Annotated in this window: 189 protein-coding genes, 6 tRNA genes and 13 pseudogenes (1 of these 208 cut by a window edge); 104 read left to right on the forward strand and 104 right to left on the reverse strand. The window is 59.0% G+C overall.

Annotated elements, in window-relative coordinates; translation table 11 throughout:
- Positions 1 to 188: hypothetical protein (locus NAV33_RS15575; RefSeq protein ID WP_255981664.1), on the forward strand; the 188-nt coding region annotated here is incomplete at its 5' end.
- A gap of 166 nt (positions 189 to 354) precedes the next feature.
- Here the strand turns inward: NAV33_RS15575 and NAV33_RS15580 are convergent.
- A complete protein-coding gene (locus NAV33_RS15580; protein ID WP_255981666.1) occupies positions 355 to 1,119 on the reverse strand; it encodes a 3-oxoacyl-ACP reductase family protein in 765 nt (254 codons plus the stop codon).
- 120 nt (positions 1,120 to 1,239) lie between these two features.
- Here NAV33_RS15580 and NAV33_RS15585 point away from each other — a divergent pair, with 120 nt between their 5' ends.
- Positions 1,240 to 2,160, forward strand: coding sequence for a LysR family transcriptional regulator (locus tag NAV33_RS15585; RefSeq protein ID WP_255981668.1), 921 nt, complete (start codon positions 1,240 to 1,242; stop codon positions 2,158 to 2,160).
- A 153-nt stretch (positions 2,161 to 2,313) separates the two neighbouring features.
- On the opposite strand, the gene NAV33_RS15590 is transcribed toward NAV33_RS15585, so the two are convergent.
- Positions 2,314 to 3,672 carry a DUF4041 domain-containing protein gene (locus NAV33_RS15590; RefSeq protein ID WP_255981670.1) on the reverse strand — a complete coding sequence of 453 codons (1,359 nt, stop codon included), beginning with the start codon at positions 3,670 to 3,672 and terminating at the stop codon, positions 2,314 to 2,316.
- Positions 3,673 to 3,952: 280 nt separating this feature from the next.
- Here NAV33_RS15590 and NAV33_RS15595 point away from each other — a divergent pair.
- Positions 3,953 to 4,515: pseudogene (locus NAV33_RS15595) on the forward strand (tyrosine-type recombinase/integrase).
- A 227-nt stretch (positions 4,516 to 4,742) separates the two neighbouring features.
- The gene (locus tag NAV33_RS15600) at positions 4,743 to 5,189 is read left to right on the forward strand and encodes a MerR family transcriptional regulator (protein ID WP_255981672.1); all 447 of its coding nucleotides are present in this window, start codon (positions 4,743 to 4,745) and stop codon (positions 5,187 to 5,189) included.
- Between the two features lie 96 nt (positions 5,190 to 5,285).
- On the opposite strand, the gene NAV33_RS15605 is transcribed toward NAV33_RS15600, so the two are convergent.
- Entirely contained in the window at positions 5,286 to 6,290 is a 1,005-nt protein-coding gene (locus NAV33_RS15605) for an acetoacetate decarboxylase (ADC) (protein WP_255981674.1), read from the reverse strand.
- Between the two features lie 312 nt (positions 6,291 to 6,602).
- On the opposite strand from NAV33_RS15605, the gene NAV33_RS15610 reads away from it, so the two are divergent.
- Positions 6,603 to 7,835, forward strand: coding sequence for an NADH:flavin oxidoreductase/NADH oxidase family protein (locus tag NAV33_RS15610; protein ID WP_255981675.1), 1,233 nt, complete (start codon positions 6,603 to 6,605; stop codon positions 7,833 to 7,835).
- A 23-nt stretch (positions 7,836 to 7,858) separates the two neighbouring features.
- Here the strand turns inward: NAV33_RS15610 and NAV33_RS15615 are convergent, their stop codons facing one another.
- The gene (locus tag NAV33_RS15615) at positions 7,859 to 9,175 is read right to left on the reverse strand and encodes a methyl-accepting chemotaxis protein (protein ID WP_255982133.1); all 1,317 of its coding nucleotides are present in this window, start codon (positions 9,173 to 9,175) and stop codon (positions 7,859 to 7,861) included.
- A gap of 287 nt (positions 9,176 to 9,462) precedes the next feature.
- On the opposite strand from NAV33_RS15615, the gene NAV33_RS15620 reads away from it, so the two are divergent.
- The 3 genes from NAV33_RS15620 (at position 9,463) to NAV33_RS15630 (ending at position 12,001) form a co-directional block, all read left to right on the forward strand.
- A complete protein-coding gene (locus NAV33_RS15620; RefSeq protein ID WP_255981677.1) occupies positions 9,463 to 9,894 on the forward strand; it encodes a DUF6152 family protein in 432 nt (143 codons plus the stop codon).
- A 10-nt stretch (positions 9,895 to 9,904) separates the two neighbouring features.
- Positions 9,905 to 10,375, forward strand: coding sequence for a DUF2214 domain-containing protein (locus tag NAV33_RS15625; protein WP_255981679.1), 471 nt, complete (start codon positions 9,905 to 9,907; stop codon positions 10,373 to 10,375).
- 360 nt (positions 10,376 to 10,735) lie between these two features.
- Entirely contained in the window at positions 10,736 to 12,001 is a 1,266-nt protein-coding gene (locus tag NAV33_RS15630; protein WP_255981681.1) for an MFS transporter, read from the forward strand.
- Between the two features lie 78 nt (positions 12,002 to 12,079).
- On the opposite strand, the gene NAV33_RS15635 is transcribed toward NAV33_RS15630, so the two are convergent.
- Together NAV33_RS15635 and NAV33_RS15640 are read right to left on the reverse strand one after the other, a co-directional pair.
- The gene (locus NAV33_RS15635; RefSeq protein ID WP_255982135.1) at positions 12,080 to 12,916 is read right to left on the reverse strand and encodes an isocitrate lyase/PEP mutase family protein; all 837 of its coding nucleotides are present in this window, start codon (positions 12,914 to 12,916) and stop codon (positions 12,080 to 12,082) included.
- A gap of 152 nt (positions 12,917 to 13,068) precedes the next feature.
- A complete protein-coding gene (locus NAV33_RS15640) occupies positions 13,069 to 13,278 on the reverse strand; it encodes a hypothetical protein (protein ID WP_255981683.1) in 210 nt (69 codons plus the stop codon).
- Between the two features lie 356 nt (positions 13,279 to 13,634).
- Here NAV33_RS15640 and NAV33_RS15645 point away from each other — a divergent pair, with 356 nt between their 5' ends.
- Entirely contained in the window at positions 13,635 to 15,272 is a 1,638-nt protein-coding gene (locus NAV33_RS15645; RefSeq protein WP_255981686.1) for an AMP-binding protein, read from the forward strand.
- Positions 15,273 to 15,558: 286 nt separating this feature from the next.
- Here NAV33_RS15645 and NAV33_RS15655 read toward each other — a convergent pair whose 3' ends face one another.
- Positions 15,559 to 16,320, reverse strand: coding sequence for a TerC family protein (locus NAV33_RS15655; protein ID WP_255981688.1), 762 nt, complete (start codon positions 16,318 to 16,320; stop codon positions 15,559 to 15,561).
- Between the two features lie 181 nt (positions 16,321 to 16,501).
- A complete protein-coding gene (locus NAV33_RS15660) occupies positions 16,502 to 16,813 on the reverse strand; it encodes a hypothetical protein (protein WP_255981690.1) in 312 nt (103 codons plus the stop codon).
- 230 nt (positions 16,814 to 17,043) lie between these two features.
- On the opposite strand from NAV33_RS15660, the pseudogene NAV33_RS15665 reads away from it, so the two are divergent.
- The 3 genes and pseudogenes from NAV33_RS15665 to NAV33_RS15675 all read left to right on the forward strand — a co-directional run bounded on the left by NAV33_RS15665 (position 17,044) and on the right by NAV33_RS15675 (position 19,235).
- Positions 17,044 to 17,304 (forward strand): annotated as a pseudogene (locus tag NAV33_RS15665) (metalloregulator ArsR/SmtB family transcription factor).
- 72 nt (positions 17,305 to 17,376) lie between these two features.
- Positions 17,377 to 17,790, forward strand: a complete 414-nt coding sequence (gene arsC / locus NAV33_RS15670) for an arsenate reductase (glutaredoxin) (RefSeq protein WP_255981692.1) — start codon at positions 17,377 to 17,379, stop codon at positions 17,788 to 17,790.
- Between the two features lie 131 nt (positions 17,791 to 17,921).
- A complete protein-coding gene (locus NAV33_RS15675; RefSeq protein WP_255982137.1) occupies positions 17,922 to 19,235 on the forward strand; it encodes an arsenic transporter in 1,314 nt (437 codons plus the stop codon).
- 40 nt (positions 19,236 to 19,275) lie between these two features.
- On the opposite strand, the gene NAV33_RS15680 is transcribed toward NAV33_RS15675, so the two are convergent.
- The gene (locus NAV33_RS15680; RefSeq protein WP_255981694.1) at positions 19,276 to 20,346 is read right to left on the reverse strand and encodes an acyltransferase family protein; all 1,071 of its coding nucleotides are present in this window, start codon (positions 20,344 to 20,346) and stop codon (positions 19,276 to 19,278) included.
- Positions 20,347 to 20,639: 293 nt separating this feature from the next.
- Entirely contained in the window at positions 20,640 to 21,719 is a 1,080-nt protein-coding gene (gene hppD, locus NAV33_RS15685; protein WP_255981696.1) for a 4-hydroxyphenylpyruvate dioxygenase, read from the reverse strand.
- Positions 21,720 to 22,283: 564 nt separating this feature from the next.
- Here hppD and NAV33_RS15690 point away from each other — a divergent pair.
- The 3 genes from NAV33_RS15690 to NAV33_RS15700 all read left to right on the forward strand — a co-directional run bounded on the left by NAV33_RS15690 (position 22,284) and on the right by NAV33_RS15700 (position 23,319).
- Entirely contained in the window at positions 22,284 to 22,418 is a 135-nt protein-coding gene (locus NAV33_RS15690) for a hypothetical protein (RefSeq protein ID WP_255981699.1), read from the forward strand.
- Positions 22,419 to 22,493: 75 nt separating this feature from the next.
- On the forward strand, positions 22,494 to 22,865 hold the full coding sequence (locus NAV33_RS15695) for a YgaP-like transmembrane domain (protein ID WP_255981702.1): 372 nt from the start codon (positions 22,494 to 22,496) through the stop codon (positions 22,863 to 22,865).
- Positions 22,866 to 23,121: 256 nt separating this feature from the next.
- A complete protein-coding gene (locus tag NAV33_RS15700; RefSeq protein ID WP_255981703.1) occupies positions 23,122 to 23,319 on the forward strand; it encodes a hypothetical protein in 198 nt (65 codons plus the stop codon).
- 259 nt (positions 23,320 to 23,578) lie between these two features.
- On the opposite strand, the gene NAV33_RS15705 is transcribed toward NAV33_RS15700, so the two are convergent.
- Together NAV33_RS15705 and rfbD are read right to left on the reverse strand one after the other, a co-directional pair.
- Positions 23,579 to 24,742 carry an SAF domain-containing protein gene (locus tag NAV33_RS15705; protein WP_255982139.1) on the reverse strand — a complete coding sequence of 388 codons (1,164 nt, stop codon included), beginning with the start codon at positions 24,740 to 24,742 and terminating at the stop codon, positions 23,579 to 23,581.
- 118 nt (positions 24,743 to 24,860) lie between these two features.
- The gene (gene rfbD, locus NAV33_RS21465; protein ID WP_336605400.1) at positions 24,861 to 26,942 is read right to left on the reverse strand and encodes a dTDP-4-dehydrorhamnose reductase; all 2,082 of its coding nucleotides are present in this window, start codon (positions 26,940 to 26,942) and stop codon (positions 24,861 to 24,863) included.
- 321 nt (positions 26,943 to 27,263) lie between these two features.
- Between rfbD and NAV33_RS15720 the strand changes: the two genes are divergently transcribed.
- The 3 genes from NAV33_RS15720 to NAV33_RS15730 all read left to right on the forward strand — a co-directional run bounded on the left by NAV33_RS15720 (position 27,264) and on the right by NAV33_RS15730 (position 29,224).
- On the forward strand, positions 27,264 to 27,626 hold the full coding sequence (locus tag NAV33_RS15720) for a hypothetical protein (RefSeq protein ID WP_255981705.1): 363 nt from the start codon (positions 27,264 to 27,266) through the stop codon (positions 27,624 to 27,626).
- 93 nt (positions 27,627 to 27,719) lie between these two features.
- Positions 27,720 to 28,040 carry a hypothetical protein gene (locus NAV33_RS15725; protein WP_255981707.1) on the forward strand — a complete coding sequence of 107 codons (321 nt, stop codon included), beginning with the start codon at positions 27,720 to 27,722 and terminating at the stop codon, positions 28,038 to 28,040.
- A gap of 149 nt (positions 28,041 to 28,189) precedes the next feature.
- Positions 28,190 to 29,224 carry an NADP-dependent oxidoreductase gene (locus tag NAV33_RS15730; RefSeq protein WP_255981709.1) on the forward strand — a complete coding sequence of 345 codons (1,035 nt, stop codon included), beginning with the start codon at positions 28,190 to 28,192 and terminating at the stop codon, positions 29,222 to 29,224.
- 210 nt (positions 29,225 to 29,434) lie between these two features.
- Here NAV33_RS15730 and NAV33_RS15735 read toward each other — a convergent pair whose 3' ends face one another.
- The 3 genes from NAV33_RS15735 to NAV33_RS15745 all read right to left on the reverse strand — a co-directional run bounded on the left by NAV33_RS15735 (position 29,435) and on the right by NAV33_RS15745 (position 32,820).
- A complete protein-coding gene (locus NAV33_RS15735; protein ID WP_255981711.1) occupies positions 29,435 to 30,781 on the reverse strand; it encodes an esterase-like activity of phytase family protein in 1,347 nt (448 codons plus the stop codon).
- 228 nt (positions 30,782 to 31,009) lie between these two features.
- Positions 31,010 to 31,615, reverse strand: coding sequence for a glutathione S-transferase family protein (locus NAV33_RS15740; RefSeq protein ID WP_255981713.1), 606 nt, complete (start codon positions 31,613 to 31,615; stop codon positions 31,010 to 31,012).
- 38 nt (positions 31,616 to 31,653) lie between these two features.
- A complete protein-coding gene (locus NAV33_RS15745) occupies positions 31,654 to 32,820 on the reverse strand; it encodes a PLP-dependent aminotransferase family protein (protein ID WP_255981717.1) in 1,167 nt (388 codons plus the stop codon).
- An 81-nt stretch (positions 32,821 to 32,901) separates the two neighbouring features.
- On the opposite strand from NAV33_RS15745, the gene NAV33_RS15750 reads away from it, so the two are divergent.
- On the forward strand, positions 32,902 to 33,345 hold the full coding sequence (locus tag NAV33_RS15750; protein WP_255981719.1) for a MarR family winged helix-turn-helix transcriptional regulator: 444 nt from the start codon (positions 32,902 to 32,904) through the stop codon (positions 33,343 to 33,345).
- 103 nt (positions 33,346 to 33,448) lie between these two features.
- On the opposite strand, the gene rpsA is transcribed toward NAV33_RS15750, so the two are convergent.
- The 10 genes and pseudogenes from rpsA to ccoN all read right to left on the reverse strand — a co-directional run bounded on the left by rpsA (position 33,449) and on the right by ccoN (position 48,560).
- Positions 33,449 to 35,134 (reverse strand): 30S ribosomal protein S1, encoded by a 1,686-nt coding sequence (gene rpsA / locus NAV33_RS15755; RefSeq protein ID WP_255981721.1) that lies wholly within the window; start codon positions 35,132 to 35,134, stop codon positions 33,449 to 33,451.
- 173 nt (positions 35,135 to 35,307) lie between these two features.
- Positions 35,308 to 35,994, reverse strand: coding sequence for a (d)CMP kinase (gene cmk / locus NAV33_RS15760; protein ID WP_255981723.1), 687 nt, complete (start codon positions 35,992 to 35,994; stop codon positions 35,308 to 35,310).
- Positions 35,991 to 38,237, reverse strand: coding sequence for a bifunctional prephenate dehydrogenase/3-phosphoshikimate 1-carboxyvinyltransferase (locus tag NAV33_RS15765; RefSeq protein WP_255981725.1), 2,247 nt, complete (start codon positions 38,235 to 38,237; stop codon positions 35,991 to 35,993). Before NAV33_RS15765 ends, cmk begins: the two co-directional genes overlap by 4 nt.
- Positions 38,234 to 39,343, reverse strand: a complete 1,110-nt coding sequence (gene hisC / locus NAV33_RS15770) for a histidinol-phosphate transaminase (RefSeq protein ID WP_255981728.1) — start codon at positions 39,341 to 39,343, stop codon at positions 38,234 to 38,236. Before hisC ends, NAV33_RS15765 begins: the two co-directional genes overlap by 4 nt.
- 110 nt (positions 39,344 to 39,453) lie before the next feature.
- The gene (pheA, locus tag NAV33_RS15775) at positions 39,454 to 40,551 is read right to left on the reverse strand and encodes a prephenate dehydratase (RefSeq protein WP_255981731.1); all 1,098 of its coding nucleotides are present in this window, start codon (positions 40,549 to 40,551) and stop codon (positions 39,454 to 39,456) included.
- Positions 40,551 to 41,636 (reverse strand): 3-phosphoserine/phosphohydroxythreonine transaminase, encoded by a 1,086-nt coding sequence (serC, locus tag NAV33_RS15780; protein ID WP_255981734.1) that lies wholly within the window; start codon positions 41,634 to 41,636, stop codon positions 40,551 to 40,553. The genes pheA and serC overlap by 1 nt, the downstream gene beginning before the upstream one ends.
- A gap of 144 nt (positions 41,637 to 41,780) precedes the next feature.
- Positions 41,781 to 44,585 carry a DNA gyrase subunit A gene (gene gyrA, locus NAV33_RS15785; protein WP_255981737.1) on the reverse strand — a complete coding sequence of 935 codons (2,805 nt, stop codon included), beginning with the start codon at positions 44,583 to 44,585 and terminating at the stop codon, positions 41,781 to 41,783.
- A 201-nt stretch (positions 44,586 to 44,786) separates the two neighbouring features.
- Positions 44,787 to 45,863: an S-methyl-5-thioribose-1-phosphate isomerase gene (gene mtnA, locus NAV33_RS15790; RefSeq protein WP_255981739.1), complete on the reverse strand. Its 1,077-nt coding sequence runs from the start codon at positions 45,861 to 45,863 to the stop codon at positions 44,787 to 44,789.
- A gap of 345 nt (positions 45,864 to 46,208) precedes the next feature.
- Positions 46,209 to 46,847 (reverse strand): peroxiredoxin, encoded by a 639-nt coding sequence (locus NAV33_RS15795; protein WP_255981742.1) that lies wholly within the window; start codon positions 46,845 to 46,847, stop codon positions 46,209 to 46,211.
- A 270-nt stretch (positions 46,848 to 47,117) separates the two neighbouring features.
- Positions 47,118 to 48,560, reverse strand: a pseudogene (gene ccoN, locus NAV33_RS15800) (cytochrome-c oxidase, cbb3-type subunit I).
- A gap of 431 nt (positions 48,561 to 48,991) precedes the next feature.
- On the opposite strand from ccoN, the gene imuA reads away from it, so the two are divergent.
- The 3 genes from imuA to NAV33_RS15815 are packed head-to-tail and all read left to right on the forward strand — an operon-like array spanning position 48,992 to position 54,109.
- On the forward strand, positions 48,992 to 49,609 hold the full coding sequence (gene imuA / locus NAV33_RS15805; protein WP_255981745.1) for a translesion DNA synthesis-associated protein ImuA: 618 nt from the start codon (positions 48,992 to 48,994) through the stop codon (positions 49,607 to 49,609).
- A gap of 7 nt (positions 49,610 to 49,616) precedes the next feature.
- Positions 49,617 to 51,029, forward strand: coding sequence for a Y-family DNA polymerase (locus NAV33_RS15810; protein ID WP_255981748.1), 1,413 nt, complete (start codon positions 49,617 to 49,619; stop codon positions 51,027 to 51,029).
- Positions 51,026 to 54,109, forward strand: coding sequence for an error-prone DNA polymerase (locus tag NAV33_RS15815; protein ID WP_255981751.1), 3,084 nt, complete (start codon positions 51,026 to 51,028; stop codon positions 54,107 to 54,109). Before NAV33_RS15810 ends, NAV33_RS15815 begins: the two co-directional genes overlap by 4 nt.
- A gap of 108 nt (positions 54,110 to 54,217) precedes the next feature.
- Here the strand turns inward: NAV33_RS15815 and NAV33_RS15820 are convergent.
- Both NAV33_RS15820 and NAV33_RS15825 read right to left on the reverse strand, forming a co-directional pair.
- Positions 54,218 to 54,616: pseudogene (locus tag NAV33_RS15820) on the reverse strand (ParB N-terminal domain-containing protein); the annotation flags it as partial.
- Positions 54,616 to 54,922: pseudogene (locus NAV33_RS15825) on the reverse strand (chromosome partitioning protein ParB); the annotation flags it as partial. The pseudogenes NAV33_RS15820 and NAV33_RS15825, both read right to left, overlap by 1 nt.
- On the opposite strand from NAV33_RS15825, the pseudogene NAV33_RS15830 reads away from it, so the two are divergent.
- Positions 54,921 to 55,079, forward strand: a pseudogene (locus NAV33_RS15830) (DUF2188 domain-containing protein); the annotation flags it as partial. The pseudogenes NAV33_RS15825 and NAV33_RS15830 overlap by 2 nt on opposite strands.
- A gap of 95 nt (positions 55,080 to 55,174) precedes the next feature.
- Here the strand turns inward: NAV33_RS15830 and NAV33_RS15835 are convergent.
- Positions 55,175 to 55,701, reverse strand: a pseudogene (locus NAV33_RS15835) (DUF4113 domain-containing protein); the annotation flags it as partial.
- Positions 55,702 to 55,786: 85 nt separating this feature from the next.
- Here NAV33_RS15835 and NAV33_RS15840 point away from each other — a divergent pair.
- A pseudogene (locus NAV33_RS15840) lies at positions 55,787 to 56,029 on the forward strand (DUF932 domain-containing protein); the annotation flags it as partial.
- Positions 56,030 to 56,106: 77 nt separating this feature from the next.
- Positions 56,107 to 56,709, forward strand: a pseudogene (locus NAV33_RS15845) (YqaJ viral recombinase family protein).
- 388 nt (positions 56,710 to 57,097) lie between these two features.
- Here NAV33_RS15845 and NAV33_RS15850 read toward each other — a convergent pair.
- From NAV33_RS15850 to NAV33_RS15920, 15 genes and pseudogenes are all read right to left on the reverse strand, one after another.
- A complete protein-coding gene (locus tag NAV33_RS15850) occupies positions 57,098 to 57,976 on the reverse strand; it encodes a hypothetical protein (protein ID WP_255981756.1) in 879 nt (292 codons plus the stop codon).
- A complete protein-coding gene (locus NAV33_RS15855) occupies positions 57,973 to 59,772 on the reverse strand; it encodes an AAA family ATPase (RefSeq protein WP_255981758.1) in 1,800 nt (599 codons plus the stop codon). The genes NAV33_RS15850 and NAV33_RS15855 overlap by 4 nt, the downstream gene beginning before the upstream one ends.
- Positions 59,765 to 61,678 carry a restriction endonuclease subunit S gene (locus NAV33_RS15860; protein ID WP_255981761.1) on the reverse strand — a complete coding sequence of 638 codons (1,914 nt, stop codon included), beginning with the start codon at positions 61,676 to 61,678 and terminating at the stop codon, positions 59,765 to 59,767. The genes NAV33_RS15855 and NAV33_RS15860 overlap by 8 nt, the downstream gene beginning before the upstream one ends.
- A gap of 73 nt (positions 61,679 to 61,751) precedes the next feature.
- A complete protein-coding gene (locus NAV33_RS15865) occupies positions 61,752 to 63,530 on the reverse strand; it encodes an N-6 DNA methylase (protein ID WP_255981763.1) in 1,779 nt (592 codons plus the stop codon).
- Positions 63,531 to 63,565: 35 nt separating this feature from the next.
- Positions 63,566 to 65,976, reverse strand: a pseudogene (gene hsdR / locus NAV33_RS15870) (EcoAI/FtnUII family type I restriction enzme subunit R).
- Positions 65,977 to 66,144: 168 nt separating this feature from the next.
- Positions 66,145 to 66,221: transfer RNA gene (locus NAV33_RS15875), tRNA-Pro, on the reverse strand.
- A gap of 81 nt (positions 66,222 to 66,302) precedes the next feature.
- Positions 66,303 to 66,659 carry a MerR family transcriptional regulator gene (locus NAV33_RS15880; protein WP_255981765.1) on the reverse strand — a complete coding sequence of 119 codons (357 nt, stop codon included), beginning with the start codon at positions 66,657 to 66,659 and terminating at the stop codon, positions 66,303 to 66,305.
- Complete coding sequence (ihfA, locus tag NAV33_RS15885) at positions 66,640 to 66,942, reverse strand: integration host factor subunit alpha (RefSeq protein ID WP_003282572.1); 303 nt, start codon at positions 66,940 to 66,942, stop codon at positions 66,640 to 66,642. The genes NAV33_RS15880 and ihfA overlap by 20 nt, the downstream gene beginning before the upstream one ends.
- A gap of 3 nt (positions 66,943 to 66,945) precedes the next feature.
- Entirely contained in the window at positions 66,946 to 69,324 is a 2,379-nt protein-coding gene (gene pheT / locus NAV33_RS15890) for a phenylalanine--tRNA ligase subunit beta (RefSeq protein ID WP_255981767.1), read from the reverse strand.
- 38 nt (positions 69,325 to 69,362) lie between these two features.
- A complete protein-coding gene (gene pheS, locus NAV33_RS15895) occupies positions 69,363 to 70,379 on the reverse strand; it encodes a phenylalanine--tRNA ligase subunit alpha (RefSeq protein WP_255981769.1) in 1,017 nt (338 codons plus the stop codon).
- Positions 70,380 to 70,548: 169 nt separating this feature from the next.
- Positions 70,549 to 70,905 (reverse strand): 50S ribosomal protein L20, encoded by a 357-nt coding sequence (gene rplT, locus NAV33_RS15900; protein ID WP_019339387.1) that lies wholly within the window; start codon positions 70,903 to 70,905, stop codon positions 70,549 to 70,551.
- Between the two features lie 27 nt (positions 70,906 to 70,932).
- A complete protein-coding gene (rpmI, locus tag NAV33_RS15905) occupies positions 70,933 to 71,127 on the reverse strand; it encodes a 50S ribosomal protein L35 (RefSeq protein ID WP_019339386.1) in 195 nt (64 codons plus the stop codon).
- A 62-nt stretch (positions 71,128 to 71,189) separates the two neighbouring features.
- A complete protein-coding gene (gene infC / locus NAV33_RS15910) occupies positions 71,190 to 71,741 on the reverse strand; it encodes a translation initiation factor IF-3 (protein WP_019339385.1) in 552 nt (183 codons plus the stop codon).
- Complete coding sequence (thrS, locus tag NAV33_RS15915; RefSeq protein WP_255981772.1) at positions 71,741 to 73,663, reverse strand: threonine--tRNA ligase; 1,923 nt, start codon at positions 73,661 to 73,663, stop codon at positions 71,741 to 71,743. The genes infC and thrS overlap by 1 nt, the downstream gene beginning before the upstream one ends.
- A 226-nt stretch (positions 73,664 to 73,889) precedes the next feature.
- Positions 73,890 to 73,966 (reverse strand) — tRNA-Val (locus NAV33_RS15920).
- Positions 73,967 to 74,137: 171 nt separating this feature from the next.
- On the opposite strand from NAV33_RS15920, the gene NAV33_RS15925 reads away from it, so the two are divergent.
- Positions 74,138 to 75,421 (forward strand): NAD(P)/FAD-dependent oxidoreductase, encoded by a 1,284-nt coding sequence (locus tag NAV33_RS15925; RefSeq protein WP_255981774.1) that lies wholly within the window; start codon positions 74,138 to 74,140, stop codon positions 75,419 to 75,421.
- A gap of 6 nt (positions 75,422 to 75,427) precedes the next feature.
- On the opposite strand, the gene NAV33_RS15930 is transcribed toward NAV33_RS15925, so the two are convergent.
- Together NAV33_RS15930 and NAV33_RS15935 are read right to left on the reverse strand one after the other, a co-directional pair.
- Positions 75,428 to 76,381: a PA2778 family cysteine peptidase gene (locus tag NAV33_RS15930; RefSeq protein ID WP_255981776.1), complete on the reverse strand. Its 954-nt coding sequence runs from the start codon at positions 76,379 to 76,381 to the stop codon at positions 75,428 to 75,430.
- Positions 76,378 to 76,779 (reverse strand): PA2779 family protein, encoded by a 402-nt coding sequence (locus NAV33_RS15935; RefSeq protein ID WP_255981778.1) that lies wholly within the window; start codon positions 76,777 to 76,779, stop codon positions 76,378 to 76,380. The genes NAV33_RS15930 and NAV33_RS15935 overlap by 4 nt, the downstream gene beginning before the upstream one ends.
- Before the next feature lie 184 nt (positions 76,780 to 76,963).
- Between NAV33_RS15935 and NAV33_RS15940 the strand changes: the two genes are divergently transcribed.
- Positions 76,964 to 77,269 carry an I78 family peptidase inhibitor gene (locus NAV33_RS15940; protein ID WP_255981780.1) on the forward strand — a complete coding sequence of 102 codons (306 nt, stop codon included), beginning with the start codon at positions 76,964 to 76,966 and terminating at the stop codon, positions 77,267 to 77,269.
- A 133-nt stretch (positions 77,270 to 77,402) separates the two neighbouring features.
- Here NAV33_RS15940 and NAV33_RS15945 read toward each other — a convergent pair whose 3' ends face one another.
- The 3 genes from NAV33_RS15945 to moaB all read right to left on the reverse strand — a co-directional run bounded on the left by NAV33_RS15945 (position 77,403) and on the right by moaB (position 80,391).
- Positions 77,403 to 78,434, reverse strand: a complete 1,032-nt coding sequence (locus tag NAV33_RS15945; RefSeq protein WP_255981782.1) for an acyltransferase family protein — start codon at positions 78,432 to 78,434, stop codon at positions 77,403 to 77,405.
- Between the two features lie 206 nt (positions 78,435 to 78,640).
- Positions 78,641 to 79,870 (reverse strand): gephyrin-like molybdotransferase Glp, encoded by a 1,230-nt coding sequence (gene glp / locus NAV33_RS15950; protein ID WP_423836670.1) that lies wholly within the window; start codon positions 79,868 to 79,870, stop codon positions 78,641 to 78,643.
- Positions 79,852 to 80,391, reverse strand: coding sequence for a molybdenum cofactor biosynthesis protein B (moaB, locus tag NAV33_RS15955; protein WP_255981784.1), 540 nt, complete (start codon positions 80,389 to 80,391; stop codon positions 79,852 to 79,854). The genes glp and moaB overlap by 19 nt, the downstream gene beginning before the upstream one ends.
- 64 nt (positions 80,392 to 80,455) lie before the next feature.
- On the opposite strand from moaB, the gene mobA reads away from it, so the two are divergent.
- From mobA to NAV33_RS15970, 3 genes are all read left to right on the forward strand, one after another.
- Positions 80,456 to 81,031 carry a molybdenum cofactor guanylyltransferase MobA gene (mobA, locus tag NAV33_RS15960; protein WP_255982143.1) on the forward strand — a complete coding sequence of 192 codons (576 nt, stop codon included), beginning with the start codon at positions 80,456 to 80,458 and terminating at the stop codon, positions 81,029 to 81,031.
- A 71-nt stretch (positions 81,032 to 81,102) separates the two neighbouring features.
- Positions 81,103 to 81,324, forward strand: coding sequence for a YgdI/YgdR family lipoprotein (locus NAV33_RS15965; RefSeq protein WP_255981786.1), 222 nt, complete (start codon positions 81,103 to 81,105; stop codon positions 81,322 to 81,324).
- A gap of 102 nt (positions 81,325 to 81,426) precedes the next feature.
- Positions 81,427 to 81,503, forward strand: a tRNA-Pro gene (locus tag NAV33_RS15970).
- Between the two features lie 194 nt (positions 81,504 to 81,697).
- Here NAV33_RS15970 and NAV33_RS15975 read toward each other — a convergent pair.
- Positions 81,698 to 81,934, reverse strand: a complete 237-nt coding sequence (locus NAV33_RS15975; RefSeq protein WP_255981788.1) for a glutaredoxin family protein — start codon at positions 81,932 to 81,934, stop codon at positions 81,698 to 81,700.
- 414 nt (positions 81,935 to 82,348) lie between these two features.
- Between NAV33_RS15975 and NAV33_RS15980 the strand changes: the two genes are divergently transcribed.
- The 6 genes from NAV33_RS15980 to NAV33_RS16005 all read left to right on the forward strand — a co-directional run bounded on the left by NAV33_RS15980 (position 82,349) and on the right by NAV33_RS16005 (position 87,577).
- Positions 82,349 to 83,614, forward strand: a complete 1,266-nt coding sequence (locus NAV33_RS15980) for an OprD family porin (protein ID WP_255981790.1) — start codon at positions 82,349 to 82,351, stop codon at positions 83,612 to 83,614.
- Positions 83,615 to 83,825: 211 nt separating this feature from the next.
- Positions 83,826 to 84,245 (forward strand): DUF883 family protein, encoded by a 420-nt coding sequence (locus NAV33_RS15985; RefSeq protein WP_255981792.1) that lies wholly within the window; start codon positions 83,826 to 83,828, stop codon positions 84,243 to 84,245.
- Positions 84,246 to 84,262: 17 nt separating this feature from the next.
- Positions 84,263 to 84,643 (forward strand): phage holin family protein, encoded by a 381-nt coding sequence (locus NAV33_RS15990; RefSeq protein WP_255981794.1) that lies wholly within the window; start codon positions 84,263 to 84,265, stop codon positions 84,641 to 84,643.
- A complete protein-coding gene (locus NAV33_RS15995) occupies positions 84,640 to 84,942 on the forward strand; it encodes a hypothetical protein (protein ID WP_255981796.1) in 303 nt (100 codons plus the stop codon). Before NAV33_RS15990 ends, NAV33_RS15995 begins: the two co-directional genes overlap by 4 nt.
- 203 nt (positions 84,943 to 85,145) lie before the next feature.
- Positions 85,146 to 86,477, forward strand: a complete 1,332-nt coding sequence (locus NAV33_RS16000) for a deoxyguanosinetriphosphate triphosphohydrolase (RefSeq protein WP_255981798.1) — start codon at positions 85,146 to 85,148, stop codon at positions 86,475 to 86,477.
- A gap of 5 nt (positions 86,478 to 86,482) precedes the next feature.
- Positions 86,483 to 87,577: an FUSC family protein gene (locus tag NAV33_RS16005; protein ID WP_255981800.1), complete on the forward strand. Its 1,095-nt coding sequence runs from the start codon at positions 86,483 to 86,485 to the stop codon at positions 87,575 to 87,577.
- Here the strand turns inward: NAV33_RS16005 and NAV33_RS16010 are convergent.
- Positions 87,567 to 87,911 carry a YggL family protein gene (locus NAV33_RS16010; protein WP_255981802.1) on the reverse strand — a complete coding sequence of 115 codons (345 nt, stop codon included), beginning with the start codon at positions 87,909 to 87,911 and terminating at the stop codon, positions 87,567 to 87,569. The genes NAV33_RS16005 and NAV33_RS16010 overlap by 11 nt on opposite strands.
- A 324-nt stretch (positions 87,912 to 88,235) precedes the next feature.
- Between NAV33_RS16010 and dacB the strand changes: the two genes are divergently transcribed.
- Positions 88,236 to 89,654 (forward strand): D-alanyl-D-alanine carboxypeptidase/D-alanyl-D-alanine endopeptidase, encoded by a 1,419-nt coding sequence (gene dacB, locus NAV33_RS16015; protein WP_255982145.1) that lies wholly within the window; start codon positions 88,236 to 88,238, stop codon positions 89,652 to 89,654.
- Between the two features lie 97 nt (positions 89,655 to 89,751).
- Here dacB and rlmKL read toward each other — a convergent pair whose 3' ends face one another.
- Positions 89,752 to 91,932: a bifunctional 23S rRNA (guanine(2069)-N(7))-methyltransferase RlmK/23S rRNA (guanine(2445)-N(2))-methyltransferase RlmL gene (gene rlmKL, locus NAV33_RS16020; RefSeq protein WP_255981804.1), complete on the reverse strand. Its 2,181-nt coding sequence runs from the start codon at positions 91,930 to 91,932 to the stop codon at positions 89,752 to 89,754.
- A gap of 361 nt (positions 91,933 to 92,293) precedes the next feature.
- Between rlmKL and rmf the strand changes: the two genes are divergently transcribed.
- Positions 92,294 to 92,509, forward strand: coding sequence for a ribosome modulation factor (gene rmf, locus NAV33_RS16025; protein ID WP_021207445.1), 216 nt, complete (start codon positions 92,294 to 92,296; stop codon positions 92,507 to 92,509).
- A gap of 92 nt (positions 92,510 to 92,601) precedes the next feature.
- On the opposite strand, the gene NAV33_RS16030 is transcribed toward rmf, so the two are convergent.
- Together NAV33_RS16030 and NAV33_RS16035 are read right to left on the reverse strand one after the other, a co-directional pair.
- Positions 92,602 to 93,642, reverse strand: coding sequence for a quinone-dependent dihydroorotate dehydrogenase (locus NAV33_RS16030; protein ID WP_255981806.1), 1,041 nt, complete (start codon positions 93,640 to 93,642; stop codon positions 92,602 to 92,604).
- A 111-nt stretch (positions 93,643 to 93,753) separates the two neighbouring features.
- The gene (locus tag NAV33_RS16035) at positions 93,754 to 93,975 is read right to left on the reverse strand and encodes a DUF2835 domain-containing protein (RefSeq protein ID WP_255981808.1); all 222 of its coding nucleotides are present in this window, start codon (positions 93,973 to 93,975) and stop codon (positions 93,754 to 93,756) included.
- 176 nt (positions 93,976 to 94,151) lie between these two features.
- Here NAV33_RS16035 and NAV33_RS16040 point away from each other — a divergent pair, with 176 nt between their 5' ends.
- Complete coding sequence (locus NAV33_RS16040) at positions 94,152 to 95,075, forward strand: DUF6685 family protein (protein ID WP_255981810.1); 924 nt, start codon at positions 94,152 to 94,154, stop codon at positions 95,073 to 95,075.
- Positions 95,076 to 95,245: 170 nt separating this feature from the next.
- Here the strand turns inward: NAV33_RS16040 and NAV33_RS16045 are convergent, their stop codons facing one another.
- The 5 genes from NAV33_RS16045 to NAV33_RS16065 all read right to left on the reverse strand — a co-directional run bounded on the left by NAV33_RS16045 (position 95,246) and on the right by NAV33_RS16065 (position 104,613).
- Positions 95,246 to 100,090 (reverse strand): NAD-glutamate dehydrogenase, encoded by a 4,845-nt coding sequence (locus tag NAV33_RS16045; protein ID WP_255981812.1) that lies wholly within the window; start codon positions 100,088 to 100,090, stop codon positions 95,246 to 95,248.
- A gap of 419 nt (positions 100,091 to 100,509) precedes the next feature.
- Entirely contained in the window at positions 100,510 to 101,814 is a 1,305-nt protein-coding gene (locus NAV33_RS16050) for a TRAP transporter large permease (RefSeq protein ID WP_255981814.1), read from the reverse strand.
- Between the two features lie 44 nt (positions 101,815 to 101,858).
- Complete coding sequence (locus NAV33_RS16055; protein WP_255981816.1) at positions 101,859 to 102,365, reverse strand: TRAP transporter small permease; 507 nt, start codon at positions 102,363 to 102,365, stop codon at positions 101,859 to 101,861.
- Between the two features lie 53 nt (positions 102,366 to 102,418).
- The gene (locus NAV33_RS16060) at positions 102,419 to 103,408 is read right to left on the reverse strand and encodes a TRAP transporter substrate-binding protein (RefSeq protein ID WP_255981819.1); all 990 of its coding nucleotides are present in this window, start codon (positions 103,406 to 103,408) and stop codon (positions 102,419 to 102,421) included.
- A gap of 251 nt (positions 103,409 to 103,659) precedes the next feature.
- A complete protein-coding gene (locus NAV33_RS16065; protein ID WP_255981821.1) occupies positions 103,660 to 104,613 on the reverse strand; it encodes a LysR family transcriptional regulator in 954 nt (317 codons plus the stop codon).
- 450 nt (positions 104,614 to 105,063) lie between these two features.
- Here NAV33_RS16065 and NAV33_RS16070 point away from each other — a divergent pair, with 450 nt between their 5' ends.
- From NAV33_RS16070 to NAV33_RS16140, 15 genes are all read left to right on the forward strand, one after another.
- Positions 105,064 to 105,816, forward strand: a complete 753-nt coding sequence (locus tag NAV33_RS16070; RefSeq protein ID WP_255981823.1) for a 5-oxoprolinase subunit PxpA — start codon at positions 105,064 to 105,066, stop codon at positions 105,814 to 105,816.
- Positions 105,813 to 106,529: a 5-oxoprolinase subunit PxpB gene (gene pxpB, locus NAV33_RS16075; RefSeq protein WP_255981825.1), complete on the forward strand. Its 717-nt coding sequence runs from the start codon at positions 105,813 to 105,815 to the stop codon at positions 106,527 to 106,529. Before NAV33_RS16070 ends, pxpB begins: the two co-directional genes overlap by 4 nt.
- Entirely contained in the window at positions 106,526 to 107,443 is a 918-nt protein-coding gene (locus NAV33_RS16080; RefSeq protein ID WP_255981827.1) for a biotin-dependent carboxyltransferase family protein, read from the forward strand. The genes pxpB and NAV33_RS16080 overlap by 4 nt, the downstream gene beginning before the upstream one ends.
- Positions 107,444 to 107,855: 412 nt before the next feature.
- On the forward strand, positions 107,856 to 108,815 hold the full coding sequence (locus NAV33_RS16085; protein ID WP_255981829.1) for an AAA family ATPase: 960 nt from the start codon (positions 107,856 to 107,858) through the stop codon (positions 108,813 to 108,815).
- The gene (locus NAV33_RS16090) at positions 108,815 to 109,786 is read left to right on the forward strand and encodes a DUF58 domain-containing protein (protein WP_255981831.1); all 972 of its coding nucleotides are present in this window, start codon (positions 108,815 to 108,817) and stop codon (positions 109,784 to 109,786) included. Before NAV33_RS16085 ends, NAV33_RS16090 begins: the two co-directional genes overlap by 1 nt.
- Complete coding sequence (locus NAV33_RS16095; protein WP_255981833.1) at positions 109,783 to 110,280, forward strand: DUF4381 domain-containing protein; 498 nt, start codon at positions 109,783 to 109,785, stop codon at positions 110,278 to 110,280. Before NAV33_RS16090 ends, NAV33_RS16095 begins: the two co-directional genes overlap by 4 nt.
- Positions 110,273 to 111,289, forward strand: coding sequence for a vWA domain-containing protein (locus NAV33_RS16100; RefSeq protein WP_255981835.1), 1,017 nt, complete (start codon positions 110,273 to 110,275; stop codon positions 111,287 to 111,289). Before NAV33_RS16095 ends, NAV33_RS16100 begins: the two co-directional genes overlap by 8 nt.
- A complete protein-coding gene (locus NAV33_RS16105) occupies positions 111,286 to 113,022 on the forward strand; it encodes a VWA domain-containing protein (RefSeq protein WP_255981837.1) in 1,737 nt (578 codons plus the stop codon). Before NAV33_RS16100 ends, NAV33_RS16105 begins: the two co-directional genes overlap by 4 nt.
- A complete protein-coding gene (locus NAV33_RS16110) occupies positions 113,019 to 114,641 on the forward strand; it encodes a BatD family protein (RefSeq protein ID WP_255981839.1) in 1,623 nt (540 codons plus the stop codon). Before NAV33_RS16105 ends, NAV33_RS16110 begins: the two co-directional genes overlap by 4 nt.
- Positions 114,642 to 114,946: 305 nt before the next feature.
- Positions 114,947 to 116,167: a CmpA/NrtA family ABC transporter substrate-binding protein gene (locus NAV33_RS16115; protein ID WP_255981841.1), complete on the forward strand. Its 1,221-nt coding sequence runs from the start codon at positions 114,947 to 114,949 to the stop codon at positions 116,165 to 116,167.
- Positions 116,168 to 116,180: 13 nt separating this feature from the next.
- Positions 116,181 to 116,765, forward strand: a complete 585-nt coding sequence (locus tag NAV33_RS16120; RefSeq protein ID WP_255981843.1) for an ANTAR domain-containing response regulator — start codon at positions 116,181 to 116,183, stop codon at positions 116,763 to 116,765.
- Positions 116,766 to 116,862: 97 nt separating this feature from the next.
- Complete coding sequence (locus NAV33_RS16125) at positions 116,863 to 117,033, forward strand: hypothetical protein (RefSeq protein ID WP_255981845.1); 171 nt, start codon at positions 116,863 to 116,865, stop codon at positions 117,031 to 117,033.
- 114 nt (positions 117,034 to 117,147) lie between these two features.
- Complete coding sequence (locus NAV33_RS16130; protein ID WP_255981847.1) at positions 117,148 to 117,591, forward strand: thioesterase family protein; 444 nt, start codon at positions 117,148 to 117,150, stop codon at positions 117,589 to 117,591.
- A gap of 374 nt (positions 117,592 to 117,965) precedes the next feature.
- On the forward strand, positions 117,966 to 119,177 hold the full coding sequence (locus NAV33_RS16135; RefSeq protein WP_255981849.1) for an MFS transporter: 1,212 nt from the start codon (positions 117,966 to 117,968) through the stop codon (positions 119,175 to 119,177).
- Positions 119,178 to 119,271: 94 nt separating this feature from the next.
- The gene (locus NAV33_RS16140; protein ID WP_255981851.1) at positions 119,272 to 120,945 is read left to right on the forward strand and encodes a bifunctional protein-serine/threonine kinase/phosphatase; all 1,674 of its coding nucleotides are present in this window, start codon (positions 119,272 to 119,274) and stop codon (positions 120,943 to 120,945) included.
- 60 nt (positions 120,946 to 121,005) lie between these two features.
- On the opposite strand, the gene NAV33_RS16145 is transcribed toward NAV33_RS16140, so the two are convergent.
- Positions 121,006 to 121,317, reverse strand: a complete 312-nt coding sequence (locus tag NAV33_RS16145; RefSeq protein ID WP_255981853.1) for a methionine biosynthesis protein MetW — start codon at positions 121,315 to 121,317, stop codon at positions 121,006 to 121,008.
- Positions 121,318 to 121,781: 464 nt separating this feature from the next.
- Here NAV33_RS16145 and NAV33_RS16150 point away from each other — a divergent pair.
- The 16 genes and pseudogenes from NAV33_RS16150 to nuoN form a co-directional block, all read left to right on the forward strand.
- A pseudogene (locus tag NAV33_RS16150) lies at positions 121,782 to 123,002 on the forward strand (NAD(P)/FAD-dependent oxidoreductase); the annotation flags it as partial.
- A 123-nt stretch (positions 123,003 to 123,125) separates the two neighbouring features.
- Positions 123,126 to 125,822, forward strand: coding sequence for a nitrate reductase (locus NAV33_RS16155; RefSeq protein WP_255981855.1), 2,697 nt, complete (start codon positions 123,126 to 123,128; stop codon positions 125,820 to 125,822).
- 72 nt (positions 125,823 to 125,894) lie between these two features.
- Positions 125,895 to 126,632 (forward strand): uroporphyrinogen-III C-methyltransferase, encoded by a 738-nt coding sequence (gene cobA / locus NAV33_RS16160; RefSeq protein ID WP_255981857.1) that lies wholly within the window; start codon positions 125,895 to 125,897, stop codon positions 126,630 to 126,632.
- A gap of 251 nt (positions 126,633 to 126,883) precedes the next feature.
- The gene (locus NAV33_RS16165) at positions 126,884 to 127,291 is read left to right on the forward strand and encodes an NADH-quinone oxidoreductase subunit A (RefSeq protein ID WP_255981859.1); all 408 of its coding nucleotides are present in this window, start codon (positions 126,884 to 126,886) and stop codon (positions 127,289 to 127,291) included.
- A 10-nt stretch (positions 127,292 to 127,301) separates the two neighbouring features.
- The gene (locus NAV33_RS16170) at positions 127,302 to 127,976 is read left to right on the forward strand and encodes a NuoB/complex I 20 kDa subunit family protein (protein ID WP_014852512.1); all 675 of its coding nucleotides are present in this window, start codon (positions 127,302 to 127,304) and stop codon (positions 127,974 to 127,976) included.
- 62 nt (positions 127,977 to 128,038) lie between these two features.
- Positions 128,039 to 129,820, forward strand: a complete 1,782-nt coding sequence (nuoC, locus tag NAV33_RS16175; RefSeq protein ID WP_255981862.1) for an NADH-quinone oxidoreductase subunit C/D — start codon at positions 128,039 to 128,041, stop codon at positions 129,818 to 129,820.
- A 1-nt stretch (position 129,821) separates the two neighbouring features.
- Complete coding sequence (nuoE, locus tag NAV33_RS16180) at positions 129,822 to 130,316, forward strand: NADH-quinone oxidoreductase subunit NuoE (RefSeq protein ID WP_255981864.1); 495 nt, start codon at positions 129,822 to 129,824, stop codon at positions 130,314 to 130,316.
- A 5-nt stretch (positions 130,317 to 130,321) separates the two neighbouring features.
- Positions 130,322 to 131,659 (forward strand): NADH-quinone oxidoreductase subunit NuoF, encoded by a 1,338-nt coding sequence (gene nuoF, locus NAV33_RS16185; protein WP_255982147.1) that lies wholly within the window; start codon positions 130,322 to 130,324, stop codon positions 131,657 to 131,659.
- A 131-nt stretch (positions 131,660 to 131,790) separates the two neighbouring features.
- On the forward strand, positions 131,791 to 134,496 hold the full coding sequence (nuoG, locus tag NAV33_RS16190; RefSeq protein ID WP_255981866.1) for an NADH-quinone oxidoreductase subunit NuoG: 2,706 nt from the start codon (positions 131,791 to 131,793) through the stop codon (positions 134,494 to 134,496).
- Complete coding sequence (gene nuoH, locus NAV33_RS16195; RefSeq protein ID WP_255981868.1) at positions 134,493 to 135,488, forward strand: NADH-quinone oxidoreductase subunit NuoH; 996 nt, start codon at positions 134,493 to 134,495, stop codon at positions 135,486 to 135,488. Before nuoG ends, nuoH begins: the two co-directional genes overlap by 4 nt.
- A gap of 12 nt (positions 135,489 to 135,500) precedes the next feature.
- Positions 135,501 to 136,049: an NADH-quinone oxidoreductase subunit NuoI gene (gene nuoI, locus NAV33_RS16200; protein WP_255981870.1), complete on the forward strand. Its 549-nt coding sequence runs from the start codon at positions 135,501 to 135,503 to the stop codon at positions 136,047 to 136,049.
- Positions 136,050 to 136,140: 91 nt separating this feature from the next.
- The gene (nuoJ, locus tag NAV33_RS16205) at positions 136,141 to 136,641 is read left to right on the forward strand and encodes an NADH-quinone oxidoreductase subunit J (protein WP_255981872.1); all 501 of its coding nucleotides are present in this window, start codon (positions 136,141 to 136,143) and stop codon (positions 136,639 to 136,641) included.
- 2 nt (positions 136,642 to 136,643) lie between these two features.
- Positions 136,644 to 136,952 (forward strand): NADH-quinone oxidoreductase subunit NuoK, encoded by a 309-nt coding sequence (nuoK, locus tag NAV33_RS16210; protein ID WP_255981874.1) that lies wholly within the window; start codon positions 136,644 to 136,646, stop codon positions 136,950 to 136,952.
- Positions 136,949 to 138,793, forward strand: coding sequence for an NADH-quinone oxidoreductase subunit L (gene nuoL, locus NAV33_RS16215; RefSeq protein WP_255981876.1), 1,845 nt, complete (start codon positions 136,949 to 136,951; stop codon positions 138,791 to 138,793). The genes nuoK and nuoL overlap by 4 nt, the downstream gene beginning before the upstream one ends.
- Before the next feature lie 22 nt (positions 138,794 to 138,815).
- On the forward strand, positions 138,816 to 140,345 hold the full coding sequence (gene nuoM, locus NAV33_RS16220) for an NADH-quinone oxidoreductase subunit M (protein ID WP_255981878.1): 1,530 nt from the start codon (positions 138,816 to 138,818) through the stop codon (positions 140,343 to 140,345).
- 7 nt (positions 140,346 to 140,352) lie between these two features.
- Positions 140,353 to 141,822, forward strand: a complete 1,470-nt coding sequence (gene nuoN / locus NAV33_RS16225) for an NADH-quinone oxidoreductase subunit NuoN (protein WP_255981880.1) — start codon at positions 140,353 to 140,355, stop codon at positions 141,820 to 141,822.
- A gap of 639 nt (positions 141,823 to 142,461) precedes the next feature.
- On the opposite strand, the gene NAV33_RS16230 is transcribed toward nuoN, so the two are convergent.
- The 8 genes from NAV33_RS16230 to NAV33_RS16265 form a co-directional block, all read right to left on the reverse strand.
- A complete protein-coding gene (locus NAV33_RS16230; RefSeq protein ID WP_255981882.1) occupies positions 142,462 to 144,840 on the reverse strand; it encodes an efflux RND transporter permease subunit in 2,379 nt (792 codons plus the stop codon).
- Between the two features lie 18 nt (positions 144,841 to 144,858).
- Complete coding sequence (locus NAV33_RS16235; RefSeq protein WP_255981884.1) at positions 144,859 to 145,944, reverse strand: WD40/YVTN/BNR-like repeat-containing protein; 1,086 nt, start codon at positions 145,942 to 145,944, stop codon at positions 144,859 to 144,861.
- A gap of 293 nt (positions 145,945 to 146,237) precedes the next feature.
- On the reverse strand, positions 146,238 to 148,895 hold the full coding sequence (pepN, locus tag NAV33_RS16240; protein WP_255981886.1) for an aminopeptidase N: 2,658 nt from the start codon (positions 148,893 to 148,895) through the stop codon (positions 146,238 to 146,240).
- A 236-nt stretch (positions 148,896 to 149,131) separates the two neighbouring features.
- Positions 149,132 to 149,965: a DUF2797 domain-containing protein gene (locus NAV33_RS16245; protein ID WP_255981888.1), complete on the reverse strand. Its 834-nt coding sequence runs from the start codon at positions 149,963 to 149,965 to the stop codon at positions 149,132 to 149,134.
- Complete coding sequence (locus NAV33_RS16250; RefSeq protein WP_255981890.1) at positions 149,965 to 150,240, reverse strand: YeaC family protein; 276 nt, start codon at positions 150,238 to 150,240, stop codon at positions 149,965 to 149,967. Before NAV33_RS16250 ends, NAV33_RS16245 begins: the two co-directional genes overlap by 1 nt.
- Positions 150,241 to 150,318: 78 nt before the next feature.
- Positions 150,319 to 151,185: a rhomboid family intramembrane serine protease gene (locus NAV33_RS16255; protein WP_255981892.1), complete on the reverse strand. Its 867-nt coding sequence runs from the start codon at positions 151,183 to 151,185 to the stop codon at positions 150,319 to 150,321.
- Positions 151,186 to 152,145: a metallophosphoesterase gene (locus tag NAV33_RS16260; protein WP_255981894.1), complete on the reverse strand. Its 960-nt coding sequence runs from the start codon at positions 152,143 to 152,145 to the stop codon at positions 151,186 to 151,188. It lies immediately after the preceding gene.
- Positions 152,145 to 153,032, reverse strand: coding sequence for an NAD(+) kinase (locus NAV33_RS16265; protein ID WP_255981896.1), 888 nt, complete (start codon positions 153,030 to 153,032; stop codon positions 152,145 to 152,147). The genes NAV33_RS16260 and NAV33_RS16265 overlap by 1 nt, the downstream gene beginning before the upstream one ends.
- A gap of 208 nt (positions 153,033 to 153,240) precedes the next feature.
- Between NAV33_RS16265 and NAV33_RS16270 the strand changes: the two genes are divergently transcribed.
- Complete coding sequence (locus NAV33_RS16270) at positions 153,241 to 154,173, forward strand: DUF1853 family protein (protein ID WP_255981898.1); 933 nt, start codon at positions 153,241 to 153,243, stop codon at positions 154,171 to 154,173.
- A 99-nt stretch (positions 154,174 to 154,272) separates the two neighbouring features.
- Positions 154,273 to 155,493: a chromate efflux transporter gene (gene chrA / locus NAV33_RS16275; protein WP_255981900.1), complete on the forward strand. Its 1,221-nt coding sequence runs from the start codon at positions 154,273 to 154,275 to the stop codon at positions 155,491 to 155,493.
- Positions 155,494 to 155,504: 11 nt separating this feature from the next.
- On the opposite strand, the gene NAV33_RS16280 is transcribed toward chrA, so the two are convergent.
- From NAV33_RS16280 to NAV33_RS16300, 5 genes are all read right to left on the reverse strand, one after another.
- Positions 155,505 to 156,611 (reverse strand): cyclic nucleotide-binding domain-containing protein, encoded by a 1,107-nt coding sequence (locus NAV33_RS16280; protein ID WP_255981902.1) that lies wholly within the window; start codon positions 156,609 to 156,611, stop codon positions 155,505 to 155,507.
- A gap of 24 nt (positions 156,612 to 156,635) precedes the next feature.
- Complete coding sequence (locus tag NAV33_RS16285; RefSeq protein WP_255981904.1) at positions 156,636 to 157,544, reverse strand: 1-aminocyclopropane-1-carboxylate deaminase/D-cysteine desulfhydrase; 909 nt, start codon at positions 157,542 to 157,544, stop codon at positions 156,636 to 156,638.
- Between the two features lie 50 nt (positions 157,545 to 157,594).
- Positions 157,595 to 158,956 carry a chromosome partitioning protein ParA gene (locus NAV33_RS16290; protein ID WP_255981906.1) on the reverse strand — a complete coding sequence of 454 codons (1,362 nt, stop codon included), beginning with the start codon at positions 158,954 to 158,956 and terminating at the stop codon, positions 157,595 to 157,597.
- Positions 158,957 to 159,145: 189 nt separating this feature from the next.
- Positions 159,146 to 159,586: a nuclear transport factor 2 family protein gene (locus NAV33_RS16295; RefSeq protein WP_255981908.1), complete on the reverse strand. Its 441-nt coding sequence runs from the start codon at positions 159,584 to 159,586 to the stop codon at positions 159,146 to 159,148.
- A 46-nt stretch (positions 159,587 to 159,632) separates the two neighbouring features.
- The gene (locus NAV33_RS16300; RefSeq protein ID WP_255981911.1) at positions 159,633 to 161,663 is read right to left on the reverse strand and encodes an NADPH-dependent 2,4-dienoyl-CoA reductase; all 2,031 of its coding nucleotides are present in this window, start codon (positions 161,661 to 161,663) and stop codon (positions 159,633 to 159,635) included.
- A gap of 217 nt (positions 161,664 to 161,880) precedes the next feature.
- Here NAV33_RS16300 and NAV33_RS16305 point away from each other — a divergent pair, with 217 nt between their 5' ends.
- Entirely contained in the window at positions 161,881 to 162,891 is a 1,011-nt protein-coding gene (locus NAV33_RS16305) for a carbon-nitrogen hydrolase (RefSeq protein ID WP_255981913.1), read from the forward strand.
- Positions 162,888 to 163,925 (forward strand): AraC family transcriptional regulator, encoded by a 1,038-nt coding sequence (locus NAV33_RS16310; protein WP_255981915.1) that lies wholly within the window; start codon positions 162,888 to 162,890, stop codon positions 163,923 to 163,925. The genes NAV33_RS16305 and NAV33_RS16310 overlap by 4 nt, the downstream gene beginning before the upstream one ends.
- A 216-nt stretch (positions 163,926 to 164,141) precedes the next feature.
- Here the strand turns inward: NAV33_RS16310 and NAV33_RS16315 are convergent, their stop codons facing one another.
- The 4 genes from NAV33_RS16315 to NAV33_RS16330 all read right to left on the reverse strand — a co-directional run bounded on the left by NAV33_RS16315 (position 164,142) and on the right by NAV33_RS16330 (position 167,162).
- Positions 164,142 to 164,300: a DUF2474 domain-containing protein gene (locus NAV33_RS16315; RefSeq protein WP_255981917.1), complete on the reverse strand. Its 159-nt coding sequence runs from the start codon at positions 164,298 to 164,300 to the stop codon at positions 164,142 to 164,144.
- Positions 164,301 to 164,324: 24 nt separating this feature from the next.
- Complete coding sequence (gene cydB / locus NAV33_RS16320; protein WP_255981919.1) at positions 164,325 to 165,332, reverse strand: cytochrome d ubiquinol oxidase subunit II; 1,008 nt, start codon at positions 165,330 to 165,332, stop codon at positions 164,325 to 164,327.
- A gap of 2 nt (positions 165,333 to 165,334) precedes the next feature.
- Positions 165,335 to 166,774, reverse strand: a complete 1,440-nt coding sequence (locus NAV33_RS16325; RefSeq protein ID WP_255981921.1) for a cytochrome ubiquinol oxidase subunit I — start codon at positions 166,772 to 166,774, stop codon at positions 165,335 to 165,337.
- Between the two features lie 311 nt (positions 166,775 to 167,085).
- Positions 167,086 to 167,162, reverse strand: a tRNA-Asp gene (locus NAV33_RS16330).
- 382 nt (positions 167,163 to 167,544) lie between these two features.
- Between NAV33_RS16330 and NAV33_RS16335 the strand changes: the two genes are divergently transcribed.
- Positions 167,545 to 168,135 carry a type II secretion system protein N gene (locus tag NAV33_RS16335; RefSeq protein WP_255981923.1) on the forward strand — a complete coding sequence of 197 codons (591 nt, stop codon included), beginning with the start codon at positions 167,545 to 167,547 and terminating at the stop codon, positions 168,133 to 168,135.
- Positions 168,135 to 170,405, forward strand: a complete 2,271-nt coding sequence (gspD, locus tag NAV33_RS16340; protein WP_255981925.1) for a type II secretion system secretin GspD — start codon at positions 168,135 to 168,137, stop codon at positions 170,403 to 170,405. Before NAV33_RS16335 ends, gspD begins: the two co-directional genes overlap by 1 nt.
- 37 nt (positions 170,406 to 170,442) lie before the next feature.
- On the opposite strand, the gene NAV33_RS16345 is transcribed toward gspD, so the two are convergent.
- The 14 genes and pseudogenes from NAV33_RS16345 to leuC all read right to left on the reverse strand — a co-directional run bounded on the left by NAV33_RS16345 (position 170,443) and on the right by leuC (position 186,353).
- On the reverse strand, positions 170,443 to 171,654 hold the full coding sequence (locus NAV33_RS16345; protein ID WP_255981927.1) for an O-succinylhomoserine sulfhydrylase: 1,212 nt from the start codon (positions 171,652 to 171,654) through the stop codon (positions 170,443 to 170,445).
- Between the two features lie 47 nt (positions 171,655 to 171,701).
- Positions 171,702 to 173,207, reverse strand: coding sequence for an amidophosphoribosyltransferase (purF, locus tag NAV33_RS16350; RefSeq protein WP_255981929.1), 1,506 nt, complete (start codon positions 173,205 to 173,207; stop codon positions 171,702 to 171,704).
- Between the two features lie 87 nt (positions 173,208 to 173,294).
- On the reverse strand, positions 173,295 to 173,807 hold the full coding sequence (locus NAV33_RS16355; protein WP_255981931.1) for a CvpA family protein: 513 nt from the start codon (positions 173,805 to 173,807) through the stop codon (positions 173,295 to 173,297).
- 153 nt (positions 173,808 to 173,960) lie between these two features.
- Entirely contained in the window at positions 173,961 to 174,599 is a 639-nt protein-coding gene (locus tag NAV33_RS16360; protein WP_255981934.1) for an SPOR domain-containing protein, read from the reverse strand.
- A complete protein-coding gene (folC, locus tag NAV33_RS16365; protein ID WP_255981936.1) occupies positions 174,574 to 175,878 on the reverse strand; it encodes a bifunctional tetrahydrofolate synthase/dihydrofolate synthase in 1,305 nt (434 codons plus the stop codon). Before folC ends, NAV33_RS16360 begins: the two co-directional genes overlap by 26 nt.
- Positions 175,875 to 176,768 carry an acetyl-CoA carboxylase, carboxyltransferase subunit beta gene (gene accD / locus NAV33_RS16370; RefSeq protein WP_255981938.1) on the reverse strand — a complete coding sequence of 298 codons (894 nt, stop codon included), beginning with the start codon at positions 176,766 to 176,768 and terminating at the stop codon, positions 175,875 to 175,877. Before accD ends, folC begins: the two co-directional genes overlap by 4 nt.
- A 218-nt stretch (positions 176,769 to 176,986) precedes the next feature.
- Positions 176,987 to 177,610 carry a phosphoribosylanthranilate isomerase gene (locus NAV33_RS16375; protein WP_255981940.1) on the reverse strand — a complete coding sequence of 208 codons (624 nt, stop codon included), beginning with the start codon at positions 177,608 to 177,610 and terminating at the stop codon, positions 176,987 to 176,989.
- Positions 177,611 to 177,723: 113 nt separating this feature from the next.
- The gene (gene truA / locus NAV33_RS16380; RefSeq protein ID WP_255981942.1) at positions 177,724 to 178,593 is read right to left on the reverse strand and encodes a tRNA pseudouridine(38-40) synthase TruA; all 870 of its coding nucleotides are present in this window, start codon (positions 178,591 to 178,593) and stop codon (positions 177,724 to 177,726) included.
- A 2-nt stretch (positions 178,594 to 178,595) separates the two neighbouring features.
- A complete protein-coding gene (locus tag NAV33_RS16385; protein ID WP_255981944.1) occupies positions 178,596 to 181,331 on the reverse strand; it encodes a FimV/HubP family polar landmark protein in 2,736 nt (911 codons plus the stop codon).
- Positions 181,332 to 181,481: 150 nt separating this feature from the next.
- Positions 181,482 to 181,571 (reverse strand): annotated as a pseudogene (locus NAV33_RS16390) (aspartate-semialdehyde dehydrogenase); the annotation flags it as partial.
- A 194-nt stretch (positions 181,572 to 181,765) separates the two neighbouring features.
- Positions 181,766 to 182,878: an aspartate-semialdehyde dehydrogenase gene (gene asd / locus NAV33_RS16395; RefSeq protein WP_255981946.1), complete on the reverse strand. Its 1,113-nt coding sequence runs from the start codon at positions 182,876 to 182,878 to the stop codon at positions 181,766 to 181,768.
- A 184-nt stretch (positions 182,879 to 183,062) separates the two neighbouring features.
- Complete coding sequence (gene leuB / locus NAV33_RS16400) at positions 183,063 to 184,145, reverse strand: 3-isopropylmalate dehydrogenase (protein WP_255981949.1); 1,083 nt, start codon at positions 184,143 to 184,145, stop codon at positions 183,063 to 183,065.
- A 122-nt stretch (positions 184,146 to 184,267) separates the two neighbouring features.
- Positions 184,268 to 184,915, reverse strand: a complete 648-nt coding sequence (gene leuD / locus NAV33_RS16405; RefSeq protein WP_255981951.1) for a 3-isopropylmalate dehydratase small subunit — start codon at positions 184,913 to 184,915, stop codon at positions 184,268 to 184,270.
- Between the two features lie 10 nt (positions 184,916 to 184,925).
- The gene (gene leuC, locus NAV33_RS16410; RefSeq protein ID WP_255981953.1) at positions 184,926 to 186,353 is read right to left on the reverse strand and encodes a 3-isopropylmalate dehydratase large subunit; all 1,428 of its coding nucleotides are present in this window, start codon (positions 186,351 to 186,353) and stop codon (positions 184,926 to 184,928) included.
- A gap of 180 nt (positions 186,354 to 186,533) precedes the next feature.
- Between leuC and NAV33_RS16415 the strand changes: the two genes are divergently transcribed.
- Together NAV33_RS16415 and NAV33_RS16420 are read left to right on the forward strand one after the other, a co-directional pair.
- Positions 186,534 to 187,400 carry a LysR family transcriptional regulator gene (locus NAV33_RS16415; RefSeq protein ID WP_255981955.1) on the forward strand — a complete coding sequence of 289 codons (867 nt, stop codon included), beginning with the start codon at positions 186,534 to 186,536 and terminating at the stop codon, positions 187,398 to 187,400.
- A 130-nt stretch (positions 187,401 to 187,530) separates the two neighbouring features.
- Positions 187,531 to 190,425 carry a sensor domain-containing protein gene (locus tag NAV33_RS16420; RefSeq protein ID WP_255981957.1) on the forward strand — a complete coding sequence of 965 codons (2,895 nt, stop codon included), beginning with the start codon at positions 187,531 to 187,533 and terminating at the stop codon, positions 190,423 to 190,425.
- A 275-nt stretch (positions 190,426 to 190,700) separates the two neighbouring features.
- Here NAV33_RS16420 and NAV33_RS16425 read toward each other — a convergent pair whose 3' ends face one another.
- Positions 190,701 to 191,147, reverse strand: a complete 447-nt coding sequence (locus NAV33_RS16425; RefSeq protein ID WP_255981959.1) for an Hsp20 family protein — start codon at positions 191,145 to 191,147, stop codon at positions 190,701 to 190,703.
- 115 nt (positions 191,148 to 191,262) lie between these two features.
- Between NAV33_RS16425 and NAV33_RS16430 the strand changes: the two genes are divergently transcribed.
- Entirely contained in the window at positions 191,263 to 192,009 is a 747-nt protein-coding gene (locus tag NAV33_RS16430) for an SDR family oxidoreductase (protein ID WP_255981961.1), read from the forward strand.
- Positions 192,010 to 192,030: 21 nt separating this feature from the next.
- Here NAV33_RS16430 and NAV33_RS16435 read toward each other — a convergent pair whose 3' ends face one another.
- Positions 192,031 to 193,005 (reverse strand): tRNA dihydrouridine synthase, encoded by a 975-nt coding sequence (locus tag NAV33_RS16435; protein ID WP_255981964.1) that lies wholly within the window; start codon positions 193,003 to 193,005, stop codon positions 192,031 to 192,033.
- Between the two features lie 80 nt (positions 193,006 to 193,085).
- Positions 193,086 to 193,412, reverse strand: a complete 327-nt coding sequence (locus tag NAV33_RS16440) for a hypothetical protein (RefSeq protein ID WP_255981966.1) — start codon at positions 193,410 to 193,412, stop codon at positions 193,086 to 193,088.
- A 160-nt stretch (positions 193,413 to 193,572) separates the two neighbouring features.
- On the opposite strand from NAV33_RS16440, the gene NAV33_RS16445 reads away from it, so the two are divergent.
- The 19 genes from NAV33_RS16445 to NAV33_RS16535 all read left to right on the forward strand — a co-directional run bounded on the left by NAV33_RS16445 (position 193,573) and on the right by NAV33_RS16535 (position 212,339).
- Complete coding sequence (locus tag NAV33_RS16445) at positions 193,573 to 193,752, forward strand: hypothetical protein (protein ID WP_255981969.1); 180 nt, start codon at positions 193,573 to 193,575, stop codon at positions 193,750 to 193,752.
- Between the two features lie 69 nt (positions 193,753 to 193,821).
- Positions 193,822 to 193,898 (forward strand) — tRNA-Met (locus NAV33_RS16450).
- Positions 193,899 to 194,073: 175 nt separating this feature from the next.
- Positions 194,074 to 194,150, forward strand: a tRNA-Met gene (locus NAV33_RS16455).
- Between the two features lie 783 nt (positions 194,151 to 194,933).
- Positions 194,934 to 195,707, forward strand: a complete 774-nt coding sequence (locus NAV33_RS16460) for a hypothetical protein (protein ID WP_255981971.1) — start codon at positions 194,934 to 194,936, stop codon at positions 195,705 to 195,707.
- 67 nt (positions 195,708 to 195,774) lie between these two features.
- Positions 195,775 to 196,959, forward strand: coding sequence for a DegT/DnrJ/EryC1/StrS family aminotransferase (locus NAV33_RS16465; protein ID WP_255982149.1), 1,185 nt, complete (start codon positions 195,775 to 195,777; stop codon positions 196,957 to 196,959).
- A 22-nt stretch (positions 196,960 to 196,981) separates the two neighbouring features.
- A complete protein-coding gene (locus NAV33_RS16470) occupies positions 196,982 to 198,511 on the forward strand; it encodes a polysaccharide biosynthesis protein (RefSeq protein ID WP_255981973.1) in 1,530 nt (509 codons plus the stop codon).
- Positions 198,511 to 199,440 (forward strand): glycosyltransferase family 2 protein, encoded by a 930-nt coding sequence (locus tag NAV33_RS16475; protein ID WP_255981975.1) that lies wholly within the window; start codon positions 198,511 to 198,513, stop codon positions 199,438 to 199,440. The genes NAV33_RS16470 and NAV33_RS16475 overlap by 1 nt, the downstream gene beginning before the upstream one ends.
- A 56-nt stretch (positions 199,441 to 199,496) precedes the next feature.
- On the forward strand, positions 199,497 to 201,707 hold the full coding sequence (locus NAV33_RS16480) for a polysaccharide biosynthesis tyrosine autokinase (RefSeq protein ID WP_255981978.1): 2,211 nt from the start codon (positions 199,497 to 199,499) through the stop codon (positions 201,705 to 201,707).
- 68 nt (positions 201,708 to 201,775) lie between these two features.
- On the forward strand, positions 201,776 to 202,519 hold the full coding sequence (locus NAV33_RS16485) for a WbqC family protein (RefSeq protein WP_255981981.1): 744 nt from the start codon (positions 201,776 to 201,778) through the stop codon (positions 202,517 to 202,519).
- A gap of 54 nt (positions 202,520 to 202,573) precedes the next feature.
- Entirely contained in the window at positions 202,574 to 203,113 is a 540-nt protein-coding gene (gene rfaH / locus NAV33_RS16490; protein ID WP_255981983.1) for a transcription/translation regulatory transformer protein RfaH, read from the forward strand.
- A 20-nt stretch (positions 203,114 to 203,133) separates the two neighbouring features.
- Entirely contained in the window at positions 203,134 to 204,393 is a 1,260-nt protein-coding gene (locus NAV33_RS16495) for a glycosyltransferase family 4 protein (RefSeq protein ID WP_255981986.1), read from the forward strand.
- Positions 204,338 to 205,654 carry a hypothetical protein gene (locus tag NAV33_RS16500; RefSeq protein ID WP_255982151.1) on the forward strand — a complete coding sequence of 439 codons (1,317 nt, stop codon included), beginning with the start codon at positions 204,338 to 204,340 and terminating at the stop codon, positions 205,652 to 205,654. The genes NAV33_RS16495 and NAV33_RS16500 overlap by 56 nt, the downstream gene beginning before the upstream one ends.
- Before the next feature lie 13 nt (positions 205,655 to 205,667).
- Positions 205,668 to 207,002: a hypothetical protein gene (locus NAV33_RS16505; protein ID WP_255981988.1), complete on the forward strand. Its 1,335-nt coding sequence runs from the start codon at positions 205,668 to 205,670 to the stop codon at positions 207,000 to 207,002.
- Between the two features lie 27 nt (positions 207,003 to 207,029).
- Positions 207,030 to 208,148: a glycosyltransferase family 4 protein gene (locus NAV33_RS16510; RefSeq protein ID WP_255981991.1), complete on the forward strand. Its 1,119-nt coding sequence runs from the start codon at positions 207,030 to 207,032 to the stop codon at positions 208,146 to 208,148.
- A 146-nt stretch (positions 208,149 to 208,294) separates the two neighbouring features.
- A complete protein-coding gene (locus NAV33_RS16515) occupies positions 208,295 to 209,512 on the forward strand; it encodes a glycosyltransferase family 4 protein (RefSeq protein WP_255981992.1) in 1,218 nt (405 codons plus the stop codon).
- A gap of 31 nt (positions 209,513 to 209,543) precedes the next feature.
- Positions 209,544 to 209,870: a hypothetical protein gene (locus NAV33_RS16520; RefSeq protein ID WP_255981994.1), complete on the forward strand. Its 327-nt coding sequence runs from the start codon at positions 209,544 to 209,546 to the stop codon at positions 209,868 to 209,870.
- 24 nt (positions 209,871 to 209,894) lie between these two features.
- A complete protein-coding gene (locus NAV33_RS16525; RefSeq protein ID WP_255981996.1) occupies positions 209,895 to 210,119 on the forward strand; it encodes a hypothetical protein in 225 nt (74 codons plus the stop codon).
- A gap of 120 nt (positions 210,120 to 210,239) precedes the next feature.
- Positions 210,240 to 211,238 carry a glycosyltransferase gene (locus tag NAV33_RS16530; protein ID WP_255981998.1) on the forward strand — a complete coding sequence of 333 codons (999 nt, stop codon included), beginning with the start codon at positions 210,240 to 210,242 and terminating at the stop codon, positions 211,236 to 211,238.
- Positions 211,239 to 211,268: 30 nt separating this feature from the next.
- Positions 211,269 to 212,339 (forward strand): acyltransferase family protein, encoded by a 1,071-nt coding sequence (locus NAV33_RS16535; protein ID WP_255982001.1) that lies wholly within the window; start codon positions 211,269 to 211,271, stop codon positions 212,337 to 212,339.
- A 33-nt stretch (positions 212,340 to 212,372) separates the two neighbouring features.
- On the opposite strand, the gene NAV33_RS16540 is transcribed toward NAV33_RS16535, so the two are convergent.
- Together NAV33_RS16540 and NAV33_RS21470 are read right to left on the reverse strand one after the other, a co-directional pair.
- Positions 212,373 to 212,747: a response regulator transcription factor gene (locus NAV33_RS16540; protein WP_255982004.1), complete on the reverse strand. Its 375-nt coding sequence runs from the start codon at positions 212,745 to 212,747 to the stop codon at positions 212,373 to 212,375.
- Between the two features lie 28 nt (positions 212,748 to 212,775).
- Entirely contained in the window at positions 212,776 to 214,254 is a 1,479-nt protein-coding gene (locus NAV33_RS21470) for an ATPase domain-containing protein (RefSeq protein WP_255982007.1), read from the reverse strand.
- Positions 214,255 to 214,541: 287 nt separating this feature from the next.
- On the opposite strand from NAV33_RS21470, the gene NAV33_RS16550 reads away from it, so the two are divergent.
- The gene (locus tag NAV33_RS16550) at positions 214,542 to 216,146 is read left to right on the forward strand and encodes a sensor domain-containing diguanylate cyclase (RefSeq protein WP_255982010.1); all 1,605 of its coding nucleotides are present in this window, start codon (positions 214,542 to 214,544) and stop codon (positions 216,144 to 216,146) included.
- A gap of 265 nt (positions 216,147 to 216,411) precedes the next feature.
- On the opposite strand, the gene NAV33_RS16555 is transcribed toward NAV33_RS16550, so the two are convergent.
- From NAV33_RS16555 to NAV33_RS16570, 4 genes and pseudogenes are all read right to left on the reverse strand, one after another.
- Positions 216,412 to 217,455 carry an MBL fold metallo-hydrolase gene (locus NAV33_RS16555; RefSeq protein WP_255982012.1) on the reverse strand — a complete coding sequence of 348 codons (1,044 nt, stop codon included), beginning with the start codon at positions 217,453 to 217,455 and terminating at the stop codon, positions 216,412 to 216,414.
- Positions 217,456 to 217,474: 19 nt separating this feature from the next.
- Positions 217,475 to 218,026, reverse strand: coding sequence for a hypothetical protein (locus NAV33_RS16560; RefSeq protein WP_255982014.1), 552 nt, complete (start codon positions 218,024 to 218,026; stop codon positions 217,475 to 217,477).
- On the reverse strand, positions 218,026 to 218,715 hold the full coding sequence (locus tag NAV33_RS16565; protein ID WP_255982017.1) for a hypothetical protein: 690 nt from the start codon (positions 218,713 to 218,715) through the stop codon (positions 218,026 to 218,028). Before NAV33_RS16565 ends, NAV33_RS16560 begins: the two co-directional genes overlap by 1 nt.
- A 194-nt stretch (positions 218,716 to 218,909) precedes the next feature.
- A pseudogene (locus NAV33_RS16570) lies at positions 218,910 to 219,008 on the reverse strand (DUF4113 domain-containing protein); the annotation flags it as partial.
- A 139-nt stretch (positions 219,009 to 219,147) separates the two neighbouring features.
- Here NAV33_RS16570 and rimO point away from each other — a divergent pair.
- The gene (gene rimO / locus NAV33_RS16575; protein ID WP_255982019.1) at positions 219,148 to 220,473 is read left to right on the forward strand and encodes a 30S ribosomal protein S12 methylthiotransferase RimO; all 1,326 of its coding nucleotides are present in this window, start codon (positions 219,148 to 219,150) and stop codon (positions 220,471 to 220,473) included.
- A gap of 462 nt (positions 220,474 to 220,935) precedes the next feature.
- A complete protein-coding gene (locus NAV33_RS16580) occupies positions 220,936 to 221,733 on the forward strand; it encodes an outer membrane protein OmpK (protein WP_255982021.1) in 798 nt (265 codons plus the stop codon).
- A 131-nt stretch (positions 221,734 to 221,864) separates the two neighbouring features.
- Here NAV33_RS16580 and NAV33_RS16585 read toward each other — a convergent pair whose 3' ends face one another.
- The 5 genes from NAV33_RS16585 to NAV33_RS16605 form a co-directional block, all read right to left on the reverse strand.
- Entirely contained in the window at positions 221,865 to 223,301 is a 1,437-nt protein-coding gene (locus NAV33_RS16585; protein WP_255982023.1) for an amidohydrolase family protein, read from the reverse strand.
- A gap of 134 nt (positions 223,302 to 223,435) precedes the next feature.
- Positions 223,436 to 224,164, reverse strand: coding sequence for an ABC transporter permease (locus NAV33_RS16590; RefSeq protein WP_336605402.1), 729 nt, complete (start codon positions 224,162 to 224,164; stop codon positions 223,436 to 223,438).
- 85 nt (positions 224,165 to 224,249) lie between these two features.
- Positions 224,250 to 225,089: an ABC transporter ATP-binding protein gene (locus NAV33_RS16595; protein WP_255982027.1), complete on the reverse strand. Its 840-nt coding sequence runs from the start codon at positions 225,087 to 225,089 to the stop codon at positions 224,250 to 224,252.
- A 136-nt stretch (positions 225,090 to 225,225) separates the two neighbouring features.
- Positions 225,226 to 226,251, reverse strand: coding sequence for an aromatic ring-hydroxylating oxygenase subunit alpha (locus tag NAV33_RS16600; RefSeq protein WP_255982030.1), 1,026 nt, complete (start codon positions 226,249 to 226,251; stop codon positions 225,226 to 225,228).
- Positions 226,252 to 226,320: 69 nt separating this feature from the next.
- Positions 226,321 to 227,343, reverse strand: coding sequence for an ABC transporter substrate-binding protein (locus NAV33_RS16605; RefSeq protein WP_255982033.1), 1,023 nt, complete (start codon positions 227,341 to 227,343; stop codon positions 226,321 to 226,323).
- A 724-nt stretch (positions 227,344 to 228,067) separates the two neighbouring features.
- Here NAV33_RS16605 and NAV33_RS16610 point away from each other — a divergent pair.
- From NAV33_RS16610 to NAV33_RS16620, 3 genes are all read left to right on the forward strand, one after another.
- Positions 228,068 to 229,447, forward strand: coding sequence for a uracil-xanthine permease family protein (locus NAV33_RS16610; RefSeq protein ID WP_255982035.1), 1,380 nt, complete (start codon positions 228,068 to 228,070; stop codon positions 229,445 to 229,447).
- A 28-nt stretch (positions 229,448 to 229,475) separates the two neighbouring features.
- Positions 229,476 to 230,141, forward strand: a complete 666-nt coding sequence (locus NAV33_RS16615; RefSeq protein WP_255982037.1) for a TetR/AcrR family transcriptional regulator — start codon at positions 229,476 to 229,478, stop codon at positions 230,139 to 230,141.
- A 61-nt stretch (positions 230,142 to 230,202) separates the two neighbouring features.
- Positions 230,203 to 230,686 carry the 5' portion of a LysR family transcriptional regulator gene (locus NAV33_RS16620; RefSeq protein WP_255982038.1) on the forward strand. It continues 455 nt past the right edge of the window, so the window shows 484 of its 939 coding nt (coding positions 1–484); its start codon is at positions 230,203 to 230,205; the stop codon falls past the right edge of the window.

The raw sequence follows: 230,686 nt of genomic DNA on the forward strand, positions 1-230,686 counted from the left end.
TAGAGCACTGGCTAGCAGCGTTTTTACACACTCTGGGCCGGAAGCGGTCACTCATAATCGGCAGAGTCCGGCCCACAGTTGAAGCCCGGCAGCATCAATATCGCGTCCCTCCATTGCGCAAGTATCTCAACCAGTCCGCTGCCGCCGCCGGCCTGATGGCCCAGCACATCCTCGTCAATCTGACCTGAAATACAAATGCACCGTGCCGCGCGGCCCCAGCCAGGCCAAGCGCCTGTATCAAAGCGCTTGTGAGCAGCGTTATCTGATCAATTGCGAGGCGTTGAGCAACCTGTCCTGACGCAGGCGCCTACCCACCTGCGGGTAAACTCTGCGGGGCTTTTTGATAGCGATGGCTTAAGCGGCGAAGCCACCGTCGATCGAGAGGCTGGCGCCGGTGACGTAACCCGCTTCGGGGCCGGCGAGATAGGCTACGAACGCGGCGATTTCTTCGGCGCGGCCGTAGCGTTCGATCGCCATCAGGCCCTTCATGGTTACCGCGAAGTCACCGTTCTCCGGGTTCATGTCGGTGTCCACCGGGCCCGGCTGCACATTGTTCACCGTGATGCCGCGCGAGCCTAGATCGCGCGCCATACCGCGGGTCAGTCCGACAATCGCCGATTTACTCATGGCATAAACACTGCCGCCGGCGAAGGGCATGCGGTCGGCATTGGTGCTCCCGATAGTAATGATGCGGCCACCTTCGTTCATGTGCCGCGCGGCTTCCTGACTGGCAATGAACACGCTGCGTACGTTGACGGCCAGGGTGCGGTCGAAATCTTCCAGGCTGAATTCTTCGATCGGTGCAATCGCCAGCACGCCGGCATTGTTCACCAAGATATCGATGCGCCCGAAGTGGCTCAACGTCTGGCTGACGGCGCCGCGTACGGCATCGGCGTCGGCGCTGTCGGCCTTAACGGCAAGGGCACGGCCGCCGGCCGCTTCGATGCCTCGTACCAGCTCGGCGGCTTTGTCCGCCGAGCTTACATAGGTAATGACCACAGCCGCACCTTCGTGGGCCAGGCGCTCGGCAATGGCAGCGCCGATGCCCCGCGAGCCGCCCTGAATCAGGGCAACTTTGCCAGTGAGGTTGTTACTGCTGAGAGTAGTGATGTTCGACATGCTCGTTGCTCCGATTGGACGGACGACTTGCCCGGATGAAACGAGTATCCACTGCCAATTGCATATCGATAAGCCATCAATCACTCTATTCACTCGATCCTTTTGGTTTACGGAGACGCTATGGAAACGCTAGCGGGTCTCGACTGTTTCGTGCGCAGCGCCGAAGCCGGCAGTTTTGCCGAGGCCGCACGCCGCCTGGGGATAACGCCCGCCGCAGTGGGCAAGAGCGTGGCCAAGCTGGAGGCTAGCCTCGGGGTGCGTCTGTTTCAGCGCAGCACCCGCAGCCTGACCCTGACCGAAGCCGGCGAACGCTTTTTACACGAAGTCCGTGCCAGTCTGGGCAGCATTCAGCGCGCAGTGGCCAATTTAGCCAGCGCCGCTGGGCAGCCCGCCGGAGTGCTCAAGGTCAGCATGGGCGTGACCTTTGGCCGCGATTACGTGGTGCCGATGCTGGGTGACTTTCTGCAGCGCTATCCTGCGATAACGCCCGATTGGCATTTCGATAACAGCCCGGTCGATCTGATCTCGCAAGGCTTCGATGCCGCCATCAGCGGCGCGATGGAGCTTTCGCCCGGTGTGGTGGCGCGCAAGTTGGCGCCGGCCCACCGGGTGCTGGTGGCCTCTGCCGGTTATCTGGATGCACATCCTCTTGCGCGTGTGCCGAGCGACCTGGCGCAACATGCCGGCATTCTGGTTCGCTCTCCACAGACGGGGCGGGTCCGCCGCTGGACGCTACGCAATCGCAGCAACGCAGAAGCAGCGATCGAACTGCCGGCACGCATGACCATGACCGATCCGGATGCCGCCTGCCGCGCGGCGGATATGGGGCTGGGCATCGCCTTAGTCAGCTTACCGCACGCTCTTCCCTATCTGGACCAGGGCAGCCTGTCACGGGTGCTGCCCGATTGGTATGTGGACGCGGGGCATATAGCGGTGTACTTCTCCGCCCATACGTTGCTGCCGGCGAAAACCCGCGCCTTTGTAGATTGCCTGGTCGAGCATTTCAAAGCACAGAATCTGGCTGAGCGGTTTTCCTGCTGAGCGTCTTTGGCACGACTCGGTCGTAGCCAACGATGAGGAACCGGGGAAGGGGAGCAGCCATTGCCGGTCCCAAACGACCGCTCCTGGCCGACTGTTGCCGGTACCACGGGCCGGAGTCGACCCGAAGCGGACCCCCTAACAAGGATTTCTGAGCTAGCTTTGTGTCGCAACTCGTTCTGTTTGCTGGATTGCGGCTTTGGGCAACTCCATTCGAAGGCTCTCGCGATACTGCTCGGCCGGCGCTTCATGGGTGACCTCGACGACGGCGTCATAGTTTTCTCGAATGACCGACTCGATCTCAGCAATGTCCGCACGGAAGAATTCCTTGCGGCCATTTACCTTGTTTAGACGTCCTGCGGCGAAGCGTTCGTGCAGCTTTGCCTCCAGCGCAGGGGCATTATCTGAAAAGACCATCGCATGCACGTCAAACCAGAACGGCACCGATGCGTCACCAAGCTCATCGACACGATCCAGCGGCTCTAGCCGGCGGGTCATACCGATCTTGTAAACTCCTTCGCCGAATGCCCCTAAGTTGGAAATCACGTACACATAGCCGGCTTTCGCATTTTGTTCGCGATAATCAATTAGCTTCTCTTCGCTCTCAAGCGCAGCTCGGCCCGCTTCAATCTCAGCCAGCTTCGCTAAAAGGGGCTCGCGCTCCTCTTCGGACTCTGTTTTGTCCAGGCGAGCCTGAAGGTCGCGCATAGCGGTAGCGAAGTGTTTGCGCTCCTTGGCAATCTTCTCCCGGGCTGCGCGAATCTCCTGCTCAAGCTTCTGCTGTTCGCGCAGTTCTTCGCGGACGCGCTTGGCCTCTTCCTTTTCCTCCTGTTTCTTGATTTGAAACTCGTGAGCAAGGTGCAGCTCATCAAGCTTAAGACTCAGATACTTACGCGATATTTCCACGTCCATAATCTTGCCTAGGCGGTTGCAGGCTTCGTACGACTTGAGAATTCGCTTCTCACCTAGCTCGACGTTGTCGAACTTTACATTGTCCACGCAATAATCCGCTTCGTTGTTGAACGACCGGATCACCAGCTTGATCATATCGTTCACAAGCTTGCGACCTTGCGGCTTGCTGCCGTTAACCGTCCAGTCCATATTTCCAGTGGCAGCTTTCCCGTTCTTGATCATCGCCTTCTGGAGTTCGCGGACACTGCCTAATCGGGACTTGTATTCATGACTCGCATTTAGTTTGAACTTGGGCTCATAGAGCGCGAAGCTTTCGAGGAGTATCGTTTCCTCCCATACAAGTATCTGCCTTTGTAAATCAGAGGAGCGTTGTGCAAATGCTACTACCTCCTGCTCGGCGCTCTGAATTTGCTGTCGAACAGCAGCAAGCTTTGCTTTCTCCTGCTCAGTCAGCCGCTGGACGTCCAGAACATCCATGGCCCCGATCTTTCTATTGAGCGCTTCTAGCTGTGCATGACGCGCCTGAAGCTTTGTGAGCTGGGCATCCAGATCATCCGCTCGCTGCCGGTTCGCTGGGCCATTCCAATAATCTCTAAAGAGCATAGGTTCCTTCCTCGTTGCTGACTCGAATGATTGTTCAGTTGTAACGTCGGTCTGAACGCCTTTATAGCGCAACCAAGCCGCAATGGCTGTCCCGCAATGGCCTATGGCGGCCACTGGGCGCCCGAGGCAAGACCAAACGAGGTCAACGAGGCAATAATCGCTTTTGCGCGGTTAGTGTGATGACGGCTGACGGTGCCGGTTGTGACTGGCAGCTTTGGGTCGGTTAGCGACCGTCACCATCGTGGCTCATCCTTGGCTTCCCTCACGATGAGGACAAGCCATGAAACCCATCACTACTCAATGCTACCAACCTTGGAATAAAGGAAAGCTAGTCGGGCAGAAAGCACCGCTTCGGCTCAGAGATATTTGGGCTATCCGAGTCAGACTCCAGATCGGGGAGAAACCCGGGATCTCGCCCTGGTTGACTTGCCTATCGATAGCAAGACGAAGCTTCGCGTACGCGACATAGCCCATGAGGTTCACGTGTCAGCACGAGCCATCGTAATGCAGCAGAAAACCCAGCGACCGGTACAGTTTGAGATCACCGAACAAACTCGGGCGGCACTTGAGGCTTGGATACATCAGGCACAGCTACGGGGTGAAGATCGGCTTTTCCCAAGCCGACTGCATTGCTCAGACCACCTCTCCACAAGGCAATACGCTCGCATCGTCAAAGCCTGGGTAACAGCCATCGGTCTCGATCCGGCCGTATACGGCACCCACACGATGCGCCGAACCAAGGCGTCGCTGATCTACCGTAGGACGAAGCTGGAAAGCACCGTCAGGTATCTTGGTATCGAGGTAGACGATGCTCTAGAGATGGCTGAACAGATCGAGGTATGACGACGTTTAGCGGTGGTCGAACTAGACCGTCGCTATCCGGCCAAGAGCGGACATTGGTCATGCTGTTGAACGCTGTCATCACTCCCTTAAACTACGGCCGATCTTCAAGCAGTCTTCTACCCCCGATTACCACTTCTGTATCCGCTCTACGGGCCACTTGCCTGGTCGCGCTTCGACTGTAGGGTTAAAGTAAACTTTAATGTCAACGCCTTTCGAGAGTGTGGGAAATGAAAATTGGTGAACTGGCGAAGCTCAGCGGTCTGGCGGCTTCACGTATCCGCTTCTATGAGTCGAGCGGCCTGATCAAGTCGGTGGAGCGCAAGGCAAACGGTTACCGTGATTACGGCCCCGAGGCGGTGTGGATTCTGGAGATCATCACCGGCGCCCAGAACGCCGGCTTCTCGCTGGAGGAGATTCGGACTTTGCTGCCAGTAAGCGCCGATGCCTGGCAGCATGACGAGCTTCTGGATAGCCTCAAACGCAAGGTGTCCGAAATCGAAGTCCTGCAAAAGCGTCTGGAGCAGAACAAGGCGCAACTGCTCGTCGTCATTGAGGGTATCGAAACCAAACCCGAAGGAATGCGCTGCACCGAGAATACGCAGCGGCTGCTGAACCGCTTTCGCGAAGACGGAAAAGAGGAAAAAGCGACGACAGCACGCTCGACCCAGGCCTGATTTGCATCTGCGATGCGCGATCAGCGCAGGTACGCATCCCAGGCCAAAAAAGCCAGGCCGTGACGGCCTGGCTTTGTTTCTGGAATCCGCATGGACTCAGTCGCGCTCCAGCATGGCCTTCAAGGGTTCGGGGGCATACAAGGCGCTCTGGAATTCGGGAACGTATTCATACTTCATCATTTTTCCCAGACCCAGCGATTCAATGTAGCCGGACAGGCTTCCACCGCTCAGCATGAGCTTTACCGAGTCTTCGCTTGAGCTGGACGCATGGCGTTGTTGGCGTGAAACCGCATAGCCATAGGCCAACTCCCCATCGTGACCGATATTGGTGAAGCTGTTGGTGACCATGTCGATCTCATCCGAGAGATCGCTGAGTTTCTCGCCTTCGAAGGTGACGTCGACTTTGCCTGTTTTCTGGTCGATGAGTTCAAAGACCACCGAGTTGTAGGTTTCCCTGAAATTGATGCCGGTCAGCCACTTGGGCAGGTTATAGCCCACCACGCCCCTGACTTCGGCCAGTTCCGTATTCACTGGGAGCTTGAGCACATAGCCCCAGAAGTCCTTGGATATGGACTGACCGATCAGCGTGACGGGTCCCAGGTTCGAGCGACCGGGCTTGTTGGTGACAATCGATAGCGCGATCTCGTTGTAGCTGTCGTTGTCGCAGTATTCGTAGGCATAGGCGGTGAATGCGACCAGTCCACGGCCGGGCCATACTTGAAGCGGCTGGACTTCTTTCAGAACCTCGGCGGGCATGAGCTCCCTCAGCCGGTCTATGTCTGCCGTGAAGACGGCCGTCACTCTACTGTTCTTGTAGTAGAAGTTGGGCGAATAGGACTCGAAGCCCATGTCGACCTTGGTTTTCTTCAGCTCTTTGAACCAGCTCAGGTCGATGCCCGGAGCCTCGGCGGCGATCACCGACAGCGGCGGGTTCGATTGATAGCGGTCATACAGCCCACCCGCCGCCACGCTCACTTCGCGACCGCCAAGGTTGGTCTTGCCGTCGCGTTGCGCGGCCTCGAGAGGCGCCTCCGCCCATGAGGGAGCTGTAGCAGCACTCAGGAGCACGCCTGTTATCACCACAATATTTCCGAGTTTCATTCTCTGTCTCCGCATGCGCTATGGCTGATATGCGAGCAGAAACCAAGTTATCTGCGTCGCACTGGCACATCTCTAGTGGCCAGCTGTGCGCACCCTAACGTTTAACTAAACTTTAAGGTCAAGCGGGTCGATAGGGACTCTCGGGAGCTTATTCGTTGCGATTCATGTCAGTCATGCAGCGCCGTTCATGGCGCTGGGCTGTCGGATGCACCGCATCGCCTTCGGCTCCTGCCCGGCAGCCGCAAAGAAGGCCTTGACATTAAAGTCAACTTTAATCTTAAGGTCGCTCCACATCACACGAGGTAGTTATTCATGAGCGTTTTCGACGGGTTGATCCTTCCCAACGGCTCCAGCATTGCGAACCGTATCGCCAAGGCCGCCATGGAAGAAAACATGGCCGACGACAACCAGGCGCCGTCCGAGAGGCTGATGCGCTTGTATCAGGCCTGGGCCGATGGCGGTGCCGGCCTGATCATCTCGGGCAACGTGATGGTCGATAGCCGCGCCATGACGGGCCCCGGCGGCGTGGTGCTGGAGGATGACAAGCAGTTGGATAAGTTCAAGCGTTGGGCCCGGATCGGCCGCTCCAAGGGCGCGCAGTTCTGGCTGCAAATCAATCATCCGGGCCGCCAGATGCGCGCCAATCTCGGGCAGAAGACTTGGGCGCCGTCGGCGGTACCGCTGGATCTGGGCAAGATGTCCAAACACTTCGACACGCCCAGCGAGATGACGCCGGAGGTCATCGAGCAGGTAGTCCGACGGTTCGCTCGCACCGCCCGGCTCGGCGAGCTGGCCGGCTTTACCGGTGTGGAAATCCACGCGGCCCATGGCTACCTGCTGAGCCAATTCCTGTCCCCCCTTACCAATCAACGAACGGATGAGTGGGGTGGTTCCCTCGAGAACCGAGCCCGCCTTCTGCTGGATATCCTCAGAGCCGTGCGGGCAGAGGTTTCACCGAGTTTCTCGGTTGCCGTGAAACTCAACTCCGCGGGTTTCCAGCGTGGTGGTTTCAGTGCCGAGGATGCCGAGCAGGTAGTGAGGCTGCTCAACAACCAGGATGTCGACTTGGTCGAGTTGTCAGGCGGAAGCTATGAAGTTCCTGCCATGCAGGGCGAAGCCCGCGACGGTCGCACATTGGCGAGAGAGGCCTACTTTCTGGAGTTCGCCCGTGATATCCGGAAGGTCGCGAAGATGCCCGTGATGGTCACGGGAGGCATCCGCCGTCGACCGGTGGCTGAGCAAGTGATCAATAGCGGTGTCGATATGGTCGGCATCGGCACGGCCCTGGCCATCGATCCGGCTCTGCCGCGCGATTGGCATCTCGGCAAGAACAGCGCCCCACAGCTGCCACCCATAACCTGGAAGAACAAGGCCCTGGCATCGCTGGCTAACATGGCGGTCGTCAAATTTCAGTTGAGCAAACACAGCCTGAACAAGAACCCCAACCCGAAGGTATCTCCATGGCGAGCACTGATCATGCAGCAGATGGCCAACGCCTCGCGTACTCGCCAGTACCGGCGCTGGATGGCGCAACGCGCGCATTGACTGCCGCTGAACCTGCCCCCATCTTAAGTCTTGAGCTGGCTTGCGAACTGGCCCACCGCGTTCACGACCCGCTTCGCGCCGTCCTGAATTTCGACGATGACTGCGCCCGCTTGGTTGGCAAGCTCCAGACCGTCTTCGGCCTGGTTGCGACTGGCCGACATGCTGTGTACGGCGGCTTGCGCCAGGTCCTGGTTCTTTCCCACAACGCCAACGATTTCACCGGCGGCTTTGCTGGTTCGCGCCGCAAGCTGCCTGACTTCGTCTGCCACTACCGCAAAACCTCGACCCTGGTCGCCGGCGCGTGCCGCTTCGATCGCCGCGTTGAGCGCCAGCAGGTTGGTCTGATCGGCAATGTCGCTGATGGTTTTCAGGATCGCACTGATCAGTTGCGATTGCTTGTCCAGCGCCTCTATACCATTGGATGCTTGTTGTATCTGCACTGCAATCTGGCGCATGACGTTTACGGTCTGCTGCACCACTGCCGCGCCTCGCTGGGCACTGAGGTCGGTCTGTTGTGAAGTGCCATAGGCGATGGTCGCGGCTTCGGCGACTGCCATTTCGCGGTTGACCTGATCGGTAATCACCGTGGCGAACTTGATGACCTTGTACAGCTTGCCGTATGCATCGAGCACCGGGTTATAAGACGCCTCGAGCCAGACAACACGACCATTGGCGTCGATGCGTTTGAAGCGTTCTGCGATATATTCACCGCGGTTTAGACGGACCCAGAATTCGCGATATGCCGCGGAGTCGCTTTCCTCGCGTTCGCAGAACATGCGGTGATGCTTACCTTTGATCTGCTCCAGTCGATAGCCCATGCCTTCGAGGAAGCGATCGTTCGCGTTCAGTACATGGCCGCTCAGGTCGAATTCGATTATTGCGGTCGAGCGCCTGAGCGCACTGATCACACTTTCATGCTCGCGAGACGCAGCGATCGTGCGGGTCAGATTACTGGCACAGAGGGCAAAATGCTGCAATGACCCATCCGAGCGCTTGATTGGCTGCCAGATCGAGCGAAGCCAGGCTTCCTCTCCGTTCGCCTTGAGTAGCCGGAACGCGCCATTTAAATGCTCGGCCCGTTGCATTGTCATCTTCAGGCTTGCGTAGTTGGGCTCCCTGCGAAATTCATCGGAAAAGAAGCTATCGATTGGACGACCAACGAGCTCATCGAGTTGATAGCCCATCTCACTGAGGAAGAGCGGATTGGCATGCTGAACCCGGCCCTGCGGGTCGATCTCCATGATCATCAACTCTCTGTACAGCGAATCCTTTATTTGCCGATTGGTCGCGACTTCCTCGCGCATTTCGGCCAAGTCTCGTTTTAGCTTTCTGTTGAACATGTCTGATACCGATGAAGGGAAAAGAGCAAAATGCTCTACAAGAGCATCAAATCGTACAGGTTTCCCTCCAATTAATTGTACAAATATTCTTGATATAGGCATCAGCAGCGTTCTGACCAGCGCCGACCAACCGCCGAAAAACAACAACCAACCCGCTCAGCACGAAGGTGCCGATGCAGCTCCACAGATTGTGCAGTTTGGAAACAAGCAGGTAGCCCAGCAGAAACCGGGAACTGGCTTCAACGTGCCGAACTCTCATTTATTTAGTCGCGCAAAGGAGCATGGTTATGTCGGTATCAAGCGAAAACCGAACCGCCACCCGATCAATCACGGCGCGCGATGCTGCGCAGCGTATGGTCTTAATGCTTGGCGTCACAGCGATGGTGCTGTTTACAACGCAGGCCTTCGCTCATCACGGTTGGGCCTGGGCGGAAGAAGAGCAGTCGGAATTGAAGGGCACGATTACCGAGATTTCGATGGCGCCACCTCATCCAGTCTTGCGCGTAAAGGCTCAAGACGGCCGTTTATGGCAAGTCGATCTGGGGAATCCGAACCAGACGCAACGTTCCGGCTTCACCGGCGATACCGCCAAGGAGGGAGATGACATCACCGTCCTCGGCAACCGCACCAAAGAGCCGAACGAAGCGCATATGAAAGCCGTGCGCATTACCGTTGGCGGCAAGCAATACGACATGTATCCGGAACGAATCAAGGAATGACGACACGGCGATGACTGTTTTTCTGCAGTCGATTGCTGGCTGGCCCGGTGCCGTCTTCCTGCAGGAGTACTGGATAGCCTATCTGGTCGTCAACGCAGCTCACATCCTTGGCATAGGGCTACTCCTAGGCGCGATCCTGCCGCTCGATTTGCTCATCTTGCGGTCAATGCACGGACGAGATCTGCCGGTCCTTGGCCCCTTTCTAGTACGCGTAGCGGCAACGGGCGCCACACTTGCGGTGATAACGGGGCTTTGGTTGTTCTCAGTGAGGCCAGCGGAGTACGTAGAGAACCCAGCCTTTCTCTGCAAGGCCGCGCTGCTATTGCTGGCGATCTGCAACATTGCACTCCAGCATCACGGCGAGCGCTTTGATGCCGCCCTGTGCGGCCAGCCAACTGTCCGAGTTCGCGCCCTGGCCGCCGCATCCGCCATTCTTTGGCTTTCGATCCTCATAGCTGGCCGCTGGATCGGCTTTGTCTGAGACGAGGATATCGCGAGCAGTTAGCGGCGCCACCAATTGCGACTCTGCCAGCGCTATCAATATTCCAGCAGAAGGTTTTTCATCTGGCCGTCCGTATGGGCTCTCGTAAGCAGCCGTTCGCTCGCTGTCACGCGGCTTATGTCTGTGCCTTTTGTTCTCGCAAGCCCTATGCTGTTGCGGACCTTATGGCCAATTGGTAGTCCCGCTGATCTTCCGCCGGCGCGGCCGCTCCTGCCGAATCAGCCTCATGGCGAATCTGAATGGTTTGAATATTTCTACGAAGAATACTTAAGGTCGGACGCAGGATTGTTTGCTAGCTTCGGCTCAGCAACTTAGGAATCCATTTCAGAGGTGCGATCTGTGTCTTCATCCCTTCGAAAAGGTAGCTGGTATCACGGCTGGAACATCGTCGCTGCTGCCACGGTCCTTACGCTGCTGACAGTTGGGATGCGCCTCGGGATCGGGCCATTTTTCCTGCCAATGGCGGAAGATCTGGGCTTTAGCCGTAGTCTTCTGGCCACTATCGTTGGGGTTGGCATGCTGTTCTATGGCCTAGCGATGCCTCTGGCGGGATACTTGGTGGGGGTCATTGGAACACGCTCCGTGCTGTTGCTTGGAACGGCCATAGTTGTTGCCTCAACGATATGGACGGTCGTTGCGCGTACGCCTTTCACCTTTTTACTGTCATTTGGTGTGCTGCTCTCGATTGGTCTTGCGTTCACCAGCCCAGTAGCGCTGACGCCGGTCATTAGCCGCTGGTTTACTCGGCAACGTGGTATGGCGTTGTTCTTCCTGTCCACTGGCTCAATGGCTGGTATGGCGGTACTGACGCCGCTGCTGACGCTGTCTATTACGTTATTTGACTGGCAAACCACCCTTGTTGGCTTCGCTATTACATTCGCTGTAGTAACCGTGCCAGCAGCCTTGTTCATCATGAAGGACGAGGTGCCGCAAAACTCAGATCTGCTTCCCGCAACACCTGGTTCTGCGCCCCCAGCTAACAATGCGGCGCCTGTGGAGCTCACGTTCGGTGCTGCTATGCGCACGTCGCCTTTCTGGAAAATCGTGCTCGGCCTGTTCGCATGCGGGTACAGCATGAATCTTCTTGGAACTCATGGTGTGCCTATGCTCATGGATCACGGATTCGATGCCATGACGAGTTCCTACGGCATCGGGCTTATCGGTCTCGTGGCCATTGCCGGAACACTGGTACTGGGTCGACTGTCCGACCGGCTCCCTCGACGGAACATCCTAGGGGCGATTTACTTCATCCGGGGCCTGGGATTCTTTGCGCTACTGCTGGTGGGGACCCATTGGGAGCTGTACATCGCGGCGGCCATTGGAGGAATGGTGTGGGCGGGCAGTATCGCAGCTTCGTCGGCCATACTCGCGGACGTCTATGGCGTGCGGCTGGTCGGTGTCATGTACGGAACGGCTTATTTAGGCCATCAGGTCGGCGCCATGATCAGCTCTTGGCTAGGCGGGTGGGGGTTCGAGCAGTTCGGTACCCATTGGCTCGCCTTTGGTAGTTCAGGCGTGCTGCTTTTGATTGCCGCAGTGGTTTCGCTAAAGCTGCCGTTGAAAGGATTCACTTTGCCGCAGCCGGTAACGGTTGCAAAAGCCTGAGTCGGCGCGTTTCAGAAGCGTAGTAACCTCCTATGGCGCGCCCACACTGAGCGGCGCGCCATATTGCCCAGTGCGACTTCAGCGAAGGGTTGTCGAACCAAACAGTTTGTTGAGCTCCGCACCCGAGGGCGTATCGATAGACCCATCGAATCGACCCTGTTCACTCATCGTCCGGGCCGCGGTGATAAAACCGCCCCAAGCTGCTCGGGCCAAGGCACCGCCTACGCTGATTCGCCTCACGCCAAGATCGGCCAGATCTTGTACCGATAAGTCACTGGCCCAACCGATGAGGACGTTCACGGGTTTTGGTGCTACTGCGCTGACAACCGCCTGGATTTCTTCCCGCGTCTTGAGGCCAGGCGCATACAAACAGTCTGCGCCGGCGTTCGAATAGGCGAGCAAGCGCTCGATGGTATCGTCCAGATCGGGGCGACCCACGAAGTAGTTTTCTGCACGCCCGACCAAGAGGGTGTCGCCGCCATTTGCATCGATAGCTGCACGGGCTGCCTGCAGGCGCTCGACGGCTTCCGATTTGTCTCTCAACGGCTGTTTTGGGTCGCCTGTCGAGTCTTCAATCGACAGGCCGGCCACACCGGTATCGACCGCCATGCTGACACTTTCGAATACCCCCTCGGCGGTGAATGCATAACCGCTTTCGAAGTCGGCATTGATAGGAAGCTCGCTGATGGCGGCCATGTAACGCATATGAGCCAGAGTATCGAAGCAGGATAACTGACCGTCAGCTTGTGCTTGCGACCACGCATAGCCAGAACTGGTAGTCGCTAGCGCTTTGTAGCCGAGTGTCTCCAGGATACGGGCACTCCCCGCGTCCCAGGGATTGGGTAGCAAAAAGCACCCTGCACGATGCATTTCAGTAAATACCGCTCGTTTTTCTGTAGCTGTGAGCCGAGCCATGGCGCCTCCAAGGGGACGGTATCTACCGGTATTCGCTGGGGCAGTAAGCCGAATCACATTATTACAGTAGTGCAGGATCTGTGGCTCATCGCGATAGGCCTGTCCGAACAAAAAGCCCAGCGCAAAGGCTGGGCTCGGTTTCTCTGAACAGATCAAGGAAGCGGATTGCCAAGACCCGGCTCGTTCGGGTCGGTGTCTGGCGATCTACTTGGCTGCTCTGAAGGTTTTGTGCCATTGCCGGAACCTGGCTGGACATCTGGATTATCGGTAATGAAGTCAGGTTCAGGGGAATGGCTGGGGTTCTGGCCCTGCCCCGGCACGGGCTGCTGGTTATGGGTTCTATCGAGCGGATCGATACTCATGGATCACCTCCGATTGAGCCGTGAATGGCTCAAAGATTCGAGGCCGTTCTGGTCGATTAGTGCTAGCCGCGTGTCACTTGGCGGTAAGCGCATCTCCTCCATGTAAACCAATCCAGACCGCCTGGAAGAAGGCGCCAAACCTGCAGGGCTGAGTCAACCACACCGAAAAGGGCTGGGTGGCAGCTCTAGCCAAACATGCTCGGCGACTGGCATACACCGCCCTGCCCCAATCACTCGCCAGACCCGCGGCATTTGTCCAAACCGCTCATCCAGATTGGTGGCTTTTGCCATTGTTGCGTGGGCCATGCAGCGCCAATATCCAGAGGAACCAAGAACAAGAAACCCAGGAGCCAGCCATGCGCGACCATGCAACTGCGGCCAGTGAGTTCGATTACGATCAGACAGTCTCATCCATCCTTGCCGGCGACCTGTCCGCTATGAATGCCTGCATTGAGTGCTGCGACCGCCATGCAGACTCAGACAAGGTCGCCCTCATCTGGGAAGGCCGCGATGGGCAGCGAGCCACCTGGACCTTCGCGCAACTCAAGGAAGCCGTGGCGCGCTTCGCCAATCTCCTAGACAGCTACGGCATAAAGCCCGGCGATACCGTCGCTGGTTTGCTGCCGCGTACGCCTGAATTGCTGATCACCATCCTCGGCACCTGGCGCGTAGGTGCCATCTATCAGCCGCTGTTCACTGCATTCGGCCCCAAAGCGGTCGAGCACCGAATCAAGGAATCCGGCGCAAAGATCGTCGTCACCGACGCTACAAACAGCGAGAAGCTGGACGCCATCGAAGCCGCGCCACGCCGCCTGGTCGTAGGTGACGGTGCTGATGATTTCTGGACCCAGGTCAATCGCCAGTCGGCCGAGTTCGAGCCGGTGCTGCTGGGCGGTGAAGCACCCTTTCTCGCGATGTTCACCTCGGGCACCACAGGGCCGGCGAAACAGCTGCATGTGCCGCTCAAGGCCATCGTCGCCTTCGTCACCTATATGCGGGATGCGGTGGACTTACGGCCCGATGACAACTTCTGGAACATCGCCGATCCGGGCTGGGCATATGGGCTGTACTACGCCGTCACCGGACCGCTCGCCATGGGCCATAGCACGCTGTTCTACGAAGGCGGCTTCACTGTCGACAGTACGTGCCGCGTCGTCAGCGAATACAACATCACCAACATGGCGGGCTCACCCACTGCATTCCGCCTGTTGCTGGCAACCCGCGACGAGGTGGAAGGCAAGATCAAGGGTCGCTTGCGCGCCGTGAGCAGCGCCGGCGAACCGCTCACGCCCGAGGTCATCCGCTGGTTCAAGAGCGGCCTTGGCTGCACCATCCATGATCATTACGGCCAGACCGAACTCGGCATGGTCCTGTGCAACCACCATGCGCTGAGTCATCCGATCTGCATCGGCACGGCGGGCTACGCCATGCCCGGGCACCGCGTCGTGGTGCTCGACGATCAGCAACGCGAACTGGAACCCGGCACGCCTGGCATGCTCGCGCTGGACCGCCAACGCTCGCCGCTGCTCTGGTTCGCGGGCTATGTGGGCACCAAGACCAAGGCCTTCGTTGGCAATTACTACCTGAGCGGCGACACGGTGGAACTGAATCCTGACGGAAGCATCGCCTTCGTGGGCCGCGCAGACGATGTGATCACCACGTCCGGTTACCGCGTCGGCCCCTTCGATGTGGAAAGCGCCCTGGTCGAACACCCGGCGGTGATCGAAGCGGCAGTAATCGGCAAGCCTGATCCAGAGCGCACCGAACTGGTGAAAGCCTTCGTTGTGCTGCATGCCAGCCAACAGGGCGACAAGGCGCTGGCCGAACAGCTGCAGCAACATGTGCGTCAACGCCTGTCCGCCCACGCTTATCCGCGCGAGATCGAGTTCGTTAGCGAACTTCCGAAAACCCCGAGCGGCAAGATCCAGCGATTCCTCCTGCGTGACCGGGAAAAGACTGCACAGCAGGCACCGGCGGCGGTGGCTAACTGCTGAAGCAGGCATCTCGACGCGGCAGCGTCCGGATATTGCTAATCTGCGGTATCGGACTGTGGCGTGACGGAGCTACGCGGCCCATAGGGGCCGCGTCTTTTTGTCGGAAGGGTTGTGTGAAACTGTGAAGCGACTTTCCCGAGCGCCTCGCGATGGCCACCGAACGAAGTCATTGCTTACGACCGCCTCGGCTTTGGTCGCTCCGCGCCGCACCCCGGCGGCTGGTCGAGTAGTTTCGGAAAAGCATGTGGCTAACGCTGGGCTCCCCGCTACGCCCAGCACGCGCATCTTAGATAGTTGAGTTTTGCTGCTTTCGTTTTGCGCGCCGGGACAACATGTTAAGCACCTCAATACCCGCTGAGAACGCCATGGCTGCATAGACGTAGCCCTTGGGAACATGGGCACCGAAGCCTTCGGCAATAAGGGTCATACCGATCATCAGCAAGAAACCCAGGGCAAGCATCACGACTGACGGGTTGTCGTTTATGAACTTAGCTAGCGGATTGGCGGCAACGAGCATAACGGTGACCGCAAATATTACGGCGATAACCATGATCGGGACGTGCTCAGTCATCCCTACAGCGGTGATGATACTGTCGATGGAGAACACTAGGTCGAGCACCAGAATTTGCGCAATTGCAGCACTGAAACCCATCGTCACCGCGTTCTCCAGCGGCTTGCCTTCGAACATGTCACCGCCAGGCGTGGGGTCCATACTGTGGTGAATTTCCTTGGTTGCTTTCCACAGCAGAAACAGACCGCCAGCAATCAAGATCATGTCTTTCCAGGAAAAGGCGTTGCCCATCAGCTCGAAAACAGGCTCGGTTAGCTGAACAATCCAGGCCACGGTTCCTAGCAGACCCAACCGCATCACCAGCGCCAGGCCAATACCGATGCGCCGTGCGCGCTCCCGCTGATCCTCGGGAAGCTTGTTGGTCAAGATCGAAATGAAGATGAGGTTGTCGATGCCGAGCACCACCTCCATGGCGATCAGCGTGGCCAGGGCCACCCAGGTGGTGGGCTCGGAAAATAGCAGTAGAAGCGATTCCATTGAGAAACTCGGGTTGTGGCTAGTTAGGGCCTGTGATGGCGCTTAATGGGCCTGCAAATCACATCCATATCAAACACTGCTAGGACGATGGTTGCGGGCTTGATCTGTTTTAACCTTTTCACATAACGACGCTACGCGGAGCAACCCTTTAATCAGGCGACTGGAAGGTAGCTTGGGAAATTCAGGTTTCGATGGCTGACTTGGGGCTGGCTATTATCGGCTGCTCTGAATCGACTTCGTCAGGTTGTACGTCCTCTTCAGGCTGCACCAATGGCTTGCCTAAAAACTCGTTGGTTGATTGCTGAAAATCATCCACTTGTTTATTGAGCTCATTGACTGTGCCGCTGATAGCTTCTCGCGCTACATCCTGAACAGCTTGTTCCGCTTTTTCAGCCAAACTTTGAGCAGTCTTTTCTGCTGCATCACAGCCTGTAAGGCTAATAAGCAAAGCGCTTGCTCCAAGTAGGTTGATGATTGTCGCTAGCGGTTGCATTCGGGTTCTCCGTAACGGGGTGGCCGTGGTCTACCTATTAAATCAGTATGTTGCGGCATGCACTTACGGGCAATCATCGCTGACATCCTAATGTTTGCGAAATGCGTCCGCCTGGGCATTCTGGCAACTACCGAGGCGCGCGAAACTGGCCACGTATATCCTAGCGGCGTTTAGGCGTGCCTGGTGTTGCGACACGCAGCGCGTCGGACCAGCGTAAACGCCGAGACGCAATGGCCAACCACCTCGCCCCTGCAACCGTATTCAAGTGCCTGGCTGACGAAATCCCCGTTCGGCTAATGTGATCATCACCCGCGAAGCCGAACTATGCGTGTGCGACTTTACCGGCGCATTGGTTGAAAGCCAGCCGAAGGTATCCAGGCATTCTTGCCCAACTGCGCAGCTGCGGCCTGCTGGAAAACCGCCGGCAGCGACTCGACGAGTTAGGCTCCCGCGCTGATCGGGTCGCTGCGTGTCTAGGAGACGCGCCTTGATCGTCATTGGCGCTGCTCGTACCCTTTTTTCACCTGTCCGCACTGAAGCCACATCATTGGAGCTTTGGAAGAATGATTTCACTGATCTACCACAACCCTGCCTGCGGCACTTCTCGCAATACCCTCGCGATGATGATTGCGTCAGGCGAAGCACCACAGGTGATCGAATATCTGAAGTGCCCGCCTACGCGTGAAAAACTGGGGGAACTGATCGCCGCCATGAACATCGCACCACGCGATCTGCTGCGCCGCGAGGGCACGCCCTTCGACGAGCTGGGCCTGGACGATCCGGCGCTGAGTGACGAACAGATCATCGACGCGATGATGGCCCACCCGATCCTAATCAATCGGCCCGTCGTCGTGACCGAACTGGGCACTCGCCTGTGCCGGCCATCAGAACAAGTGCTAACGCTACTGCCCAAACCGGTGCACGTCTTCACCAAGGAAGATGGCGAAGTGGTAAGGCTTGCCGACCAGGCGCGCTGATCCTGCTGGAGGCCGGTTCGAAACTCACATCGCCCGCCTCGACTTATTGTTCACCAACCTACCAAACTACCAATCCCGCAGCTGACCGGCACCCATGTCGACCGCGTGGACTGTATTCGTGAATGGATTATCTGATGCTCGCGTTCGTCATCTTTATCGCCACGCTGATTTTCGTGATCTGGCAACCCAGGGGCCTTGGCATCGGCTGGAGCGCGTTGGCCGGAGCCGTGGTGGCGCTGGCCACCGGCGTGGTCGGCTTGGCCGATGTTGCGGTCGTCTGGGACATTGTCTGGGACGCCACCTTTACCTTCGTCGCGCTGATCATCATCTCGTTGATCCTCGACGAAGCCGGCTTCTTCGCCTGGGCGGCGTTGCACATCGCCCGCTGGGGTGGTGGACGTGGGCGTTTGCTGTTTCCGCTGATCATCGTGTTGGGCGCGATGATCGCCGCGCTGTTCGCCAACGATGGGGCAGCGCTGTTGCTGACGCCAATCGTGTTGGCCATCCTGCTTCGGCTCGACTTCAGCCCCGCGGCGGCGCTGGCGTTCATCATCGCCACCGGCTTCGTCGCCGATACCACGAGTCTTCCGCTGGTGACCTCCAATCTGGTCAATATCGTGACCGCCAACTATTTCGGCATCTCGTTCTCGCGCTATGCGCTGGTGATGGTGCCGGTCAACCTCGTGTCGCTGCTGGCGACGCTGCTGGTCGTTGGGCTCTACTTTCGCCGGGAGATTCCGCGCAGCTATCCGGTCGACCGACTGGAAGATCCCGCCTCGGCCATTCGCGACCATCAGGTGTTTCGAGCCGCCTTTCCGTTGCTCGGCCTGTTGCTGGTGTCGTTGTTCGTGACGGCACGCTGGGGTATCCCCATTGCGTTCATCATGGGCACTGCTGCGCTGGTATTGATGGCCATCGCCGGGCGCTGGCTATCGTTCGGCAGGGGCCACGTCGTGTCCATGCGAGCCGTGCTGACCAACGCACCATGGCAGATCGTGCTCTTCTCGGTCGGGATGTATCTGGTTGTCTACGGGCTGGGCAACGCATGGCTGACGGACTGGTCCGCCGGCGTACTGGCCTGGTTGAGTCTGCAAGGCGATTTCATCGCAACCTTGGGTACCGGCTTCGCGGTCGCGATTCTGGCATCGATCATGAACAACCTGCCCGCCACACTGATCGGCGCGCTGGCTATCGATCAGGTTCAGGTGGCGCCGCTTACTCAAGAGCTGATGATCTACGCCAACGTCATCGGTAATGACCTGGGCCCGAAGTTCACACCCATTGGCAGCCTGGCTACCCTGCTCTGGTTGCATGTATTGGCAGGCAAAGGCCACCGCATCACCTGGGGCGAATACGTCAAGGTGGGCTTGATCATCACGCCACCGGTATTACTACTGACACTGATGGCGCTTGCGCTCTGGCTTCCGCTGGTTTCGGCCAACTGACTAGTCGCCAGGCGCCTGAGCCGCCTGGCGATGCACCAAGCTAGTCCCGCTTGATGGAAACGCCGGCGCCAATGCGCAGAGATTTAATGTTCGTGTAGCGCTTTAGGCGCAAGGCTGGCGCCTCAACCAGTCGCCACGACAAAACCGCAAAACACAGTGTGATTGCCATACTCGAAAGCGCGAGCACTGCCAGGTTTATATCGGCGCCAAACCAGTAAATGAGCAACTGCTGAACTGGGAAGCCGAAGATGTACATGCCGTAGGAGAAATCGCCGTGTTTGCCGAAACGCGCAACCTTTGGCAGCCGCGCATAGGCGATGTAAATCACCAGATACGGCAGCGTGAACATGTGGACGACGAACCAGGCGGAGCTACCCAATGCCAGCACAGACGCCGCCAGGAACAACAGTGCAATGCGGCCGTCCCAGCGAATCTGGTCCTGGTAGAGATACAGCGCAGCGCCGCCGTAGAAGAAAAGTCCCAGACGGAACAGCTTGAGGATGGTTACGCTTTCGACGCCTAGTACCGGCAGAACGAAGAAATGCCCGACCATCAACACGCCCAGCCCAAGCACGACCATATGCCGCTTGAGCAGCTTCAGCGCTCCCAGCAGCAGCACGCTGCAGTACATCATGCCTTCCAGGGGCAGCGTCCAGAACGATCCGTTGACCACTTCCGGGAATGGGTTGGTAGCAAATACCCCCGGCAATTCGTACCGGGTCATCAGAAATAGGTTAGTCAAAAAAGCCGCGGTCTTACCGTTGCTAAAGTATTCGCCTAGCGGTAGCGGCGTAGTCAGCGGACCGATCACCAGCAATGCGAATACCACCGCAAAGGCCAGGCCCGGAAAGATGCGTAGGGCTCGTTTGAGGATAAAGCTGACGTTGCTGCTGCCGTGCAAATAGGAAGCAGTGATCAAGAAGCCACTGATCACGAAAAAGACATCTACCGCCATGTCCGCCACATCGGTACCGCCAGTCAACGGACGAAACGGTTCTTCTGAAAGCCGCCCAGTCAGCCAGTAGCAGTGCCCCAACAGGACCATCGTTGCTGCGACGAAGCGTAAAAAATCGAAGTTATTGTCCCGAACGCCTAATGACAGTTTCTGCATTCCTCGCCCCATCGTGATTGTTATGTCTTCCCTGCCGATCCGTTTGATACTCATCGACCTTTTCTTTGGTACGTTTTTTCGAAAACAGCCGAAGAAATCAGTTCCAAAAAAATGTCCTTTGGCCATCACGCACGTTCTGCAGGGTTCACGATGGTGGTTTCGGCTGAGAGGCAGACGAAATCGATACAACTGAACCTAGGCACCGGCGCGCGAGGTCTCACGCGCCGGTGTAACCATATAAAGAGCTGGCTAGTCACCCATAACGGCAGCCGAAGCCAGCGGCAGTCAGTGGATCAGTCAGCGGTGCTGAGCACACCGCGCTGGATCTGGTCGCGCTCGATGGATTCGAATAGCGCCTTGAAGTTGCCTTCGCCGAAGCCGCTGTCGCCCTTGCGCTGAATGAACTCGAAGAACACCGGGCCCAATAGCGTGCCGGAGAAAATCTGCAGCAGCAGGCGCTGCTCACCGTTCTCCGAGGCGCCGTCGAGCAGGATGCCACGCGACTTCAGCTCATCGACTGGCTCACCGTGATTGGGCAATCGGCCTTCGAGCATTTCATAGTAGGTTTCCGGCGGTGCGGTCATGAACACCGTGCCGCTGGCCTTCAGTTTGTCCCAGGTCTGGATCAGGTCATCGGTGAGGAAGGCCACATGCTGGATGCCCTCGCCGTTGAACTGCATGAGGAACTCTTCGATCTGCCCCGCGCCCTTCGACGACTCCTCGTTTAACGGGATACGGATCATGCCGTCCGGCGCGGTCATGGCCTTGGAAGTCAGGCCGGTGTACTCGCCCTTGATGTCGAAGTAACGGATCTCGCGGAAGTTGAACAGCTTCTCGTAGAAGTCTGCCCAATAGGCCATGCGGCCGCGATATACGTTGTGGGTCAGGTGATCGATGATCTTCAGCCCGGCACCGACCGGATGACGATCGACGCCTTCGAGGAAGACGAAATCGATGTCGTAGATCGAGCTGCCTTCGCCGAAGCGGTCGATGAGGTACAGCGGCGCACCACCGATGCCCTTGATCGCCGGCAGGTGCAGCTCCATCGGCCCGGTGGGCAGTTCGATGGCCTGAGCACCTAGTTCCAGCGCGCGTGAATAGGCCTTTTGCGCATCCTTCACGCGGAACGCCATGCCACACACAGACGGGCCATGCTCGGCGGCGAAATAGGCGGCGACGCCTTTGGACTCACGGTTAACGATGGCGTTGATCTCGCCCTGACGATACAGCGCTACATCCTTCGAACGATGGTTGGCGACATGGGAGAAGCCCATGCTTTCCAGCACCGGCTCGATGACGTTTGGGGTGGGCGAGGCAAATTCGATGAACTCGAAGCCCATGAGGCCCATTGGGTTTTCAAACAGGTCGGCCATGGTTGGCTCCTTGACTAGCTGTGGATAGGGATGACGAGAGGAAACGTCAGCCCGGCGGCGCACAGGAAATCCCCCGAACGCTGCGACCAAGGTGATCGCCCAGGGTCAGTCGAAAGCCAAGAGTCTTCATGTCACTGATGTGTTCGGCTGAACATCAGGGTGCGCCTGCTGAAAGGCCGCAGACAGAGTTCGCCGCCATTACCAATGAGATTGGCCGGTACAGAACCAGACCATCCCCAGCCAAGCGTGGTGACATGCATCTGGCAGGACGAGGTGGAACGGTAATAGGTATGCAATCCATCTCGTGCCACGCTGCTTGCTAGGTCGCGCTTCGTTTTCGGAGCACGTCGTAATTATTTTGCGTAATCAGATTACGATTAGCGGAATTTGCGTTAGTGATGCCTTACTGTCAAGCCTCAATCCGATACAGCCCTGGCTCGGTAGACGACAACGGCGCGCATCTGTTCCTTCCATCAGCGCACGTTCCCTCGAGCCCATTCATCCGCCGTTCAGAACGAATCGCCGGGCACTGTTGCCAAATTTTTATAGACAGCGAGGTGAGCAATGAACGGTAGCGAACCGCACCCAAGCGAAGAACAGATGCCGCCCGAATACGACGAATACGGCGATGTGCCGGGCTCGGCAGATACATCCGATGTTGATGAACGCGAGGATCAGAACGAAAGCCCGTTGGGTTGAGGCGAAGACGGCGCGGTGTCCGATCGCGCCCTTCCAGCCGCCCCAAATATATCTGATGAAACTGAGGAAGCCAGAATGACTCGACTGTTCGACAAGACCGCACCACAGAACGTGCACGGCTGGGAACGCACCGCTTCGGTCGCCGGGGGCCTGATGCTGCTGGGCAAGGGGTTGCGCCGTGGCGGAGCGAGCGGGCTTTTGCAGCTGGCCATGGGCGGCATGGCATTGGCGCGCGGGATCAGTGGGCGTTGCGAAGCGAAACGCATGCTGACCGAGCAAGAGCACTTGCATCAGCGGAGGGACGTCACAGATAAGCAGCGTTATAGCCACATGCCCCTCGACTCGGAAGTTCACAGTCCCGATTTCGCCGAGCCCGAAGTAACGCTTCCCGATACCACGCCGATGGGCCACGAGACGCATCCGGGCGAACGTCGCAGTATCAGCTGAGCCTCAGGTACCGATGGGCATCCGGGCCGGTTGCTGATGACACCACAAATCGGAGTTTCATTACTCAGCCTGGATTCCCAATGCCCTCAGAGGACTGCTCCTATTAGGGCCTTATTTTTCGAAAACTAAGGAGATTCGGCCAATACCAGCCTCTTTTGAGCCTCCCGCCGAACGGTGATTGTCGATATTTTGACGAAGTGCTATTCATATGTCGTGATTTCGTCATATCTCGCAACATTTCCAAGGAAGATATCAAATGGATATTACAGGGCTCGATACCAGAGACGCTGGGCAATGGGGGGTCGTTTATTCGTACGGCAGCGTACTGGCGGTGTTTGAAAACGAGCAGGACGCTCAAGACGAAGCCACCAGTTTTGGTGGTGCGGTCGTTCGGATTGCCGGAGACGTCTGGACTGCGTTCTGTGAGGCAGGTACAGCGGTTGAACATTGCTGAAGCTCAAGTTCTATACGTCACCGCGGCCCGCAGGCTGTTCAGCCGGATCAAGTCGAAGCTAGAGCGGATCACGCCATAAGCGTAAACGTCTTCCCGTTATCTTCCGCCCCGCATTCCGTTGCTGGCATGGCAACCACAGCAGGCTGCGCCAAGCTTGGCGGCGCGGATTCGTAGTGATATGGCACGAGCCCTGTCCCGGTGTGCTGAAACTCGATGAAGCTATAACCATCAGCCCAGATTTCGGCCTCATTTCCGATCATTACCTGCGCACCCGCTGAGCGACTTCATTCACAGTGGGCGCTTCGGTCTTTCCCATCAACTTTTGGCGCTGCTGAAGGATGATGTCCAGCACCCGGCTGGGTTGAATCTCTATGTCGTCGAAGGTAATCAGCTGCCCTGGTTCGACGGGCCTTTTGAGCACCGTATTGCGAAGCAGGCCGATGGGCACGTAGTCGTGCTCATCAACAAGCCGCACCGCTTCGCCACGAACGTCGAATCCGCCGATACCGCGGCTGATCACCTCGCCCGCCTTTATCTCGCGCTTGGCTATCGCTGCAACACCCAGTGTCGGCTCGACAGAGTTATTCAATAGCACGCCGCCCCCCGCCAGAACTCGACGCACGGTCTTGCCAACTTCAAGCGAGCAGAGATGAAACGGACGCGTCAATACGTAATACGGACCGGGGCCCAGCTTGAAGTACTCGATCGCCGGCGCCTGATCTTCATCGTGGCGGCAGACTAGGAAAACCCCACCAGCGGAATATCCGCTCGGGATCACATAGTCGACGATAGGCTGACCAATGCCTTCAGCGATCAGACCGAGGATGTTACCGCTGCGGTTAAGGTCAGTGGACGCCAACCCTTCCAGCCCTCGCCGGGTGATGGTCGCACCAAAACCGTTACCCACCACCGCCTGTTCGATTTGCACCTTCGTGCCGTCAGTAAACGAGGTGGTCTGATCGATACTGATACCCTGACGTTTGGACCAGTACGTCATGTCTTCGTGGCTGGGGTTATGGTTCAGATAGCCTTTCATGTTGCCGTAAACGAGAGGCTTGAAACCCATTTGCAATGCATCTTCACGCAATGCCGCCAACGACCCTGGCTGGTCACCTTCGGCTTCAGTGAGCAGACCCTTGCCGGCTAGGTGGGAGCCGGTGGTGATTTGCAACTCGGCATTGATGGTGACGACAGGCAAGCCGGCTTCGAATGCCCGCTCGATCACTTCCGTCCCGAAGAACACATCACCGGTGCACTCGACGATGATGTCCGAGTGCGCGATGAGGTCGTCAATGGAGTTGGTCAACACATCCCGGAGCGGAAAATCGCCAAGCGTGTCAATGCTCCTGCGCGTAAGGACGCGGCTGATCTGCAGATCTTGGTAATGCTTCATGATCAGGCGAACGAAACAGTGCGAGATCATCCCTGTGCCTGAAACACCCACTCTTTTCACAGCTGTGTCGTTCATCACGAAAGTCCCTTTATTTTTTGGTGTGCAGTTCGGACCGTAACATCTGGAAAAAGTTTGCTTGGCGAAAGGGCTAATGCTGGCTTGCCGTTTGCGCTATTGGGAGACGCGCAGCGAATGGCTCGTCTCCCTCACTCTGTGGATAGGCCCTGAACGGCACCCGACTCGGTGCAGGCCCGAACGGTACAGCTGGCAGGTCACTCATCTGCCGTATCACATGGCGTAACTCTTCCCGCCATGGCTTGGGTCTGATGCCGAAAGTTGCCTCGATCCGGCTGCAATCGAGCGCTGACCAGGCCGGTCGGGCCGCCGCCCTTGGCAGGTTTGCGCTGAGTACCGGCAAGACTCGAGGTGCTTTGGCGATGAGCCCGGCGAGCTCGGCTTCACGGAAAATTTCCACCGCAAACTCTGCCCACGAGCAGGGCGACGAACCGCTGTAGTGGTAAAGCCCCCACTTGAGATCGCCATCACGGCAATAGCGCAGCGCAAGCTCTATCAGCACGCGAGCAACACTGCGGGCACGAGTTGGACAGCCAATCTGATCGCTGACTACCGAAATTTCATCGGTCTTGCTGCCTAGATTGAGCATGGTCTTGACGAAGTTATTGCCGCGTTCGCCGTAGATCCAACTGGTACGCAGAATCAGGTACCGATCCAGTGTTTCGCTGATGGCGACCTCCCCTGCCCGCCGGGTGGCGCCATAAACGCCGATCGGCACAGCCGGATCGGTTTCCCGATAAGGCTCGCAGCTGTCGCCGGAAAAAACGTATTCGCTAGACAGGTGAAATAACGGAATCCCGAAGTGCCTGGCTGCCTGGGCCAGATTTGCAGCACCGTCACGATTCACCGCTTCGGCCTGTGCGACCTCGGCCTCGGCGTGATCAAGATTGGTATAAGCCGCCGCATTGATAATCAGGGCCGGTCGATAACGCTCAATCGCCTCGCTGATCTGCGACGGGGATGTGATATCGAGCTCCTGATGCATCAGCCCGATTGCATCCAGACCAAAGCTCGCGGCCTGATTGACCAGACAGTGGCCCACCTGACCGCCAGCACCGCACACCAGGACACGCATGTTCGGCTTGAATGAGCGCGGCTGTGGTTGGCGGTCCCCTGCTGTTAGTAAGCCAGTTGGGTCTGCTGCAAGCGCTTGCGTGTCGACGGCGGGCGGTGAAATGTCATTCATCTGCGCACCGCTCAATGGCTTTGGGCTCAGTTTCCGCACAGTCACGCCGAGCGCCTCCACTGGCGCATCGGCCGCCTCGGGCTTGGGCGTAAAGCTGAAACTTTCGATCACACCGTTCAGCACTATCCGAGCCTTGGCGAACTCACCGCTTTTAAGCATGCGAGCCACCAAGACCAGGCGCGAAAAGAACACACCCAGCACGCGGCGCTTACGGAAATACCGGCGTGCGACGAATAATTCGTTGCGTATGAAGTGCCGATGCAACGCAACCCGCTTCGGGTCGGTCTCGCTCAAAATGTCGATGGCGCCGCTGACTCGCCGCATGTGTAGCACCTTGCTCGCCGCCACTAGATAGCCTGGAGCCTCCTGACTGATACGTAGGGTGAATTCGGTATCGTCGCCCCACATGAACATCGACGCGATCGGCAGGCCATAGCGCTGCAGCGAAGCGCGCGGTACCAGTATCGAAACGAATGTCGCCGGGCGCACCGGAACCACGCCTAGGTCGAGTAGTGCCGGCCAGTTTTCATAGGCAATGGCATTGGTGCGTTCGTCGATGCGCGGAACATTGGTCAGCAGGCCGTCTTCGGTGTAGGCCATCGACAACAGGAAAGAATGCGGCTTGTCCTGGGCACGAAGCTTCTCGTCGGCCTCGGTCAGCTTCTGCAAGGCGTCCGGCTCGGGAATGACGTCGTCATCCATCATCCAGACGAAATCGGCGCCAAGCTGGTAGGCAATACGGAACCCGGCACTAAATCCACCCGATGCGCCCGTGTTGTGCGACAGCACATAGACCTTGAGGTTTGGCAGCTGCAATTCGAGCAGCATTTCCTCGGTCCCGTCATTGCTGGCGTTGTCGACGACGATGATGCCGTCGCATGGCCGGCTTTGCGCGTTGATTCCATCGAGGCAGCGTTTGAGCAAATCCTTGCGTTTGTACGACAGTACGACTGCGTATATCTGATCCATTGGTCGTTCGGTCTCTGATCGAGAAGGCAGGTGGCATCCAAGCCCAGCAGTCGCCCAGCGATTGATCACATCATTGGGCGTCGGGGGCGTCGCTGCAGCACCGCCATGGTTTTATCCACAGCGCTCAGCTCCGACCCAGGAAGACGGACGGGGTTCAGTAATTTGCAACGAAATGTGGCGAAAACGAAGGCTACTTCATATCGGCTATCCCGGCCCCTCATCAGGCAAGGCGAGGAAACAGCGCTCAGTTGAAATGGGTGAAACCCGAACTCAGCCGGTCAGCTCTGTTCACATGCTTTGAGGCCACAACGGAGAATCAGAATGAAAACATCGTTATTGGCGCTGGTCAGTCTGGCGTTTGCGGTCCCGGCCTTTGGGCAGGATGTGCAGGTATCCACTCGACTAAATGGAATGGACATCGAAGTGGTGCCGCTCGGCGTGCCAGAGGCGTCGTCCAGCAAGGTCGACCTGGTCGGTGTGCCAGCCGTGAAAGTAACCAATCGCAGCAATGAGATCGCATCGTGCCAATTTCATGCGTTGCCCGAGGAAACAGCCATGACGGCTACCCCGGCGTTCTCGGTAGATCCCAACGAGCAGGTCGTCATGCGGGTGCCAGGAAAATACTCGGCCGGTGGGCCCATTGCGCTGCTGGTGTGCGAACCGGAAGGCGTCACGGGACGTTGACCGCGGACGTGGCGGACTGTCCTTTCTAAGGAGCCGGATACCAATACGCCGGCTGATCGGCGCATCGGCACGTCAAAAAAACAGGAGAACGTCATGAACAGATCGTTTCTATCGTTACTGGCGATGGCCACGCTGCTGGTTGCCGCCGCCCAACCTGCTTTGGCCCAATGGCCGGCAGGCACGCCACGGGAAGACACTGGCGCGCGCCCAAGCCCGATGGGCAACCCGACGCCACAAGAAAAGCTCGAAACCCACCGCAATGACCAAGGACAGATCGTGACCGAGGACGGTCGTGTGGTTAAAGGGATGCCCGAAAGCGACTCGGTACCTAACCGGAACATGCACCGCACCGAACAGGAAACAATAACCGACGACCCGCCACACAAATCCGCGACACCGGGAGAAATAGAGTAGCGATAGCGTCGGTACTGCTCGCGGATCTTATATGCCTATGGCCATGTTCTGAGCGGCTTGCCTATAAAGCGCGCGCCGATACTTATGGAACGCTAAGTACCCGGCACGCTTCCACTTTGATCTATCCGACTGACCCATGGGAGACCGTGATGACACAGCAGTCGCAACGAAACCGCAGCATTCGCCTCGCCTCACGCCCTCACGGCGCGCCTACGCAGGATAACTTCCGCCTGGAAACTGCCCCGGTGCCGACGCCCGAAGACAGCCAGTTGCTGCTGCGCACCGTCTACCTCTCGCTGGATCCCTACATGCGCGGTCGGATGAGCGCCGGGCCGTCCTACGCGCCGCCATTGGAGATCGACGATGTGATGGTCGGCGGCACGGTCTGTCGGGTCGTCAAGTCCCGCCATCCGGGCTATCAGGAAGGCGACTGGGTGCTCAGTGGCAATGGCTGGCAGGACTACGCCCTGTCAAATGGTGATGGTCTGCTCAAGCTCGGACGCGATATGAAGAATCCGTCTCACGCGCTGGGCGTGCTGGGCATGCCCGGATTCACGGCTTATATGGGCCTGCTGGATATCGGTCAGCCCAAAGCTGGGGAAACCCTGGTGGTTGCGGCGGCCACCGGGCCGGTGGGCGCCACAGTCGGACAGATCGGTAAGCTCAAAGGTTGTCGTGTAGTGGGCATCGCCGGTGGTCCCGACAAATGCCGGCATGCGGTCGAAACCCTCGGTTTCGATGCCTGTATCGATCACCGCGCGGACGATTTCCCTCAGCAATTGGCCGCTCAATGTCCGGATGGCATCGACGTGTATTTCGAGAACGTCGGCGGCAAGGTGTTCGATGCGGTGCTGCCGCTGCTCAATACCAGTGCGCGAGTGCCGGTCTGCGGGGTGGTTGCCCAGTACAACAGCACCGGTCTGCCGGATGGGCCGGATCGCCTGCCGCTGCTGCTCGACACGATTTTGAAGAAACGCATGCGCATGCAGGGCTTCATCATCTTCAATGATTACGGCCACCGCTACGACGAGTTCGCCCGCGATATGAGCGCCTGGTACGCCGATGGCAAGATCAAGTACCGCGAGCAGATCGTGCAGGGACTGGAAAATGCTCCCGAGGCATTCATCGGGCTGCTTGAAGGGAAGAACTTCGGCAAGCTGGTGGTGCAGGTGGGCGAGGCCTGATCAGAGGTTCGCTACCCGCGGCGCCTTCTTTGGTGGGCTGAAGCGGAACGCCGCCCGGCCCACCCTGCGGCACTCTACAGGTGCACCGATTACCACAGTTTTTTGTAGGAGCCAGCTTGCTGGCGAAGCTTCTGATGCTTCACTCGCGAGCAAGAACTAGGTGTCCCCCTCGCTCCTACATATAACGCTGCCCGGCGGTTCGGCCGGTGGTCAGCTTGGGTTCAGCGCCGTCGACACCTCGCAACGACGCGCGTCCCTCGCCTGCTGCAGGTGCGGCGGGCTAACGCCTGGGATGGGACTAGCCAGGCGGATTTTCAGAAATTCCGTGGCATCGGCAGCCGACTCGCGACCACCCCCGGCCGGGAAATTGTTGTCGTTGGCCACCAACAAAGTATGAGAATCCAGCAGCAATACGCTTTCGATGGTGACGTAGGGAAAGGTGAACAGGCGCTGGCCGTCGCCGTTGAGGTCATCCGGGTCAGCCAGTTGCATCAGGTCGACCAACTCAGTCTTGCTCACCGCCCCACCGCTGCCGACGTCACGCGTATCGATCAGGTAGATTTTCTTGAACGGCATACCTTGGGTAGCTGTTGCATCATTGCGTTCGATCACCAGAAAGCGGCTGTCATCAATGGCCGTCATGTCACCGATGGCGTGGTCAACAGCCTGCAAGGTGTAAAAAAAGACCTTGCCAGTGTAGCGCTCCCGGTCGACAGCGAATTCGCTAATGCGTAACGTGCCGGCCGGATCGCCGCTGACGGTTTTTTCCAGCAACGTATAGAGCCGATCACCCCGTGGATTAATCGCCATGCCTTCAAAACCACCTGACCCGGCGAGATTGACGGTTGCCCGCCCCGCCATTACATCGGCGTGCTGTGGCGCATAGACACCGGGCAGTGAAATTGCGCTGCGGGTGACCGTACCCGAGGTGTCGGTCTTGATCAGATAGGGGCCGAATTCATCGCCAAACCACATCGCACAATTCTTATCCCGGCGTACCGACTCGACATCCAGGTCGGCCCCTGTAAGCAATCGACCAAAGTCGATGGCGCTATCGACACGCGGTTTCGAGCCGTCGTCGTAATAGAAGCGAAAATCCGCCTGGATCGGCAGTTCAAGCTTCTGGTTGATGTCGTTGAGGGTGATCCGAGACGGATGGATGAAACGCGCCAACGGCGCCGCGCTCAGGAAATCGCTGGCGCTGACCTTACCGCTGCCGCCGCTGGCGGTGCGGAAATCGGGGCGCACGCTATAAAGCCGTAGCAGCGCATCAGCAGAGTTCTCCTGCGCACCGAAACCGTTATCGGTCATGACGATAAAGCTGTTCTCGTCGGCCCCCGGCAGCACGGCGGAAAATCCCTGAACCGGTTGCCGGCCTTCATAAGGTGGCCGATGCGCCCCGTAGGGATTCCCGTTGATCAGTTGACCCGAAGTCGGGCCGTCGGAGAAGGTGTCGGCGGGCATCATCGCCCAGCCCACTAAGATGTTGCTGGCGGCCATCGCAGGGGCGGAGATCGCAGCGGCAAGCGCCACGACCAGCGGCTTCGGGATTCGCATGAGGCAAAGTCTCCATCCGGTTAGCGCCGGCACCGCGCGATGCGCGCGATCTAAGGCGTTGGAGGATCACCTTAGGAATAGACTATGTCAGGAATATGGCTTGATCAGGCCAGCCGAGGTAACGCCGCCAGTGCCTTCATTCTTCCGCTGCACCAACTAACTGTTGCCGCTGGGTTCAGGCGACCGCAGACTCTCCGCCGCTAGCCCTCAGCCTTTTTTTGCGTTCCCCTAATCGAACATCCCAACGTACCGTGGGTGGTTAGCAATTCGCTGCAGCCACGCGCAGATCGCAGGGTATCCGGCTAGCCGAAAACCACCCTCTTCGGCCACGTGCGTATAGGCGTACAGTGCGACGTCGGCAATGGAGTACTGCTCGCCAACCAGATACGGGGTACGTAGCAACTGCTGTTCCATCACTTCCAAGGCGTGATAACCGTCTAACTGCTTGGCCGCATATTCTTCCAGGCGATCATCGGGCAAGCCTAGATAAACCTTGATGAATCGCGCCACCGCTATAAACGGCTCATGGCTGTACTGCTCGAAGAACTGCCATTGCAAAACCTGGGTACGTAGCCGCGCATCCGTGGGCAGGAACTCGGTTCCCTCTGCCAGGAAATTGAGTATCGCGTTCGATTCCCATAAACAGGTGCCGTCTTCCAGTTCAAGCACGGGTATTTTGCCGTTGGGATTTTTTTTCAAAAACGCCTCCTCACGACTTTCACCGCGAAGAATATCAACCGGCACCCAGTCGTAATCCCGACCAAGCAGATGCAGCATCAGCTTCACCTTGTAGCAATTGCCTGACCGATAATCGCCATAGATCTTGTACGCCATTTTGCTCCCTCCCAGGGCAACGCAAGCCGCTATATCGGTCAAGCCGCCTCGACTACTAGCGCTTCACGAATCACACAAGCCAAGCGGCGGACGCCTTCGGTGAGGCGCTCCGGCGCAACATGACTGAAATTGAGCCGCAAATATCCTGGATTTCGCTCAGGGTCAATGAAGAACGGCTCGCCAGGCATGAACACCACATCCTGCGCCAGGGCGGAATCGAGCAGCGTTCGGGTATCGAACGGTTGTTTCAATTGCAGCCAGAAGAACAACCCACCTTGCGGCACCTGCCAGTCGGCGAGGTCAGAGAAATGTTCCGCCAGCGCAACCTGCATGGCGTCGCGGCGTAGGCGATAGAAGCTACGTAGCTCACTCAGGTGCGAACGATACTGCTCGCTGCCGAGCCACTGCAGGGCCTGCCACTGGCCGATGCGATTAGTATGCAGGTCAGCTGACTGTTTCAGCCGTAGCAGATAAGGGAACAGGTCCGGGGTTGCGATCAGATAGCCAACACGCAGCCCAGGTAGCAGCGTCTTGGAAACCGTACCGGTGTATATCCAGCTCGCCTGAGACATGCGGCTGACGATGGGCTTGGCGCTGCCTTCGTCAAAAACCAGTTCACGGTAGGGTTCGTCTTCGATCAGAGTCACCTTGAACTCATCGAGCAGCGCCGCAACCGCGTCGCGCTTTTCTTCGCTGTAGCGCACCGCAGAAGGATTCTGAAAGGTTGGAATGAGGTAGGCAAAAGCCGGTTTGTGCTGTTCCAATCGCTGGCGTAGCGCGACCAGCGAAGGTCCATCCGCTTCCTGTGGTACAGCAAGGCACTTGGCACCAAACAACTGAAACGCCTGTAGCGCTGCCAGATAGGTCGGCGCTTCGAGTAGCACCTCGGTTCCACGATCGATGAACAGCTTGGATGCGAGATCGAGCGTCTGCTGCGAACCGCTAACGATTAACACCTGACTGGCCTCGCAGGGGACTCCGAGCAGACGTGCTTCAGCGGCAATCGCCTCGCGCAATGCCGGCTCCCCCTCGCTCATGCCGTACTGGCCAATATACGAAGGCATCTCAGCCCATTCGACCTTAGGCAGCATTGACTCTGCGGGCAATCCGCCGGCGAACGACATCACCTCTGGCCGCTGCGCAGCGGCCAGAATTTCACGAATAAGCGAGCTCTTGAGACGGTCGACGCGTTCGGAGAAAACCATGTGGGACACCAGATGCAAGGCCATACAAAATAAGTCAAACTACTTGACTGAAATTACGCGTTCATCCAGGAATACGTCAATATGCCTGACCTAAAAAAAAGCATTGTCCAGCGCCAGATGATGGAAAGCTTTTTTCTGGGCTATCAGGCGTTCACCGCCAAACCGGACGAGATGCTTGCCCGGCGCGGACTGTCCCGCGTACATCATCGAATCCTGTTCTTTATCGCAACCTACCCTGACCTGAGCGTAAAAGAATTGCTTGGCTACCTGGGCGTCACCAAACAGGCGCTGAATATTCCGCTGCGACAGCTGATTGAGATGCATCTGGTAGAAAGTCGAACCGCTGACGACGATAAGCGCAAACGTATGCTGCGTTTCACTGGCGACGGAGCGAAGCTGGAGCAAGCTCTACGCCGGGAACAGGTGCGCCTGCTCGAACGAGCGTTCAACGAGGCGGGAGAGGACGCGGTTTCCGGCTGGCTCTCAGTGAACCAGGCACTGGCTACCGGCACGAGTCACAGCTAGACGAGGCGTTCAGCAACTCATCGACTATGTGCCTGAAACAACTGCAAGAATACAGGTACAAAAAAGGGCGACCGAAGTCGCCCTTTTCAATGGATTGCAGAACTTAGTTCTGGTTTTCCATTTGAGCGCGGATCAGATCACCGATGGTGGTCGGACCGGCAGCCGGCTCTACGTCCTGCTTGGTACGCAGTTCCTTCATCGCGTCCTTCTCGTCCTCAACGTCTTTCGACTTGATGGACAAGCTGATAACGCGGCTCTTGCGGTCGATGCTGATGATCTTGGCTTCGACTTCCTCGCCTTCCTTCAGCACGTTGCGCGCGTCTTCTACGCGGTCACGGCTGATTTCGGAAGCTTTCAGGGTCGCTTCGATGTCGTTGCCCAGGTCGATGATGGCGCCTTTGGCGTCAACTTCTTTCACGGTGCCACGAACGATGCTGCCCTTGTCGTTGACGGCGGCGTAATTGGAGAACGGATCGTCTTCCAGCTGCTTGATGCCCAGGGAGATGCGCTCACGCTCCGGATCGACCGACAGGATAACGGTGTCCAGCTCGTCGCCCTTCTTGAAGCGACGCACGGCTTCTTCACCGACTTCGTTCCAGGAGATATCGGACAAGTGAACGAGACCATCGATGCCGCCATCCAGACCGATGAAGATACCGAAATCGGTGATCGACTTGATGGTGCCGGAGATGCGGTCGCCCTTGTTGAACTGACCAGAGAAGTCTTCCCATGGGTTCGACTTGCACTGCTTGATACCCAGGGAGATACGACGGCGCTCTTCGTCGATGTCCAGAACCATGACTTCCACTTCGTCGCCGACCTGTACGACCTTCGACGGGTGGATATTCTTGTTGGTCCAGTCCATTTCGGAAACGTGTACCAGGCCTTCCACGCCCTCTTCCAGCTCAGCGAAGCAGCCGTAATCGGTGAGGTTGGTGACCTTGGCCACCACACGGGTGTTTTCCGGGTAACGAGCCTTGATGGCAACCCATGGGTCTTCGCCCAGCTGCTTCAGACCCAGGGAGACACGGTTGCGCTCGCGGTCGAACTTCAGCACCTTGACGTCGATCTCGTCGCCAACATTGACGATTTCCGACGGATGTTTGATGCGCTTCCAGGCCATGTCGGTGATGTGCAGCAGGCCGTCGACGCCACCCAGATCCACGAACGCGCCGTAGTCGGTGAGGTTCTTGACGATACCCTTGACCTGCTGGCCTTCCTGCAGCGATTCCAGCAGAGCTTCACGCTCAGCGCTGTTCTCGGCTTCCAGGACGCTACGACGGGAAACGACAACGTTGTTGCGCTTCTGGTCCAGCTTGATGACCTTGAACTCGAGTTCTTTGCCTTCCAGGTGAGTGGTATCACGCACTGGACGGACATCAACCAGGGAACCTGGCAGGAACGCACGGATGCCGTTAACGTCGACAGTGAAGCCGCCCTTAACCTTACCGTTGATAACGCCCTTGACCACTTCCTCAGCTGCGAAAGCCGCTTCCAGAACAATCCAGCACTCGGCACGCTTGGCTTTTTCGCGGGACAGCTTGGTTTCACCGAAGCCATCTTCAACCGCGTCCAGCGCAACGTGAACTTCGTCACCCACGCTGATGGTCAGCTCGCCCTGCTCGTTGTAGAACTGCTCGACCGGGATGACGCCCTCGGACTTCAGACCGGCATGGACAGTGACCCAGTCACCATCGATGTCGACCACGATGCCGGTGATGATTGCACCCGGCTGCATGTCGAGGGTTTTTAGGCTTTCTTCAAAAAGTTCTGCAAAGCTTTCGCTCATGTTTATTCCTGCTGTTTTCGGGCGAGGATCCGCCCAATCTCCACATCCCAGATAGAAGTGGGTTCATTCATATAAAAAAAGGCCTGCGGGACTAGATCTGGTCTCCCACATGCCTCCTTGCTAACAGCCCTCGATATCGAGAGACCGTCGGGCCGCCTCTCGGCGGTCGTTCTTCAGGCGAAATCTCGCTTGGCGACTTCGCTCAGAATCTGTCCTAGCACCTGCTCGATAGAGAGATCCGTAGAATCCAGCTGTACCGCATCGTCTGCTGGCTTCAGCGGAGCCACTTCACGCCGGGTATCGCGCTCATCACGCGCCCGTATCTCATCGAGAAGACTCGCGAGATTAACATCATCACCTTTGGCCTTCAACTGCAGGAAGCGGCGGTGTGCCCTTTCCTCGGCACTGGCGGTGAGAAATATTTTTAACGATGCGTCGGGGAATACCACTGTTCCCATGTCCCGGCCATCGGCCACAAGGCCTGGCGGTTCACGAAACGCCTTCTGACGCTGCAGCAGCGCATCGCGCACAACCGACAACGCGGCAACTTGAGAGGCGCCGGCACCGACCTGCTCGTTACGAATGGCATTGGTGACCTCCTCTCCCTCAAGGATGATCTCCATGCCATGGCCGTCTTTGGCTGCACCGAATTGCACATCCAGATGAGCCGCCAGTAGTTGGAGCGCCTCCTCGTTGGTCAGGTCGACTCCATGGTTGCGCGCGGCGAAAGCAAGCAAGCGGTAAAGCGCACCGGAATCGAGAAAATTCCATCCCAGCTTAGCCGCCAACAGTGCCGCAACCGTGCCCTTGCCGGACCCGCTCGGGCCGTCGATGGTAATAACCGGGACCTGCCTGATCATGAACTACTCTCCACGCCTACCCGCATTCCGACCTTTTCGGCCAGCGAGAGGAAATTCGGAAACGAAGTGGCCACGTTGGCGCAATCGTGGATGCGTATCGGCGCACTGGATCGAAGCGCCGCAACGCTGAAGGACATCGCGATGCGGTGATCGCCGTGCGCCCAAACCTCGCCGCCGCCGATGGTGCCGCCACCCTCGATGATAATCCCATCCGGAGTCGGTGTAGCCTTCACACCCAGCGTTTGCAGACCATCGGCCATGACTTGGATACGGTCGGACTCCTTGACCCTTAATTCCTCCGCGCCACGCAAAGTGGTCCGACCTTCAGCGCAGGCCGCGGCAACGAATAGCACCGGGAACTCATCGATGGCCAGCGGGACGAGATCTTCCGGAATATCAACCCCCTTGAGCCGAGCGGCGCGCACTCGGATATCCGCAACCGGTTCGCCACCCACTTCCCGCTGATTGGTCAGCTCTATATTGGCTCCCATGAGCCTGAGGATATCGATAACGCCGGTACGCGTCGGGTTGACGCCAACGTGCTCAAGGGTGATATCTGATCCCGGCGCGATGCTCGCCGCGACCATAAAGAAAGCCGAGGAAGAAATATCCGCCGGCACTTCGATATGGGTAGCACGCAACGTATGGCCGGACTCGACGGCAGCCGTGCTGCCCTCGACCTGTACCGGATAGCCGAAGCCTTGCAGCATCCGCTCGGTGTGATCGCGCGTTGGCGCCGGCTCGGTAACGGAGGTCTTTTCCGCCGCGTAAAGGCCAGCCAAGAGCAGGCAAGACTTCACCTGTGCGCTGGCCATCGGCATTTCATAGTGCATACCTGAAAGTTTCTGGCCACCGCGAATGGTCAAGGGCGGACGACCTTCGTCCGCCGTCTCGATCACGGCCCCCATTTCGCGCAAAGGCTTGGCGACACGGTTCATCGGGCGCTTGGTCAAAGAGGCATCACCGGTCAGGGTGGAGTCGAACGGCTGCGCCGCCAGCAGGCCGGACAGCAGGCGCATCGAGGTACCAGAGTTGCCGAGATAGATCGGGCCTGGCGGCGGCTTCAGGCCATGCAGACCAACGCCATGAACGGTTACGCGGCCCTGGCTCGGACCTTCGATGACTACGCCCATGTCGCGGAATGCCTGGATGGTGGCGAGCGCGTCCTCGCCTTCGAGGAAGCCCTCCACCTCTGTCGTCCCCTCGGCCAGCGAGCCGAGCATGATGGAACGATGGGAAATGGACTTGTCGCCGGGCACACGAAGCTGGCCGTTCAGGCTGCCACCAGGATTGGCTAGGAAGATCAGATCATTGGAATGCATAACGTCCACATAGGCTCTGCGAGCCAGTATTTTGCTGAAATGTTCTCGGGCAGCCTTGGCGCGCGTGAACACGCCCAATAATGTATGCCCGCCTCCTTCCTCGACCGCGGCGCGCAGTGCGTCGAGGTCAGCACGGAAATCGTCCAAGGTATGCAGCACCGCCTCGCGATTGGCGAGAAATATGTCATGCCACATCACTGGATCACTACCCGCTATACGGGTGAAATCACGAAACCCACCTGCCGCATAACGGAATATTTCGAGATTCTCGTTCCGCTTGGCCAGCGAGTCCACCAAGCCGAACGCCAACAGGTGCGGTAGGTGACTGGTAGCCGCCAAGACTTCGTCATGATGCCGAACCTCCATGTGCTCGACATCAGCCTCCAGAGCGCGCCACAAGCTGTCGACAAGCGATAACGCAGCAGGATCGGTGTCTTGCAAGGGCGTCAGGATGACCTTGTGCCGTCGAAAAAGCGTGCTTTTGGCAGCAGTAACACCACTCTGTTCCGAGCCGGCTATCGGGTGGCCCGGCACGAAACGCTGTGGCATCCGACCGAACACTTCACCAGCACAGCGCACCACGTTGCCTTTAGCGCTGCCAACATCAGTAAGCACTGCATCGCCGAGATCGAGCATGGCGAGCTCCGCCAGCAACCGCTCCATCGCCAGGATCGGCACGGCCAGCTGAATGACATCCGCCCCCTCGCAGGCCTCCGCTAGATTATTCGCGCAGCGATCCACCACACCGAGCTCGACAGCAAGCTCACGGGAACGTGGATCAAGATCGAAACCGACCACTTCGCCACAGAGCCCGCGCTCACGCAGACCCTTGGCGAATGAGCCACCAATGAGTCCGAGGCCGACAACGACCAGACGGTGTACCAGCGGCACGCCGGAGCGCAGCTCAACGTCTCGACTCAACGTCCGAGCACCTTGCGAAGAACATCCAGAAAACGGGCATTTTCCGCTTCAGTGCCGATAGAAACTCTCAGAAACGTCGGCATTCCATAACCTGCGACCGGCCGCACGATAACCCCATCGCGCAGAAGTGCTTGATTTATTGGCGCCGCGTCACGACCAAAATCGACCGCAATGAAGTTGCCCTTCGAGGGAATCCAGTCCAGCCCCAGCTGCCTGAAACCCGCCTCGAGCTGGAGCATACCGGCGGTATTGCAAGCCCTGCTCTCAGTCAGATAGCAAGGATCATCGAGCGCTGCGCAAGCCGCTGCGAGCGCTAGGCTATTGACATTGAACGGTTGGCGCACCCGATTCAGCACATCGGCAATCCGCGCAGAACAGATCGCATAACCCACGCGCAGCGCAGCCAGCCCATAGGCTTTGGAGAAGGTTCGCGAAACCAGCAGATTGGAATGTGCGACCAGGAACGCCAGGCCATCCGGCAGCTCGCCGCCCTCGGCGTACTCGATATAAGCCTCGTCCAATACAATCAAGACATGTTCGGGCACGCTGGAAAGAAAACTGCCCAGCGCATCGGCGTCAAACCAGGTGCCGGTGGGATTGTTGGGATTGGCGATGAACACTACACGAGTGTTCTCATCGATAGCCGCAAGCATGGCATCAAGATCATGCCCCCACTGCCGGGCTGGAACAGCCTTCGCTTGCGCGCCCACAGCCTGAGTCGCGATAGGGTAAACCGCGAACGCATGCTCACTGAAAACCGCGTTGAGCCCTGGCGCGAGATAGGCGCGCGCGACAAGTTCGAGGATATCGTTGGAACCGTTGCCGAGCGTCACCTGCTCGATGCCGACGCCATATCGCTCGGCCAGTTTCTGCTTGAGCACGAAACCGTTGCCATCGGGATAGCGGGTCAACTCGTCGAGCTGCGCTTTGATCGCCTCGATGACCTTCGGACTAGGACCCAGCGGGTTTTCATTGCTGGCCAGTTTGACGATGGTGAGCGGATTCAGGTTCAGCTCGCGAGCCAACTCATCGACCGGCTTGCCTGGCACGTAAGGCGACAGTTTCTGCACGCCTGGCTGCGCCAGAGCGAGGAAATCACAACTCATATTCAGCTCCGCTGGAGCTGGAAGCTCGAAGCTTGAAACCCGAAACTCGAAGCAATCCAGCATTGCTCTCGGCTTCCAGCTTCCAGCTTCCGACTTCCAGCTGCTTTTTCTTAGAGTACCGCCTTCGGATAGGACCCCAGCACCTTCAACGCCACCGCTTCGCGGCCAATCTTCTCCAGTACGTCCTTGATCAGGGGATCCTGATGATGGCCAATGCAATCAATGAAGAATACATAGGTCCATTTGCCGCTGCGCGACGGCCGGGTCTCGATCCGCGTGAGATCAATGCCATTGGAATGGAACGGCATCAGCAACTCATGCAGCGCACCCGGTTTGTTGCGCATGGAAACAATGATCGAGGTCTTATCGTCACCGGTAGGCGGTACTTCCTGGCTACCGATGATGAGAAAGCGCGTGGAATTATCCGGACGATCTTCGATCTTCTCGGCAATCTTTGTCAGACCGTACAGCTGCGCCGCCATATCGCCAGCGATCGCAGCGGAATTCCATTCGCTCTTTACGCGCTTGGCGGCGTCGGCATTGCTGGAAACAGCGACACGTTCGACGTTCGGATAATGGGCATCCAACCACTTGCGACACTGCGCCAGCGATTGCGCATGAGAGTAAATTCGGGTGATGCGATCGGTCTTGGTCGTTTCACCAACCAACAAATGGTGATGAATCCGTAACTCGACTTCGCCGCAGATGACGATGTCATGCTCGAGAAAGCTGTCGAGGGTGTGATTGACGGCGCCTTCGGTAGAGTTTTCTACCGGCACCACGCCGAAATTGACCGCTCCGGCGACCACCTCACGGAATACTTCATCGATCGCCGCCATCGGCTTGCTGATCACCGCCTGACCAAAGTGCTTGAGCGCTGCAGCTTGGGAAAAGGTACCCTCAGGTCCCAAGTAAGCGACGCGTAGCGGCTGCTCCAGCGCCAGGCAGGAAGACATGATCTCGCGGAACAGGCGCGCCATTTCCTCGTTGCCCAGCGGCCCGTTGTTCAACTCCATGATGTGCTTGAGCACCCAGGCTTCACGTTCAGGGCGATAGAACACCGCCTCCTCGCCTTCTGCCAGCGATGCGGTTTTGACCCGAGCCACGTCTTGGGCACAACGGGCGCGCTCGCTGATCAGCTCGAGAATCTTCTCGTCGAGAGTGTCGATGCGTACACGCAGCGCCTTCAGCCGATCGCCATCGCTCATCAGCCGTGCTCCTTCTCGAATTCACGCATGTAGGCGACCAGCGCTTCGACTGCATCCAGACCTACTGCGTTATAGATAGAGGCACGCATGCCACCTACTGAACGGTGACCTTTGAGGTTGAGCAAGCCGCGCGCATCGGCACCGGCCAGAAACACCTTATCCAGCTGTTCATCAGCGAGCCTGAACGGTACGTTCATCCATGACCGGGCATTGCTCGCGATCGGATTGGAATAGAAATCGCTGGAATCAATTACGCTGTAGAGCAGGTCTTTCTTGACACGGTTGCGCTGCTCCATCGCCTCTACCCCGCCCTGCTCCTTCAGCCACTCGAATACCAGGCCAGAGAGATACCAGGAAAAAGTCGCTGGCGTGTTGTACATAGAGCCATTGTCGGCGGCGATTTTGTAGTTGAGCATGGTCGGGCAGTTGGAACGTGCGTGACCTAACAAGTCCTCGCGAACAATCACCACTACCAGACCCGATGGACCGATGTTCTTCTGCGCGCCGGCGTAGATCAGACCGAAGCGGGAAACGTCCAGCCGACGCGAGAGGATGTCGGACGACATATCGACTACGAGTGGCGTGTCGCCAAGCTCCGGCACCCAGTCGAATTGCAGCCCGCCAATGGTTTCGTTACTGGCGTAATGTAGGTAGGCCGCGTTGGCGCTGAGTGCCCATTCGTTCTGCCCAGGAATAGCGAAATAATCATAAGGTTTGGCACTGGCGGCCACGTTGATCTGACCAAAACGCTTGGCCTCTTCGATGCCCTTGCGCGACCAGATGCCAGTATCGATGTAATCGGCAACGCCATTTTCGGGCAGTAGATTCAGCGGAATTTCAGCAAACTGCTGGCTGGCGCCGCCCTGCAGAAACAGCACCTTGTAATTGGAGGGAATGTTCAGCAGATCGCGCAGATCCTGTTCGGCCTTTTCCGCAATGGCCGTGTATTCGTCGCTGCGATGGCTCATTTCCATGACGGACAGGCCACGACCTTGCCAGTCGAGGAGTTCGGCCTGGGCACGCTGCAGCACAGCCTCGGGAAGCGCGGCCGGGCCGGCACAGAAATTAAACGCGCGTTTGCTCATCTTCGTTCTCTCAAAAACGGTCGATACTATGCTCGCTCCGTACGCGGCCATGAAGCCGGGTCCAGCGCTCGCTATTCCTTCATCCGCAGCAGGGATCCACAGCAAAACGGCGGCGAAGCCCGTGAAGGCAGCGCCGCCGCTCGATCAATCGTCGTCGGTAGGCACTACGTCTGGCGGAACGTCTCCACCTCCCCCAAGCAACTCGTCTTCGCTGGGCTCGGTGCTGACAACGGGCATTTCCTTGTCCAATGCCTCCTCGTCGATAACCGCCTCGATATCTTCGAGAACATCCTCCTCGGAGGGCTCCTGAACCCGCTCGAGACCGACAAGGTGTTCGTTCTTGCCCAGTTTGATCAAGGTGACGCCCTGTGTATTACGGCCCAAAGACGACACTTCGTCGACGCGCGTACGCACCAACGTACCTTGATCGGAAATCAGCATGATTTCCTCGCCCGATTGCACCTGAACGGCTCCGACCAGTCGGCCGTTACGCTCGTTGCTCACCATCGCAATCACGCCCTGACCACCACGACCGCGGCGAGGGAACTCGCCGATCACCGTGCGCTTGCCGTAGCCATTGAGGCTCGCGGTGAGAATCTGGGCATCGGGCTCGGGAATCAGCATGGAAATCAAACGCTGACCTTCCGGCAGGCGCATGCCACGAACGCCACGAGCGGTACGGCCCATTGTGCGCACGTGCTTTTCTTTGAAGCGGATTACCTTTCCGCCGTCGGAGAACAGCATGACCTCACGCGCACCGTCGGTAACCGCAGCGGCGATCAGCGTATCGCCCTCTTCCAAGCCGAGCGCGATAAGTCCGACGCTACGTGGGCGGCTGAATTGCGAAAGCGGGGTCTTCTTCACGGTGCCCTTGGCGGTCGCCATGAAGATGTAGGTGCCGGTCGGCTCGTCTGCCGACTCATCGGAATCCTCGCCGTCGAGCAACTCTTCCGCTTCATCGGTTTCGCTGATGATCTCCGCATCTTCGACATCGTCATCGTCGTTCAGCTGCTGCTTACGCGCAGCCTCGATATCGACCTGCAGCATGGCAGTGATGTGCTCGCCTTCGGACAGCGGCAGCAGGTTGACCAGCGGACGGCCGCGCGAGGTACGCGAAGCTTCGGGAATCTCGTAGGTCTTGAGCCAGTACACCTTGCCCTTGCTGGAGAACAGCAAAAGCGTGGTATGGCTGTTGGCGACCAGCAGATGCTCGACGTAATCCTCTTCCTTCACCCCGGTGGCCGCCTTGCCACGTCCACCGCGACGCTGGGCCTGATAGGCCGCCAACGGCTGTGACTTGGCGTAGCCGCCGTGGGAAATGGTGACGACGCGCTCTTCTTCGGTGATCAGGTCGGCCAGGGTCAGGTCCAGGCGTGCATCGAGGATTTCGGTACGACGTGCATCACCGAACTCGGCCTTGACGCCCTCTAGCTCTTCACAGATGACTTCCATCAGGCGAACCGGGCTGGTCAGGATGCGAATCAACTCGCCGATCTGGTCGAGGATTTCCTTGTATTCGCTGAGCAGCTTTTCATGCTCGAGGCCGGTTAGGCGGTGTAGACGCAGATCGAGAATGGCCTGAGCCTGCTCCGGCGACAGGTAGTAACGTCCGTCACGCAGACCGTATTGCGGGTCGAGATCCTCCGGACGGCAGGCATCGGCTCCCGCGCGCTCGACCATGGCTTCCACCGCCGTGGATTCCCAGGCGGTCGCGATCAGGGCTTCCTTGGCTTCTGCCGGGGTCGGCGAAGCCTTGATCAGAGCGATGACCGGATCGATGTTGGAAAGTGCAACCGCCTGCCCTTCTAGGATGTGCCCGCGCTCACGCGCCTTGCGCAGCTCGAAGACCGTACGGCGGGTGACGACTTCACGGCGATGTCGAACGAAGGCTTCGAGCAGCTCCTTGAGGTTCATTGTGCGGGGCTGGCCATCGACCAGTGCCACCACGTTGATGCCGAACACGCTCTGCAGCTGGGTCTGGGCGTAGAGGTTGTTGAGAATGACCTCCGGCACCTCGCCGCGGCGCAGCTCGATTACCACGCGCATGCCGTCCTTGTCGGACTCGTCGCGCAGCTCGGTGATGCCTTCGAGCTTCTTCTCTTTTACCAGCTCGGCGATCTTTTCAATCAGACGTGCCTTGTTCAGCTGATAGGGCAGCTCGGTAATGACGATCTGCTGGCGGCCGCCGACCTTGTCGATGTCCTCGATGGTCGAGCGGGCACGCATGTAGATGCGCCCGCGACCGGTACGGTACGCCTCGACGATACCGGCACGGCCGTTGATGATGCCGGCGGTAGGAAAGTCGGGTCCCGGAATGAACTGCATCAGTTCGTCGATACTGATATTGGGATTGGCGATCAGCGCCAAGCAGCCATCGATAACTTCACCGAGGTTGTGCGGCGGGATGTTGGTCGCCATGCCCACGGCGATACCGCTGGAGCCGTTGACAAGCAGGTTCGGGATCTTGGTCGGCATGACCGCGGGGATCTGCTCGGTGCCGTCATAGTTGGGCACCCAGTCCACGGTTTCCTTGTGCAGGTCGGCCAGCAGTTCATGCGCCAGCTTGGACATACGCACTTCGGTGTAACGCATGGCGGCGGCGCTGTCACCATCGACGGAACCGAAGTTGCCCTGACCGTCGACCAGCAGGTAGCGCAGCGAGAATGGCTGCGCCATCCGCACAATGGTGTCATAGACCGCGGAATCACCGTGGGGATGGTATTTACCGATCACATCACCAACCACGCGGGCGGATTTCTTGTATGGCTTGTTCCAGTCGTTACCCAGCTCGCTCATGGCAAAAAGCACACGGCGATGCACGGGCTTCAATCCGTCGCGCGCATCCGGCAGCGCTCGTCCGACGATTACGCTCATGGCGTAGTCGAGGTAGGACTGCTTGAGTTCGTCTTCGATATTGACCGGGAGGATTTCTTTGGCCAGTTCGCCCATGGAAGCCTGGTTCCTTATAGTCAGCAGGGTCCTGCGATTAAGCGCGGAATGGTATCACAAGGCGGCATGCCGCTGGAGGCTGTAGGCGTAACGAAGAAAGCACTCGATCCGTGCCGCTCGTTCATTTACCGGAAGGACACAAGGCCTTAACGCTTCCGTCCAGTTTTCCAGCTTCCAGCCTCTTTACTCGTCCTTTCGCCTCTAATGCAGCCGCTTACGGCTCATCAGAGCAGCGAGCTTGGCGGCGTTCGGACGCTCCACGATGCCTTTCTCGGTCACGATGGCATCGATCAGATCGGCAGGTGTTACATCGAATACCGGGTTGAACGCATCGACATCCGCTACGAATCGCTGACCATTGACCTCCAGCAATTCGATGCCTGAGCGCTCCTCGATGGGTATGTCGTCTCCGGTTTCCAATTCCATGTCGATGGTCGAGCTGGGCGCCACAACCATGAACCGCACGCCATGGTGCATGGCAAGCACGGCGAGCTGGTAGGTCCCGATCTTGTTGGCGACATCGCCATTGGCGGTGATCCGGTCAGCACCCACAATCACCCAAGTAATGCCGCGCGTTTTCATCAGATGCGCCGCGGACGAATCGGCATTCAGCGTCACAGGCACACCTTCACCCGCCAGCTCCCATGCCGTCAGGCGGGAGCCCTGCAGCCAGGGGCGGGTTTCATCGGCGTAAACGCACTCGACAAGCCCTTCCAGATGCGCTGCACGGATCACGCCAAGCGCGGTTCCAAAGCCACCCGTAGCGAGTGCGCCAGTGTTGCAATGAGTGAGCAGGTTTTGCTGATTGCCTTGGTGCTTGCGGATCAGGTCGACGCCGAACTGCGCCATGGTGAGATTGGCTTCGCGATCGCTCGCGTGAATGGAAGCCGCCTGGGCCTCGGCAGCCATCAGTGGATCTTCGCCTGGTTTCAGCCGATCCAGCCGCTCACGCATCTGATTCAGCGCCCAGAACAGATTGACGGCGGTCGGACGCGAGTCGGCAAGCACTTTGAAGTCGTCTTCCAGCGCCGCACGCCAATCGCCGCCTTCGGCAAGCCGAGTCTTGAGCCCGAGAGCCAGCCCATACGCCGCGCTAATCCCGATCGCAGGAGCACCGCGTACGACCATGTCACGAATGGCCGTTGCAACAGCCGCAGCAGAATCGTAGGTGTGCCATAGCTCTTCTAGCGGCAGTTTGCGCTGGTCGAGCAAACGCAGCTGCCCGCCCTGCCACTCGATAGCCTTTACCTTTTCCGCGGCCAACAAGCGCTCACGCATGGCAATCCTCTCTTTAACTTGACTTGCATTCCAGAACCACAGGAACAGAACCGGCCCGCTCACCATCTTGAGAGCCGGGGACATGAAAAAGCCCGGCCGTTTCCGAGCCGGGCTTCAATATTCGATATGTCATGACGAAGTGATGCGAGCACTCGCGCCCCATACCCGGGCGCGAATCCTAATCGACTGATTTTCCTAGCACAAGCAAAGCCAGCCCGATGCAATCGACAGGTGCGAATACCGTGGTCACCGCCCCCTATTTGATCGAAACATTGACCGTCCCGGTATCCTGCCCTGCGCCTATATCGCGAATTCGGACATTCCTACTGGCTTGCCAGCGTTCGATCAACGGTTCGGCTGTGGCGTCATACGCAGATAAGGCTTCACCGCGCGGTAGCCCTTCGGGAAGCGCTGCTTGAGCTCTTCCTCATCCTTGAGCGAAGGCACGATCACTACTTCGTCGCCGTCCTGCCAGTTGGCGGGCGTGGCGACCTTATGGTTATCGGTCAGTTGCAGCGAATCGATCACACGCAGGATCTCGTGAAAATTGCGTCCAGTGCTCGCCGGATAGGTAATAGTCAGACGCACTTTTTTGTTCGGGTCGATAACGAACAGCGAACGCACGGTCAGGGTGTCGTTGGCGTTGGGGTGAATCAGGTCGTACAGCTCGGACACCTTGCGATCGGCGTCGGCCAGGATCGGAAAGTTGACCCGCGTATTCTGGGTCTCGTTGATGTCATCGATCCACTTGATATGCGAATCCACCGGGTCCACCGAGAGCGCGATGGCTTTGACGTTGCGCTTGGCGAACTCATCTTTCAGCTTGGCGGTGAAGCCAAGCTCAGTGGTGCACACCGGCGTGAAATCGGCCGGATGGGAAAACAGCACGCCCCAGCTATCGCCGAGCCATTCATGGAAATGGATGCGGCCTTCGTTGGAATCCTGTTCGAAGTCGGGTGCGATGTCGCCGAGACGAATGCTCATGTCTTTTCCTCTATGACAGTTGCGTTAAGCCGGCCGCACGGCAACCGGCGCGGATGAATCAATACCTGCGCTCAGGCCGTTTTACGGGCCTGTTGTGCAATACGGTTCTGCAAACCGGCATATCAGACAGCGGATCGATTCGCAGCCCATCGCAATGCCTTCAGAAAGTAATGGAGGCAGTCTAGACACAACCACGAATTGATAAAAAATAAGAAGCTATTTGCTTATTCCATGAATATTTTTTAAACGCCTCGGACAACGCAATCTTACTCAGGCTACCTGCCCCGCCGCACCGGCAATGCCTGGCTCTTCGTTCGCAGCCAAACGCACGGTCCGCCAAGTGTTATAGGCCATCAAAAGCATGCCGAGAAAGAATGTTCCACCGCCGATTAGACGCACGATATAGCCTGGATGGCTGGCTTCAGCGCTTCGACGAATGAATAGGTCAAGGTGCCGTCATCGTTGATCGCGCGCCACATCAGGCCCTGGGTAATACCGTTGACCCACATCGAGGCGATATACAACACGGTACCTATGGTCGCCAGCCAGAAATGCGCGTTGATCAGGCGCACGCTGTACATACGCTCGCGGTTCCACAGCGCCGGAACCATGTGATAGAGCGTTCCGATGGAAATCATGGCGACCCACCCCAAGGCACCGGCGTGTACATGGCCGATGGTCCAATCGGTGTAATGGGACTGGGCGTTGACGGTTTTGATCGCCATCATCGGGCCTTCGAAAGTGGACATGCCGTAGAAAGCCAGCGACACCACCAAAAAGCGCAGGATCGGATCGGTGCGCAATTTATGCCAGGCGCCCGACAGCGTCATCATGCCGTTGATCATCCCGCCCCAACTCGGTGCCAGCAGAATGATCGACATCACCATGCCCAGGTTCTGCGCCCATTCCGGCAGTGCGGTGTAATGCAGGTGGTGCGGGCCGGCCCAGATGTACAGGCTGATGATTGCCCAGAAATGCACAATCGATAACCGATAGGAGTACCCCGGGCGCTCGGCCTGCTTGGGCACGAAGTAATACATCATCCCGAGGAAACCTACGGAAAGAATGAAGCCCACCACGCTATGCCCATACCACCACTGGATCATCACGTCCGTTGCGCCGGAATAGAACGAATAGGACTTGAACAGACTCACCGGAATGGCGGCGTGATTGATTACGTGCACCATCGCCGTGACAACGATAAAAGCGCCATAAAACCAGTTAGCGACATAGATGTGCTGGGTCCGTCGCCGCGCGATCGTTCCGAAAAACAGATACATGTAGACCACCCAACCAGCGTGAACCATAACGCGATGGACCATTCCATCTCGGCGTATTCCTTGGATGAGGTGATGCCGAGGGGGTAACTGATCAGTATCGCCACGATCGCAACCTGCCAACCCCAGAAAACGAAGTTGGCCAGCCAATCCGAGATCAGCCGTACCCTGCAGGTGCGTTGCACGACGTAGAACGAGGTCGCGAACAGCGCACCTCCGCCAAACGCGAATATCACCAGATTGGTGTGAACCGGGCGGAGGCGTCCAAAGCTTGTCAGGGTAACCCGAGGTTGAGTTCCGGCCAGACCAGCTGGGCCGCGATAATGGTCCCCATCCCCATCCCAACGACACTCCAGAACAGCGTCATCAGGGTGAAACGACGGATAACTGCGTAGTTGTATGTCGGAGCGGTGTCATCTAAAGAAGCATCGGCCATAACGTTTCCAAAGCAAATTAAGTGGCAGCTCAACGCCGAGCCTCTATCCGACCCGACGGATCCGAAGCAAGAAAAGAGGATCGAGCGAAGTCACAGGAGTGTGCCCTGAAAATAGAATAAATATAACGAATACTAATGTACTTTAAATGTATAAATATTCGTTTAATACGGTGGCTAGCGGATGCCTGTTCGAAGAAGGAACAGCCGCAGCCACTCCGTGCGGCAGCATCAGTAGCAGATTTCCCTCAGAGCAACTGACGACCTCGCCAGGCCACAGCACTGAGTGGCAGTTGCAATCCAGCTTGCAGAGACCAGTCAGCAATACGCCGAAAAATCTTCATGCAAATACGCGTTTCATCGCGTCAGCTTGACCGTTCTTCGGGCAAGCCAAATACTGTATCCACATACAGTATTCGGACTACTCCATTGCCATGACATCCGCGGTCGCTCTCACCCATCTACTTGATGCACGTCGCCTGTGGCGTGGCCAGACCAGAGTCGTATCGCCCAACACTCAGCCAACCGGGCATGCCGCGTTGGACGCAGCGTTGCCCGGCGGCGGCTGGCCGGAATCGGCCCTAAGTGAAATTCTTTTCGCTACTACCGGTATCGGCGAGCTGCGCCTGCTCTGGCCGACTCTGGCACGGTTGACCATCGGCGGTGAGCGTGTGGTGCTGGTGGCTCCTCCTCATGTTCCCTACCCCCACGCCTGGCTGGCCGCCGGTGTGGACCTGCGTCAGTTGATAATCATCAAGGCGCAAGGACGTGACGCCTTGTGGGCTGCCGAGCAATGTCTGCGCTCGGGCAGTTGTGGCGCCGTGTTGTGCTGGCCGCAACAGGCCGATGATCGCGCCCTGCGCCGCCTACAGGTTGCTGCCGAGACAGGCCAGACCCTGGCCTTCGCCTACCGACCATTGCGCGAGGCGGTCAATCCCTCACCGGCGGCACTGCGCTTGGCTGTCGAGGTTCAGCCAGCGCAGCTGCGAGTACTCAAGTGTCGTGGCGGCCTGGCTCCCGCGCGACCGATCCCCGCCGCAGCGTGGCACTGAGATGGACATGCTTTGGGCCTGCATTCTGCTGCCGCAACTGGCCATGGATGGTGTGCTGCGCAGCCGCGCCGATGCCGAGGCGCCGCTAGCACTTTTGAGCGGCACGCCGCAGCGCCGCGTGCTGCAGGCGGTCAATCCAGCCGCGCGGGCTCTTGGTCTTAAGCCGGGGCAATCGCTAATCGCCGCCCAGGCGCTGACCCGCGACTTCGCTACTGCCGATTATGACCTCGCGGCAATCGAGCACTGGCAGAAATTTCTGGCCGCCTGGGGGTATGGCTTCAGTTCCCAAGTCAGCCTGCACTATCCGCGCTGCCTGCTGCTGGAAGTGCACTCCAGTCTCGGCCTATTCGGCCCTTGGCCTCGTTTGGAGGCACGTCTGCGCGAGGAGTTAGACGCGCTGGGCTTTCAACATCGTATTACCCTCGCGCCCAACCCAGCCGCCGCACGCGTCCTGGCCAACGTGCATGACGGCCTAGCCGTGATGGATACCGAGACGCTGCATCGCGTACTGAGCTCACTGCCGATAGAGCGTATCGGCCTGTCGCGTGAAGTGACGACCGCTTTTGTCCGCATGGGTCTTCGGACCTTAAAGCAGGTGCTCGCCCTGCCCCGCGATGGCCTGGCGCGGCGTTTTCCCGCAGAAGCGCTGAGGCATCTCGATACTCTGCTAGAACATCGTCCATTGGCGCTGGATTTCTACCGGCCACCAGACCGCTTCGATGCCCGAATCGAGCTGAACTTCGAGGTCGAGTCGCACCAGGCACTGCTGTTTCCGCTGCGCCGTCTGACCGCCGATTTCGCCGCCTACCTGGCCGGTCGCGACAGCGGTGTACAGCGTTTCACCTTGCATTTGGAGCACCGCAACCTGGCCGATAGCCAGGTGCCGGTCGGCCTGCTCAGCGCCGAGCGTGATCCAGCCATGCTGTTCGAACTGACTCGTGGCCGCCTGGAGCACTTGCAGCTGCCGGCGCCGGTACTGTCTGTGCGCCTGATTGCGCGCGAGCTGCCGACCTTCGTCCCACAGCACCGTGAGCTGTTCGACGAGCGTCCACAGCAGTCGCTGTCCTGGGAGCAGCTACGGGAGCGCCTGCGCGCCCGGCTGGGCGATGATGCCGTGCAGGGGCTCGGCGCCCGGGCCGATCATCGCCCCGAATGTGCGTGGCAGCCGCAGCATGCCTCTCAGAGCGAGCCTCCACCAACCACTGGCCTGCGCCCCGGCTGGTTGCTGGCAGAGTCGAAGCCGCTGCACGAAGCATCGCTGCGCATTCTGGCCGGCCCTGAGCGCATCGAATCTGGCTGGTGGGACGGCGGTGATGTTCGACGTGACTATTACCTGGTGGAAACTCGCGCAGGACAGCGTGGCTGGGCCTTCCGCCCCGTCACTGGAGGGCCGCTGCTGCTGCACGGCTGGTTCGCATGACAGCCGCCTATGTCGAACTGCATTGCCTGTCCAACTTCAGCTTCCAACGTGGCGCCTCCAGTGCCCGAGAATTATTCGAGCGCGCCGTCCGGCTTGGCTACCGAGCCCTTGCCATCACGGATGAATGCACCTTATCTGGCATCGTACGGGCGTGGCAGGCCTCGAAAGATGTTGGCCTGCCGTTGATTATCGGCAGCGAAATACAGATCGAAGGTGGACCAAAGCTGGTTCTGCTGGTGGAAGACCTGACCGGTTATGAGAACTTGTGCCGGCTGATCACCCGAGCCCGCCGCCGCGCCGAGAAAGGTCGTTATCAGCTTCTCTCTGAAGATTTGAGCGAACCGCTGGATGGACTACTGACTATCTGGATTGCCCGCCAGCCCGATGCTGACGACGAGGGTCGCTGGCTACACGAACGATTTCCAAAGCGCCTCTGGCTGGGTATCGAGCTGCATCGTGGGCCAGACGATGCGCTGCGCCTGCGTCAGTGGCAGGCACTGGCCGCGCGTCTGAACATACCCGCAGTGGCCTGCGGCGACGTGCATATGCACGCCCGCGGTCGCCGCGCGCTGCAGGACTGTATGACTGCGATTCGCCATCACCTGCCGGTGGCGGAGGCCGGACGTTATCTGTTTTCTAGCGGGGAACGTCATCTACGCCGACGCGAGGAACTGGCCGAACTGTATCCACAGGCCCTGCTCGACGAGACATTGCGCATCGCCGCGCGCTGTACCTTCAACCTCGGCCAGTTGCGCTATCAGTACCCCCATGAATTGGTGCCCGCCGGGCACGACGCCACTTCCTGGCTGCGCACGCTGGTCGAACAGGGCGCATGCTGGCGCTGGCCGAACGGCGTGCCGACCGAAGCTCAGAAGCGGATCGAGCACGAACTGAAATTGATCGTCGAGCTGGAATACGAGAGCTACTTCCTGACCGTCCACGACATCGTCCGCTGGGCCCGCGACGAGCACATTCTCTGCCAGGGACGCGGCTCGGCTGCCAATTCCACGGTGTGCTTCGCGCTAGGCATCACTGAACTCGACCCTATGCGCAAAGGAAGCCGGCTGCTGTTCGAACGCTTCCTCTCCCGCGAACGCAACGAGCCGCCGGACATCGATGTCGACTTCGAGCACGAGCGTCGCGAGGAGGTTATTCAGTACGTGTTTCGCCGCTATGGCCGTGATCGAGCCGCGCTGACTGCCGTGGCTAGTACTTATCACGCCACCGGTGCCTTACGTGACGTAGCCAAGGCGCTCAGCCTACCTCCGGACCAAGTCAATGCACTGGCCGATTGTTGTGGACGCTGGAGCGACAGGATTCCCGACGACGAGCGATTGCGCGAAGCCGGTTTCGATCCTGACAGTCCGGTGTTACGCCGGGTATTGGTGTTGACTGGCGAATTGATCGGCTTTCCCCGTCACCTGTCCCAGCATCCCGGCGGCTTCGTCATCTCCGAGCATTCGCTGGAAACCCTGGTGCCTGTGGAAAACGCCAGCATGGCCGAGCGCACCGTGATCCAGTGGGACAAGGACGATCTCGACGTTGTCGGTTTGCTCAAGGTCGATGTGCTCGCTCTCGGCATGCTCAGTGCGCTACGCCGCTGTTTCAACCTGATCGAACACTATCGCGGCACGCAATGGACCATCGCGACCCTGCCGCAGGATGACCGGCCCACCTATGAAATGATCAGCCGCGCCGACACTGTCGGCGTGTTCCAGATCGAATCGCGAGCACAGATGGCCATGTTGCCGCGCCTGCGCCCCAAGGAGTTCTACGATCTGGTGATCCAAGTTGCCATCGTGCGCCCGGGCCCGATCCAAGGCGACATGGTTCACCCCTATCTGCGCCGACGTAATCGTGAAGAGCCAGTCGACTATCCGTCAGATGAATTGATCCCCGTCTTCGAGCGCACTCTTGGTGTGCCGCTTTTTCAGGAACAGGTGATGGAGCTGGCGATCGTTGCCGCCGAGTACACGCCCGGCGAAGCCGACGAACTGCGTCGATCCATGGCCGCCTGGAAGCGTCATGGTGGCCTGGAACCCCACCGCCACCGACTTACCGAACGCATGCTCGCCAAGGGATACGAGGCGGACTTCATCGCACGCATCTTCGAGCAGATCAAAGGGTTCGGCAGCTACGGTTTTCCCGAATCCCATGCCGCCAGCTTCGCCCTGCTCACCTACGCCAGTTGCTGGCTGAAATGCCACGAGCCGGCCGCCTTTGCCTGCGCCCTGATCAACAGCTGGCCGATGGGCTTTTACAACCCCGATCAGATTCTTCAGGACGCCCGCCGCCACGGCTTGGAGATTCGTCCGGTGGATGTCCGCCACAGCGCTTGGGACTGCAGCCTGGAGCCAAACGGCAAGGAACAGCCGGCGATCCGCCTGGGTATGCGTATGGTGCGCGGCTTTCGCGAAGAGGATGCGCGACGCATCGAGACGGCTCGTCAGGTTTGCTCATTCACTGACGTCAGTGATCTATGCATGCGCGCTGGATTGGACGCTCGTGCTCGTGAACGACTGGCCGACGCCGGCGCCTTGCGCGGTCTTGCCGGTCACCGCCATCGAGCGCGCTGGGCGGTGGCTGGAATCGAACCACAAATGCCGCTATTCGTTGGCCAGTTCGAGCAACAGGAAGCACCTGTAGCTCTGCCATTCCCCACGGCCGGTGAAGATCTACTGACCGACTACGCCACACTCGGCACAACGCTGGGCCCGCACCCGCTGGCGCTGCTACGCGATCAGCTGAGAACACGGCGCTGTCGCAGCTCGCGTGAACTGGCCGGTGTCGAGCACGGCCGCCCGGTCAGCGTTGTCGGTTTGGTCATTGGCCGCCAACGCCCACAAACCGCCAGCGGAGTGATTTTCGTCACCCTCGAAGACGAATTCGGGATGATCAATGTGGTGGTCTGGCGCGACCTCGCCGAGCGTCAGCGACGGGTATTGATCCAGTCGCAGATGTTGCGAATCGATGGCCACCTGGAGTCAGCCAGCGGCGTACGCCACGTCCTCGCCGGTCGCCTGAGCGACCTCACGCCACTGCTAATAGGGCTGGATATACGCAGTCGAGATTTTCAGTGATACGGAGGTGTAAGGATACGCCGTATTAAACCTGTTCAAGTTGTGCGTCGGCGCGCCGAGCGTTGAAAGACACAATCGAAAAAATGGTTCAGTTGACGAAAACAAAACGAGCACACGTGCGACTAGTGCGGGATCGATCCCTTTCTTCAGAGCAGCAAGTATCATCTTGTGCTCTTGAATCGGGGTTAATCGATTGATCTGACGGTTGTAGGTAAAGCCTTCGTCATCGGTGGATATCAGGCACAGCGCTTCTACCCCGCCCAGCTCCTTTAGCGCCTCCAATCGAAGAAGCCCATCGAGCAATACGTAGGAAGCTACGCTGTGTTCGGCAACCGGCTGCGGGTGCACTGCCAACGGCTCGACGACACCAAGCTCGCGGATTGAGCTAAGAATGGACGCGTACTTCTTACTGCCATGGATACCCTTGTCTATTTGGCGTGTCGATAGGATGCGATCCAAAAGAATCGCAACAACCTGCTGTTCAAATGCTTGCTTTACCTGTCCCATCAAATTGCCTCGCCGTTGATACGGTCGGCTAGAGGCCGAGGCATATCCTGAATATCTTGGTTGCGTAGCAGCGCGGCGAAATAGTCATCGGCCAGAAGCTTTCTCACCGCCGTAACGATGATCAGCAAGCGCTGCTCGTTTATGTCAGCTTTTTTGATCATTACCTTTTGGCGTCGGACTTCTGCCTGATAAGTGTTGGAGCAATTTCTGGGGAGTGGTGGGTCGATCGGCATGAGCTCGTTGCCCGTACCGTTTGCCGAGTGCGTTGCGCCTGTCGATGAGCCGACGGACCTTGATCAGCTGCTCATCCAAGACAGCCAGCACGAAGGATGAGTTGCTCAAGATCACCGGTACCTTTATAGAGGGCAAAAAGGCATCGGTGAAAATCCACAAAAAGGACGGGGTCCTCCACGAAGAGCGGACCTATCCTCGTGCAGCGGACCCTCGCGAGACTAAAGGTTGAGCAAAAACGTTCCGCCAAAAGTATCCCGCACGGACGAAATCGAGCCACCCCAAGCACACCACCGCGCATGCTCAGTGAGCGCAGCACGAGCAAGCTTATTTACACTGCACTAGCCAGAGCCGATCGATCTGTGTCGTAAAGCTCTGGCTCATCATGTCCCGTCGCATGCTAAGTCTGGCGTTATGGGCACGCGGCCCGGCCTGAGGGTATTGCGTTCCCACTTTGCGTTGATTGCGTCCAGCACGCCCATGACCCAAAGCGGCGGGTTGAAAAGATCGTCGGTGTATTCGCCGCGCTGCCTGAGGTCCATCAGCAGCAACTCGGCCTTGCTGAACTAAAGCTCTCTCGATACACATGGTCCAGCCAGCAATGGCTGCACGGGTAATGTATCTGGTGTCGTCCGTTGGATAACGCAGTTCACAGACCACCCCCTTGGCAAACTTGGGCTTATTAAAGGATTGAACATGCCGGTGCGGATGCTCACACGCACGCGTTTGCACATGGATTGCTGCGCCCGTAGTTTCTCAGCAGCTCGGGCGGCATACGCTGCCACAGACTCCAATAACCTCCGCCTCGCTTGCGGTAACCGCTTCAACCTTCCCGTCTGATCCGGCTCCGCTAGTCCTATCTCAACCCAACTTTTCCGATCGGTGTGCTGCGCGTTGCGCAGCGCTTTATGCCGACTCGCACCCAAAGAAAACGCTCACATGGCACATCTCATCGAAACAATGGCCTACGCCGGCGCAGCACCTTGGCATGGCCTGGGTAATCGCTTATCTCAGAAACAACCCATCGAAGTCTGGCAGCGTGAAGCCGATATGGACTGGGACATCCAGGAAAGCCCGGTGCACTTTAAATCTGGTGCGGCTGGACATCTTGGCGCGATCCATTCATTCCCCCAACAAAAGGTGCTCTTCCGCTCCGATACTAAAGCGCCGCTTTCGGTAGTAAGGAATTACCCCGCGAACACTGGCTCCAAATCCGCAAGCAGGGCATCCGCAGTTCAGACGCCGCAGCCGCGGTAGGCCTGAATCCCTACAAATCACAGCTGGATCTGTGGATGGAAAAGACCGGAAGGAACTCCATGTTGCCGTAGGCCGATCCAGATGATGAAGAGTCGCCAATGTATTGGGGCAAAGTCCTGAAACCCATCGTGGCCTGGCATTACAGCAAGCGCACCAAGATAAGGTCCGTCGTATCAATGCCGTGCTGCAGCACCCCGATACTGATTGTCTTGGATGCTAGCCAATATAGATCGGGGGTAATCGGCGCTGAGGATGTGCAGATCCTCGAATGCAAAACAGCCGGCATAAACGGAGCACGCCTCTGGAACGAAGGCGTGCCTAAGTATGTGCAATTGCAGGTAATGCACCAGCTAGCAGTGACCGGAAGCAGACTGCGAATGTTGCAGTGGTGCTCCGGTGGTCAGCACCTGAAGATCCATCGCATCGAGCGTGACGAATGCATGATTGCACGCTTGATCGAGCTGGAGCGCAAGTTCTGGCAGCACGTCGAATCTGATACGCTGCCACCATCCGGCGGCACTGCATCTGCTGAAACCACCCTGCTGTGTTTGTTCCCAACGGATTCGGGAGCGACCGTGGAGTTCAGCGGTCATGCTGGATGTTAGCGGCTTACATCGAACTCAAGGCCCTGCGTCAGTCGATCTCCGACAAGGAAAATCGCGAAGCCCAGCTCAAGCAAATGCTGCAGCAAGCCATGGGCGCTGTCGAGCGGAGTTCACTAATCGCTATATCAATTGGCGAAAGGCCAAGGACAGCGTCGGCTTTGATGTGACCCGATTACTAAGTGAAAGGCCGCATCTGCAGGCCAATTCACGCTGACTAAGCCCGGCGCTCGACGCTTCCTGGTCAGCTAATTCTCTTTCCTTAAACCCTTCCCCTTGGTCAGCCCATGCAGTTCGCGCTGCGTGGCTGTGCCTTTTTCCATTCAAGAGAACCAATATGCTTAATGGTCTGGCTAACCCGTACGCTAAATCCAGGCAAGTTCCTGCAGACCTAGCTTACCAGCTTAGAAAGAAGCGGATCGTTTCGAAAAAGCACGCACCAGCGAGCAACGGCCGACAACTCAGCAGTACGGTCAGTCATTTCTCGAATGCGGCTGCGCACTGCCAGAAGACTGGCTTTAGCAGCTGGATTATTACCACCACAGCGGGCTTTAGCCGCCTTGAAGTCTTCGATTAGACCATCCACTTTCTGCCAAACTTTTCTACGTTCCTCCGCCAGGGGCACATGATCATTCAGCTTCAGGCGACTAACTGTTTCTTGAACACGCTTTTGATCCCACTCGGATGAACCAGGCATAGGGATAACTTTTCCCTCTTCATCGAAGGCGATCAGATCCACATCGTCGTCGTCGATAGGATCGAGCAGGTAGCGAGTTTCCGATTCCTCACATTGATCAGCGAAGGATGAACACAGCGATCCATCCCTGAGCGGAAACCAGCCACCTTTCTTGCGGTTACCTACATTGCCGCAAGCACGGAAGTTCATGTATTCAAAGGCCAGCCACCAGTAGCCATCGCGCACTGTGGTATCTAACGCCTTGGCCTCCTTTTTAGGCCGAAAGTGCTCAACGTCATAGTGCGAATACAGTTCACGAACTTCCGAAAACCAACACTTACCTGCCGACAATGCTAAAAGCCAATCTTTCAATGCCCCCCAGTGCCCACTATTCGCGTCTATTAGAGCATTTCGCTCTTCACGTTTACCTGCTGAATCCAGCGCTGCCAACTCAGCAACCAACTGTTTTGACTTGGCCAACCATGCATCCCACTTTTCCTGCGTCCAGGGCACCCACTGCTGGCTTGTAGCGGCTGGGTCCCAATTCGGGATACTTGCAGTCGGCAACTTTCCGTTAAGGTCGATCCAAATCACCGGGACGCCTCCTCGCGCAAAATCTCGTCAATGATCGAATCAGCAATCGCGTCTTGCTCAACCTGCTCTTCCGGTGTTAACACCGGTTTCCGGAAACGACGATGTTGCGCCATCTTGCGAACGAATAACGCATAATCCGGATCACGGAAATCAGCAGTGGAAAAGCCCAAATCGGCTAGCTCGGCGGACAACCGGCTCAACTCAGCTTCTTCCGCCGGTGTACGTGGTGACTTCACAAATAGCTCATTACGGCGGAACAGGCGACGCTCGGTTTCAATGTCCAGCGTGGACGACAAACCAAATAGCTCGCTTTTTAGCAGCCCGGTCACGCCCATGCCTTGTGGGTGTTCATCAGGGATATCCACCACTGTGCGACTAGGATCGCGGCGCAGGATGTGCACCTGCTCACGTTTGAGGCTCCCCACCATCATCGGGTCGTGTGTAGTGATGAGGATTTGCGATTCGCCCTGCACCAATGCTCCGTCGTCCGATGTCAGCACGCCTTCTATGTCGTCGAAATAGCGCAGCTTCCAGATCGGGTTCAAGTGGGTATCCGGCTCGTCGAGCAGGAACAGGCAGTGGTCTTCGCGGGTGATCCGCATCAGCCCCAGCACTGTGAGCATCTGCAGCTCGCCCTCGGAAAGCTGAGTAAAGCTCACCTTGCCGCCATGCTCATCACGTTTCTTGACGGTGATGCGCACTTCGTCGATCAGGTCGCCGATATAGGCACCTTCGGCATAGCGGAAGAAACTGTCGGTGCCGCCCACCAACTCGCCAAGTTGTTTGAGTTTGTCCTGACTGGGTACGAACAGATAAAGCTGCTTCTGTTTTTCTGTACGACCGCGGAAGTCGATTTGCTTGGTGGCCTCTTGCTCGATCGGTGCCCAAGCCACTTGCCAGAGATTGTCGAGAAACTCGCTCACCACATTGCCCCGCGCATACCAAAAACGCGGATCACCTTCGTTCAGTTCCTGCTCGTCGAACTTGCCACCCCGGCGCTTTTCACGCAGGCGGTGTGGCTCTTTCAAAACAAACAACGCGGACTCCAGCGACTCGATATGCAGGTTCTTCAACACCTTCTGAAAGACGGGGTCGTCAGACAGCAAACATGCCAACAAAACCAACTGGCTGTGTCCACCCCGGCAGTAGAACAGGCGGCGCAGGCGATCGTCGCCAGCTTGCTTCATCCGCGACTCACGGCGGCGCTTGGCCGCTTCTACGGAGCGAATATCAGCTTCGGAGCCCGTAAAATTCTCCAGTAAGTTCTCCGAAAGCACCTCGTCAGTCGTGATTTCCTGGCGCTGGTTGAAGCGGCGCTGATGCTCCTGGAACAATACCTCGATGCGCTCATTACGCCCGGAGTAGTAGGCAAAGATATGTGTAGGCAGCAGGCGGGGGCCACGTCGATGGTCAGGTGATTCTTTGCCCGGTGGATCGTTCTTTATCAGGTACTCTTGACTAACACGGTCACCATCCACCCATACAAAAGGACGCTTCTGTTTGGCGGTGTCCGCTTCAATGCGTACCGCGTGGCCGCGGATGCTGTACTCCAGCGTGTAATCAAAAGCTGCTTCGCGGTCCAAATCGACATCCCGGAAGATGGTGATCAGCGCTTCGATCAGGTTGGACTTACCAATGCCGTTCTGGCCAATTAGGGCATGACTGCGGATGGGCTTAGGTTCTGCATCCGCTGGAGCACCCGCTGCAGGCTGCAAGTGCGTGTCGAATGCAATCTCAAGGCCTCGCAAATTGCGAAAAGCCGGAATGCGGATTCGCTGTAGTTGCATATCAGGCATTCACCATGCTTGGCTGCTTTTCGTGCACTTCGGCCACGGTGGGCTCCAAAATCCAGCCGTGCGCTACTTCGGTTTTCAGCTGCGCGTAAAAAACGTCGATCTCACCGCCAAAGCGCTGCCATAGGTCCTTGGCGCTCATCTGGCCGTTGTTTCGGGCCAGGATAGTGGCTAACGACGCTTGGTCTTTGACTGCAGGGGACACACCCAAGCGCAACGGGGCGATCAAATCAGTTTGCGGGGCCTTCATGGGTTCCTCTTTATGTTCGTTAGCGATACCGGTAATACTTGAAACGGTAGCTCTAGCAAGTTTCTCCGCAAGATTTTTGCCGGTGAGCAGTTTTGATTCGAGGGAATCGCACAATGCCATCAACTCATTAACCCTGACGACGATTCGAGCTTGCTCCATCGTCGTAGGCAATGGCATTGCATGTAACGCGAAGTAACCTGTTGGAAGTCGCTTTTGCCCTGCTGTACCAACCATGTTTATCTCACCATGAAAACGAAACAACGGTGATTTAAGAAACAAATAAACAAAGCCAGGTAATACACCGGGGTGAATTGAACGGAAAACGTGAAACTCTGTAGACCCTGATCCTACACCATTATTTAACTCTCTAATGACAGCAGCTTTTCCATTTTCAAAACAAGGAGTAATTTTGGCTAAGATAACGTCTCCGTTGGAGATATGGGTGTAACCCTTGTTAATGTCGCCCCAAAGCCTTGGCTCTCCACGAAGTGGAGCATTGTGTCGCTCCGAAACGCCTCTCATAGGTAAAAAGGTAGCGGTCAAACCGGCTGCGGCGTTATTACGTGGATTGATTTCACCCAAATCAAGCAGACGACTCCATTGCCAGGTTGAAGGTAGGCCTATCTCCGGGGGAGACAATGGTTCAGACTCCAATTTTAGCGCGCGTTTATATTTTTTCTCCGCTATTAATTTCTGACGCGCACTCGAAATTTCGGCTAGAAGCCCTTTCGCATTACCTTCCGCAGAATCTTGAACCACCAAGCGACCCGTAACAGCCAATTGGTAAATCACTTCGCGCAACCCAGCCACATCCTCCGGCACATGAAACAGCCGCCCGAAGTTCTCAGCCAAGCGCGCCCAGCTGATTTGCAGTTCGTGAGGACTGTTGGCGCTGGCGACGGCTTGCAACATCGATTCACGGAGGTCGTTTTGCAGCTTCCGTCGGGCCTGCTGCTGCGCTTCCAGCCAGTCGCACAAGGCCATCAGCTCATCAACTTTGGCTACGATGCGGGATTGTTCCGCAGACGGTGGCAGAGGTAACGCACGGGTCGCAAAGTACTCCGTTGGCAATCGTCTCTGACCTGCGGTACCGGTCATATTCTTCTCGCCTTCAACAGCGAAATATGGCGACCTCAGAAACAAGTAGATGTACCCCGGCAGTATGCCAGCGTGGATCGGTCTGAATACGTGAAGCTCGGTCGTACCGGCACCGATGCTGTGCTGCAATCCTGTAATAACGGCGGCCTTACCGTTCTCAAAACATGGTGTGATCTTGGCAATAACGACGTCGCCATTTCTGAAGTGTGGAAACCCCTTCTTTATACTTCCCCACTTCGCAGTCTCAGGCACCAGTGCCCCCATATGGGCCTCAGAGAAACCTCTCATCGGTATAAAGGAAGCAGCGGCCTCATCGGGCGCATCGTTTCTCGGGCTAATCTCGCCAATATCAAGAAGACGCGTCCAACACCATGAATCAGGAAGCTGTATAGATGATGGAATATCGAGACCTGCGCCCTCTAGCTTTGGCAGGCGCTTGTAGGCTTTCTCGCAAATCAACCGATCCCGTAATATCGTAATGTCAGCCAGTAGTTGGCGAGCGTCACCATCGATGCCGTGCTGAGGCGTCAATGCGCCTGTAATTGCCAATTGGTAAACCATTTCACGGAGCTGTTGGATGCCCCCGGCGCATTCACAATATGCCCAAACTCAGCCAAAAACTGCTCCGCGTCCATCAGGCTTCCTCACCGACGAAGTGATGGGCCAGTGCGGCCCCTAATTCGCTTTTGAGCTGGTTTTCGGTTTCTTCGATTTCGCCCAACAGCTTTTTGTATTTTTCCAACAGCAGGTCAGGATCGTGGGTTTCTTCTTGCGGCTTGTTTGGATTTGGCTCATCAAGATTGAAGATAGGCCAATAGATGCGATCACCTGTAACCTTCGCATCGCGGGCTTGCAGGCGCAGCGGTTCGGCTTTAGCACGCAATCCTGCGATCTGATTATCGATCTTCTCGCGGTAGGCCGCATCAGTGCTGCCGATCAAGCTCCGGCGCAAATCGCTGGCTTCGTTTTCCAACTCGGCGGCCCGGTTATTCAGGTCGTCAGCGCGATGCCAGTACGGTTGCGCTGCAGCTTCGGCCTGCTCGCGCTTAGCTTTGAAATCAACCTTCCACGCAAATTCGTTTTCTACACGATCAGCAAAGTCATTGACTTCATCGCCCCACCACTCCTGTTCGACTTTGAACTCTTTAAACTGAATGGGCTTGGTTTTAGAATAGCTCTTATAGCCATTCGGATAAGGGTGCTCATAGAACCAAATCGTGTCGGTGTGGAAGTGCTCAGTGCCGTCATCCACCGTGGTGCCTTTGGTGAAGAACAGCAGGTTGGTTTTGATAGTGGTGTAGGGAGCAAACACCCCCTTAGGCAAACGGATGATGGTGTGCAGATTGCAGTCGCGCAAAAGAAGTTTTTTCAACTCATCCTTAACACCAGTGCCAAACAAAAAACCATCGGGTAGCACCACGGCGGCACGGCCATTTTCCTTCAAAAGTTTTTTGATGATGAGGGCCATGAACATATCGGCTGTCTCGCGGGTACGCAGATCAGCCGGGTAGTCACTGCCGACGCCATCCTCTTCATAACCACCAAAGGGTGGGTTGGTAATGATGCAATCGACCTTGTCGTTAGCGCTCCACTCGTTCCAGCCGATTCCGAGGGTGTTCCGGTGCTCAATCTGACTCGGTACATCAATTCCGTGCAACAGCATATTGGTGGTGCACAGCAGATGGGGCAGCTGCTTTTTTTCGATGCCGTGGATGAGCTCTTCAATGGCGCGTTTATCTTCAGCGCTGGATTTGATTGTGAGCTGATTGCGGAAGTGATCGATGACGGCGGTCAAGAAGCCGCCTGTGCCGCAAGCTGGATCCATCACGGCTTCGCGCTTGTCCAAACGCGGGTTGACGCGATCTGCCATGAAGGAGGTGATTGCGCGCGGTGTGTAGAACTCGCCCGCATTGCCGGCACCGCGCAGATCATTCAGCAGTTGTTCATAGACGTCGCCCAGCTGGGCGCGCTGTGTGAAGTCGTCAAAGTGGATCGCTTCTTCCAACTTTTCGATCACAGCAAGCAGCTGAGGACCGGATTTCATGTAATTGTTGGCGTCTTCAAAAACCTGTTTGATGACTTTGTGCTGCGGACTTTTACTCGCATCGATTTGGTCTTTGAGGGCTGGGAACAATTCGTTATTGATGAATGCGATAAGCTCGCTGCCAGCGATTTGCGGTTTCTTCTTGCCTTCGGCATCGGGCAAATATTTTGCCCAATTACGCCAGCGAAAACGCTCTGGAATAGGAGACTGATATTGAGCGTTATCGTCTTCCCACTCGTCTTCGCGCTGGTCGAAGACCTTGAGAAAGAGCATCCAGGTAAGCTGTCCCAAGCGCTGGGCGTCACCGTCGACACCGTCATCCTTGCGCATGATGTCCTGGATGGACTTGATGGTACTGCTGAGGTTCATCGATTGACTCTCTTATCTTTCAGCTTGATGCGTGATCAAGTCTGCTTCTGTTCGAAATTGTCGTAGAGCGCTTTTTCGAGCTCATGCACAGCCTGGGTGTATTGCTCGACGCCACCAAAAATGCCGCGCCGGATTTGCGTTTTGCTGCCGAACTGGTCGAAGGGCGGAAGCTCCAGCACCTTGGCGTCTTCGATATCATGCACACCATGATCGGCGAACTTGTCGAGCAGGGCTTCAAGCACCCCGCGGGCTTGTTCACCGTATTTTGCAAAAACGTTGCGCTTTTTCACGTTATTGACGCGCTCGCGGCGCGTGAGCGGCTTTTGGTCAAAGGCAACATGAGTAACTAGATCGAAGACATCCAGTTCACTGCCGTTGGTTACAGTCTGCTGCAGGATTTCCAGCGGGATACCATGTTCGGCAAGCTCTTCCAGCACCGCTTGTTTGCGCTCCGCACTACTCCAACGTCGCAGAAAGTCGGTGAGAGTACCGAACTCAGCCTGCAAGACCTTTCTGATGTCGTTCTTGAGTAGAACGCGATAATTCTCGGTGACGAGCTTGCCGTCGACATCGAGATATTGCGCGCGCTCCACCGCCAAGCTCACGTTGACATCGCCAATCACGTATTTGACGCGGCCATCGCCACCACCGCGACCGGGCGGTACATCGTCACCTGGGCCATAGAGAGACGGTTCAGCCTCACCTATATCAGGTGGGTTGCTGTGATCTGGCGGTACCACGGGATCGTCGGGCCCAGGCTCGTATATCACTACCGGTTCACCATCAAAATCCGGGTCCGCGAACAAGCGCGTTGCACCTTTGAAATCCAAGATAGTGAAATACAGCTTCTGGTAGTCCTCACGTAGACGAGTACCTCGGCCAATGATCTGCTTGAACTCACTCATCGAGTTAATGTTCTGATCCAGCACAATGAGCTTGCAGGTCTTGGCGTCTACCCCGGTGGTGAGCAACTTGGATGTGGTGGCGATATCGGGGTATGGCTCGTCATTATCAATGAAGTACGACAGCTGGGCTTTTCCTTCGTTGTCATCCCCAGTGATACGCATCACGTAACGGCGGTTGTTGGCGGCGGCTGGAATCAGCTTGACCAACTCTTGCCGCATTCGCTCGGCGTGGTCCTGGTCGTCACAGAAAACAATAGTCTTGGCCATCGGGTCGGTGGCCTTGAGATATTCCCAGACCTTGCTGGCAACGAGCTTGGTGCGCTTTTCCAGCACCAGATTACGGTCGAAATCCTTCGTATTGTACTGCCGCTGCTCCACTACTTGGCCAAGCTTGTCGACCTTGCCTTTTTCCGGGACGTAGCCCACAGCGTCGACATCGGTAGCAACACGGATAACTTTGTAGGGCGCGAGAAAGCCGTCATCAATGCCCTGCTTAAGCGAGTAGGTGTAGACCGGGTCACGAAGTAGGTGATGTTACTCACCTCCTTGGTTTCCTTCGGTGTTGCGGTGAGACCCAGATGCGTAGCACTACTGAAGTAGTCGAGCACGTCACGCCAAGCAGAGTCATCGGCGGCACTGCCGCGGTGACACTCGTCGATCACCACCAAATCAAAAAAGGCTGCCGGGAACTGGCGGTGGATCTGCTTCCATTCTTCCCTGCCCGTGACTGCCTGGTACAAGGCTAGATAAATCTCATAGTTCTTTTTGTTTTCGCGGTTAGCGACCTTATGCATTACCTCGCCAAATGGGGCGAAGTCTTGCTGCATGGTCCGGTCTACCAGGATGTTGCGGTCGGCCAAAAACAAAATGCGCTTCTTGGATTTAGCTTTCCACAGCCGCCAGATGATCTGGAAGGCGGTGTAAGTTTTGCCGGTACCAGTGGCCATGACCAACAACACGCGTTGCTGGCCTTTGGCAATTGCTTCGACGGCACGGTTAATGGCCACTCGCTGGTAATATCGCGGTTGGCGACCGCTACCGTCAGTGAAAAAAGGCTGTTCGATGAGTTTGACGGCTTCAGGGGCAGCTAATCCTTTCCATTGCTGGTAAAGCGGCCACAAATAATCTAACGAAGGGAATTCGCTGAGCTGCTGCTCGCGCTCGACAGGCAGTGTGAGACCGGTACGGTCGTGAATTAGAAAGCCATCGCCATTACTGCTGATGGCAAAAGGAGCATCCAGCATCTCTGCATAGGCTAACGCCTGCTGCATGCCATGTCCGACCGAGAACTTGGCTTGCTTGGCTTCGATTACAGCAATCGGGATATCAGGGCGAGCGTAGAGCACGAAATCGGCACGCTTGGGACCACCTCTGGCTTTGGGATTCTTAATACGAGCCGCAAGCTGGCCGCGCACCATCACGCGACCATCCGTGAGGCTAACCTCTTCACGAAACTGGTGCAGCTGCCACCCTGCCTGCTGGATGGCCGGCGTGATGAGCTTCGTGCAGATGTCACGCTCCGAAAATTGCGTCTTATCCATGAAGCCCGCCCCAAAGAGCCCATCATCCGTTTACTCGAGACTATCGTGCAGCCAATCTCAATTGGCAACCAATTGGCAACCAGGCTGAACATTTTCTGGTCACAACCAAAAACAAACGGGCATAAAAAAATCCAGCCACGTTAAGTGGCTGGATTTTCTAGGGATTTTTGGTCGGGACGGAGTGATTCGAACACTCGACCCCTTGCACCCCATGCAAGTGCGCTACCAGGCTGCGCTACGCCCCGACGATGCTTTCGTTACCTCCGAAAGCGGATCGCACTATACATTAAGCATCTGAATAGGTGAAAGTTTTTTGTGCGTTGCGCTCAATTCCTGAGTACGTGAAGGACATCTTCTAGCTCAGTGATCATCTGCCGGATTAGCTGCTTGTATTGCGTTGTATCGTCCCGGGCTTCGTCGCCGGACATACGCTGCCGAGCTCCGCCAATAGTAAAGCCTTGCTCGTATAGCAGAGAACGAATCTGCCGGATCATCAGAACATCTTGCCGCTGGTAGTAGCGTCGGTTGCCGCGACGCTTCACAGGGTTCAGTTGGGGAAATTCCTGCTCCCAATAGCGCAGCACGTGCGGTTTGACGGCACAGAGCTCGCTGACCTCACCAATAGTGAAGTAGCGTTTGCCAGGAATCGATGGCAGTTCGTCGTTATGACTTGGTTCCAGCATAGGCTTCGACTCTGGCTTTTAATTTTTGCCCTGGCCGGAATGTCACGACGCGACGCGCCGTGATCGGGATTTCCTCACCGGTTTTCGGATTACGCCCTGGGCGCTGTCGCTTGTCGCGCAAATCGAAGTTGCCGAAACCGGACAACTTCACTTGCTCGTTATGCTCAAGCGCCTGACGAATCTCCTCGAAAAACAGCTCGACCAACTCCTTGGCCTCGCGCTTATTCAAGCCTAGCTCTTCATATAGACGTTCCGCCATTTCAGCTTTCGTCAGAGCCCCCATACGCTATTTCCTTAACGTGGCGTTGAACCTTTTTTCCAGGGAAGCGAGGATCTGCTGCATCGCACCACTCACCTCATCGTCGTTTAGAGTGCGCGAAGGGTGTTGCCAGGTCAAGCCGACTGCCACACTTTTGCTAAGCGGATCAATACCTTTACCTTGATATACATCAAATAGCTTGAGGTCCGTTAGGTTATCGCCAGCTGCCGTACGGATGCACCGCATCACATCGTCAGCCGACACCTCACGCCCTACCAGAATCGCCAGATCACGGCGCACTTCGGGGAAGCGGGATAGCTCGCTGAAACGCGGCAGCCGGCCTTCGCTGATTTCAGCAATCTGCAGTTCGAACAGATAGACCGGCTGATCGATACCCAGAGTGGCGGCCAGCTCAGGATGAAGACTGCCAACAAAACCGACCGGACGCCCTTCCCGCTCGATTCGGGCGGTTTGCCCCGGATGCAGAGCCGGGTGATCGCCAGCAACGAATTCATACGCCGCCGTATCGCCGACATACCCGAGCAAGGCTTCAACGTCGGCCTTCATATCATAGAAGTCAGCCGCAGCCCTTTCGTTGCCCCAGGCTTCCGGCAAGCGACTTCCTGTAATCACACCCGCCAGCATCGGCTCCTGCTTCAACTCGCCAAGCTGGCCGACGAAACGCAGACCGCTTTCGAACAGACGCACCCGCGTCTGTTGACGATTGAGGTTGTACTGCAAGGCTTTAATCAAACCCGGCCAAAGCGTTGCGCGCATAGCGGCCATGTCCGAAGAAATCGGGTTAGCCAGCTGCAGTGGCTCGACACCGGGGCTGAATAGCTCGAATAGCTTCGGGTCGATGAAGCTATAAGTAATCGCCTCCTGGTAGCCACGGGCCACTAACAAGCGGCGCAGAGCAGGTAGCTCTGCTCGAGCTTCCGGATTGGCCTCCGGCGCCAGGCGTGCCTGCGGGTAACGCACCGGTAGACGGTCGTAGCCATACAATCGGCCTAACTCTTCGATAAGGTCGACCTCAAGGCTAATATCGAATCGGTGGCTAGGCACACGAACTTCCCAACAATCCGTCGACTTTTCGACGATGCCGAGCCCCAAGGCAGACAGGAGCGAAACAACCTGATCGCCGCCCATGCTTAATCCCAGCATTTGATCGATACGATCCTTGCGCAGCAGTATCGGCGCAACGCCGGGAAGATCAGCTTCGCTAACGGCTTCGTTCACGGGACCGGCGCTGCCCCCGACAATCTCCAGCAGCAGAGCAGTGGCCCGCTCCATGGCCGAGCGGGCAAGCTGTGAGTCGACACCTCGTTCGTAACGATGCGATGCATCGGTATGTAAACCGTAAGATCGTGCTTTGCCGGCGAGGGCGATGGTGTCGAAAAAGGCGCTCTCAAGGAACAGGTCCTGAGTCGATGCACTTACGCCACTGTGCTCGCCACCCATGACCCCGGCAATTGCGAGCGCACGCTGATGGTCAGCTATAACCAGCGTATCTGCGCGCAGGGTTACCTCCTGCCCGTCTAGCAGGACAAGTTTTTCCTGATCCTCAGCCATCCGAACCCTGATACCACCGTTAATTTCGGCGAGATCGAACGCATGCAGCGGCTGTCCCAGCTCAAGCATTACGTAGTTAGTCACATCCACCACGGCATCGATGCTGCGAATATCCGAACGACGCAAGCGCTCGACCATCCACAACGGTGTTGGACGCGACAGATCGACATTGCGAATCACACGTCCGAGATACCGAGGACAGGCTTTCGGCGCCAGCACTTCAACCGGGCGCACCTCGTCATGACTCGCAGCAACCGGGTCGACATCGACTGGCGAAACCACCGCCCCGTAAATCGCTCCCACCTCACGCGCAAGCCCGGCAATCGACAGACAATCACCACGATTGGGGGTCAGGCCGATCTCGATGCTCGCATCATCCAAACCAAGATAATCACGAAGATGGCCTCCGACTGGCGCATCTGAAGCCAGCTCCATCAGTCCACTGTCATCAGCACCGACCTGCAGCTCGGTTTCCGAACACAGCATGCCATTGGACTCGACGCCGCGAAGTTTTGCCTTCGTGATGTTGAAATCGCCTGGCAGCTTGGCGCCAATCATGGCGAAGGGGATCTTCAAACCCGGCCGCACGTTGGGCGCTCCGCAAACCACCTGATACGTCTCACTGCCATTACTAACCTGGCATACACGCAACTTGTCAGCATCCGGATGCTGCTCGGCGCTCAGCACCTCACCCACGACCACACCACTGAATACGCCAGCGACCGGTGTCACCGCATCTACTTCGAGGCCGACCATTGATAGGCGCGCCACCAACTCATCGCGGGAAACTTGCGGATTGACCCACGTACGCAACCACTGCTCACTGAATTTCATCCTGCTCTCCTGAAAGATTCTTTGACGGGACTCTGGACCTAGCGAAATTGCGCCAGGAATCTCAGGTCGTTATCGAAGAACAGGCGTAAGTCGTTGACGCCATAACGCAACATGGCGAGCCGTTCGGCTCCCATACCGAAAGCGAAGCCCTGGTATTTTTCCGGATCGATACCGGACATGCGCAATACATTCGGATGCACCATGCCGCAGCCCATCACCTCTAGCCAGCCGGTCTGCTTGCAGACGCGACAGCCCTTTCCGCTGCACATCACGCACTGCATATCCACTTCGGCAGACGGCTCGGTGAACGGAAAGAACGAGGGGCGGAAACGGACACCCAGCGGCTTTTCGAAGAATACTCGCAAGAATTGCTCGATCGTCCCCTTCAAATCCGCGAAGCTGATGCCTTCGTCGACGAGCAGGCCTTCGACTTGGTGAAACATTGGGGAATGGGTGATATCCGAATCACAACGATAGACGCGACCCGGACAGACGATCCTGATCGGTGGCTGCTGCGATTCCATCGTGCGCACCTGGACTGGCGAGGTATGGGTACGCAAAAGCATGTTGGCGTTGAAATAAAAGGTGTCATGCATCGCCCGAGCTGGGTGATGCCCTGGAATATTCAGCGCTTCGAAGTTGTGATAGTCGTCCTCGACCTCTGGTCCCTCGGCGACGCTGTAACCGATATGGCTGAAAAATTGCTCGATTCGCTCGAGCGTACGGGTCACCGGATGCAAGCCACCCGAAACCTCACCACGACCGGGCAAGCTCACATCGATCCGTTCCGCAGCGAGCTTAGCGCTTAGCGCCGCCTGCTCAAGCTCAGCTTTTTTTGCATTCAGCTCGTCTTGGACTCGGCTCTTCGCTGCGTTGATCAACGCACCGGCTTTCGGGCGGTCCTCCGCGGACAATTTACCCAACGTCTGCATGACCAGCGTCAGCTCGCCTTTCTTGCCGAGGTATTGGACCCGGATCTGCTCCAGGGTATTGATGTCTTGACTATGTTGCACCGCCTCAAGCGCTTGCGAGACCAGTGCATCCAGGTTTTCCATTTACAACCTCCAGAGGTTCTTGCAGAACCGCACCAAGCAATTCGCCACTCGGGTCACATTGCCACGTGCACTTTTGCAAATGCCCCTTCAGATACGAAATAGGGGAAGAGCACAAGGCTCTTCCCCTATCGGTGACGCTACGAATCCGAAGATTCGATTGTCGATGGGCTTAGGCCAGAGAAGCTTTGGCTTTTTCGACAATTGCAGCGAAAGCTGCTTTTTCATTCACTGCCAACTCGGCTAGAACCTTGCGGTCGATCTCGATGGCTGCTTTTTTCAGGCCAGCAATGAAACGGCTGTAAGACAGACCGTTTACACGAGCGCCAGCGTTGATACGAGCGATCCAAAGAGCGCGGAACTGACGCTTCCGCTGACGGCGGTCACGGTAGGCATATTGGCCGGCCTTGATCACCGCTTGCTTGGCAACACGGAACACACGCGAACGAGCGCCGTAGTAGCCCTTGGCGAGTTTCAGAATTTTCTTGTGACGGCGACGAGCGACGACGCCACGCTTAACACGAGCCATGAGTTATTCCTCTGAGTCTTGACCGAATTAACGAACGCGCAGCATGCGCTCTACTTTTGCGTTGTCAGACGGGTGCATCAGAGATGTACCACGCAGCTGACGCTTACGCTTGGTAGACATTTTGGTCAGGATGTGGCTCTTGAAAGCGTGCTTGTGCTTGTAGCCATTTGCCGTCTTCTTGAAGCGCTTCGCAGCGCCACTTTTAGTCTTCATCTTTGGCATGTTCGGTACTCCACAGTGTGGGTGATTTCAAATAACCGCAAGGCCTGCCAGTGCCCTGGTGGTTATTTTTTCTTCTTGGGAGCGATGACCATGATCAGCTGGCGTCCTTCCATCTTTGGATGCTGTTCGACCGAACCGTATTCAGCCAGGTCACCCTCGACCCGCTTCAACAATTCCATCCCCAGCTCCTGATGCGCCATCTCACGACCGCGGAATCTCAACGAAACCTTGGCCCTGTCCCCGTCACTCAGGAAACGTACCAGGTTGCGTAGCTTGACCTGGTAGTCGCCCTCTTCCGTCCCTGGACGAAACTTTACTTCTTTAACCTGGATCTGCTTCTGGTTCTTCTTCGCTGCAGCGACCTGCTTCTTCTTCTCGAAGAGGTGCTTGCCGTAATCCATGATCCGGCAGACAGGAGGAACCGCATCGGCGGAAATTTCTACCAGATCCAATTTCGCTTCTTCAGCTATACGAAGCGCTTCATCAATAGAGACGATGCCAACCTGCTCGCCATCAGCACCAATCAAACGGACCTCACGAGCCGAGATATTCTCGTTGATCGGGGCCTTGGGTGCAGCTCGTTTATCCTGTCTCATTTCACGCTTAATAGTCATTACTCCAATTCTTGGCGACCACGCCGGGAAACCGCTTGTGCCAGCAACTGGGCGAAGTCGTCCAGGGGCATGGAGCCCAAATCGACGCCTTCACGGGTACGCACAGCAACGGCTCGTGTCTCGACCTCCCGATCTCCGATAACCAGGAGATAGGGAACCTTGAGCAAGGTATGCTCGCGGATTTTAAAGCCGATCTTTTCGTTTCTCAAGTCGCACTTGGCACGGAAACCGCTTTGATTAAGCGTTTTCTCTACTTCCGCGGCAAATTCCGCCTGCTTATCAGTGATATTCATCACCACGGCTTGGGTAGGCGCGAGCCATGCCGGGAACGCCCCTTCGTAATGTTCGATCAGGATGCCAATGAAGCGCTCGAACGAACCGAGGATCGCACGGTGCAACATGACCGGCGTCTTGCGACTGTTATCTTCAGCAACATAGCTCGCATCGAGGCGCTGAGGCATATTCGGGTCGTACTGCAGCGTCCCGCATTGCCAAGACCGCCCCAAGCAGTCAAGTAGCGTGAACTCGATCTTCGGACCGTAGAACGCACCCTCTCCCGGCAAATACTCCCAAGGCAAACCAGCCGCGTCCAGTGCACCTGCCAGCGCAGCCTCAGCACGATCCCAGAAGGCATCGTCACCGACGCGCTTGTCGGGTCGCGTAGACAACTTCAGCTTGATATCGCTGAAACCGAAGTCAGCATAGACCTGCATCGTCAACTTGATGAAATCTGCCGCCTCGGCACTGACCTGCTCCTCGGTACAGAAAATATGTGCATCATCTTGGGTGAAACCACGGACGCGCATGATTCCGTGCAGCGCACCAGACGGCTCGTTGCGGTGGCAGGAGCCAAATTCAGCGAGACGCAGCGGCAATTCGCGGTAGCTCTTGAGCCCCTGATTAAATACTTGGACATGGCATGGGCAGTTCATCGGCTTGATCGCGTAATCGCGGCTTTCCGACTCGGTGGTGAACATATTCTCTGCGTAGTTGCCCCAATGCCCGGATTTCTCCCAAAGGCTACGATCCACGACCTGCGGCGTCTTGATTTCCTGATAGCCGTTCGCGCGTTGCACACCACGCATGTACTGCTCAAGTACCTGATAGATGGTCCAGCCGTTGGGATGCCAGAACACCATACCCGGCGCCTCTTCCTGGGTATGGAACAAGTCAAGCCGCTTGCCGATCTTGCGATGGTCGCGCTTCTCCGCCTCTTCAATACGCTGGATGTAGGCAGCGAGCTGCTTCTTGTCCGCCCAAGCTGTGCCGTAAACGCGCTGCAGCTGCTCGTTCTTTGCATCGCCGCGCCAATATGCGCCGGACAGCTTGGTCAGCTTGAAGGATTTGAGGAAACGAGTATTCGGCACATGCGGGCCACGGCACATGTCGACGTATTCTTCGTGGTAATACAACCCCATCGCCTGCTCGTCGGGCATATCCTCAACCAGACGCAGCTTGTAATCTTCACCGCGGGACTGGAACACCTCAATGACTCCAGCGCGCGGCGTAACCTTCTTGATCACATCGTATTCGGTGTCGATCAACTGCTTCATGCGCTGTTCGATTGCAGCCATATCATCTGGCGTGAACGGCCGCTCGAAGGCGATATCGTAATAGAAGCCTTCGGCGATGACTGGGCCGATTACCATTTTCGCGGATGGATAGAGCTGCTTGACGGCATGCCCAAGCAAGTGCGCGCAGGAGTGACGAATGATTTCCAGCCCCTCTTCATCCTTCGGCGTAATGATCTGCAGGGTCGCGTCGTTTTCGATCAAATCGCAGGCATCGACCAGCCGACCGTTCACCTTGCCAGCAAGAGTCGCTTTGGCAAGACCAGCACCTATTGACTGAGCCACATCGGCAACGGAAACCGGAAGATCGAACGAACGCTGACTACCGTCAGGAAGAGTAATGGTGGGCATGGCGCCTCCTCTCCTAGTGGTGACCCCTACCAAAGGCCACATGGGTTGGGATGAGCCAGGAAAGCGACCCGCTGGATAACCCGCCGCACAATGGCAGGAGCCCGAAGGCTGATCCAAGCGAACCGAAGTCACTGGAAAACATGGGGAGCACGGATGCTTTCAGAAAGCCGCCACGCTGACAAGCAAGGCATAAAAAAAGGGCCGCTAGCGCGACCCTTTTCGGAATTGGTAGGCACAATTGGATTCGAACCAACGACCCCCACCATGTCAAGGTGGTGCTCTAACCAACTGAGCTATGTGCCTCCGATGGACGCGCATTCTAGAGATCCGCCTGACAGAGTCAAGCGTTTTTTCGCTAAGCCCCTGATAACTGTAATTTTTGACGCAAAAGAATGATCGCCTGTCTTCGCTTATGGCATCAACGACGTTGTAGGGATAGCATCGGCGTCAAATATTGAGAACAGGGATAACAAAATGTCGCACACACCCTACCCCTCTTCGTATTACGCCGCCTCGGCAAACCCGGCGCCTATCCGCGAAACCTTGGGCAGCGATGTTGAGGCTGACGTCTGCATTGTTGGCGCAGGCTACACCGGACTATCGACTGCGTTGTTCTTGCTTGAGCACGGGTTCCGGGTCGTTATCCTAGAGGCGGCCAAAGTCGGCTTCGGCGCATCCGGGCGCAACGGCGGCCAGATCGTCAATAGCTATAGTCGCGACCTCGACGCTGTCGAGCGCAGCGCCGGCAGCGATGAAGCACGGCTGATCGGGGCGATGGCATTCGAAGGCGGACGAATCATTCGCGAGCGCGTCGCACGCTACAACATCGAATGCGATCTGAAGAACGGAGGCGTGTTTGCCGCTTTCAATCCAAAGCAAATGCATCACCTCGAGACCCAGAAGGCTCTCTGGGAGCGCTACGGTTACGATCAGCTGGAAATGCTCGATCACAACGGCATTCGAAACGTAGTGGCATGCGAGCGCTATACGGGCGGGATGCTGGATCACAGCGGTGGCCATCTCCATCCGCTCAACCTTGCGCTCGGCGAAGCGGCAGCAGTCGAATCGTTGGGTGGCGTCATCTACGAGCAAAGCCCGGCGATCCGCATCGACCGCGGAAGCAGCCCACGCGTTCACACCGAGCGCGGCCAGGTGACGGCCAAGTTCGTGGTCGTCGCGGGAAACGCTTACCTCGGAGGACTGGTACCCGAGCTAGCGGCCAAGTCCATGCCCTGCGGTACGCAGGTCATCGCCACGGAACCCCTCGATCCAGAGCTCGCAGCGAAGTTGCTGCCTCAGGACTACTGCGTCGAGGACTGCAACTATCTTTTGGATTATTACCGGCTATCCGCCGATAACCGGCTGATCTACGGAGGCGGAGTGGTTTATGGCGCGCGTGACCCGGCCGATATCGATTCGATCATTCGCCCGAAAATGCTAAAGACGTTCCCACAGCTGCGCGGCATCAAGACAGAGTTCGCCTGGACCGGTAACTTTCTGCTGACACTGTCTCGCCTACCGCAAGTTGGACGGCTTGGCGACAACATTTATTACTCTCAAGGATGTAGCGGCCACGGCGTGACCTATACGCATGTCGCAGGAAAAATTATTGCCGAGGCCTTGCGGGGGCAAGCTGAACGCTTCGACGCCTTTGCCAGCCTGCCACACTACCCATTTCCCGGCGGGCAGACATTCAGTGCCCCGTTCAGCGCGCTCGGCGCGCTGTATTACAGCCTGCGTGACAGGGTAGGTTTCTAGGCAGCGCTAATGTACTGGGCACGGAGGCGGCGCTTCGCACGCAGCCATTTCGTCGCCCTGCACCGCCGGCAATTCAGCTGTAAACCGTTCATCCTCAGGAGCCAGCTTCACGGCGCATGCACGTGCTCTCGATGACTGCGCAGTACAGCCCCGCTCTGCCAATACTTGCGACAGGTTGAACCACCCCGCGGCGAAGGTTTCGTCACGCTGGACGCTGGTCCGTAGCGCACGCTCTGCGGCGCGCTTGTCGCCTTGCGCGTACCAGCTGTTGCCAAGAGCAAACCAGGACAAACCACCGGACCAGCGCTTTGCTGCCGTTTCGTAGGCCTGCTGGGCGGCATCTATGTGCCCGGTTTGCTCCAGATCGTTCGCAGCCTTCAGCCACAGCGTTTCCTTAGCAGTCTGCGGCAGCTGATCGGGCATAACCGTCACCATCGCCCAACGATCGCCCTTGGCCCAGCTTCGCTCGAACTGCCGAAAACTGCCTATCCATCGTCGGGTCGTCCCGGATCGCAGAACGATGGTTTGAGTTGTTAGGTCATACCCCACCACAACCGCGAAATGCCACTGCGGCCAGCGATCGAACGCAAGATTCTGCAGTACCAGAACGGGATTGCCCGCTGCCACTTCGGTTAACAAAGCTTCTAACCTTGGCTCAACGGGATAAACCAACAGATCGTGAGCCCGAGCGGCAGCGACCATTTCGACCTGGAGGCTGCCCTTGCGCTCCGGCAAATAGACGCGCTCCACGAGCTGATCCGGTCCGGTGTTTACACCGCGCTGGACAAGCATCGTGGCAAGAGCAGCCGGCCCGCACTGGTAGGCTGCCTGAGGAAAGAACGGGACCTCAGCGAGCTCAACCTGCTCGGGGAGCTCCGCAGAGCCAATCGGAATGATCGGCGTACGCGCGCATGCCCCGAGTAGGAGGACAGCAGACAGCAGGACTAGTCGCCGGATCAACGGTTAATGCAGTTGATGAAGTTGAAGATATTAGTCGCGCAAAGCAGGTCAGTAATGATGAAAATCACCAGGAACAGCACGATGATTCCCACCACACCGGCACCTGCCGGCGCCTGATCCAGCTGCTGATTGAATTGGGCGAGTTCTGCCGGCGTCAGGCTGTTAATTCGCTGCTCGACCTGGTCACGTTCGACGCCCATCGACACGAGCTTCTTCTGGACATCTTTGTCTTCAAGCATCGTCAGCAGCTGCTGGCGATCCACTTGCTGCTGTTGTTCGGCAATAATCTCCGGGGTGCCGATCATCGCCGCATGAGCCAAGGGGATTTGCGCAAATAGCATGAAATGCATCGCGGCCAGAATGCTGGCTACACGCTTCATCACGGATGAGTTGAACATGGCGGAACTCCTTATCTTTATTCGTCGGCCCGGCGCAGTTTGCAGGGCTATCGATGCTAAGACGGCGCCGCTGTTCCGCCAGTTCCCTTGCGCGTAACTGTTTCAACAGCCGACCGGTTGCCATATTTAGCTCATCAGCTCGTCATATATTCACGCCCGCTACCCAACTAAAAAGGAAAACGCCATGCAGGCCATTCGATCAATCGCTCTGATGCTGCTCAGCTCTGCTCTGATCGGCTGCCAATCACAGCTGCCAGAACCAATGCAAGGCTCGAACGGCACAGCAGGACGATGCAACGCCTCAGCGGTCCAGAAGCTTGTAGGAGAACAGGCAAGCCCTGAGTTACTGGATCAGGCGCGCCATCAAAGCGGGGCAACCATTGCCCGCATCCTTCGGCCTGGAGACGTCGTCACGCTGGAGTACAACGACCAGCGTTTGACTTTGTCGACGGACGAAACGCTAAAAATCCAACGGATTGGTTGCGGCTAGCCAAATCACCTTTCCGCTGCGGCTCAAGCCCGGACTTCCCTCCGCTCGCGCGGCGACTTTGCCGGGCTGCGGCATCCCCCAGCGCCAAGGCTGACGATGAAGTTGGCCCAATCATGGCGAGTGAACGCTTCGGCTAGTTCGCCAATGCCCTGCGCATCCGAAGATTGGTCGCAGAAACCAGCTTCGGTGGGGTCAATAGGAAGTAAAAGTTGTAGCGCTTGATGATGACCTGCGCCAGCAACGGTGCCATGAGACCAATCAAGGTTCCGACCATTAAGTGGACTGGGATCGAATCGATGCCCAGGAAGCGACTAAGGATCACTCGAACCCCGCTTCCGGCCAGAATATGCATCAGATAGATGGTCATGGAAGAGGCGCCGATGAACAACAGCCACTCCATGCGAATCTGGCCCAGCCACATCGACAAGGCAATCACGAAAAGGATCGAAATGGTTGCCAGCACAAGCACCGGCAAACCCCCTACTTCCCAATTCAAGCCAAAGGTGATGTGGAATAGATATTGGCCAATCACGAACATCGTACCGAACAACAAGGTGAGCGGAACATAACGAGCAAGGAAGAACGCTTTAACCTCGTTAAACCATACACCGAGCGCGAAAAATACTGCGTTGCCAAAGATGAACCCGCCGACATTACCCAGAGGTAAGTCCTGGTTGAACACGTAGAGGACGCCGAAGACCAAAAGTATGGGTAGAAAGTAGCGGCGATCGGCCTTGGCATAAACGAAAGAGCAGACAACGAAAACCAGAAACAGCGCATAGAGGAACCAGAACTGCGCGCGCGGCGACCAGAGCAACGAGAACACTTGTACTAACGTGACCTGCCCGTTGGTGTAGTTCGACAATGCCACTTCGGTCAGGCCCTGCAACAGCGACCATACAATGAAGGGATAAACGATCGTGTCTACCTTGTTGACGATGAGCCCCGTCTTTCCCCGCTTCATCAGCGAGTCGTAGAAGAACAAGCCCGACAGGAAAAAGAATAGCGGCATATGGAAGGTGTAGATGATGCTGTCGACGAGAAGGTATTTGCCCTCTTCCATTGGCAACCCGGCGTTGAATACCCCGCGCGCAACATGTCCATAGACCACCAGAATGATCCCAATGGCTTTGGCGTAATCGACCCAGGCGTTTCTTTCCTGCATCTACATCCCTCCCTGTCTTTGAGGCAATACCAGACACATCTCTGGCCAGACATGGCCGCAGATGGGAAAAGTAGACAATGAAAAATGCGATCAGTTTATTGCCGGAGCCAACTTACCTGATATTCGTCAGCGTCTCGCGTCGTAGCGCACGCACCTAATCGAACCTCAGCCCCGTCTAATACAAAATGCCAGAGGCACGAAGCTAATCAGCCGAGCAATTCGGTAAATGAAATAAAGGGCACGGAATCACCCGCCTGCAACTGGCTGTGCTCTTGTATTTCTACCAATCCATCTGCCCAGGCTGCACTGCGCAATATTGACGAACTCTGGTTTGGATACAGCACCGCCCTACCCGACTCGATACGAGCTCTTAAATATTCGCGACGCGTGCCGGGCTTGGTCCAACTGAACCCCGCAGATACAGAGAAGCGCAGTGGATCTAGCTGCGAAGCACCCATGCGGCGAAGCATGTAAGGTCGCGCCAGCAGGCCAAAGGTAACCAACGTAGACGCCGGATTGCCAGGCAATCCGATGACCGCAACACCCCGATAGTTACCGCAGGTCAGCGGCTTGCCTGGCTTGATTGCCAATTTCCAGAGCGTCAATTCCCCCTCGTCCCGCAGCACTTGCCCTAGGAAATCAGCTTCACCAACCGACACACCACCCGTAGAGAGAATGAGATCAACCTCATGCAACGCCGCCAGGCATTGTCGAACCCGCACAGGATCATCCGGTACGATTCCAGCGTCGACAACCTCGCAACCCAAGCGCTGCAACCAGTGACGCAACAGCATTCGATTGCTGTTGTAAATCTGTCCCGGCATCAGTGCCTCACCCGGCTCAACCAGTTCGTTTCCGGTGGAAAGCAATGCCACTTTGAGCTTCCGGCGCACTTTCAGTTGCGGCGCACCTAACGAAGCGGCGAGCCCCAGCTCAATCGCCCCCAGGCGCACACCGGCTTCGAGCACCGTATCGCCGCACCTCGCCTCGCCACCCTGGGGGCGGACGTGCTGACCAGGCTGTATCGGTTCGACGAAGCGCACCCGACCATCGCCAAGCACCTCGATGTTCTCCTGCATCTCCACGCTGTCCGCGCCTTCCGGCATCGGTGCGCCCGTGAAAATTCGTGCGCAACAACCCGGGAGCAGCGGCTGCGGCTGGGTGCCGGCAAAGATTTTCTGGCAAACCGTCATCGGTTGGCCATCCAGGTCTGCCGCTCGCAACGCATAACCGTCCATCGCGCTGTTAGGCCATGGCGGCAGATCCAGCTGCGCAACTAGCGGTTCAGCCAGTATCCGGCCGACCGCGCCATCGATCGAAACGCTCTCGACTTCCTGAACCGGTGCGGCTTCCGCTTGCTTGAGCAATGCTTCGAGCGCCTGCTCTACTGACATCAACGCTGGCGATTCGACACGGGTCATGAACGGATCTCGCATGGCGCAGCCTGCTTGAGATGAGGCACGAAATTGCATGGACGATGGCGCGCATCGAGTTGCTCCGCGAGGATGCCATCCCATGCGGTTCGACAGGCATTGGTCGAGCCCGGTAGACAACAGACTAGCGTCGCATTTGCCAGCCCCGCCAACGCTCGCGACTGAACGGTGGAACTGCCGATGTCGGGCACCGATATTTGGCGAAACAGCTCGCCAAATCCGTCAACCTGCTTGTCCAGCAGGCAGCCAATCGCTTCCGGCGTGCTGTCGCGAGCGGTAAATCCGGTGCCGCCAGTAATCAACACCACTTGTACGGCGTCTTCGGCGATCCAGGTCGCGACCTGAGCGCGGATCCGATAAAGATCATCCTTGAGCAACACTCTCGCAGCGAGCCGGTGCCCTGCGGCAACTACACGGTCGACGAGTAACTGCCCGGAAGTATCGGTTTCCAAAGAACGGGTATCGCTGACCGTCAGGACAGCAATATTCAAAGCAACAAAAGGCTGATCAGCGAGGTGACTCATAAAGGGTTCCGGTTGTTGGACTCAATTGCAGGTGTTATATCACAGGCTTTTGCCGGAGAACTTGATGGACCAGAGCAGGCTCCCAGATTGCTCGATTCTTCTGCTGGCCGGAGGGCGCGGACAGCGAATGGGCGGGCAAGACAAGGGGTTGATTGAGTGGCACGGCAAGCCGCTCGTGGCCTGGCTACATGCGATAGCACGGCCGTTGACCGATGACTTGCTTGTCTCCTGCAACCGCAACCAGGAGCGCTACGCGCCCTTCGCCGACCGGCTGGTAGGTGACGATGAACCAAACTTCCCCGGCCCGCTTGCGGGTATACGCGCAGGCCTTGCGGCGGCTCGCCACTCTTGGTTGATGATATTCCCGTGCGATGCGCCGCTGATCGACAAGGCATTGGTCGCGCAGCTCTACGCGGCTGCGCAGGATGAACCGGACACACCAATAATGGCCCGACGGGGCGATCAATGGGAGCCGCTTTTCTGCATCATCCCGGTCAGTCTTGCTTGCGCTATTGAAACCGCGTGGCACGCGGGAGAGCGAAGCAATCGCGAGATACTACTGGCACTTGGAGCGCGCAGCCTAGATCTGGACGAAAACGATCCCCGGCTTGCCAATCTGAACTCGCCCAACCTGCTTTGAGGTAGCTCTGCCGCGGGGAACTTAGCGCCGCCGACCGCCGTCACAGACGCAACTACCATGAGGAGATCATCATGCGCACAGGAACCGGAGCCGCCCTTGCATTACTTGCAGGATTGGCTTTGCTATCAGGCTGCTCAAACCCTAGCGTCATCACGCTAAACGATGGCCGCGAAATCCAGACACTGGACCACCCGGACTATGACGATGAAGCTGGCTTCTATGAATTCGAGGGCATCGACGGCAAACCAGGTAGAGTGAACAAAGACCAGGTTCGTACCGTTCAGGAACTCTAAATGGCGCATTCAGCCACTCAGTGGCAATTTCCTGGGAAGCGTTAAAACCGCGTTCCAAGCGCTTGTGAAGTAAATGTTTTTCTGTAAAATGCGCGCCATCTTCGGAGCGTAGCGCAGCTTGGTAGCGCGTCTCGTTCGGGACGAGAAGGTCGCTGGTTCGAATCCAGTCGCTCCGACCATTCCCGGCATCAGCGTTGATAAAGTCTGATGTAAGAAAACCGGCCTTTGGCCGGTTTTTTCGTTTCTCTAGCTGAATTTTATCTACAGCCCGAACGGCCTTAAACCCGCCCACTCGTTAGTTGCATCCAGGCACTTGCCGCGCCGACGGTGACTATCAACTCGCAACTTCCAAGTTGCCGGTTCTCGCGATCACTCACCGCAAAAACCATACGACTTGTTCTATCTCGAATGGCCAGTCCAATTCGGCACCCGTATCAACTCGTCGCAGCACGGGTATGCGCAACCCATAGTCGTCGACCCATTCGGGCCTATCTGCCACATCAAGCAACTCTACTAACAGGCCATGCTCCACCAGCAGCAAAACTACCGCCTCGGCCTGCTCACATAGGTGGCAACCCAGCGTACCAAACAATTGACACTCAGGAAGCATAGATACGGCTCTTTTGACATTTTGGCCAAATGCAATTCTAGCAGCCTCATCGTGATGCAATTCCCTCAATCTCACCCTATCCTTTTGGTGTAGCCGAGCGAAAAAAAGTGTGACTTCGAACTCACTCAAACGACGGTTTGATTTATGGGTTCGACTAGTGACCAGCAAAACGCTAGGATGCGGCAGCCCAAGCGGACTTAGAGCTGCAGGGCCGGACGTGTAAGCGCGTATCGGTAGCGCCACTCAATGCTTCATCGAGTCGGAACAAGAGCGACTACCGAGCGGAACCGCGAACACTGCTACGCTTAGGCCTTAAAGACTAAGGTCTAAGGGCTGAAAATAACTATGTAGTGCTTTATTGCATGGCGCCGTAAAGAGCGACTTCAGAGCATCATCCAACGAGGAGAACAAGAAATGCTCAAGACCCCAATCGCCCGGGGCGTGGCCCTAGCCACTCTGGGAGCAACACTGGCCATCCCTACCATGGCTCAGGCTGCGTTTTTCGAAGACAGCAAGGCAAGCTTGGAACTGCGTAACTTCTATCACAACTCAGACAACCATGTAGTTGCTGCGCCTACCGCAGCAAATCCGCGTGGCGGGCAGTCCAAGTCCGAAGAATGGGCGCAGGGTTTCATCTTTAAATATGAATCCGGATTTACCGAAGGCACAGTTGGTTTCGGTATAGACGCCATTGGCTTGCTGGGCCTGAAGCTGGATTCCAGCGCAGACCGCGTCGGCACCGGACTTCTTCCGGGCGCATACGCCGACGACGAAAGTGCCCCTGACGACTACGGACGCATTGGCGGCGCTGCAAAAGCTCGCTACTCCAAAACCACTCTGAAAATCGGCGAGATGATTCCAAAGCTGCCGACCATCCTGCCGAGCGACTCGCGCCTGCTGCCACAGACCTTCCGCGGCGGTATGCTGACCTCCCAGGAAATTGACGGCTTGACCGTCAACGTCGGCCGGATGACTGAAACTAGCTTGCGTAGCGAAGCCGGTTTTGCAGATCTTGGGATGTCCAATGCGGGAGACGATGGTGAGGCTTCCGACAAGTTCGATTTCGCCAGCTTGAAGTATCAGTGGAACAAGCAACTGACGACTTCTTACGACTACGGCAATTTGGACAAGAACTATAAGCAGCACATCCTCAACTTGGTACACGTGCTGCCACTGGGTGAGAAGCAGTCGTTCAAGAGCGACATTCGCTACGCCCACTCCACCGAAGACGGCAACAGCAACGTGGATAACAAGGCCTTCGGTGCCATGTTCACCTACAGCCTAGGTGGTCACGCATTCGGTGCAGCCTATCAGGACATGAGCGGAGACACCGGCTATCCCTACATTGCTGGCGGCGACGCGTTCCTGGTCAACTATGTCATGGTCGACCCGACCTTCGCCGATCCGGACGAAAAGTCGTGGCAGCTTCGCTATGACTACAACTTCGCCGCCATGGGCGTTCCAGGTCTGACCTTCATGACACGCTATGTGAAGGGCACAGATGCCGGCGCTGATGGTAACGGCAGCGAGTGGGAGCGTGACACCGACATCGGCTACGTCATGCAGAGCGGTGCCCTGAAGAATCTGGGTGTCAAGCTGCGCAACGGTACCTACCGTGGCGAAGGTCGCGAGATTGACCAGACCCGCTTCATCGTTAGCTACACAATCCCGCTGATGTAATAGCGGCTACCGCATGCGAATGCAGTAGATAGAAAACCCGCTTCGGCGGGTTTTCTTTTTTATGCTTATCATGCTGAAGCCAAGCTGATGCATTGTCCGACTGCACCGATAGCTAAACGACCAAACCGAAACGGGAACCTTGCGCCACTGTCACGCTCGAAATTGAGAGACCGGGACCTTTCGTCCCTGCGAAACTCAAGAGGAGCTGCAGATGTCTACCGAATCCACTTTCGGCACCAGCGACAACACCCCGATCCCCGACGGAACCACCGGAACTATAGGATCCACGGGGACCACCGCACCGCTGATCGATAAATCGGCGCACCGTCGCAACCTCCAGGCCGCTCAGAACGCCCTTATTGAGGAGTTCCACACCCTGATCGGTGACACCGAGCGGCTGCTCAAGCATACGCAGGACTCCGCAGGCACGCAGACCGAAGAGCTGCGCGGCAAGATTAACGCCAACCTGAGCCGTGCGCGTCAAATGCTCAAAGAACAGGAAGGTTCTCTACGTGAACAGAGCCAGGCTGCCATCCAGTGCACTGAAGAGTACGTCCACACTCACCCGTGGCAATCGATCGGCATCGCGGCGGGAGTCGGCTTTCTCCTTGGCCTGATCACCCGCCGCTGATCTGGGGAGCGATTCCTATGGAAGCCAAGCACTCCGATGAAGCTCCCGCGCCTTCGCTGAAAAAGATGGGCAGCGCGCTTGCAGGCCTCTTGCAAGGGCATCTGGAGCTGGTCGGGATAGAAATCCAGGAAGAAAGAGCCCGGGTGTTCAAGCTGTTTCTTCTGGCAAGTATCAGCCTGATACTCGGTTTGCTGATTCTGGTAGGCCTCTCGGCAGCGATTGTCATCGCATTCTGGGAGACGAACCCCATCGCTGCAATTCTCGTTCTCTGCTTGGTATACGCAATCGCCCTGGCGGTATGCATCAGCCGTGCAGTCCGTCTCGCCAAGGAGAGCGCTTCGCCCTTCCAGGCGACGGTCGAGGAACTGGCCCGCAATCGGGAGCGTTTACTGCCATGAGCCTTCCCCTTAGCACCTCTAGCGACCTAACCATGCGCAAGGACCTCGTTCGGTTGCGCATGGAGATGAACCGTCAGCAGATTCTTTATCACTCGCAGCCACTGGCCCACCCATTCCAACGGATCAAGGGAATGGTAGCGAATCGCGGCGCGGCTTCAGAACATCATGTCCCGAAGGGCCCCTTGATGATTGCCACGACTTTGGGACTGGCACTCTTCGGCCGTCGCCTAGGCAAGGTGGGCAAACTTGCTCGACTGGGAATCATGCTGTACCCAGTGATCCGAAAGCTGCGTCAGTAGAAGGTTACAGAGCTGATATAGCCAGTCCAGCACCGTTGACAGTCAAGCCACGAAATATGTCTTATGGTTGGATTGTCAGTAAGTGCTGTAGGCTGGCGCATGCGCTGGATTATGCATAACAGGATGCGCCGCCTTACTCGACGGCCGGCCGTTACATTGCGCTTGCAGCCGGTACCCACTGGCAACATCAAGGAGGTTGTTCTTTGGATTGGCACACCCTGCTCAATCGTGAACGGCTCGGGAAATCCGCTCACAGCAATGAAGAACTTGGTCGAAGTCCGTTTCACAAGGATCACGACAGGATCATTTTCTCTGGAGCGTTCCGTCGTCTTGGGCGTAAAACCCAGGTGCATCCGGTTTCCAGCAACGATCATATACACACCCGCCTCACCCACTCGCTGGAGGTCAGTTGTGTCGGCCGGTCGTTAGGCATGCGGGTCGGCGAAGTATTGCGCGAGGGCATGCCGGAATGGTGCAGCCCGGCGGATCTCGGAATGATCGTTCAGTCGGCCTGCCTTGCTCACGACATCGGCAATCCACCTTTCGGGCACTCAGGCGAAGACGCCATTCGCTATTGGTTTCAACAGGCCGCCGGACGTGGCTGGCTGGATGCCATGAGCGACGCCGAGCGAGCCGACTTCTTGAACTTCGAGGGCAACGCCCAAGGTTTTCGTGTACTGACCCAGCTCGAATACCACCAGTTCGACGGCGGCACCCGGCTTACCTACGCCACCCTTGGTGCTTATCTGAAATACCCCTGGACGTCGCGCCACGCCGAAGCGCTTGGCTACAAGAAACACAAGTTCAGCTGCTACCAGAGCGAACTCCCACTGCTCGAACAAATTGCCTCGAAGCTTGACCTACCGAAATTGGACGAGCAGCGCTGGGCACGTCATCCGCTGGTTTATCTGATGGAGGCGGCAGACGACATTTGCTACGGCCTCATCGATCTAGAGGATGGTCTGGAGATGGACCTGCTCAATTATTCAGAGGTCGAGTCCTTACTGCTCAGCCTGGTTGGCGATGACCTGCCTGAAACCTATCGCCAGCTGGGCCCAAAGGATTCACGCAGGCGCAAGCTGGCAATTCTAAGAGGCAAGGCCATCGAACATCTCACCACCGCCGCTGCGCGCGCGTTCGTCGAACAGCAGAACGCATTGTTGGCGGGCAGCCTTGCCGGAGATCTGGTCGATCACATGCATGGCCCTGCCAAGCAATGCGTCGTGCAGGCCAAAGCCATGGCACGAGAAAAGATCTTTCAGGACAAACGCAAGACGCTGCATGAGATCGGCGCCTATACCACGCTCGAAATATTGCTCAATGCGTTTTGTGGCGCTGCACTGGAGCAACACGGTGGCCGCACTCCGTCATTCAAGAACCGGCGCATCATGGACTTGCTTGGCGGCAATGCTCCCGATCCTGAGCGTCCTCTGTATGACGCCTTCGTACGGGTGATCGACTTTATCGCGGGTATGACCGACAGCTACGCCACAGAGATGGCCGGCGAGATGACCGGACGTTCGAGCCCGATGTGAGCCAAATGAAGAAGTCGTTGTGGAAGATGATCGGTTGGCAACCAGGCCGTCCCGCCTGGGGGGCGGCGGCTGTCGCGGGGCTGGGTTGCGCATTACCGCTTATGCTTGGGCTGTTCAGTGGTCATGCCGGCTTCCTCTGGGCCACGGTCGGCGCCTTCCAGGCTGCCAAGGCAAATCCGTTGCACCGCCTCGGCATGCTGCGAATGCTATTGCTGATTGGGCTCGGTGCCGGTAGCGCGGGACTCGGGTTCTGGTCAGCAATTCATCCTCTGATCAGCCTTGGCCTGTTTGCCTTCTATGGCTTGCTACTCGCATGGCTGCAACGTTACGGCAACGAGGCTGGCAAGCTTGGCATCGGCCTTGCCATCTGTCTTTGTCTCGGTCAGGGCCAGCACGGTATTGGCGACTTCAATAATCCTCAAGCGATTGCAGCGCTGTTCGCCTTGGGAGGACTGTGGGTCACGCTACTGGCGTTCGGCCTGCGCGGCATGCACGGACTGCGTATGTGGCCGTATATGCCCCGCCTGTTCAGCTTGATGAAAGTCCTGCGTCGCAGAGCACGGCGCACGCCGATTCGCCAGTGGCGGCTGCATGCGTCGACCTACATGCTGGCTGCGGCGGTGGGCGGCCTGATCGTCACTATCGCCGATCTTCCACGCGGTTATTGGCTAACGTTGGCCGTCTTCACAACCCTGCAGATGAACCTACAGCGCAGCCTCGTTCGTGCGTTACAAGCCAGTATCGGAATTCTATGCGCAGCGGCGGTGCTGATTTATATGGGTCATAGCTTGGCCGATCCGCCGATGATGGTAATGATCATGCTGCCGCTGGTGATGCTCAGCCGGGCATTCCAGGCGCATCATTACGGGCTGTTCGTACTACAGACGACGTTGAGCTTTGTCCTGCTGGCCGAAACCCTTGCGCAAGATTGGGGATTGCCGCAACTGCGTCTGATCAATGCCGCAATTGGCGTCGGCGTGGCTGTGGCCGTTACCTTGCTGATGTATCTGCTACGTCGGTTGGTCGTTCGAATTGCATTGCGCAGATCCGGACAACCAACCGCAACCGATCAGGACACGAATGACTCGATCACGCCTTAGCGTTGATCTCGTTCTCCGGATACCAAACGTCCATCAACGGGCTTACGTTGAATTCAGATAGTTCGCTGCGGCCCTTGAGCCATGCCTCGACCTGGCCGCGCTGCTCCTCGTTGACCGAGCCACGGCTGGCCAGGCATACGAAACCGTAGTCCTCACCGCCGATATAACCCAGACCATTTACTTCGATGGCCTCGTTCAGAAAGGCTTCCAGAAATTCGTCCACCGCCTTGGCTTCAAGACCCTCACGGTAGGTCAAATTCACTTCGAAACCCAGTTCCTGGAATTCGTCGACACAGAGTTTTTTGCGCAAACGACGCGAGCGATTGGTAGCCATTGAATCGGACCTTTTTCTGACTTGATAACGGCGCGCACTCTAACAGCAACGCCGCGCTTGTGCGATGCGGACAGCAGGTCGCAGCGCAGCTTGTCTGGAAAACGCATCAATTGCTGAATTCCTTTTGCAGCGCTCTGAAGTCACCGGCTACGCTTGCCAGATGAGAAGTACGTCACCTCTCAGGCATGGGCCTAATGGCCCGTCATTCTTCCCTGAACGCTGTAGGGAACCTTCATGTCGATGATTTCCGGTGTACCTGTCCCAGCCGATCGGGGCAGAGGTATAAGCAAGTTTCTAAGCCGTATAGCAATTGCCGCACTGGCGATGCCACTGGCCTTCCCTGCGCTTGCCGAGCAGGTCAATCAGACCCTGCCGCCACGCGTGGCGCAGGCTCTAAAGGCGAACAAAATCGAGAGTAGTGCATTGTCGGTCGTCATGCTGCCGCTCAATAGCAACGCGTCGCCGACGTTCGTGAATGCCGACGTGTCAGTCAATCCCGCATCGACCATGAAGCTGATCACAACCTATGCCGCCTTAGAGCTGTTGGGCCCCGATCACGAATGGAAAACGGAGTTTCATGCCGACGGGCCTATTGAAAACGGCACGCTGAACGGCAACCTTTATCTAAAGGGTGGCGGCGACCCTAAGCTCAACATGGAGAAGCTCTGGCTGTTGTTGCGTGATCTGCGAGCCAATGGCGTCCAGACCGTGACTGGCGATCTGGTTCTCGACCGCAGCCACTTTGTGCAGCCGACGCTGCCGGTCTTCGATGACGATGGCAATGACAAGAACAAACCCTTCCTGGTCGGGCCAGACTCTTTGTTGATCAATCTCAAGGCGCTTCGCTTTATTGCCCGCAACGATGGTGGCAAGGTGAACGTAGTCGTCGAGCCGCCGATCGCCGCGGTTCGCGTCGACAACCGCATCCAGGCCCTGCCAAAAGCCAAATGTCCCGGCTGGCCGGACATTCGCTACAACCCGATCAAGGATGCAGATGGCGTTACCGTCGTGGTGACGGGCAAGCTTCCGGCCGGATGTAGCGGCCAGACCTACCTGTCCCTGCTCGACCACCAGCAATACGCCGCCGGTGCCGTCCGTGCGATCTGGAAGGAACTGGGCGGCAGCATTCTCGGCACTGATCGGGTTGCTCAGGTGCCCAAGGACGCACGAATGATCGCTCGCGCCTACTCACCGGATCTGGTCGAAATCATCCGCGACATCAACAAGTACAGCAACAACACCATGGCGCGGCAGCTGTTCCTGAGCCTGGGCGCTGAATTTCGCAACGAAGCGGACGCCGATGACGCCAAGGCTGCACAACGAGTGATCCGTCAGTGGCTAGCGAAAAAGGGATTGATCTCACCCCACTTGGTCATGGAAAACGGTTCAGGCCTTTCGCGTGCCGAGCGGGTCAGCGCGCGAGAGCTCGCCAGTTTGCTTCAAGCTGCCTGGCAGAGCCCGTACGCGGCCGAATTCATCTCGTCGATGCCTCTCGCGGCAATAGACGGCACCATGCGCAAGCGCTTGCGCAACACCGGCGTTGCCGGCAAGGCGCATATCAAGACCGGAACCTTGAACACGGTGCGGGCAATCGCCGGTTACAGCCGCGACAACGACGGCAATACCTGGGCGGTCGTCGCGATCCTCAACCACCCACGCCCGTGGGGCGCCTCGTCGGTGCTGGATCAGGTGCTGGTCAGCCTATACAACCGCCCGAGCAACAAAAGCACGGCGCAACGTTAGTCAGGAGCGCCGGCGGCTTAATGCCGTCGGCGTAGCCAACCGGCCCATCTCACAGCATCGCCATCAAAAGGCTGGCCGCCCGGCCATCGCCCACCAGTCAGCGCGCCTGAAATTTCCAGGCCTGATGAATCTTGCTGTTTCGGCGGAAGTCCTCGTCCAGCGTGGCGCTGGTAACTTCTTCGACGGCGTAACGCTCGGTAATGCCTGCGTCGAGCACGAATTTGCGGAAGTTGTTGGAGAAATACAGCGTACCGCCTGCTGCCAATCGCGCCATTGCCAAGTCGAGCAACGCGACATGATCACGCTGGACATCGAAGACACCTTCCATACGCTTCGAGTTAGAGAAGGTCGGCGGATCGATGAAAATCAAATCGTACTCGCCACGGTCTTCTTCCAGCCAGGCCATTACATCCGCTTGCTCCAGACCCTGTCGATCGGACAGGCCATTGAGCGCCAGATTGCGCCGCGCCCAATCCAGATAGGTTTTCGACAAATCGACACTGGTAGTGCTGCGAGCGCCGCCCTTGGCGGCGTGCACCGTGGCAGTAGCCGTGTAGCAATACAGGTTGAGGAAGCGCTTGCCAGCGGCTTCGCGCTGAATGCGCAGGCGCATCGGGCGATGATCGAGGAACAGCCCGGTGTCCAGGTAATCGGTAAGATTCACTAGGAGCTTGACGCCGCCTTCGCTGACTTCGAGAAATTCTCCCTGGCTGGCCTGACGCTCGTACTGACGCGTTCCGCTCTGGCGCTCGCGGCGCTTGACCACTACCCGGTCACGGGAAATACCCAGCGCCTGGGGAATCGCGCCGAGTGCGTCGTACAGACGCGCCTGGGCTTTCTCCGGGTCAATCGAGCGTGGCGGTGCATATTCCTGCACGTGCACCCATTCACCGTATAGATCGATAGCCAGCGCATACTCCGGCATGTCCGCGTCATACAGGCGGTAGCATTCGATACCTTCCTTACGGGCCCATTTGCCCAGAAGCCGCAGATTTTTCTGCAATCGGTTTGCAAACATCTGCCCGCCTTCGCTGAGGCGCGCCAGTTCCTCCGCTGGTTCCTGATCGGCGTGACACTCGGTGGACGTCGTACGCCGGCCGGTGACGAACTGATCCAGCTCCACCTTGATCAACAAAAGCTTGCAGGGCAGCGCACCGTTCCAGAAGGCGTATTGCTTGTGACTACGGATGCCCATGCGCTTGCCGAGGTCCGGGGCGGAGGTCAGCACTGCCGATTCCCAGCCAAGGCAGGCCTGTCGCAGGCGCTCACCGAGATTCTGGTAAAGATAGACCAGGCTCGCTTCATCGCCCAGACGCTCGCCATAGGGTGGATTGCAGATCACCAAGCCTTTCTGATTCTGATCGGGCCGAGGCTCGAACGTCGCCACATCGCCTTGATACACACGAATCCAACTCGCCAGCCCGGCTCGCTCGATATTGTTCTTGGCCGGCTGTATCAGCCGCGGATCCGCCTCGTAGCCGCGTATCCACAGCGGCTTTCTGGCTAGACCCGCCTCGGCACGCGCCTGCGCTTCTGCATGCAAACGATTCCAGATCGCCGGAACGTGCCCAAGCCAGGCACTGAAGCCCCAACGCTCACGGCGCAGGTTCGGCGCAATATCTGCCGCCATCATGGCGCCTTCGATGAGAAAGGTGCCGACGCCACACATCGGGTCCGTCAGCGCGCCGCCGGATGCGGCAATACGAGGCCAGCCAGCGCGTATCAGTACGGCGGCGGCGAGGTTTTCCTTTAGCGGCGCGGCACCTTGCTGCAGACGGTAGCCGCGCTGATGCAGGCTGTGCCCGGAAAGGTCGAGGGAAAGTACCGCCTGCCCGCGATCCAGACGCAGGTGTATGCGAAGGTCCGGATTCAACTTGTCGACGCTCGGGCGCTCACCGGAAGCTGTGCGAAGGCGATCGACGATGGCATCCTTGACCTTCAACGCGCCGAAGTGAGTGTTATCGATTCCCGATCCGTGACCACTGAATTCCACCGCCAGGCTGCCAGTCGCCTCGAGGTGCTCCGACCAGTCGATCCGGTGGACTCCGTCATACAGCGTTTCAGCGTTTTCCGTGGCGAAACGATCGATCACCAGCAATACGCGGTTGGCCAGTCGCGACCAGAGACACAACCGATACGCAACTTCCATGCCGGCGAACCCGCGAATCGCGGCGGTCTGTTCACGCGCCTCTTCGAGTCCTAGCCCAACGGCTTCTTCGAGCAACAGGCCTTCGAGTCCCTTGGGGCAGGTGAGGATAAGTTCGTGGCGATCAGTCATGGCATTTCCAGAAAATATTTAGATTCGGTTGGGGCTTGGCCCGACCCCGGATCGGCTTCAACATTTTGTATCGATTCCCGCTGTCTTCCATCGGAGTACAGGAGCAGCAGGGCCGCAATGGGTCTCACGAGCGTCACGGTTCGCGCGCCTTATGGGCAGCAGCATGGTTTCGTTACTTACTTATGACAAAACGATCATTCCCGCCTCGGAGACATTGGGTTAGAACTCGACTCAATCCGGCATCGCAACGATGTTCGGTAGAAATCCGCCACGCCGGCAGCGGGTTTCGCTGGCAGTCGATCTGCCCGACCTCGCCTTGAGGTCAACAGGAACACCAGTCAACCACTGAGGGCAATACCCAATGAGAAGACTCAAGCGTGATCCGATGGAACGAGCATTTCTACGCGGTTATCAGCATGGCATACACGGTAAATCTCGCGATCTCTGTCCTTTCTCCCATCCTGAAGTACGCCAAGCCTGGATTAACGGCTGGCGGGAGGGTCGCGGCGACAACTGGGATGGTCTGACCGGCGCCGCCGGCCTTCATCGATTGAACGAACTTCACGCGGTCGGCTGATTCAGGATCAAACCGACTTCAACTGGCACGCCCCACCCGGGCGGCGGGCTTGAAGCCCGGGGCTCCTTCAGGGAGCCCCACCGGGCAACAGATTAGCGATTTACGTCTTTTCGCGATTGCAGCGCCGCGATGGCATCCACAGCCTCACGAATCAATGCCGGCCCTTTATAAATAAAGCCCGTGTACAGCTGTACCAGGCTCGCACCGGCTTCAATTTTTTCCGCCGCATGTCGCCCCTCGGTGATGCCACCGACTGCGATGATCGGCAGACGACCAGCCAGGGTTTCAGCCAGCACCTTGACGGTGTGGGTACTCCTTTCGCGCACCGGCGCGCCAGAAAGCCCTCCCGCCTCGTCTGCATGAGCGAGGCCGGCAACGCCCTCACGACCAAGCGTAGTGTTCGTCGCGATGATGGCGTCCATCCCGGCCTGCAGCACAGCTTCGGCAACCAGCACGGTTTCTTCGTCGGTCATGTCCGGCGCGATCTTGATGGCCAGCGGCACGCGCTTTCCATGCAACACTTCCAGATCTTCCCGACGCAGACGAAGCGCGTCGAGTAGTTGCTTGAGCGATTCGCCAAATTGCAAGCTGCGCAACCCCGGCGTGTTGGGCGAGCTGACGTTCACGGTGACGTAGCTCGCTTGGTGATAGACCTTGTCCAGGCACAACAGGTAATCGTCCTGGGCGCGCTCAACCGGTGTATCGAAATTCTTGCCGATATTGATTCCCAGGATACCTTTGAAACGGGCCGCATCGGCCCGCTCCAACAGCGCATCGACGCCATGGTTGTTAAACCCCATGCGGTTGATAATTGCTTCGGCTTCAGGTAGACGGAAGATGCGTGGCTTCGGGTTGCCTGGCTGCGGCCTTGGGGTCACGGTGCCCACTTCGACAAAGCCAAATCCCAACTGGGACATGCCGCAGATAGCCTCGCCATTTTTGTCCAGCCCAGCCGCCAACCCCACCGGATTGGGAAAATCCAGTCCCATCACCCGCACCGGCAAGCTGGCCGGTGCCTTGCTCAGCATCGAATTAAGTCCCAGGCGACCGCCCGCACCGATAAGGTCGAGCGACAGCTCATGGGAAGTCTCAGGGGTGAATTTGAAGAGCAACTGGCGGGCCAGGTTATACATACGCAGCCTAGATCCTGGAAAGTGTGGCGCGAGAGTATAGCAGGCGGAAGGTAGTCCCAGCGGCGCGAAACGCAAGCTCAACAAAGCGAACGCCCTATGAAAAAAATGCGCCTAATCGAGCCGGCGCAAGCGAATCAGCTTGCCCTCCGGAGCAAATTCCATCTCAAATGAACCAAATACGCCGGCCGTTGTCAGAAAGGGTCGCAGATGATGTGCCGGTAAGCTGACGCTCGTCCCCTCCCGGCTCTTGATCAGGATACGATTGGCACGCCCCTGATAGACAGCCAGCAGCCTGTCGGCAGGTAACGCGATATCCAGTACGAGGTTTGGCATGGAGGCTCCTCATTGATCAGTGCAGCGATTTTGCCATTGTGGCATTCCACGAGTGACGCGCGGCCTTTCACAAACACGCCTATGCGTTATCTCCGCAGGCAAAAGCTCGGCAAAGGCAGTGCGCGCCGTCGCCGGCTCTGCCACACTTCGGCCGTAGCCCAACGCGTTCATCCACAATGATGAGCCTGCCCGAGCCGATGCCGTCCGTGACCTCCCGAATCGCCAGATTTGCCCAACGCCTTGGACTGACCGGCAAATCGCCGCGTCATGTTCTTGAGCATGCCAGCCAAATCCAATTGCCCTTCACTCCGCTCTCCGAGCCAGCGCCAAGTATCTTCTGGCACGACGGGCCCTGCCTGCAACGATTCGTCGATCTCCCTAGAGGGGCGCTCTCAGGTCCAATTCAAGAGGACAAAGCCAGAGCTCGCGCAGCCTTGACCCGCCTCGTGCGAGAGGAAGTAAGCAATTATCCGGCAATTGATCTCAGGCAGATCGACGGTCTTGGCGGACAGAGCATTGACGGAAAGACCTATCCCACATTCGAAGCCTTCGCGGCAACGCCGGCCTGTCGGCAGCTACGTGTCATCAGCTACAAGGATTTCGTGCGGACCATCACAGCTGCCCTGCCCGGCTTTCAAACTCATGCTCCGATCGAGCTTCGCCAGGCCAGCTGGCTTGGCGAGCGGATTTACTGGTCAGGTGAGCATCATGCCGAAGCCTTCGCTTGCGCCATTGCCTATGCGCGACTGCGAGGCCTTGAAGTAGCCCTGCCATGCGAGCTGACCGACTACCGGCTCGATACAGGCGGGTTGCAAGCGCTAGACAATGAATACCACGCCGTCACCATGCCGGCCCAGGCATGGAATGATCGTGAGTTCATGGGTCTGCTGCTGGATGCAAAGGTGCCCTATGCCCGCCTAACGCTATTGCGCAACGCCAGCAACTCCGAGCTGCTGTTGCTGGACAAACGAGAGCCAGCCGCCAATGCGCTGGGCGAAGGGCTCAAGTTCGCTGGCGCGCCTGACATGGTTCGCTATCTGCGTGACCTGCCCCAAATTACCCGCTTCCGCCTCGGCCACCGGACTGCACAGCCGGACTGATTTCGGCTCGAACACGGCACGATTCCTCCGCGACGGCATACGCAGGCGACTTCACTGTGCAACGCAACTGCAGAACCAGTAGCCGAATACAAAACGCCAACGCAAAAAATGTGCCGGCGTTTCATTACTAGCCAACCAACCGCCAGCAAATCCCGACGGTTGATCATTCGCTAGCGTCGCGCGCTTTCCAACGCCAGATCCTGCAACTCGCGTCCGGCAACGGCATACATGGCGTAGTCGACCGTGCTGGCACCACGCAGCTCGACCAGCATCCGCCGCCAACGCTCGACCTGATATTCGCGCTGTTCCAGCCAGAGCTGAACGCGAGCATCCAAGTCCTCGGGCGCGCCGCTCATCTGCAACACCGAAACGGTAATCGCGCGCTGCTGGCTGTCGAGATCATCGCGAAAGCTTTCCCGCGCCAGCGCCTGCCAGTTGTTCTCCACCGGCAGACCCGTTATTTGCTGCAGATACCAAGGCAATTCCAGCGCGCCCCCGACGGCGAAGTACGCAGCGGCGACATCAGCCGGCGGCTGGCCGGTTTCGTCAGCGGCCTCAAGAATCGGCAACAACGTATACAAATGATTGGTGCCGGCCACCATCCGCGCCAGCAATTCAGGAACGCCTGCCTCGGTGTAGCGCTCATAACGGGCTTGCCAAAGCTCACGAGTACCGCCCTGCAGCAGCGAGTCGAGCTTCAATCCGAGCGCTGCGACACGCGGACCGAAATGCCCGACGTCACGCGCCGCATCCAACTCGCTACGACGGTTGCGCAAGAACCACCGGGTTGCGCGACGCCCCAGCCGCATGAGCTCTTCCATGAGATTCATCTGCAGTTCGGCCGGCACCTTATAGTCCAGCGCCTCGATCTGACGGAACCAGTGTGGTAGATGAAAGATGTCCCGCACGATCACATAGGCGCCCGCAACGTTTGCAGCGCTCAGGCCCGTGGCCTCTCTGAGACGCTGAACGAAGGTAATGCCCATGTTATTGATCAGGTCGTTGGCGATCTGGGTGCTGACGATCTCTCGCTTCAGACGATGCTGCAACATCGCACCGCGATATTGCTCGGCTAGCAGTTGCGGGAACGCACTTTCCATTTCCCGCGCCAGATAGGCATCGTCCGGCACGCGTGACTGCAGAATGGCCTCCTTCAGGTCGATCTTGCTGTACGAGATCAGCACCGAGAGTTCTGCACGCGTCAGGCCTTTGCCCAAGGTTGCGCGCTCGACCAGCGCTTCGTCGGTTGGTAGATACTCCAATGCGCGGTCCAGCAATCCCTCCGTTTCAAGCGTGCTGATCAGCCGCTTGTACTCACCACTCCCCTCACGCGCACGGTGTTCGGCCTGCGATAGCGCCTGGGTCTGCTTGTAGTTGTCATGCAGCACCAGTTCGGCCACCGCGTCGGTCATCTGGAATAGCAGCTGATCGCGCTGCTTGCCGGTCATATCGCCGGCACTGACGATCTCATTGAGCAGGATCTTGATATTGACCTCGTGGTCGGAACAATTGACCCCACCCGCGTTATCGATGAAGTCAGTGTTCGCCGCGCCGCCATGCAAACAGTATTCGACTCGCCCAAGTTGAGTGATGCCGAGATTGCCACCCTCACCGATGACTTTGGCCCGCAGCTCGTTCCCATTGACCCGCAATATGTCGTTGGCCTTGTCGCCAACATCCGCGTGGCTTTCCGCGGTGCTCTTGACGTAGGTGCCAATACCGCCGTTCCAGAGCAAATCCACCGGCGCCTTGAGCAACGCGTGGATCAGTTCGGCCGGAGTGAGCTGGTCCGCTTCGATCTCGAAGCGCGCCTTCATCTGCGGGGTGATTTGAATGCGCTTGGCCGACCGCGGGAATACGCCACCGCCCGCCGAGATCAGCGAAGCGTCGTAATCGGTCCAGGATGAACGCGGCAGCTCGAACAGGCGCTTGCGCTCGATGAAGCTGCGCGCGGCGTCCGGCGTCGGATCGATGAAGATGTGCAGATGGTTGAAAGCGGCCACCAGCTGCAACGTCTCGGACATCAGCAGGCCGTTACCGAACACGTCGCCTGCCATGTCACCAATGCCGATCACGCTGACCGGGTCGCGCTGGACATCAATGCCGCGCTCGCGGAAATGCCGTTGTACCGACACCCAGGCACCCTTGGCGGTGATGCCCATCTTCTTGTGGTCGTATCCGGCCGAACCGCCGGAAGCGAAGGCATCGCCCAACCAGAAGTCGTACTCGGCAGCGATGCCGTTGGCGATATCGGAGAACGTTGCGGTGCCCTTGTCGGCCGCGACGACGAGGTAAGGATCATCTTCGTCGTAGCGCAGCACGTTGGCAGGCGGCACCACTTTGCCATCCTTGAGGTTGTCGGTGATGTCCAACAAACCGCTGATGAAGATCCGATAGCAAGCGATGCCCTCCGTCAAAACCTCATCACGCGACCCGTTGCTCGACAGCCGGCGTGGCACGAAGCCGCCCTTGGCGCCGCCCGGCACGATAATGGCGTTCTTTACCTGCTGCGCCTTAACCAGGCCCAGCACCTCAGTCCGGTAGTCCTCTTCGCGATCGGACCAGCGAAGCCCGCCGCGAGCGACCTTGCCGCCGCGCAGATGCACGCCTTCGACTCGCGGCGAATAGACGAAAATCTCGAACTTCGGCGCCGGACGCGGCATCTCTGGAATTGACCGCGGATCGAGCTTGAAGCTGAAGTAGCTCTTCGGCTTGCCGTTGGCATCGGCCTGATAGAAGTTGGTCCGCAGGGTTGCCTTGATCAGCGCGAGATAGCGCCGCAGGATGCGATCTTCGTTGAGTACCGCGACATCATCCAGTGCCGTGATGATGGCTTGCTCCAACCGAGCCTGCTTGTCGGCCAGGTCTTCTTCGCCAAGCTTGCGCGCCAGATAGAAACGCATCTTGAACAGGCGCACCAGCTCACGGGCAATGTCGGTGTGGTTGAGCAGCGCGCTGGCGATATAGCCGAGATCGAAGCCCATGCGAATCTGCTTGAGATAACGACCGTACGCCCGCAACAGCGCCACTTCGCGCCAGGTCAGCCCTGCCGTGAGGACCAGCCGATTGAAGGCATCGTTTTCTGCCTGGCCGTTATGAATATGAATGAACGCATCCTGCAGTGGCTCGTTGATTTCCATCAGATCGATTTCGAGCCCCTCGGCATAGGTGAAGGCGAAATCATGAATCCAGTATTCGCGACCATCCTTACGCCGCAGATGGAAGGGAAACTCACCAAGCACACGTAAACCAAGGTTCTCCAGAATCGGCAACATGTCCGACAACGGCAACGGTGCGTTCAAGTGATAGAGCTTGCAGTGCAGACGATTCTCCACCGCCGTGATCGGCTGGTAGAAGCTCATCACCAGTGGGCGCTCCTCGCTCAAGCTCAGTACGTGCTGCATGTCGACCGCAGCCGAGTGAGGGGCGAAGCGCTCGCGGTAACCAGCTGGGAAGCCCTTCGGGAAATCACCGAGAATGCCGGTGCCCTTGCCTTCACCGAAACGCTCGATTACCACGCTGGAATAGTCGTCCTGCCAGGTCCGGCAGGCTTGCACCACTTCCCGCTCCAATTGGGCCGGATCGAACTGCACCTGCTTGTTCGGATCCAGGCGCAGCAGGAACTGCACGCGAATCAGCACTGATTCGGAGAAGTAAGTTGAAAACTCACAGCCGCTGGCTTCGAGCCTGTCCACCAACACATGCTGAATACGCAGCCGCGTTTCGGTCGAATAGCTGTCTCGCGGCACATAGGCCAGGCAGTAGCAGAAGCGACCGTAGGGATCGATGCGCAGAAACAGCCGCAGCTTGTTGCGCTCTTGGATCTGCACAATCGCGATGGCGGTATCGAAGAGCTGATCGATGGTCATCTGGAACAGCTCGTCGCGCGGCAGCACTTCAAGTACCTGAATCAGCTCCTTAGCCAGATGCGCCGAATCTTCGAAGTGGGAGCGTTTCACCACTTCGGCGACCTTGCTGCGGATATAGGGAATCCGCCGGACGCTCTGGGTGTAGACAGAGGAGGTAAACAGGCCGAGGAAGCGGCACTCTTTGATTACCCGCCCCTGCTCGTCGAACTCTCGAATGGAGACGAAATCCGGATACGCCGGCCGGTGCACCCGGCTCGGCGTCGCCGCTTTAGCGAACGACAGCAGCAGCGGCTCGCGCAAATAGGCCAGGGCCGGCGGCATGATCAACTGTTCACTTTCTTCGAGGCCCGTACGTAACGTGCGCGACAAGCCCAGTAGGGACGACTCGTCATAGACGATTCGGCCACCGTCGCCCTGATCGATGACCGTGAACTCTTCATAGCCAAGGAAGGTGAAATGATCGTCTGCCAGCCAGCGCATGAAATCCATGCTCTCGGCAAGCTGGGCATCGTTCTGCTGCAGCGTGCCCAGGCGGGCATGGTGTTCTTCGGCCTTCGCCTTCATCGCCGGGAAATCGTTCACAGCCAGACGTACATCGGCCAGAACACCGTGAAGCGACTGCTCCAGTTCGCGCAAGGCAGCGGCGCTGGCGCAGCGGTCTATTTCGACGAAGATCAACGACTCGGCGTCGCTGCCTTCAGCGGAGCTGCCCTTGGGCAGCAGTTCTAGCAGACTGCCATCGGCGTCCCGGCGGACCTGCAGCACGCTGTTCTGCAGCGTGTGAATCGCGTAGCCGCGGCGGGTCAGCTCCATCCGCACAGAGTCAACCAGAAACGGCATATCCGGATGCAGCACTTCAACCACGCTGTGGGTCGACTGCCAGCCGTGCTTTTCATAATCAGGGTTGAATACATGAACGTCCGGGTTGCCCGGATCGAAGCGTTCCAGCAGGCGCCAACTGGCCAACGTTGAGCCGACAAGATCGGTCATGCGTCGCTCGGTGAGCTCGGGTAGCGCGACGATCCCGAAGAACTGCTCGGCGAAAAGTCCCACTTGTGGCAGAAGTTTTTCGTCGACATGCTGCGCCAGGGCCACTTGCAGTTGTTGCTGAAAGTCGGCTTTGCTGGCAGCTGTAAAGAACGCCATTTTTTCACTCCGTCTGGCTTGGGAATTAGACTAAGGCAGTCGCGGGAGGTGACTGATAACGCAACGTGTAAGTTCAACGTTAGTTCAGTAAACCGGGAATACATCGATGCATCACTCTGGTGACGTCAGCGACCGGGCGGTCACATTTGATTGCGGGAACGACGGCCATCGACTGCTGCGCCTTCGTTGGGATCGGTTCGCTCAAATTGCCGAGCTGCACTCACTGACCGTTGCTAGATCGATCAGCGTCGGGGCCAGAGATTGCAGGTGCCGCGGATCGGATCCTGAATTAGGCGAGCTTTTGCAGCTGATCGGTCACGGCGGCCAGCTGGACACGTCGACCTGTCAGATACGAGAGCGCCATTTGTAGCTCCCCAGGCCCCATGGGCCGGCCAACGCCATGCCAACCGGCTCCTGCGCTACTGCCCGGTCACCGCCTGAGGCAGTGCCAGGACGATCTGCGGAAACACGGTGATCAGAAGCATCGCCAATGCGATCAGGAAGAAGAATGGCATGCTTGCCCGGGCTACCGACCAGAGATCCCGACCGGTAAGGCCCTGGATCACGAACAGGTTGAAACCCACCGGGGGCGTGATCTGTGCCATCTCGACAACGAGGATGACGAAGATGCCGAACCAGAGCAGATCGATACCCGCCGCCTGAATGGCAGGCATGATGATCGCGGTGGTTAGCAGGATGATGGAGATGCCGTCCAGGAAGCAGCCAAGCACGATGAAAAGCACGGTGAGCGAAAACAGCAGCACATAAGGCGACATTTGCTTGGCCACGATCCAATCGGCGAGCGCAGACGGCAGACCGGTGAAGCTCATCGAGGCCGTCAGGTAGTGGGCACCGAGCAAGATGAAGAAGATCATGCAGGACGTACAAACGGCGCCCATCAAGCTGGCCATGAAGGTCTCGCGAGTCAACGAGCCCGAAACACCGGCAATCACCAGCGCGCCGACGACGCCAACCGCTGCCGCCTCGGTGGCAGTTGCTATGCCAGCGTAGATCGAGCCGATGACCGCAACGATCAGCAACGCAACGGGGATCAGCAACCTTGCCCGAGCGATTTTCTCGCGAAAGGAAAGCCGTTCGTTGTCCGCTGGGATCTGCTCGCGATTGATCATCGACCAGAGCATCAGATACCCCGAGAAAATGACCAGCAGCAGAAGCCCCGGTAGCAACCCGGCAATGAACAGGCGAGAGATCGACACTTGGGCGGCTACGCCATAGACGATCATCATGATCGAAGGCGGGATCAGCAGACCGAGCGTACCGGCACCGGCAAGCGACCCCATGGATATGGCGTCGGGATAACCGCGCGACTTGAGTTCCGGAAGCGAGATGCGGCCGATCGTCGCGGCCGTCGCAGCGGACGACCCGCTGACAGCGGCGAAAATGCCGCAACCGAGGACGTTGGCATGCAGAAGCCGGCCCGGCAAAAACCTGATCCAGGGCGAGAGGCCGTGGAACATGTCTTGGGAAAGCTTGGTGCGATAGAGAATTTCACCCATCCAGATGAACAGCGGCAGGGCCGTCAGCGTCCAGCTTGCACTTGCCGCCCAGGCTGTAGTCGCCAGGATAGGCCCTGCAGGTGCGCCTCCGAAGACCTCCATCGCGATGATACCCACGCCCAGCAGCGACAACGCCACCCAGACACCAGCGCCCAGCAATACGAAGAGCGCGACAAGCAAAGTCGTGCAAAGGATGAAATAGTCCACGGTAATCTCGCTGATTATTGTTGGAAAAACGGACGCGAGCGTGCTCACTCACTCAACGCGGGCTGAGCATCGGCAACCTCGAAACTGCGCGCCATTACGAAACAGATCAGTCGATCGAGCATCGCGACGACCAGCACGGCGGTGCCAAGCACCATGGGCACTTGCGGTATCCACATCGGAATCGGCAGCAGCCCGGAGGACACCTCGCCGAACAGGTAGCTTTCATAGACGAACAACATAGAAAACCATGCGAGGTAGGCGGCGATGGCCAGGCCGACCAGGGTTCCGGCAATTTCCAGCCGTTGTTGGCCGCGTTCGGAAAGCGCCTTGAACAGCAGCGATACGCGGATATGCGCGCCTCTATGCAGCGCGTAAGGGAGCCCCAGGAACCCCGACGATGCCATGGCGTAACCTGCCAGCTCGTCCGAAGAAGGCACCATGGTGCCGAGCAGCCGGGCGCAAATCTGTGCAACGACCAAGGCGCAGATCAGCATCATGAACACACCCGACAACAGGCCACAGAATTCATACAGCGGTTTTAGCGACTTCATGAGCTTACCTCCGTCATGGTCCCGCCCTTATCCAGGACGGGACGAAGCACCACTCAATCCTTGTAATCGCTGAGGATCTTCTGACCATCCGCACCGGCTTTCTCCAGCCACTCGGTGGTCATGGTGTGGCCGATATCGGCCAGCGCTGTTTCGACATCGGCCGGCGCCTCGGCGTGAACCTGCATGCCGTTGTCGGCGAGCGTCTTGGTCAGTTCGCCCGTTTCGGCTTCGGCGGCTTGCCAGCCCCGCTCTTCGGCCTTCGCCGCTGCATCGAGTACCGCCTTCTGCACGTCCTTCGACAGGCGATTGAACGCACGAGCGTTGACGATGACCATGTTCTTCGGAATGAAGGCCTGTACATCGTAGTAGTGCTCGGCGAAGTCCCAGACCTGGGTATCTACACCCGTAGTCGGTGAAGTCAGCATGGCGTTGATCATCCCGGTGCTGAACGCCTGCGGCACCTCGGCCACGTTGATGACCGTCGGGACAGCCCCCATCAACTCCACCATTCGTGAAGTCGCAGGGTTGTAGGCGCGAAATTTCATGCCATCGAAGTCAGCCATGCTGGTGACCGGTTTTTGCGTGTAGATGCTTTGCGGCGACCAGGGCATGGCATACAACAGCTTGACGCCCTGTTTTTCCAGGCGCGCTTCGATCAGAGGGCGGCTGGCTTCCCAGAGCTTGCGCGCCTGTGGATAGCTGCGGGCCAGGAACGGCACGCTGTCGATTTCGAAGATCGGATCTTCGTTACCAAGCACCGACATCAGCACGTCGCCAAGCTGTACCTGACCGGTCTGAACCGCTCGTTTGACCTCGGGTCGCTTGAACAGCATCGAATTGCCGTGCACGCGAATCTGCAATTCGTTGTCCGTAGCCTCCGCCACGTTCTTGGCGAACTCCTTGGCTACTTCCGTGATGGAGTTTCCGTCGGGGTTCTCTGCAGTCATGTTCCATTTGTCCGCGGCCTGCGCGCTAAACGTTGCCAGGCCGATAGCGCAGGCGAGGGCCGGAAGCCCGAAGCGAGAAAAAATTATTGTTTTCATGGGTCTTCTCCAGTCGCTCTGTTGGCGTTTGCTAGCTTTTCGTTCGTTAGGTCCTTCGTGAAGCTGGTTCGAGTCTCGGCAAGTGGGGCGGGCGGTGTCCAACTAGAAAATCCAGCAACGCATGATCGGAAAAGCTTATGGCATGACTCCTCGAACACGCACGCCGGCTGCACGCACAAAAAAGGGGCCACGAAGCCCCTGTCTCTCTGCTATGCGAAACGCGACGATACCGACTCGGCGAACGCCGTATATCAGGCAGATTCGCGCGCCGTCGCAGACGTGCCGGGCTCCGCCAGACGCACCATATCCGCGCCCATTGAGCGGCTGAAGTCGGCGATGACCTCATGCACCAGCGCGACAACGTTATCGATCAGATCGAGCCCTACGCCGGCGCGCCAGTTCGCGACGATATCCATGGCCGGAGGCACCGGTACATCGGCCAATACAACCAATACGCCCTGCCGGAGCTCGTCAGCCACCAAGGCCGCAGGCAACGCGCCGATTCCGAACCCATCGCGAATCAAGCGGGTCATGGCGGCCACCGAATTGACGCAACTCACGCGCGGCGACGCAATGTTGCCGGCATGCAGCATGTTCAGCAGGTCCTGATGCGGACGCGAGTGCTTGGAGAACGTAATCACCCGTTCGCGCGTTAAATCTTCCAGCGATTGATAGGTGCGATCGAATATGGAACCCGACGACACCACCCATTGAACCGGATACTGCGCCAGCGCCTGATTGCGCACCGAATCGGCGCGCACTTCGTCGGTCTGAAAAATGATGTCCAGATAACCTTTCTGGAGCTGATCGCAGAGATTACGGGCGGTGTCGGCGGTGAGCTCGATCTCGACGGCCGGGTAACATTCCATGATTCGCGCTACGAACGAACTCAACCAGGTGTGCATGATCGTATCCATCGCGCCGATACGGACCAGCCCTTGGGTATCCCCAGCGCTGCTGATCGACTGCTTCATCGCCTGCATGGTGTCCATCATCTGTTCGGCATATTCCAGCACCCGCTGCCCTTGTGCCGTCAGCGTGACGCCCTTGGAATCACGCAAGAAAAGCGGCACGCCAAGTTCATCTTCAAGGGCGGCGATACGGCTGGAAATCGACGCCTGGGTGCTGAACAGCTTTTCGGCCGTAAGGCGGAAGCTCTTCAGCCTGGCTACCCAGACGAATGTCTCGAGAAACCGCATGTTCATAGGCAGACAAAGCTCCCGGTTGTCCTTGGGGTGTGAAGTGCGCGGCCATACTCCAGGCGAGGAAAAGCAATGCCTGTGCCATAAAGCTAGTTCATGGCGCCACGTTTGCCGCCCAATCCGATGTCGCGCCTCCAGATTGCTCCAGGCAACACGCTCTGCCACCCAAGCGGTCGCAGATCGTGCGCAGCAACGCCGTGTGAGCGCTGCACTATTGCTCGACCGGGCATCCGTTGGCCAACGCGAAATTCCTGTTGCGTTCGATAGTAAAAAACCGCTCGCCGCCGCATCGCCCATGTGGAGCGCGGCTCGGCGATAGATCGAATTTTCTTATCCCCCGCGCACGTCTTAATTTGTTGGACGCGGCCAGATGCCCCTTCAACAATGCGCTCAGTGCCACCGTCTCAGGCCGGAAGGCGAGAACTCGCTGTGAACCAATAAGAGAATGCCCCTATGAAAAATCCGCTCTTGAATTGCGACATCGGGGAGAGCTTCGGCGCCTGGACCATGGGCCTCGATGCCGAGGTCATGCCGTACATCGATTGCGCCAACATCGCCTGCGGCTTCCACGCCTCGGACCCCGGCACCATGCGCAAGACGGTGGCGCTGGCCACCGAACACGGCGTGCGCATTGGCGCCCACCCGGCTTACCCCGACCTGGTCGGTTTTGGCCGCCGCTCGATGGCCTGCACGCCGCAGGAAGTCGAGGACATGCTGCTCTATCAGATCGGCGCGCTCGAAGGTATCTGCCGCGTCCATGGCGAGCGCGTCAGCTACGTGAAGCCGCACGGGGCGATGTACCAGGACATGATGCGTGACCCGGTGCGGCTGCAAGCAGTGATGCAGGCCGTGGCCCGTTACGACCGCCAGTTGCCGCTGATGCTGATGAGCACCGCCGACAACAGCGCGCCGCTGCGCATGGCCGAGGAGTTCGGCTTGACCCTGTGGTTCGAGACGTTCGCCGACCGTGCCTATGACAGCGCCGGCTACCTCGTCTCGCGCAGCCTGCCGGGCGCGGTGCACCACGACAGCGAGGCCATTGTCCGTCAGGCCCTTACCCTGGCCCGAGGCGAGCCGTTGCAAGCCAGCGACGGAAGCGCCCTGCGACTGGCCAGCGATACCCTGTGCGTGCACGGCGACAACGCTGGCTCGGTAGCCGCGGTGCGGCGCATCCGTGAAGCCCTGCGCGAACTGGAGCAGGCATGAAACCCGGCATCGAGGTTTCGGCAATCGACTGCCTGACGCTGCGGCTGTTCGAGGCCATCGACGAACGCAACATGCCCTGGCTGCGGGCGGCCGGCCGGAAGATCACCGCACTGTTCGGCCCCGCGCTGGTCGATCTGGTGCCCTCCTACACCACCTTGATGGTTCATTACGACCTGAGTCTGATGACCTCGACACAGGCGCGCGCCTGTCTGGCCCGCGCTGTCGAAGGCCTTGAAGCGGCTGAGGATGCCGGCGGCACGCTGCACCGCGTACCGGTGTGGTACGACCCGAGCGTCGGCCCGGAACTGGAGCTGATCGCCGGGCGCGCGGGTCTTACCGTGCAGCAGGTGATCGATAGCCACTGCGCCCATGACTACCAGGTGTTCGCGCTGGGTTTCGCTCCTGGCTTCGCATTCATGGGCCTGGTCGAGGAGCGTCTGGCGACACCCCGGCTCAAGACCCCACGCAAGCGTGTCGCCGCAGGCAGCGTGGGTATCGCCGACCGACAGACGGCCGCTTACCCGTTGCAATCTCCAGGCGGCTGGAACCTGATCGGACGCACCCCAATGCAGCTGTTCGACTACCAGCGCGACGGCTATAGCCTGCTGCGTCCGGGCGATCGCGTGCGCTTCGAGCCGATCGACCGTGCCGGCTTCCTGCGCCTGGGCGGGGACGACACCGCGCAGGCAACAATCGAGGGCGCGACAGCATGAGCGCGATAACCGTGGATTACAGCCGTTCGCTGGCGCTGCTGCAGGATGGCGGGCGTTTCGGCGTACGCCATCTGGGCGTCACCCAGGGCGGCGCCTTCGACTGGGTTTCGATGTACTGGGCCAACTGGCTGCTGGGCAATGCGCTGGACGCGCCGGTCATCGAAATCACCCTCGGCGGCCTGCGCCTGATCTGCGAGCGCGATGGCTGCCTGGCCCTCGCCGGTGCCGACCTGCAGGCCACTCTCGACGACCGGCCGCTGCAGCCCTGGCGCAGCTTCAGCGTCCGCCGCGGGCAGGTGCTGACCTTTGCTCAGCCGCGCCTCGGCGCTCGCGCCTATCTCGCAGCACCGGGCGGCTTCGAGGGGGAACGGGTGCTGGGCAGCGTCGCTACGGTAGCGCGCGAATCACTCGGCGGGTTACGCGGCGACGGCCAGCCGCTCAGGCCAGGCGACCGGCTGAATTGGAACGGCCAGGACGGTGTACTGAAACAGGTACCCGAAGCACAGATACCGGACCTCTCCGCTTCGCGTCCGCTCGATCTGGTGGTTGGCGCACAGATCGGCGAATTCGGCGGGCAAAGCCTGTATGACACCTTCAACAGCGACTGGACGGTGGACATGCGCAGCGACCGCATGGGCGTGCGCCTGACCGGACCGCAACTGCGCTGCCGTGTGTCCGGCATCGTCTCCGAGGGCGTACCGCTCGGCGCGGTGCAGGTGCCGCCAGATGGCCAGCCGATCGTACTGCTCAACGACCGCCAGACGATCGGTGGCTATCCGCGGCTGGGTGCGCTCACCCCTGAAGCGGTGGCGCGTCTCGGCCAGTGCCTGCCGGGCAGCCGGATTCGTCTGCGACCGGTGGTACAGCGCAGCGCCGAGTTCATCCAGCAGCAGCTGTTGCTGAACTGGCGCTGACGTTAGGGTCTGTTGACGTTTCGCTGCGAGCCGCGTTGCTGCGCCAAATTTCGCCAGGCAAGGCAGCGCCCGCTCCCGGCGGGCTTGCTGCATTCACCACATCCATGTAGATCGCGCGGGACGCCGGTAATGGCCTGGCCGGCCGCGTCGTTCCCCAGCCAAGTTCCGCAACGCCGCCTGGCGATATTTGCCGCGCAACCCGACGGGACGGGCCGTCGCGGCCGCGACGAAACGTCAACAGACCCTAGCAGCCTGACAAGCGCCGATCATCGGCGGCGCTACCCCATTCACAATCGCGGCGGGCCAAGCGAGCATCGGCGCCGAGAGTGCAATACAATCGCACTCCCCGGCCTCCGGGCTTCCGGAGACGGCGTATCGCCGCCTGGCCGTTTCTCAAGTATCGGGAGCCGTGATGGACCACCGTGAAGCACTCGTCTCGTTGCGCCAGTTCCTCTCCAGCCAGATCTTCGGTCAGGAGCGGCTGATAGAACGCCTGCTCATCGCCCTGCTAGCTGACGGACATTTACTGGTCGAAGGTGCTCCGGGGCTGGCCAAGACCCGCGCGATCAAGGAGCTGGCGGGAGGCCTCGAAGCCGAGTTCCATCGCATTCAGTTCACCCCCGACCTGCTCCCGGCGGACATCACCGGCACAGAAATTTATCGCCCGGAAACCGGCAGCTTCGTTTTTCAGCAAGGTCCCATCTTTCACAATCTGGTACTGGCGGACGAGATCAACCGCGCCCCGGCAAAGGTCCAGTCGGCGCTGCTCGAAGCCATGGCCGAGCGCCAGGTCAGTATCGGTCGCAGCACCTATGATCTATCACCGCTGTTTCTGGTGATGGCAACGCAGAATCCCATCGAGCAGGAAGGCACCTACCCACTGCCCGAAGCGCAGCTCGACCGCTTCCTACTGCACGTAAAACTCGGCTTCCCCGATGCATCGGTGGAACGGCGCATCCTGCAGCAGGCACGCGGCGAAGCCATCAACGGCGAAACCCCTCCGGAACATCGCGTTTCGCAGCAGGCTATTTTCGCTGCGCGAAAGGAAATTCTCGGCCTGTACATGGCCGATGCGGTGGAGGAATACCTGGTGCAGTTGGTCATGGCGACCCGCACGCCCGCCAAGTTCGACGCCGAGCTGGCCGGCTGGATCGCTTACGGCGCCAGCCCGCGTGGCTCGATATCGCTGGACCGCTGCGCCCGTGCCCATGCCTGGCTGGCGGGTCGTGATTTCGTCAGTCCGGAAGATATTCAAGCCATGCTGTTCGACGTGTTGCGCCATCGCCTGATTCTTTCATTCGAAGCGGAAGCCGCCGGCATCGATCAGGATCGCGTTCTGCAACGCATCCTTGATGTGGTCGCGGTGGCCTGATGCAACTTTCACCGACTGTCGGCAACGGCCATGCGCCGCCCTCGCCCGGTGACGGGATACGTGTGAGCCTGGCCGAGCTGATCGACATTCGCCATCGAGTCAGGGAGGTGCCCTTGTTTTCAAGTCCGCACCGGCGCGGTCAGCTGGTCGGCCTGCATCACTCCAAGCTCCGCGGGCGTGGTGTGGACTTCGATCAAGTGCGTATCTATCAGGCCGGCGACGATGTTCGCACCATCGATTGGCGAGTGACGGCACGAACCCAGGAGCCCCATACCAAGCTGTTCCACGAAGAGCGCGAGCGGCCCATTTACATTCTCGTAGAGCAGAGCCCCCGGTTGTTTTTCGGCAGCGGTATAGCGTTCAAATCGGTACTCGCCGCCCAAGCTGCCAGCCTTGTCGGCTGGGCCGCGCTGAGTCATAACGACCGAGTCGGCGGTTTGGTTTTCGGCCATGGCGAACAGCACGAGATCAAACCGCGACGCAGCAAACAGAGTCTGTTGCAGCTGCTAGATCGTCTGGCCCGGGCAAATACCGGGCTGTCCGCAGACCAGAACAGCGACCCGGATTCGTTCGGCCTGGCATTGAGACGTGCCCGCGAAGTGTTGCGTCCCGGCAGTCTGGCGGTGATCGTCTGTGACGAGCGCACCCTCGGCGATGCCGCCGAACAACAGCTGACATTACTCGCGCGCCACGTCGATCTTTTGTTGATGCCAGTCTTCGACCCGCTCGACCACGCCTTGCCTGCCGCCGGCCTGCTGCGTTTTGCTCAGTTCGGCGCACGGATGGAGCTGGACACTCATGATGCGGCCCTGCGCCAGACCTACCGCCGCCAGGGCGAAGCCCGCAGCGCACGCTGGCAGCGCTTGGCTGATCGCCTGCGATTGCCGTTGATGCCGCTGAATGCCCAGCATGAGCTGGTAGATCAGCTGCGCGATCACCTCAGCGTGCAGCATCCCGGAGCGCGCCGATGAGCTCGCTCGATCAACTCGAACCTTTGATCACACCGCCGCCGGTTGTCTGGTGGCCACCAGCGCCCGGCTGGTGGTTTCTTGCAGCGCTGAGCCTCGGCATTCTCTTGCTGGTGCGCTTGCGGCCTTGGCGGCGCTGGCAACGAGACGAAGTCGACGACAGCACAGAGGCGGACATCGAGCCTCAGCGCCATGTCGCGCTGATCGAACTCAGTCAGCTGAACAAGCCCTACGATGGGCAGCCGGCAAACCAGTGGTTGCAACAACTCAACGCGCTACTCAAGCGCCTTTGCCGAATCCGCTATCCGGACGATCATCCGCACACGCTCAGCGGTCGCGCCTGGCTGGCGTTTCTCGATAGCCGCTGCCCAGCCGCCGGCCTCACTCGCTGGATGGTTCTGGTCGAAGGAGTTTACCGCGCCGAATGCCGGCTGGATGACAAGGCCATTCAGGGCCTGGAACAGGCCGTGCAGATCTGGATTCGCAAACATGTTTGAGCTGGCGTGGCCGTGGATTTTCCTGCTATTTCCGCTGCCCTGGCTGCTGCGCTGGTTGCTGCCGGCCGCCGACAGTGGCGATGCTGCATTGAAGGTCAGCTTCCTCGGCGAGCTGGAGTCGCTGGCGGGCCGCCGCGCCGCCGTCGCGCTGCCCTCGTGGCGCCAGCAGTTGCCATATCTGGTGGTCTGGTCGCTGCTGCTGTTTGCCGCCGCCAGACCACAATGGCTCGGCGAGCCTTTGCCGTTGCCCACCAGTGGCCGTGATCTTCTGTTGGCGGTGGATGTGTCCGGATCGATGGACTATCCCGACATGCAATGGCAGGGGGACGAGGTCAGCCGTCTGGAACTGGTCAAGCAGTTGCTCGGCGACTTCATCATCGAGCGCCGCGGCGACCGTGTTGGCCTGATCCTGTTTGGCAGCAAGGCGTATCTACAAGCGCCGCTGACCTTTGACCGTCAAACCGTGCGCACTTGGCTCGACGAAGCTGTCATCGGTATCGCCGGTAACAACACGGCTATCGGCGATGCCATCGGGCTGGCGGTCAAGCGCTTGCGCGAACGTCCCGCTAAAAGTCGAGTACTGGTGTTGATTACCGATGGTGCCAATAACGGCGGTGAGGTCGATCCGTTGCTGGCTGCACGCTTGGCGGCGGATGAAAGTGTAAAGGTGCATACCATTGGGATCGGCGCCGATGCGCAAACCAATGGCGTGCTCAATCGTTTCGGGTTCAACGCCGGTGCCGAATTGGACGAACCGACCCTGCGAGCCATCGCCGAGCAGACCGGGGGCGAATACTTCCGAGCACGCTCGAGCGAGGAGCTGAAGGCGATCGGCGCCACCCTCGATCAACTCGAACCCGCCGCACAACAGCCGGCAAGGGCTCGCGTCGCCGAAGCGCTTTATGTCTGGCCACTGTCGGCCGCCCTACTGATCAGTCTGCTACTGGTAGCAAGCAGACTCTGGCAGCTGTCGTTTCAGCGCCTCGGCCGGCGAGGAGATCGTCCGTGAGCGAGTTGCTACCGCATTTGCTTCGGCCGTTCTGGCTGTTGATCCTGCCACTGCCGATCTGGTTACTGTGGCGTCTCTGGCATCGTCAACGACAGATCGGTCGCTGGCAGCGCCTGTTACCCGAAGCTTTTCATGCAGCTTTGCTGACCCGCGGCAAGCTGCGCAATAGCAGGCGGCCATGGTTACTGCTCGGCTTGGCCTGGCTGCTTGCCTGCCTGGCATTACTGGGGCCGAGCTGGCAACACGCTGAACAGCCCAGCCTGTCACGCGCCGACCCTCTGGTTGTGCTACTCGATACGACGCCCGCGATGCTCGCTGCCGATGTCCGTCCCAACCGCCTGGAACAGGCCAAACGCAAGATCCTTGATTTGCTGCACACCCGTCAGGATGCCCAAACCGCCGTTGTCGTGTTCGCCGGCAGCGCTCACACGCTGGTGCCGCTGTCCAACGATATCGCCACGACACAGAACCTCCTGGCTGCACTGCAGCCGGAGCTGATGCCGGAACCCGGACATCGAGCGAACCTGGCGGTGGCACAGGGAATCGAACTGCTCGAGCAAGGTGCCCGCGGACGCGGCCGGTTGCTTCTGATCGGTAGCAGCCTGGACAAGCAAGAACGCTCAGCGATCCGCACGCTGCTCGACAATAGCGACCAGCAATTGCTGATACTCGGCATCGGCACCGAGCAAGGCGCTCCGATCGCCACGGAAGATGGCAGCTTTCTCAAGGACGACAAGGGCACCATTCTAATTCCGCGCCTGGACGACAACGCGATGGGCCGGTTCGCCGCAGATATCGGAGGGCATTACCAGCATGTACGGATCGACGACGCAGATTTGGACAGCCTTGGTCTGCTGGAGCGCAGAGGAGCGCTACTAGCAAAGGATGACACCACCCGACTCGACGCCTGGCTGGATCAGGGCCACTGGCTGTTACTGCCCTTGTTGTTGCTGGCAGCCTGCGCCGGGCGCCGCGGCTGGCTGTTCTGCCTGCCCCTGATCATCTTCTTGCCGCAGCCGGCTAACGCGCTGAGCATGGAGGACTTATGGCTACGGCCGGATCAGCAAGGCATGCGTCTGCTGGAGTCCGAGCGTCCAACCGAGGCCGCCGAGCGATTCGAAGATCATCAATGGCAAGGGTTCGCTCGCTACCAGGCCGGTGATTTTGCAGGCGCCGTTGAGCAATTTTCCAAAGACGATACCGCCACAGGTCACTACAACCGCGGTAACGCGTTGGCGCGCAATCAGGAACTGGAGGCCGCCATCGAAGCCTATGATCAAGCGCTGGCATTGGATCCAGAGCTGAAGGCGGCCCGTCGCAACAAGGCCATCGTCGAAGAAATCCTGCGTCAGCGCCAGCAACAGGCACAGCAGAACGAAACCTCAGCAGATCAGGCCGAGCAGGATGCACCGCCTGATGCCACGCAAACGCAGCAGACACCTTCGACCCAAGGCGCTGCTGGCTCGGCGCCTGAAGCAGCTGAAACCGCCGAGCAGGAAGATGCCAGCGGTAATGTCAGTCAAGATGCCAATCCGGCTCCAGAGAAGACGCCCACTGAGGCAACGCAAAGCGATACAGACGCGACGCTTGCTCAGGCCCAAGAGGCTTCCGTCGATCCCGAGCAAGACCAGGCGATGAATCAGTGGCTGCGCAAGATACCCGACAACCCCGGCGAACTGCTGCGCCGAAAGTTTCTCTACGAACAACGCAAGCGCCAGGAAATGAATCAATGATGCGGCTGATGACACTGGTGTTTCTGCTCCTGCTCGCCTGCCAGGCAAGCGCCTCGATACTGGTCGCACGGGTCGACCGTACCCAGCTGAGCCTGGACGAAACGGTCGAGCTGACGCTTGAGACCAACGACGTCACCGTATTCAGCAAGCCGGATCTGCAACCGCTCGATAATCTGTTCAAGGTATTCGGTACCCGTCAGGTCAATCAGCTGTCCGGTGCCAATGGCGAGGCACGTGCCATCACTCAATGGTTGATCACGTTGCAACCGCGGCAGGCCGGCTACGTGGTGATCCCGCCGCTGCAGCTGGGCGACTGGAGCAGCGAACCCATTACCTTGCATGTCAGCGAATCCAGCGCGGAGGGCAGTGACAAGCTTGCACCGATATTCATCGACGCAAGCCTCGATCAGGACAGCGTCTACGTGCAGGCGCAGGTCGTCCTGACCCTGCGCATCTACCATTCGGTTTCGCTCTATGACGACAGCACGCTTTCGCCCTTGCAGATGAGCGATGCATTGGTCGAGCGCCTGGGCGAACCGCGCACTTATGAAAAGGACATCAACGGCATTCGCCATGGCGTGATCGAAATTCGCTATGCGCTGTTTCCGCAAAAGAGCGGCACGCTGACCATCCCTGCGCAGCTGTTCAGCGCCACCACGGTGGCTCCCTCGAACGGTGACTATTATGGCTCCCGCTTCGGCAGATCCATGCAGGTCAAATCTCCCACCATTCCACTGCTCGTCAAACCCAAGCCGGCCGAATATCCCGCCGATGCGCCCTGGCTGCCAGCAAGCAATCTGACCTTGGTCGAAGCCTGGAGTCCCGACCCGCAGGACGCAGAGCTCGGCGAGGCGCTGACACGCAGCCTTCTGTTGAAGGCAGAGGGTCTGACTAGCACACAGCTGCCGCCAATCGAATCGCCGCAGGTGACAGGGCTGCGCCGCTATTCCGATCAACCGAGCCTGAATAACGAGGTCACCGACAACGGGGTCAGCGGCAGCCGCGAGCAGCGCGAGGCATTGGTGGCGGCGCGAGCCGGGGACCTTCTACTGCCCGCCGTGGAGCTGGTCTGGTGGAACACCACCGAGGATCGACTGGAGCGCAGCACACTGCCCGAACGGGCGCTGCACGTGGCAGAAAATCCAGACATTCAGCAACCGACGATCGAGTCTCCCGATGCTCCGCAATCGCGTGATCAAGCGCGGCTGTGGCCCTGGCAGTTGAGCAGCGCAGTGCTGGCCCTGAGCACCCTGCTCGGCTTCGGTTTGTGGTTGCGCGCGCGCAGCCAGCCAGCCGTGATCCGAACCGTCCAGTCCGGCCCGACGCCGCGCAGCCTGCTCGATGATCTCAAGCGCGCCTGCCTGGCTAATGACACCCAGGCGACGCGCCACGCTCTTGATGCCTGGGCCCGCCAGCAACCCGAGACGCTGGCTGATATGGCCGCGCGCTTCGTACCGCTATCCGATGCCCTCGATGGGCTCAACGGTGCGCTCTACAGCGAGACCGGCCAGCGCTGGCAGGGCGAGGCGCTGTGGCAGGCCATCCAGAATTTGCCGACAGCGCAACCTGCCAGCGTTGAGCAAGAAACAGGTGCCTTGCCGCCGCTATATCCGCGCTGAAGCTCGCTGCGCTTTTCACGGCTGCTCCAGACCGTAAGCCGAATCCTCGGCTGAGCGCGACCCAACCGTCAGCCGCACCGGCGGATCGTGCGCCGGATCGATACTTTCCCCGGTCCTCTAAATGGGTGTCACCAAGACACCTTGGTTCAATGGGTTGCACCTATCCACGGGGCCGCTGGATCGTCGGTGAGATGGCATGGAGGTATTTGGCATATGGCTTGCTTCGCCAGAGTCATGGTCCTCCAGCGTGTCCGGTCGTTCATACGGCGACGACGCGCCTTCGCATGGCAAAGGTTTTTCTCAGCATGACCGATCCCAACACGCCGCCCCGCTCCGACGCCCTGGCCTGGGTGGCTGGCAGCGACGCGCCAGAAAAGCATGTCGTCAATCTTGGTTTCATGGCTCTGACCGATGCCGCGTCGTTGATAGTTGCTGCCACTCAGGGTTTCGCCCAGCCATACGGGCTCACGCTCAACCTGCGTCGACAGCACTCCTGGTCAAACCTGCGCGACAAGCTGGTCGAGGGCGAGCTGGACGCCGCGCAGGGTCTGTACGGACTGATCTATGCCATGCACCTGGGCATTAGCGGCGGTGCGCCCGTGGACATGGCCGTGCTGATGGGGCTGGCCCAGAATGGGCAAGGCATTACTCTATCCAGTCGTTTGAAAGCGCTTGACGTGACCAATGCCGAGGCGCTCGGTAAATGCGTGCGCCAGAGTGGTGCGAAAATCACGCTTGCCCAGACGTTTCCCACCGGCACACATGCGCTCTGGCTTTACTACTGGCTGGCGGCCCATGGCATCCATCCCTTGAACGATGTACGCACATTGGTGGTGCCGCCATCGCAGATGGTTGCTCATCTACAAGCTGGTCGTATCGACGGATTTTGCGCGGGCGAGCCGTGGGGGGCGCAGGCAATTGAAGAAGAGATAGGTTTCACCCTGGCCACCAGCCAGTCGATCTGGGCCGATCATCCTGAGAAAGTTCTGGGCTGCACGCGCACGTTCGTCGAGGCCTATCCGAATACCGCTCGAGCGCTGATCATGGCGGTTTTGGAGGCCAGCCGTTTCATCGATCAAAGCCAGACCAATCGGCGCAGCGCCGCACAACTTATCGCCAGCAACGAATACATCAACGCACCGCTCGCTGCCATCGAGCCACGCTTCCTCGGTCAGTACGAAGACGGGCTCGGGCACGCCTGGCAGGACAAGCACCCGTTGCGTTTCTTCGGTAACGGCGAGGTGAACATGCCCTACCATTCCGACGGACTCTGGTTCATGACCCAACTCCGCCGCTGGGGGCTGCTGCGTGAAGATCCGGACTATCTTGCCGTAGCGCAGAGCGTGCAGCAGACCAGTCTTTACCGCGACGCGGCGACCGCCTTGAACGTTCCGGTACCGGACTCATCCATGCGTAGCGCCGTATTGATAGATGGAAGCCACTGGGACGGCAGCGACCCGGCCGGATATGCACGCAGTTTCGCCCTGCACGCTCTGACTGATGCCGCCACGCCCGGCATTTTGTGAAAAGGAGACAGCCATGCTTCGTGTTCTCCTGATCGACGACACCCCGCGCAAAGTTGGTCGCCTGCGGGCCGCCTTGAACGAGGCCGGATTCGAAGTGATCGAAGAATCCGGCCTGACCATAGACCTGCCCGAACGGGTCGAGTCCATACGCCCCGACGTGGTGCTGATCGATACCGACTCGCCCGGCCGCGACGTGATGGAGCAAGTGGTGATGGTCAGTCGCGATCAGCCGCGCCCCATCGTCATGTTCACCGACGACAACAACCCCGACGCCATGCGCCAGGCGATCCGCGCAGGCGTCAGCGCCTATATCGTCGAAGGCATTCAGGCTCAACGCCTCAAACCGATCCTGGATGTGGCGATGGCCCGCTTCGAAAGCGATCAGGCCATTCGCGCGCAGCTGCATGCCCGAGATCAACAACTGGTCGAGCGCAAGCGCATCGAGCTGGCCAAGGGCATGCTGATGAAAATGAAAAGCTGCAACGAGGAAGACGCCTATACGTTGATGCGCCGCCAGGCCATGAGCCGCCAGCAAAAGCTGATTCAGGTAGCCGAACAGATCATTGCCATGAACGAGCTGCTTGATCGGTCGCATTGACAACGCACAACGCCTGCGGACGGAGGGGTGCTGAACAGCACGCGGCTCGATCCGATGCACTCCAAACGCCGGTCGAACATAAAGATGGAGAGATGAGATGGCCATGATCGCGACCTTCGTAATCGCCTGCCTGTTGGCATTGCTCGGTCATTATCTGAGTCGGATTGCCAGCGCCCGACATCATCAGCGACTCGAAGCCTTGCAAGCCAAAGCGAAGCGCGGTCTACAACAGCTGGCGGAGCCTTCGCCTCAGCACAACGAGCAGTGAGAACTATCGCGGCTCTTGTCGCGAGCAGGGGCGCTCGCGCTACGCCCCGTATCAGCTGTAGCGGGCTAGTCGCTACGTTAGAATGCGCATCTTCGATCACCAGCCGAGCAATTCATGGCCCGCCTCGCCCTGCACTTTCCAGAAGACCAGTTCTGCTTCACGACCCAGCAGACCGTACGCATCACCGATATCAACGCCGCTAACCATTTGGCCAACGACTCGATGATCTCGATGATTTCCGAAGCCCGCGCGCGCTTCCTGTTCGCTTACGGCATCGCCGAAACCACTAAGGACGGCTGCGGCATCATCGTCACCGACCTCGCCACTACCTACAAAGCCGAGGCTCATGCGCGCGACGTGCTGCTGTTCGAGGTCGGCGTGATGGACTTCAACAGGTACGGCGGTGACATCACGTTCCGCATCACCCGCCCGGCTGACGGCACGCTGATCGCCATGGCCAAGTCGGGCTTCGTTTTCTTCAACTACCGGGACAAAGGGGTAGTGCCGATGCCCGGCGAGTTCGACGCAAAATTCCCCAAGGTCAACCGCATTTCCTGATCGCTCCAGGACCTCTCGGAAACGCTTCAAATCGACGCACCGCATCGTGGCGGTGCGCCTTTTTCATCCAGCCTCTACTGCTCCAACCGCCGCGAAGCGCCCGAAAGCAGCGGGCCGACCGGTTGGCACAGCTCCTGCTTTGCAATCGGCAGGTAGCCAACGGCGGTTACTTACAGACATGACAAAGGCGTCGCGTCCCCCCGTTCGAACTGACGGGGGTTCGCGGCGCCTTTTTTGTTGCCCCGTTGACACGGGCGCGTGCAGCACCGACCCGCTGCTCGCAATAGATTTCGCGCTGTCGCCATCGGCCGACAGCACCGCGTTCTCCGGCGGCCATTCGGCACGTCGGTTCTACTTGTCTTGTGAGGTGTTCGATGAATACGAGTTTCTGGAAAGCCGGTCACACGCCAACGCTCTTCGCCGCCTTTCTCTATTTCGATCTCAGCTTCATGGTCTGGTACGTGCTCGGCCCGATGGGCGTGCAGATCGCCGCCGACCTCGGCCTGACCACTCAACAACGCGCCTTTATGGTCGCTACGCCGATCCTTTCTGGCGCTGTCTTACGCCTGGTGCTGGGCATGCTGGCCGACCGTACCTCACCGAAAACGGCCGGGCTTTTTGGCCAGATCGTAGTCATCGCCGCTCTGTTCGTGGCTTGGTTGAATGGCATCCACAGCTACGAACAGGCATTGCTGCTCGGCCTGTTCCTCGGCATGGCCGGCGCCTCCTTCGCGGTGGCGCTACCGCTGGCCTCGCAGTGGTACCCACCGCAGCATCAGGGCAAGGCCATGGGCATCGCCGGTGCGGGCAATTCCGGTACCGTGCTCGCGGCGCTGTTCGCGCCAGTGCTGGCCACGATGTTCGGTTGGAGCAACGTGTTCGGCCTGGCGCTGATTCCGCTTGTGCTAACCCTGATTATCTTTGCCAGTGTCGCGAAGAACGCGCCGAACCGCCCCGCGCCCAAATCTTTCGCCGATTACATGAAGGCGCTGGGCGACCGCGACAGCTGGTGGTTCATGTTCTTCTACAGCGTGACCTTCGGCGGCTTCCTCGGCCTGGCCAGTACCCTGCCCGGCTACTTCCATGATCAGTACGCCTTCGACCCGGTCAAGGCCGGCTATTACACCGCCGCCTGCGTGTTCGCCGGCAGCCTGCTGCGCCCGCTTGGCGGCGCGCTGGCCGATCGCATCGGTGGTATCCGCTCGTTGCTGGTGATGTACACCCTGGCGGCCGCTTGTCTGTTCATCGTCGGCTTCAATCTGCCTAGTTCCATCGCTGCATTGGCACTGTTCGTCGTCGCCATGCTCAGCCTCGGTGCCGGTAATGGTGCGGTGTTCCAGTTGGTGCCGCAGCGCTTCAGCAAGGAAATCGGCGTGATGACCGGGCTGGTCGGCATGGCTGGCGGTATCGGTGGCTTCCTGCTCACCGCCGGTCTGGGTGCCGTCAAGCAAACCACCGGCGACTATCAGCTGGGCCTCTGGCTGTTTGCCAGCCTCGGTGCGCTGGCCTGGTTCGGTCTTTATGGCGTCAAGCGTCGCTGGAGAACTACTTGGGGTTCGGCCGCGATGACTGCCGCGCGGGTCTGATCGACGCCACCTAAGCTGGACCAACGAAGGCAAGCCACGCGGCTTGCCGCCTTTTCATTTCATCGCTCAAAGCTCGCTGTCCGGAGTCTCGCTCATGCCCCTGCAACTGTCCTTCGGCGAGGCTACCGCCACCGGGCCGCGCGACGAAAATCAGGATGCCCTACGCATCGTCACGCCGACACCGGGGCTTGCCGCCAGTAAAGGTGCGTTGTTCGCCATCGCCGATGGGGTCAGCCAATGCGCGGACGGCGGACTGGCGGCACGGGCCACGTTGCAGGCGCTGGCTACCGACTACTACGCCACTCCGGAAACCTGGACCGTGGCGCAGTCGCTCGACCGCCTGCTTGTCGCGCACAACCGCTGGTTGCAGGCCAACGGTAACGGGCAACCGTTGCTGACCACCTTGACGGCGCTGGTGTTGCGCGGACGCCGCTTCACCCTTGCCCATGTTGGTGATTGCCGGGCTTACCGCTGGCACGGCGGAAATCTGCAGCGGCTGAGCGAAGACCACGTATGGGACCAGCCAAACATGCAGCACGTGCTCAAACGTGCCATGGGGCTGGATCAGCATCTGGTAGTGGATTATCTGGATGGTGAGCTGCATCTCGGCGAATGCTTTCTGCTGCTCAGTGATGGTGTCTGGGCGAGCATCACCGAAGGCGATATCCAGAATGTACTCCGCGACCAGGCGGATCTTTCCAGCGCCGCGCAAACCTTGGTTAATCTCGCCCATCAGACCGGCAGCCAGGATAACGCCAGCGCCTTGTTGCTACGCGTCGAGGAGCTACCCGACGCAGCACTGGCCGACTCTCTCGCGCAACTGAGCGACTGGCCGCTACCGCCCAAGCTGCGCCCAGGACAGGCGTTCGAGGGCTGGATTGTCGATGCGTTGCTGGCCGAGTCGCGGCAATCGCTGATCTACCGGGTCAGCGACCAACAGGGCCAGCCCTGGCTGTTAAAGACGCTGCCATCCAGCCGGCATGACGAACCCGAAGCCGGCCCGGCATTGCTTCAGGAAGAATGGTTCCTGCGCCGGGTCGCCGGCAAACATTTCCCGGAAACCCATGGTTTGCCGCAGCGCCAGCATCTGTACTACGTGCAGCGCGAATACAGCGGCGCAACCCTCGCCCAGCACTTCCTTCAGCGGGGGCCGATGGAGCTGCCCGACTGGCGGCAACTGGCGCCGCGCCTGGTCCGCGCGCTGGGCATGCTGCATCGGCGCAACATCCTGCATCGCGATATAAAACCGGAGAACTTGCACTTGGGCGACGACGGCGAGCTACGCCTGCTGGACTTCGGTCTGGCGCACTGCCCCGGTCTGTCGCAGGATCAACCGCACAGCCTGCCGGGCACCCCGAGCTATCTGGCGCCGGAAGCGTTTACCGGCGCACAGCCAAGTCGCGAGCAGGATCTGTACGCGGCGGGCGTTACGCTCTATTACCTGCTCACCGGGCATTACCCCTACGGTGAAGTGGAAGCCTTCCAGCGTCCGCGCTTTGGCACCCCGGCGCCAGCCAGCCGCTATCGCCCCGACCTGCCGGTGTGGCTGGATGAGATGCTCAAGCGCGCCGTTGCGGTTGAACCGAAGCAGCGATTCGAGACGGCCGAAGAGTGGTTGCTGACCCTGGAACAGGGTGAGCGGTTGGCCGCCAGTACATCGATGCGGCCGCTGCTCGAGCGTGAACCCTTGAAGGTCTGGCGAACCCTGGCATTGATATCGCTGCTGCTAAACCTGGGACTTCTGGTCTGGCTGGGCAAAGGGGCCTAGTCGGCTCCGGCGACGCATGCATCGCCAAGTGCAATCCAATGGCGCTGATCTTGGCCTGCCTCAGCGCCGAACGATCAGTCCCTGGCGCGCCACACGAGTCAACTCACGCACGCACTCATCGAGACGTTCGGCAGTCGGCGCCTGGACGACAGCGAGGTCGAAGCTGTTCGCGGCGAAATGGGCGAGTGACTGGTCGGCGCTGGTGAAGTGGACAAGAAAGGCATGAGGTTTTCCCCAGCGCTTCGGCCAACCGTCGAGGTATCGCAACAGCGATGGCTGATGATTGCCACCGAGGAGAATTTTCGGATTGCTTCGGACAAACCCGCCGGTGATCGGGGCTAAACGGATAGGGGAGCGCTGCGGTGCATTCATTCTGGAAATTCCGCCTCAAGAATTCCGCTGGGCAGCGGTGGGAGGCGACACCGAACCAGCGCTTTAGCGGTATTTCGAAGCCTTCGGCTCCAGGCGCCCCGCAAGTAGCTGACTAAATCGGCGCAAGGGCAAAACAATAGAAAAGCCCGACGGCCATTGTCAACGAAAACATGCTCGGAGCTGCGTGGCTCTGCACCAGCGATGCGCGAGCCGCATCATATGGGGGCACGAAACGGCCGGAGCGCACTCCTCCCAGGGCTTGAAGTCCATGAATTCCGGCAGGATTGGAATTGGCATATCCCCTGCAAAGCAAACCCAACATAAAGCACGACCTTCAACGGAGAAGGTCAGGCTGCATCAGATACAGGACAAAGGCGTCCTCACTGGGTTACCGGTGGGACGCCTTTTTTTGTTGGATTTTCTACAGCCAGGCGTGACCGGCCACTGGCTCGGCGGAGACTCGCATGAAGAAGCTCAAGCTTGTGATGATAGGCAACGGCATGGCCGGGGTACGTACCTTGGAGGAATTGCTCAGACTCGCCCCCGAGCTCTACGAAATTACCGTTTTCGGTGCCGAACCCCATCCCAACTACAATCGAATTCTGCTTTCGCCAGTGCTGGCCGGTGAACAAACCTTCGATGAGATCGTACTCAACGACCTCGACTGGTACGCCAAGCACGACATCCGTTTGATGCTCAATCGCAAGGTGACTCAGATCGATCGGGTCAGGCGTCGAGTCATAGCCGAAGATGGCAGCGAAGCCGAGTACGACCGACTGCTGATCGCCACCGGCTCGAGCCCGTTCATCCTGCCGATTCCTGGCAATCAACTGGACGGCGTGATCGGTTACCGCGATATCGCTGACACCCAGGCCATGATGAATGCCGCCCGAACCCATAGTCATGCCGTGGTGATCGGCGGAGGCCTGCTTGGGCTGGAAGCGGCCAACGGGCTGAAGCTGCGCGGCATGGACGTCACGGTGGTGCATCTGGGCGAGTGGCCGATGGAGCGGCAACTCGACAAGACCGCCGGGCGCCTGCTGCAAGGCGCGCTGGAAGCGCGGGGCCTGAGCTTCAGACTGAAGAAGCAGACGTCCGAGCTGATCGGCAATTATCAGGGCCAGGTAGCCGCCGTGCGCTTTACCGATGGCGAGGTAATTCCAGCTGATCTGGTGGTGATGGCGGCAGGCATCAGCCCCAACAGCGAACTGGCCGAAGCATGCGGCCTGCCCTGCCGCCGCGGCATTCTGGTGAACGACACGCTGCAAACATTCGATCCGCGAATCTATGCCGTCGGCGAATGCGCCAATCACCGAGGCACCGCCTACGGACTGGTCGCGCCGCTATTCGAACAGGCCAAGGTCTGCGCCAACCACCTCGCGATGCTCGGCTTCTCGCGCTACCTGGGTTCCGTGACCTCGACGAAGCTTAAGGTGACCGGTATCGATCTGTTTTCTGCCGGCGATTTCATGGGCGGTGAAGGCACCGAGACCATCACGCTCTCCGACCCAATCAGCGGCGTCTACAAGAAGCTGGTGATCAAAGACGACGTCCTGGTCGGCGCCTGCCTCTATGGCGACACCGCTGACGGCAGCTGGTACTACAGCCAGGTGCGCGAGAACCAGAACGTCAGCCAGATCCGCGACCACCTGATGTTCGGCGCGGCCGGCTTAGGCATGGCCGGCTTAGGTGCGGCTGGTCTTGGCGATTCCACGACGCCCCAACCTGTCCATCTGTAGACCCGTTTGCACCCACCACAAACAAACCGCGAGCCGCACCCCGCTACGCCAATCTGAGGAAACGAAGCCATGCGCCAGACTACCGCTTCAACATGCTGTTACTGCGGCGTCGGTTGTGGCGTGCTGATCGAGCACGACGGCCAGCGGATCCTCGATGTTGCCGGCGACCCGAATCATCCGGCCAATTTCGGCAAACTGTGTAGCAAGGGCTCGACGCTGCACCTGACCGGAGACCTCGACGCTCGCGCGCTCTACCCCGAGCTGCGGCTGGGAAAAGGCCTGGCCCGTGCACGCACTGATTGGGACAGCGCATTGGACCACGCCGCCAATGTGTTCGCCGAGACCATAGCCGAACACGGCCCCGACAGCGTCGCGTTCTATATCTCCGGCCAGCTGCTGACCGAGGACTATTACGCATTCAACAAGCTCGCCCGCGCGCTGGTCGGCACAAACAACATCGACTCGAACTCGCGGCTGTGCATGTCGTCAGCCGTGGTCGGTTACAAACGCAGCCTCGGCGCCGACGCCCCACCTTGCAGCTACGAAGACATTGAACAGAGCGATTGCGTGTTGATCGTCGGCAGCAACATGGCCTATGCCCATCCGGTGCTGTTCCGCCGTCTCGAAGAAGCGAAGGCGAAGCGTCCCGAGATGAAGATCATCGTCGTCGACCCGCGGCGAACTGATACCTGCGAGCTGTCCGATCTGCACCTGGCGATCCTGCCGGGCACCGATGTCGCGCTGTTTCACGGCATCCTGCACATCCTTCTTGAAACTGGCCGGATCGATCAGGATTTCATCGACGCCCATACCGAAGGCCTGGGCGAGCTGAAGCAACTCGCGCGTGACTACAACCCAGCTACGACGGCGAAGCTATGCGGCATCAGCATTGATGAATTGCAGACCTGCGCTCACTTGATCGGTAACGCACCTAGATTTCTCTCGCTTTGGTGCATGGGCGTAAACCAGTCCACGGCTGGCAGCGCCAAGAACAGTGCGCTGATCAACCTGCACCTGGCGACCGGTCAGATCGGCAAGCCCGGCGCCGGGCCCTTCTCGCTGACCGGCCAGCCGAACGCCATGGGTGGCCGCGAAACCGGCAGCCTGTCCAATTTGCTGCCCGGCCATCGCGAAGCCGGTAACGCGCAGCATCGCGCCGAAGTCGCCGCATATTGGGGTGTCGAGCAGTTGCCAACAGCGCCGGGCCTGTCGGCCATCGAGCTGTTCGAGGCGGTGCGCAGCGGCAAGGTGAAAGCGCTGTGGATCGCCTGCACCAATCCGGCGCAATCGATGCCGGATCAACAAAAAATCCACGAAGCGCTGGCGGCCTGCCCTTTCGTGGTGGTTCAGGAAGCCTTCTTCACCACCGAGACCTGCCGCTACGCCGACCTGCTGTTGCCTGCCGCCAGCTGGGGCGAAAAGGAAGGCACGGTGACCAATTCCGAGCGCCGCGTCAGCCATGTGCGGCGCGCCATTCCCGCGCCCGGCGAGGCGCGTGCCGACTGGTCGATCACCTGCGATTTCGCGCGACGGCTCGAGCGGCATCTACGACCCGGCCAATCCAGTCTGTTTGCCTTCAAATCTCCGGCGGCGTTGTTCGACGAATACAAGTTACTCACTCGTGACCGCGACTTGGACCTGTCCGGCCTCAGCCACGCGCTGATCGATCAGATCGGCCCGCAGCAGTGGCCGTTCCCTGCCGGCAGTCACACGGGCACAGCGCGGCTCTACGGCAATGGTGTATTCCCTACCGAAAGCGGCCGCGCGCGCTTTCTTGCCGAGCAGTACCAGCCACCGAAGGAGCAACACGACGCAGGTTTTCCGCTGATTCTGAACACCGGACGCCTGCGCGATCACTGGCATGGCATGAGCCGCACCGGCACAGCGACGCGTCTATTCGGCCATGTAGAAGAAGCCTTGTTGAGCATGAACGCCGACGACATGCGCCGCCGTAACCTGTTCGACGGCCAGTTGGTGAAAGTCCGCAGCCGCCGTGGCGAACTGGTACTGCCGGTAAGCAGCGATGACTGCCTACGGCCCAGCCAGGCGTTCATCCCGATGCATTGGGGTGATCGCTTCCTCAAGGGACTTGGCGTGAATCTGTTGTCCCTGCCCGCCTTCGACCCGTTGTCCAAGCAGCCCGAGCTCAAGCACACCGGTATCGAAGTGGAGAAGGCCGAGCTGCCCTGGCAATTCTTCGCGCTGATCGAAGGCTCGGTGCAAAAGCATTTCGAGGCCCTGCGCCCGAAATTCGACGGCTTCGCCTATGCCAGCTTCAGCCTGACTGGCCGCGACCGCCCGGCACTGGTCATCCGCGCCGCCTGCCACGAAGCACCAAGCGCGAAGCAATTGGCAGAGCTTGAGCAGTTGCTGGGGCTGGATGAGGGCCCGGTACTGGTCTATGACGATCCACGCCGCGGCGTGGGCAAGCGTGTGCGCATCGAGGATGGTCGCATCGTCGCCCTCAGTCTCTCCGGGGAAACCGCCGCGCGTCACTGGCTGAAGCAACTCTGGCAGGACGGCAAGGCTGACCAGACACTGCGCCGCTGGCTGCTGGCACCGCTGAGCACACCGCCCGGTAGCGAAGTGCGCGCGGCCAAGATCCTCTGCAACTGCATGAATGTCAGCCAGGACGCAATTTGCACGGGGATCGAGCGCGGTCTGGATCTGGATGGTTTGAAACGCGAGCTGGGCTGCGGCACGAGCTGCGGCTCCTGTGTACCGGAAATTAAGCGGCTACTGGTGAAGCAACCCGCGGTGGCTTAAGCGACGCGACGACTGAACATGCGATGCACAACGCATCGCCGAGATGATCACAGCAGCATGAGAGGTGAAAACATGAGCGCAAAAGTCTGGCTGGTTGGCGCAGGTCCTGGTGACCCGGAACTGCTGACGCTCAAGGCGGTGCGGGCCATGGGCGAGGCACAGGTGGTGCTGATCGACGACCTAGTCAATCCCGCCGTACTGGAACACTGCCCGAACGCACGGGTGATCCCGGTGGGCAAGCGCGGTGGCTGCCGCTCGACGCCGCAGGCCTTCATCCATCGGCTGATGTTGCGCTATGCACGCCAGGGCAAATGCGTGGTGCGCCTGAAAGGCGGCGATCCGTGCATCTTCGGCCGCGGCGGCGAAGAAGCCGACTGGTTGGCCGAACGCGGTATCGAGGTTGAATTGGTCAATGGGATCACGGCTGGCCTCGCCGGTGCGACTCAGTGCGGTATTTCACTGACCCAACGCGGCGTGGCACGGGGCGTCACGCTGGTCACGGCGCATACCCTGGACGGCAGCAGCCCCGAGTGGCACGCACTGGCGAAAACCGGCACGACACTGGTCGTCTACATGGGAGTCAGCAGCCTGCAGCAAGTACAGACAGGCCTGCTCGAAGGCGGACTGCCAGCGTGGACCGCGGTCGCGATGATCGAAAACGCCTCCCTTGCGCAACAGCGCGAGTGCCGCTCCAGCCTGGCGGACATGTGCCGCGATGCGCTGGCCTTTCGGCTAAAAAGTCCGGCAATCCTGGTGATCGGCCAAGTCGCCGCCCACGCGCAGACTCTGCCTAGCCTCTGTGTGGCCTGAGCATGAAAACAACGTTTCCAAAAGATTGCGACAAGCGGCCATCAACCTTGGAGAAGCCACCCCAGCACCGTCCCGCCAGGACACAGCCAACCAAACCATCAACTAATTTCGCAAAATAATTCAATATGTTTCATGTAGAAACATGTACACAATCTTTCACTAGGCATAGAATGCCCGGCCATGAGGGGTTGCGACGCTTAGTCGCTGTCGCAAGCTGGACATAATAAAGCCGTTCCGCTAAGGGGCCCGGCATGCCTGATGTATCTCTGTCCCATAACTGGGGCTTCGCTGTATTCATTTTCGGCGTCATCGCGCTCTGCGCATTCATGCTCGGCGCTTCCAGCCTGCTCGGCAGCAAGGCCTGGGGTCGCGCCAAGAACGAGCCCTTCGAGTCCGGCATTCTTCCCACGGGCAGCGCACGACTGCGCTTCTCGGCAAAATTCTATTTGGTCGCGATGCTCTTCGTGATCTTCGACGTTGAAGCCCTATATCTCTTTGCCTGGGCCGTCTCGGTGCGCGAAAGCGGCTGGGCGGGCCTCATTGAAGCTACCGTATTCATAGCAATTCTGTTGGCGGGTCTTGTCTACCTTTGGCGGGTGGGTGCGCTCGATTGGGCGCCATCCAGCCGTCGCGAGCGACAGGCGAAGCTAAAACAATGAGGCTCTTCACATGCAATACAAACTTACCCGGATCGATCCGGATGCGGTCAATGACCGTTATCCGATCGGCCAGCAGGAGACTGTTGCCGATCCATTAGAAGACCAGGTTCATCGCAACATCTACATGGGCAAGCTGGAAGACGTGCTGAGTGGCGCGGTCAACTGGGGGCGCAAGAATTCCCTCTGGCCGTACAACTTCGGCCTGTCGTGCTGCTATGTGGAGATGACCACCGCCTTCACCGCGCCTCATGACATCGCCCGCTTCGGTGCCGAGGTGATCCGTGCCTCGCCGCGCCAGGCCGACTTCATGGTCATTGCCGGCACCTGCTTCATCAAGATGGCGCCCATCATCCAGCGCCTCTACGAACAGATGCTCGAACCCAAGTGGGTCATCTCCATGGGTTCGTGCGCCAATTCCGGTGGTATGTACGACATTTACTCGGTCGTTCAGGGGGTCGACAAGTTCCTCCCCGTGGACGTGTACATACCCGGCTGCCCGCCCCGCCCCGAGGCGTTCCTGCAAGGTTTGCAACTGCTGCAGGAATCCATCGGCAAGGAGCGTCGCCCGCTTTCCTGGGTCGTCGGTGATCAAGGCGTTTATCGCGCCGAGATGCCTTCGCAGAAAGAACAGCGACGCGAACAGCGTATTCAGGTCACCAACCTGCGCAGCCCCGACGACGTGTGAACTCGGCTTTCCTCCCGGAAGGCCTCTCCACACCCAAACGTTGACCGAAAGCGACCGAGATCATGACTGCAGGCAATGCTCTGTACATCCCGCCCTACAAGGCTGACGACCAGGATATCGTGGTCGAACTGAACGCGCGCTTCGGCGCCGAAACCTTCACGCTGCAACCCAGCCTGACCGGCATGCCGGTACTCTGGGTGCCACGCGAAAAGCTCATGGAGGTGCTCGGCTTCCTGCGCCAGGTCAGCAAGCCCTATGTGATGCTCTACGACCTGAGCGCCACCGATGAGCGCCTGCGCACCAATCGCCGTGGCCTGCCAGCCGCCGATTTCAGCGTGTTCTATCACCTAATGTCGCTTGAGCGAAACAGCGATGTGATGATCAAGGTCGCGCTCAAGGAGGGCGATCTCAACCTGCCCACCGCCGTCTCCGTCTGGCCCAACGCCAACTGGTACGAGCGCGAAATCTGGGACATGTTCGGCATCACCTTCGAGGGCCACCCGTTCCTCACTCGCATGCTGATGCCGCCGACCTGGGAAGGCCATCCGCTGCGCAAGGATTACCCGGCGCGTGCCACTGAGTTCGACCCCTACAGCCTGAACGCCGCCAAGCAGGACCTGGAGCAGGAAGCCCTGCGCTTCAAGCCCGAGGATTGGGGAATGCAGCGTCACAGCGAGCACGAGGACTATATGTTCCTCAACCTCGGCCCCAACCATCCCTCGGCCCACGGCGCGTTTCGGATCATCCTGCAGCTCGATGGCGAGGAAATCCTCGATTGCGTACCGGAGATCGGCTACCACCATCGCGGCGCCGAGAAGATGGCCGAGCGCCAGAGCTGGCACAGCTTCATCCCCTACACCGACCGTATCGACTACCTCGGCGGAGTGATGAATAACCTGCCTTATGTGCTGGCGGTGGAGAAACTGGCCGGCATCACCGTGCCGGACCGCGTCGATTTCATCCGTGTGATGATGGCCGAGTTCTTCCGCATTCAGAACCACCTGCTGTACCTGGGCACCTACATCCAGGACGTCGGCGCCATGACCCCGGTGTTCTTCACCTTCACCGACCGCCAGCGCGCCTACAAGGTCATCGAAGCCATCACCGGTTTCCGCATGCACCCGGCCTGGTACCGCATCGGCGGCGTCGCCCACGATCTGCCGCGCGGCTGGGACAAGCTGGTGCGCGAATTCCTCGACTGGATGCCCAAGCGTCTCAACGAGTACGAAAAGGCGGCACTGAAGAACAGCATCCTCATCGGCCGCACCAAGGGCGTCGCCGCTTACAACACCAAGCAGGCGCTGGAGTGGGGCACCACCGGTGCCGGCCTGCGCGCAACCGGTTGCGACTTCGACATCCGAAAGGCGCGTCCCTATTCCGGCTACCAGCATTTCGATTTCGAAGTGCCGCTGGCGGTCAACGGTGACGCCTACGACCGCTGCATGGTGAAGATGGGCGAGATGCGCGAGAGCCTCAAGATCATCGAGCAGTGCCTCAAGCACATGCCCGAAGGCCCCTACAAGGCTGACCACCCGCTGACCACGCCGCCACCGAAAGAGCGCACACTGGAGCACATCGAAACGCTGATCACTCATTTCCTGCAGGTCTCCTGGGGTCCGGTGATGCCAGCTAACGAAAGCTTCCAGATGATCGAAGCGACCAAGGGCATCAACAGCTATTACCTGACCAGTGACGGCAGCACCATGAGCTACCGCACGCGCATCCGCACGCCCAGCTTCCCGCATCTGCAGCAGATCCCCTCGGTGATTCGCGGCAGCATGATTCCGGACCTGATCGCCTATCTGGGCAGCATCGATTTCGTTATGGCCGACGTGGACCGCTGATATGACCACTCTGATCAAGACTGACCGTTTCGTCCTCAGCGAAACCGAACGCTCCGCCATCGAGCATGAAATGCACCACTACGAAGATCCGCGCGCAGCGTCCATCGAAGCGCTGAAGATCGTGCAGAAGGCCCGTGGCTGGGTGCCTGATGGCGCATGTGACGCCATCAGCGAAGTCCTCGACATTCCGGCCAGCGACATCGAAGGGGTCGCCACCTTCTATAGCCAGATCTTCCGCGTGCCGGTGGGCCGCCACATCATCCGCGTCTGCGACAGCATGACCTGCTACATCGGCGGTCATGAAAGCGTGCTGGACAGCATCAGAAATGAAATAGGCATCGAGCCCGGCCAGACCACCGCCGACAACCGCTTCACGCTGATTCCGGTGTGCTGCCTGGGCAACTGCGACAAGGCCCCGGCGCTGATGATCGATGACGATACCTTCGGCGACGTCCAGTCTGGCGGTGTCGCTGCCCTGCTGGAGGCTTATCCATGAGCGTCATGAAGCAACTGGCATCCTTCGGCCCGGCCAACCGCATCGCCCGCAGCGAAGAAACCCATCCGTTGACCTGGCGCTTGCGCGACGACGGCGAGCCGGTCTGGCTCGAAGAATATCGCCAGAAGGCCGGCTATGACGCGCTGCGCCAGGCGCTGGCCGAGATGGCTCAGGCCGATATTGTGCAGACGGTGAAGGACTCCGGCCTTAAGGGCCGTGGCGGTGCCGGCTTTCCCACCGGCGTGAAGTGGGGCCTGATGCCGGCGGACGAATCGCTGAACATCCGCTACCTGCTATGCAACGCGGACGAAATGGAGCCCAACACCTGGAAGGACCGCCTGCTGATGGAGCAGCTGCCTCACCTCTTGGTGGAAGGCATGATCATCAGTGCCCGCGCGCTCAAGGCCTATCGAGGCTATATCTTCCTGCGCGGTGAATATGTCGATGCGGCGCGCAACCTCAATCGCGCTATCGATGAAGCCAAGGCCGCCGGCCTGCTGGGCAAGAACATTCTCAGCAGTGGCTTCGATTTCGAGCTCTTCGTACACACCGGCGCCGGCCGCTATATATGTGGCGAAGAAACCGCGCTGATCAACTCGCTGGAAGGCCGCCGCGCCAATCCGCGCGCCAAGCCGCCCTTCCCCGCCGCCGTCGGCGTCTGGGGCAAGCCAACCTGTGTCAACAACGTCGAGACCCTGTGCAACGTGCCGGCGATCATCGGCAACGGCGTGGATTGGTACAAGTCGCTGGCGCGTCCCGGTAGCGAAGACCACGGCAGCAAGCTGATGGGCTTCTCCGGCAAGGTAAAGAACCCAGGCATCTGGGAGCTGCCCTTCGGCATCACCGCCCGCGAGTTGTTCGAGGACTACGCCGGCGGCATGAAGGATGGCTACACCCTCAAATGCTGGCAGCCCGGCGGCGCCGGTACCGGCTTTCTGCTCCCCGAACACCTGGAAGCGCAAATGTACGCCGGCGGCGTCGCCAAGTTCGGCACGCGCATGGGCACCGGTCTGGCGCTGGCCGTGGACCACACGGTCAACATGGTCTCGCTGCTGCGCAACATGGAAGAGTTTTTCGCCCGCGAATCCTGCGGCTGGTGTACGCCGTGCCGTGACGGCCTGCCCTGGAGTGTGAAGACCTTACGCGCACTGGAGCGCGGCCAGGGCACAGCCCAGGACCTCGACATCCTGTTGCGCCTGGTGGATTTTCTCGGTCCGGGCAAGACCTTCTGCGCCCACGCACCCGGCGCGGTAGAGCCGCTGGGCGCGGCGATCAAGTATTTCCGACATGAGTTCGAGGCGGGCGTCGCCCAGGCGGCAACTGCACCTCCGCAGCCGGCATGAAGAATTGAAAGACGCTGAAGGCTGAACGCTGGGAGAAAGAGCCGTACGGCCTCGTCCAGCCCTGATCTTCCCTTCAGCGGAAAAAGTTTCCTATTAGCCAGACCCGCGCAAGCGGATGAGAAGACCTAGAAATGGCCACTATCCACGTAGACGGCAAAGACTACGAAGTCGATGGGGCGGACAACCTGCTACAGGCATGTCTGTCGCTCGGCCTCGATGTTCCCTATTTCTGCTGGCACCCGGCGCTGGGCAGCGTCGGTGCCTGCCGCCAGTGCGCGGTCAAGCAGTATTCCGACGAAAACGACACCCGCGGCCGGCTGGTCATGTCCTGCATGACCCCCGCTACCGACAACAGCTGGATTTCCATCGAAGACACGGAAGCCAAGGCCTTCCGCGCCAGCGTCGTCGAGTGGTTGATGATCAACCACCCGCACGACTGCCCCGTGTGCGAGGAAGGCGGTCACTGCCACCTGCAAGACATGACGGTGATGACCGGCCACAACCAGCGTCGTTACCGCTTCTCCAAGCGCACCCACCAAAATCAGGAGCTCGGCCCGTTCATCGCCCACGAGATGAACCGCTGCATCGCCTGCTATCGCTGTGTGCGGTATTACAAGGACTATGCGGGCGGCACTGACCTGGGCGTTTTCGGTGCGAACGACAACGTGTATTTCGGCCGTGTCGAAGACGGCGTGCTGGAAAGCGAGTTCTCCGGCAACCTCACCGAGGTCTGCCCAACCGGCGTATTTACCGACAAGACTCACTCCGAGCGCTACAACCGCAAGTGGGACATGCAGTTCGCGCCGAGCATCTGCCATGGCTGCGCATCCGGTTGCAACATCAGCCCCGGCGAGCGCTACGGCGAACTGCGTCGCATCGAGAACCGCTTCAACGGCGACGTGAACCACTACTTCCTCTGCGACCGTGGGCGTTTCGGCTACGGCTACGTCAACCGTAGCGATCGTCCGCGCCAGCCGCTGCTGGGCGCGGACAAGCTCGGCATCGACGCCGCCCTGGATACCGCCGCCGAGCTGCTTCAAGGCAAACGTGTGATCGGCATCGGCTCGCCACGCGCCAGCCTGGAAAGCAACCACGCCCTGCGTGAACTGGTCGGTGCGGAGAACTTCTACAGCGGCATCGCCGCCAACGAGCTGGAGAACATCCGACTGATCCGCCAACTGCTGCAGAACGGCCCGCTGCCGGTGCCGACGATGCGCGAGATCGAAAGCCACGATGCGGTGTTCATCCTCGGCGAAGACCTAACCCAGACGGCCGCCCGCATGGCGCTGGCAGTGCGTCAGGCCGCCAAGGGCAAGGCCACTGAAATCGCCGCCTCGATGAAGATTCAGGATTGGCATATCGCCGCGGTGCAGAACGTCGCACAGGGCGCCCTGCATCCGGTCTACATCGCCAGCGCCGCCGAAACCCGTCTCGATGACATCGCCGAACAGAGCGTGCATGCCGCACCGGCCGATCTGGCGCGCCTCGGCTTCGCCGTGGCGCATGCCATCGATCCCAGCGCTCCGGCGGTGGATGGCCTGGAAGCCGAAGCCCGCGAGCTGGTGCAACAGATCGCCGATGCCCTGCTCGCTGCCAAGCGGCCGTTGCTAATCAGCGGCGCCTCGCTAGGCGAGAAGAGCCTGATCGAGGCCGCCGGCAACATCGCCCAGGCGCTGAAGAACCGCCAGAAGAACGCGTCATTCAGCCTCATCGTGCCGGAGGCCAACAGCCTCGGCGTCGCGCTGCTCGGCGGCGAATCCGTGGATGCCGCGTTGGACGCCTTGATTGCCGGCAGTGCCGACGCGGTGATCGTGCTTGAGAACGATCTGTATCGCCGTGCTAACCAAGACAAAGTGGACGCTGCCCTCGCCGCCGCCAAGGCCGTGATTGTCGCCGATCATCAGCAGACCGCCACCACGGCCAAGGCCCATCTGGTGCTGTCCGCCGCCAGCTTCGCCGAAGCCGACGGCACCCTGGTCAGCCACGAAGGCCGCGCGCAGCGTTTCTTCCAGGTCTTCGAGCCCAGCTACTACGACGGCAAGATTCTGGTACGCGAAGGCTGGCGCTGGATGCACGCGCTGCAATGCACGCTGCAAGGCAAGGCCGTGGACTGGACCAACCTGGATCAGGTAACCGCAGACTGCGCCGCAACCAACCCGCAGCTATCTGGCATCCTCAACGCTGCGCCACTTTCCTCGTTCCGCATCAAGGGCCTGAAAATGGCGCGCGAGCCGCTGCGCTACAGCGGGCGCACCGCCATGCGCGCCAATATCAGCGTGCACGAACCGCGCCAGCCGCAGGACCAGGATTCGCCGTTCGCCTATTCCATGGAAGGCTATTCCGGCAGCGCCGAGGATCGTCAGCAGATTCCCTTCGCCTGGTCACCGGGCTGGAACTCGCCACAGGCCTGGAACAAATTCCAGGACGAGGTCGGCGGCCATCTGCGTGCCGGCGACCCCGGTGTGCGCCTGCTCGACGACGCCCGCCAGGATCTGGCCTGGAAATCCGCCCCTGCCGCCTTCGCCCCCGCGCTTGGCAGCTGGCAGGTGGTGCCGCTGCATCATCTGTTCGGCAGCGAGGAAACCACCGCGCTCGCCGCACCGATCCAGAGCCGTATCCCGCAGCCCTATGTCGCCCTGGCCGAAGCCGAAGCCCAGCGCCTTGGCGTGACCGAAGGCGCGCTGCTCAGCCTGCGGGTCGCCGATCGGCACCTACAACTGCCGGTGCGCATCGATGAATCCCTGGGCCTCGGCCTGGTCGGTCTGCCGGTCGGCCTCGAAGGCATTCCGGTACTGAGCAGCACCTGCCTGGCCACTGAACTGGAGGCGTCGCGATGAGCTGGCTGACTCCTGAAGTGATCGACGTGATCATCGCCGTCGTCAAGGCGCTGGTGATCATGCTGGCAGTGGTGGTGTGCGGCGCCTTGCTGAGCTTCGTCGAACGCCGCCTGCTGGGCTGGTGGCAGGACCGCTACGGTCCCAACCGCGTCGGGCCGTTCGGCATGTTTCAGATCGCTGCCGACATGCTGAAGATGTTCTTCAAGGAGGACTGGAACCCGCCGTTCTCAGACCGCCTGATCTTCACCCTGGCGCCGGTGGTGGCGATGAGCTCGCTGCTGATCGCTTTCGTCATCGTGCCGGTCACCCCGACCTGGGGCGTGGCGGACCTGAACATCGGCCTGCTGTTCTTCTTCGCCATGGCCGGCCTCACGGTATATGCGGTGCTGTTCGCCGGCTGGGCGAGCAACAACAAGTTCGCCCTGCTCGGCGCCCTTCGCGCCTCGGCGCAGACGGTGTCCTACGAGGTGTTCCTCGGTCTGTCGCTGATGGGTATCGTCGCCCAGGTCGGTTCGTTCAACATGCGCGACATCGTCGAGTACCAGCAGCAGAACCTGTGGTTCATCATTCCGCAGTTCCTCGGCTTCTGTACCTTCTTCATCGCTGGCGTCGCGGTCACTCACCGCCACCCCTTCGACCAGCCGGAAGCCGAGCAGGAGCTGGCCGACGGTTACCACGTCGAGTATGCCGGGATGAAGTGGGGCATGTTCTTCGTCGGCGAGTACATCGGCATCGTGACCATCTCGGCACTGCTGACCACGCTGTTCTTCGGCGGCTGGCACGGTCCGTTCCTCGACACGTTGCCCTGGCTGTCGTTCTTCTATTTCGCGATCAAGACCGGTTTCTTCATCATGCTGTTCGTGCTGTTGCGCGCCTCGCTGCCGCGCCCGCGCTACGACCAGGTGATGGCCTTCGGCTGGAAATTCTGCCTGCCGCTGACCCTGATCAACCTGCTGGTGACCGGCGCACTTGTGCTGGCCGCGGCCCAGTAAGGAGAGAATTCGATGTTCAAGTACATTGGCGCGGTGCTCCACGGCACCTATACCCAGCTGCGTAGCCTGGTGATGATCTTCAGCCACGGCTTTCACAAGCGCGACACCCTGCAGTACCCGGAAGAGCAGGTCTACCTGCCGCCACGCTATCGCGGTCGCATCGTGCTGACGCGCGACCCCGACGGCGAAGAGCGCTGCGTGGCCTGCAACCTCTGCGCGGTGGCCTGCCCGGTGGGCTGCATCTCGTTGCAGAAGGCCGAGACCGACGAAGGCCGCTGGTATCCCGAGTTCTTCCGCATCAACTTCTCGCGCTGCATTTTCTGCGGCCTCTGCGAGGAAGCCTGCCCGACCAACGCGATCCAGCTCACACCCGATTTCGAGATGGGTGAATACAAGCGTCAGGACCTGGTGTACGAGAAGGAAGATCTGCTGATTTCCGGCACCGGCAAATATCACGACTACAACTTCTACCGCGTCTCGGGCCTGGCCATTGCAGGCAAGCCGAAGGGCGCGGCGCAGAACGAAGCCGAGCCGATCAACGTCAAGGGGTTGTTGCCATGATGACTCGGAGTCGCCAGAGACATTTCCCCCTCACCCCAACCCTCACCCAAGGGGAGAGGGAGCAGTTCGCGCCTGAATCGAGGTTCTGCTGATGGAATTCGCCTTCTACTTTTCCGCCGGCGTGGCGGTGGTCGCCACGCTAAGGGTAATCACCGGCAGCAATCCAGTGCACGCCCTGCTTTACCTGATCACCTCGCTGCTGGCCGTGTCGATGTGTTTCTTCGCTCTCGGCGCGCCCTTTGCCGGCGCGCTGGAAATCATTGTCTATGCCGGCGCCATTATGGTGCTCTTCGTGTTCGTGGTGATGATGCTCAACCTGGGCCGCAACACCGCTGGCCAGGAGCGCGCCTGGATGGCGCCGCGCGTGTGGATCGGCCCGTCGCTGTTGGCGACGATTCTCCTCGCGCAGCTGCTCTGGGCGTTGTTCTCGGCGCCCGAATACGCGCCCGCAGGCCTGACCACAGTCGGGCCCAAGGAAGTCGGCATTGCCCTGTTCGGGCCTTATCTGCTGGCCGTCGAGCTGGCCTCCATGCTGCTGCTGGCAGCACTGGTCGCAGCCTTCCACCTGGGCCGCCACGAGGCGAAGGAGTAAGCATGCATTCGATTCCAATGGAGCACGGTCTGGCCATCGCCGCCGTGCTGTTCTGCCTGGGCCTGGTCGGCCTGATGGTTCGACGCAACATCCTGTTCATGCTGATGAGCCTGGAAGTAATGATGAACGCCGCAGGTCTGGCCTTTGTCGTGGCTGGTAGCCGCTGGGAGCAGCCGGATGGGCAGATCATGTTCATCCTGGTAATTACCCTCGCCGCCGCCGAGGCCTCCATAGGCCTGGCGATCCTGCTGCAGCTGTATCGCCGCTTCAACACCCTCGATGTCGATGCTGCAAGCGAGATGCGCGGATGAACCTACTATTCCTGACCTTCGTTTTCCCGCTGCTCGGCTATTTCCTGCTGGCCTTCTCGCGCGGGCGCATCTCCGAAAACCTGGCGGCCGTGATCGGTGTCGGTTCGATCGGCCTGTCGGCGTTGATCAGCGCCCTGTGCATCTGGCAATTCAACACCTCGCCACCGGAGGGCGGCGTGTTCAGCCAGCACCTGTGGCAGTGGCTGGACGTTGCGGGCTTCAGCGTCGCCTTCGGGCTGCATCTGGACGGCCTGTCGCTGACCATGCTCGGCGTGGTCACCGGCGTTGGCTTTCTGATCCACCTGTTCGCCAGCTGGTACATGCGCGGCGAAGAGGGCTACTCGCGCTTCTTCGCCTACACCAATCTGTTCATCTTCAGCATGTTGCTGTTGGTGCTGGGCGACAACCTGCTGCTGCTGTACTTCGGCTGGGAAGGCGTGGGGCTGTGCTCGTATTTGCTGATCGGCTTCTACTTCAAGGAGCGCAAGAACGGTAATGCCGCGCTCAAGGCCTTCATCGTCACCCGCGTGGGCGACGTGCTTATGGCCTTCGGCTTGTTCATTCTGTTCGTCCAGCTTGGCACCCTCAATATCCAGGAGTTGCTAGTGCTGGCGCCGCAGAAGTTCGCCAGCGGTGATCTCTGGATCACTCTGGCGACCCTGGCGCTGCTCGGCGGCGCCGTGGGCAAGTCCGCGCAATTGCCGCTGCAAACCTGGCTGGCCGACGCCATGGCCGGTCCGACTCCGGTGTCCGCACTGATCCACGCAGCGACGATGGTCACTGCCGGCGTCTACCTGATCGCCCGCACGCACGGCCTGTTCCTGCTGGCGCCGGACGTGCTGGAACTGGTGGGCATCGTCGGTGGCGTGACCCTGGTGCTGGCCGGCTTCGCCGCGCTGGTGCAAACCGACATCAAGCGCATCCTCGCCTACTCGACCATGAGCCAGATCGGCTACATGTTCCTGGCCCTGGGCGTCGGCGCCTGGGATGCGGCGATCTTCCACCTGATGACCCACGCCTTCTTCAAAGCGCTGCTGTTCCTCGCCTCCGGCTCGGTGATCAACGCCTGCCACCACGAGCAGAACATCTTCCGAATGGGCGGGCTGTGGAAGAAGCTGCCACTGGCCTACGCCAGCTTCATCGTCGGCGGCTCGGCCCTCGCTGCTTTGCCGCTGATCACGGCCGGTTTCTATTCCAAGGACGAGATTCTCTGGGAAGCCTTCGCCAGTAATCACAGCGGCTTGCTTTACGCCGGCTTGGCCGGTGCGTTCCTGACCTCGCTGTACACCTTCCGACTGATCTTCATCGCCTTTCACGGCGAAGCGAAGACCGAGGCGCATGCCGGGCGCGGCCTGGCTCACAACCTGCCGTTGGTGGTGCTGATCGTGCTCTCCACGTTCGTCGGCGCGCTGATCGTGCCGCCGCTGGCCGGCTTGCTGCCGCAGAGCGTCGGCCATGCCGGTGGTGAAGCCAAGCACAGCCTGGAGATCGCCTCCGGCGCCATCGCTCTGGCCGGCATCCTGCTTGCCGCCATGCTGTTCCTCGGCAAGCGCGGCCTGGTCAGCGCCATCGCGCAAAGCGCGCCGGGGCGTTTCCTCTCGGCCTGGTGGTACGCCGCCTGGGGCTTCGACTGGCTTTACGACAAGCTTTTCGTGCAGCCCTACCTCTGGCTCACCCGCCTGCTGGGCCGCGACCCCATCGACGCCACCATCGGATTGGTACCGCGTACGGCACGGGGCAGCCATGTGCTGCTGAGCCGCAGCGAAACCGGCCAGTTGCGCTGGTACACCCTGTCCATCGTTGGCGGAGCCGTGCTGTTGCTCGGCATCGTTCTGCTCTGAATTTGCGCAAGGATTCGAACTCGTGATTCTGCCCTGGCTAATCCTGATTCCATTCATCGGCGGCCTGCTCTGCTGGTTCGTCGAACGTTTCGACAAGAGCATGCCGCGCTGGATCGCTCTGCTCACCATGACGCTGCTGCTCGCGCTAGGCCTCTGGCTGTGGGCGGGCGGTAATTACCAGCTCGCCCCCGCACCTGGCGCCGAGGCCAACTGGGCGGTGGAATTCAAGCACGTCTGGATCGAGCGCTTCGGCATCAATCTGCACCTGGCGCTCGATGGCCTGTCGCTGCTGATGATCATGCTCACCGGCCTGCTCGGCGTGCTCTCGGTGCTCTGCTCCTGGAAGGAAATCCAGCGCCACGTCGGCTTCTTCCACCTCAACCTGATGTGGATTCTCGGCGGCGTGGTCGGGGTGTTCCTCGCCCTGGATCTGTTCCTGTTCTTCTTCTTCTGGGAAATGATGCTGGTACCGATGTACTTCCTCATCGCGCTCTGGGGTCACAGCTCGGAAGGCAAGCGCTCGCGGATCAACGCGGCGACCAAGTTCTTCATCTACACCCAGGCCAGCGGCCTGATCATGCTGGTGGCCATTCTCGGCCTGGTGCTGGCCAACTTCCACGACACCGGGGTGCTAACCTTCGACTACGAGCTGCTGCTCCAGGCCGACCTGGCACCGGGCGTCGAGTACCTGCTGATGCTGGGCTTCTTCATCGCCTTCGCGGTGAAATTCCCCATCGTGCCGCTGCACTCCTGGCTGCCCGATGCCCACGCCCAGGCGCCTACCGCCGGCTCTGTCGACCTGGCGGGGATTCTGCTGAAGACCGCCGCCTACGGCATGATCCGCTTCGCCCTGCCGCTGTTTCCCGACGCATCGATGGACTTCGCGCCCATCGCCATGGGCCTCGGCCTGCTCGGCGTGTTCTACGGTGCGGTGCTGTCGTTCGCGCAGACCGATATCAAGCGCCTGATCGCCTATTCCAGCGTCTCGCATATGGGCTTCGTGCTGATCGGCATCTACTCGGGCAGCGAGCTTGCTCTGCAGGGCGCGGTGGTGCTGATGATCGCTCACGGTCTCTCGGCCGCAGCGCTGTTCATCCTCAGCGGCCAGCTCTATGAGCGTCTGCATACGCGAGACATGCGCGAAATGGGCGGTCTGTGGTCGCGCCTGCCATGGCTGCCGCCGCTGAGCCTGTTCTTCGCCGCTGCCTCGTTGGGGCTGCCCGGCACCGGCAACTTCATCGGTGAGTTCGTGGTGCTGTTCGGCGCCTTCGCCAACTCACCGTGGGTGGTGGTGATCGCCACCTTCGGGCTGGTGCTGTCATCCATCTACTCGCTGGCGATGATCCACCGCGCCTATTTCGGCCCGACCAAGGCCGAAGGGCTGCTGCAGGGTCTGGACGCACGCGAGATTGGCATGGTGCTGTTGCTAGCCGTACTGCTGGTGCTGCTCGGCGTCTATCCGCAGCCGGTCTTCGACACCTCGCTCGCCACCATGAACGGTGTGCAGCAATGGATCGATACCGCTTTCACCCCAACAGTTTCGGCCCGGTAGTCTCGCTATGGAATTCACACAGCAACACTTCATCGCCCTGCTGCCCTTGCTGATCACCGGCGCCACCGCCATCGCGGTGATGCTGGCCATCGCCTGGCGGCGCAACCACGGGTTCAGTTTCATCGTCACTTCGGTGGGCCTCACGCTCGCCCTGTTGTCGATAGTGCCGGCACTGCAGATCGGCGCACTGGATGTAACGCCGCTGCTGCGACTGGACCCCTTCGCTCACTTCTATAGCGCCGTGGTGCTGGTGGCGACACTGGCTTGCGTGACCCTGGCCCACGCTTACTTGGGCGAGAAAGCCGGCTCCGACGGCTTCCCGGGCAATCGCGAGGAGCTCTACCTGCTGATGGCGCTGTCGGCAGCAGGCGGGTTGGTGCTGGTCAGTGCGCAACACTTAGCCAGCTTCTTCATTGGTCTGGAACTGCTCTCGGTGCCGGTTTACGGGCTGGTTGCCTACGCTTTCTTCAACAAGCGCTCGCTGGAAGCCGGCATCAAGTACATGGTGCTTTCCGCCGCCGCCAGCGCCTTCCTGCTGTTCGGCATGGCGCTGCTTTATGCCGAATCGGGAAGCCTCAGCTTCGCCGGTCTCGGCGCCAGTCTAGCGGCGCAAGGTTCGTCCGTATTGGTGCAGGCCGGCATCGGCATGATGCTGATCGGTCTCGGCTTCAAGCTTTCGCTGGCCCCCTTCCACCTGTGGACGCCGGACGTCTACGAGGGCGCACCGGCTCCAGTGGCCACCTTCCTCGCCACCGTCAGCAAGGTGGCGGTGTTCGCGGTGCTGCTGCGCCTGTATCAGCTGTCGCCGGCCACCAGCGGCGGCTGGCTGAACGATGCGCTGAGCCTGATCGCTATCGCCTCGATCCTGATCGGCAACCTGCTGGCGCTGAACCAGAGCAATCTCAAGCGCCTGCTGGGTTATTCGTCCATCGCCCATTTCGGCTACCTGCTGGTCGCTCTGATCGCCAGCAAGGGCCTGGCGGTGGAAGCCATCGGTGTGTACCTGGTGTCCTATGTGCTGACCACGCTGGGCGCATTCGGCGTAATCACTTTGATGTCGAGTCCCTTCCAGGGGCGTGATGCCGATGCGCTCTATGAGTACCGCGGGCTGTTCTGGCGCCGCCCTTACCTCACCGCCGTGCTCACCGTGATGATGCTGTCGCTGGCCGGTATCCCGCTGACGGCAGGCTTCATCGGCAAGTTCTACGTGATCGCATCCGGTGTCGAATCCGAGCTGTGGTGGTTGCTGGGCGCGCTGATCATCGGCAGTGCCGTGGGCCTGTTCTATTATCTGCGGGTGATGGTGACGCTGTATCTGGTCGAGCCGGGCATTCGCCGCCACGACGCTCCGATCAATTGGGGACAGCGTGCGGGAGGTGTTATGTTGCTGGCGATTGCGGTGTTGGCGTTCTTCCTGGGGGTTTATCCGCAGCCGTTGTTGGAACTGGTGCAGCAGGCAGGATTGGCGGTGCTCTGACGCGCGCTGCTCAGCAGATAAAAAGCGCCCCGACTAGTCGGGGCTTTTTTGCGTCACCCTGGCGCTCTCTCGCCTGTGCGAAAGAGAAAGGTGGGTAATTTTTGCTAAAGCACTGGGGTTGATACTGGACTGGTAATTCTGGGTGTTTCTGCTAGTTGAAAGTTTTGTTCCAAGCCGATCATCGAGTGGCCTGATTGCGTGGTTTCGCCCTGCTGGGCGAGTCACTTTTTCCAATCGCTGAAAAAGTAACCAAAAAAGCTTGCCCCGACATACGGCCCTGCGCTGCGCGAAGGGTTCGTTCGCTCCATCGCCGCTCCGAGGGTCGCCGTACAAGGGCCATCCATGGCCCTTTACGGCTCTCGCCGCGTCCCTGCGGCTCGTCCCTCTGCGCAACGATTCTGCTCACCCTCCTGAAGGGCGTTTCGCGTCGCCTGATAGCTCGTGCAAAAAAAAATAATCCATACATCAGAAGTGCTAGCACACGCCGCAAGCGGTTTGACATTGAACTCAAGATCCCGCCAAACGACATTAACACCTCAATAGTCAGTTCAGTCTCAAACTATGCTCCTGATACCCATGAAGAATAAAAAAAGCCCGCATCTTGCGATGCGAGCTTCAAGCGCCCAAGCAACGCCGATATCAGTGCGCTAGCAACGACCCCCCAACCTTACCCGCCAGCTTCTCCGGCTTGATCAGGAAACGCGCCAGAGCCGGCAACAGCCACAACGCGCCGAACATGTTGACGATGAACATGAAGGTCAGCATCAAGCCCATATCCGCTTGGAATTTGATCGCCGAGAACATCCAGGTCGCCACACCGATGGCCAGGCACAGACCGGTGAACAGCACCGCTTTACCGGTCGATTTCAGCGTTTCGTAATAAGCTTCCTGCAGGGGCAGTCCCGCGCGCAGGAAGCTTTCCAGACGGCTATAGATATAGATGCCGTAATCCACACCGATACCTACGCCCAGCGCAATCACCGGCAACGTTGCCACCTTCATACCGATGCCCAGGAATGCCATCAACGCGTTGCCGAGGATCGACGTCAGGATCAGCGGCAGGACGATGCAAATGGTGGCGGGTATCGAGCGGAAGGTAATCAGACACATACCCGCCACGCAGATATAAACCAAGGTGAGAATGGTCAGCTCGGACTTGGCGATTACCTCATTCGTCGCTGCCTCGATCCCAGCGTTCCCCGCAGCAAGCAGGAACTCCAGCCCTTCACGATTGTTTTCCTCGGCGAAGACTTCGACCGCGGCAACAACCCGCTTGAGTGTTTCGGCCTTGTGGTCGTTGAGGAAGACCATGACCGGTGCCACCGAACAATCGGAGTTGTACAGCCCCTCGGCACGCGAGATCGAGTTATTCAAGACATGCTGGTTACGCGACAGGGTTTCCCATTTCAGGCTGCCCTCGTTCATACCCTTGATGCCCTGACGAGCGACAGTGACCATCGACACCGCCGACTGCACGCCCGGTGTGTTTTCCATTTTCCAGGTCAGCTCGTCCATCGCAGCGAGCGTGTCGTAGTGGGAACAGCCCTCAGGAGCGGTCTTGACCATCACCACCAGTACGTCCGAACTGGTCGAGTAGTTATTGATGACAAAATCGTTGTCCTGGTTGTAGCGAGAATCCGGACGCAGTTCGGGTGCACCCTGATCCAGGTCGCCTACCTGAAGGTTCTGCTTTTGGTACCAGAAGCCGCCAACCGCAACCACCAGCGCCAGCACCACTGAAATCGGCGCCACCTTGGGATGGGCAAAATTCGACAGCGCTCGCCAGAACGGATGCTCCGTGCGGGCGTCTTTCTTGCTGCGCTCGACGGCTTTCTTGCTGATCCCGAGATAAGAGATCGCTACCGGCAACAGGATCAGGTTGGTAAATACAATCACCGCGACGCCGATGGACGCGCCAATGGCCAGCTCGCGGATCACCCCGATATCGATAATTAGCAACGTGATGAAGCCGACGGCATCGGCAAGGATCGCAATCATTCCCGGCAGGAACAATTGACGGAACGTCCGCCGTGCAGCGATCAGTGCGTTGTCCGCCTCACCCGATTGCAAGGCGATACCGTTGATCTTCTGCACGCCATGGGAAATACCGATGGCGAAGATCAGGAACGGCACCAGCATCGAATACGGATCCAGGCCGAAGCCGGCCAGATTCATCAGACCCAGCTGCCAGCCCACCGCAATAAGAGTGGTCACCAATACCGAAATAGTGCTGCGAATACACCGCGTGAACCAGTACAGCAGTACAAGTGTGATCAGAAAAGCGATGGCGAAGAACACCACCACCATCAGCAATCCATCGATCAGATCACCAACCTTCTTGGCGAAACCGACAATATGGATCTCGACATTGGGGTTCTGCAGTTCGTACTTGTCGCGGATCTTTTCTTCCAGCTCGTGGGAAAATTTCTGGTAATCCAGGCTAATCAGCTTGCTTTGGTCGTTCGGATCCGAATAGGACTCCTGCAACGGAATATCGATGATCGAGGATTTGAAATTGTTGGCGACCAGACGGCCGACTTGTCCGGACTTCAATACGTTGTTGCGCAATTCGTTCAGGCTGCCCTCGGAACCGTCATAGGTCTGAGGAATGACCTCACCGCCGTCGAAGCCCTCTTCGGTCACTTCAGTCCAGCGCACACTGGGACTCCACAAGGATTTCATCCCGGATCGATCGACACCTGGGATGTAGAAAGCCTCGTCATGGATCTGCCGCAGCGTTTCCATGTATTCCTTGGTGAAAATATTGCCTTCCTTGGCCTCCACCGATATCCGCACGGTATTGCCGAGGTTGGCCAAGTCATTCCTGAACTCGATCATCTTCTGGATATAGGGATGACTGAGCGGGATCATTTTCTCGAAACTGGTCGACGGACGAACCTGAGAAGCCTGATAAAAAAGAAAGATGCTGACCAGCAGGCACAGCAGGATGACGACTGGCCTGTTGTTGAATATCAGCCGTTCCAGGAACGTGGCCTTGTCTTGATGATGTTTACTCATCGCTATTTCCCCCGACTATTATTTTTGGCTTGGCTCTTCACCGGACGGAAGTGCGATATGCGCACCACCCTGCCCGACCAGAACCAGCTCACCTTGTTCGTTGGAAATCGCACCAGCGAGAGAACGCCGGTCCGAGCGATGGACGACCGAGAAACTTCGTCCTTGATCTTTGCTGGTCAGCACTGCCCCGCCGTGCCCTACGATGACCATGGTGCCGTCAGACAGCAGACTGCCACCCGACAGGCCGGAACGTACCGACCGGTTGCCGTCCTTCAGCTCGATCTGTTGCCAGTTGTCGCCAAAATCGGTCGAGCGAAACAGATGGCCACGCAATCCATAAGCAATTACCAGCCCCGGTTGCTCGCCACCCAGCACGCCAAAAAGCGAGCCTTCATAGGGTGATTCGACGCGTTCCCATGTCTGCCCCATGTCCGAAGAGCGAAACATGCCCCCCAGCTCACCGACGATAAACAGACCGGAACCCTTTATCTCGGCGATGGCGTTGAGGTGGTAACCGTCTTCATTATCGAGACGATCAACGATGCTCTCCCAGTTTCGGCCGCCATCGGTGGTTTCCAGCAAAACCCCGTAAGCCCCGACGGCAATACCGTGCTGCGGACTCTCGAACCAGACGTCGAGCAACGGTACCTCGCCTTCGCGATCCTCGTACTGGCGAACCCAAGTCTCGCCAGCATCTGAAGTAGCCAGGATCAGCGCATCGTGACCGACCGCCCAACCATGCTTGTCGTCGGCAAAATAGATCGCAGTAAGCAGCTGGCGGGTCGGAACCTTGGCTTGCGTCCAAGTTGCGCCGCCGTCATCGGAAAAGAGGATATGCCCACGATCCCCCGCCGCGACCAGACGCTTACCGGCCTGGGCGATATCGAGCAGAAGCGTGGATGCGGCTTTCTGCGATTCGATCGCATAGCGGGTGCCTGGCCCAGCTGCGCTTTGTGCGTGAGCCGGAGCGGTGACAAAAAACAGAATGGTGAGAACACTGCAGAGCGAGAGCGTTCTTGCCAGCGGCGAATGACTGCGGAAGATCGGCTTGCGGAGCGTTTTCGCACGGCCGATCTGGGTGCGCCACATGACGGGCTCACTCATACATACCCCCTTTATTTTTATTAGGTAAGGCCTGTGTATGACTACCAGGCCAGGCCATGCTATCGGGCTTTCGAAAGCGGCGGCAATTGCCCGGACGTTATGTTTTGTTAAACCGCGATGAGTGATGTTGCGTAATTAGCTGGCCTGATGGCACGCGGGCTTCAGAGCTACTCGTTTCGCTGCGCGGAGCGGCGAAGGATGTGGCGTTTTTGCCGTATCGAAAACAAAATTCCCGCACCGGAGCGCGGGAATCGTCGATGCCAACCGGCCATCCGGGTGACGGTTTGAAACCGTCAGGCCAGGCTCTTGCTGACCACCTCGTAGACGTCGCTGGACAGCTCGCCCGAGGCCAGAATCCGCTCTAGTTCGGTCCTCATCAACCCTTGGCGGCTCGCGTCGTACTTGCGCCAGCGAGTCAGCGGCGCCAGCAGGCGCGAGGCGATCTGGGGGTTGAGTGTGTTCAGCACGATGACCTGATCGGCCAGGAAGTGGTAGCCGGCGCCATCGGCCCGATGGAAGTTGACCAGGTTCTGATTGGCGAAGGCGCCGATCAACGCACGGACCTTGTTCGGGTTCTTCAGCGTGAACGCCGGATGCTGCATCAGGTGCTGAACACGTTCCAGGCCACCCGGCTGGGTGTTGCCCGCCTGCACGCTGAACCACTGATCCATCACCAGCGGGTTGTCCTTGAAGTTTTCGGCAAAGGCTTCGAGCGCCTTGTCACGCTCGGCTGCGAAGCCTGAGTTGACTAGCACGGCCAGCGCAGTCAGGCGCTCGGTCATGTTGTCGGCCTGCTCGAACTGCTCGACGCAGGCGGCAACCACTTCGGGCTTGCCGCTGAGCATCAGATACGACAAGGCGATGTTCTGTAGAGCACGACGGGCGAAGTGGCTGGCTTCGGCAATATAAGGCGTCTGCCGGGACAGCTCGCGGTTGGCCTGGTAGCGCTTCCAGAACAGATCGAACAACGCTGTGGCGATACCCTGGCGAGCAAAGTCGCGCGCCGCGTGAATGGCGTCGACATCCGCCACTTCGCTGATTTCGGTGAGGTAGGCCTCACTCGGCAGCGAGAGCATTTCGGCGACCATCGCCGGATCGAGACTCTCGTCCTCCAGCAGGCTGCGCAGCGCCGCGACCAGGCGCTGATCCAGCTGCAGCGCTTCGCCACGCTGATGTTGCCCGATCATCTCCTGCAGCACCTGAACCGACAGCTGCTGACCGGCCTCCCAGCGGTTGAAACCGTCGGAGTCGTGCTGCATCAAAAACATCAGCTGATCGCGGCTATACGGAAACTCAAGCTTTACCGGTGCCGAGAAACCGCGCAGCAACGAGGGCAACGGTTGCTTGGGAACGTCGATGAAGGTGAAAGTCTGCTCGGCCTGATCGACTGCCAGCACGCGAGTGGTGCCGACGGCGGTGTCTTCGCCTTGCAGGCGCAGAGCGATCTCGTTGCCCTGGCCATCCAGCAGGCCCAGCGAAACCGGAATCACGAACGGCTGTTTTTCGCTTTGCCCCGGCGTCGGCGGGCAGCTCTGGCGGAACGTCAGGCTGTAGGTCTTGGTCGCTGCATCGTATTGCTCACTAACGGCGAGGCGCGGCGTACCGGCCTGGCTGTACCAGCGCTTGAACTGGGTCAGGTCAGCGCCGTTGGCGTCTTCCATGGCTTTGACGAAGTCATCGACGGTCACGGCCTGGCCGTCATGCCGTTCGAAGTAGAGGTCGCTGCCCTTGCGGAAGCCCTCCTCGCCCAGCAGCGTCTGGATCATGCGCACCACTTCAGCGCCCTTCTCGTACACGGTCAATGTGTAGAAGTTGGAGATCTCAATGAAGGATTCCGGGCGCACCGAGTGCGCCATGGGGCCGGCGTCTTCGGCGAACTGGTGAGTGCGCAGGTAGGACACGTCCTCGACGCGCTTGACGGTCGGCGAGTTCATATCGGCGCTGAACTGCGAATCGCGGAAGACGGTGAAGCCCTCCTTGAGCGACAGCTGGAACCAGTCGCGGCAGGTCACGCGGTTGCCGGACCAGTTATGGAAGTATTCGTGGGCGACGATCGCTTCGACACGTTGGTGGGCGGCATCGGTGGCGGTTTCCGCACGCGCCAGCACGGCGCTGGAGTTGAAAATATTGAGGCCCTTGTTTTCCATGGCACCCATGTTGAAGTCGTTGACCGCGACGATCATGAAGATGTCCAGATCGTACTCGCGACCGTAGGCCTCTTCGTCCCACTTCATCGATTTCTTCAGGCTGTCCATGGCGTGCTGGCATTTGTCGATGTTCTCCGGCTCGACGTAGATGCGCAGCGCCACGTCACGGCCGCTCATGGTGGTGAAGCTGTCCTCGACGCACCAAAGGTCACCAGCCACCAACGCGAACAGATAGGCCGGCTTCTTGAATGGATCTTCCCAGGTCGCCCAATGACGACCATCTTCCTCGTCACCGCTGGCAAGCGGGTTACCGTTGGACAGCAGGATCGGATAGGCCTGTTTCTCGGCGCTGACGGTGGTGGTGAACTTGCTCATCACGTCTGGGCGGTCGAGGTAATAGGTGATCTTGCGGAAGCCCTCGGCCTCGCACTGGGTGCAGAACATGCTGCCGGATTTGTAGAGGCCTTCCAGCGCGGTGTTGCTTTCCGGGTGAATTACGACGGTGCTGTCGAGAGTGAAGGCGGCGCTATCGGGCTGCAGGGTCAGGCTTTCCTCGGCGATCTCGTAATCACCGAGGCCCAACTGGCGATCGTTCAGCGACAGGGACATCAGCTCGAGATCCTGGCCGTGCAGCTGCAGCGGCGGCAAGCCGGCACCCGCCTCAGGATTGCGCCGCATCACCAGTTGCGCATGCACCAGGGTGCGGTCTTCGTACAGTTCGAAGGTCAGGTGTGTTTCATCGATCAGGTACTCGGGCGCCTGATAATCCTTGAGATGAATGACTTTCGGTTGTTCGGTGCGCATCTGGTAGGCCTCTTCGAGGCAGCTTTAAGCGGCAAGCTCAAGCTGCAAGTGGTTCGGTGGCAGCCGTTGACGTCGGCGTTGAAATTGACTGTCTCGTAGGGTGGATGTCGCTTTTTACATCCACCAATGTGTTCGTTCGGTGGAGCCTGATTGTTCCTCGTGCCCATTCGATGGCCACCCCGTGGATCGCCACCCGGTGGATCGATGAAGCGTGATCCACCCTACGCACTGTTTATTTATGCCGCGGAGCTGGCCGCGACCTGATAAGCCGTGAATTTGCGAATGTTGATAACGCCTGTATCGAGGATCAGATATTGACCCTTGATGCCGCGCAGGGTGCCTTCTACGACAGGGGTCTTTTCCAAGTCTAGACTGACGATCTTGGTCGGATAGGCCTCGACGGGGTAGCGAATCTCCAACACCTCGGCATTTGCAACCGGTTGAATCGCTTGCAGCCCATAACGCTGCTGCAGGCCTCGCAGGCCTTCGGCGCAGGCGTCGAAGATCTTCTCGCGCGTTTCGATCAGGTTGATGGGCTCGGCGTCGCCCTTGAGCAGCGCGCGCCAGTTGGTGCGGTCAGCCACCTGGCTGCGCAGCAGATCCTCGACCATGCCCGACTGCTGGCGGGTAGCGACGCGCATGATCGGCAGCGCCTGGCTGGCACCTTGGTCGAGCCAGCGCGTCGGCAATTGCGTGGCGCGGGTGATGCCCACCTTGATGCCCGACGAGTTGGCCAGATAGACCACGTGGTCGGTCATGCAAAAATCCATGCCCCACTGCGGATCGCGGCAGGTACCGAAATCGTGGTGGCATTTTTCTGGGCTCATGATGCAGACGTCGCACTGCGGCAGTTTCTTGAAGCAGGGATAACAATAGCCCTGGCTGAAACTCTTATTGGTTTTGCGCCCGCAGTGAGTGCAATTGATGGCGCCGAGGTACTCCAATCGCAGAGTCTTGCCGATCAGCGGATTGACCGGCACCAGGTCGTCATTCAGGCGGAAGGAATATTGCGCCAGCGCGCCCAACTGAACCGACATCTTGCTCAGAGCGCCGCGTCCCAGCTCCAACATCAGTGACGGGTTCCTGAGACAGGTGCGAACAGGCTGGTATCGATCGGCGCCTTGTTCTTGCTCTTGGAAGCGCATTCCTGGCCACCCATGTAGCCGGTACGTTCTTCTTCAGGCAAGTTCTGAATTTCCCAGGCGATCATCGCACCGAGGCAGGTTTCCTTCTGCTCGGGGGTCAGTTTGCGCCCGTCGCTCCACTTGCCCAGTTCGACGGCGGTTTTCAGGTTTTCATAGATTTCGGGGGTGATGTTTTCGATGGCTTCGATAAAGGACGACATGGCCGGCTCCCGGGGAAACAAGCGCGCATTCTACCGAGCGGCGTCGCTTTAGGGAAAACTCGATCAGCTTCAGCTGCGCTAGGTCGCGGCCCTGCGGCGCGCCAGCAGCCCGCCAATAACGCCAGTTAGACAGCCGGCAATCAACCCACCGACATGGGCCGCATTGGCGATCGCCAATGCGCCGAAACTCACCACCTCGATCAAGCCCGTCAGGCAGATCACCAGCCAGATCAGCATTAACACCACCACGCCGGGCGGCAGGCGATAGGCTTCGTCCGGCGACAGTTTCTGGAACAGCCAGCAGTGGCCGAGCAGCCCGTACAAGACGCCCGACAACCCACCGAAGATACCCGGCCCGCCAAACAGATATTGCGACAGGTTGGACACGACACCGAACAGCAGCGTGAATCCGAGCAGCATCAGCGCACCCTGACGGCATTCAATGCGTCGTCCGAGTTCCCAGTACCACATGGAGTTCATCGCCAGGTGCAGGAAACCGAAGTGCACGAAAATCGGCGTCACCAACCGCCACCACTCTCCCGCGTCAAGAGTCTGTCCGAGGGTAGCGAAATAGGCATATTCGCCGTCGATGCGGAAATCGGTAAAGCTGAACCAACGGATGGTCTCGAAATTCTCGCCAAGCATGGTGATGGCGGCTGCGATCATCGTCAGCAGTAGCACCGCAGCGGTGAGCGGGCTTCGACGCAAGCTCGCCACGAAACCGTCGCCGCGGCGCGGCGGCTGCTCGGCAACCACAGCGCCGTCACCTTGAGGGTAGCGTTGATAAAGCTCTTGGACCTGCTCGACAGTTTCCGCAGGCACCCGCAAGACCTGCTCGCCCGACTCCTCGGACACCCGGCAAGGCACCCGCAGGCGTCGCAGCAAAGCAATGAAACCACTCAGATCTTCTGACAACGGCAGGCGCAACGCCTCGACAACAGCCATCTATCGCTCCACGTTCACCCAGACGAACTTCGCCGGGTCGAGTCTTGTTTCCTGATCGAGCCGGTAGGCGACGAGTTTGCCGTACTTGACTGCGCTGTAGTCCAGGCAGGCCAGATTTGGTCGGATGGGCGCAGGCGTGCCGCTGCGCCAGTAGTGCCCGACGAACAGCAGCGGGTTATCGGGACCGTAGAGAAACAAGCGGCTCTTCTGAGTTTCACTGAGTGGCAGGCGGGCCGCTCTTTCCGGCAGGCCGTCAGGCTGGAACACGATATCGCCGTAGGTCCTGGGATTCTCTTCCCAGAACTTGGTACGAAAGACGCTGCGAGTGAATCCCTCGGCGCTGGTCAGCGTAAGGCCTTCCGGCAAAGGCATGTCGGTGCCTCGTAGCAGGCGGTCCAATGCCTTTGCAGCAAACCCGTCGCTGAAAGCGGCATCACGCAAGAACTCAGGGTCAACACACCCGTGGCTTAAACGCTGGCGCAGCTGATCGATGACAGCGTTGTCCCAGCAGGCGTGAACCACGCGGAAGCGCTCGCTCTGAAGAAACAACGGCAGCTCCATGAACCACTCGCGGAACGCTTGCCATTCGTCCGAATAGCGCTCGAACTGCTCGAACGTCTGCTGCAGCAACATCTCATAGCGCGGCGTGTGTTCGCGAACGAAGGCCTTGCCGCTTTCCGGTGGTGCCGGGGTATACCAGCCCAGTGCGTTGAACTCGTGGTTGCCCATGATGCAATAGGCCTGCTCCGCCTCGACCATTGCATGCACCAGATGCAACGCCTCACGGATGCGTGGCCCGCGGTCGATAATGTCGCCGAGGAAAATCACCTGTCGCCGCGGATGCCGCCACACATCGCCATGCTGGCGATAGCCGAGCTGATCAAGCAGGCGCATCAGGGTATGGGCGCAACCATGCACGTCCCCAATGAGGTCGTAGCTGCGCTCCGGATCGACCATCACTATTCCCCTCCACCGAGGCGACTGCCCCAGCCCAGCTTGGTGCGGCAGACCTCGTAATAGTTGTGATCCAGCGGGTGTATCAGGTGCAGTTTTTGTGGCTTCTTGCGCACCGTGACGGTATCACCGGGCGCACAGGTGAAGTGGTTCTGCCCGTCGCAGGACACTTGCGGATAGATCTGCATGTTTGGCGAGACGACGATTTTCAGCTCGCTGTTGCCATCCACCACAATCGGTCGGCTGGACAAGGTATGCGGATACATCGGCACGATGACGATCGCATCGAGACGTGGATGCATGATCGGCCCTCCGGCTGAAAGCGAGTAAGCAGTAGAACCAGTCGGTGTCGCGATGATCAGACCATCAGCCTTTTGACTGCAGACGAACTGCCCGTCGATATACAACTCGAACTCGATCATCCGCGTCGACTTGCCGGGGTGCAGTACAACGTCGTTGAGCGCATCGCCCTCGCCGATGGACTCCTCGAAGCGCCGGACCTGGGCCTCGAGCAGGAAGCGGTTCTCCAGCGTGTACTGCCCACTGAGCACTTCAGCTACTTTCTCTTCCAGTTCGTCAGGGCGAATATCGGTGAGAAAGCCCAGGCTGCCGCGGTTGATTCCCAGCACCGGAACACGATGCTTGGCCATTGCCCGTGCGGCACCGAGCAGGCTGCCATCGCCGCCCACGACGATCACCAGATCGCACGAATCGCCCAATCGCTGCCGCGAAGACGTCTGCATGCCGTGGCCGGGCAACACCTCGGCGATGTTTTCTTCGAGAATGACGTGCAGATGACGCTCTACGAGGAATTTCTTCAGCCGGCGAATGGTATCCAGCACCTGGGAGCTGCCCAGGCGACCGATGATGCCGATATTGCGGAACTGGTCCATTGAAGCTCCCTGATAGACGTGACTGGTAACGGGCGGACTGGAATCGACGGGACGTTGGCCGGCCGGGGCGTAACAGGCACTAGATTGGTGTCGCGTGGGCAGGCTTGAGTTCAACACCGCGCTTGGTGCGAGTCCCATTGCAGTGCGGCTGCGCGATTATGAGCGAAAGCCCGAAGTGGCAGCAAACCATCCCGGCTATGCTTGGTGCATGAACCGCCCCTGTCTTGCCGAGTTATTGCCCCGGTTGCTGCACCCGCAGGTGCGGGATCTTGCCTGGGTGTTGCTGTCGCCGCCGCTGCTGAAAGATACGCCATCGCCCCAACGCCATCCGCTTGCGGCCAGTCGCTGGACCGAACGACCCGGCGAACTCGCCGACTGGTTGCTCTTACTCGATACGCAGCCGACCGTGCTTCAGGCCTGGCTTGCGCAGCGCAGCATTCGCCGGCTGGGCCTGTATTACGAAAGCCTCTGGCAATTCGCGCTTTGCCAAGCACCGGATATCGATCTGCTGGTGGCCAACCTACCGATCCGTCAAGGCGGTCACACGCTGGGTGAACTGGATTTGGTCCTGCGCGATACCGAAGGTGTGCATCACCTGGAACTGGCGGTGAAGTTCTACCTCGGTCTGGATAATGGCGACCGTACTCGACACGACCACTGGCTAGGCCCCGGTAGCCATGACCGGCTGGATATCAAATTGCGCCGCCTCTGTGAGCATCAATTACAGCTCTCCTCCAGTCCTCATGCTCGCGCGCTGCTGTGTGAGCTAACCTGCTGCGAAATCGACAGCGCGCTCTGGCTCGGCGGCTATCTGTTCCAGTCTTGGCCAGCCGGCTGCGAGCCGCCCGCAGGCGCCGACCCGTCACATCTTTACGGGAAATGGGTGCGGCATTGCGACTGGCGAGGCTTTACCGATGGTAACCGCGACGCGCGCTGGCAGCCCCTGCCCCGCAGCGCTTGGCTTTCGCCAGCTCGATTGGCCGACAGCGAAGTCTGGCAACCCGGGGATTTCGACAGCTGGGTCGCTGACGCGGACAGCCAGCGCCAAGCAAAGCTGCTGGTCCGCATCGAGCCTGATATGGATGATTTCTGGCTTGAGCAGGAGCGATTGTTTCTCGTCCCTGACGCCTGGCCGACCTGATCGGCTAAGCGCGCCTTTCGCCGTCAAACTGTCATTTACATACTTCACACTCCATCGCGTCAGCAATGCTGACATTTCTGCAACGTGAACAGCGAACAGATGTCCTCAGCCCAAGCCCATTCAGACCACCTACCGCATTCAAGCGCCTGGAGCATCTTTCTGGTGTTTCTGCGCTTGGGCTTGACCTCTTTTGGCGGCCCGATCGCTCACCTCGGCTATTTTCGCGAAGAGTTCGTCAATCGGCGCCGCTGGGTGGATGAGCCGGGCTATGCCGACCTGGTCGCGCTCTGCCAGTTTCTACCCGGACCGGCCAGCAGCCAGGTCGGGATTGCCATTGGCCTGCTGCGCGGTGGTTACAGCGGATCGTTAGCCGCCTGGGCCGGTTTTACGTTGCCGTCGGCGATTGCTCTGGCGCTCTTCGCGCTGGGCATTGCTAGCTGGGGCGATGCCTTGCCAGATGAGCTCTTGCATGGTCTGAAGATCGTCGCGGTAGCGGTCGTGGCGCAGGCCGTATGGGGAATGGCGCGCAATCTCTGCACCGACGGAACACGGATCACCATTGCGCTGGCTGCGGCCTGCGCCGTACTGGTAGTGCCCAACGCCTGGGCACAACTCGGGATAATAGTTATTGCAGGGATGATCGGGCTGCTCCTGTTTCGTCCATCCATGCGCTCGCCGTCGATGCCTTTTCAGCCCCGTACCGGCCGAGCGACAGCCAGCTTCTTCCTGATCCTGTTCTTTGCATTGCTGATTGGGCTGCCCGTGCTGGTTGCCGTCTCGGCAAGCCAGTCGCTGGCATTGCTGGATACCTTCTATCGTGCCGGTGCGCTGGTGTTCGGCGGCGGTCACGTCGTATTGCCGCTGCTCCAGGCCGAGGTGGTACCCAACGGCTGGGTTAGCAATGACACCTTTCTAGCCGGCTACGGTGCGGCTCAGGCGGTGCCAGGCCCACTGTTCACGTTTTCCGCATTTCTTGGTGCCTCGATGAGTGGTGGCAACGGCAACCTGGCAAACGCCGCAGTGTGCTTGGTTGCTGTATTCATCCCGTCGTTTCTACTGGTGTTCGGCGTCATGCCGTTCTGGGAACGGCTGCGTGCCAGCCGGCATATGCAGGCGGCATTGGGTGGGGTCAACGCTGCGGTAGTTGGCCTGCTGTTGGCCGCCCTGTACGACCCGGTCTGGACCAATGCGATCTTCGGTGCCGATGACTTCGCTCTGGCGATGATCGCCCTCGTCGCGTTGATGGTCTGGAAGCTCCCGCCCTGGCTGGTGGTGCTGGTCGGTGGCATCGCAGGCTGGATGCTCGCAGCGCTGCTATAAGCGTATCGGGTCTAGCCGCTACGTTCGGTGCGGCCGCCGGAGCGCGCCAAGTAGCCGCTGCCCTGCTCACAGAGCAAAGCGGCATAACCATCCATGGACAGCGCATCGAGGCCATCGCGCAACGAATAGGCGGTAAAGCCAAGTTGGGTCAGCAGAAACACCGCGCTGGCACTGCGCTTGCCGCTATCGCAGTAGCACAGATAGACCCGGTCCTGTTTCAGCAAGCGGACCTTGAGGCGTAGCAGGTGCAGCGGCATGTTCAACGCCTGCGGCGCATGCCCGTGCTGATATTCGTCAAGCAACCGGACATCGAGCCACTGCGCACCTTTGGCTATCAAGCCGCTCGCCTCGGCAAGATCGAGCTCGGCAACTACCGGCGCCTTCAACAGCGCAATGAAATCCTCGCGCGCCAGCCGCAGCACACAGGCATCCTCGAGAAGCGTCACGGTGGCGTTTCGCGGCCGCTCGGTCAGCAGCGCCTCCTCGCCGAAGCAGGCGCCGACGTCCAGTTCCGCCACCACCTGCCCTTCGTTACCGAAGCCGATCATGACTTCCGCACGTCCACTCTTGAGGAAGTAACAACAATCACCGATTTCGCCTTCACGCAACAGCACATGGCCGGCGGGCAACTCGATCGATTCGATTTTGTTCAGTATGTCCCGCACATTTTCCGGCGGCACCTTGGCGAACAGTGGCTTTTCCAGCAACTCCTCGAGCCAGTCCGTCAGCTCGCCGACGGTCGCCAGTTCCAGCAGCAGATCGGCATTGGCCTGATGCCATGACAGCAAGCGGTTCAACTGAGCGCTATCGAGCACTAGCACGCTGGAATCTTCCAGAGCCCACACCTTGCTCAACCGAGTGCCGACGCTGACCGCATGGCAGCTTTCCGGGGAACCGGCAACCATGCGTCGCTCTTCGCCGTCCGGGCCCTGCATGGACAAGGCACCAGCGAGAAGGAAATAGCTGGATCCAGCCTCTGTATCGTTACCGAACAACAGCTCGCCGGCGAGCAGCGGGCGAGGCGTTAGCTGGTCGCGGAGCTCCTTGACTCCACAGGACGAGAGCGCATTGAGCGGAATCAGACTACGTAACTGATCATGAAGCAGCGGCTTGTTCATCCTTGGCTTCCAGAAAACGATAATTCAGCGCAACAGCTCGTCCAGTTGCGTCTGGGCAGCTCGTCGGCCTTGAAGGCCGCCGGTGTGTATGAAGATGAGCCGCGTGCCCTTGGCAAAATAACCGCGCTCCACATGAAGGCGCAACGCCATCATCGCTTTTGCCGTATACACCGGCTCCAACGGCAGGCCTGTGGCAGCCTCGGTTTCGAACAGAAAATGGGCAAGCGGCTCGTCGAAACGGCCGAAACCACCGCGGCTCGCATCGAATAGCTGATAACCATCATTAGCGATTCCAGCCTCCTTCAAAAGCCTGTAGACCTCTTGCGCCACGCCGTGAGATGGCGGGCCGGCCAGTGCGCCATAAACCGGGCGGCGCACCTGTCCCGCCTCACCGATGACCAGCCCGGCCAGCGTCGTCCCGGTCCCTGCTGCCAGCCACCAACCGTCATGATCAACCCAGCCGAGAGCTGCAAGCTGTTCCTGCACGTGGGCCACCAGCGGTGCGCAACCCAGAGCCCCAGACAGCCCGCCCCCGCCTTCAGGCACGCAGTAATAGCCCGGATATTGTTCAAGCCAGGGTGTGAAGAATCCCGGCTGGTGCCGCTCACGGTAACCGCCGTAGCCCAGCCAGTGCAGTTGCATGCCGAAGCCTTGTAGGTCCTCTATGGTTGGCGTCAGCTGTGGGTTGCCGCGCAGCAAGCCGACGCTGACAAAGCCGGAGCGCTTTGCAGCAGCTGCCATTGCGTGAAGATGATTGGAGTGCGGCCCACCGAGACCGATAAGCCCCGGCGCGCCGGCCGCATGTGCTGTGTGAAGATGATGGACGAGTTTGAACAACTTGTTGCCGGACAGCTCGGGATCGACCAGATCCAGGCGCAGCACGGCGACCTGCACGCCAGCTCGCTGCAGCCAGGGCAGATCGATTGGCTGCAACGGTGCTGTCGTTAATTCGGGAAAATTGGATGGGATCGCCGACAAGCGCGTCAGCTACCGGTGCGCAGCCGGCCTTGCGACCGATGCCTGGCACAGCAGTTGGATTCACCGATAACGAAGCGGACGGGAGAATCCACTTTGTCCAGTGGCATGCTGCATCGCTCTCCGCTGGACAGCGTCGCAACGCAGCTCGGTTGTTGGTAATGCTGGACCCACTGACCGTACTGCTCTTCGGATACGCCGCACTTGGCAGCAGCATATGCCAGAGGATTCTGCTGGTAGCGCGCCATATCCTGCAGAGGGATGGTCAGATGACCGGCACCAGGATGGTAGGCCATGAACAGTACGCCCATGTGTGAAAGCCGCTCCAGTACCCGCTCACCGCTCTGCTCGACGAGCGCATCACGTTGCTTCTGGAGCTGTTCGATTTCATCCTGTAACTGGCTGTCCAGCTCGTTGCGGTAGGCCAGTTCAACGTTACGGATCGTCACCTGTTCCTTATACTCGGCTACCGCTGCTGCAATCTGCGTTTGCATCTCGCTATCGAATTGCGCGCGTGCGGCATCCGCTTCGGCGCGGCCGTTCTGCTCCAAAGCGCGCAATTGCTGGCTCATCTCTTCACGTTTTTTTTGGAAGCTCTCGGCCTGGGCGTTTAGCTGTACACGCAATTCGGCGGCACGTTGTTCATGCTGGTGCAGATCGAGGCGCAACTGGGCAATTTCGTCCTGCAGTTTAGCCTGTTGCTGCACGGCCAATTCGCGCAACTTGGCGATATCGGCTTCGCGCTGTTGCTCTAGGCTGGCGATGCGCAAACGCTGCTGCTTGATGAGTTGGGCGGCTTTGAGGCGCTGCTCCTGTTCGAGCTTTTCGGCTCGCCGGGTGGCGACTTCCTTGGCTGGGTCAGGCGCGTACCAGGTTTCTTCGGCGACCATCTGCAACCGCTCGGCAGGCACGGTCTGAGGTGCCTCGTCTTCGACCAGCAGACCTAATTGATTACGCTTTATCCGGTCACGCAGCATGACGAAGTGGTTCTTGCCCTGGATCAGCTCCGGGTCCCACAGGTGCATCTGGTGCCAGGACACCGGGCACTGGCTGCGGCAGGCCAGGCGAATCGGCCCGGCGCCCAGATCCGGTCCGCGACCTGTGCGCTCGGCCAGATTGCGCAGCGGGATATTCCAGCCACTGTCTGCCGAACCGTCTTCGTTGAAATCGAGATAAAAGAACACCGCCGCACGAATCTGCAGGCGGGCATTGACCAGCACGTAGGCGACACGCATTTGCTGGTCGGCGAACTCCGGCATGCTCACGACTCCGTCGAGCATGGCCTCGAATTCCGGATAAAGCATTTCCTTGCAGACGCCGCCATCATTGAAGAACAGCACGGCTTCGACCGTCTGCGGTTTGTTCTGCATGCTCGGCATCCTCAACAGCATGAACGGCCAGCGAGTTTTTGAGATAGCGAGCGCATCGACGCTGCAGTCCCATGGTCGGCGCAAGTTTAGGGGAAAAAGCGAAACCGGCAATGTGACTGGGTTGGCAGCGAACTCGGCGTTCGGACCAACCCAAAGAGATGCCGCCGGTAAATTGTGACAGGGTTGGGATTAAGCTGATCGGGGCTTTAGCGCTGCAAGCTGAGGCGCCAAGCGCCGAGCCATTTCGTCGCCGAGCGCCTGCAGACCGCTCATGGGACGCACCATGACTTCAAAATCAATGATCAACCCGGACTCGTCGAAGCGAATCAGGTCGATACCCTTGAGTTGTCGGTCACCGACGCGTGCGCTGAACTCCAGCACTACGCTCAAGCCGTCAGCGCTAGCTAGCTCGCGGTGATAGGCGAAGTCTTCAAAGACCTTGATCACAGTGTTGAGGATCAAATTGACGGCCGCCGCGCTCTCGTAAGGCTTGTATGCCATCGGAGAGCGAAACACCGCCCGCGAATGAAGCAGCTCGGGTAGAGCGCTGAGATCCCGGGTCTCGATCATTCGATGCCAAAATTGCAGGCTGGTAGCAGCGGCGGGTTGCAGCGATAGAGATGCGCTCATGCAATGCTCCTGAAGAGAAAGCCCCGCTCGGAGCGGGGCTTGGAAACTAGATCTCGGCCGCGAGGCGTGAACCCTGATTGATCGCGCGCTTGGCATCCAGCTCGGCGGCCACATCCGCTCCACCAATCAAATGCACATGGCGCCCAGCTGCTTCGAGCTCAGCCTGCAATTCACGCAACGGATCCTGTCCGGCACAGATGATCACCGTATCCACTGGCAACACCTGCGGCTCACCGTCGGCAACACGGATGTGCAGACCGGTCTCGTCGACCTTGAGATATTCCACGGCGCTAATCATCTGTACCTGTTTGTTCTTCAGACCGGTCCGGTGAATCCATCCGGTGGTCTTGCCCAGTCCGTTACCCACCTTGGATTTCTTGCGCTGCAGCAGATACACCTGGCGCGCCGATGCATGCGGTGCCGGCTGGATACCGGCAACACCGCCGCGTGCCTCCAGCCCAAGATCGATGCCCCACTCCTTCCAGAATGCTTCGCGATCCAGACTGGTCGACTGGCCACTATGAGTGATGAACTCAGACACATCGAAGCCTATGCCGCCCGCGCCAATCACCGCGACGCGCTGGCCCACTGGCTTACGCTGCAGAATCGCATCGAGGTAGCTGATTACCATTGGGTGCTTGATTCCCGAAATCTCAGGCGTGCGTGGTGCGATACCGGTGGCGAGAACAATCTCGTCGTAGCCGCCAGCTAGCAGTTCGGTAGCACTGACGCGGGTATTCAGACGCAGATCGACGCCGGTGCTCTGAAGCTTGCTGTTGAAGTAGCGCAGGGTCTCGTAGAACTCCTCCTTGCCCGGCACACGTTTGGCGACGTTGAACTGGCCGCCGATTTCGCTGGCCGAGTCGAACAGCGTTACGTGGTGGCCACGCTCGGCAGCGACCGTGGCCGCCGCCAAACCAGCCGGGCCCGCGCCGACCACCGCAATTTTCTTCACCGCCGCGGTGGGAATGTAGTTCAGCTCGGTCTCGTAGCAGGCGCGAGGATTGACCAGGCACGTAGTCAGCTTGCCGCCGAACGTGTGGTCGAGACAGGCCTGGTTACAGCCGATGCAGGTATTGATGGTATCGCTGCGATCAGCCGCCGCCTTGTTGACGAAATCCGGATCGGCGAGGAAAGGTCGCGCCATGGACACCATGTCGGCATCGCCTTCGGCCAACACCTGCTCGGCGATTTCCGGGGTGTTGATGCGGTTGGTGGTAACCAGCGGAATGCCGACCTCGCCGCGCAGCTTCGCCGTTACTTTGGTAAAGGCCGCGCGCGGCACCTTGGTTGCGATGGTCGGGATGCGCGCCTCATGCCAGCCGATGCCAGTGTTGATCAGCGTCGCGCCGGCCTGTTCGATGGCTTTGGCCAGTACCACCACCTCATCCCAAGTACTGCCGCCTTCCATCAGGTCGAGCATGGACAAGCGATAGATGATGATGAATTTTGGTCCCACCGCTTCCCTCACGCGGCGAACGACTTCCACCGGCAAGCGCATCCGGTTTTCGTAGCTGCCGCCCCAGCGATCATTGCGATGGTTAGTATGGGCGACCAGGAACTGGTTGATGAAATAGCCTTCCGATCCCATGATTTCGACACCGTCATACCCTGCCCGCTGGGCCAGGCTGGCGCAATTGACGAAGTCGCGGATCTGCTTTTCGATGCCCTCTTCATTCAGCTCGCGCGGCGTGAAGGGGTTGATCGGTGCCTGGATGGCGCTTGGCGCCACCGACTGTGGACTGTAGGCGTAACGGCCTGCATGGAGAATTTGCATGCAGATCTTGCCGCCCGCCTCATGCACGGCCTGGGTAACGATTTTGTGCTCTTCGGCTTCTTCGGCGGTGGACAGCTTGGCCGCGCCGGCACGCACCGAGCCTTCCTCATTCGGCCCTACGCCACCGGTGACGATCAAGCCGACACCACCGCGGGCACGCTCGGCAAAGAACGCCGCCATGCGCTCGAACCCGTTGGGCATTTCTTCGAGACCGGTATGCATCGAGCCCATCAGCGTGCGATTACGCAGCGTGGTGAAGCCCAAGTCCAGCGGGGCCAGCAGATGCGGAAAGGCAGTCATGTTCGTTCCTCGATCAGGCGGCACAGGCTCGTGCCATGTATGCAACGGTAGGGCCGCCACGCCTCGTCGGGTCGTGGTCGCTATGCCGCGAAGATAAACAGGCGACACCGAGCGCTCAATGATTCGAAATGACAACTCTCTGATCCTAATGCACAAAAGGCTTGGCAAGCGAACGGCAGATGCCTAGTCTCTTGGCTCACCCAAAAAGTAATTGTTCATGCGCACCCATACCAAGCTGCTCGGTCTGGCGGTACTCGCCATTTCCGCAATGGTCATCTACCTGGACTGGACGCGTGATCGGCGCAGCGGCCCCTTGCTGTCGGACTTACGCACACTACCTATAAGTATCCAGGGGCAACCGGGAACCGCCGGCAATCTGCTCGGGATCGAAACCCGACTGGTGCCGGCCGACTATCAAAGTCGCGAGCGATTGCAGCTGAAGTTCGCCACCTACCTCGACCAGGCGCGCGATGCCGGGCTGCTGAACGCACGCACCGTTGTCGTGCTGCCCGAGCATGTTGGAACCGGTCTCTTCGCCCTCGGCGAGAAACCCGAGGTTCAGCAGGCGCGTACGCTGCGCGATGCGATGCAATGGATGGCGCTGAGCAACCCTTGGGATTATCTCCGTGCGCTGTTCAACAACGAAGGCGACGACCGCCGCACGGAGGCGGCTCTGAAGATCAAGGCGCGACAGATGGCCGATGACTATCAACTCATCTTCGGCGGCCTCGCAAGGGATTATGGCGTGACGTTGGTTGCGGGCTCCATCGTGCTTCCGGAACCTCGCCTTGAAGACGGTCGTTTGCTGATCGGCGACGGTCCACTCCGGCAGGTCAGTTTGAGCTTCGCCGCCAATGGTGAACCAATCGGACCACTGCAACACAAGATGGCGCTCACTCGTTACGAGCAGCGCTACAGTGAAGCATCGACCGACCAGCCGCGGACCTTACTGCAGACGCCCGCGGGTCGACTGACCGTGCTGATCGGCTGCGATGGCTACACCCGCTCCGTTCCAGCCGATGCCGAACTGCTCGTCGTACCAGGCGCACGAGACGATCCGTCCAGTGCCTGCGCAGCCACCGCCCCAACGGGCACTGAGCTGCCGCGCATGGAAGTGCGTACGCTCGGATTGCCCTGGAATCTGGTCGGCTCACCCCACAGACATACACGACACAACCATAGCGAGCCGGTGCAACTGAACAATCTCTGGCTGCCGGAGCGGTCATGAACCGGCAGCGAGTACGGCTCGGTGATCTCTCGGTAGGGTTCGTGCACAGCCTGAGCAGCGCACTGCAGGAGAAACAGATAGACCCGAAACCACTGCTGGAAGCGTACGGACTGGATCTGGCACGCCTCTCGGAGCCGCATGCCCGTCTGTCGATCCCGCGGTACATGCGCCTCGGTCACTCGGCTATACAGATGACTGGCGATCCGGGCCTGGGGCTGGAGATGGGCCGGCTGCGCAAAGCCGGACATCTCGGCTTGGTTGGCGTTACTTCTACCCAGGCGCCGACTGTTCGTGAAGCGGCGCGTACGTTGATTCGCTACGAGCCGCTGTATGCGTCCAATTACCGTGGCGCCTCGGGGTTTCATGAAGACGCCGAAGGTGCCTGGTTGCGGTTCTATTCGATCAGCCCATACAACGGCTACAACCGGTTCGTCGTCGATACCGTGCTGGCCAGCTGGATCACTCAGCTGAGGGCGATTGCAGCATGTCCGTTGTCGCCTGCCGCGGTTCAGATCGAATTCGACCGCCCCGACTACGTGGCATGCTATGAGGCGTTTTTCGCGAAACCCGTGATGTTTGGTGCCGAGCACAATCAACTTCGGCTGGATAAGGCCACGCTTGCATTGCGCAACCCCGAGCATTGTCCCGGCACCTGGCGCCAGCTGCTGGAACTCTGCGAAGCGGAGCTGGAGCAGCGCACCCGCACTCGCAGCCTCCATGAGCGGGTAACGCAACTCTTGGGGCCGATGCTCAAGGGCCAGGAGCCGGACTTGCAGCAGATCGCCAATCGTCTGCAGCTTCCGCCCTGGACGCTGCGCCGCAAGTTGGAAGAAGAAGGCACCAGCTATCGGGCCATCCTCAATGACACGCGACGCGACCTGGCGATGGCCTACATTCGCGATACCGAATCAGCGTTCGGCGAAATCGCCTGGCTGCTCGGATTCTCCTCGGCGGAGGCTTTTCAACGTGCGTTCAAGCGCTGGAGCGGGCAGACACCCGGGGAATATCGGCGCGCGCAGCGGCACGCCGGCTGACATCAAAGCTCGAACGCGTCTTCGGCAGGTTCAAGACCGTCCTGCTCTGCCGCGTGCCATTCGAGAATTTCGTCCTGATAGTCATCCATAGGAGCGTTCCTCTTGCTGGAGTCAATGTGCTAACAAAGTCCATGCCAGGCAAGTTAACGCAGGCCTATGAAGAAAATATGAACCCTCGCACATCGCAATCGCGCTGAAGCCATCCACGAGTGAGGCTCAAGGCGTCGACAGACCAGCCGCAGTCATAAACTGGCGCAACAGCCAGGCGACCACACCAAGCGCAAGCACGCTGGCGGACCAGATCAGCACCAGCCAGGTCATTCGCTTCCATAACGGCTTTGGTCCAGGCGCGCTACTTTCGTGCTTGTTTTGCATGCGAGGCTCCGTGAAGAGACAGACTCAGTGGTAGCCATCGTCGGCGCTGACCTTGCCGCGGAACACGTAATAGCTCCATGCGGTGTACATCAGGATCAGCGGAATGATCAGCAGCGCCCCAACCAGGGTGAAGCCTTGGCTCTGCGGTGGCGCGGCGGCATCCCAAATACTTACGGACGGCGGGATGATGTTCGGCCAGAGGCTGATACCCAGGCCGCTGTAGCCCAGAAAAATCAACGCCAGGGTAAACAGAAACGGCGAGTAATGGGCGTAGCGCGCGATCGATCGCAGCAACCCGAAGGTGCACAGCAGCACGAGGATTGGCACCGGCATAAAGAGGATCAGGTTCGGCATGCTAAACCAGCGCTCGGCGATGTCCGGGTGCGTCAGCGGTGTCCATATGCTGACGATGCCGGTCACGGCGAGGACCGCCCATACCAGCGGTATGCCGATATCGTGCATGCGCTTCTGTAGATCGCCAGCGGTTTTCATGATCAGCCAGGTGCAGCCCAGTAACGCGTAGGCGGCGATCAAAGCCAGGCCGCAAAACACCGAGAACGGTGTCAACCAATCCAACGGACCTCCGGCGTAGGCGCGGTCGGCCACTGGGAAGCCGTCGATGAAGGCCCCCAGCGCGACACCCTGAAAGAACGTCGCCGCCAGCGAGCCGCCGACGAACGCTTTATCCCAGATATGCTGGCGCGCCGCGCTCGACTTAAAGCGGAACTCAAAGGCAACGCCGCGAAAAATCAGCCCCATGAGCATGAAGATGATCGGCAGATACAATGCCGAGAGCACCACCGAGTAGGCCAGCGGAAACGCGGCGAATAGCCCGGCACCACCGAGCACCAGCCATGTTTCGTTGCCGTCCCAGATCGGCGCCACGGTATTCATCGCCACGTCGCGCTCAGAGGTATCGGCCAGGAACGGGAAAAGAATGCCAATACCCAAGTCGAAGCCATCCATTACGACGTACATCATGATGCCGAAGATGATGATGACGGCCCAAATCAGCGAAAGATCGATGCCCATATTCAGTTCCTCTCGCCCAATTGGTCGCCATGGTCGTGGGGAATCGCCTCGTCGGCGGCGGAAAGCGGTCGCATCGGCGTGCGCTTTTCACCCGGCCCACCGGCCCCTTTCTCGTTGCCCTCGTTGATGACTGGCCCCTTGGCGATCAGGCGCAGCACATAGACGAAACCGATGCCGAAGACTGCAAAGTAAATCAGCACGAACATCGCAAGCGTCAGACCGAGTTGTCCGGCGCCATGATTCGAGACGGCGTCCGAGGTGCGCATCACCCCGTAGATCACCCAGGGCTGGCGGCCGATTTCGGTGGTGAACCAGCCCGCCAGGATCGCAATAATTCCCGAAGGCCCCATGCACAGCGCCAGCCGCAGGAAAGGCCGTGATGCGTATAGACGGCCGCTGCGCCGCAGCCAGAGGCTCCACAAACCCGTGAAAATCATTAAGAAGCCCAGCGCGACCATGACCCGGAACGTCCAGAATACGATGGTCGAGTTAGGCCGATCTTCCGGAGGGAAATCCTTGAGCGCCGGAATCGGCTCGGTCAGGCTGTGTTTAAGAATCAGGCTACCCAGATAGGGAATTTCTACCTTGAAGCGCGTCTCTTCACGCTCCATGTCCGGCCAACCAAACAGCACCAAAGGCGTCGGCTCGCCCGATGAATTATCCCAATGCCCTTCCATCGCAGCGATTTTCGCGGGCTGATGTTCCAGTGTGTTAAGGCCATGGAAGTCGCCAACCATCGCTTGGATTGGTGCGACGAGCAGTGCCATCCACATAGCCATCGACAGCATCTTGCGGATCGCCGGATTGTCCTTTCCGCGAAGCAAGTGCCAAGCTGCGGAAGCACCCACTATGAATGCCGTGGCCAGGAACGCGGCAATCGCCATGTGCGTCAGACGATAAGGAAACGAGGGGTTGAAGACGATGGCGAACCAGTCCACCGGGACCACGATGCCATCAATGATCTCGTGGCCCTGAGGTGTATGCATCCAGCTGTTCGAGGCGAGAATCCAGAAGGTGGAAATCAGCGTGCCGACCGCCACCATCAAGGTAGAAAAGAAGTGTAGCCCCGGTCCTACACGGTTCCAGCCGAACAGCATGACCCCGAGGAAACCGGCTTCGAGAAAAAACGCAGTAAGCACCTCGTAAGCCAGCAACGGTCCGGTCACACTGCCCGCAAATTCGGAAAAGGCGCTCCAGTTGGTGCCGAACTGGTAAGCCATGACGATGCCGGAAACCACGCCCATACCGAAGTTGACGGCGAAAATCTTCAGCCAGAAATGGTAGAGATCACGGTACACCTGGCGCTTGGTCTTCAACCACAACCCTTCCAACACGGCGAGGAAGCTGGCCAGCCCGATGGTTATCGCCGGAAATATGATGTGAAAGGAGATGGTGAAAGCGAACTGGATCCGCGCAAGCTCGAGAGCTTCCAAACCGAACATTAACAACCCCTCGTCAGTAGCCGCTTGCCCCTGGCTTATTGATGTCATCACGCATTACAGACAGCAGGAAACCACAAGGGTGCGCTCTGCGCCCCGTAACAGATTGACGCAGATAGCGTAGAACGGATGAAAAGAGTGGGCTCGCCGGGTGGTTCCGGCCCTAACCCAATCATCGATTGCATTGGAAAGCAATTTCCGGCGCGTAGGAATGCAGAAGCAAACGGCAGAAGCGGGGAATGAAAACGAAAAAAGCGGCCATATGGCCGCTTTTAACGAGGCTTCCAGTCGTTCAGATGAACCAGAAGCGAATGTGGCGCAGCGGACGGGACTCGAACCCGCGACCCCCGGCGTGACAGGCCGGTATTCTAACCGACTGAACTACCGCTGCGCGTCGGCCGGACTTTCGTCCGATTCGCAAGGCCTGCGGTGAAGCAGTAGTCAACCGTTGATACAACAGGCTGATTGCCTTGCGAGGCGCGCAATTTACGCACCCAACAGAATCAAGTCAACAGCCATAGCATTATTTTCCGTAGAAATAACGGCCACTTGCAAGCACGCTCAGGATTCATCGCCCGCCGGGCACCTTTTGCCTGAAAAACAGTCAGTTGCATTGGCCTACTAAAGTACTTCTTTGTCATGGCTCGGTCTGGATGGAGCGAACACCTCGAACTACAGTTGAACCAAACAATCAGCTCATCATCATTCAGCTTCATGGAGCACCTAGCTTGGCTTCCCTCGCAGCAGTGCACAAAGCCCGTCAGCACGCGCCGATGATCGCCAGTGCGGCTATCGTTGTGCTCTTCGGCCTCTACCTAGCTGGCCAGATTAGTGGATGGCTGCAACTTACCCAGGCGCCGCCTACAACCGGCGCTGACAGCAGCCAACCCGCTGGCGTCGCACCCGATTTACAGCGCATGGAAAGCTTGTTCGGAACACCAGCCAGCCAAAGCTATGCACCCAGTACAACGAGTTCTGATCTAACCTTGCTCGGAAGCTTCGTTCATGCCGATCCTGCTCGCTCCACGGCAATCATCCAGCTGAGCGGACAGCCGCCGCAGCTCTATCGGATTGATGAGCAACTGGAGTCGGGCGTGGCTCTGCACAGCGTTCATCCAGACAGGGTAGAAATACAGCGCGGCGGCCAGATCGAAAGCCTATATTTTCCAAGCACCCGCTCCGTTACTGCCGTGCCCGATAACCTGCCGGACTACAGTGAACCTGCACAAATGGATCAACTCGACCCGCAGGCGGAAATGCTGCAACAACAGATGGAAGCGCTTCGCCAACAAATGGAAGGGTCAAATAACCCGCCAGAGAACATGCCCTCCAATGAACCGCCCACGGAAGAGACGACTGACTGATGCTGCCTTTTTCCTCCCGCCCGCTCATTGCGCTACTCGCTGCCGGCCTGCTCGCCGCCCCCCTGCCGCTGCTGGCAGCTGATCCGGGAATAGAGCCGAGCGAAACTCAACAGGACGGCTGGACGATCAATCTCAAGGACGCGGATATCCGTGCCTTCGTCGATCAAATCAGCCAATTGACCGGCCAGACGTTCATCGTCGACCCACGAGTAAAAGGGCAGGTCAGCGTGGTGTCGTCGACCACGCTCTCATTGTCCGAGGTCTATCAGCTATTTCTTTCAGTAATGGCGACTCACGGCTACAGCGTCCTCACCCAAGGCGAGGTCGCACGAATTGTGCCAAACGCCGAAGCGAAATCGGAAGCTGGCGGCGGGCCGACCGGCGGCGACTTGCTGGAAACCCGGGTCATTCAAGTCCAACACACCTCTGCCACCGAGTTGATTCCACTGATTCGACCACTGGTTCCGCAATACGGCCACCTCGCCGCGGTCGCCTCTGCCAACGCGCTGATCATCAGCGACCGCAGCGCGAATATTGCACGCATCGAGGATTTGGTTCGTCAACTCGACCGCGCCCAAACCGGCGACCACAGTGTGGTGGACCTGCAGTATGGCTGGGCCGTGGATATCGCCGAGGTGCTTCGCAACACGCTGGCTCGCGGCGAAGCCAGAGACACCGCCGGCGCTCAGATCATCGCCGATTCACGCACCAATCGCCTCATTTTCACCGGCCCGGAACAAGCGCGGCAGAAGCTCGCCAACCTGGCGAAAACGCTCGACACGCCCAGCACCCGATCCGCAAATACACGGGTCATCCGCCTGCGCCACAACGACGCAAAAGCGCTAGCAGAGATGCTCGGCGATATTTCGGAGGGGCTCGCCACGCCTACTGACGGCGAAGCTCAAGGTGGAAGGCCACAGGATATCCTGATTCGCGCCGACGAAAGCCTCAACGCGCTGGTGATGCTCGCCGAGCCCGAGCTGATCGGCACATTGGAGTCGATTGTTCGACAGCTCGACGTCCCGCGCGCGCAGGTCATGGTCGAAGCGGCCATCGTCGAGGTATCCGGCGATATCACCGACGCGCTCGGCGTGCAGTGGGCGGTAGACGCACGTGGCAGCACAGGCGGCGTCGGCGGTGTCAGCTTCGGCAATACCGGGATATCGATCGGCAGCGTGCTCAACGCGATCGATGAGGGCGAGATCCCTAGCGACCTTCCCGACGGCGCGATTATTGGTTTGGGCACGCGCAGTTTCGGTGCGTTGATCACTGCGCTGTCGGCCAACAGTAAGAGCAATCTGCTCTCCACGCCTAGTCTGCTGACGCTGGACAATCAGGAGGCCGAGATTCTTGTCGGGCAGAACGTGCCCTTTCAGACCGGTAGTTATACGACGGACTCAGCTGGTGCAAACAATCCGTTTACCACCATCGAGCGAGAGGACGTGGGTGTGACACTGAAGGTGGTGCCGCACATCAACGACGGCGCTACGCTGCGCCTGGAAATCGAGCAGGAAATCTCTTCGATTGCGCCGTCGGCATCAATTTCGGCCCAGGCCGTGGACTTGGTGACGAACAAGCGTTCGATCAAAAGCACCATTCTTGCCGAGGACGGTCAGGTAATCGTGCTTGGCGGTCTCATTCAGGATGATGTAACCCTCACAGATTCTAAGGTCCCGCTGCTTGGGGACATTCCATTCCTAGGAGCGCTGTTTCGTTCCACTCAGGAAACTCACGTCAAGCGCAACCTGATGGTATTTTTGCGGCCAACGGTCGTCCGTGATCGCGCGGGGCTGGCGGCGCTGTCCGGCAAGAAATACAGCGACATCCGGATCATCGAGACCGATTCGGACAGCCCGAGCATTCTGCCCGCCACGCCTGAGCGACTGTTCGATGGCCAGGGGCAACCTGCCCCGGCAATCGATCTTCGTTCCAACGAGCCGGCGCAACGCAGTGCTGTGCCTAGCGCACCGGCGACGCAACGAGCACCGGAGACCTTTACGCCGCAGCCCCAACTCCAGGAACAGCCATCGGTGCGTTCGGGCTGGTCCGTACAGCTGGCAAGCCTGCAAAACCGCAATAGCGCCACGGCGCTACGGGAAAAGCTGCTCGCTGAAGGATTTGATGCTTACATCAGAACGACAGGACGTACGCATCGCGTCTTCGTCGGGCCGGTAGATCAGCGCCAGGAAGCCAATCGGCTCCGCGAGCAACTATCTGAAGAACAGCGCCTGGATGGCTTCGTGGTGAATTTCGAACCTGCCAGCGATTGATGGACGGTCAATGCAGCCCTTGCGGGCCGCACCTGCATCAGAGCGCCGCCAACCCGCGAGCCAGATCGACCTTCAAGTCAGCCACGTCTTCCAGACCCACCGCCACACGGATGAGGCTGTCGCGAATCCCAGCGGTCGCGCGGTCTTCCGCGGAAAGCCGGCCATGCGTGGTCGATCCCGGATGGGTGATGGTGGTCTTGCTGTCACCCAGATTGGCGGTGATGGAAATCAACCGGGTCGCGTCGATGAAACGCCACGCGCCCTCCTTGCCCCCCGCCACCTCGAAACTCAATACCGCACCGAAGCCTTTCTGCTGGCGCTTGGCCAAAGCATGTTGCGGGTGGCTTGGCAAACCGGCGTAATACACTTTCTCCACACCCGGTTGCTGCTCGAGCCACTCGGCGAGCACCTGAGCGCTAGCGCAATGGGCCTGCATACGCAGCCGCAGGGTTTCCAAGCCCTTGAGGAATACCCACGCATTGAAAGGGCTCAATGTCGGGCCAGCCGTGCGCAAAAAGCCCACCACTTCTTTCATCTGCTCGGCGCGCCCAGCAACCACACCACCCAAGCAGCGCCCCTGCCCATCGATGTACTTGGTCGCGGAATGGATGACAATATCGGCCCCGAGCGACAAAGGCTGCTGCAATACCGGCGTACAGAAGCAGTTATCCACCGCCAGCATGGCGCCCTTGGCGTGACAAAGCTTGGCCAGCGCCTCGATATCTACCAGCTCAGCCAGAGGGTTCGAAGGAGACTCAACGAAAACCAGCTTGGTGTTGGTCTTGAAAGCCGGCTCCCAGACGCCCACATCCGTGAGCGGCACGTAATCGACCTCCAGTCCGAAGCGCTTGAGGTATTTCTCAAACAACGAAACCGTCGCGCCGAAGACGCTACGCGAAACCAGCACATGATCGCCGGCGGAACACAGGCTCATCACCGTCGCCAGGATCGCAGCCATGCCGGACGCGGTCGCCACGGCCTGCTCGGCTCCTTCCATGGCGGCGATGCGCTCCTCGAACGCGCGCACGGTCGGGTTGGTATAACGCGAATAGACATTTCCCGGCACTTCGCCAGCAAAACGCGCAGCGGCATCGGCGGCGCTACGAAAAACGTAGCTGGAGGTAAAGAACAGCGGTTCACCGTGCTCGCCTTCGGGAGAGCGATGTTGGCCGGCACGAACGGCCAGCGTATCCATGCGTGCGCCAGACAGATCACTGTCCAGCCGGCCAGCGTCCCAGTCGATTGTCATAGTCGTTTCCACCCTGAACCGAGGCGGCATCGCCGCCATTTTGTCGATCAGTTGTTATAGAGGTCGATAATGGCGCTACCCATATTGACCTGGGTCTTGCTCAGGTCATTACGCGCCTGCTCGATCTTGTGCAAGTAAACCTCATCGATGTCGCCAGTGACATATTTGCCGTCGAATACCGCGCAATCGAAATTCTCGATCTTTACCTTGCCGCCACCGACCGCGTCGATCAGATCAGCCAGATCTTGATAGATCAGCCAGTCGGCGCCAATCAGCTCAGCGACTTCTTCAGTGCTACGGTTATGCGCAATCAGCTCGTGGGCACTAGGCATGTCGATCCCGTAGACGTTCGGGAAACGGACGGCAGGTGCAGCGGAACAGAAATAGACGTTTTTCGCTCCCGCTTCGCGGGCCATCTGGATGATCTGTTTGCAGGTGGTGCCCCGCACGATGGAGTCGTCTACCAACATAACGTTCTTGCCGCGAAACTCCAGATCGATGGCATTGAGCTTTTGCCGCACCGACTTCTTGCGTGCAGCTTGGCCCGGCATGATGAAGGTACGGCCGATATAGCGATTCTTGACGAAGCCTTCTCGGAATTTCACGCCCAGGCGATTGGCCAGCTCCAAAGCTGCAGTGCGGCTGGTGTCGGGGATAGGAATCACCACATCAATATCGTGATCGGGGCGCTCGCGAAGAATCTTGTCGGCCAGCTTCTCACCCATCCGCAGGCGCGCCTTGTATACCGAAACGCCATCCATCAGGGAGTCCGAGCGCGCCAGGTAGACATGCTCGAAGATGCAGGGCGCATAGTGAGGGTTCGGCGCGCACTGACGGGTATGCAGCTTGCCGTCCGACGTGATGTAAACCGCCTCGCCTGGCGCCAGATCACGGATCAGTGAGAAGCCCAGCACGTCCAGCGCGACGCTTTCGGAGGCGATCATGTATTCGACGCCCTGGTCAGTGTGGCGTTGACCGAACACGATCGGGCGAATGGCGTGGGGATCGCGGAAGCCGACGATGCCATAACCGGTCACCATCGCCACCACCGCGTAACCACCAACACAGCGCTCGTGCACCTTGGCCACTGCAGCGAAGACGTCCTCCTCGGTGGGCTGCAGCTTGCCGCGCACGGCCAGCTCGTGGGCGAACACGTTGAGTAGCACTTCCGAGTCGGAATTGGTATTCACATGCCGAAGGTCGGATTCGTAGATTTCCTTGGTCAGCTGATCGACGTTGGTCAGATTGCCGTTATGCGCCAGCGTAATGCCATAAGGCGAGTTGACATAAAACGGCTGCGCCTCCGCTGAGCTAGAGCTGCCGGCGGTGGGATAACGGACGTGCCCGATGCCCATGTTGCCAACCAGGCGCTGCATGTGACGCTGCTGAAATACATCGCGAACCAGCCCATTGTCCTTGCGCAGAAACAGCTTGCCACCGTCACTGGTCACGATTCCGGCTGCATCCTGCCCACGGTGTTGCAGTACGGTAAGTGCGTCATACAACGCCTGATTGACGTTCGACTTACCGACGATGCCGACAATGCCACACATGCAAGGAACCTCTCAGTTGTTACAGACTGATCCGGACGTGACACCGGCTCGAAAGCCCACGGCACGCTCGTTGTAAAAATGCTCGTCTCAGCCGGAAGCATCGAGCGAGCCAGCTACCCATTGGCTCCCAAACCCAAGAATCAGATTCTTCGACCAATCAGCGACCAACAAGAAATGTGGCAGCAATGTTGACTCACGCCACCAAGGATCCTGTTGCACGGGTGCAAGGCTGAGCAAGCCAACCAGCACCACGATCAGCAGCCCGCCTCGAGCTGCACCGAAGACCATTCCCAGAAAGCGATCCGTACCGGACAGGCCGGTAACCCGAACCAGTTCCCCTATAAGAAAGTTGACCAGCGCGCCTACGAGCAGCGTCACCACGAACAGAATCGCGCATGCCGCGATGATCTGAAAGGACGGAGTGCTAATAAACTCGGCGAGATGGTGAGAAAGCGCGCCACCGAACATCCAGGCAACCACACCAGCGATGATCCAGGTGAGCAGAGAAAGCGCTTCCTTGACGAAACCGCGTTTCAAACTGATCAGGCTGGAGATGACCACAACGGCGATAAACGCCCAATCGACCCAGGTGAACGTCACGGGGTTTCCCACAAAGAAGAAAGGCGGCGTATTTTAGCAGAGCACCTGCCAAGGAGTAAGCGCCGCGATCCCCCTTCTGCTGGCCGGAACACTGACACTGCAAAGCCCAGCTCCAGCGGTTCCGCCTGCAGCGGATGACTCTCAATCCAGGCTTCAGCCCTGCTCAGGTTTGAAGCGCACGACGAAACCGTCGAGCTTCTGCTGACGCTGCAGCTGATCACGCAAGCGATTGGCTTCCGCCCGCTCGACAAGCGGCCCGACGAATACGCGATTCATCCCGTCTGCCGTACGTACATAAGCGTTGTAGCCTTGGGAGCGAAGCGTTTTCTGCAGCTTATCGGCGTTCTCGCGACTCGACAGGCTGGCCAACTGCACCGACCAGCTGACCGGTAGATTGGCCGTATCCAGCCGCGGCTCTTCCGCTGGCGCTGCCGGCGTTTGAGTGGTGGCTGACTCAGGCTCGGCTGGTGTCGGTTCCGTCCCCGTGGAAGGCACCGGAACCTGACTGATGGGAGCTGCCGGCACTTTCGATTCGGCTGTCGGTCCCTCTTCGACGATCTCGAACTCTTCCGGGAAAGGCTCGGCTTCTGGTTCCGGCACCTCAACGGGTTGCGTCACGATCACAGGCGTAGCAGGCGCCTCTGGCATCTCCGGCGCATCCACAGCGACCTGACGGCCATCGTCTTCACGATTGAACAGCATCGGCACGAATATCACCGCCAGCGCAACCAGCACCAACGCACCGACGATACGTTGCAGCAATCCTTTATCCACCAATGCTTTGCCCTCCATTCGCTGCGTGCCGATCGAGCCAGTCCAGCGCCTCAGCCACACAATAAAAAGATCCGAACAGTAGAATCTCGTCTTCCTCGGAGGCCTGATCGCACTGCCCTTCGAGCGCCTGAGACACACCTGGGTAGATACTGACGGAGGCGCCTCGTTCCATCAATGTCTCACTTAGCTCGGCAGCGGGACGAGAGCGAGATGACGCGAGGGGCGCAACGGCCCAGCTGTCGACAACGGGCATCAACGCATCGATCACGCCAGCCAGATCCTTGTCGGCCAGCAGACCGAAAACCGCAAGCCGCCGTCCACGTTTTGGCTGCGCCTGGAGCTGCTGGGCCAAGTAAGCAGCCGCGTGTGGGTTGTGTCCAACATCGAGCAGTATCGACAGGTCGCGGCCTTGCCAACGGATCGCTCGACGATCCAGGCGTCCGGTAACGCGTGTATTCTGTAGCGATTCAGTCAGCCGCTCCGGCTGCCAGGAAGGCTCAAGCAACGCAAACGCCTGCAACGCCAAAGCTGCATTTTCCAGCGGCAGCGCAAGTATCGGCAGATTTCGCAGCTCCAGCAGGTTGCCTGCGCCATCCTGACCACGCCAATGCCAGCACCCCGCTTCCCTCACCAGATCGAAATCACGCCCGCGCACCAGCAACGGCACAGCGGACCGGGCGGCGCTTTCAAGCAATGATTCTGGCGGGGCAGGATCACCGCATACGGCAGGTTTTGCGCAACGGAATATCCCTGCTTTCTCGAACGCAACGCTTTCGCGTGTGTTCCCCAGCCATTCGGCATGATCCAGCCCGATATTGGTGACGACCGCCACGTCGGCATCAACCAGGTTTACCGCGTCGAGACGGCCACCAAGCCCGACCTCCAGAACCACGGCATCCAGCACCCCGCGTTCAAAAAGCCAAAAAGCGGCCAGCGTACCCATTTCGAAATAGGTCAGAGAAACGGAGCCGCGCGCGCGCTCAACCGCTTCAAATGCTTCGCACAGTGCTGTGTCGCTGGCATCGGCACCGTTGATACGCACACGTTCGTTGTAACGCAGCAGATGCGGTGAGCTGTAAACGCCGACCCTCTTGTCTTGCCCTGCCAGCATTTGGGCGATGAATGCGCAGGTCGAGCCCTTGCCATTAGTACCGGTAACAGTGACGACTTGCGGGGCCGGACGCGTCAGCCCGAGCCTCGTCGCTACCTCACGGCAACGATCAAGGCCCATATCGATGGCGGTAGGGTGCAGCCGCTCGAGGTAATCGAGCCAATCCTGCAGACTCCGCTGGATCATGCGCCAGCCGTCACCAATGCGGGTTCGGCCGGTGTCGGCAGCTGTTGCAGCTGAGCGAGGAGACGGGATAGACGAGCACGCAGTTCGGCGCGCGGGATGATTAGATCAATGGCACCGTGATCAAGGAGGAATTCGCTGCGCTGGAACCCTTCCGGCAGTTTCTCGCGAACTGTCTGCTCGATGACTCGCGGCCCGGCAAAGCCGATCAGCGCCTTGGGCTCTGCAACGATAACGTCGCCGAGCATTGCCAGACTAGCCGATACGCCGCCGTAAACCGGGTCGGTAAGCACAGAAATGAATGGCAGTCCCTCTTCACGCATACGGGCTAATACTGCGGAGGTCTTGGCCATTTGCATTAGCGAGATCAGGGCTTCCTGCATCCGTGCGCCGCCGGAGGCAGCGAAGCAGACCAATGGGCATCGCTGCTCGAGCGCTGCATTCGCCGCACGAACGAAGCGCTCGCCAACGATCGCTCCCATGGAGCCGCCCATGAAGGAGAACTCGAACGCACAGGCTACGACCGGCATGCTAGACAGCGTTCCGCGCATAGCGATCAGGGCGTCCTTTTCACCGGTCTGCTTCTGGGCAGCGGAGAGGCGATCCTTGTATTTCTTGCTATCACGAAACTTCAGACGGTCGACAGGCTCCAGATCGGAACCGAGTTCCTCGCGTCCGTCTTTGTCGAGAAATATATCCAGGCGCGTACGCGCATCGATACGCATGTGATGCTGGCACTTGGGGCAGACATCCAGCGTTTTTTCCAGCTCTGGGCGATACAGCACCGCCTCGCATGATGGACACTTGTGCCATAAGCCTTCAGGCACTGAGCTTTTCTGCGTTTCCGAGCGCATGATCGAAGGGATCAGCTTGTCTACCAGCCAGTTGCTCATGCTTTTGTTCTCCACAGCTTTTCAGTCCCGGCACGTATCGACTGCACGCACTAGGCAAATTTATCGTTGCGACCGGTCTCCAGTCGGAGCTCACTGCGTCACGTTGGCGATGGACCGGAGGGCCCTACCGCTGAACTCGATCCCTATTCAATGTCGAGATCGACTGCGGGCTCGCCAATCCAGCGAATGGTAACTGGACGGCAAGGACCCTTGGTTCGTCACATTGCCGCTCTAACCCGTCGAACAAATTCACGTACGCTCTCAGCATTCTTGACGCCTTTGCGCAGCTCTACCCCACCACTGACGTCGACCGCGAACGGTCGCACCTGGGCAATGGCCTGTTGCACATTCTGCGGGGTAAGCCCGCCAGCAAGGATAAGAGGCTTGGGTAGATCAGCAGGAATCAGGGACCAATCAAACACAACCCCTGTCCCGCCTGGAATGCCAGAAACAAAGGTGTCTAGCAGAACCGCGCTAGCGCCCGCATAGCGAGCCGCCTGGCCGCGAATGTCATCACCAGCCCTGACCCGAAGCGCCTTGTACCAAGGCCGGTGGAAGCCTTCACAGTCGGCAGGTGTTTCATCCCCGTGAAATTGCAACATATCCAGCGATACCGCATCGAGCGTTTCGTTGAGTTCGCAGCGCGACGCATTGACGAACAAGCCAACCGTGGTAACAAAAGGAGGTAGCGCGGCAATGATCGCGCGCGCCTGTTGAATACTTACCGCTCGCGGGCTCTTGGCATAGAACACCAAGCCGATCGCATCGGCTCCCGCGTCGGCAGCAACAAGCGCGTCCTCAACGCTGGTGATTCCACATATCTTGCTACGGACGATGGCCAACGGCAGCTACCTGCGATAAAAGACCTCGGATGGTAACAAAAGCGCCACAGGCTGCAACCTGCTTCGCGCTGAGAGCGACTCCGCTTTTCCATGAACGCTTCCGACAATCCCAGCTATCCCGGATACGTTCGCACGTCCGGCAAGCCCGACAAAAAGTGCGGCCCGAGATAGCGTTCAGGCAATGCGAACTCGTCAGGGTAATCCACCTGAACGAGATACAGACCGTAGGGATGCGCAGTGACCCCACCGGTTCGCCGTATTCGCGATTCGAGTACTTCTCGCGCCCATTCCACAGGACGCTCGCCCGCGCCAATGGTCATCAGCACACCGGCAAAGTTACGCACCATATGATGTAAAAAAGCGTTGGCACGGACATCGATCACGATAAGCCGGCCGTACTCGAGCAACTCCAGGTGATGAATGGTTTTGATTGGCGATTTCGCCTGGCATTGACGCGCCCGGAAGGCACTGAAGTCGTGTGTGCCCACGAATGCTCGGGCCGCTTCGCGCATGCGCGCGACATCCAGCGGACGATGGTTCCAAGTCACCTCTTCGGCGAGGTGCGCCGGTCGAATCTGGTCGTTGTAGATGACATAGCGATAACGACGCGCCATGGCGCTGAAACGTGCGTCGAAACGCTTGGGCATTTCCTTGGCCCAAGCCACGCTAATGTCACCTGGCAAGTTCATGTTCGCGCCCATTACCCAGGCGTGCATGGAACGTGTCACTGGCGTATCGAAGTGCACGACCTGGGCGCAGGCGTGAACGAGAGCGTCCGTACGCCCAGCACAACTCAGCACTACCGGATGACCGCCGGCAACCTTGCTTAATGCGTTTTCCAGCGATAGCTGGATAGACGGCACACCATCGCGCTGGCGCTGAAAACCCCGATACCGCGAACCTTTATATTCGACGCCAAGAGCAATTCTGAAAACGTCAGCGGCAGCCGATGTGGCTGCCGCTTCAGGTACTGCTTCGATCATGGTCAGGCTAGTTTGGCGAGCATCTCGCGCGCCTCTTGCTGCTGATTGTCGCTACCTTCGCTCATGACCTCATCGAGGATATCGCGCGCACCTTCAGCATCACCCATATCGATGTAGGCGCGAGCGAGGTCCAGCTTGGTAGTGGTTTCGTCTGTGTCGGAGAAGAAATCGAAGTCATCGTCAAGCGACTCCGATCCCGACTCAACAGGCGCAGGAGCCGAGGCTACCTCAGGCTGGTCGAGCGGCTCCCCCAAATCATTCGACAGGTCGTCCAGCTCGGCTTCGACCTCATTCAGTTCGGAGGTGAAAGTATCCGGCGTCGCTTCTTCGGCGGGCTCGTCACCTAGCGACAGGTCGAACTCATCCGGCATGTCAGCGGGCTGTGCCGAATCGGAAAGTTCGAAATCGAACTCATCTGCGGCAGGCTCGAGCGACGCAGGTGCTGACGGTGCGTCATCGAGACTCAGCATCAACTCTTCATTAGCCGGTGTTGCCGGCTGATCATCATCGAGATCAAGCGAGAAGCCTGCGAGCTCACCCTCAAGGGACACATCATTCGGCTTCGACGATTTTTCCACATCGAAAGAGAAGTCATCCATGGCTTGCTCTTGCGTCGCTGCATCAAGACCAAGTTCGTCAAAGCTGAGTTCATCTAGTTCTGGAGCGGCGTCGCTAGTCGGCGCGACTGCAGTCTCCGACAGGCCGTCGTCCAGTTCAAGATCGTCAAAATTAAGATCGAAGGCTTCGTCGGTGCCTTGCTCTGCAACGGAGGCAGGGGCAGGCTCGTCGAGCTCGAGATCATCCAGGCTGAAACTATCGAAACCCTCATCACTTGCGGCGACTGCTGCGGTGCCAGTAGCGGCTGCGGCAACCATCGCAGGGTATCTGTTCTTTATCTGGTCGATACCGGCCGAAGCGCCTCCGATGTCACGAAGCTCCGCCTCTTGCCGCGCGAAACCATCGCGATCACCGAGTTCGGCGTAAACCTCCATCAACTTCAGACGCAAATCGCTGCGCTGCGGCTCATCGTTCAGCGCATTTTGCAGGAGATCAACAGCCTGGTTAAAACGACCATAGGCGATGTAAATATCGGCTTCGGCAAGCGGGTCGTTACTGGCGCCAGCAAGCGAGTCGGAGGAACTGTTGTCGAAATCTACCGCAGCGCCCTGATCGGCCGCTTCGATATCAGATGAATCGAGCCCCCGCTCAGCTACGTAGAGATTGTCCGGTGCGCTATCGGCTAACAGGCTTTCCTGCAGTTCAGCCTCTTTCATGGCATTACGACGAGACAACGCCATCAAGCCGACAAGCAGTAGCAATAGCGCACTACCGCCCAGCACGCCGAGCAGAACAGGATTGGCCATCAGTTCGTCGACGTAGCTATCTTCCTTCGGCTCTTCAGCAACTGTAGCCGGTGCGGCAGTGGGCGCCTGTTCGGCAGACTCAGAGGTCGCTACTGGCTGGTTCTGAGGCGCTTGGGGCGCCGAGGTTTCAGGGGCAATTCCGGGCTCGGCATTTGCCTCAGGTGCGGGCTCGCCGGATTCTGGCGCAACATCAGCGCTTGGATCGACCGGAGGATTTACCGATGCCGCCGCATCAGTCCCTGGCTCTGCTCCGGTCGCTAGCTGGGCCTGTAGTTTGGCAAGCTGATCGTCTTTGAGCTGCATTAAACGTTGCAGCTTGTCCAGTTGGCCTTGGAGATCGCTGAGGCGATCGTTGAGATCCAGATTCTCACGGCGACTTGAATCGAGGCTTTCCTCGGTAGTGGCGAGCCTGTCGCGCAGAGCTTTGGTGTCTTCGCCGGTACCGCTATCGCTGCCTGTCGTGGAAGTGCCTGTTTCCGGTGCAACCAGTCGCAGATTATCGCCCTGCTCGCTGCGAGATGGTGCAGCCCCGGCCGAGCTACGCTGAGTGGCGTCGAGCTGACGCGCACCTGCAGCAACCGAACCCGCGCCCTGGCGCCAGCTGGCGTTCTGTTGCGCAACTTGCTGAATCGCTTCCGCTTGCGAGCGGCTGCCAATTTGCTCGGCGTTGGGCAGCCGAAGCACCTGCCCGTTCTTCATTCGATTGATGTTGCCGCCAATGAAAGCGTCTGGATTCAGGTCCTGAATGGCCAGCATGGTCTGATGCACGGTTCCGCCCTGACGCGCGCGCTCGGCGACTTCCCAAAGCGTGTCATTCGGGGTGACCTTGTACTGATCACCCTGCAGCGAAGAGGTACTAGCGGGAGCGCTCAGAGGTGTAGATCGGGTTGCCGCTCGAGACGCCGAGCTCGGTCGAGAAACGGGAGCGGCAATCGGCAGCTGGGGTGCGACGGCAGCAGCGATTTCCGGAGAATAAAGCGGCGGGTCCAGCAGCAAGGTGTATTCGCGCAGAAGACGGCCACTCGGCCAGAGAACTTCGACGAGGAAATTCAGATAGGGTTCGCGAACCGGTTTTGTCGATGAAATTCGAATGACGCTCTTGCCGTCAGGACGCAAAACAGGGGTAAAGGTCAGGTCCGTCAGAAAATATTGGCGATCAACTCCAGCCCGATTGAAATCCTCGGCAGAAGCTAGAACCGGAACCACCTCACCCGGGGCCAACGTTTTCGCATCCAGCAGTTCGATTTCAGCGACCAGCGGTTGGTTAAGCGCCGACTTCAGCGTGACCTCCCCCAGCCCCAGCGCATAAGCCATTTCGGAAGTCAGCGCGGTAGCAGCCGCGATTGCCAGTACCAGATTGCGAACCCGAACCATTATGTAAATCCCTTGTTTTAACTTTTCTCGGATCGTCGAGAGGGTCTTATAGTCACTGCCTGCGCCCGCCTAGTGGCGGCTCCCCGTCAGCGATAAGCCTAAACAGCGTTGTTAGCTAGAATAGTTCTTCGAATTTCCGGTAAGTATCTTTTACAGATAGTGTTTTATCAACAACTCACCAGACCGCACGGCATTGAGCGCCGCGCCTTTTGGTACGTTATCAGACACAATCCACAAATTGTGTTCGCGTACAGCAGGCAGGCCGCAATGCGACCGCCAGCATCCAGGACGCTCTGCGTGATTGGATCTGCTTTCAGCGTTAGGGTTACTGTCCGCTGGTCTCATTGCGGCGGCAGATAGGAAGAAGGACACCCTTTCGCATAAAAAAAGCGCCGCGGCACAGCCGGGGCGCTTTTTTGCCAGCCCATTCTGGCTTATCGCTCCAGAAGGATCCGCAGCATGCGGCGCAGCGGCTCGGCCGCTCCCCAAAGCAGCTGATCACCAACGGTGAAAGCGCCCAGGTAATGCGAACCCATATTGAGCTTGCGCAGACGGCCAACCGGAACACTCAAGGTACCGGTTACCGAGGTGGGACTGAGCTCCTGCATGCTCGCGTCACGATGGTTCGGAACGAGCTTCACCCAGGGGTTGTGCTGACTGATCATGCCTTCGATGTCCGAGATCGGCACATCCTTGTTCAGCTTGATAGTCAACGCCTGGCTGTGACAGCGCATCGCGCCGATCCGCACGCAGATGCCATCTACCGGGATGGGGCTTTTGAAACGGCCCAGAATCTTGTTGGTTTCCGCCTGCGCCTTCCACTCCTCACGGCTCTGCCCATTCGGCAGCTCCTTATCGATGTACGGAATCAGGCTACCGGCCAGCGGAACGCCAAAATTGTCCACCGGAAATGCTTCTGAGCGCTGACACTCGGCGACCTTGCGATCAATTTCCAGAATGGCGCTGGCCGGATTGGCAAGCTCATCCGCAACCGAGGCATTAATGCTGCCCATTTGCTTGATCAGCTCGCGCATGTTCTGTGCGCCGGCACCTGATGCAGCCTGATAAGTCATGGCGCTCATCCACTCGACCAGGCCGTTCTCAAACAAGCCGCCGAGCCCCATCAGCATTAGGCTGACGGTGCAGTTACCGCCGATGTAGTTGCGGGTGCCGGCGTCCAGCTGGTGATCGATCACCTTACGGTTGACCGGATCCAGCACGATGACCGCATCGTCATGCATGCGCAGGGTCGACGCCGCGTCGATCCAGTAGCCATTCCAACCCGCTTCGCGAAGCTTGGGGAATACTTCGCTGGTGTAGTCGCCGCCCTGGCAAGTAAGAATCACGTCGAGGGTTTTCAGCTCTTCGATACTGTAGGCGTCCTTCAGCGGCGCAGTATCTTTGCCAATGGAAGGCCCCTGACCGCCTACGTTGGAAGTGGTAAAGAACACTGGCTCGATCAGGTCGAAGTCCCGCTCCTCCAGCATCCGCTGCATAAGCACGGAACCTACCATACCGCGCCAACCGATCAGACCTACACGTTTCATCGCAAACAACACCTATATATAAAGTGGCCCATCTAGCAGGCCGTAACAGACTGTGCTTTCGGGTGGAAAGCGAGGGCACTATATCTAGCCTGTGCTGAACAACGCGCCCCGCCATCGCTTGACGTTACCGCCTAGCCGTCGCCCGCAAGCTCTATCAACGGCCGGTGCAATGGGACCCGAGAGATTACAACTTCGCGAGCGCCGCGACTACTGCGTCGCCCATCGCCTGGGTATTGACCTTCTGACAGCCGTTGGACCAGATATCGCCAGTGCGCAGCCCCTGATCAAGCACATCGCTGACCGCTTGCTCGATTGCATCCGCAGCCGCAACCAGGTTGAAGCTGTAACGCAACATCATCGATACAGAGAGAATGGTTGCCAGCGGGTTCGCAATGCCTTTGCCAGCGATATCCGGTGCTGAACCATGGCACGGCTCGAACATGCCCTTGTTGTTCGAATCAAGGGAAGCGGACGGCAGCATGCCGATCGAACCGGTCAACATGGAAGCCTCGTCCGACAGGATGTCACCGAACATATTGTCTGTGACGATCACATCGAACTGCTTCGGCGCACGCACCAGCTGCATCGCCGCGTTGTCGACATACATGTGGCTGAGTTCGACGTCCGGATAATCCTTGCCGACCTCCTCCACCACAGCACGCCACAATTGGCTGGACGCCAGCACGTTGGCCTTGTCCACCGAGCAGAGCTTCTTACCGCGGACGCGTGCCATGTCAAAACCGACCTTGGCGATTCGGCGGATTTCGCTCTCGCTGTACGGCAGAGTGTCATAGGCCATACGTTCTCCATTTTCCAGCACCTTGCTCTCGCGCGGCTGGCCGAAATAGATACCGCCAGTCAGCTCGCGAACGATCAGGATATCCAGGCCGGCAACAATCTCCGGCTTCAAACTGGAGGCCTCGGCCAACTGCGGATAAAGCAGAGCAGGACGCAGATTGCCGAACAGGCCCAGCTGCGAGCGGATCCTCAGCAAGCCACGCTCGGGGCGGATCGCCGGATCGATCGTATCCCACTTAGGGCCACCGACCGCACCGAGCAGGATGGCGTCGGCCGCGCGTGCACGCTCCAGAGTTTCGTCGGCCAGCGGCACGCCGTATTTGTCGACCGCAGCGCCACCCAGCTCGTCGTAGTTGAGCTGGAAGTCGAGTTGAAACTTGTCGTTGGCCAGCGTCAGCACCTTGACCGCCTCGGCCATGATTTCCGGGCCGATACCGTCGCCGGGCAATACCAGAATCTGTTTAGACATTTGCTGTTCCTTGAAATTGATACGCCGTAAGAGTGGGCCGGGCGTGTTCCGCTCCAGCCCATCGCTTGCCATTTACTCTCAGGCGGGCTGAAGCCACCCTACACAACAGGTCCAACTCGAACTTATTTGATTGCACCGAACAACCAGGGCTGACTCTGCTGATGGCGGGCTTCGAACACCTTGATCGCATCCGCGTCTTGCAGCGTCAGCCCGATGTCGTCAAGGCCGTTAAGCAAGCAATGCTTGCGGAAGGCATCGACCTCGAAGCTGTATTGTTTTCCGTCAGGACGAGTAACGGTTTGCGCGGCCAGATCCACGGTGAGCTGGTATCCCTCGGTGGCTTCGGCCTGTTCGAATAGCTCGTCGACTTCCGCTTCCTTCAGCATGATCGGCAGCAGGCCGTTCTTGAAGCTGTTGTTGTAGAAGATGTCAGCAAAGCTCGGCGCGATGATGGTACGGAAGCCGTACTCATCCAGCGCCCACGGGGCATGCTCGCGGGACGAGCCGCAGCCGAAGTTTTCGCGAGCGAGCAGGACGCTAGCGCCCTGATAACGCGGAAAATTCAGCACAAACTCGTTGTTCACCGGACGATTCGAGCAATCCTGATTGGGCTGGCCGACGTCCAGGTAACGCCATTCGTCAAACAGGTTCTGACCGAAGCCGGTGCGCTTGATCGATTTGAGAAACTGCTTAGGGATGATCTGGTCGGTATCGACGTTGGCGCGATCGAGCGGCGCGACCAGACCTGTATGCTGGGTGAATGCTTTCATGTCGGTCTCCTCAGGCCTGGATCAATTCGCGAACGTCGATAAAGCGGCCAGTCACCGCGGCGGCGGCAGCCATGGCCGGGCTGACCAGATGAGTCCTACCACCAGCGCCCTGGCGCCCTTCGAAGTTACGGTTGGAGGTGGAGGCGCAATGCTCACCGCTGCCCAACTTGTCCGGGTTCATTGCCAGGCACATCGAACAGCCTGGCTCACGCCATTCGAAGCCGGCTTCGAGGAAGATCTTGTCCAGCCCTTCCGCCTCGGCCTGCTGCTTGACCAATCCGGAGCCCGGCACAACCATTGCCTGCTTGACCGTAGCGGCCACCTTGCGGCCCTTGGCTACTTCGGCGGCAGCGCGCAAATCTTCGATGCGAGAGTTAGTGCAGGAGCCGATGAATACGCGATCCAGTTGGATCTCGGTGATCGGCTGGTTGGCGCGCAGCCCCATGTATTTCAGCGCACGGGTAATGGAATCGCGTTTGACCGGGTCGGCTTCTACTGCCGGGTCAGGCACGCTCTGGTCGACCGCCAAAACCATTTCCGGGGAGGTACCCCAGCTCACCTGCGGCTTGATCTCTTCGGCTTTCAACTCGATCACGGTATCGAATACCGCATCTTCGTCGGAGACGAGATCCTTCCAGGCTGCAACTGCACGTTCCCAGTCGGCACCCTTGGGCGCGTATGGACGACCCTCGACATAGGCGATGGTCTTGTCGTCCGCAGCTACCATCCCCACGCGGGCACCGGCCTCGATGGACATGTTGCAGATGGTCATGCGGCCTTCCATCGACAGGTCGCGGATAGCGCTACCGGCGAACTCCAACGCATGGCCGTTACCGCCGGCAGTGCCGATCTTGCCAATTACCGCCAGGACAATGTCCTTGGCGGTCACACCGAAGGGCAACTTGCCCTCGACGCGCACCTGCATGTTCTTCATTTTCTTGGCGACCAGGCACTGGGTCGCCAGTACATGCTCGACTTCCGAGGTACCGATGCCGTGGGCCAGCGCGGCGAACGCGCCGTGAGTCGAGGTGTGCGAGTCGCCACACACCACGGTCATCCCCGGCAGGGTCGCGCCCTGCTCCGGGCCGATTACGTGGACGATACCTTGACGGATGTCGTTCATCTTGAATTCGAGGATGCCGAAGTCATCGCAGTTCTCATCCAGAGTCTGTACCTGAATACGCGAGACCTCATCGGCGATGGCTTCCAGGCCGCCCTGGCGCTCGCCCTTGGTGGTCGGCACGTTGTGATCGGGCGTAGCGATATTGGCGTCGATGCGCCATGGCTTGCGAGCAGCCAGACGCAGGCCTTCGAAGGCCTGTGGCGAGGTCACTTCGTGGAGGATATGACGGTCGATGTAGATCAGCGACGAGCCATCATCGCGACGTTTGACTTCGTGCATTTCCCAGAGCTTGTCGTAGAGCGTTTTGCCAGCCATCAGACGTTCCTCATCAGTTTCTTGGGCAATAGCCCTTTTGCTTATGAGGTTGATGCTATGGGGTTGCATAGAATTACTCAAATTCATATTTTTCATTCAATGCATTCCTTAAGAGAATAGCTATAAGCTACTCCTTTATCGACTTGGACCTGGCCTCTAATTTTTCGCCGGAGCGAACCGATGGACCTCGCCAATCTCAATGCTTTTATTGCCATCGCCGAGACCGGTAGCTTTTCCTTGGCTGGAGAACACCTGCACCTGACCCAGCCAGCGGTAAGCAAGCGGCTGGCAGCGTTGGAGTCACAACTGAACGTACGGCTATTCGACCGGCTCGGACGGGAAATCGGGCTGACCGAAGCCGGCAGAGCACTGCTGCCGCGCGCCTATCAGATCCTCAACGTGCTGGACGACACGCGCCGCGCACTGACCAATCTGAACGGGGATGTCAGCGGCCGATTGTGCTTGGCGACCAGCCACCACATCGGCCTGCACCGCCTGCCGCCACTGCTCAGGGCGTTCACCCGCGCCTATCCGAATGTGAACCTGGACATCCGCTTCCTGGATTCGGAAATCGCCTACGAGGAAATCCTTCACGGGCGGGCTGAACTCGCCGTGATCACCCTGGCACCGCAGACCGCAACACCGGTTCGCGCGAACAAGGTCTGGGACGATCCGCTGGACTTCGTCGTAGCTCCCGAGCATCCATTGGCGCAGAAACCGGACATCACACTCGCCGATATCGCCGCCTACCCTGCCGTATTCCCGGGCGGTAACACCTTCACTCACCATATCGCCCAGCGGTTGTTCGAGCGTGAAGGGCTCACACCGAACATCGCAATGAGCACCAACTATATGGAGACGATCAAAATGATGGTTTCCATTGGCATCGCCTGGAGCGTGCTGCCGCGAACTATGCTCGATGAACAGGTGGTGCGTTTGCCGCTACCTGGCGTTCAGCTAGCAAGACAACTTGGGTACATAATTCATACGGAGCGCACCCTGTCGAACGCAGCAAAAGCCTTCATGGCATTGCTGGATGCCGACTAACCGCACTTGCACTTTGCCATTAGCTACGGATAAGTTCGGAGCATAACTACAAGATACCCAGAAGCGCCCATGAGCATTGTTTGTTTACCACCGATTCGCCACTTCCTGATTTGCCCGGCCGAGGCCGTTCATGTTGCCCACTGAACCCGCACGCAACGCCATTCCAAACGAAGCAGCAACTCCTTGGCAGGACGCAGCTCGCCTACTGTCGGTACTCGACGGTGCTGGGTTGGGCGTCTGGTCCTGGGATTTACAGCGTGGCGTCGTGCATTGGTCGCTCGGTACCAGCAGGCTTTTTGGCCTCACGGAGCCGCGCGTCGAGATCTCACAGGCCGACTATCTCAAGCTGATCTTCGAGCAAGACCGATCCCGCATCGACGCATTCATTCGCTCAGCACGGAAGGGCAACGAGCCACGCTTCAGTTTTCGCCACCGAGTGCTTTGGGTAGATGGGACTGTGCGCTGGCTGGAAATCGACGGCCAGCAAAAAGCTGGCCGCACGGACCAGTCGATGCTGGTGGGCATCGTCCGCGACATCACCGACCAGCACATCCAGGCCCAGGCCCTCGAAGACAGTCAGGAACGCCTGGAGCTGGCGTTGGCCTCGGCAGAGCTTGGCAACTGGGAATGGCACATCCCGAGCGACAAGCTGTATGCCTCGGCTCGGGCTTCTGAATTGCAGGGCATCGTCGAAGGTCCATTCGATGGATCGTTTCGGGAGTTTTTTCGCAGCGTCGCGGCAAAAGACCGACAAGCCATGCGCGACGCTTACAGCGATCTGCTCGCTGGGCGACGTAAGACCTACCAAACCGTTTACCAGGCGGAACATGCCGATGGCACGATTCGACACCTGGAAAGCACCGCCAAGCTCTATCGTGATGAGCACGACGCGCCACTACGAATGGCCGGCATTATTATCGACGTCACCGAGCGTGTTCTGCGCGAGCAGCATCTAGCCGCCTCCGAAGCCAAATTTTCCGCGCTGTTCCAAGGCAGTCCAGATCCGATTTCTCTGTCACGCATTCGCGATGGTAAGTTCATTGGGATCAACCCGAGCTTCAGCGCTGTATTCGGTTGGGAGAGCAGCGATATCGTGGGACGTTCGGCTCCGGAAATACGCTTCTGGCGCGACGAGAATCAACGACTGGAACTCTATCAGCAGCTGACTCGCGACCAGCGTCTGGAGAATGCCGAAGCGCAATTTCGAACCAAGGCAGACCAGTACATCACCTGCGTTGTTTCCAGCCGCTTCATCCGTATCGACCGGCGCCTATGCATTGTTACTACGTTCCGGGACATCACAAAGCGACAGCGAGCCGAGGCGGCGCTGAAGGTCAGCGAGGCCAAGTTCGCCACGGCGTTTCACTCAAGCCCCGACGCGATCATCATCAGCGAGCGCAGTACCGGGCGATTCATTGAGGTCAACGACGGTTTCTACCGCCTCTCTGGTTATCGTCCGGAGGAAGCCATCGGTCGCACCTCTGCAGAGTTAGGCATCTGGCCTGTCACGCAACGCAACGAAATTCTCGAGCTGCTAGAGCGTGACGGTCGCGTGACCAATTGGGAAATGATCGGCCAGGATCGTTACGGCAGACCAATGAACATCGAGGTCTCGGTAGAGCCTATCGAGCTCAACGACACCGAATGCCTGCTGTTGTCAGCCCGCGACATTAGCCAGCTGAAAGCCGCCCACGCACAGATCCATCATCTGGCTTACCACGACCCGCTGACCAACCTGCCCAATCGCGCCCTGCTCATGGATCGTCTGACCCAGCAGGCCGCGTTGCATAAACGGCACAATCTACGGGGCGCGCTGCTGTTCCTCGATCTTGACCACTTCAAGCACATCAACGATTCGCTCGGACATCCGGTCGGCGATGGCGTACTGAAAATGATTACCGCACGCCTCGAAGCCAGCATCCGTCAGGAAGATACCGTTGCCCGCCTTGGTGGCGATGAGTTCGTCGTGCTGCTGACCGGCCTGACCGGCAAACGCTCAGATGTGACCCGCCAAGTGCGGCAGGTTGCGGAAAAACTGCGCACTCTACTTGCGGAGCCCATGGTCTTCGAAGGTAATCGACTGCAGGTCACGCCGAGTATCGGCATTGCGCTGATGCCGGATCACGGTGACACTCCTGCCGACTTGCTGAAGCGCGCCGACATCGCCCTGTACCGGGCCAAGGATGCCGGACGCAATGCCATTCAACTGTTTCGAGCGACCATGCAGGAAGCCGCGAGCGCCCGCTTGCAGCTGGAAAACGAGCTGCGCCTGGCACTGCAGCGCAATGAATTCGAGCTATATCTTCAACCTCAGGTAGATGCGCGATCCGGCGTGGTGGTCGGTGCCGAGGTCCTGTTGCGATGGCATCATCCGGAGCATGGCGCACGCTCGCCCGCGCAGTTCATTAATGTATTGGAAGAAAGCGGACTGATCATCGAAGTCGGCGGCTGGGTAATAAAGGAAGCCTGCCGAATCGGTGCTTTATTGTTGGCCAACGACCTGGTACGGCCCGACGACTTCAGCCTCTGCGTCAACATCAGCCCACGCCAGTTCCGCCAGAACGAGTTTGTCGAACGCGTCGTCGAAGCGCTGAAAACCACCGGACTGCCACACCAGATGATCAAGCTGGAAATCACCGAAGGCATCGTGATCCAGAACCTGGACGACACCATTGCCAAAATGCGGCGCCTACGCCGGCACGGGGTGAGCTTTGCGATGGATGATTTCGGTACCGGCTACTCCTCGCTCACCTATCTCAAACGGCTACCGGTGGATCTGTTGAAAATCGACCAGTCCTTCGTTCGCGACGCACTGGATGACGGCAACGACGCCGAAATCATCCGCGCTATCGTCGCGATGGCCAGGAGCCTGAGACTGGAAGTGATTGCCGAGGGGGTCGAACAGCAGGCGCAGCTCGAGTTGCTGCAGCTGCAAGGGTGCCATCTGTATCAGGGCTATCTGTTCAGCCGCCCGCTGCCGTTTGCCGAGTTCAGCGAGTTATTGGCAACGAATTTGACAGCCTGAGTTGCAGCTGGAAAAAGGGCGTCTTGCAGACCTTGCGAAAACGTAGCGAGCGAAGGTTAGGCAAGGCGCAACGACCATCGGGAGTAACAGCCGAAGGCTGGCCCGAAGGGCGAGCGCAGCGAGTCAAAACAGGCGAGGAAGCGGACTGAGCTCGCACTCGAGTTTACGAGCTGTAAATGAGCATTCCGACTGGGCTCGCATCCGAGCCTGTTTTTAACGCGGCATAACCGAGCGCAGTAGTTTTCACACAGTCTGTTGCGACGCCCTTCTCTAGGTCAGGCCTCTTCCAGTGCCAGGCGCTCACCGTTGATCGGGATACGCTTGGGCTTGGCCTCTTCCGGCACGACGCGCTCGAGCTGGACGTTCAACAAGCCATTTTTGAGCGCAGCACCTTTGACCTCTATATGGTCGGCCAGGCGGAACGACAGCTTAAATGCCCGCTGGGCGATGCCCTGATGCAAATAGGTGATGTTTTCCCCGCCGTTCTCGCGCTTGCCGCCACTGACGGTCAGCACGCCGCGTTCGACTTGCAGATCCAGATCGGACTCCTGAAAACCGGCAGCTGCTACGATGATGCGGTATTGGTCATCACCGTGTTTTTCTACGTTGTACGGTGGGAACGAGCTGCTCGCTTCGTTGCGCAAGGCAGACTCGAACAGATCATTGAAACGATCGAAGCCAATGGATTGGCGGAACAGTGGAGCCATCGAAAAGCTAGTCATTTTGCTATCTCCTGATATGCAGCGAGTGGTTTTTACAGGACCCGAATTCGGCATCCTGTGATGCCCTAAATAGGAATTGCCCGCTGCTTTTCAAGACCGTTCGTCGGAGTTATTTATGTCCAAAGTCATGCTGATCACAGGGGCCAGCCGAGGAATAGGCGCCGCCACCGCCAGGCTCGCAGCTGCCGAAGGCTATGCGCTGTGCCTTAACTTTCACCATCGCCAGGACGCCGCGCAGAGCCTGCTGGACGAGCTTAAAAACGCCGGCGTCCGGGCCATAGCGGTGGCAGCCGATGTGGCCGACGAGGCTCAAGTAGCCAGACTGTTCGCCGCAGTCGACGATGAGTTCGGCAGGCTCGACGTCCTGGTCAACAACGCCGGCATGCTGGAGCGCCAGATGCGTCTGGACGAGATGGACGCCGCGCGGCTGGCACGGGTATTCGCCGTTAATGTAACCGGCAGCTTTCTCTGCGCGAGCCACGCGGTGAAGCGCATGTCGACCCGCTACGGAGGCAATGGCGGCGCCATCATCAACGTATCCTCGATTGCAGCGAAACTCGGCGCGCCCAATGAATATATCGATTACGCAGCCGCCAAGGGCGCGGTCGACAGCATGACTCTTGGCTTGGCCAAGGAGGTCGCAGCAGAAGGCATTCGCGTCAATGCCGTGCGGCCGGGCGTGATCGACACCGAGATTCACGCCAGCGGCGGCGAGCCTGGACGGGTCGAGCGCGTCAAAGCTAGCGTGCCTATGGGCCGTGGCGGTCGTGCCGAAGAAGTGGCAGAGGCGATTGTCTGGCTGGCCAGCGATAAGGCCAGCTACACCAGCGGTGCCCTGCTGGATGTCAGCGGCGGGCGTTAACAGGCCGTTGAAAACTACCTGCTAAACGGCTGCTTCGAAACCCGACGCGTTGCTGTCGATACCCAGCAACGCGTCGAGTCGCTCACAATCGTTTTCCCGTCGCAGCTGGGCGAACAGCGCTACTGCTTCCGGGTAGCTGCGGGTGAGCATGGATATCCATTGCTTGAGCCGACCCGGTGCGTAGCGCGGAGAAATTTTGCGTCGCGCCTGTAGCCAGAAGTCGGCGAGCAATGGCTGCAGGTCTTCCCAGCTCATCGGCTCGACCGTTGCGCCCTTCTTCGCCGCACTGATCTGGCGAGCCAGATCCGGCCGGCAGACCAACCCGCGCCCAAGCATGATGTCGTCCACGCCACTGATTTCACGGCAGCGGCGCCAGTCCTCCAGCGACCAGATATCACCATTGGCGAAAACCGGCACGGCGACCACATCTTGAACCTTGGCGACCCATTCCCAATGCGCAGGTGGCTTGTAGCCGTCGAGCTTGGTTCGCGCATGCACTACCAGCTGCTCGGCGCCGCCATCGACCAGCGCATTGGCGCAATCGAGCGCACCGTCCGGACTGTCGAAACCCAGCCGCATCTTGGCGGTAACCGGGATATGCGCCGGCACTGCTTTGCGCACTTGGTACAAAATCGTATGAAGCAGCTCGGGTTCCTTGAGCAGCACGGCACCGCCCCGGGACTTGTTAACCGTCTTGGCCGGGCAACCGAAATTCAGGTCGATAGCGGGCGCCCCGAGGCTGCAGGCGAAGGCGGCATTGTCGGCCAAGCAAAGCGGATCGGAACCCAGTAATTGCACTCGCAGCGGCGTTCCTGCCCGTGTCACTGCACCGCCATCAAGCTCCGGAGCGAGCTTGCGGAAGCTAGACGGCGGCAACAAACGGTCCGATACACGAATGAACTCAGTTACACACCAGTCGACACCACCGACACGCGTCAGCACGTCACGGAGAATCTCGTCGACCAACCCTTCCATGGGCGCCAAGGCGATCTGCATGTTGTACGGCCCAATCGAAAAAGGACCGCATTGTACGGAGTGGGCCGCTCGTTAGGAACGTGCCGGCTGCTTCGCCTGGATCATCGGTCGTCCTCGTGATCACCGAGAGTTCGGCGTGGGTGATGCTCCATATCGGTGTCGTTATCACCGTGGCGCGATTCGTCGTAAGTCTTTTGTGTTCGTTGCCCATCATCCGGATCGAAATCCGTTTCGGATCGTTCGGGTAGTCGTTCGATACCTTCGCCAACGCCCATGGAACTGTTGCCGAGGGTGCGGTCGACGGCCCCGGTGTTCTGCGCCAACTGGCTAGCGCTGGGCGCTGCACGCTCAAGCGAGGCGGCGAGAGCAGCCGTTACAGCGGCAAGCCCAACTACGGCTCCAAGCGCAATTCTCAGATAGGTCCGCATAAATCCTCCTACCAAGTCACGACAACGTTTAGGCAGCTTAGCGAACCAGCCGTGCATCACCGGCGAGCATCACCGACCAACGGCAGTTGGAACCGTCCGCATCGATTCGGGGTCCATCTTCAGAGAGCAGTTGATGGCAAACTTAGAAAGGAATCCAACAATGATCACACCTGCACTGGTAATTCTCTTGATGATCATCGGCTGGAGCGGAGCCGCATTCGCCATGCTCTGGGGCATGCTGCGGATCGCTCGCTACCACCACAAGCCAGGCACTGAAGCGCCGCAGGCCCGGTCAGCCATAGCCACGCGGCACGGTACTACTGTTTCGCTAAGCGCTTGAAGCAACGAGCTTATTTTCGATAAAAGCCGTGACAGCACGACCGAAAGCTGTAGAATGCCGCCCCACAGACGCGGGATGGAGCAGTCTGGTAGCTCGTCGGGCTCATAACCCGAAGGTCGTCGGTTCAAATCCGGCTCCCGCAACCAAATACGAAAAAGGCCACTCTTGAGAGTGGCCTTTTTCGTATGCGCAGAACTAACAATCAGCTACTGCTTGCCAGCACCAGTGCCTAACCAATCGGCTAAAGCTTTGAAAAGAAAACTCTTTCCAGCGCAAGCGGTTGACAGAGGCACGGCACGCTGTAGAATGCCGCCTCACAGACGCGGGATGGAGCAGTCTGGTAGCTCGTCGGGCTCATAACCCGAAGGTCGTCGGTTCAAATCCGGCTCCCGCAACCAAACACGAAAAGGTCACTCATTCGAGTGGCCTTTTTTCGTTGCGCGGCAAAAAATCGCTTCCCTCGCTGCAATCGTCCCGGCTTTTTTTTGCTAATCCGTTTTGGCATTAGCGTCCTCTGGTTATGCACCGTATTCCATCGCGCACAGATCAATAGACCGAACGGCTTAGTTTGAAAGATGGTTGTATTACTTGAAGGTACAACCGCCCTGTCAGAGCGCTACGAACAGCCGGAAAGCAGCACGTCATCATTATCAATAACTTACGATGCCAAGCACATACCACACGGTTTTTTTAATCGAAATTTAGCTATTCGAACTTGACTGCCGTCCGGTTCTGGATGATAACTACGTCACATAAAACAGAGACAGGATGCTCAACGAAACGGCAAGTCAGACCAACCAAAATACAAGTTTGGCTACCGCGAGCAACTTCACAGGTAGCATCGTTTACAGCGCAACTATGTCTGAGCTTGAATAGTTTTTCTTATCGTCTGATGCTTATCTCGTATCCCAGCCGAGTGCGGTAGCTTTGCCTAATTAGCAGTGGCCCGCATAGAGCGGGATTCGCAGGCGAACCGCATATCCGCAGCGAGCAACGTACAAAGCGGCTATGGCCGCCAGTGGCGGTAGCATTGTCTGGTAAAAACGTAATTGCGGCAGAAGCAGAAAGATTAAGCTCATGGAACGGCGCCTGATCATATAAAAATAAACCGCGCTTTTATTCCATCTGCTATTTGCAACTTGCACATCCGTAACTTGCGTTATTCCCGCCAGGAGTTAACCGTGAGCAATGTATTTCGTAGCGTGGATTTAGAAATGCATCAATTAATTGTCCAAGAGATGAACAACACAGGTTATTCCTGCGTCGCTAACTTCCTAACTCAGGATCAATTAAAGTTATTGCAAGATCAGGTCCGTGCCGATGCCGAAAAACATAAGGGCCATTACTTCGCGCACCATGGCGGAGATGCGATCGCGAACTCTCTATTGGGCGTGCTAGGCGCTGCGCCGGAGTTTCGTGAAATGCTTGCAGGTATTCATCAGGCAGGTGCGGGAAAAGCCTCGTTTAGCGACGCGATATTTCAGGTACTGCGTTGCGTACAGGGCGATTCAGGCCGCCGAGAGTCAAATTGCTTTCATTACGATGCAAGCCTTCTGACAGTACTGTTGCCCATTGAGATTCCTCAACATGGCGCCGACTGCGGTGACCTGATCGTTTTTCCAAACCTTCGCCGTGTACGTTCGAACGTTCTGTTCAATGTGCTGGAAAAAGCGTTGCTGCAGAACGCACTGAGCCGAAAGCTGATCAGCGCCGCCATTCGCCGCAATCTGCTGAAGCCCAAAAAGTTGCAATTGGTTCCCGGCAATCTCTATCTGTTCTGGGGCTACCGGACACTGCATGCAAACGAGCCTTGCGATCCCGCCAGCCGCCGGGCAACCGCCATCTTTCACTATGGCGATCCGCACGCGGGCAGCCTCGCAACCCGGTTGATCCTCAAGCTGAACCAGCGTCGCGCCCGCCGCGCGACTGCGGCCAGGGCGCATCCGGCCGCCTGAACCGACGTAGCTCCAACCGGTTTTCCGCTTCGCACCTTTCGCCATGGCTACCGATAAGGACGTCGAGATGATCAATGTCACCAAATCGTATCTGGGCAACAAGGCCAAGTTTCTTAATTACGTGGACAGCATCTATGCGTCCGGCTGGCTGACGAATCACGGGCCGCTTGTCACAGAGCTGGAGGAACGCCTGCGTGATTATCTAGGGGTCAGGAACATCATCCTCACCAACAACGGGACCCTGGCGTTGCAGATTGCCTATCGAGCGCTGGATCTGTCCGGCAGCGCTATCACCACCCCGTTCAGCTTTGTCGCCACCACCAGCTCGCTGCAATGGGAAGGCATACGGCCGATATTCGCCGATATTGACAAGGCCACCTGGAACCTCGACCCGCACACCATCGAGGCGAGGATTGACGGCGACACCCGGGCAATCGTCGCCACCCATGTCTTCGGCAACGCCTGTGATGTCGAGACCATCGCGCAGATCGCCAACCGCCATCGTTTGAAGGTGGTCTACGACGGAGCTCATGCGTTCAGCGTGCGCTACAAGGATCAGTCAGTGTTCAACTGGGGCGATGTCAGCACGCTCAGCTTCCATGCCACCAAGCTCTTTCACACCATCGAAGGGGGCGCCATCGTTACCAATGACGATGCGCTGGCAGCCAGGATTCGCTTGCTGTGCAACTTCGGCATCGTCGATACCGACATCATCAACGGTATCGGTATCAACGCCAAACTCAACGAGTTCGCGGCTGCGATGGGCCTGTGCATCCTTGATGACATGCCGCTGATTCTGGAGCAACGGGCGGAGATCGCCCGGCGCTACGAACAGCAACTGGGCGATCACTTCGACCTTCAGCACCAGCAGCCTCACTCCGCTCGAAACCATAGCTACTTTCCGATAGCCCTGGCCAATGAAGAACAGCTGCTACGCAGTCGCAGTGCGTTGAATGCACAAGGCATCAATCCCAGGCGTTACTTCTACCCCTCGCTGGATACCCTCGGCCACCTGCAGCCACAGATGCCGCAGATACAGTCGCGGACCTTAAGCCGCCGCGTGCTGTGCTTGCCGATTTATCCGGGCCTGCCGCGACACATCCAGAACACTGTGGTCCAGACGCTGCTGACCGAATCGGTGCGGCGCACCCGATCACGCGCGGAACAATACTGGCCGCAGGCCAGCTCTGTCGGGTTGCTGAACGAACACCGGCTCAGCCTGCTCGACCCAGAGTGCAAGCGTATTTCCTGATTCACTCGCGGCGATTTGATTGATGTCCGACTCCCGAAAGCTTTCCATGATTCGCAACACCGGCCTGAGCTACGCAGGTCAGGCGTACGCCTTGCTGGTCGGCATTCTCATCCTGCCCTTCTATCTCGGGCATCTGGGGGCAGAAGCCTATGGTCTGATCGGGTTCTTCGCGGTGCTACAGGCTTGGCTGCAATTGCTGGATGCAGGCCTGTCGCCGTCGCTGGTTCGCCAGATCGCGCATTTGCGTGGCCGCCCGGTCGCTGCGGCGCAACGCTACGAGCCCGGGCAGTTGCTGCGTTCGTTCGAAATCATCTTCTTGCCGCTGGCGGCGCTGACGGTGCTGACCATTCACTTCTCCAGCGGGTGGATTGCTCATCAGTGGTTGCAGGCGCAGGAGTTGAGTACTGCGACCATCATTCACTGCATCAGCCTGATGGGCTTGATGATCGGCCTGAGGTTGTACGCAACTTTATACAAGAGCGGCCTGCAAGGACTCGAACTGCATGCCTGGCTGAACGGCGCAAACATCCTCGTCGCCACGCTGCGCTATTTCGGTGGCCTGTTTCTGGTGGCTTATGTGAGCCAGGATCCGCTGGACTTCTTCCTGTTTCAGGCAGCGGTAGCACTAATCGAAACGCTGATATTCGCCGCCAAGGCTTATGCGCTGATGCCCAACCCAAAGCTGCTGACCGGCTTCGATTGGGCAGTAGTCAGGCCGGTGCTGCCTTTTGCGGCAGGCATGTCGCTTACCTCGGTGTTGTGGATCATCCTGACGCAGTTGGACAAGGTCTTGCTGTCCAACGTGCTGCTGCTCAAGGAGTACGGCTACTTCTCGCTGGTAGCGCTGATTTCGACCGGCATCATGACGCTTACCAATCCGCTGGTGCAGACGCTGCTACCACGCATGACCATGCTCGTCGCAGAAGACCGGATCGCCGAGATGCAGGCGCTTTACCTGAACGCCACCCGCTTCGTCTGCAGCCTGCTGTTTCCCCTTGCCGGGGTGATCGCCTTTCATTCCGCCGAGCTGATATTCGCCTGGACCGGTGATTTGGAAGCCGCGCAATGGAGCCGATCGGTTCTGCCCTGGTATGTACTGGGCAGCGCGATCATGGCCGTCACCGCCTTCCAATTTTATCTGCAGTACGCCCACGGGCAGTTGCGCCTGCATGTGTGGTTCAGCCTGGTCTCCGCCGCGCTAAGCATTCCGCTGGTGACATATGCGGCGCTGGAACATGGCGTCTATGGCGCGGCACTGGCCTGGTTCGGGCTGCGCATGCTGACCTTTCTGATCTGGCCGTCGATGGTCCACAAGCGCTTCGCTCCCGGCCTGCATCGGCAATGGCTGCAGGACTTGCTGCGCATTACCGCCATGACCGGCCTGGGCCTGTTGATCGGCGAACCGGTGTTCGCGGCCATCGCCAGTGACAACCGCTTCGACACGCTTCTAGGGCTAGCGATCAGCGGATTGATCTGCCTGACGCTGGTCACCTTTACCTCCAAACCCGTCGTACTCCGCCTGTACGTACTGATGACAAAGTCGAGCACCTGATGGACACGCAACTGAAAAGCGAACAAGCCTTGATGGCAACCTGGGGCGATAGACGTGAACCCTTGCTGAGCATCGTCTGTCTGGCCTACAACCATGCCTCTTTCATAAGGGAAACGCTGGATGGATTCCTCCGGCAGGAAACGGACTTTCCCTTCGAGGTGATCGTTCATGACGACGCCTCGACCGACTCCACTGCGGCGATCATTTGCGAATATGCCGCGCGCTATCCAAACGTGATCAAGCCGATCTATCAGCGCGAAAACCAGTACCGCCAGGGCGTGCCGTTCAGCACACGGCTGTTCGCCCGAGCACGTGGCAAGTACATCGCCTATTGCGAAGGGGATGACTACTGGACCGACCCGCGCAAGCTGCAGCTCCAAGTCGACTTTCTCGAGCAGAACCGCGACTACGTGATCACCTATCACGACGCATTCATGTTCAACAGCCAGGGCGTAGTCCGCAATCCGGACATGCAGGGCAAGTACCGGCAGGACGCCAGTGCCCGAGAGTTGATGCAGGCGCGTCCGATGTCGACGCTGACGGTGTGTTTTCGCAACCTGCTGCAGGAGTTGCCGCCAGAACTGCACGGCGTCGAGGTGCTGGATATCTGCTGGTGGTCACTGCTGGGAGCTTACGGCAAAGGCAAGTTCATCGAAGAAATCAAACCCGCCGCCTACCGCGTGCATGAGGGCGGAATCTTCTCCATGCGCAGCAGCAAACAGCGCATCCAGATGAGCATGCACGCCTATTACAGCCTCGCCCGCTATTACCAGCGGATCGGCGATCAAGCGCTCTACGAGTATTTCCTGATTCAGGTGTTTTCCCATGTGCTGGCATTGATTTCTCCACTCAGCAAGCTGCAGGCGCTGGGCCAGATATTCCAGAACATCAGCGTCAACCTGTTACGCAGGCTTAACCCAGGCGCCTGACTAGCGGATGGCAACGCCGCCGCATCGATAGCGCAACATTCAAGGAAGGATCCGCAATGACTGCCATGACTCGCTCTTCGCTGGAATACGATGCGGACAACCGCATCGACCTGGCGCGTATCCTGCGCGTGGCGTTTGATCACAAGGCACTTATATTCACTATTACAGCCTTCTTCGCCCTGCTCGGCGTCGCCTATGCAATTGTCGCGACGCCGATTTACGAAGCCAGCGCGATGATCCAGATCGAGCCGAAGAAGACCGGTATCACTGGCGTTCCAGAAGCGATATCCAAGCCCAACTCGGTTTCCCAGGCCGTGACCGAGATAGAACTGATCAAGTCACGCTCGGTTCTTGGGCGCACGGTCAACGCCTTGAAGCTCTACATCACGGCCCGTCCCAAATATCTACCGCTTCTCGGCGGTTATCTGGCGCGCATGCACGATCCAGAGGAGGACGGGGAATTCGCCGCACCTCTGCTGGGCATGGATAGCTACGCCTGGGGCGGTGAGAAACTCGATGTATTTCAGCTGGATGTACCCGAAGCCTACCTGGGCGAAAAGCTGATATTGCGCACAGGCAACGCAGGCGCCTTCAGCCTGTATGACAAGGACGAGCAACTGCTGCTGCGCGGCAAGACCAATGAAGCGGTGCAGCACGAAGGCTTCCGAGTTCAGATCGCCGAATTAAAAGCCCGCCCCGGTACGGAGTTTTCACTCGTGCGAAGCCGCCCGCAAACCACCGCGCTGGATTACCAGAAGCGCCTCAAGGTGGGCGAAGCCGGCAAGGATTCGGGAATCATCTACCTCACCCTTGAAGACCCGGACCCGGACAAGGCCAACCACGTACTCGACCAGATCAGCCGCCTCTATGTGCGTCAGAACATCGAGCGCAGCTCCGCCGAAGCCGCACAGCGCCTGGAGTTCCTGCGTTCACAGGTGCCCCTGGTACGCAAGGAGCTGGAAAAGGCCGAGGCGGCGCTCAACGACTATCAGACCAGCGCGCAGTCGGTGGACATCAGCATCGAGACCAAGGGCGTACTGGATCAGATCGTCGCGTTGGAATCGCAGATTTCCGAGCACAACCTCAAGCGCACCGAATACAACCAGCTGTATACGCCGGAGCACCCGACCTACCAGACCCTGATGAAAAAGATCGACCAGTTGGAAGCGCGAAAGGCCGCTTTGATGGCCGAGATCGACACGCTACCGATGACTCAACAGGAACTGCTGCGCCTGAACCGCGACATGGAGGTCACGACCCGCACTTATACCCTGCTGCTGGACAAGGCTCAGGAACAGGACATCCTGCGCGCCGGCACTATCGGTAACGTGCGCATCATCGACAGCGCCTATTCGGTGGTGGAGAAGCCGGCCAAACCGATCAAGCCGCTGGTGGTGCTGGTCGCGATTTTCGTCGGACTGCTGGTTTCGGCAATGGTGATCCTGCTGCGCCAAGTGTTCTATCGCGGCGTCGAAAGCCCGGAGGCAATCGAACATCTGGGCATTCCGGTGTATGCCGCGCTGCCCTATTCGGCGAAACAGGAACACCTGCACCGGCTGCGCAAGATTCGCGACGGCAGAAGCAAGTTGCTGGGTGGTGCCGATCCGGCGGATCTGGCCATCGAGTCCCTGCGCAGCCTGCGCACCAGCCTAAAATTCGCCATGCTCGAAACGCGCAACCCGGTACTGGTGATTACCAGCCCAACGCCCTCGGTGGGTAAGTCCTTCGTTGCAAGCAATCTGGCGTCGGTCATCGCTCAAGCGGGCCAGCGCGTGTTGCTGATCGATGCAGACATGCGTCGCGGCTATATCGCCAGCATGTTCGGCATGGCGCCGCGCAACGGCCTGTCCGATGCATTGGCCAGCGGTCTGCGCCTCGCTGCGGTGACCAACAAGACCGATCAGACCAACCTGCATTTCATTGCCCGCGGCTTTTCCGCGCCGAACCCGTCCGAGCTGCTGATGCACGACAACTTCGCCAGGCTGTTAAAGGAGGCGGAGCGGGAATACGACTTCATCATCATCGATACGCCACCGGTTCTCGCCGTCACCGATGCGGTGCTGGTCGCGCAACTGGCTGGTACCAGCCTGCTGGTGGCCCGTTATGGCCTGAGCACCGCAAGCCAGATCGAAGCCTCCAAACGGCGTCTGGCGCAGAACGGAGTGCTCCTCAAGGGCACCATTCTCAACGGTGTAAAACGCAAGGCATCCAGCACTGCCTATGAAACCGGTGCATACGGTTATTACAGCTATTCTCAGAAAGCCTGACACAAACCGTGTGAAAACGTAGCGAGCGCAGTAGTTTTTCACACGGTTTGTAAAGCGAGGGACACGCCATGCTCAGAACCGCCGCCATGATGCAACCCTACCTGTTCCCCTACCTTGGCTACTTTCAGCTGATCGCTCGCAGTGATGCCTTCGTGCTGGGCGATGACCTCCAGTACGTCAAAAGTTCCTGGATAAACCGCAACCGGATACTGGTGAACGGGCAACCGATGCTGATCACTTTTCCATTGCGCAAGGGCAATCAAGGCGATCGGATCAACCAGCGCTGGCTGTGCGACGACTTTTCGCGGCACACGGACAAGCTGCTGAAAACACTGGAGCGCGCCTATGCCCGCGCCCCGTACAAGGTCGCAGTGATCGAGTTGATACGGCAAATCCTGACGTACCCGGAGCGCAATCTGGCGCGATTCACCGAGCACTCCATTCGCCGAATCTGCGCGTATTTGCAGATCCAGACACCGATCCGCATCGGTTCCGAACTGGGGCTACCGGCACGCATGGACAAGCAGGAGCGGGTCGTCAGCATCGCGCGGAAGCTGGACGCCGAGCTGTATATCAATCCCATCGGCGGCACTGAGCTTTACTGCCCCACGTTCTTCAGAACGCACGGCCTGGTGCTGCGCTTTCTGCGTATGGATGACCTGAGCTACCCGCAACTCCACCAGCCCTTTGTGCCGTCGCTTTCGATCATCGACGTACTGATGTTCAACAGCCAAAGCGACGCGCAGGCCCTCCTCAAGCGTTTTACTCTGGTGGAAGGCATCGAGCAGCCGGCCATGCTCCAACGGGCATAGCCGCCACGCCCGCAGAAACGGACACCGGCACCACTCACTACGGAAGGCAAGCACATGGCAGCGCTAAGCAGCAACCCACGCTGGTACCTGATCCAGACCAAACCACGCCAGGAAGCCCGGGCCGAAGAGAACCTCCGACGTCAGCAATTCGAGTGCTACCGACCGCAAAAGCAGCGCGGATCACTCCACGGCAAGGCAGAGGAACCACTTTTCCCGGGTTACCTGTTCATCCGTCTCGATCGGCAAATGGATAACTGGTATCCCATCCGCTCGACCCGAGGCGTTGCTCGTGTGGTCTCCTTCGGCGGAGAACCGACACCGATCAAGGACGAATTGATCGAACAGCTACGCCAGCGCCTTGCAGTCGAACAGCCGCAACCGGAAGCCCCACGGTTCAAGCCCGGTGAGCGGGTGCAACTCAATGGCGGCAGCTTCCAAGACATCGAGGCAATCTTCATCAGCGCTGACGGTGAACAGCGCTCGGTAATCCTGCTGAACCTGTTGCAACGCGAGCAGAAGGTCCGCGTGCCCACGCGTTATCTCAACGGTTGCACGTCGCAAGCCATGTTCGCCACAGCCTGGCCCGCCGATTGATCAACTGGAGGAATGCCGAGATGAAGGTTCTCCTGCTGCATAGCCTGTATGCGCCCCATATCGGCGGTGGCGCGGAAATCGTCGTACGCCAGTTGGCCGAAGGGCTGCAGGGACGGGGTTGCGACGTCGCGGTACTGGTCACCGGGCCCGAATCCGGATTGCACGAGGAAACGCACAATGGCGTGCGGGTCTACCGCGCCGGCCTGCATAACTTCTATTGGCATTTCACCCAGACCCGGCCCAACCGACTGCTGCGCCTTGGCTGGCATTATCGAGATCGCTACAACCGCAGCATGCGCCAGCATGTTCGCGAGGTGATTGCACGGGAACGACCCGATCTGGTGGTCTGCAACAACCTGACCGGTTGGTCGGTGTCGGCATGGGACGAGATCAGCGCGGCCGGTCTGCCGATCGTTCAAGTGCTGCACGACCTGTACCTGCTGTGCCCCAAAGACACGATGTTCAGCAAAGGGCGCAGTTGCGAGCGCCAGTGCGGCATGTGCTCGGCCTTCCGCCAGCATCATGCCGCAGCGTCGGCCCAGGTCGCAGCGGTGATCGGCGTCAGCCGTTTCGTCCTGAATCGCGTGACTGGCCACGGCTACTTCGGCCAGGCCAGCCGCCACGTGGTACACAACAGCACCACGCTGACCGACAATTCGCTGCCTGCGCCGCGCCCGAGGCACAGCGGCCTGCTGCGTTTCGGCTACATCGGTACGCTTTCGGAAAACAAGGGCGTGGGCTGGTTGATCGAGCAGTTTCAGGCGCTTTCCATCGACGCGACGCTGGAAATCGCCGGCCGCGGCAAGCTGGACTACGAAGCGAAGATCAAGGCCATGGCCGATCCGGGCAAAGTCAGGTTCGTCGGCTACCAGAACCCGGAAGCCTTCATGCGCAACATCGATGTGCTGGTGGTGCCGTCGATCTGGGCCGAGCCCTTCGGGCTGGTCGCCATCGAAGCCTGCGCCGAGCATCTGCCTGTCATCGCGACAAATACGGGCGGTTTGCCGGAAATCATTCAGGACGGCGTCAATGGGCTGCTCTGCTCGCCGCATGATCCCGACTCGCTCGGCCGGACGATGCTAAGGCTGTACCTGGACAGCAGCCTGCGTCAGCGCCTGTCCAGACAGGCGCGTACCAGCGTCGCCCCCTTTTTGGATATGGAACGGATGCTCGATCAGTACCTGTCGATCCTGCACGCCACGCTGCACGGCCGGAGAGCCCATGATGATTCCGAGTTTGCTGATTACTCCGCAACCCAGATCGAGCCCGCTGGCGATTGACAAACCGACGGTGCTGACACTGATTGCAGCCTCGCTGCTGGTCAGCGAGACCTTTGCCGGAGCGCTGCGCTACTACTTGGACATAGCCGGTGTCTCCGCCCTGCTCTACCTGCCGAAACTCGCCTGCGTGGCGGCGGTGGCACTGGAATTGCCACGTGCTCGAATCAAAGCAGGCGTCTGGCTGGTGCTCTTCGCATTGGTGGTTTCGGCCCTGCTGGCGCTGCTTCACGGGGCCTCGCCGAGCAACGTCGGCTTCAGCGTATTCATCTACATTCCGTTGTTGTTCGGGATGGTTTGCGGCAGTTATGTGGAACGCAGGATTGGGCTGCTCGGATGGGTCATCGGGCTATGCCTGGTCGCCTCGCTGATCGGCATCGCACTCGACATGTACACCAGCGTGCCATGGAAGGGCTACAGCTACATGATGGGTGATGTCGAATTGAGCGGGAACAGATCCTGGGCCTTCGGCAGCATTGATCGTCTCGCCGGATTCGCCCGGATGTCGACCAACCTGGCCGTCATGATCGCGCTGTACAGCCTGTTTCTCGCGGCATTTCTGCAATCGCGGCTGCTACGAATGATGCTCTACCCGCTGGCCTTCGGCGCGATCTTCCTCACCACCAATAAATCCACCGCGGCGGCCTACCTGCTAACGCTGATGATGCTGTTTCTCGCTGGCTATCGCATGCCCAGCGCCACGGCATTCTTCATCGCAGTGATGGTGGGGCTAGCACTGCCGGTCATCAGCTTGTTGTTGAACATCCCGCAGAGCGAAGCCTACAGCGAGAGCCTCTTGTCATCGTTCAACGATCGATTGATCAACAGCTGGCCCAATTTCATCGATGTAATCGTCAACGAGGGCTGGGGATGGTGGGGCGCAGGCGTCGGCGCGGTAGGCAGTGCTGCCGCCGCCTTTCCGCTGGCCTGGCTGGAGCTGCTGAGCGTCGCCGACAACACGGCGCTCTATCTCTGGGGAATGCTCGGGATGTTTGGCGTGCTGCTGTATCTGCTGCTGTTCCCGTTGCTGCTGCGCCTGCACGACCGCGGCTCGCGCATTCGCGATGCATTGCTGAGCATCGTCTTCTGCATTTGTCTGATCGGCTGGGCCACCGATGTGCTGGAGGTAGTCACCGCCACCCTATTCATCGGCATGGCCATCGCCCATGCCCTGGCCCCACGGGACGCCTTACAAGGCACGCGCTATAGCCAGATCGAAACAGGACCAACCCACTCTGCCTTGAACAACCTTCGCCCTCAGTAACGGACGAGCTGCCATGAGCACCCGCCTTCATTTTCGCCATCTGACGCTGATCGCCGTCATGTCCGGCCTAGCACTGCATGCGCCGGCACAGCAGCAGGAAGATCCTTTCATCGTCGGTGTCTGCTCGCACGATCTGCATCTGCGCGATAGCCGCAGCCAGGGCAACCAGCTAATGCGTGATGCGGGTATCGAGTCGGTACGAACCGACGCGCATTGGGCGTTCCTCGAACGCAACCGCAACCAACTCAAGGTAGAGCCGCACTGGCACCCCTATCTGGCCGGGACTGAAGCGCAGGGACTGGATAGCCTGTTCATTCTCGGTTATGGCAACAGCTTTCACGGCGCTGGCGAAAAGCCGCGCAGCGAACCGGTACGCGCGGCATTCAATCGCTATGTTGCCTTCGTTGCACAGCAGTTTCGCGGTCGAATCAAACACTACGAAGTCTGGAACGAGTGGGACGTCGAAAACCCGACCGACCCGCAGTTCACCGACGATTACGCGCGCCTGATCACCGACGCGGCGGGGATCATTCGCCAGCATGATCCGGCCGCCAAGGTTTTAGCAGGCGCGGTGACCACTAAAGGAATCGAGTCCGGCTTTGCCCTGCGACTGGTCGAGGCCGGGGTGATGCAATCGATCGACGGACTCTCGCTGCATCCATACGTGCATTGCCGCGGCCGTGGAAAGAACACACCCGAAGCCTGGATCGAATGGCTCGCCGAGGTGGATATGGAGCTGTCCCGCGCCGCCGGACAGCCAGTGCCGCTGTATCTCACGGAAATGTCCTGGCCTGCTTACCAAGGCTCCTGCGGCATCGATGAAAGCCTGCAAGCGGCCTATCTGGCGCGCAGTTTCTTTCTCGTCAGGACACTGCCCAACGTGCGCGGTTACTGGTGGTACGACTTCAGAAACGACGGCACCGACAGGCGCGAGCGAGAGCACAACTTCGGCCTGCTGCGCCAGGACTACACCCTGAAGCCAGCGTATCGAGTGCTCAACGCGATCAGCCCGATCGTCCACAACTACCAGTTTCTTGAGGATGCCAGCGAATCCGGGAAAGACACCGTTCTGTTGCGTTTCGGCAACGCCGAAGAACAGCTCCTGATCGCTTGGAGCACCGACAAGGCGCGCTCGGTCAGCATCGAATCCATAGGCAAAACAACCGGCAAGCTGGAGCTGATCGACACCGCGCGCCCTGACCAGGGACGTATCGCAGATGGTGTGGCATGGGAGTGTCCGACGACCGCGGAAAGCTGTACCGCCAGCATCGAGCTCGACGGGTTCCCGAAGATTATCAGCCTCGGCAGGCCAGCTCGTTCCAACCCACTAACGGATCGCAGTTTATGAACAGGTTTTTGCAGGGAGAATTTCCAGATGATTGTGATCAATGCTCGCTTTCTTACTCAGGAAATACGCGGCGTGCAGCGTTTCGCGGAGCAGATCTGTTTGCAACTCAAAGGGCTGCGCGACGATTTGGTATTCGTCGCCCCGCACGACATACACCTGCACGACAGTGCCGAGCAGTTACAGGTGCAGCGGATAGGCCGGCAGAGAGGGCATCTCTGGGAACAGCTGGACCTCCCGTTGTGGCTGGCTAGAAACGGCAGCCCGCCGCTGGTCTCGCTGTGCAATACCGCACCGCTTGCGTACAGCAACCAAATCGCGACCCATCACGACATTACCTACGTCAGACATCCGGAGAGCTACTCGAAAGCCTTCCGAGCCACCTATCGCCGCCTGACGCCCGTATTGCTCAAGCGAATCAAGGCCTTGATTACCGTGAGTGAATTTTCCCGAAAAGAAATAGCTCGCTTCTACGGCTACCCGGCGCACCAGATCTGTGTGGTGCCCAACGCCGTGGATTCGCGTTTTCAGCCGTTCTGCGCAGAGCAATGCCACGGTAGATCGACGCCCTATCTGCTGGCGGTGTCATCGCCTAGCGCACACAAGAACTTCGCCCGGATGGTGGCGGCCTTTCTTAGGATGGAGGGCCTCGACGAGGTGGAGCTGCGCATCATCGGCGACTCGAACCGGATCTTTTCAGGCAGCCTTCACGATGTCGGCGGCAGCCGACGCATCCGGATGCTTGGCCGGCTCACCGACGAGGAATTGGTGGAAGCCTATCAGGGCGCGACGGCCTTCGTGTTTCCTTCGGTCTATGAAGGCTTCGGTATTCCACCGCTCGAGGCGCAGGCATGTGGCTGCCCAGTGATCGCCGCACGTGCAGCCTCGATCCCAGAGGTGCTAGGCGATAGCGCGCTGTACTTCGATCCGCTGGACGTACGGGATATCGCTGGCTGCATGAAACGAGTTCTGCAGGACGAGTCGCTACGCAATGATCTGCGTCGCCGTGGCAAGGCAAACGTCGCGCGCTTCTGCTGGATCTCATCAGCCCGGCAGGTTTCTCGCCTGATCGATCAGGCCTTCACCGGGGTGCCGTACATCGGTGATAGCGACCTTCAGCAGTTGCCGTTCAGTCCGCCAGAAAGCTAGCCGCTCGCTCGCCAGATAGCAAACTCACCAGCCGAACTACGCGGAGCGTGAGCACGCACCGCGATGGCCGCCGCCGTACCCATTTTCAGTCGCCATGTCTGCCGGCTGATTCCGCTGCCACGCCACAATCTATAAAAGGCCTTCGTATGAAAATTGCCATTGTTCATGACTGGCTAGTGACCTACGCCGGAGCCGAGCGGGTACTCGCCGGGCTGCTCGAAACTTGGCCGGACGCCGATCTGCATGCAGTGATTGATTTCCTCTCCGACGAAGATCGCGCCAGCCTCGGTGGCAAACGTGCCACCACGACCTTCATCCAACAACTGCCCAAGGCGAAGACGCACTACCAGAAATACCTGCCGTTGATGCCGCTGGCCATCGAGCAGCTCGACATGTCCGCCTACGACCTGGTGATCTCCAGCAGCCATGCCGTGGCCAAGGGTGTACTCACCGGGCCCAACCAGCTGCATATCAGCTATGTGCATTCACCGATCCGCTACGCCTGGGATCTGCAGCATCAGTACCTGCACGAGGCCAGCCTGGACCGAGGTTTCAAGGCCAAGCTGGCGCGCATGCTGTTGCACTACATGCGCATGTGGGACCAGCGCACGGCCAGCGGCGTGGACGAGTTCGTCGCCAACTCGCATTTCATCGGCCGGCGCATCAACAAGAGTTATCGGCGCGAGTCGACCGTGATTTATCCGCCGGTCGATACCCGACAGTTCACGTTGCACACGGAAAAGGAAGATTACTATCTGACGGCGTCGCGCATGGTGCCTTACAAACGCATCCCGATGATCGTCGAAGCATTTTCCCGAATGCCCGACAAGAAGCTCATCGTCATCGGCGCCGGGCCCGAGATGGAAAAGGCGAAGGAACTCGCAACGCCGAACGTGACGCTGATGGGCTATCAGAGCTTCGCGGTGCTGTTGCACCACATGCAACGCGCCCGCGCATTCGTGTTCGCTGCAGAGGAAGATTTCGGCATTGCACCCATCGAAGCTCAGGCCTGTGGGACGCCGGTCATTGCTTATGGAAGGGGTGGCGTCCTGGAAACCGTACGCGGCCTTGATCACCTCGAACCGACGGGGGTGTTCTACTTCGAGCAGACGCCGGAGTCGCTGATTGCCGCGGTCAGCGAGTTTGAATCGGCAGCGCATCACATCCGGTCTGAGACATGCCGTGCAAGTGCAGAGCGCTTTTCAACCGAACGATTCAGGCAGGAGATTAAGTCTTTTGTCGATACTAGGGTTCGCGAAGTTACTTTGCTCCAAGGGCAGGACGCGCTACTGCATCGGCCAATCGTAACGCCGGTGAACATCGCACCGGTTTACCCAGCGGCGGTTCCGATGAAGCACGCCTGATCAGGGCCCCATCAATTGCGAGGTTTCAAGGATGAACACAGCAGCTACAACTCAACGTATCCAAACCACCTGCGCACTGAGCATCGCTCTGCTGATCAGCGGGACCACGAGCGCTAATCAAGGGTTCGAACAGCCTGGTAGCGAGGTGTATCGCCAGGGTTACGAAAGCTTTGCAGTGGACACCCCCAGCTGTGACAGCAGCCAGGACCCCCGAATCATCATTTTCGGTGGCGCTCGCCAGACCGCGACGCCCTGCAGCGATGCCAATACGACGATCACACCGCCCGTGCGCCTGGCGCGACCGCTTTCGGGCCGCCAGTACATTCGATCTGGCGACAGCATCCGTTACTCGTTCTGAACCCAGCGACCTTCGGAGGCAACCATGAACAATGCAGATAAAAACACGCAGTCGCTGGTATTCGCCGATGGGTATTCCTACACCGAAATATTCCAGGCGCCCGAGACGCCGGGAATGCCGAGCAGCGATCGGTTGATCAGCGTTTTCCACGCCTTTTTCACCGATGACCACGACACTGACATCCTCGAAGCCAACCCGACCGAAGCGGCGCCCGTCGAAGCGATCGAGCTGGCCGCCAAGGACGTTTGACTGCCCAGCAACTCCGTAACACGCAGCCCCCCGCCTTTCCTCCTGCAGCCCGGCTAACGTTTCGTCAGGGAATTCCCCCTGACGTGGCGACCACGCCCACGATTCACGCCGAGACAATTCATGACTCCCAAAACCACCGTGGTGACCGTGACCTATGGCGACCGGCTGGCCTACTTGCAGCTGCTGGTCGAGCGCGCACTGGCTTTTACCGAAATCAGCGAGGTGATTGTGGTGAGCAATGCCGCACTCGCGCCGCTGGAGCAACTGCTGGAGCGTTGGCCGGGACAGGTCAGGCTGATTCAGTTGCAGCACAATACCGGCTCGGCGAATGGTTACGCTGTGGCGATCGAGGCAGCACTGGCAGGCGGGGCCGATTACATCTGGATGATGGACGACGACAACGCTCCCACTGCAGCAGCGGTGTCGATCTTGCATCGTGAACTTGCGCGCCTCATCGGTCTGCTTGGCCCGGACCGGGTAGCTGTGCTGGGCTATCGCGCGACGCAGCAGGCGGACATCGCCCAGGGCGTACCGACCCGCTACATCCTCCAGCCGCGCTCCAGCTACTTCGGTTTTCATATCGCCCAAATGCCTTACAAACTCTGGCGCCGCCTGCCCTGGACCAAGCGACCCGGTAAGCGACCGGCGAGTATCAGCCTGCCCTTCGCCCCTTACGGCGGCATGCTGGCGCACCGCAGCTTGTATCAGCGCATCGGCGTGCCTTTGAAGGAACTGGTGCTGTACGTCGATGACACCGAATACACGCGACGCATAACCGCCGGCGGCGGTCGGCTGTTCCTGTTTACCGATGCGGTGATCGACGAACTCGAACAATCCTGGAATATCAAGGACCGCACGCGGAACATCTACGAGACCTTCCTGCTCGGCAATTCGGATTTCCGTGCCTACTACGCTGCGCGCAATCAAGCCTGGTTCGACAAGAACATCTGGGCCGCATCGCCCCGGCTGCATCGCCTCAACCGCGCGATATTTCTCACCCTGCTGCGCCTGGTCGCAAGACTGCGCAATACCCGCGAGCGCCTGACGCTCATCGAGCAGGCCATCCATGACGGCGAAAACGGTGCCTTAGGTATCAGCAAGACTTTCCCGTTGCGTTGACCAACCGTAGCGTTGGCACAGAGGACATTTATGGGCATCACAACGGTCCAGCGAGAAGGAAACAACTTCGACTTCTTGCGTTTCTTCGCCGCATCGGCCGTGGTCATCGGGCACTGCTACTGGTTGTTTGGGATTGGCCATGCCGAGCCGGTGCGGCTGTTCACCGGATCGATGGATACCGCGGATATTGCCGTGAACCTGTTTTTCGTGATGAGTGGATTTCTGATCGCTGCCTCATGGATCAACAGCCACAGCGCGCTGGATTTCGCTGCCAAACGGGCATTGCGGATCTTTCCAGCTCTATGCGTATCGGTACTGCTTACCGTGCTGGTTGTCGGCCCGTTGGCGACCGGATTGTCGCTGAAGGACTATCTACTTAACAGCCAGACGATGCGATATCTGTTGAACATGGCGTTGGTGACCCAGTTTCATCTGCCGGGGGTATTTGCCGACAATCCGTTTCCGGACACGGTCAATGGATCGGTCTGGACATTGCCCTATGAAGTGCTGATGTATGCCTCGTTGATGCTGATGGGCTTGCTCAAGCTTTTCGGACGAATCGCCGTATTGGCGGTGCCCATAGTGCTCATATTGGTCCATTTCCATCTGGCGCCGAGCCTGGGACTGGAAAACGACATCCTGCGCAAATCCACCCGGCTGGGCATGTTCTTTTTCTTCGGATCGGCGCTGTACCTGTATCGCAAAATCCTGCCCTGGAACTGGAAGGTCGCGCTGGCGTTGCTGGCCTTATCGCTGCTCAGCGCTAAAACCGAGTTATGGCTGTATTTCCATGTGCTGACGCTGCCCTATCTCACTATCTATCTGGCGCACCTGAAGATTCCGCGGCTCTCTGGGTTCGGTAAATACGGCGATTTTTCCTACGGCATCTATATCTTCAGCTTTCCGATTCAACAACTGTTGATGCACTGGTTCAGCTCGCAACTATCGCTACCCGCCTTCATGGCGATCAGCTTGTCGGCAAGCATCGCCATCGCAGCGCTGTCCTGGCATCTGATCGAGTCGCCGGCGTTGCGCCTGAAGCGTTATCTACCGGGCAGTCACGGGCGTGTCAGACGCACAAGCCTCAGCCCTGTTCCCTGACAAGCAGTTCGACACGCCCATGATGGCTGCGCCCTATGTGTCGTGAGAGCCCGGCTCGGCATCGCCGTCAACAAGACGTCGAATGGTTGCCACCAGCAGATCGAGCCCGGTGCCCTTGGGCAGAAACTGGTCGACGAGGTCGCGCCCAGGAATTTGCTGAGGCAGCGCGGCGCTCATCATCAGAATGGGAACGTCATCGAAAGCCGAATTTCTGCGGATCGTTCGAACCATTTCGAAGCCGTTGAGCTCCGGCATCATGTAATCGGTAATGATCAATGCCGGCTTCTCCTCCTCGAGCTTGGCCAAACCCTGCGCCCCGTTCGCCGCCTCAGCAACCCGATAGCCTTCCTCTTCCAGGATCATCACCATCAGCTTGCTAAGCCCGAGCTCATCCTCGACCAGCAGCACAAGCGGTGCCAGTCCGTCCCGGTCTCCTCTAGACATCCTTGCCGCCCGACGGAGGCTGACGATGTGGCCGTCCCACCATTACTCCCTCAGTACGCTCCAGACGCTCAGCGATCTTGAACCCCGCCGCTCCCAAGGTGAACTCGTAGACATGGGGATCAAAATCGCTCTCACGCATTTTCAGAATCCCCAGGGTCCGATAGAGTCGCGATTCGAGTTCGGCATATCTCAGCAGCACGATATTTTCAGCAATCGCCGATACAGCAGCGAACTGCAGGCCATGTTCCCCTCCGACGATTTCCGCCAGTTCGGCGGTGAACATCGTGGTTACGCCTTCGCTGCGAAGGATGGCGGTCAGCGCGCTGAAATATCGGCCGAGCTGCTGGGGACTGACCACGGTCTGTTTGAACGCATCGATCCCGTCGATGAACAGGCGCTTGACGCCTCGGCGCCGAACCGCGTTGAGGATCTCTTCCGCCAACTGGTCCTGCAACAATTCTGTTGGAGCGTGATGGATAACCTCTACCACGCCGCTGTCGACCATCGCTTCCAGCTTCAGGCCCAGCGCGCTGGCGCGACGTCGTAGGCGGTGCGCATCTTCATAGAAACCAAAGAAGAGGCCCGGTTCTTCTTCGGTGCTCTGGCAGATGAAGCTAAGGCCCAGCGTCGTTTTGCCTACACCCGTGGGGCCGACCAACAGTGTCGTCGATGAGAAAGGGATGCCACCGCGGATAATCTGATCAAGGCCACTGGAGCCGGTACCCAGCCGCTGATCACGCATCGGTGCGGATTCCAGCGCGCCGGTGACCGCCTCAAGACGCGGAAACACCCGATAGCCGTCACCGGTGATCGAAGTCATGTGCCGGCCGGAAATGAAATCGCTCCCTCGAAACTTGCGCACTTGCAGATAGCGGAAGGTCCGAAACTGGTCCTCGTCGCTGCCCAGATGTAACCAGCCGTCGACCATGGTGAATTCCGGACTACCGGAATCACGCTTGCTGTTGGTCAACAGTAATATCGTGCAGCCGACAACATCGGCATAGACCGATAGGTCGTTGATGAATTCTCGGAACGCCCGTTCCGACTCGGCGTTTTCTTCCAGCGCGAACAGACCATCGATGACGATGAGCGATGCCTGCTGGCGCTTCCCGTTGCGTGTCAGATATCGAAGGATACCTTCCAGACCGTCCGCACGAAGGATATCGAAGGCGCTTTCGTAGACCACCGATGTGCCTGCGTACTGGTTATCCATGAACGCCATATTCTGCAAATGGCGCAGCAAGCGATGATGAGTCTCGGCCAGCAGCGTCACATACAGCGAGCGCTCTCCACGAGCCGCCCAGCTGTAGCAGATCTGGTTGGCCAGAATCGTCTTGCCCTCGCCTGGACCACCCTGGACGATATACACCGCCCGCGGTAGCAGACCACCCATGAGCACAGCATCCAACCCCGGTACGCCGGTAGGAACATGGGCCGGTCCCGTTTGCGAGGAGGTATAGGTATCGGTCACAGCAGCTATCCGTTCAAATCAGTGGGCGCATACTAGCAAAGGGGCTTCACCATTCGTTGCTTTGCCTACGTTGGTCACTCTCCGCGGATGTGCGTTCAAAGCACATGCGGCGAAGGGTTCAGCTCAACAATTCAGGCCTCTTTATCTGTTCCTCCTTTCGCTACGGCCAGACCAAGACTGCCCTCGCTAGAGCGTCCCGTTTGCGCCCACCATCGTTTGAACTGGAGCCAGGCGACTAAACGACCTACCATGCGCGGCGAATTCATGCCTAATAACAACCAGAATTTATGCCATTTGCCCCTCTGCTTCGCGTAGACCTGCGGCGGCTGATTGTGCTGCTGGCGATACTCAGCGGGTTGATCACGCTGGGCATCAGCTTTTATGCAAGCTACCAGGTACAGCGCGAATCGCTGATCGATAGCACGCTCGAGGCCAATCGCGCCTACGCGGCGAAGCTCGCCGACAGTACCGATCGATTCTTCCGATCGGCTCAGCAACAGCTGGCCTTCAGCGCAGGGGTTATCGCCGAACGATTCGCCAACGATGCCGCGCTGCGCGCCGAAACCAGACGCCTGCGATTACAGACGGATAGTTTCAACTCGATCGTAATAACCAGCGCACAAGGCGTCGTGCGGGCAACCTCGCCCAATGCGAGCCAATTGCTCGATCAGCAACTCGATTCGCCGGGAGCGCTCGAAGCGCTGCGCGAACGGCGAGCGTTGATCAGCAAGCCCTACATTGCAGCGACCGGCAAGCTGGTAGTGGTGATATCGCAGCCGATCTTCAGTGAGAACGGCAGTTACCTGGGTTACGTGGGCGGCACTATTTACCTGACGGAAAAAAGCATTCTCAACAGCCTGCTCGGCGCGCACTACTACCAGGATGGTTCGTACCTGTACGCGGTGGATCAGAATCGGCGGCTGCTCTATCACCCGGACCCCGAGCGGCTCGGTACCGTGGTGGGCGACAACGAGGTCATTGACCGCGTAATCGCCGGTGAGTCGGGCAGCCAACGCGTAATCAACAGCCAGGGCCGCGACATGTTGGCCGGTTACGCGGCCCTGCCAACAGCCGGTTGGGGCATCATTGCGCAACGTCCCACGGCAGCGACTCTGCACCCCCTCGACGGCCTGATGTTGAAGGTCCTGCGCCAGACCGCCCCCCTCGCCCTGCTGACTTTTTTTGGCGTGTGGTGGCTTTCACGATTGATCGCCCGCCCGCTCTGGCAGCTGGCAAAAAGCGCAAGCGAGATGGACGCAACCAACAGCGCCGAACGAATCCAGAATATCCGCTCCTGGTATTTCGAGGCCGCTCAGCTCAAACGTGCCATGCAGCTGGGCATCAGCCTGCTGCACCAGCGTATCGGCAAGCTCAATCTCGATGCCCAGACCGATCCGTTGACCGGCCTGCATAACCGGCGCGGCCTCACGCTTGCCCTGGATACCCTGCGCGCCGAAGGCCGCTCGTTCGCCGTCGTCGCCCTGGATATCGATCACTTCAAACGCATCAACGACAGTTACGGCCACGACGCGGGGGATCAGGTCATTCGACATTTGGCACAGCTAATGACCGCCTGCTCGCGGGGCGCCGACACGCTATGCCGAAGTGGCGGCGAAGAGTTTCTGATGCTATTGCCGGACACAAATCTCGAATCGGCAACGCTGGTTGCCGAGCGGCTGCGCCAATGCGTCGAACAGGATGAGATTTCGCAGGTGGGCCACCTCACCATTTCTCTGGGCATTGCGCTCTGGCCGCTGCACGCCGACAGCATGGAGGGCGTCCTCAAGCTTGCCGATGGCGCTCTGTACAAGGCAAAGCAGCAAGGCCGCAATCGCTCGCAAATCGCCGAGTTGGATCAGCACACGCCGGAGAATTTCTCCCACAGCGGCTAAGCCGCTTTGCTCCTATCCATGTGAGTACCGCTTGGCATCCGAAATCCGAAAGAAGCATAAATAGCTGTATACACGCGCGCCTTTTTACGTGGTGTCCTGAGGTTACGCGATGAGCAAAACACCTACCGTCGGATTTGTTTCACTTGGCTGTCCATAGCGCACGTTATCTAAACCAAAAAAAGCCCGGCTTCACTTGAATTGTCCGACTTCTTTACCTATCGATTACTTCCCCTAGCACAAGAGCATCGCTATTAGTGAGGTGATTCTAAAGTACCTGTGCACCATTGAGCAGCTCTACATGCCACTCTGTTTGCCCGCTGGGTAAAGTTGCCCGGATATGGCCCACTCCTGTATCTATCACAGATATCTCCTTGACCGTTGCATCAATCATCTTTAAAACAGACTTCGACCTGTTAACTGTTCTACCGGATCTCACTATTCGTGTCGTGTAAGTTTTATCAGACAGCGAGCTAATCCGATCAATATCTTCCTTCTTCGGCAATTTATAACCGCGATTATAAGGAGTGAGAATAGAAATTGGCTTCTCTACCAACATCTTCTCCCAAACCCCATCATGATGCCCATTACTAGAGCCATGATGAGGAATTTTGAATAACGAAGATTTATCAGTAGGGCGCCCGCACGAAGCTAATATTGAAGTCCATCCACGATGAGTTTCTTCTAAATCTGCACCCAACAGTACAGAATGATCCCCGTACTTCACTAGCAAAGCCACAGCCGTTTCGTTGGAATAGATACTTGGAAGCCGTTTTCTCGATTCTCCTTTCTTGGGCATGTTATCCGCTACAAAACCCATAAATCTATCCAAACACTCATCAGAAGGAGACAATGACCATATCTCTATTGGCGAGCCATCTAATGCCGAACATTGATATAGCCTTCTATCCGGCTCTGCCTTTGTTACAATCTGGCCGCGCTGACTCAATACTTTTAATATCTGAATCATCTCCTTACCGCCAGAACTGAACTTATCAGTTACTTGAGCTTGACTATAGGCGGAAAGAAACGCAACAAATTCTTTATTAGTGAACACATGGCTCATGCAAAATTTTGCCTTAGTGCACACCTCTACAATCTTAGAAAGACCTCTAACATGATCATCATGCCAATGGGTAACAACCACCATTATAACTTGATCTACGCTTACACCAATGCTCTTCAGATAAGATAACGCGGCCGGCTCGCCGTAGTTATCATGACATGAATCAACGATAACCCATTTATCTTTATCGATCCGAACCAATACGCACTCGCCATATCCTGGACCAAAAAGGCTGACCTCAAACATAAACGCGCTTAAAACCTTATCAAGCCCATTGAAGCCCGGATAAAATGTCCTCCGCCTCTTCCTGACTTTTCGCTAAATCTTTAGAGTTCCACGCGGGCATACGTCTAAAAACCAAGCTAGAAAGCCTACTTTTCGTCCCGCCCTTCTGCCGCTGATAACCAATTGACCATCGAAATATGGCGCCTTCCTTAACAAGATCACGGTATATCTCGGAGACTTCATCTACATCAAACACCGCCTGCTCTTCAAGCCCAGGGCGCGATAAATCCTGCAGAAGAGCCGTAATCTGCCCTTCATAGATGGACAGAACACAACCTTCCCATTCTTGCTCCGCTATAAACGAGCTTTCAAAGTTCAGAATACGCCGCTGATGGGTGGAGACAGCGTCGCTAAACAAACTATCATAGCGCAGCCTTGCATCAATTTCTCGACTCGCCCCTGAACTCTCCGGCGCTGATCTACTTATCAATTGCCTATGAAAACCAGAAGGAGCCAAAGTATTGGAGTCACCTATGATTTTAATATCATTGCTTGTGGTATCTAGGGAAGCCACTCCGACGAACTCACCCATCATATACTCCTCCCTACGATGTCCACTCCAACGACACGGGCGTCCGATATTGAACGCTCAAACTCACCCGCTAATAAACCTTCAACTATTGAAGCCCCACCTTCCTTTTCTTCACCAAATGCGTAGTGGTCGTTGACATGCACATTTACCCCATATGGCTTTAGAAGATTTGAGCCTCTAATCGCCACGTCAACATACTGATTATATTTATTCTCAAGTCCTTCACTTCGGCGCATAGCAATCGAAATCAGCCCATTACTTGGAGCAGTATGGTCGACATTAAACAAATCCTTTCCCCACCCCCCCCATGGCTCACGGGGAGCAAGACTCGTCCCTAGCTTTTCTCTCTGCGCCGAAGTTACATTGAAATGCAAAGAAGTATTGATACCCAATGCCACACAAGAGCTTCCAGGCAATACATCAGCGAGCAACTTAGAAACGAGGTCTGAAATTCTTATCCAAGGGGATTGCGTAGTGCTTATTTGTAGCCTCTGCAAGTCAGCATAGAACTTACACCAACCGAAATCAATTTGAGAGACCTCCATTGTAGTCAAATTAACAGTGGCCTCTTCCGCTTCCTGCTGACTAACCAATTCATGGAATGCGAACCAATGAGGGGACATCAATCCTGGAGAGAAGCCTCCCACGATAACTATCGTCACTTCCTCTATATCAGGTGTAAGACTCAACGTTGCTCATCCCAAGGCCGGTTGATCGGGGCTGGTTCCGCGCAGGTAAGGCACCCTCGAAACGCCATCGTTCTGCCTGCATAAGTGCTGAATATATGTTATTCCACACAGCAGCGTAAGGGCTAAGAAAGATTCCTGTGACGATGGTTCCCCCACGCCCACGTGGGCTACCGCGCCTCAGTGAAAACCTGACTTCACCTACACCCAACCTCCCACAATTGATCCAGCCGCGTCGTAAAGCTCTGACTCCGCATCTCACGTCGCATACCCCAGCCAGGCACGGTGGGTAGACCCCTCGCAGCACTAGTTCTCAGCATACTACAACTGACGGTCGGCACTACTACCGGCCGCCTGACGTGGATCAGAAAACCGCAGATAGCTGTATACTCGCGTGCTATTTTTTTCCATGCCGTATTGCCGAGGCGGTCTGCTATGTCTAAGAAAGCTCCTAGTGTAGGGTTCGTGTCACTTGGCTGTCCCAAGGCAACGGTGGACTCCGAGCGCATCCTCACTCAGCTGCGCATGGAGGGCTATCAGATCGTGCCCACCTATCAGGACGCCGACGTGGTGGTGGTCAACACCTGTGGCTTCATCGACAGCGCCAAAGCCGAGTCGCTGGATGCCATCGGCGAAGCCATCGCCGAGAACGGCAAGGTCATCGTCACCGGCTGCATGGGCGTGGCCGAAGACAACATCCGCAATGTGCACCCCAGCGTGCTGGCGGTCACCGGTCCGCAGCAGTACGAGCAGGTGGTCAATGCGGTGCATGAAGTGGTGCCGCCGAACATCGACCACGATCCCTTCGTCGATCTGGTTCCGCCGCAGGGCATCAAGCTGACCCCACGCCACTACGCCTACTTGAAAATTTCCGAAGGCTGCAACCACAGCTGCAGCTTCTGCATCATCCCGTCCATGCGCGGCAAGCTGGTCAGCCGTCCGGTGGGCGACGTGCTGAGCGAAGCCGAGCGCTTGGTCAAGGCCGGTGTGAAGGAAATCCTGGTGATTTCCCAAGACACCAGCGCTTATGGCGTCGACGTAAAGTACAAAACCGATTTCTGGAACGGGCAGCCGGTCAAGACGCGCATGCTGGAGCTCTGCCAGGCGCTGTCGAGCATGGGCGTGTGGGTGCGTCTGCATTACGTCTATCCGTACCCGAACGTCGACGACATCATCCCGCTGATGGCCGAAGGCAAGCTGCTGCCCTACCTGGATATTCCGTTCCAGCACGCTAGTCCAAAAGTGCTCAAGGCCATGAAGCGCCCGGCCTTCGAGGACAAGACCCTGGCACGGATCCAGAAATGGCGCGAGATCTGCCCGCAACTGACCATTCGCTCGACCTTCATCGTCGGTTTCCCCGGCGAGACCGAAGAAGACTTCCAATATCTGCTCGATTGGCTCACCGAAGCTCAGCTGGATCGCGTCGGCTGCTTCCAGTACTCCCCGGTCGAAGGTGCGCCGGCAGAGGCGATGGATCTTGAGCCAGTACCGGACGACGTCAAGCAGGATCGCTGGGATCGCTTCATGGCGCACCAGCAAGCCATCAGCGCTGCCCGGTTGGAGCGCAAGATCAACCAGGAAATCGAAGTGCTGATCGATGAGGTCGATGAGGACGGCGCAATCGGCCGTTCCTATGCCGATGCGCCGGAAATCGATGGCATGGTCTACGTCGACAGCGACCGTTCGCTGCAGCCGGGCGACAAGGTCCGCGTTCGGGTAACCAATGCCGACGAGTACGATCTTTGGGCCGAAACGATCTGATTCGGCATGCCTGCTGAAAAAAATCAGAGAAAACCCCGCAGCGACGGGGCTCAACTGAACAACGAACCCCGCTCATTGGCGGGGTTCGTTGTTTTTGGGGCGGCCTGTTTTTCAGTGGGCGGGGTTGCCGCTTCGGAGAATGGTGTCGGTAATTTTGGTAGCCAGCAGCTTCCGCAGTGACTGAGCACACCGGTACGTATAGGTCGTGTCCAGACATGGCCAAATGACTGCATCAAGTTGGCGCATTGTCGGGATGGTCAGGTTTTTTCTAGGGCAGGTTTACCGAACGGCGGCTCTACGCTCCCTCAAGGTGCGCCAATATCTTCAATAACACGTTGATATACAAAATATTTATATATTTTCTAGAAGCTTGCCGGCAACTGGCGCAGGTTTTGCTTTGATCAGCCGTATCTGACCGTTTGGCCAGGAAATCAAAGCACATATCGCAACAGGAGCGCTTCCATGAAATCCATTCTGACCACCGCAGCACTGGCGGGCAGCCTTATGATTGCAGGCCAAGTGGCCGCCGCACCGATGCTCTGGCAGAACAACAGCCTGACCTACCTCTACGGCAAGAACTTCTCCGTAGACAGTGCCGGCGGCAAAGAAGGCGATATCCAGCAAACCATCACCTTCGAACATGCCAGCGGCTGGACTTGGGGAGACATGTTCCTGTTCGTCGACAACAAGTGGTACAACGGCATCTCCGGCAGCGATGGGCATACCTACTACGGTGAATTCAGCCCGCGCTTGTCGTTGGGCAAGATCACCGGCGCCAACCTCTCATTTGGCCCTATTAAGGACGTGCTGATTTCGGCCACCTACGAACGCGGCGAAGGCCGAAATCGCAATTACCTGCTCGGCCCGGCTGTGGACCTAAATGTGCCGGGTTTTGATCGCCTCGCCATCAATACTTACTACCGCAAGCCCGACGGCATCACTAACAAGCCGAGCGGCCAATGGCAGATCTCTCCGACGTGGGCGATCACGATTCCAGTCGGCAAATCCGACATTCTGTTCGATGGCTATATCGACTGGGTGGTCAACGACAAGAAAAACGGCAACACGGAACTGAAGAAGAATTTCCACTTCAACCCGCAGGTGAAATACGACTTGGGCAAGGCGCTCGATTACACGCCGGGCAAGCTATACGTCGGTATCGAATACGACTACTGGTCGAACAAGTACGGCATTGAAGACAGTGACGCATTCAATACCGACAACAACGTGACTAACTTCATCGTCAAAGCTCACTTCTGATCCGCTGAACCGCCCGGCTCGCCTGGGCGGTCAGGCTACCTCCCAGCCGTCGTTACCCAACGACGGCTTACCTTTATCCCCACGCAAACACCGTTACGCCTTCATCGCCCGACGCGGATTTTGGACACAGCTCAGATCACCGACTCCGCACGCTGAATAAGGCGCGCCACCGCTGCGCGCGATTGACCTCCCAGTTCGGCCATGTCCAGGCCCGGTATGTTGTCGTCTTCAACCACCCGACGCCCTCCAACCAGCAACGCCTTTAGCGCAGCGCGGCCACCGCTGGCGATTGGGCCGATGGCGGGATCGTGCAGGCCAAAATAGCGTGGGTCATCCAGACGATACACCGCCAGATCCGCAGCTTGGCCGACCTGCAACGTTCCGACCGCATCCAGTCCCAAGACCATCGCGCCGCCGGCCGTTCCCCAGCGCAGCACATCCTCGATGCTCGCCGCATCAGCGCCGCCTTCGAACTCGCCACCGGCATAGCGCGGCTGCGCCCGCTCGCCCTTTCGCGCCCGTTGCAGGAGCCAGGCCGCATGCGCTTCGGACTGCATATCGGCGGCCTCGTTGGAGGCGGCGCCATCAACACCAAGCGACACCGTCACGCCAGCCGCTTCCAGCGCCGGCAGGTCGGCGATACCGCTGCCGAGCCGGCCATTGCTCTGCGGGCAGCTGGCGATGCCGGTGGCGGTTTCGCCGAGCAGGCGAATCTCCTCGGGCAGCAGCTTGACCATATGTGCGAACCAAACGTCTTGCCCGACCCAGCCGTGCTCGGCGCAGAACTGTACGGGCGTCATGCCGAACTTGGCGCGTGCCGCATCGAGATAATCGACCGTTTCGGAAAGGTGGCTGTGCAGGCGAATCCCGAGGCGACGCGCCACGTCCGCTGTCAGGCGCAGCTCATCCGGCGTAGTCGAGTGCAGTGTGGTGGTCGGCGCCATGACCACACGTCGCCGGGCATCGGCGGCCGGGTCATGATAGGTCGCAACCAGACGTTCGACGTCGGCGAGGTAGTCGTCGATGCGTTCCGGCCGCAAGGCCTGGGGAAGCTCGGCTTCAAGCTGTCGCGTCTGGGTCGCGCCGCCGCGGCACAGCACGAAGCGCACCCCCAGCGCCTCGGCTTCTTCGAAAAGGATGGCCGCGCTGTCGAATGGCATCCCGGGATAGTACAGATAATGGTGGTCGGCCACGGTGCCGCACCCCGAGCGCACCAGCTCGACGAGCCCGATGCGCGCAGCCAGGCGGAAGCTATCTTCGTCGAAGGCACCGCGGAACCGATACGGTGTCGCAGCCAGCCAGGGCGTCAGGCTCTGGTTCAGCCCCTGTGGTTCGCCCTTGAGCAACGACTGGAACAGGTGGTGATGAGTATTCACCCAGGCCGGATAGATCACGCAATCACGAGCGTCGATGACCTTTTCGCCGGGTTGGGTTTTGAGCGACCCCATGGCAATGATGCGACCGTCGACGACGCGGATGTCCGGACCGGCATGCCGCGCTGCATTGCCCGGCAGGCCAGTAAGGATGGCGCTGGCGTTGCGGATCAGCCAGTTAGTATTGATATGCATGGTTGAAATCCTGTGGAGGGATAATCGAGGCGAAACTCAGCAGCACGATCCCACGTAGGGTGGGCTTCAGCCCACCAGTGTTCTCTGGCCTGCGGTGGGCTGAAGCCCACCCTACGGGTTGCAGCGCCAACGCCTCATCCTTGCTCACTCTCGTGCCAGTGCCCAAGGCTGTACCGCGCCAAAGCGGCCATCAGGCTGAACAGCAGCACGCCAGTCAGGGCGATGAGAAAGAGCGCGGCGAACAGCCGTGGGATGTTCAATTGAAAGCCCGCCTGCAAGATCTGGTAGGCCAGCCCCGCGCCAGTGCCACCGGTGCCGGCAACAAACTCGGCGACCACTGCACCGATCAGTGCCAGCCCAGAAGCAATGCGCAGCCCGCCAAAGAAGTATGGCAAGGCGCTGGGAATGCGCAGGCGTACCAGGGTCTGCCAGCGGCTCGCGCGGTTCAGGCGGAACAGGTTGAGCAGCCCCGGATTGACGCTGCGCAGCCCAAGCACCGTGTTGGAGATGATCGGGAAGATCGCCACCAGCGTCGCGCAGATGGTCAGCGCCAAGGTCGTATTGCTGACCCAGATGATGATCAACGGCGCGATGGCCACTACCGGCGTGACCTGCAGGAGGATCGCGTAAGGAAACAGGCTGGCCTCGATCACCCGACTCTGCACGAACAGAAACGCCGCGATCACACCGAGCACCACGGCCAGGGCGAACGACAGAAAGGTGATCTTCAAGGTCACCAGCAAGGCGCCGAGCAGCATCGGCCCGTCGGCGACCAATGTCCGCCCTATATCTATCGGCGTCGGCACCAGATAAGTCGGCACCTGCAGCGCGACACACAGAAATTGCCAGCCGCCGAGCAGCACCAGGCCGACCAGCAAGGGCGCAGCGATACGCTGAAAACGCGGGTCGGCCAGCAGGGGTTGAGTACGTGTATCCATAGTCGTGGCCTCAGTGCGCCGCATCGGCGTTGGCTTCGGCGAGCAGCCGGGACAGCTGCGCGCACTGCTGGATGAAGGGCGCGCTGGTGCGAAATGCCTCATCGCGCTCCTCAGGCCCCTCGATGTTCACATCAGCCAACACCCGCCCAGGCCGTGCGCCCATCACCACCACGCGCGAGGACAGAAACACCGCCTCGTAGATGCTGTGAGTGACGAACACCACGGTCAGGTCGCGCGCTCTCCAGAGGTCGCGTAAATCGCTGTCCAGACGATTGCGGGTGAACTCGTCGAGTGCGCCGAAGGGTTCGTCCATCAGCAGCAGGTTCGGTTGCGTGGCCAGCGCGCGGGCAATGGAGGCGCGCATCTGCATGCCGCCCGAGAGCTCGCGCGGGTAAACGCCACCAAACGTGCCCAGGCCGACCAGCTCCAGTGCTGCTTGCACCCGTGCGTTGCCTTCGGTCTTCGGCACGCCGGCCAGATCCAGCGGCAGCCGGGCGTTGTCGGCAACCTTGGCCCAGGGCATCAGCGTAGCCTCCTGAAAAACCATGGCCATGCGCTGGCCGGCCTCGCTCGTATCTAGATCACCCTTACCCCACCAGCGTATATGGCCGGCCGATGGCTCTTCGAGCCCAGCGAACATCTTCAGCAAGGTACTCTTGCCGCAGCCGGACGGCCCGAGCAGCGAGACGAATTCGCCGCGGCCTATGGCCAGCTTCAGTCGTTGCAGAGCCTGGGTGCCATTGGGGTAGGTTTTCTCGACCTGATTGGCCAGCAGCACCGGGATCGACTCGCTGGCGGATGCTTCCGGTACCGGGCGCGCCGTGTCGACAGGGATCGAGTGCATCAGCATGACGGCATGCTCCGCTCAGGGCGCGGGGTAGCGACAGACGCGGCACGGCGTGGGAATCGGATCGGGTTCATGCACGGTTCTCCAGGGCGGTTGGATATCCGGCCTGCTCGTCTACGCGAGCAGAGGCCGGGAAACACTAGGCGGTCGTGAATACTTCGCTTTCGCCGTGCGCCTCGAGCAGCGCCAGCAGTTGATTACGAATCACCAGGCCCGGCTTGTCCGAGGGCATGTGCAGTTCCACGCGGCGGCGGGTATCGACACAGGCGTCGTGATCGGTCGCTTCAAGGATGTCGCGATCCTCGGCGGTGATGGCCGCGTCCCAGTCGATCAGCTCCTGGGTCGAGCACTGCTCCTCGCTGTCGTTGCGGTAGAGCCACTGCACCAGCATTAGCCGGCCGTCGTCGATGGGCGTCGCGCAGTTGTAGATGATGTGGTGGATGCCACTGTCCGGGTACATGCAGCCGAAGCGCCGTGAGAACGGCAGGTAGTAACGGTTGATCAGGTGGCGGTTGGTAATCGGCTCGGTGGTGCCGGTAATGCGGAAGCTCGCCTCGGGGTTGCGAATCGGCACCAGCGTCTCGGCCTCGAAGCCATAATCGGTTTCGCGGAATTCGTAGGAGGACGGCTTGGGCTGGTCGAACAGGCCGAAGTTGGCCTTGTGCACAAAGGAGAAGTGCGAGTTGTCGAACGAGTTTTCCATCACCCGCAGCGGGCTGGTTTTCCACTCTTCGTAAAACTGAAAGATGCGCCGATAGCCGGGCGCACCGTCCTCGGGAAATTCCGGGATCTGCTGCAGCGGGTCATCCAGCGCGACCCAGACGTAACCGTAACGGTCCTGGCAATGGAACGTCTCGACCTTGGCGCCACGCGGGATCATCCCCTCCGGGTTCTGCGGGATTTTTACGCAGGTACCGCTGCAGTCGTACTCCCAGCCGTGATAGCCGCAGGCGATGTTGCCTTCATCGCTGATGAAACCCTTCGACAGTTTGGCGGTGCGATGACAGCAGCGGTCGCGCATGGCGACCGGCGTGCCGTCGGGCTTCTGCCACAGCACCAGCGGCTCGCCCAGCAGGGTGAAAGGTTGCGGGCCCTCGGCCAGTTTCGCAGTGGGCATGAGCGCGTACCAGAAGCGACGCAGCACGGGTTGTTTAGTGACCAGCATATCGGTGTCCTCATCGGGCCTTGCGGCCCGGCGGCCATGCGCCGGGCTCGAAATGTTGTGTGTGGCGGGTTACGGCAGCACCTTCTCGGCGCCTTGGACGAAACGCAGGTCATACCCCTGCTTGAAGTCCACGGCCTCGCCGAGCAGCCCGGCCTCGACCATGTAGTCGCGGGTCTTCTGCCAGCGCGCATCGGTCATCACGCCGATGCCGCCGGTGGCCGCGTCGCCGCCGGTGACCAGCTGGAACTCCTTCATGCGCTCGATGCCCCAGGCAATCTGCGCGTCCGTCATGTTGGGGTTGTCCTGCTTGATCAGCGCGTTACCGGACGCCGGGTTGGCCAGGTAGCTCTTCCAGCCCTCCATGGTTGCGTCGTAGAAACGCTGCAAGACCTCCGGCTGCGATTCGATCAGATCGCGGCGGCTTACCAGCGTCGAGCCATAGGGGGGATAGCCGTGGTCGGCGAACAGGTAGAAATTGGCGTCCACACCCTGCTGGCGTGCCTGGAACAGCTCGGAGCTGGCATAGGCCTGCTGCGCCGTGTTCGGGTCGGCGAAGAACGGTTGCAGGTTGAAGGTGTAGGGGCGGGTCTGGCTGTCATTCAGCCCGTATTTGACCTTGAGCCAGGGCCACCAGGACGTTTGGCCCGAGGTGGCGACCAGGACCGTCTTGTCTTGCAAGCCGTCCAGCCCCTTGACGTCGCCGTGGGTCAGAAGACCCTGCGGGTCGCCTTGAAAGCAGGCGCCGATGGCCGCCACCGGCAGGCCCTGTTCCAGGCTCTTGAGTATCTGGAAGTCGTAACCGACGATCACGTCGGCCTTGCGGGCCAGCAGCAGCTGCATGCCGTTGACCTGCGGGCCGCCCATCTTCACGGTCACGTCCAGCCCGTGCTTTTCATAGATGCCCTCGGCCACGGCCTGGTAGAAGCCGCCATGTTCGGCCTGCGCATACCAGGAGGTGAGCAGCGTGAGCTCGTCGTTGGCCTGCGCCGAAGTAGCAGCCAGGGCGCTACCCAGTAGCGTCACGGGCAACAGCGCCCGGCGGACCAGCTTGCACAACACGGACGCAGAGCGTCCCGATTCCGTCGTTTTCATAGGGATGACTCCATCGGCAAGGCACGGGAATGCCGCCGGTTGCACAAGGCAACCAACAGGCGAACAAACAGAGAAAAGCGAGGCGAAGGTATCCGGCTTATCGGCACCGGACGGTTGCAGCAAGAAACGAGCGACGCGGCAAAGCGCATGGCAGTGACCTCTCTCCTGTCGAGCCCTTCGGGGCGTGAACAAGCACCCCGTACACGACAGGGCGTGCGGCCATGAGGGCCGCAAGAGCAATGTCCCGCGCCTCCGGACGAACCGGGCGGCGCTAACCGCTTCTACTCGGGAGGTCACATAGCAGAAGCTGTGCCAGATCGTCCGGCAGGGGGCCGCGTCGCGGTCCAGGTCCCGCCGCCAGAGCCGATCTTGACGGATCGGCCAGCTTTGACAGGGCGGACAATTAAGGCACTGCAGTCCGCGAGATTGGTCTAGCGGCAAATGCGGAACGCGACAAAAGCGAGCAAGCCATCCTGCGCATGGCAGCGTTTTGGTGCACGACGGTGATCCCGGCCGGCTTTACGCAGCGTCAGCCGAGTACAGGGTGACGGCAGACATGGCAGGCACGAATGACGCCCAACCAAGAGTTTCGAGGCCTGGAAGTGGTGCTGCGGATCCGGTGACCGATAAAACCTAAGCAAGTGGTCAGCTTCTTGCACTGCGTCAGGCACTGAGACAGGCAATAAAGCCTGCGCTACCGCCGTTCGCTTTCGAGGTCACTGCCATGCAAGAACACACCGAAGCCGACCTGATCCATGGTCTGGATGATCGCCCTGCCCCGTTGCCCGCCATCTTCGCGGCGCTTCAGCACATCTTTGCCAGCTTTGTCGGAATCATTACGCCGCCGCTGGTCATCGGCGCCGTGCTGGGTCTCGGCGATCACCTGCCCTACCTGATCAGCATGGCGTTGATGGTTTCCGGGGTCGGTACCTTCATCCAAGCGCGCAGCCCGTGGGGTATCGGCGCCGGCATGATTTGCTTGCAAGGCACCAGCTTCGCCTTCCTTGGCGCCGTGCTGTCGGCAGGGCTGTTGGTCAAAAGCCGCGGCGGCAGCCCCGAAGACATCCTGGCGATGATCTTTGGTGTGTGCTTTTTCGGCGCCTTCGTGCAGATCGTGCTGAGCCGCTTCATCGGTCAGCTGCGCAAGATCATCACGCCGCTGGTGACCGGCATCGTCATCACACTGATAGGCGTTAGCCTGATCAAGGTCGGCATCACCGATCTAGGAGGCGGCTTCAAAGCCGATGATTTCGGCGCACCACGCAACCTGGCGCTCGGCGCACTGGTGCTGCTGACCATCATCCTGCTCAACCGCTCGCAACAGCCCTGGATTCGCCTCTCCGCCATCGTCATCGGTCTCGCCGTCGGCAGCCTTGCCGCCTGGTTCAGCGGCAAGCTGATCCCGCAACCGCTGCCGGATCTGCCCCTGGTAAGCGTGCCGATGCCCTTCCGTTACGGCTTCGCCTTCGACTGGACGGCCTTCGTACCGGTGGCACTGATCTACGTCATCAGCACCATCGAAACGGTCGGCGATCTGACCGCCAATTGCATGCTTTCCCGTCAACCAATCGAGGGCCCGAGTTACCTCAAGCGTTTGCGCGGCGGCATTCTCGGCGATGGCGTCAGCTGCCTGATCGCGTCGGTGTTCTCGGCCTTTCCCAACACCACCTTTGCGCAAAACAACGGCGTGATCCAGATGACCGGCGTGGCCAGCCGTCACGTAGGCCTGTATATCGGCACGATCCTTTTTGCCCTCGGCCTGTTCCCGCTGCTCGGCGCGGTGCTACAGCAAATTCCCAAGCCGGTGCTCGGCGGCGCCACGCTGATCATGTTCGGCAGTGTGGCTGCCGCTGGCATTCGCATCCTGTCGCAGGTCAAGCTGGATCGGCGGAACATGCTGATCATCGCCGCTTCCCTCGGAATCGGCCTTGGAATTGCTGCACAACCGGAGCTGTTGCACCAGATGCCCAAATTGGTCCAGAACCTTTTCGATTCGGCCATCACTTGTGGCGGCATCACCGCTATTTTGCTGGATCTACTTTTGCCGCGCGAAAAGACGTCTGCTGCTGCCTGCGCTAGCATCCAGGAAGCCCACCAAGCCTGACGACCCGTCGCCCACAGGAAAGGACACCATGAATACCTTCGACGCCGCGCTCAACCCCGACGCCATATCGGACAAACGCCCTGGGCGCATCCGCCAGAAGAATGAAGAGCTGATCCTGTCGGCCGCGGCCGAAGAGTTCGCACGTCATGGCTACAAGGGCACGAGCATGAATGCCATCGCGTTACGTGCAGGGCTGCCGAAGGCCAACCTCCACTACTACTTCACGAACAAGCTCGGGCTGTATGTCGAGGTCATGCGGCACATCCTCGAGCTTTGGGACAACGCCTTTGACCACCTCACGGTCGACGACGACCCGGCCACCGCGCTGGCAATCTATATCCGCACCAAGATGGACTTTTCCCGCAAGCAGCCGCAGGCCTCGAAGATCTTTGCCATGGAGGTCATCAGCGGCTGTGAATGCCTGTCGGCGCACTTCAACGAGGACTACCGCGAGTGGTTTCGCGGTCGCGCCGCAGTGCTTCAGGCCTGGAGCGATGCGGGCAAGATGGACCCGATCGATCCCATGCACCTGATCTTCCTGCTCTGGAGCAGCACGCAGCACTATGCAGACTTCTCCGACCAGATCCGCCGCATCACTGGCCAGCGCCGGGTGACCAAGGATGATTTCGCATGCGGCACCGAGACCCTGATCCGGGTCATTCTCAAGGGCTGCGGTCTGACGCCTCCCGCCTGACGTCCCTCCGGCGTGGAGGTCGCCCTCCGTCCGGCTACCCGAACCGAGGCGAGCCTCTCGTATGTCACGTCGTCTGCGTATCCATTCTCCCGCCATTCATTACTTCGACATGGTGCGGCGCTGCCAGTCGATTCGCGAGGCGGCGCGACGGTTGAACGTGGCCTCGTCAGCGGTCAACCGGCAGATTCTGAAATTGGAGAGCGAGATCGGCGCCCCGTTGTTCGAGCGCCTGCCGGCAGGGCTACGTCTGACCGCCGCCGGCGAAGTGTTCGCTCGCCACGTGCTCGTGGTGTTGCAGGATGCCGCGCGCGCCAGTTCCGAACTCGATGCGCTGCAGGGCTTGCGCACAGGCCACGTAGAAATCGCCACCGTCTCCGGTGTCACGGTCGACTTGTTGCCCTCCGTGCTTGAAAGCATGGCGGTGCGCTACCCGCATATCACGGTCGGCGTCACCAGCCTGGGCTCGCAAGGCATTCCGGATGCGGTGACCAGCGGCCAGGCCGACATCGGCATCGCCTTCGCTTTGCGCCGCACCGCTGACCTGC

Source organism: Stutzerimonas stutzeri (assembly GCF_024448715.1).
GTDB classification, from domain to species: Bacteria; Pseudomonadota; Gammaproteobacteria; order Pseudomonadales; family Pseudomonadaceae; genus Stutzerimonas; species Stutzerimonas stutzeri_AR.

What these genes read in the sequence shown, in the direction of transcription:
- NAV33_RS15580 (WP_255981666.1), bottom strand. Translation starts at nt 1,119, where the DNA reads ATGTCGAACATCACTACTCTCAGCAGTAACAACCTCACTGGCAAAGTT.
- NAV33_RS15585 (WP_255981668.1), top strand. Translation starts at nt 1,240, where the DNA reads ATGGAAACGCTAGCGGGTCTCGACTGTTTCGTGCGCAGCGCCGAAGCC.
- NAV33_RS15590 (WP_255981670.1), bottom strand. Translation starts at nt 3,672, where the DNA reads ATGCTCTTTAGAGATTATTGGAATGGCCCAGCGAACCGGCAGCGAGCG.
- NAV33_RS15600 (WP_255981672.1), top strand. Translation starts at nt 4,743, where the DNA reads ATGAAAATTGGTGAACTGGCGAAGCTCAGCGGTCTGGCGGCTTCACGT.
- NAV33_RS15605 (WP_255981674.1), bottom strand. Translation starts at nt 6,290, where the DNA reads ATGAAACTCGGAAATATTGTGGTGATAACAGGCGTGCTCCTGAGTGCT.
- NAV33_RS15610 (WP_255981675.1), top strand. Translation starts at nt 6,603, where the DNA reads ATGAGCGTTTTCGACGGGTTGATCCTTCCCAACGGCTCCAGCATTGCG.
- NAV33_RS15615 (WP_255982133.1), bottom strand. Translation starts at nt 9,175, where the DNA reads ATGTTCAACAGAAAGCTAAAACGAGACTTGGCCGAAATGCGCGAGGAA.
- NAV33_RS15620 (WP_255981677.1), top strand. Translation starts at nt 9,463, where the DNA reads ATGTCGGTATCAAGCGAAAACCGAACCGCCACCCGATCAATCACGGCG.
- NAV33_RS15625 (WP_255981679.1), top strand. Translation starts at nt 9,905, where the DNA reads ATGACTGTTTTTCTGCAGTCGATTGCTGGCTGGCCCGGTGCCGTCTTC.
- NAV33_RS15635 (WP_255982135.1), bottom strand. Translation starts at nt 12,916, where the DNA reads ATGGCTCGGCTCACAGCTACAGAAAAACGAGCGGTATTTACTGAAATG.
- NAV33_RS15640 (WP_255981683.1), bottom strand. Translation starts at nt 13,278, where the DNA reads ATGAGTATCGATCCGCTCGATAGAACCCATAACCAGCAGCCCGTGCCG.
- NAV33_RS15645 (WP_255981686.1), top strand. Translation starts at nt 13,635, where the DNA reads ATGCGCGACCATGCAACTGCGGCCAGTGAGTTCGATTACGATCAGACA.
- NAV33_RS15655 (WP_255981688.1), bottom strand. Translation starts at nt 16,320, where the DNA reads ATGGAATCGCTTCTACTGCTATTTTCCGAGCCCACCACCTGGGTGGCC.
- NAV33_RS15660 (WP_255981690.1), bottom strand. Translation starts at nt 16,813, where the DNA reads ATGCAACCGCTAGCGACAATCATCAACCTACTTGGAGCAAGCGCTTTG.
- arsC (WP_255981692.1), top strand. Translation starts at nt 17,377, where the DNA reads ATGATTTCACTGATCTACCACAACCCTGCCTGCGGCACTTCTCGCAAT.
- NAV33_RS15680 (WP_255981694.1), bottom strand. Translation starts at nt 20,346, where the DNA reads ATGCAGAAACTGTCATTAGGCGTTCGGGACAATAACTTCGATTTTTTA.
- hppD (WP_255981696.1), bottom strand. Translation starts at nt 21,719, where the DNA reads ATGGCCGACCTGTTTGAAAACCCAATGGGCCTCATGGGCTTCGAGTTC.
- NAV33_RS15690 (WP_255981699.1), top strand. Translation starts at nt 22,284, where the DNA reads ATGAACGGTAGCGAACCGCACCCAAGCGAAGAACAGATGCCGCCCGAA.
- NAV33_RS15695 (WP_255981702.1), top strand. Translation starts at nt 22,494, where the DNA reads ATGACTCGACTGTTCGACAAGACCGCACCACAGAACGTGCACGGCTGG.
- NAV33_RS15700 (WP_255981703.1), top strand. Translation starts at nt 23,122, where the DNA reads ATGGATATTACAGGGCTCGATACCAGAGACGCTGGGCAATGGGGGGTC.
- NAV33_RS15705 (WP_255982139.1), bottom strand. Translation starts at nt 24,742, where the DNA reads ATGATCTCGCACTGTTTCGTTCGCCTGATCATGAAGCATTACCAAGAT.
- rfbD (WP_336605400.1), bottom strand. Translation starts at nt 26,942, where the DNA reads ATGGATCAGATATACGCAGTCGTACTGTCGTACAAACGCAAGGATTTG.
- NAV33_RS15720 (WP_255981705.1), top strand. Translation starts at nt 27,264, where the DNA reads ATGAAAACATCGTTATTGGCGCTGGTCAGTCTGGCGTTTGCGGTCCCG.
- NAV33_RS15725 (WP_255981707.1), top strand. Translation starts at nt 27,720, where the DNA reads ATGAACAGATCGTTTCTATCGTTACTGGCGATGGCCACGCTGCTGGTT.
- NAV33_RS15730 (WP_255981709.1), top strand. Translation starts at nt 28,190, where the DNA reads ATGACACAGCAGTCGCAACGAAACCGCAGCATTCGCCTCGCCTCACGC.
- NAV33_RS15735 (WP_255981711.1), bottom strand. Translation starts at nt 30,781, where the DNA reads ATGCGAATCCCGAAGCCGCTGGTCGTGGCGCTTGCCGCTGCGATCTCC.
- NAV33_RS15740 (WP_255981713.1), bottom strand. Translation starts at nt 31,615, where the DNA reads ATGGCGTACAAGATCTATGGCGATTATCGGTCAGGCAATTGCTACAAG.
- NAV33_RS15745 (WP_255981717.1), bottom strand. Translation starts at nt 32,820, where the DNA reads ATGGTTTTCTCCGAACGCGTCGACCGTCTCAAGAGCTCGCTTATTCGT.
- NAV33_RS15750 (WP_255981719.1), top strand. Translation starts at nt 32,902, where the DNA reads ATGCCTGACCTAAAAAAAAGCATTGTCCAGCGCCAGATGATGGAAAGC.
- rpsA (WP_255981721.1), bottom strand. Translation starts at nt 35,134, where the DNA reads ATGAGCGAAAGCTTTGCAGAACTTTTTGAAGAAAGCCTAAAAACCCTC.
- cmk (WP_255981723.1), bottom strand. Translation starts at nt 35,994, where the DNA reads ATGATCAGGCAGGTCCCGGTTATTACCATCGACGGCCCGAGCGGGTCC.
- hisC (WP_255981728.1), bottom strand. Translation starts at nt 39,343, where the DNA reads ATGAGTTGTGATTTCCTCGCTCTGGCGCAGCCAGGCGTGCAGAAACTG.
- pheA (WP_255981731.1), bottom strand. Translation starts at nt 40,551, where the DNA reads ATGAGCGATGGCGATCGGCTGAAGGCGCTGCGTGTACGCATCGACACT.
- serC (WP_255981734.1), bottom strand. Translation starts at nt 41,636, where the DNA reads ATGAGCAAACGCGCGTTTAATTTCTGTGCCGGCCCGGCCGCGCTTCCC.
- gyrA (WP_255981737.1), bottom strand. Translation starts at nt 44,585, where the DNA reads ATGGGCGAACTGGCCAAAGAAATCCTCCCGGTCAATATCGAAGACGAA.
- mtnA (WP_255981739.1), bottom strand. Translation starts at nt 45,863, where the DNA reads ATGCGTGAGCGCTTGTTGGCCGCGGAAAAGGTAAAGGCTATCGAGTGG.
- NAV33_RS15795 (WP_255981742.1), bottom strand. Translation starts at nt 46,847, where the DNA reads ATGAGCATTCGTCTCGGCGACATCGCACCCGACTTCGAACAGGATTCC.
- imuA (WP_255981745.1), top strand. Translation starts at nt 48,992, where the DNA reads ATGACATCCGCGGTCGCTCTCACCCATCTACTTGATGCACGTCGCCTG.
- NAV33_RS15810 (WP_255981748.1), top strand. Translation starts at nt 49,617, where the DNA reads ATGCTTTGGGCCTGCATTCTGCTGCCGCAACTGGCCATGGATGGTGTG.
- NAV33_RS15815 (WP_255981751.1), top strand. Translation starts at nt 51,026, where the DNA reads ATGACAGCCGCCTATGTCGAACTGCATTGCCTGTCCAACTTCAGCTTC.
- NAV33_RS15855 (WP_255981758.1), bottom strand. Translation starts at nt 59,772, where the DNA reads ATGCCTGATATGCAACTACAGCGAATCCGCATTCCGGCTTTTCGCAAT.
- NAV33_RS15860 (WP_255981761.1), bottom strand. Translation starts at nt 61,678, where the DNA reads ATGGTTTACCAATTGGCAATTACAGGCGCATTGACGCCTCAGCACGGC.
- NAV33_RS15865 (WP_255981763.1), bottom strand. Translation starts at nt 63,530, where the DNA reads ATGAACCTCAGCAGTACCATCAAGTCCATCCAGGACATCATGCGCAAG.
- NAV33_RS15880 (WP_255981765.1), bottom strand. Translation starts at nt 66,659, where the DNA reads ATGCTGGAACCAAGTCATAACGACGAACTGCCATCGATTCCTGGCAAA.
- ihfA (WP_003282572.1), bottom strand. Translation starts at nt 66,942, where the DNA reads ATGGGGGCTCTGACGAAAGCTGAAATGGCGGAACGTCTATATGAAGAG.
- pheT (WP_255981767.1), bottom strand. Translation starts at nt 69,324, where the DNA reads ATGAAATTCAGTGAGCAGTGGTTGCGTACGTGGGTCAATCCGCAAGTT.
- pheS (WP_255981769.1), bottom strand. Translation starts at nt 70,379, where the DNA reads ATGGAAAACCTGGATGCACTGGTCTCGCAAGCGCTTGAGGCGGTGCAA.
- rplT (WP_019339387.1), bottom strand. Translation starts at nt 70,905, where the DNA reads ATGGCTCGTGTTAAGCGTGGCGTCGTCGCTCGTCGCCGTCACAAGAAA.
- rpmI (WP_019339386.1), bottom strand. Translation starts at nt 71,127, where the DNA reads ATGCCAAAGATGAAGACTAAAAGTGGCGCTGCGAAGCGCTTCAAGAAG.
- infC (WP_019339385.1), bottom strand. Translation starts at nt 71,741, where the DNA reads ATGACTATTAAGCGTGAAATGAGACAGGATAAACGAGCTGCACCCAAG.
- thrS (WP_255981772.1), bottom strand. Translation starts at nt 73,663, where the DNA reads ATGCCCACCATTACTCTTCCTGACGGTAGTCAGCGTTCGTTCGATCTT.
- NAV33_RS15925 (WP_255981774.1), top strand. Translation starts at nt 74,138, where the DNA reads ATGTCGCACACACCCTACCCCTCTTCGTATTACGCCGCCTCGGCAAAC.
- NAV33_RS15935 (WP_255981778.1), bottom strand. Translation starts at nt 76,779, where the DNA reads ATGTTCAACTCATCCGTGATGAAGCGTGTAGCCAGCATTCTGGCCGCG.
- NAV33_RS15940 (WP_255981780.1), top strand. Translation starts at nt 76,964, where the DNA reads ATGCAGGCCATTCGATCAATCGCTCTGATGCTGCTCAGCTCTGCTCTG.
- NAV33_RS15945 (WP_255981782.1), bottom strand. Translation starts at nt 78,434, where the DNA reads ATGCAGGAAAGAAACGCCTGGGTCGATTACGCCAAAGCCATTGGGATC.
- glp (WP_423836670.1), bottom strand. Translation starts at nt 79,870, where the DNA reads ATGCGAGATCCGTTCATGACCCGTGTCGAATCGCCAGCGTTGATGTCA.
- moaB (WP_255981784.1), bottom strand. Translation starts at nt 80,391, where the DNA reads ATGAGTCACCTCGCTGATCAGCCTTTTGTTGCTTTGAATATTGCTGTC.
- mobA (WP_255982143.1), top strand. Translation starts at nt 80,456, where the DNA reads ATGGACCAGAGCAGGCTCCCAGATTGCTCGATTCTTCTGCTGGCCGGA.
- NAV33_RS15965 (WP_255981786.1), top strand. Translation starts at nt 81,103, where the DNA reads ATGCGCACAGGAACCGGAGCCGCCCTTGCATTACTTGCAGGATTGGCT.
- NAV33_RS15975 (WP_255981788.1), bottom strand. Translation starts at nt 81,934, where the DNA reads ATGCTTCCTGAGTGTCAATTGTTTGGTACGCTGGGTTGCCACCTATGT.
- NAV33_RS15980 (WP_255981790.1), top strand. Translation starts at nt 82,349, where the DNA reads ATGCTCAAGACCCCAATCGCCCGGGGCGTGGCCCTAGCCACTCTGGGA.
- NAV33_RS15985 (WP_255981792.1), top strand. Translation starts at nt 83,826, where the DNA reads ATGTCTACCGAATCCACTTTCGGCACCAGCGACAACACCCCGATCCCC.
- NAV33_RS15990 (WP_255981794.1), top strand. Translation starts at nt 84,263, where the DNA reads ATGGAAGCCAAGCACTCCGATGAAGCTCCCGCGCCTTCGCTGAAAAAG.
- NAV33_RS15995 (WP_255981796.1), top strand. Translation starts at nt 84,640, where the DNA reads ATGAGCCTTCCCCTTAGCACCTCTAGCGACCTAACCATGCGCAAGGAC.
- NAV33_RS16005 (WP_255981800.1), top strand. Translation starts at nt 86,483, where the DNA reads ATGAAGAAGTCGTTGTGGAAGATGATCGGTTGGCAACCAGGCCGTCCC.
- NAV33_RS16010 (WP_255981802.1), bottom strand. Translation starts at nt 87,911, where the DNA reads ATGGCTACCAATCGCTCGCGTCGTTTGCGCAAAAAACTCTGTGTCGAC.
- dacB (WP_255982145.1), top strand. Translation starts at nt 88,236, where the DNA reads ATGCCACTGGCCTTCCCTGCGCTTGCCGAGCAGGTCAATCAGACCCTG.
- rlmKL (WP_255981804.1), bottom strand. Translation starts at nt 91,932, where the DNA reads ATGACTGATCGCCACGAACTTATCCTCACCTGCCCCAAGGGACTCGAA.
- rmf (WP_021207445.1), top strand. Translation starts at nt 92,294, where the DNA reads ATGAGAAGACTCAAGCGTGATCCGATGGAACGAGCATTTCTACGCGGT.
- NAV33_RS16030 (WP_255981806.1), bottom strand. Translation starts at nt 93,642, where the DNA reads ATGTATAACCTGGCCCGCCAGTTGCTCTTCAAATTCACCCCTGAGACT.
- NAV33_RS16035 (WP_255981808.1), bottom strand. Translation starts at nt 93,975, where the DNA reads ATGCCAAACCTCGTACTGGATATCGCGTTACCTGCCGACAGGCTGCTG.
- NAV33_RS16040 (WP_255981810.1), top strand. Translation starts at nt 94,152, where the DNA reads ATGATGAGCCTGCCCGAGCCGATGCCGTCCGTGACCTCCCGAATCGCC.
- NAV33_RS16045 (WP_255981812.1), bottom strand. Translation starts at nt 100,090, where the DNA reads ATGGCGTTCTTTACAGCTGCCAGCAAAGCCGACTTTCAGCAACAACTG.
- NAV33_RS16055 (WP_255981816.1), bottom strand. Translation starts at nt 102,365, where the DNA reads ATGAAGTCGCTAAAACCGCTGTATGAATTCTGTGGCCTGTTGTCGGGT.
- NAV33_RS16060 (WP_255981819.1), bottom strand. Translation starts at nt 103,408, where the DNA reads ATGAAAACAATAATTTTTTCTCGCTTCGGGCTTCCGGCCCTCGCCTGC.
- NAV33_RS16065 (WP_255981821.1), bottom strand. Translation starts at nt 104,613, where the DNA reads ATGAACATGCGGTTTCTCGAGACATTCGTCTGGGTAGCCAGGCTGAAG.
- NAV33_RS16070 (WP_255981823.1), top strand. Translation starts at nt 105,064, where the DNA reads ATGAAAAATCCGCTCTTGAATTGCGACATCGGGGAGAGCTTCGGCGCC.
- pxpB (WP_255981825.1), top strand. Translation starts at nt 105,813, where the DNA reads ATGAAACCCGGCATCGAGGTTTCGGCAATCGACTGCCTGACGCTGCGG.
- NAV33_RS16080 (WP_255981827.1), top strand. Translation starts at nt 106,526, where the DNA reads ATGAGCGCGATAACCGTGGATTACAGCCGTTCGCTGGCGCTGCTGCAG.
- NAV33_RS16085 (WP_255981829.1), top strand. Translation starts at nt 107,856, where the DNA reads ATGGACCACCGTGAAGCACTCGTCTCGTTGCGCCAGTTCCTCTCCAGC.
- NAV33_RS16090 (WP_255981831.1), top strand. Translation starts at nt 108,815, where the DNA reads ATGCAACTTTCACCGACTGTCGGCAACGGCCATGCGCCGCCCTCGCCC.
- NAV33_RS16095 (WP_255981833.1), top strand. Translation starts at nt 109,783, where the DNA reads ATGAGCTCGCTCGATCAACTCGAACCTTTGATCACACCGCCGCCGGTT.
- NAV33_RS16100 (WP_255981835.1), top strand. Translation starts at nt 110,273, where the DNA reads ATGTTTGAGCTGGCGTGGCCGTGGATTTTCCTGCTATTTCCGCTGCCC.
- NAV33_RS16110 (WP_255981839.1), top strand. Translation starts at nt 113,019, where the DNA reads ATGATGCGGCTGATGACACTGGTGTTTCTGCTCCTGCTCGCCTGCCAG.
- NAV33_RS16115 (WP_255981841.1), top strand. Translation starts at nt 114,947, where the DNA reads ATGACCGATCCCAACACGCCGCCCCGCTCCGACGCCCTGGCCTGGGTG.
- NAV33_RS16120 (WP_255981843.1), top strand. Translation starts at nt 116,181, where the DNA reads ATGCTTCGTGTTCTCCTGATCGACGACACCCCGCGCAAAGTTGGTCGC.
- NAV33_RS16125 (WP_255981845.1), top strand. Translation starts at nt 116,863, where the DNA reads ATGGCCATGATCGCGACCTTCGTAATCGCCTGCCTGTTGGCATTGCTC.
- NAV33_RS16130 (WP_255981847.1), top strand. Translation starts at nt 117,148, where the DNA reads ATGGCCCGCCTCGCCCTGCACTTTCCAGAAGACCAGTTCTGCTTCACG.
- NAV33_RS16135 (WP_255981849.1), top strand. Translation starts at nt 117,966, where the DNA reads ATGAATACGAGTTTCTGGAAAGCCGGTCACACGCCAACGCTCTTCGCC.
- NAV33_RS16140 (WP_255981851.1), top strand. Translation starts at nt 119,272, where the DNA reads ATGCCCCTGCAACTGTCCTTCGGCGAGGCTACCGCCACCGGGCCGCGC.
- NAV33_RS16145 (WP_255981853.1), bottom strand. Translation starts at nt 121,317, where the DNA reads ATGAATGCACCGCAGCGCTCCCCTATCCGTTTAGCCCCGATCACCGGC.
- NAV33_RS16155 (WP_255981855.1), top strand. Translation starts at nt 123,126, where the DNA reads ATGCGCCAGACTACCGCTTCAACATGCTGTTACTGCGGCGTCGGTTGT.
- cobA (WP_255981857.1), top strand. Translation starts at nt 125,895, where the DNA reads ATGAGCGCAAAAGTCTGGCTGGTTGGCGCAGGTCCTGGTGACCCGGAA.
- NAV33_RS16165 (WP_255981859.1), top strand. Translation starts at nt 126,884, where the DNA reads ATGCCTGATGTATCTCTGTCCCATAACTGGGGCTTCGCTGTATTCATT.
- NAV33_RS16170 (WP_014852512.1), top strand. Translation starts at nt 127,302, where the DNA reads ATGCAATACAAACTTACCCGGATCGATCCGGATGCGGTCAATGACCGT.
- nuoC (WP_255981862.1), top strand. Translation starts at nt 128,039, where the DNA reads ATGACTGCAGGCAATGCTCTGTACATCCCGCCCTACAAGGCTGACGAC.
- nuoE (WP_255981864.1), top strand. Translation starts at nt 129,822, where the DNA reads ATGACCACTCTGATCAAGACTGACCGTTTCGTCCTCAGCGAAACCGAA.
- nuoF (WP_255982147.1), top strand. Translation starts at nt 130,322, where the DNA reads ATGAAGCAACTGGCATCCTTCGGCCCGGCCAACCGCATCGCCCGCAGC.
- nuoG (WP_255981866.1), top strand. Translation starts at nt 131,791, where the DNA reads ATGGCCACTATCCACGTAGACGGCAAAGACTACGAAGTCGATGGGGCG.
- nuoH (WP_255981868.1), top strand. Translation starts at nt 134,493, where the DNA reads ATGAGCTGGCTGACTCCTGAAGTGATCGACGTGATCATCGCCGTCGTC.
- nuoI (WP_255981870.1), top strand. Translation starts at nt 135,501, where the DNA reads ATGTTCAAGTACATTGGCGCGGTGCTCCACGGCACCTATACCCAGCTG.
- nuoJ (WP_255981872.1), top strand. Translation starts at nt 136,141, where the DNA reads ATGGAATTCGCCTTCTACTTTTCCGCCGGCGTGGCGGTGGTCGCCACG.
- nuoK (WP_255981874.1), top strand. Translation starts at nt 136,644, where the DNA reads ATGCATTCGATTCCAATGGAGCACGGTCTGGCCATCGCCGCCGTGCTG.
- nuoL (WP_255981876.1), top strand. Translation starts at nt 136,949, where the DNA reads ATGAACCTACTATTCCTGACCTTCGTTTTCCCGCTGCTCGGCTATTTC.
- nuoN (WP_255981880.1), top strand. Translation starts at nt 140,353, where the DNA reads ATGGAATTCACACAGCAACACTTCATCGCCCTGCTGCCCTTGCTGATC.
- NAV33_RS16230 (WP_255981882.1), bottom strand. Translation starts at nt 144,840, where the DNA reads ATGAGTAAACATCATCAAGACAAGGCCACGTTCCTGGAACGGCTGATA.
- NAV33_RS16235 (WP_255981884.1), bottom strand. Translation starts at nt 145,944, where the DNA reads ATGAGTGAGCCCGTCATGTGGCGCACCCAGATCGGCCGTGCGAAAACG.
- pepN (WP_255981886.1), bottom strand. Translation starts at nt 148,895, where the DNA reads ATGCGCACCGAACAACCGAAAGTCATTCATCTCAAGGATTATCAGGCG.
- NAV33_RS16245 (WP_255981888.1), bottom strand. Translation starts at nt 149,965, where the DNA reads ATGTTGGAGCTGGGACGCGGCGCTCTGAGCAAGATGTCGGTTCAGTTG.
- NAV33_RS16250 (WP_255981890.1), bottom strand. Translation starts at nt 150,240, where the DNA reads ATGTCGTCCTTTATCGAAGCCATCGAAAACATCACCCCCGAAATCTAT.
- NAV33_RS16255 (WP_255981892.1), bottom strand. Translation starts at nt 151,185, where the DNA reads ATGGCTGTTGTCGAGGCGTTGCGCCTGCCGTTGTCAGAAGATCTGAGT.
- NAV33_RS16265 (WP_255981896.1), bottom strand. Translation starts at nt 153,032, where the DNA reads ATGGACCAGTTCCGCAATATCGGCATCATCGGTCGCCTGGGCAGCTCC.
- NAV33_RS16270 (WP_255981898.1), top strand. Translation starts at nt 153,241, where the DNA reads ATGAACCGCCCCTGTCTTGCCGAGTTATTGCCCCGGTTGCTGCACCCG.
- chrA (WP_255981900.1), top strand. Translation starts at nt 154,273, where the DNA reads ATGTCCTCAGCCCAAGCCCATTCAGACCACCTACCGCATTCAAGCGCC.
- NAV33_RS16280 (WP_255981902.1), bottom strand. Translation starts at nt 156,611, where the DNA reads ATGAACAAGCCGCTGCTTCATGATCAGTTACGTAGTCTGATTCCGCTC.
- NAV33_RS16290 (WP_255981906.1), bottom strand. Translation starts at nt 158,956, where the DNA reads ATGCAGAACAAACCGCAGACGGTCGAAGCCGTGCTGTTCTTCAATGAT.
- NAV33_RS16295 (WP_255981908.1), bottom strand. Translation starts at nt 159,586, where the DNA reads ATGAGCGCATCTCTATCGCTGCAACCCGCCGCTGCTACCAGCCTGCAA.
- NAV33_RS16300 (WP_255981911.1), bottom strand. Translation starts at nt 161,663, where the DNA reads ATGACTGCCTTTCCGCATCTGCTGGCCCCGCTGGACTTGGGCTTCACC.
- NAV33_RS16305 (WP_255981913.1), top strand. Translation starts at nt 161,881, where the DNA reads ATGCGCACCCATACCAAGCTGCTCGGTCTGGCGGTACTCGCCATTTCC.
- NAV33_RS16310 (WP_255981915.1), top strand. Translation starts at nt 162,888, where the DNA reads ATGAACCGGCAGCGAGTACGGCTCGGTGATCTCTCGGTAGGGTTCGTG.
- NAV33_RS16315 (WP_255981917.1), bottom strand. Translation starts at nt 164,300, where the DNA reads ATGCAAAACAAGCACGAAAGTAGCGCGCCTGGACCAAAGCCGTTATGG.
- cydB (WP_255981919.1), bottom strand. Translation starts at nt 165,332, where the DNA reads ATGGGCATCGATCTTTCGCTGATTTGGGCCGTCATCATCATCTTCGGC.
- NAV33_RS16325 (WP_255981921.1), bottom strand. Translation starts at nt 166,774, where the DNA reads ATGTTCGGTTTGGAAGCTCTCGAGCTTGCGCGGATCCAGTTCGCTTTC.
- NAV33_RS16335 (WP_255981923.1), top strand. Translation starts at nt 167,545, where the DNA reads ATGATCGCCAGTGCGGCTATCGTTGTGCTCTTCGGCCTCTACCTAGCT.
- gspD (WP_255981925.1), top strand. Translation starts at nt 168,135, where the DNA reads ATGCTGCCTTTTTCCTCCCGCCCGCTCATTGCGCTACTCGCTGCCGGC.
- NAV33_RS16345 (WP_255981927.1), bottom strand. Translation starts at nt 171,654, where the DNA reads ATGACAATCGACTGGGACGCTGGCCGGCTGGACAGTGATCTGTCTGGC.
- purF (WP_255981929.1), bottom strand. Translation starts at nt 173,207, where the DNA reads ATGTGTGGCATTGTCGGCATCGTCGGTAAGTCGAACGTCAATCAGGCG.
- NAV33_RS16360 (WP_255981934.1), bottom strand. Translation starts at nt 174,599, where the DNA reads ATGGAGGGCAAAGCATTGGTGGATAAAGGATTGCTGCAACGTATCGTC.
- folC (WP_255981936.1), bottom strand. Translation starts at nt 175,878, where the DNA reads ATGATCCAGCGGAGTCTGCAGGATTGGCTCGATTACCTCGAGCGGCTG.
- accD (WP_255981938.1), bottom strand. Translation starts at nt 176,768, where the DNA reads ATGAGCAACTGGCTGGTAGACAAGCTGATCCCTTCGATCATGCGCTCG.
- truA (WP_255981942.1), bottom strand. Translation starts at nt 178,593, where the DNA reads ATGATCGAAGCAGTACCTGAAGCGGCAGCCACATCGGCTGCCGCTGAC.
- NAV33_RS16385 (WP_255981944.1), bottom strand. Translation starts at nt 181,331, where the DNA reads ATGGTTCGGGTTCGCAATCTGGTACTGGCAATCGCGGCTGCTACCGCG.
- asd (WP_255981946.1), bottom strand. Translation starts at nt 182,878, where the DNA reads ATGAAACGTGTAGGTCTGATCGGTTGGCGCGGTATGGTAGGTTCCGTG.
- leuB (WP_255981949.1), bottom strand. Translation starts at nt 184,145, where the DNA reads ATGTCTAAACAGATTCTGGTATTGCCCGGCGACGGTATCGGCCCGGAA.
- leuD (WP_255981951.1), bottom strand. Translation starts at nt 184,915, where the DNA reads ATGAAAGCATTCACCCAGCATACAGGTCTGGTCGCGCCGCTCGATCGC.
- leuC (WP_255981953.1), bottom strand. Translation starts at nt 186,353, where the DNA reads ATGGCTGGCAAAACGCTCTACGACAAGCTCTGGGAAATGCACGAAGTC.
- NAV33_RS16415 (WP_255981955.1), top strand. Translation starts at nt 186,534, where the DNA reads ATGGACCTCGCCAATCTCAATGCTTTTATTGCCATCGCCGAGACCGGT.
- NAV33_RS16420 (WP_255981957.1), top strand. Translation starts at nt 187,531, where the DNA reads ATGTTGCCCACTGAACCCGCACGCAACGCCATTCCAAACGAAGCAGCA.
- NAV33_RS16425 (WP_255981959.1), bottom strand. Translation starts at nt 191,147, where the DNA reads ATGACTAGCTTTTCGATGGCTCCACTGTTCCGCCAATCCATTGGCTTC.
- NAV33_RS16430 (WP_255981961.1), top strand. Translation starts at nt 191,263, where the DNA reads ATGTCCAAAGTCATGCTGATCACAGGGGCCAGCCGAGGAATAGGCGCC.
- NAV33_RS16435 (WP_255981964.1), bottom strand. Translation starts at nt 193,005, where the DNA reads ATGCAGATCGCCTTGGCGCCCATGGAAGGGTTGGTCGACGAGATTCTC.
- NAV33_RS16440 (WP_255981966.1), bottom strand. Translation starts at nt 193,412, where the DNA reads ATGCGGACCTATCTGAGAATTGCGCTTGGAGCCGTAGTTGGGCTTGCC.
- NAV33_RS16445 (WP_255981969.1), top strand. Translation starts at nt 193,573, where the DNA reads ATGATCACACCTGCACTGGTAATTCTCTTGATGATCATCGGCTGGAGC.
- NAV33_RS16465 (WP_255982149.1), top strand. Translation starts at nt 195,775, where the DNA reads ATGATCAATGTCACCAAATCGTATCTGGGCAACAAGGCCAAGTTTCTT.
- NAV33_RS16470 (WP_255981973.1), top strand. Translation starts at nt 196,982, where the DNA reads ATGTCCGACTCCCGAAAGCTTTCCATGATTCGCAACACCGGCCTGAGC.
- NAV33_RS16475 (WP_255981975.1), top strand. Translation starts at nt 198,511, where the DNA reads ATGGACACGCAACTGAAAAGCGAACAAGCCTTGATGGCAACCTGGGGC.
- NAV33_RS16480 (WP_255981978.1), top strand. Translation starts at nt 199,497, where the DNA reads ATGACTGCCATGACTCGCTCTTCGCTGGAATACGATGCGGACAACCGC.
- NAV33_RS16485 (WP_255981981.1), top strand. Translation starts at nt 201,776, where the DNA reads ATGCTCAGAACCGCCGCCATGATGCAACCCTACCTGTTCCCCTACCTT.
- rfaH (WP_255981983.1), top strand. Translation starts at nt 202,574, where the DNA reads ATGGCAGCGCTAAGCAGCAACCCACGCTGGTACCTGATCCAGACCAAA.
- NAV33_RS16495 (WP_255981986.1), top strand. Translation starts at nt 203,134, where the DNA reads ATGAAGGTTCTCCTGCTGCATAGCCTGTATGCGCCCCATATCGGCGGT.
- NAV33_RS16500 (WP_255982151.1), top strand. Translation starts at nt 204,338, where the DNA reads ATGATTCCGAGTTTGCTGATTACTCCGCAACCCAGATCGAGCCCGCTG.
- NAV33_RS16505 (WP_255981988.1), top strand. Translation starts at nt 205,668, where the DNA reads ATGAGCACCCGCCTTCATTTTCGCCATCTGACGCTGATCGCCGTCATG.
- NAV33_RS16510 (WP_255981991.1), top strand. Translation starts at nt 207,030, where the DNA reads ATGATTGTGATCAATGCTCGCTTTCTTACTCAGGAAATACGCGGCGTG.
- NAV33_RS16515 (WP_255981992.1), top strand. Translation starts at nt 208,295, where the DNA reads ATGAAAATTGCCATTGTTCATGACTGGCTAGTGACCTACGCCGGAGCC.
- NAV33_RS16520 (WP_255981994.1), top strand. Translation starts at nt 209,544, where the DNA reads ATGAACACAGCAGCTACAACTCAACGTATCCAAACCACCTGCGCACTG.
- NAV33_RS16525 (WP_255981996.1), top strand. Translation starts at nt 209,895, where the DNA reads ATGAACAATGCAGATAAAAACACGCAGTCGCTGGTATTCGCCGATGGG.
- NAV33_RS16530 (WP_255981998.1), top strand. Translation starts at nt 210,240, where the DNA reads ATGACTCCCAAAACCACCGTGGTGACCGTGACCTATGGCGACCGGCTG.
- NAV33_RS16535 (WP_255982001.1), top strand. Translation starts at nt 211,269, where the DNA reads ATGGGCATCACAACGGTCCAGCGAGAAGGAAACAACTTCGACTTCTTG.
- NAV33_RS16550 (WP_255982010.1), top strand. Translation starts at nt 214,542, where the DNA reads ATGCCATTTGCCCCTCTGCTTCGCGTAGACCTGCGGCGGCTGATTGTG.
- NAV33_RS16555 (WP_255982012.1), bottom strand. Translation starts at nt 217,455, where the DNA reads ATGTTTGAGGTCAGCCTTTTTGGTCCAGGATATGGCGAGTGCGTATTG.
- NAV33_RS16560 (WP_255982014.1), bottom strand. Translation starts at nt 218,026, where the DNA reads ATGGGTGAGTTCGTCGGAGTGGCTTCCCTAGATACCACAAGCAATGAT.
- rimO (WP_255982019.1), top strand. Translation starts at nt 219,148, where the DNA reads ATGTCTAAGAAAGCTCCTAGTGTAGGGTTCGTGTCACTTGGCTGTCCC.
- NAV33_RS16580 (WP_255982021.1), top strand. Translation starts at nt 220,936, where the DNA reads ATGAAATCCATTCTGACCACCGCAGCACTGGCGGGCAGCCTTATGATT.
- NAV33_RS16585 (WP_255982023.1), bottom strand. Translation starts at nt 223,301, where the DNA reads ATGCATATCAATACTAACTGGCTGATCCGCAACGCCAGCGCCATCCTT.
- NAV33_RS16595 (WP_255982027.1), bottom strand. Translation starts at nt 225,089, where the DNA reads ATGCTGATGCACTCGATCCCTGTCGACACGGCGCGCCCGGTACCGGAA.
- NAV33_RS16600 (WP_255982030.1), bottom strand. Translation starts at nt 226,251, where the DNA reads ATGCTGGTCACTAAACAACCCGTGCTGCGTCGCTTCTGGTACGCGCTC.
- NAV33_RS16605 (WP_255982033.1), bottom strand. Translation starts at nt 227,343, where the DNA reads ATGAAAACGACGGAATCGGGACGCTCTGCGTCCGTGTTGTGCAAGCTG.
- NAV33_RS16610 (WP_255982035.1), top strand. Translation starts at nt 228,068, where the DNA reads ATGCAAGAACACACCGAAGCCGACCTGATCCATGGTCTGGATGATCGC.
- NAV33_RS16615 (WP_255982037.1), top strand. Translation starts at nt 229,476, where the DNA reads ATGAATACCTTCGACGCCGCGCTCAACCCCGACGCCATATCGGACAAA.